The 230,686-nt window shown below is 64.6% G+C and carries 206 protein-coding genes, 3 pseudogenes and 3 riboswitches (2 of these 212 running past the window's edge); of the genes and pseudogenes, 135 read left to right on the top strand and 74 right to left on the bottom strand.

Translation table 11 applies throughout. The features are described 5' to 3' along the window. The 18 genes from IVB23_RS07890 to IVB23_RS07805 all read left to right on the top strand — a co-directional run. Positions 1-508 carry the 3' portion of a glutamine amidotransferase family protein gene (locus tag IVB23_RS07890; RefSeq protein WP_247803155.1) on the top strand. Its footprint begins 386 nt before the window's first position, so the window shows 508 of its 894 coding nt (coding positions 387-894); its start codon lies beyond the left edge, outside the window; its stop codon occupies positions 506-508. Further along, the gene (locus IVB23_RS07885) at positions 508-1,203 is read left to right on the top strand and encodes a protein glxC (protein WP_197965235.1); all 696 of its coding nucleotides are present in this window, start codon (positions 508-510) and stop codon (positions 1,201-1,203) included. The genes IVB23_RS07890 and IVB23_RS07885 overlap by 1 nt, the downstream gene beginning before the upstream one ends. A gap of 17 nt (positions 1,204-1,220) precedes the next feature. After that, entirely contained in the window at positions 1,221-2,570 is a 1,350-nt protein-coding gene (locus IVB23_RS07880) for an FMN-binding glutamate synthase family protein (protein WP_197965234.1), read from the top strand. A gap of 33 nt (positions 2,571-2,603) precedes the next feature. Beyond that, positions 2,604-3,902 (top strand): type III glutamate--ammonia ligase, encoded by a 1,299-nt coding sequence (gene glnT, locus IVB23_RS07875; protein ID WP_247803154.1) that lies wholly within the window; start codon positions 2,604-2,606, stop codon positions 3,900-3,902. Between the two features lie 163 nt (positions 3,903-4,065). Then, positions 4,066-5,232, top strand: coding sequence for a transporter substrate-binding domain-containing protein (locus IVB23_RS07870; RefSeq protein WP_131870215.1), 1,167 nt, complete (start codon positions 4,066-4,068; stop codon positions 5,230-5,232). Between the two features lie 35 nt (positions 5,233-5,267). Beyond that, on the top strand, positions 5,268-5,876 hold the full coding sequence (locus tag IVB23_RS07865) for an ANTAR domain-containing protein (RefSeq protein WP_131870214.1): 609 nt from the start codon (positions 5,268-5,270) through the stop codon (positions 5,874-5,876). A gap of 250 nt (positions 5,877-6,126) precedes the next feature. After that, entirely contained in the window at positions 6,127-7,383 is a 1,257-nt protein-coding gene (locus tag IVB23_RS07860) for an ABC transporter substrate-binding protein (protein ID WP_247803153.1), read from the top strand. A gap of 59 nt (positions 7,384-7,442) precedes the next feature. Next, a complete protein-coding gene (gene urtB, locus IVB23_RS07855) occupies positions 7,443-8,336 on the top strand; it encodes an urea ABC transporter permease subunit UrtB (RefSeq protein ID WP_247803152.1) in 894 nt (297 codons plus the stop codon). A gap of 1 nt (position 8,337) precedes the next feature. Beyond that, positions 8,338-9,486 (top strand): urea ABC transporter permease subunit UrtC, encoded by a 1,149-nt coding sequence (gene urtC, locus IVB23_RS07850; RefSeq protein WP_197965229.1) that lies wholly within the window; start codon positions 8,338-8,340, stop codon positions 9,484-9,486. A 3-nt stretch (positions 9,487-9,489) separates the two neighbouring features. Next, on the top strand, positions 9,490-10,233 hold the full coding sequence (gene urtD, locus IVB23_RS07845) for an urea ABC transporter ATP-binding protein UrtD (RefSeq protein ID WP_126258933.1): 744 nt from the start codon (positions 9,490-9,492) through the stop codon (positions 10,231-10,233). Further along, positions 10,233-10,928 (top strand): urea ABC transporter ATP-binding subunit UrtE, encoded by a 696-nt coding sequence (gene urtE / locus IVB23_RS07840; RefSeq protein WP_247803151.1) that lies wholly within the window; start codon positions 10,233-10,235, stop codon positions 10,926-10,928. The genes urtD and urtE overlap by 1 nt, the downstream gene beginning before the upstream one ends. 31 nt (positions 10,929-10,959) lie before the next feature. Beyond that, a complete protein-coding gene (locus IVB23_RS07835; RefSeq protein WP_247803150.1) occupies positions 10,960-11,997 on the top strand; it encodes an aliphatic amidase in 1,038 nt (345 codons plus the stop codon). A gap of 77 nt (positions 11,998-12,074) precedes the next feature. Further along, complete coding sequence (gene ureE, locus IVB23_RS07830; RefSeq protein ID WP_247803149.1) at positions 12,075-12,608, top strand: urease accessory protein UreE; 534 nt, start codon at positions 12,075-12,077, stop codon at positions 12,606-12,608. 3 nt (positions 12,609-12,611) lie between these two features. After that, positions 12,612-13,283 (top strand): urease accessory UreF family protein, encoded by a 672-nt coding sequence (locus IVB23_RS07825; RefSeq protein WP_197965224.1) that lies wholly within the window; start codon positions 12,612-12,614, stop codon positions 13,281-13,283. Positions 13,284-13,295: 12 nt separating this feature from the next. Then, positions 13,296-13,991, top strand: coding sequence for an urease subunit gamma (locus IVB23_RS07820; RefSeq protein ID WP_247803148.1), 696 nt, complete (start codon positions 13,296-13,298; stop codon positions 13,989-13,991). A gap of 21 nt (positions 13,992-14,012) precedes the next feature. After that, the gene (gene ureC / locus IVB23_RS07815) at positions 14,013-15,722 is read left to right on the top strand and encodes an urease subunit alpha (RefSeq protein ID WP_197965222.1); all 1,710 of its coding nucleotides are present in this window, start codon (positions 14,013-14,015) and stop codon (positions 15,720-15,722) included. 3 nt (positions 15,723-15,725) lie between these two features. Further along, entirely contained in the window at positions 15,726-16,379 is a 654-nt protein-coding gene (ureG, locus tag IVB23_RS07810; protein WP_247803147.1) for an urease accessory protein UreG, read from the top strand. Continuing rightward, the gene (locus IVB23_RS07805) at positions 16,345-17,193 is read left to right on the top strand and encodes an urease accessory protein UreD (RefSeq protein WP_247803146.1); all 849 of its coding nucleotides are present in this window, start codon (positions 16,345-16,347) and stop codon (positions 17,191-17,193) included. The genes ureG and IVB23_RS07805 overlap by 35 nt, the downstream gene beginning before the upstream one ends. A gap of 32 nt (positions 17,194-17,225) precedes the next feature. On the opposite strand, the gene IVB23_RS07800 is transcribed toward IVB23_RS07805, so the two are convergent. After that, positions 17,226-19,544, bottom strand: coding sequence for a VWA domain-containing protein (locus IVB23_RS07800; RefSeq protein ID WP_247803145.1), 2,319 nt, complete (start codon positions 19,542-19,544; stop codon positions 17,226-17,228). Continuing rightward, entirely contained in the window at positions 19,541-20,341 is an 801-nt protein-coding gene (locus IVB23_RS07795; protein ID WP_247803144.1) for a CbbQ/NirQ/NorQ/GpvN family protein, read from the bottom strand. Before IVB23_RS07795 ends, IVB23_RS07800 begins: the two co-directional genes overlap by 4 nt. A gap of 566 nt (positions 20,342-20,907) precedes the next feature. Between IVB23_RS07795 and IVB23_RS07790 the strand changes: the two genes are divergently transcribed. The 7 genes from IVB23_RS07790 (at position 20,908) to IVB23_RS07760 (ending at position 29,410) form a co-directional block, all read left to right on the top strand. Beyond that, a complete protein-coding gene (locus IVB23_RS07790) occupies positions 20,908-21,417 on the top strand; it encodes a sigma-70 family RNA polymerase sigma factor (protein ID WP_247803143.1) in 510 nt (169 codons plus the stop codon). Positions 21,418-21,531: 114 nt separating this feature from the next. Further along, positions 21,532-22,509: a FecR family protein gene (locus tag IVB23_RS07785; RefSeq protein ID WP_247803142.1), complete on the top strand. Its 978-nt coding sequence runs from the start codon at positions 21,532-21,534 to the stop codon at positions 22,507-22,509. Positions 22,510-22,702: 193 nt separating this feature from the next. After that, on the top strand, positions 22,703-26,062 hold the full coding sequence (locus tag IVB23_RS07780; RefSeq protein ID WP_247803141.1) for a TonB-dependent receptor: 3,360 nt from the start codon (positions 22,703-22,705) through the stop codon (positions 26,060-26,062). Between the two features lie 104 nt (positions 26,063-26,166). Continuing rightward, positions 26,167-26,790, top strand: coding sequence for a biliverdin-producing heme oxygenase (locus IVB23_RS07775; RefSeq protein ID WP_197965214.1), 624 nt, complete (start codon positions 26,167-26,169; stop codon positions 26,788-26,790). 345 nt (positions 26,791-27,135) lie between these two features. Next, positions 27,136-28,098: a tonB-system energizer ExbB gene (gene exbB, locus IVB23_RS07770; protein WP_247803140.1), complete on the top strand. Its 963-nt coding sequence runs from the start codon at positions 27,136-27,138 to the stop codon at positions 28,096-28,098. A gap of 5 nt (positions 28,099-28,103) precedes the next feature. Next, on the top strand, positions 28,104-28,595 hold the full coding sequence (gene exbD / locus IVB23_RS07765; RefSeq protein ID WP_247803139.1) for a TonB system transport protein ExbD: 492 nt from the start codon (positions 28,104-28,106) through the stop codon (positions 28,593-28,595). Beyond that, positions 28,592-29,410: an energy transducer TonB gene (locus IVB23_RS07760; protein ID WP_247803138.1), complete on the top strand. Its 819-nt coding sequence runs from the start codon at positions 28,592-28,594 to the stop codon at positions 29,408-29,410. The genes exbD and IVB23_RS07760 overlap by 4 nt, the downstream gene beginning before the upstream one ends. Positions 29,411-29,701: 291 nt before the next feature. On the opposite strand, the gene IVB23_RS07755 is transcribed toward IVB23_RS07760, so the two are convergent. Then, positions 29,702-30,562, bottom strand: coding sequence for a helix-turn-helix transcriptional regulator (locus tag IVB23_RS07755; RefSeq protein ID WP_247803137.1), 861 nt, complete (start codon positions 30,560-30,562; stop codon positions 29,702-29,704). A gap of 212 nt (positions 30,563-30,774) precedes the next feature. On the opposite strand from IVB23_RS07755, the gene IVB23_RS07750 reads away from it, so the two are divergent. The 8 genes from IVB23_RS07750 to IVB23_RS07715 all read left to right on the top strand — a co-directional run bounded on the left by IVB23_RS07750 (position 30,775) and on the right by IVB23_RS07715 (position 42,767). Next, positions 30,775-32,352: an ABC transporter substrate-binding protein gene (locus tag IVB23_RS07750; RefSeq protein ID WP_197965210.1), complete on the top strand. Its 1,578-nt coding sequence runs from the start codon at positions 30,775-30,777 to the stop codon at positions 32,350-32,352. After that, positions 32,349-33,350, top strand: coding sequence for an ABC transporter permease (locus tag IVB23_RS07745; protein WP_247803136.1), 1,002 nt, complete (start codon positions 32,349-32,351; stop codon positions 33,348-33,350). The genes IVB23_RS07750 and IVB23_RS07745 overlap by 4 nt, the downstream gene beginning before the upstream one ends. Continuing rightward, positions 33,350-34,183 (top strand): ABC transporter permease, encoded by an 834-nt coding sequence (locus IVB23_RS07740; RefSeq protein ID WP_247803135.1) that lies wholly within the window; start codon positions 33,350-33,352, stop codon positions 34,181-34,183. Before IVB23_RS07745 ends, IVB23_RS07740 begins: the two co-directional genes overlap by 1 nt. Further along, complete coding sequence (locus IVB23_RS07735; RefSeq protein ID WP_247803134.1) at positions 34,180-35,868, top strand: ABC transporter ATP-binding protein; 1,689 nt, start codon at positions 34,180-34,182, stop codon at positions 35,866-35,868. Before IVB23_RS07740 ends, IVB23_RS07735 begins: the two co-directional genes overlap by 4 nt. Then, positions 35,865-37,160, top strand: coding sequence for an ArgE/DapE family deacylase (locus tag IVB23_RS07730; RefSeq protein ID WP_197965206.1), 1,296 nt, complete (start codon positions 35,865-35,867; stop codon positions 37,158-37,160). The genes IVB23_RS07735 and IVB23_RS07730 overlap by 4 nt, the downstream gene beginning before the upstream one ends. A 40-nt stretch (positions 37,161-37,200) precedes the next feature. Further along, positions 37,201-37,836 carry a pyridoxamine 5'-phosphate oxidase family protein gene (locus IVB23_RS07725; RefSeq protein ID WP_197965205.1) on the top strand — a complete coding sequence of 212 codons (636 nt, stop codon included), beginning with the start codon at positions 37,201-37,203 and terminating at the stop codon, positions 37,834-37,836. A gap of 492 nt (positions 37,837-38,328) precedes the next feature. Continuing rightward, the gene (locus tag IVB23_RS07720) at positions 38,329-39,783 is read left to right on the top strand and encodes an ATP-binding protein (protein ID WP_061883331.1); all 1,455 of its coding nucleotides are present in this window, start codon (positions 38,329-38,331) and stop codon (positions 39,781-39,783) included. Beyond that, a complete protein-coding gene (locus IVB23_RS07715) occupies positions 39,780-42,767 on the top strand; it encodes a bifunctional [glutamine synthetase] adenylyltransferase/[glutamine synthetase]-adenylyl-L-tyrosine phosphorylase (RefSeq protein ID WP_247803133.1) in 2,988 nt (995 codons plus the stop codon). Before IVB23_RS07720 ends, IVB23_RS07715 begins: the two co-directional genes overlap by 4 nt. Here the strand turns inward: IVB23_RS07715 and IVB23_RS07710 are convergent. Genes IVB23_RS07710 through IVB23_RS07690 form a run of 5 tightly spaced genes read right to left on the bottom strand, consistent with a single transcriptional unit; the run spans position 42,724 to position 48,689 of the window. Next, a complete protein-coding gene (locus IVB23_RS07710; protein WP_247803132.1) occupies positions 42,724-42,957 on the bottom strand; it encodes a formate dehydrogenase subunit delta in 234 nt (77 codons plus the stop codon). The genes IVB23_RS07715 and IVB23_RS07710 overlap by 44 nt on opposite strands. Beyond that, complete coding sequence (fdhD, locus tag IVB23_RS07705; RefSeq protein WP_247803131.1) at positions 42,947-43,774, bottom strand: formate dehydrogenase accessory sulfurtransferase FdhD; 828 nt, start codon at positions 43,772-43,774, stop codon at positions 42,947-42,949. Before fdhD ends, IVB23_RS07710 begins: the two co-directional genes overlap by 11 nt. 4 nt (positions 43,775-43,778) lie before the next feature. Then, complete coding sequence (gene fdhF / locus IVB23_RS07700) at positions 43,779-46,652, bottom strand: formate dehydrogenase subunit alpha (RefSeq protein WP_247803130.1); 2,874 nt, start codon at positions 46,650-46,652, stop codon at positions 43,779-43,781. Between the two features lie 10 nt (positions 46,653-46,662). Next, positions 46,663-48,219, bottom strand: coding sequence for an NADH-quinone oxidoreductase subunit NuoF (locus IVB23_RS07695; RefSeq protein WP_197965199.1), 1,557 nt, complete (start codon positions 48,217-48,219; stop codon positions 46,663-46,665). After that, positions 48,216-48,689 carry a formate dehydrogenase subunit gamma gene (locus tag IVB23_RS07690; protein WP_247803129.1) on the bottom strand — a complete coding sequence of 158 codons (474 nt, stop codon included), beginning with the start codon at positions 48,687-48,689 and terminating at the stop codon, positions 48,216-48,218. Before IVB23_RS07690 ends, IVB23_RS07695 begins: the two co-directional genes overlap by 4 nt. Before the next feature lie 224 nt (positions 48,690-48,913). Here IVB23_RS07690 and IVB23_RS07685 point away from each other — a divergent pair, with 224 nt between their 5' ends. Beyond that, positions 48,914-49,807 carry a LysR family transcriptional regulator gene (locus IVB23_RS07685; protein WP_028181570.1) on the top strand — a complete coding sequence of 298 codons (894 nt, stop codon included), beginning with the start codon at positions 48,914-48,916 and terminating at the stop codon, positions 49,805-49,807. 170 nt (positions 49,808-49,977) lie between these two features. Here IVB23_RS07685 and IVB23_RS07680 read toward each other — a convergent pair whose 3' ends face one another. The 15 genes from IVB23_RS07680 to IVB23_RS07610 form a co-directional block, all read right to left on the bottom strand. Next, the gene (locus IVB23_RS07680) at positions 49,978-52,308 is read right to left on the bottom strand and encodes a PAS domain-containing sensor histidine kinase (RefSeq protein ID WP_247803128.1); all 2,331 of its coding nucleotides are present in this window, start codon (positions 52,306-52,308) and stop codon (positions 49,978-49,980) included. Between the two features lie 226 nt (positions 52,309-52,534). Beyond that, positions 52,535-53,908 (bottom strand): cation-efflux pump, encoded by a 1,374-nt coding sequence (locus IVB23_RS07675; RefSeq protein WP_061883322.1) that lies wholly within the window; start codon positions 53,906-53,908, stop codon positions 52,535-52,537. A 221-nt stretch (positions 53,909-54,129) separates the two neighbouring features. Beyond that, entirely contained in the window at positions 54,130-55,098 is a 969-nt protein-coding gene (locus IVB23_RS07670; RefSeq protein ID WP_247803127.1) for a zinc-binding dehydrogenase, read from the bottom strand. Between the two features lie 25 nt (positions 55,099-55,123). Continuing rightward, on the bottom strand, positions 55,124-56,119 hold the full coding sequence (locus tag IVB23_RS07665) for a nitronate monooxygenase family protein (RefSeq protein ID WP_197965194.1): 996 nt from the start codon (positions 56,117-56,119) through the stop codon (positions 55,124-55,126). 342 nt (positions 56,120-56,461) lie between these two features. Beyond that, complete coding sequence (locus IVB23_RS07660; RefSeq protein WP_247803126.1) at positions 56,462-57,112, bottom strand: hypothetical protein; 651 nt, start codon at positions 57,110-57,112, stop codon at positions 56,462-56,464. 55 nt (positions 57,113-57,167) lie between these two features. Further along, positions 57,168-57,371, bottom strand: coding sequence for a hypothetical protein (locus IVB23_RS07655; protein WP_035718272.1), 204 nt, complete (start codon positions 57,369-57,371; stop codon positions 57,168-57,170). Positions 57,372-57,743: 372 nt separating this feature from the next. Continuing rightward, positions 57,744-58,532: a fumarylacetoacetate hydrolase family protein gene (locus IVB23_RS07650; RefSeq protein WP_156505528.1), complete on the bottom strand. Its 789-nt coding sequence runs from the start codon at positions 58,530-58,532 to the stop codon at positions 57,744-57,746. Next, positions 58,529-59,548 (bottom strand): 2-dehydropantoate 2-reductase, encoded by a 1,020-nt coding sequence (locus IVB23_RS07645; RefSeq protein ID WP_247803125.1) that lies wholly within the window; start codon positions 59,546-59,548, stop codon positions 58,529-58,531. Before IVB23_RS07645 ends, IVB23_RS07650 begins: the two co-directional genes overlap by 4 nt. Positions 59,549-59,848: 300 nt before the next feature. After that, positions 59,849-60,277 carry a CBS domain-containing protein gene (locus IVB23_RS07640; RefSeq protein ID WP_247803124.1) on the bottom strand — a complete coding sequence of 143 codons (429 nt, stop codon included), beginning with the start codon at positions 60,275-60,277 and terminating at the stop codon, positions 59,849-59,851. A gap of 177 nt (positions 60,278-60,454) precedes the next feature. Further along, positions 60,455-61,777, bottom strand: coding sequence for an oxalate/formate MFS antiporter (gene oxlT, locus IVB23_RS07635; RefSeq protein WP_061883384.1), 1,323 nt, complete (start codon positions 61,775-61,777; stop codon positions 60,455-60,457). A gap of 254 nt (positions 61,778-62,031) precedes the next feature. After that, positions 62,032-63,321 (bottom strand): oxalate/formate MFS antiporter, encoded by a 1,290-nt coding sequence (gene oxlT / locus IVB23_RS07630; RefSeq protein ID WP_061883315.1) that lies wholly within the window; start codon positions 63,319-63,321, stop codon positions 62,032-62,034. Positions 63,322-63,712: 391 nt separating this feature from the next. Next, a complete protein-coding gene (locus IVB23_RS07625) occupies positions 63,713-65,212 on the bottom strand; it encodes a tripartite tricarboxylate transporter permease (RefSeq protein ID WP_247803123.1) in 1,500 nt (499 codons plus the stop codon). 42 nt (positions 65,213-65,254) lie between these two features. Then, a complete protein-coding gene (locus tag IVB23_RS07620; protein WP_247803122.1) occupies positions 65,255-65,746 on the bottom strand; it encodes a tripartite tricarboxylate transporter TctB family protein in 492 nt (163 codons plus the stop codon). Between the two features lie 81 nt (positions 65,747-65,827). Then, positions 65,828-66,835, bottom strand: a complete 1,008-nt coding sequence (locus IVB23_RS07615; RefSeq protein WP_247803121.1) for a tripartite tricarboxylate transporter substrate-binding protein — start codon at positions 66,833-66,835, stop codon at positions 65,828-65,830. 463 nt (positions 66,836-67,298) lie between these two features. After that, on the bottom strand, positions 67,299-67,436 hold the full coding sequence (locus IVB23_RS07610; RefSeq protein ID WP_194388353.1) for a hypothetical protein: 138 nt from the start codon (positions 67,434-67,436) through the stop codon (positions 67,299-67,301). A 260-nt stretch (positions 67,437-67,696) separates the two neighbouring features. Here IVB23_RS07610 and zigA point away from each other — a divergent pair, with 260 nt between their 5' ends. Both zigA and IVB23_RS07600 read left to right on the top strand, forming a co-directional pair. Then, a complete protein-coding gene (gene zigA / locus IVB23_RS07605) occupies positions 67,697-68,902 on the top strand; it encodes a zinc metallochaperone GTPase ZigA (protein ID WP_247803120.1) in 1,206 nt (401 codons plus the stop codon). A gap of 122 nt (positions 68,903-69,024) precedes the next feature. Next, positions 69,025-70,338 (top strand): Hsp70 family protein, encoded by a 1,314-nt coding sequence (locus tag IVB23_RS07600; RefSeq protein ID WP_247803119.1) that lies wholly within the window; start codon positions 69,025-69,027, stop codon positions 70,336-70,338. Between the two features lie 41 nt (positions 70,339-70,379). Here IVB23_RS07600 and IVB23_RS07595 read toward each other — a convergent pair whose 3' ends face one another. The 4 genes from IVB23_RS07595 to IVB23_RS07580 form a co-directional block, all read right to left on the bottom strand. Further along, positions 70,380-70,829, bottom strand: coding sequence for a cytochrome c (locus tag IVB23_RS07595; RefSeq protein WP_247803118.1), 450 nt, complete (start codon positions 70,827-70,829; stop codon positions 70,380-70,382). 138 nt (positions 70,830-70,967) lie between these two features. Next, positions 70,968-72,230 carry a serine hydrolase domain-containing protein gene (locus IVB23_RS07590; protein WP_247804791.1) on the bottom strand — a complete coding sequence of 421 codons (1,263 nt, stop codon included), beginning with the start codon at positions 72,228-72,230 and terminating at the stop codon, positions 70,968-70,970. Positions 72,231-72,657: 427 nt separating this feature from the next. Further along, complete coding sequence (locus IVB23_RS07585) at positions 72,658-73,101, bottom strand: SRPBCC family protein (RefSeq protein ID WP_247803117.1); 444 nt, start codon at positions 73,099-73,101, stop codon at positions 72,658-72,660. A 119-nt stretch (positions 73,102-73,220) separates the two neighbouring features. Next, positions 73,221-73,922, bottom strand: coding sequence for a hypothetical protein (locus tag IVB23_RS07580; RefSeq protein WP_247803116.1), 702 nt, complete (start codon positions 73,920-73,922; stop codon positions 73,221-73,223). A 133-nt stretch (positions 73,923-74,055) separates the two neighbouring features. Between IVB23_RS07580 and IVB23_RS07575 the strand changes: the two genes are divergently transcribed. After that, entirely contained in the window at positions 74,056-75,030 is a 975-nt protein-coding gene (locus IVB23_RS07575; protein WP_247803115.1) for an alpha/beta fold hydrolase, read from the top strand. A 387-nt stretch (positions 75,031-75,417) separates the two neighbouring features. On the opposite strand, the gene IVB23_RS07570 is transcribed toward IVB23_RS07575, so the two are convergent. From IVB23_RS07570 to IVB23_RS07545, 6 genes are read right to left on the bottom strand one after another with little or no spacing between them, the layout of a single operon-like run. Continuing rightward, positions 75,418-76,479 carry an ABC transporter substrate-binding protein gene (locus tag IVB23_RS07570; RefSeq protein ID WP_247803114.1) on the bottom strand — a complete coding sequence of 354 codons (1,062 nt, stop codon included), beginning with the start codon at positions 76,477-76,479 and terminating at the stop codon, positions 75,418-75,420. 5 nt (positions 76,480-76,484) lie between these two features. Then, the gene (locus IVB23_RS07565) at positions 76,485-76,808 is read right to left on the bottom strand and encodes a hypothetical protein (protein ID WP_245312246.1); all 324 of its coding nucleotides are present in this window, start codon (positions 76,806-76,808) and stop codon (positions 76,485-76,487) included. Between the two features lie 3 nt (positions 76,809-76,811). Next, entirely contained in the window at positions 76,812-77,570 is a 759-nt protein-coding gene (locus tag IVB23_RS07560) for an ABC transporter ATP-binding protein (protein WP_061883380.1), read from the bottom strand. After that, positions 77,567-78,376 carry an ABC transporter permease gene (locus IVB23_RS07555; RefSeq protein ID WP_247803113.1) on the bottom strand — a complete coding sequence of 270 codons (810 nt, stop codon included), beginning with the start codon at positions 78,374-78,376 and terminating at the stop codon, positions 77,567-77,569. The genes IVB23_RS07560 and IVB23_RS07555 overlap by 4 nt, the downstream gene beginning before the upstream one ends. Beyond that, complete coding sequence (locus tag IVB23_RS07550; RefSeq protein WP_061883381.1) at positions 78,373-79,146, bottom strand: ABC transporter permease; 774 nt, start codon at positions 79,144-79,146, stop codon at positions 78,373-78,375. The genes IVB23_RS07555 and IVB23_RS07550 overlap by 4 nt, the downstream gene beginning before the upstream one ends. Beyond that, positions 79,146-79,928 (bottom strand): FCD domain-containing protein, encoded by a 783-nt coding sequence (locus IVB23_RS07545; RefSeq protein ID WP_197965182.1) that lies wholly within the window; start codon positions 79,926-79,928, stop codon positions 79,146-79,148. Before IVB23_RS07545 ends, IVB23_RS07550 begins: the two co-directional genes overlap by 1 nt. A 156-nt stretch (positions 79,929-80,084) precedes the next feature. Between IVB23_RS07545 and IVB23_RS07540 the strand changes: the two genes are divergently transcribed. After that, a complete protein-coding gene (locus IVB23_RS07540) occupies positions 80,085-81,212 on the top strand; it encodes an iron-containing alcohol dehydrogenase (RefSeq protein ID WP_247803112.1) in 1,128 nt (375 codons plus the stop codon). A 412-nt stretch (positions 81,213-81,624) separates the two neighbouring features. Here IVB23_RS07540 and IVB23_RS07535 read toward each other — a convergent pair whose 3' ends face one another. The 4 genes from IVB23_RS07535 to IVB23_RS07520 form a co-directional block, all read right to left on the bottom strand. Then, positions 81,625-82,848: a hypothetical protein gene (locus tag IVB23_RS07535; protein ID WP_247803111.1), complete on the bottom strand. Its 1,224-nt coding sequence runs from the start codon at positions 82,846-82,848 to the stop codon at positions 81,625-81,627. A gap of 547 nt (positions 82,849-83,395) precedes the next feature. Continuing rightward, entirely contained in the window at positions 83,396-84,673 is a 1,278-nt protein-coding gene (gene frc, locus IVB23_RS07530; RefSeq protein WP_061883376.1) for a formyl-CoA transferase, read from the bottom strand. 154 nt (positions 84,674-84,827) lie between these two features. Next, positions 84,828-86,561, bottom strand: coding sequence for an oxalyl-CoA decarboxylase (gene oxc, locus IVB23_RS07525; protein ID WP_247803110.1), 1,734 nt, complete (start codon positions 86,559-86,561; stop codon positions 84,828-84,830). A 73-nt stretch (positions 86,562-86,634) separates the two neighbouring features. Beyond that, positions 86,635-87,330, bottom strand: coding sequence for a GntR family transcriptional regulator (locus tag IVB23_RS07520; protein WP_162131044.1), 696 nt, complete (start codon positions 87,328-87,330; stop codon positions 86,635-86,637). A 351-nt stretch (positions 87,331-87,681) separates the two neighbouring features. Here IVB23_RS07520 and IVB23_RS07515 point away from each other — a divergent pair, with 351 nt between their 5' ends. The 11 genes from IVB23_RS07515 (at position 87,682) to IVB23_RS07465 (ending at position 100,924) form a co-directional block, all read left to right on the top strand. Further along, positions 87,682-89,811, top strand: a complete 2,130-nt coding sequence (locus IVB23_RS07515; protein WP_247803109.1) for an acetate--CoA ligase family protein — start codon at positions 87,682-87,684, stop codon at positions 89,809-89,811. Positions 89,812-89,983: 172 nt separating this feature from the next. Next, positions 89,984-90,826, top strand: a complete 843-nt coding sequence (locus IVB23_RS07510; RefSeq protein ID WP_061883375.1) for an IclR family transcriptional regulator C-terminal domain-containing protein — start codon at positions 89,984-89,986, stop codon at positions 90,824-90,826. Between the two features lie 105 nt (positions 90,827-90,931). Beyond that, a complete protein-coding gene (locus IVB23_RS07505) occupies positions 90,932-91,900 on the top strand; it encodes a tripartite tricarboxylate transporter substrate binding protein (protein ID WP_061883302.1) in 969 nt (322 codons plus the stop codon). Then, positions 91,897-92,382 carry a tripartite tricarboxylate transporter TctB family protein gene (locus IVB23_RS07500; protein WP_197965176.1) on the top strand — a complete coding sequence of 162 codons (486 nt, stop codon included), beginning with the start codon at positions 91,897-91,899 and terminating at the stop codon, positions 92,380-92,382. Before IVB23_RS07505 ends, IVB23_RS07500 begins: the two co-directional genes overlap by 4 nt. Continuing rightward, positions 92,382-93,881, top strand: coding sequence for a tripartite tricarboxylate transporter permease (locus IVB23_RS07495; protein WP_247803108.1), 1,500 nt, complete (start codon positions 92,382-92,384; stop codon positions 93,879-93,881). Before IVB23_RS07500 ends, IVB23_RS07495 begins: the two co-directional genes overlap by 1 nt. A gap of 53 nt (positions 93,882-93,934) precedes the next feature. After that, complete coding sequence (locus tag IVB23_RS07490) at positions 93,935-94,735, top strand: NYN domain-containing protein (RefSeq protein ID WP_061883300.1); 801 nt, start codon at positions 93,935-93,937, stop codon at positions 94,733-94,735. A gap of 85 nt (positions 94,736-94,820) precedes the next feature. Beyond that, positions 94,821-96,623 (top strand): adenine deaminase C-terminal domain-containing protein, encoded by a 1,803-nt coding sequence (locus IVB23_RS07485; protein ID WP_247803107.1) that lies wholly within the window; start codon positions 94,821-94,823, stop codon positions 96,621-96,623. 152 nt (positions 96,624-96,775) lie between these two features. Further along, the gene (gene gcl / locus IVB23_RS07480) at positions 96,776-98,566 is read left to right on the top strand and encodes a glyoxylate carboligase (protein ID WP_247803106.1); all 1,791 of its coding nucleotides are present in this window, start codon (positions 96,776-96,778) and stop codon (positions 98,564-98,566) included. Positions 98,567-98,577: 11 nt separating this feature from the next. Continuing rightward, the gene (hyi, locus tag IVB23_RS07475) at positions 98,578-99,363 is read left to right on the top strand and encodes a hydroxypyruvate isomerase (protein WP_247803105.1); all 786 of its coding nucleotides are present in this window, start codon (positions 98,578-98,580) and stop codon (positions 99,361-99,363) included. A gap of 176 nt (positions 99,364-99,539) precedes the next feature. Further along, positions 99,540-100,427 (top strand): 2-hydroxy-3-oxopropionate reductase, encoded by an 888-nt coding sequence (locus tag IVB23_RS07470; RefSeq protein ID WP_197965173.1) that lies wholly within the window; start codon positions 99,540-99,542, stop codon positions 100,425-100,427. 113 nt (positions 100,428-100,540) lie between these two features. Beyond that, a complete protein-coding gene (locus IVB23_RS07465) occupies positions 100,541-100,924 on the top strand; it encodes a DUF1236 domain-containing protein (protein ID WP_061883295.1) in 384 nt (127 codons plus the stop codon). A 44-nt stretch (positions 100,925-100,968) separates the two neighbouring features. On the opposite strand, the gene IVB23_RS07460 is transcribed toward IVB23_RS07465, so the two are convergent. The 3 genes from IVB23_RS07460 to IVB23_RS07450 form a co-directional block, all read right to left on the bottom strand. Next, positions 100,969-101,346: a VanZ family protein gene (locus tag IVB23_RS07460; RefSeq protein WP_197965172.1), complete on the bottom strand. Its 378-nt coding sequence runs from the start codon at positions 101,344-101,346 to the stop codon at positions 100,969-100,971. Between the two features lie 76 nt (positions 101,347-101,422). Continuing rightward, complete coding sequence (locus IVB23_RS07455; RefSeq protein ID WP_247803104.1) at positions 101,423-102,019, bottom strand: thiamine pyrophosphate-dependent enzyme; 597 nt, start codon at positions 102,017-102,019, stop codon at positions 101,423-101,425. A gap of 8 nt (positions 102,020-102,027) precedes the next feature. Continuing rightward, the gene (locus IVB23_RS07450) at positions 102,028-102,594 is read right to left on the bottom strand and encodes a thiamine pyrophosphate-binding protein (RefSeq protein WP_247803103.1); all 567 of its coding nucleotides are present in this window, start codon (positions 102,592-102,594) and stop codon (positions 102,028-102,030) included. Positions 102,595-102,835: 241 nt separating this feature from the next. On the opposite strand from IVB23_RS07450, the gene IVB23_RS07445 reads away from it, so the two are divergent. The 3 genes from IVB23_RS07445 (at position 102,836) to IVB23_RS07435 (ending at position 105,050) form a co-directional block, all read left to right on the top strand. Next, entirely contained in the window at positions 102,836-103,885 is a 1,050-nt protein-coding gene (locus IVB23_RS07445) for a hydroxyacid dehydrogenase (RefSeq protein WP_247803102.1), read from the top strand. A gap of 123 nt (positions 103,886-104,008) precedes the next feature. After that, on the top strand, positions 104,009-104,452 hold the full coding sequence (locus tag IVB23_RS07440) for a flagellar basal body protein (protein WP_247803101.1): 444 nt from the start codon (positions 104,009-104,011) through the stop codon (positions 104,450-104,452). A 385-nt stretch (positions 104,453-104,837) separates the two neighbouring features. After that, positions 104,838-105,050: a hypothetical protein gene (locus IVB23_RS07435; RefSeq protein ID WP_028177182.1), complete on the top strand. Its 213-nt coding sequence runs from the start codon at positions 104,838-104,840 to the stop codon at positions 105,048-105,050. Between the two features lie 3 nt (positions 105,051-105,053). Here IVB23_RS07435 and IVB23_RS07430 read toward each other — a convergent pair whose 3' ends face one another. The 6 genes and pseudogenes from IVB23_RS07430 to IVB23_RS07405 all read right to left on the bottom strand — a co-directional run bounded on the left by IVB23_RS07430 (position 105,054) and on the right by IVB23_RS07405 (position 112,426). Then, a complete protein-coding gene (locus tag IVB23_RS07430; protein WP_247803100.1) occupies positions 105,054-105,629 on the bottom strand; it encodes a GNAT family N-acetyltransferase in 576 nt (191 codons plus the stop codon). A 5-nt stretch (positions 105,630-105,634) separates the two neighbouring features. Next, on the bottom strand, positions 105,635-107,992 hold the full coding sequence (locus IVB23_RS07425; protein ID WP_247803099.1) for an Orn/Lys/Arg decarboxylase N-terminal domain-containing protein: 2,358 nt from the start codon (positions 107,990-107,992) through the stop codon (positions 105,635-105,637). Between the two features lie 100 nt (positions 107,993-108,092). Then, a pseudogene (locus IVB23_RS07420) lies at positions 108,093-110,295 on the bottom strand (xanthine dehydrogenase family protein molybdopterin-binding subunit). A gap of 7 nt (positions 110,296-110,302) precedes the next feature. Then, positions 110,303-111,319, bottom strand: coding sequence for a xanthine dehydrogenase family protein subunit M (locus IVB23_RS07415; RefSeq protein WP_061883286.1), 1,017 nt, complete (start codon positions 111,317-111,319; stop codon positions 110,303-110,305). Then, complete coding sequence (locus IVB23_RS07410; RefSeq protein ID WP_061883285.1) at positions 111,316-111,807, bottom strand: (2Fe-2S)-binding protein; 492 nt, start codon at positions 111,805-111,807, stop codon at positions 111,316-111,318. The genes IVB23_RS07415 and IVB23_RS07410 overlap by 4 nt, the downstream gene beginning before the upstream one ends. Before the next feature lie 139 nt (positions 111,808-111,946). Continuing rightward, positions 111,947-112,426, bottom strand: coding sequence for an Lrp/AsnC family transcriptional regulator (locus tag IVB23_RS07405; protein ID WP_197965164.1), 480 nt, complete (start codon positions 112,424-112,426; stop codon positions 111,947-111,949). A 144-nt stretch (positions 112,427-112,570) separates the two neighbouring features. Between IVB23_RS07405 and ald the strand changes: the two genes are divergently transcribed. Next, on the top strand, positions 112,571-113,686 hold the full coding sequence (gene ald / locus IVB23_RS07400) for an alanine dehydrogenase (RefSeq protein WP_247803098.1): 1,116 nt from the start codon (positions 112,571-112,573) through the stop codon (positions 113,684-113,686). Between the two features lie 166 nt (positions 113,687-113,852). Here ald and IVB23_RS07395 read toward each other — a convergent pair whose 3' ends face one another. The 3 genes from IVB23_RS07395 to IVB23_RS07385 are packed head-to-tail and all read right to left on the bottom strand — an operon-like array spanning position 113,853 to position 117,894. Then, complete coding sequence (locus IVB23_RS07395; RefSeq protein ID WP_247803097.1) at positions 113,853-115,766, bottom strand: NAD(P)-binding domain-containing protein; 1,914 nt, start codon at positions 115,764-115,766, stop codon at positions 113,853-113,855. Further along, positions 115,763-116,404, bottom strand: coding sequence for a TetR/AcrR family transcriptional regulator (locus tag IVB23_RS07390; protein ID WP_247803096.1), 642 nt, complete (start codon positions 116,402-116,404; stop codon positions 115,763-115,765). Before IVB23_RS07390 ends, IVB23_RS07395 begins: the two co-directional genes overlap by 4 nt. Next, positions 116,401-117,894, bottom strand: coding sequence for an AMP-binding protein (locus IVB23_RS07385; RefSeq protein ID WP_247803095.1), 1,494 nt, complete (start codon positions 117,892-117,894; stop codon positions 116,401-116,403). Before IVB23_RS07385 ends, IVB23_RS07390 begins: the two co-directional genes overlap by 4 nt. A 173-nt stretch (positions 117,895-118,067) precedes the next feature. Here IVB23_RS07385 and IVB23_RS07380 point away from each other — a divergent pair, with 173 nt between their 5' ends. The 7 genes from IVB23_RS07380 (at position 118,068) to IVB23_RS07350 (ending at position 124,484) form a co-directional block, all read left to right on the top strand. Beyond that, a complete protein-coding gene (locus IVB23_RS07380) occupies positions 118,068-119,327 on the top strand; it encodes an ABC transporter substrate-binding protein (RefSeq protein WP_131870132.1) in 1,260 nt (419 codons plus the stop codon). Between the two features lie 85 nt (positions 119,328-119,412). Then, positions 119,413-120,315: a branched-chain amino acid ABC transporter permease gene (locus IVB23_RS07375; protein WP_247803094.1), complete on the top strand. Its 903-nt coding sequence runs from the start codon at positions 119,413-119,415 to the stop codon at positions 120,313-120,315. Further along, positions 120,312-121,331 (top strand): branched-chain amino acid ABC transporter permease, encoded by a 1,020-nt coding sequence (locus IVB23_RS07370; protein ID WP_247803093.1) that lies wholly within the window; start codon positions 120,312-120,314, stop codon positions 121,329-121,331. The genes IVB23_RS07375 and IVB23_RS07370 overlap by 4 nt, the downstream gene beginning before the upstream one ends. 132 nt (positions 121,332-121,463) lie before the next feature. After that, the gene (locus tag IVB23_RS07365; protein WP_061883374.1) at positions 121,464-122,219 is read left to right on the top strand and encodes an ABC transporter ATP-binding protein; all 756 of its coding nucleotides are present in this window, start codon (positions 121,464-121,466) and stop codon (positions 122,217-122,219) included. After that, a complete protein-coding gene (locus tag IVB23_RS07360; protein ID WP_247803092.1) occupies positions 122,216-122,929 on the top strand; it encodes an ABC transporter ATP-binding protein in 714 nt (237 codons plus the stop codon). Before IVB23_RS07365 ends, IVB23_RS07360 begins: the two co-directional genes overlap by 4 nt. A gap of 166 nt (positions 122,930-123,095) precedes the next feature. Then, the gene (locus IVB23_RS07355) at positions 123,096-123,314 is read left to right on the top strand and encodes a hypothetical protein (RefSeq protein ID WP_061883276.1); all 219 of its coding nucleotides are present in this window, start codon (positions 123,096-123,098) and stop codon (positions 123,312-123,314) included. Between the two features lie 111 nt (positions 123,315-123,425). Then, entirely contained in the window at positions 123,426-124,484 is a 1,059-nt protein-coding gene (locus IVB23_RS07350) for a putative sulfate exporter family transporter (RefSeq protein WP_061883275.1), read from the top strand. 132 nt (positions 124,485-124,616) lie between these two features. Here the strand turns inward: IVB23_RS07350 and IVB23_RS07345 are convergent, their stop codons facing one another. The 5 genes from IVB23_RS07345 to IVB23_RS07325 form a co-directional block, all read right to left on the bottom strand. Then, positions 124,617-125,489 (bottom strand): ABC transporter ATP-binding protein, encoded by an 873-nt coding sequence (locus IVB23_RS07345; protein WP_197965159.1) that lies wholly within the window; start codon positions 125,487-125,489, stop codon positions 124,617-124,619. Beyond that, a complete protein-coding gene (locus IVB23_RS07340) occupies positions 125,486-126,355 on the bottom strand; it encodes an ABC transporter permease (protein WP_247803091.1) in 870 nt (289 codons plus the stop codon). The genes IVB23_RS07345 and IVB23_RS07340 overlap by 4 nt, the downstream gene beginning before the upstream one ends. 35 nt (positions 126,356-126,390) lie before the next feature. Further along, positions 126,391-127,812, bottom strand: coding sequence for an ABC transporter substrate-binding protein (locus tag IVB23_RS07335; protein WP_247803090.1), 1,422 nt, complete (start codon positions 127,810-127,812; stop codon positions 126,391-126,393). Positions 127,813-127,993: 181 nt separating this feature from the next. Then, a complete protein-coding gene (locus tag IVB23_RS07330; protein ID WP_197965156.1) occupies positions 127,994-128,767 on the bottom strand; it encodes a Crp/Fnr family transcriptional regulator in 774 nt (257 codons plus the stop codon). A gap of 190 nt (positions 128,768-128,957) precedes the next feature. Beyond that, entirely contained in the window at positions 128,958-129,254 is a 297-nt protein-coding gene (locus IVB23_RS07325) for a gamma-butyrobetaine hydroxylase-like domain-containing protein (RefSeq protein ID WP_247804789.1), read from the bottom strand. Positions 129,255-129,459: 205 nt separating this feature from the next. Here IVB23_RS07325 and IVB23_RS07320 point away from each other — a divergent pair, with 205 nt between their 5' ends. From IVB23_RS07320 to IVB23_RS07240, 17 genes are all read left to right on the top strand, one after another. Then, complete coding sequence (locus IVB23_RS07320) at positions 129,460-130,233, top strand: ferredoxin--NADP reductase (protein WP_247803089.1); 774 nt, start codon at positions 129,460-129,462, stop codon at positions 130,231-130,233. 102 nt (positions 130,234-130,335) lie between these two features. Then, the gene (locus IVB23_RS07315; protein ID WP_247803088.1) at positions 130,336-132,078 is read left to right on the top strand and encodes a fumarate reductase/succinate dehydrogenase flavoprotein subunit; all 1,743 of its coding nucleotides are present in this window, start codon (positions 130,336-130,338) and stop codon (positions 132,076-132,078) included. 28 nt (positions 132,079-132,106) lie between these two features. Beyond that, on the top strand, positions 132,107-132,340 hold the full coding sequence (locus IVB23_RS07310; protein ID WP_007593252.1) for a ferredoxin family protein: 234 nt from the start codon (positions 132,107-132,109) through the stop codon (positions 132,338-132,340). Positions 132,341-132,342: 2 nt separating this feature from the next. Beyond that, a complete protein-coding gene (locus IVB23_RS07305; protein WP_247803087.1) occupies positions 132,343-133,320 on the top strand; it encodes a HEAT repeat domain-containing protein in 978 nt (325 codons plus the stop codon). Positions 133,321-133,431: 111 nt separating this feature from the next. Then, complete coding sequence (locus IVB23_RS07300) at positions 133,432-134,604, top strand: fumarylacetoacetate hydrolase family protein (protein WP_061883269.1); 1,173 nt, start codon at positions 133,432-133,434, stop codon at positions 134,602-134,604. Between the two features lie 408 nt (positions 134,605-135,012). Further along, a complete protein-coding gene (ytfQ, locus tag IVB23_RS07295; protein ID WP_247803086.1) occupies positions 135,013-135,978 on the top strand; it encodes a galactofuranose ABC transporter, galactofuranose-binding protein YtfQ in 966 nt (321 codons plus the stop codon). Positions 135,979-136,097: 119 nt separating this feature from the next. Continuing rightward, a complete protein-coding gene (locus IVB23_RS07290; RefSeq protein ID WP_197965153.1) occupies positions 136,098-137,642 on the top strand; it encodes a sugar ABC transporter ATP-binding protein in 1,545 nt (514 codons plus the stop codon). Then, positions 137,639-138,631 (top strand): ABC transporter permease, encoded by a 993-nt coding sequence (locus IVB23_RS07285; protein ID WP_247803085.1) that lies wholly within the window; start codon positions 137,639-137,641, stop codon positions 138,629-138,631. Before IVB23_RS07290 ends, IVB23_RS07285 begins: the two co-directional genes overlap by 4 nt. Continuing rightward, positions 138,628-139,608: a galactofuranose ABC transporter, permease protein YjfF gene (gene yjfF, locus IVB23_RS07280; protein WP_197965151.1), complete on the top strand. Its 981-nt coding sequence runs from the start codon at positions 138,628-138,630 to the stop codon at positions 139,606-139,608. Before IVB23_RS07285 ends, yjfF begins: the two co-directional genes overlap by 4 nt. Next, on the top strand, positions 139,605-140,381 hold the full coding sequence (locus tag IVB23_RS07275; protein WP_197965150.1) for a FadR/GntR family transcriptional regulator: 777 nt from the start codon (positions 139,605-139,607) through the stop codon (positions 140,379-140,381). The genes yjfF and IVB23_RS07275 overlap by 4 nt, the downstream gene beginning before the upstream one ends. After that, positions 140,378-141,304 carry a Gfo/Idh/MocA family oxidoreductase gene (locus IVB23_RS07270; RefSeq protein WP_197965149.1) on the top strand — a complete coding sequence of 309 codons (927 nt, stop codon included), beginning with the start codon at positions 140,378-140,380 and terminating at the stop codon, positions 141,302-141,304. The genes IVB23_RS07275 and IVB23_RS07270 overlap by 4 nt, the downstream gene beginning before the upstream one ends. Before the next feature lie 2 nt (positions 141,305-141,306). Next, positions 141,307-142,383, top strand: coding sequence for an aldose epimerase family protein (locus IVB23_RS07265; RefSeq protein WP_247803084.1), 1,077 nt, complete (start codon positions 141,307-141,309; stop codon positions 142,381-142,383). Beyond that, a complete protein-coding gene (locus tag IVB23_RS07260; protein WP_247804787.1) occupies positions 142,383-143,261 on the top strand; it encodes an SMP-30/gluconolactonase/LRE family protein in 879 nt (292 codons plus the stop codon). Before IVB23_RS07265 ends, IVB23_RS07260 begins: the two co-directional genes overlap by 1 nt. Before the next feature lie 72 nt (positions 143,262-143,333). After that, complete coding sequence (gene chvE / locus IVB23_RS07255; RefSeq protein WP_276578563.1) at positions 143,334-144,404, top strand: multiple monosaccharide ABC transporter substrate-binding protein; 1,071 nt, start codon at positions 143,334-143,336, stop codon at positions 144,402-144,404. A 170-nt stretch (positions 144,405-144,574) separates the two neighbouring features. Beyond that, positions 144,575-146,152: a multiple monosaccharide ABC transporter ATP-binding protein gene (mmsA, locus tag IVB23_RS07250; RefSeq protein ID WP_247803083.1), complete on the top strand. Its 1,578-nt coding sequence runs from the start codon at positions 144,575-144,577 to the stop codon at positions 146,150-146,152. Further along, complete coding sequence (mmsB, locus tag IVB23_RS07245; RefSeq protein WP_061883259.1) at positions 146,149-147,339, top strand: multiple monosaccharide ABC transporter permease; 1,191 nt, start codon at positions 146,149-146,151, stop codon at positions 147,337-147,339. Before mmsA ends, mmsB begins: the two co-directional genes overlap by 4 nt. Before the next feature lie 142 nt (positions 147,340-147,481). Next, entirely contained in the window at positions 147,482-148,312 is an 831-nt protein-coding gene (locus tag IVB23_RS07240) for a helix-turn-helix transcriptional regulator (RefSeq protein ID WP_247803082.1), read from the top strand. A 16-nt stretch (positions 148,313-148,328) separates the two neighbouring features. Here the strand turns inward: IVB23_RS07240 and IVB23_RS07235 are convergent, their stop codons facing one another. Together IVB23_RS07235 and IVB23_RS07230 are read right to left on the bottom strand one after the other, a co-directional pair. Continuing rightward, positions 148,329-148,949, bottom strand: a complete 621-nt coding sequence (locus IVB23_RS07235; RefSeq protein WP_061883257.1) for a response regulator — start codon at positions 148,947-148,949, stop codon at positions 148,329-148,331. 193 nt (positions 148,950-149,142) lie between these two features. Then, entirely contained in the window at positions 149,143-149,298 is a 156-nt protein-coding gene (locus IVB23_RS07230) for a hypothetical protein (RefSeq protein ID WP_085965373.1), read from the bottom strand. 172 nt (positions 149,299-149,470) lie between these two features. On the opposite strand from IVB23_RS07230, the gene IVB23_RS07225 reads away from it, so the two are divergent. The 15 genes from IVB23_RS07225 to IVB23_RS07155 all read left to right on the top strand — a co-directional run bounded on the left by IVB23_RS07225 (position 149,471) and on the right by IVB23_RS07155 (position 164,615). Further along, positions 149,471-150,046: a cytochrome c oxidase subunit 3 family protein gene (locus IVB23_RS07225; RefSeq protein ID WP_247803081.1), complete on the top strand. Its 576-nt coding sequence runs from the start codon at positions 149,471-149,473 to the stop codon at positions 150,044-150,046. 2 nt (positions 150,047-150,048) lie between these two features. Further along, positions 150,049-150,309 (top strand): cytochrome C oxidase subunit IV family protein, encoded by a 261-nt coding sequence (locus IVB23_RS07220; protein ID WP_247803080.1) that lies wholly within the window; start codon positions 150,049-150,051, stop codon positions 150,307-150,309. Positions 150,310-150,405: 96 nt separating this feature from the next. Continuing rightward, positions 150,406-150,858, top strand: a complete 453-nt coding sequence (locus tag IVB23_RS07215) for a cytochrome c (RefSeq protein WP_061883255.1) — start codon at positions 150,406-150,408, stop codon at positions 150,856-150,858. 39 nt (positions 150,859-150,897) lie between these two features. Beyond that, complete coding sequence (locus tag IVB23_RS07210) at positions 150,898-152,244, top strand: cbb3-type cytochrome c oxidase subunit I (RefSeq protein ID WP_247803079.1); 1,347 nt, start codon at positions 150,898-150,900, stop codon at positions 152,242-152,244. 62 nt (positions 152,245-152,306) lie between these two features. Then, positions 152,307-153,116 carry a CbbQ/NirQ/NorQ/GpvN family protein gene (locus IVB23_RS07205; protein WP_197965139.1) on the top strand — a complete coding sequence of 270 codons (810 nt, stop codon included), beginning with the start codon at positions 152,307-152,309 and terminating at the stop codon, positions 153,114-153,116. A 5-nt stretch (positions 153,117-153,121) separates the two neighbouring features. Next, complete coding sequence (locus tag IVB23_RS07200; protein WP_247803078.1) at positions 153,122-155,038, top strand: VWA domain-containing protein; 1,917 nt, start codon at positions 153,122-153,124, stop codon at positions 155,036-155,038. A gap of 76 nt (positions 155,039-155,114) precedes the next feature. Further along, complete coding sequence (locus IVB23_RS07195) at positions 155,115-155,777, top strand: HAD family hydrolase (protein WP_197965137.1); 663 nt, start codon at positions 155,115-155,117, stop codon at positions 155,775-155,777. Between the two features lie 7 nt (positions 155,778-155,784). Further along, positions 155,785-156,735: a sugar-binding domain-containing protein gene (locus tag IVB23_RS07190; protein WP_061883250.1), complete on the top strand. Its 951-nt coding sequence runs from the start codon at positions 155,785-155,787 to the stop codon at positions 156,733-156,735. A 316-nt stretch (positions 156,736-157,051) separates the two neighbouring features. Beyond that, on the top strand, positions 157,052-158,362 hold the full coding sequence (locus IVB23_RS07185; RefSeq protein WP_247803077.1) for a sugar ABC transporter substrate-binding protein: 1,311 nt from the start codon (positions 157,052-157,054) through the stop codon (positions 158,360-158,362). A gap of 93 nt (positions 158,363-158,455) precedes the next feature. Beyond that, positions 158,456-159,328, top strand: coding sequence for a sugar ABC transporter permease (locus IVB23_RS07180; RefSeq protein ID WP_247803076.1), 873 nt, complete (start codon positions 158,456-158,458; stop codon positions 159,326-159,328). A 3-nt stretch (positions 159,329-159,331) separates the two neighbouring features. Beyond that, complete coding sequence (locus IVB23_RS07175; RefSeq protein ID WP_035669755.1) at positions 159,332-160,162, top strand: carbohydrate ABC transporter permease; 831 nt, start codon at positions 159,332-159,334, stop codon at positions 160,160-160,162. 15 nt (positions 160,163-160,177) lie between these two features. After that, entirely contained in the window at positions 160,178-161,185 is a 1,008-nt protein-coding gene (locus IVB23_RS07170; protein WP_035669757.1) for an ABC transporter ATP-binding protein, read from the top strand. 31 nt (positions 161,186-161,216) lie between these two features. Further along, complete coding sequence (locus IVB23_RS07165) at positions 161,217-161,990, top strand: SDR family oxidoreductase (protein WP_247803075.1); 774 nt, start codon at positions 161,217-161,219, stop codon at positions 161,988-161,990. A 40-nt stretch (positions 161,991-162,030) separates the two neighbouring features. Beyond that, positions 162,031-163,674 (top strand): FGGY-family carbohydrate kinase, encoded by a 1,644-nt coding sequence (locus IVB23_RS07160; protein WP_247803074.1) that lies wholly within the window; start codon positions 162,031-162,033, stop codon positions 163,672-163,674. 5 nt (positions 163,675-163,679) lie between these two features. Beyond that, complete coding sequence (locus tag IVB23_RS07155; RefSeq protein WP_247803073.1) at positions 163,680-164,615, top strand: carbohydrate kinase; 936 nt, start codon at positions 163,680-163,682, stop codon at positions 164,613-164,615. Between the two features lie 6 nt (positions 164,616-164,621). Here the strand turns inward: IVB23_RS07155 and IVB23_RS07150 are convergent, their stop codons facing one another. Next, on the bottom strand, positions 164,622-165,509 hold the full coding sequence (locus IVB23_RS07150) for a LysR substrate-binding domain-containing protein (RefSeq protein WP_247803072.1): 888 nt from the start codon (positions 165,507-165,509) through the stop codon (positions 164,622-164,624). 124 nt (positions 165,510-165,633) lie between these two features. Here IVB23_RS07150 and IVB23_RS07145 point away from each other — a divergent pair, with 124 nt between their 5' ends. The 7 genes from IVB23_RS07145 (at position 165,634) to IVB23_RS07115 (ending at position 174,450) form a co-directional block, all read left to right on the top strand. Continuing rightward, entirely contained in the window at positions 165,634-167,055 is a 1,422-nt protein-coding gene (locus IVB23_RS07145; RefSeq protein WP_247804784.1) for an amidase, read from the top strand. A 99-nt stretch (positions 167,056-167,154) separates the two neighbouring features. Beyond that, complete coding sequence (locus IVB23_RS07140) at positions 167,155-168,105, top strand: ABC transporter permease (RefSeq protein WP_035669781.1); 951 nt, start codon at positions 167,155-167,157, stop codon at positions 168,103-168,105. Next, the gene (locus tag IVB23_RS07135) at positions 168,102-168,989 is read left to right on the top strand and encodes an ABC transporter permease (protein WP_247803071.1); all 888 of its coding nucleotides are present in this window, start codon (positions 168,102-168,104) and stop codon (positions 168,987-168,989) included. The genes IVB23_RS07140 and IVB23_RS07135 overlap by 4 nt, the downstream gene beginning before the upstream one ends. 2 nt (positions 168,990-168,991) lie before the next feature. Then, positions 168,992-170,005 (top strand): ABC transporter ATP-binding protein, encoded by a 1,014-nt coding sequence (locus IVB23_RS07130; RefSeq protein ID WP_247804783.1) that lies wholly within the window; start codon positions 168,992-168,994, stop codon positions 170,003-170,005. Next, positions 170,002-171,012 carry an oligopeptide/dipeptide ABC transporter ATP-binding protein gene (locus IVB23_RS07125; protein WP_247803070.1) on the top strand — a complete coding sequence of 337 codons (1,011 nt, stop codon included), beginning with the start codon at positions 170,002-170,004 and terminating at the stop codon, positions 171,010-171,012. The genes IVB23_RS07130 and IVB23_RS07125 overlap by 4 nt, the downstream gene beginning before the upstream one ends. A gap of 50 nt (positions 171,013-171,062) precedes the next feature. Beyond that, the gene (locus IVB23_RS07120; RefSeq protein WP_247803069.1) at positions 171,063-172,559 is read left to right on the top strand and encodes an ABC transporter substrate-binding protein; all 1,497 of its coding nucleotides are present in this window, start codon (positions 171,063-171,065) and stop codon (positions 172,557-172,559) included. Between the two features lie 229 nt (positions 172,560-172,788). Further along, complete coding sequence (locus IVB23_RS07115) at positions 172,789-174,450, top strand: amidase family protein (protein ID WP_247803068.1); 1,662 nt, start codon at positions 172,789-172,791, stop codon at positions 174,448-174,450. A gap of 940 nt (positions 174,451-175,390) precedes the next feature. Here the strand turns inward: IVB23_RS07115 and IVB23_RS07110 are convergent. Continuing rightward, the gene (locus tag IVB23_RS07110; RefSeq protein WP_247803067.1) at positions 175,391-176,029 is read right to left on the bottom strand and encodes a cation transporter; all 639 of its coding nucleotides are present in this window, start codon (positions 176,027-176,029) and stop codon (positions 175,391-175,393) included. A 443-nt stretch (positions 176,030-176,472) separates the two neighbouring features. On the opposite strand from IVB23_RS07110, the gene IVB23_RS07105 reads away from it, so the two are divergent. After that, on the top strand, positions 176,473-177,447 hold the full coding sequence (locus IVB23_RS07105) for a magnesium transporter CorA family protein (protein WP_247803066.1): 975 nt from the start codon (positions 176,473-176,475) through the stop codon (positions 177,445-177,447). 174 nt (positions 177,448-177,621) lie between these two features. Here the strand turns inward: IVB23_RS07105 and IVB23_RS07100 are convergent. Both IVB23_RS07100 and IVB23_RS07095 read right to left on the bottom strand, forming a co-directional pair. Continuing rightward, positions 177,622-177,762 (bottom strand): annotated as a pseudogene (locus IVB23_RS07100) (alpha/beta hydrolase); the annotation flags it as partial. A 20-nt stretch (positions 177,763-177,782) separates the two neighbouring features. Beyond that, positions 177,783-178,652 carry a LysR substrate-binding domain-containing protein gene (locus IVB23_RS07095; RefSeq protein WP_197965122.1) on the bottom strand — a complete coding sequence of 290 codons (870 nt, stop codon included), beginning with the start codon at positions 178,650-178,652 and terminating at the stop codon, positions 177,783-177,785. Between the two features lie 148 nt (positions 178,653-178,800). Here IVB23_RS07095 and IVB23_RS07090 point away from each other — a divergent pair, with 148 nt between their 5' ends. The 6 genes from IVB23_RS07090 (at position 178,801) to IVB23_RS07065 (ending at position 184,352) form a co-directional block, all read left to right on the top strand. Further along, positions 178,801-179,814: a zinc-binding alcohol dehydrogenase family protein gene (locus IVB23_RS07090; protein WP_247803065.1), complete on the top strand. Its 1,014-nt coding sequence runs from the start codon at positions 178,801-178,803 to the stop codon at positions 179,812-179,814. A 54-nt stretch (positions 179,815-179,868) separates the two neighbouring features. Then, complete coding sequence (locus tag IVB23_RS07085; RefSeq protein ID WP_247803064.1) at positions 179,869-180,390, top strand: cupin domain-containing protein; 522 nt, start codon at positions 179,869-179,871, stop codon at positions 180,388-180,390. Positions 180,391-180,453: 63 nt separating this feature from the next. Next, a complete protein-coding gene (locus IVB23_RS07080) occupies positions 180,454-180,891 on the top strand; it encodes a heme-binding protein (RefSeq protein WP_061883236.1) in 438 nt (145 codons plus the stop codon). Between the two features lie 35 nt (positions 180,892-180,926). Then, entirely contained in the window at positions 180,927-182,132 is a 1,206-nt protein-coding gene (locus tag IVB23_RS07075; RefSeq protein WP_247803063.1) for a major royal jelly family protein, read from the top strand. A gap of 53 nt (positions 182,133-182,185) precedes the next feature. Next, a complete protein-coding gene (locus IVB23_RS07070) occupies positions 182,186-183,259 on the top strand; it encodes a major royal jelly family protein (protein WP_247803062.1) in 1,074 nt (357 codons plus the stop codon). Positions 183,260-183,413: 154 nt separating this feature from the next. Continuing rightward, positions 183,414-184,352 (top strand): DMT family transporter, encoded by a 939-nt coding sequence (locus IVB23_RS07065; RefSeq protein WP_247803061.1) that lies wholly within the window; start codon positions 183,414-183,416, stop codon positions 184,350-184,352. Between the two features lie 19 nt (positions 184,353-184,371). On the opposite strand, the gene IVB23_RS07060 is transcribed toward IVB23_RS07065, so the two are convergent. Further along, the gene (locus IVB23_RS07060) at positions 184,372-184,998 is read right to left on the bottom strand and encodes an alpha/beta hydrolase (RefSeq protein ID WP_061883233.1); all 627 of its coding nucleotides are present in this window, start codon (positions 184,996-184,998) and stop codon (positions 184,372-184,374) included. Next, positions 184,995-185,933, bottom strand: a complete 939-nt coding sequence (locus IVB23_RS07055; RefSeq protein ID WP_061883232.1) for a ring-cleaving dioxygenase — start codon at positions 185,931-185,933, stop codon at positions 184,995-184,997. The genes IVB23_RS07060 and IVB23_RS07055 overlap by 4 nt, the downstream gene beginning before the upstream one ends. Before the next feature lie 129 nt (positions 185,934-186,062). Between IVB23_RS07055 and IVB23_RS07050 the strand changes: the two genes are divergently transcribed. Further along, on the top strand, positions 186,063-186,974 hold the full coding sequence (locus tag IVB23_RS07050) for a LysR family transcriptional regulator (protein ID WP_247803060.1): 912 nt from the start codon (positions 186,063-186,065) through the stop codon (positions 186,972-186,974). Positions 186,975-187,213: 239 nt separating this feature from the next. On the opposite strand, the pseudogene IVB23_RS07045 reads toward IVB23_RS07050, so the two are convergent. From IVB23_RS07045 to cobU, 4 genes and pseudogenes are all read right to left on the bottom strand, one after another. Next, a pseudogene (locus tag IVB23_RS07045) lies at positions 187,214-187,362 on the bottom strand (Flp family type IVb pilin). Between the two features lie 224 nt (positions 187,363-187,586). Beyond that, positions 187,587-188,219 carry a 5,6-dimethylbenzimidazole synthase gene (gene bluB, locus IVB23_RS07040; protein ID WP_247803059.1) on the bottom strand — a complete coding sequence of 211 codons (633 nt, stop codon included), beginning with the start codon at positions 188,217-188,219 and terminating at the stop codon, positions 187,587-187,589. 12 nt (positions 188,220-188,231) lie between these two features. After that, positions 188,232-189,005, bottom strand: a complete 774-nt coding sequence (gene cobS / locus IVB23_RS07035; RefSeq protein ID WP_247803058.1) for an adenosylcobinamide-GDP ribazoletransferase — start codon at positions 189,003-189,005, stop codon at positions 188,232-188,234. Beyond that, positions 189,002-189,505, bottom strand: coding sequence for a bifunctional adenosylcobinamide kinase/adenosylcobinamide-phosphate guanylyltransferase (gene cobU / locus IVB23_RS07030; protein WP_197968288.1), 504 nt, complete (start codon positions 189,503-189,505; stop codon positions 189,002-189,004). Before cobU ends, cobS begins: the two co-directional genes overlap by 4 nt. 126 nt (positions 189,506-189,631) lie before the next feature. On the opposite strand from cobU, the gene cbiB reads away from it, so the two are divergent. Further along, on the top strand, positions 189,632-190,573 hold the full coding sequence (gene cbiB / locus IVB23_RS07025; RefSeq protein ID WP_247803057.1) for an adenosylcobinamide-phosphate synthase CbiB: 942 nt from the start codon (positions 189,632-189,634) through the stop codon (positions 190,571-190,573). Positions 190,574-190,584: 11 nt separating this feature from the next. Next, positions 190,585-191,550 (top strand): threonine-phosphate decarboxylase CobD, encoded by a 966-nt coding sequence (cobD, locus tag IVB23_RS07020; protein ID WP_247803056.1) that lies wholly within the window; start codon positions 190,585-190,587, stop codon positions 191,548-191,550. Here cobD and IVB23_RS07015 read toward each other — a convergent pair. Next, a complete protein-coding gene (locus tag IVB23_RS07015; protein ID WP_247803055.1) occupies positions 191,539-192,987 on the bottom strand; it encodes a cobyric acid synthase in 1,449 nt (482 codons plus the stop codon). The genes cobD and IVB23_RS07015 overlap by 12 nt on opposite strands. 12 nt (positions 192,988-192,999) lie before the next feature. After that, positions 193,000-193,635, bottom strand: coding sequence for a cob(I)yrinic acid a,c-diamide adenosyltransferase (gene cobO, locus IVB23_RS07010; protein WP_197968285.1), 636 nt, complete (start codon positions 193,633-193,635; stop codon positions 193,000-193,002). 39 nt (positions 193,636-193,674) lie between these two features. Next, positions 193,675-193,895: riboswitch (cobalamin riboswitch) on the top strand. 93 nt (positions 193,896-193,988) lie between these two features. On the opposite strand from cobO, the gene IVB23_RS07005 reads away from it, so the two are divergent. Genes IVB23_RS07005 through cobJ form a run of 7 tightly spaced genes read left to right on the top strand, consistent with a single transcriptional unit; the run spans position 193,989 to position 201,896 of the window. Next, positions 193,989-194,363, top strand: a complete 375-nt coding sequence (locus IVB23_RS07005; protein WP_247803054.1) for a DUF1636 domain-containing protein — start codon at positions 193,989-193,991, stop codon at positions 194,361-194,363. Then, on the top strand, positions 194,360-195,394 hold the full coding sequence (cobW, locus tag IVB23_RS07000) for a cobalamin biosynthesis protein CobW (protein WP_061883222.1): 1,035 nt from the start codon (positions 194,360-194,362) through the stop codon (positions 195,392-195,394). Before IVB23_RS07005 ends, cobW begins: the two co-directional genes overlap by 4 nt. After that, positions 195,394-198,642, top strand: coding sequence for a cobaltochelatase subunit CobN (cobN, locus tag IVB23_RS06995; RefSeq protein WP_247803053.1), 3,249 nt, complete (start codon positions 195,394-195,396; stop codon positions 198,640-198,642). Before cobW ends, cobN begins: the two co-directional genes overlap by 1 nt. Continuing rightward, entirely contained in the window at positions 198,639-199,802 is a 1,164-nt protein-coding gene (gene cobG, locus IVB23_RS06990) for a precorrin-3B synthase (protein WP_247803052.1), read from the top strand. Before cobN ends, cobG begins: the two co-directional genes overlap by 4 nt. Next, positions 199,802-200,431 carry a precorrin-8X methylmutase gene (locus IVB23_RS06985; RefSeq protein WP_247803051.1) on the top strand — a complete coding sequence of 210 codons (630 nt, stop codon included), beginning with the start codon at positions 199,802-199,804 and terminating at the stop codon, positions 200,429-200,431. Before cobG ends, IVB23_RS06985 begins: the two co-directional genes overlap by 1 nt. 2 nt (positions 200,432-200,433) lie before the next feature. Beyond that, positions 200,434-201,165: a precorrin-2 C(20)-methyltransferase gene (locus IVB23_RS06980; protein WP_247803050.1), complete on the top strand. Its 732-nt coding sequence runs from the start codon at positions 200,434-200,436 to the stop codon at positions 201,163-201,165. After that, on the top strand, positions 201,162-201,896 hold the full coding sequence (gene cobJ / locus IVB23_RS06975; RefSeq protein WP_247803049.1) for a precorrin-3B C(17)-methyltransferase: 735 nt from the start codon (positions 201,162-201,164) through the stop codon (positions 201,894-201,896). The genes IVB23_RS06980 and cobJ overlap by 4 nt, the downstream gene beginning before the upstream one ends. Here cobJ and IVB23_RS06970 read toward each other — a convergent pair. Beyond that, a complete protein-coding gene (locus tag IVB23_RS06970) occupies positions 201,872-202,618 on the bottom strand; it encodes a cobalt-precorrin-6A reductase (RefSeq protein ID WP_247803048.1) in 747 nt (248 codons plus the stop codon). The genes cobJ and IVB23_RS06970 overlap by 25 nt on opposite strands. Here IVB23_RS06970 and cbiE point away from each other — a divergent pair. The 8 genes from cbiE (at position 202,617) to cobT (ending at position 209,818) form a co-directional block, all read left to right on the top strand. Beyond that, on the top strand, positions 202,617-203,798 hold the full coding sequence (gene cbiE, locus IVB23_RS06965; RefSeq protein ID WP_247803047.1) for a precorrin-6y C5,15-methyltransferase (decarboxylating) subunit CbiE: 1,182 nt from the start codon (positions 202,617-202,619) through the stop codon (positions 203,796-203,798). The two genes, IVB23_RS06970 and cbiE, sit on opposite strands and share 2 nt — an antisense overlap. Further along, positions 203,795-204,163 (top strand): cobalamin biosynthesis protein, encoded by a 369-nt coding sequence (locus tag IVB23_RS06960; protein WP_247803046.1) that lies wholly within the window; start codon positions 203,795-203,797, stop codon positions 204,161-204,163. The genes cbiE and IVB23_RS06960 overlap by 4 nt, the downstream gene beginning before the upstream one ends. Beyond that, a complete protein-coding gene (gene cobM, locus IVB23_RS06955) occupies positions 204,160-204,942 on the top strand; it encodes a precorrin-4 C(11)-methyltransferase (RefSeq protein WP_247803045.1) in 783 nt (260 codons plus the stop codon). The genes IVB23_RS06960 and cobM overlap by 4 nt, the downstream gene beginning before the upstream one ends. Next, complete coding sequence (locus IVB23_RS06950) at positions 204,942-206,252, top strand: cobyrinate a,c-diamide synthase (RefSeq protein WP_247803044.1); 1,311 nt, start codon at positions 204,942-204,944, stop codon at positions 206,250-206,252. The genes cobM and IVB23_RS06950 overlap by 1 nt, the downstream gene beginning before the upstream one ends. Beyond that, the gene (gene cobA, locus IVB23_RS06945) at positions 206,249-206,980 is read left to right on the top strand and encodes a uroporphyrinogen-III C-methyltransferase (protein WP_247803043.1); all 732 of its coding nucleotides are present in this window, start codon (positions 206,249-206,251) and stop codon (positions 206,978-206,980) included. Before IVB23_RS06950 ends, cobA begins: the two co-directional genes overlap by 4 nt. Positions 206,981-207,025: 45 nt before the next feature. Continuing rightward, a riboswitch (cobalamin riboswitch) is annotated at positions 207,026-207,245 on the top strand. Between the two features lie 36 nt (positions 207,246-207,281). Then, positions 207,282-207,959: an energy-coupling factor ABC transporter permease gene (locus IVB23_RS06940; protein WP_061883210.1), complete on the top strand. Its 678-nt coding sequence runs from the start codon at positions 207,282-207,284 to the stop codon at positions 207,957-207,959. Between the two features lie 46 nt (positions 207,960-208,005). Then, the gene (gene cobF / locus IVB23_RS06935) at positions 208,006-208,755 is read left to right on the top strand and encodes a precorrin-6A synthase (deacetylating) (RefSeq protein WP_247803042.1); all 750 of its coding nucleotides are present in this window, start codon (positions 208,006-208,008) and stop codon (positions 208,753-208,755) included. A gap of 10 nt (positions 208,756-208,765) precedes the next feature. After that, positions 208,766-209,818, top strand: a complete 1,053-nt coding sequence (cobT, locus tag IVB23_RS06930) for a nicotinate-nucleotide--dimethylbenzimidazole phosphoribosyltransferase (RefSeq protein ID WP_247803041.1) — start codon at positions 208,766-208,768, stop codon at positions 209,816-209,818. Positions 209,819-209,824: 6 nt separating this feature from the next. Here the strand turns inward: cobT and IVB23_RS06925 are convergent, their stop codons facing one another. After that, entirely contained in the window at positions 209,825-210,397 is a 573-nt protein-coding gene (locus IVB23_RS06925; RefSeq protein WP_197968271.1) for a histidine phosphatase family protein, read from the bottom strand. Positions 210,398-210,469: 72 nt separating this feature from the next. Then, positions 210,470-210,673: riboswitch (cobalamin riboswitch) on the top strand. Between the two features lie 116 nt (positions 210,674-210,789). Between IVB23_RS06925 and IVB23_RS06920 the strand changes: the two genes are divergently transcribed. Together IVB23_RS06920 and IVB23_RS06915 are read left to right on the top strand one after the other, a co-directional pair. Next, positions 210,790-213,147: a TonB-dependent receptor gene (locus IVB23_RS06920; RefSeq protein WP_247803040.1), complete on the top strand. Its 2,358-nt coding sequence runs from the start codon at positions 210,790-210,792 to the stop codon at positions 213,145-213,147. Between the two features lie 12 nt (positions 213,148-213,159). Then, a complete protein-coding gene (locus IVB23_RS06915; protein WP_247803039.1) occupies positions 213,160-214,608 on the top strand; it encodes a PepSY domain-containing protein in 1,449 nt (482 codons plus the stop codon). Here the strand turns inward: IVB23_RS06915 and IVB23_RS06910 are convergent. From IVB23_RS06910 to IVB23_RS06900, 3 genes are all read right to left on the bottom strand, one after another. Further along, complete coding sequence (locus tag IVB23_RS06910; protein WP_247803038.1) at positions 214,575-215,255, bottom strand: siderophore-interacting protein; 681 nt, start codon at positions 215,253-215,255, stop codon at positions 214,575-214,577. The two genes, IVB23_RS06915 and IVB23_RS06910, sit on opposite strands and share 34 nt — an antisense overlap. Positions 215,256-215,360: 105 nt before the next feature. Beyond that, complete coding sequence (locus IVB23_RS06905) at positions 215,361-216,050, bottom strand: class I SAM-dependent methyltransferase (RefSeq protein ID WP_247803037.1); 690 nt, start codon at positions 216,048-216,050, stop codon at positions 215,361-215,363. Positions 216,051-216,157: 107 nt separating this feature from the next. After that, complete coding sequence (locus tag IVB23_RS06900; protein ID WP_061883363.1) at positions 216,158-216,934, bottom strand: helix-turn-helix transcriptional regulator; 777 nt, start codon at positions 216,932-216,934, stop codon at positions 216,158-216,160. Positions 216,935-217,249: 315 nt separating this feature from the next. Between IVB23_RS06900 and IVB23_RS06895 the strand changes: the two genes are divergently transcribed. The 8 genes from IVB23_RS06895 to IVB23_RS06860 all read left to right on the top strand — a co-directional run bounded on the left by IVB23_RS06895 (position 217,250) and on the right by IVB23_RS06860 (position 229,008). After that, positions 217,250-218,683, top strand: coding sequence for an NAD-dependent succinate-semialdehyde dehydrogenase (locus tag IVB23_RS06895; protein WP_061883203.1), 1,434 nt, complete (start codon positions 217,250-217,252; stop codon positions 218,681-218,683). A gap of 78 nt (positions 218,684-218,761) precedes the next feature. Then, the gene (locus IVB23_RS06890; RefSeq protein WP_247803036.1) at positions 218,762-220,300 is read left to right on the top strand and encodes a PLP-dependent aminotransferase family protein; all 1,539 of its coding nucleotides are present in this window, start codon (positions 218,762-218,764) and stop codon (positions 220,298-220,300) included. Between the two features lie 426 nt (positions 220,301-220,726). Further along, positions 220,727-222,736, top strand: coding sequence for a hydantoinase/oxoprolinase family protein (locus tag IVB23_RS06885; RefSeq protein WP_247803035.1), 2,010 nt, complete (start codon positions 220,727-220,729; stop codon positions 222,734-222,736). Further along, on the top strand, positions 222,733-224,313 hold the full coding sequence (locus IVB23_RS06880) for a hydantoinase B/oxoprolinase family protein (RefSeq protein WP_247803034.1): 1,581 nt from the start codon (positions 222,733-222,735) through the stop codon (positions 224,311-224,313). Before IVB23_RS06885 ends, IVB23_RS06880 begins: the two co-directional genes overlap by 4 nt. A 10-nt stretch (positions 224,314-224,323) precedes the next feature. Further along, complete coding sequence (locus tag IVB23_RS06875) at positions 224,324-225,619, top strand: aspartate aminotransferase family protein (RefSeq protein ID WP_247803033.1); 1,296 nt, start codon at positions 224,324-224,326, stop codon at positions 225,617-225,619. Further along, positions 225,616-227,298 (top strand): long-chain-fatty-acid--CoA ligase, encoded by a 1,683-nt coding sequence (locus IVB23_RS06870; protein WP_247803032.1) that lies wholly within the window; start codon positions 225,616-225,618, stop codon positions 227,296-227,298. Before IVB23_RS06875 ends, IVB23_RS06870 begins: the two co-directional genes overlap by 4 nt. Before the next feature lie 112 nt (positions 227,299-227,410). Next, complete coding sequence (locus IVB23_RS06865; RefSeq protein WP_247803031.1) at positions 227,411-228,343, top strand: N-carbamoyl-D-amino-acid hydrolase; 933 nt, start codon at positions 227,411-227,413, stop codon at positions 228,341-228,343. A gap of 5 nt (positions 228,344-228,348) precedes the next feature. Then, on the top strand, positions 228,349-229,008 hold the full coding sequence (locus IVB23_RS06860; protein ID WP_247803030.1) for a flavin reductase family protein: 660 nt from the start codon (positions 228,349-228,351) through the stop codon (positions 229,006-229,008). Here IVB23_RS06860 and IVB23_RS06855 read toward each other — a convergent pair. Next, positions 229,005-229,667 (bottom strand): aspartate/glutamate racemase family protein, encoded by a 663-nt coding sequence (locus IVB23_RS06855; RefSeq protein WP_247803029.1) that lies wholly within the window; start codon positions 229,665-229,667, stop codon positions 229,005-229,007. The genes IVB23_RS06860 and IVB23_RS06855 overlap by 4 nt on opposite strands. A gap of 56 nt (positions 229,668-229,723) precedes the next feature. Here IVB23_RS06855 and hydA point away from each other — a divergent pair, with 56 nt between their 5' ends. Next, a protein-coding gene (gene hydA / locus IVB23_RS06850; protein WP_247803028.1) for a dihydropyrimidinase crosses the window boundary here: on the top strand, positions 229,724-230,686 show its 5' portion. The gene runs 507 nt beyond the window's last position; 963 of the gene's 1,470 nt are visible here — the first part of the coding sequence; it begins with the start codon at positions 229,724-229,726; the stop codon falls past the right edge of the window.

The raw sequence follows: 230,686 nt of genomic DNA, 5'->3' as shown, positions 1-230,686 counted from the left end.
CGCCAAGCGGTTCGAACTGTCGGGAATGAGCGGCACGCACGGCATCGGCCACACCCGGATGGCCACCGAATCCGCCGTCACGACGCGTGGTGCGCACCCGTTTTCGACCGGAAAGGACCAGTGTCTTGTTCATAACGGCTCGCTCTCCAATCATTGCGGCGTACGGCGCTTTCTCAGCCGGGAAGGACTGACGTTCGAAACGGACAACGACAGCGAGGTTGCCGCGGGTTTCCTGACCTGGCGCATGCAGCAGGGTGCGTCGCTGGAGCAGGCGTTGACGGACAGTCTCGCCGATCTCGACGGGTTCTTCACATTCGTGGTCGGAACCGAGAGTGGTTTCGCGGTGCTCCGCGACCCCATCAGTTGCAAGCCGGCCGTCATGGCCGAGACCGACGATTATGTCGCGTTCGGATCGGAATATCGCGCGCTCGCCGTACTTCCCAATGCCGGAAAAGCGCGGGTCTTCGAGCCGGAGCCGGCCAGGGTCTATGCGTGGGAGCTGCGCTGATGCGCTCGGTCGATCTTGAGGAAAGCAGCGTCCGTGAACTCAATGGCGAGCTGCATCGGCTCACGCCGGAGACCAACGAGACGCGATGGGTGATCGAGCATCCGCACGGCAAGCATGCCATCGCCTGCGGTCTCGATGCCCCCGTGACCGTCGAGGTGAAGGGGCATGTCGGCTATTACTGCGCCGGCATGAACAAGCATGCCACGATCGTCATCGATGGAAATGCCGGCGTCGGAGTTGCCGAGAACATGATTTCCGGCGAGGTCCGGGTGAAGGGCGACGCCAGCCAGGCGGCGGGGGCGACCGGCGTTGGCGGGCTGTTGGTTATCGAGGGCAATGCGTCGGCGCGTTGCGGCATTTCGATGAAGGGCATCGATATCGTCGTGAAAGGCTCGATCGGTCCGATGAGTGCGTTCATGGCGCAGGCCGGCACTCTCGTCGTGTTCGGCGATGCCGGCGAGGCGCTCGGCGATTCCATCTACGAGGCGCGGCTTTTCGTGCGCGGATCGGTGGCAAGCCTCGGTGCAGACTGCATCGAGAAGCCGTTGTCGGACGAGGACAAGGTCATTCTTCTCGGGGTGCTGGAGAGAGCAGGGCTGTCGGCCGGTTCGGACGGCGGCCCAGACGGTTTCCGGCTCTATGGATCGGCCCGCAAGCTCTATCATTTCCACATCGACAACGTCGATGCTTACTGAGGCAGGACGGCTTCCCGATGAATGCACAGAGTCCGAAGGCCGCCACCCCGCCGCGATTCTCCGCGACCTTCGATCCGCAGGCCATCGCCGAGATCCAGCGCGCGGCGGCGACCGGCATCTACGACATTCGCGGCGGCGGTGCCAAGCGCAAGCTGCCGCATTTCGATGACCTGCTGTTTCTCGGCGCGTCGATCTCCAGATATCCGCTGGAGGGTTATCGCGAGCGCTGCGGCACCAATGTCGTGCTGGGCGGCCGCTTTGCCAGCAAGCCGATCGAGTTGAAGATTCCGATCACGATCGCCGGCATGAGCTTTGGTGCGCTGTCGGCGCCAGCGAAAGAGGCTTTGGGGCGCGGGGCATCCGCAGTCGGTACCTCGACCACGACCGGTGACGGCGGTATGACTGACGAGGAACGCGGGCACTCGTCGATCCTGGTCTATCAATATCTGCCTTCGCGTTATGGCATGAACCCGGACGATCTCCGGCGCGCGGATGCGATTGAGATCGTGATCGGGCAGGGCGCCAAGCCCGGTGGTGGCGGCATGCTGCTGGGCCAGAAGATCTCGCCGCGCATCGCCAGGATGCGGACGCTGCCGGAAGGCATCGATCAGCGCTCGGCCTGCCGGCATCCGGATTGGACCGGGCCGGATGATCTCGAAATCAAGATCGAGGAATTGCGCGAGATCACCGACTGGGAAAAGCCGATCTACGTCAAGGTCGGTGCCAGCAGGCCCTACTACGATACGGCGCTCGCGGTGAAGTCCGGTGCCGACGTCGTTGTTCTCGACGGCATGCAAGGCGGCACCGCTGCGACGCAGGATGTGTTCATCGAGCATGTCGGGCTGCCGATCCTCGCTGCGATCCGGCCCGCGGCACAGGCTTTGCAAGATCTCGGCATGCATCGCAAGGTCCAACTGATCGTATCGGGCGGCATCCGCAACGGCGCGGATGTGGCCAAGGCGCTCGCGCTGGGAGCGGATGCTGTTTCGATCGGCACCGCCGCGCTCATCGCGATCGGCGACAACGATCCCGGTCTCGAAGAGGAGTATCGGAAATTGGGCAGCACCGCAGGGGCCTATGACGACTGGCAGGACGGACGCGATCCCGCCGGGATCACGACGCAGGACCCGGAGCTTGCCGCACGGCTCGACCCGGTCAAAGCCGGCCGGCGCCTTGCAAACTATCTCTCGGTGCTGACACTCGAGACCCAAACCATCGCTCGTGCGTGTGGCAAGAGCCACGTCCATAATCTTGAGCCCGAGGACCTCGTAGCGCTGACGCTCGAAGCCGCGGCGATGGCGCGCGTCCCCTTGGCCGGAACTTCGTGGATACCGGGTCATGACGATCCGAAGGCGGATTTGGCGTGAACCTGCTCAACGGCGAGTAGCTTGGAGACAACGATGTCAACGAAGCTTTCGGATACAGCGCGCGAGAAGGGGATCAAATACTTCTTGATCTCCTATGCCGATCTGTTCGGCGTACAGCGGGCCAAGTTGGTGCCGGCTGCGGCGATCGACGGCATGGCCAAGAACGGCGCGGGATTTGCCGGCTTTGCCACCTGGCTCGATATGACGCCTGCTGATCCGGATCTGTTTGCCGTGCCGGATCCCGATACGCTCATCCAGTTGCCTTGGCGGCGCGAGGTCGGCTGGTTGGCCGCCGATCCCTGGATGAACGGCAAACCGGTTGCGCACGCGCCGCGCAACGTGCTCAAGCGCAAGATCGCGGAGGCTGCGGGCGCCGGCCTGACGATGAAGACCGGCGTGGAGTGCGAGTTCTTCCTGCTGACCGAGGATGGCCGCGAAGTCTGCGACACTGCCGACCGGCAGACAAAGCCTTGCTATGATCAGCAGGCGCTGATGCGGCGCTACGATGTCATCAGTGAGCTCTGCGACGCCATGCTGGAGCTCGGCTGGCAGCCCTATCAGAACGATCACGAGGATGCCAACGGCCAGTTTGAGATGAACTGGCAATTCGACGAGGCGCTGGTCACGGCCGACCGGCATGCCTTCTTCAAATACATGGCGCGCTCCATCGCCGAGAAGCATGGCCTCCGCGCGACCTTCATGCCGAAACCGTTCATCTCGCTGACCGGCAGCGGTTGTCATGTGCACGTGTCGCTGTGGAAAGGTGAACGAAACCTGTTCGAGGACGAAGGCGGCGAACTCGGCGTCTCCGAGCTCGGCTATCATTTCCTTGGCGGCGTGATCAATTCGGCCGACGCTCTGGCCGCTATCCTCAATCCTTCGGTCAACTCTTACAAGCGTATCAACGCGCCGCGAACGGTCTCGGGCGCGACCTGGGCGCCGAATTCGGTTACCTACACCGGAAATAACCGAACCCACTTGATCCGAATTCCCGAGGCCGGCCGTTTCGAGCTGCGGCTCGCCGACGGAGCTGCCAATCCCTACCTGCTGCAGGCAGCGGTTCTATCTGCCGGACTCGATGGCCTCAGCAACAAACGAGATCCCGGAAAGCGGCTCGACATCAACATGTATACCGAAGGACATACCGTAACCTCGGCCAAGCGGCTCCCGATGAATCTGCTCGATGCCTTGCGAGCGCTCGAACATTCAAGCGTGCTGCGGGATCATCTCGGGGAGTTCGTACCCGCCTATCTCAAGCTGAAGCATGAGGAGTGGAACGACTACGCACGCCATCTGACTCAATGGGAACGAGACAACACCCTGGACTGTTGATATCCGAAAGAAGTGCGTCGTGCCCAAGGCCGTTCCGGACGTTTGATGCGGCCGTTGACGTCATCCCCATTATTCTTCATAGACTGGAGATGCCGCAAAGGCGCGATACGGCACCGCGAGAAGAGGGGCGGCGTTGACGGATGCAGCCAACGATCGTGATTTGATGGTGTCAGCCAAAGACCATTCGGACAGTTGGCGGGTTGGCGTGCTGTTCTCGCAGACGGGCGTGACGTCGGCCATCGAGCGCACGCAGCTGAATGCGACCTTGCTCGCGATCGAGGAGATCAATGCCAATGGCGGAGTCCTCGGCCGACCGGTCGAACCCGTGATCTACGATCCCGCTTCCGATCCGAAGAAATTCCGCGCCTTTGCCGAGCGGCTGTTCCAGTTCGATCGCATCAGGATCCTGTTCGGCTGCTACATGTCCAGCACGCGCAAGGCTGTGCTTCCCGTCGTCGAAGGCCACCGCGGCCTGCTGTTCTATCCGACGCAATACGAGGGGTTCGAGTATTCGCGCAATTGTATCTACACCGGCGCGGCGCCCAACCAGAACTCGATCCAGCTTGCGCGTTTCCTGCTTTCCACTTACGGCAACCGCTTTCTGCTCGTCGGTTCCAATTACGTCTATCCCTATGAATCGAACCGGTTGATGGCGGACTTCGTCGTGCAGAGCAAAGGCAAGGTGCTCGACGAGATCTATGTGCCGCTGCAGGCCAGCCAGGGGGATTTCGACAAGGTCATCGCGCGGATCAAGAAGACCTCGCCGGAGGTGATCTTCTCCACTGTGGTTGGAGCCGGCACTGCGGCGTTCTACCGTGCCTATCGGGCGGCAGGGTTCGACCCCGCACGCATGCCGATAGCAAGTCTCGCCACCAACGAGGCGGAGGTTGCCGAAATGGGCGCGGAGGCTGCCGAGGGACACATCACCGCGGCACCATTCTTCGAGACCCTGTCCTCGGCGGCTGCGCGGCGTTTCGTCTCGAGCTTCAAGCAAAAATACGGAGACGACGCGCCCGTGACGGCCGGCGCCGAAGCGTCCTATTTCCAGGTGCATCTGGCGATGCGTGCCGTCGGAAAGTGCGGCTCCGACGATCCGGAACAGGTGCTTGGCAATCTCAGGGATTTCGAGTTCGATGCGCCGCAGGGAAGGGTGCGTGTCGATCCCGAAAACAACCACACCTATCTTTGGCCGCGGATCGCGCGGCTTGATCGAAACGGCCGATTCCAGATCGTATGGAATCCAGGTGTGCGCGTGAAACCGGATCCCTATTGTGTCGTGCAGAGCCTCGACGATTGGTCCGTCGATGACCAGCAACTCATTCGTCCATGATCCCCGTGGTTGCCTAGTGGGACGGAGAACCGGGCGTGGCCATTCAAATTCTTCGCGATCTGCGTGGTCTGCGGGTTCATGTCGTGCATCCCCCGGATTCGGAGCGGACCAAGCTGGTCGAGCATCTGCGTCGCATCGGCTGCATGGTGGAGATGCAATGGCCGGTGCCGGAATGCTGGCAGGAAGGGGCCGACATCGTGCTGCTCGCGATCGAGCACGACATGCGGACCGAGATGCAGCGCCTGTTGAAATCCGATGTCAATCGCCGGCCGACCCTGATCGCCGTCGTGTCCTACGAGGATCCGTCGACGCTGCAACTTGTGCTCGAGTTCGGCGCCGTCGCAGTCATCGAGCGTCCGATCCGGCCGTTCGGCTTGTTGACCAACATCACCATTGCGCGCAGCCTGTGGTTGGAGCGTCGCGAAGCTGACAAGCGTGTACGCAAGCTCGAACGCAAGCTCGCAGGCATTCAACGTATCCAGAAAGCCAAAGCAATCCTGATGGATGGCCAGGGATTGAGCGAGGCTGATGCCTATGAAAGCATCCGGCGACAAGCCATGTCGAAGCGCTTGTCGATGGACGACATGGCCTCCGCGATCATTCACGCAAACGAGCTGTTGCAATATCGCGCCAAAGGTGATTAGCTTTCGACCGTCGTGAAGAGAAAATCTTTCGCGACTTTGCCGAACCATCGATGATGCTGGTTCGGCTCTGGCTGAGCAGCCCGAAGGACCCGCGAGGGTCCGTCGGGCTTTTTTTTGTTTCTTGGGGCGCGTGGTGTTGTCGCCACCTTCGTGTTGACGACGCCCGCTTGAGTCTTGGCGATTGTCTGACGGAAGCAGCGTACTTCGGTGCGATCGGAGATCTGTGTTTGGAGCTAACGGGGAGTGTGCAATGGCAGTTGATAGACGTAAATTTCTGAAGGGCGGCGCTTTGGCAGGCGGCGCGTTGATCGCATCCCCCTGGGTGTTTTCGACGGGCGCTCATGCTGCGGGCGAGATCAAGGTCGGCGTGCTGTTCTCGCTGACCGGCGGGTTGTCGATCGTGGAGAAATCGCTGCACGACGCCACCATGATGGCGATCAGCGAGATCAACGCTGCCGGCGGCGTCAAGGGCATGAAGATCGCGGCGATCGCCGAAGATGGCGCGTCGGATCCGAAGACCTACAACGAGAAGGCGTCGAAACTCGTTATCCAGGATCGCGTGCCGACCGTTTTCGGCTCCTATACTTCGGCCAGCCGCAAGGCCGTGCTGCCGGTGTTCGAGAAGCGCAACAACCTCTATTTCTATCCGACCTACTACGAAGGCTTCGAGTGTTCTAAGAACGTCGTCTATACCGGCGCTGTTCCGAACCAGCAGCTCTCGAACTTCATTCCCTGGATCATCAAAACGCTCGGCAAAAAGAAGTTCTTCATCGTCGGATCGAATTACATCTATCCGCGCGAGATGGCCAAGGTCTCCAAGATTCTGATCGAGAAGAACGGCGGCGAATGGATCGCCGACGAATATCTCGAGCTTGGCCATTCCGAATGGGGTTCGATGGTCAATAAGATCAAGAACTCGGGCTGCGACGTCGTGCTGTCCAACGTGGTTGGCGACTCCGTGATCGCTTTCTACCGCGAGTACAAGAACCAGGGTCTCACCCACGACAAGCTTCCGATCTGCGCGACCGTGACCTCCGAGATCGAGATCGCGGCGATGGGGGCCGATTATGCCGTCGGCTCGTACACCTCGTTTCCCTACTTCCAGGCAATCGATACCGACCGCAACAAGGCCTTCGTCGAGCGTTATCGGGCCTTCGTGAAGGATCCGAAGGCGGTGACGCACCACGCGCTGGAATCGTCCTATTTCCAGGTCTTCCTGTGGAAGCAGGCGGTCGAGAAGGCCGCCGAGGTCACACCGATTGCGATCCGCGAGGCGGTCAAGGGTCAGGAGTTCGACGCGCCCAACGGCCACGTCAAGATCGAAGCCGAGAACCTGCACACCTACCTGACCCCGCGCATCGCGCAGTGGCAACCGGACGGTCAGGGCAAGATCATCGATGCCTACAAGGAGCCGGTGATGCCGCTGCCCTATGTCGCCTATGGCGAGACGCCGACGAACCTCTTCTGCACGTCGAAGGGGCTCGACGCAACCAAGCTGAAAACCTGACGTCAAGGAAACCTGGTCCATCGCGCGGTCTGCCGTGCGATGGACGATGAGGTGTTGCCATGCTCGAAGTTCTGTTCATCGGTCTCAGCCTGGGTTCGATCCTTCTCCTGGTTGCCCTCGGCCTTGCGATCACCTATGGCGCCATGGGCGTCATCAACATGGCGCATGGCGAGATGGTCATGGTCGGCGCCTATGTGACGGTGCTGTCGGGCCTTTGGCTCGGGACGAACATCTTCGTCGCAATCCCGCTCGCTTTCATCGTGACCGCGCTGCTCGGGCTTTTGATCGAGCGCATCGTGGTACGCAAACTGTACGGACGGCTGCTCGATACCCTGCTGGCGACCTGGGGCGTGGCGATCCTGATTCAGCAGGCCGTGCGGCTGGAGTTCGGGCTCTCGTTCTTCGGTATTCACATCCAGGGACTTGGCCCCGGCCTGCAGAATGTCGATGTACCCGGGATATTGCAGGGAACCCTTCATATTGCCGGTGCCGATATCAATCGCTACCGGACCTTCATCATCCTCGTCACAGCGGTCCTTGCGCTCGCGACGTGGTTCCTGATCTACCGCACCGTCGCAGGCACCCAGGTCCGCGCCATCATCCGCAATCCGAAAATGGCCGCGGCGTGCGGCATCGATGTCGACCGCGTCAACGCGCTGACTTTTGCGTTCGGCTCGGGCCTTGCCGGCGTCGCCGGCGTGATGATGTCCGGCTTCAAGACGGTGTTTCCGGACATGGGCACGCCGATGGTGGTCGACGGCTTCCTGGTCGTCGTGATGGGCGGCGTCGGCAGTCTGCTCGGCTCGGTGCTGTCGGCCGGGATTCTCGGCGAGATCAACGGTGTGGTTGCCGCCGGGACCAACGATATCCTGGCGCGCGCGGTCGTGTTCGGTGTGGTGATCGCGATCATCATTCTGAAGCCGAAGGGCCTGTTCGCCCTCAAGGGGCGCTGAGATGTCGTCGCAGCGCCGCATCGACTGGGCGATCTACGCCGGCTTCGTGATCCTGATCATGCTGGTGCCGCTGGTAATGGACCCGTTCTGGCTGAATCGCATCGCCAAATATCTGGTGTTCGGCATGCTCGGTATCGCAGTCGCGTTGTCCTGGGGCTATGCGGGCATCCTAAATCTCGGCCAGGGACTATTCTTCGGCGCTGGAGCCTACATGCTGGCGATGTCGTTGAAGCTGGCCAGCGCCACCAGCCTGCAGCAGGGCTCCGACAGGCCAGTGCCGGATTTCATGCTGTGGAACGCCGAGCCGGGGGCCAAGACCGAGCTCTGCTGCATCACCAAGGCCTCGTTCCTGTGGCTGCCATTTCAGAGCCAATGGTTCGGCTTTGCCATGGGCCTGATCCTGCCGGTCCTGATGGCGGTGGTGGTCGGCCTCATCGTCTTCCGCAAGCGAATCTCCGGCGTGTTCGTTTCCATCATCATGCTGGCGCTGGTGCTGCTGGTCCGGCTGGTGATGATCGATGCCCAGCCGGTCACGAACGGCTTCAACGGCCTGACCGATCTGGGCTGGTTCAAGATCGGCGATTTCGAATTTGATCCCTATATCGTGCCGACCTATTACCTGATCGCGGGTTCGCTGAGCGTCGTGCTGCTTGCAGCGCGGCTGCTGATCGACACCCGCGCCGGCGTGATCCTGCAGGCGGTTCGCAACGACGAGAACCGCGCCCGCTATCTCGGCTTTGACGTGCCGGCCTACCAGACCTTTTTCTTCGCGGTCTCGGCGGCCATCGCGGGCTTCGCCGGCATGCTCTATGTCATCGTTTCGGAATTCGCATCACCGACCTTCATGGATCTGAGCTTTTCGATCACCATGGTGGTGTGGGCAGCGGTCGGCGGCCGCGCCTCGATCCTCGGCGCCTGCATCGGCGCAATTGCGATCAACATGATTTCGGCAACCGTCAGCGAGACCGAGGGGTTTGCAGAGGCCTGGAAAGCCATCATCGGACTGATCTTCGTGCTGGTCGTGCTCTATCTGCCGCGCGGCATTGCAGGGCTTGCTCACGACCTGATCGATCGCGTGGTCGCGCGCAAGACGCCGCGTGCGTCGCCCGTGCTGCGTGTCCACGATGCCACCTCACAGCTCGCGGAGTAGCCCATGGCGCAGGCAGCATTGACCATCGACGGGCTTGGCGTCGACTTCGAGGGCTTCAAGGCCGTCAACGGCGTGTCGTTGATCATCGAGGAGGGCGAGTTGCGGGTTCTGCTCGGTGCAAACGGCGCCGGCAAGACCACGCTGATGGATCTGATCTCGGGCAAGACCAAGTCGACCGAAGGCCGCGTCTTTCTGCATGATACCAACATCACCAATTGGGAAGAGCATCGGATCGCTCGCGCCGGCATCGGCCGCAAGTTCCAGATTCCGAGCGTGTTCAAGGAGCTCACGGTCCGCCGCAATCTCGAAGTGGCGAGCTGCAAGAATCCCGGCGTATTCGCCAATCTCGGCTTCGGCTTTCCGGCCAAGGCGAAGGTCGACGAGGTGCTGGAACTGATCGGGCTGGCCGAGGAAGCCAACCGCGTTGCCGCCTATCTGAGCCACGGCCAGACCCAATGGCTGGAGCTCGGCCTTTTGATCACGCAGGATCCGAAGATCATTCTGCTGGACGAGCCGACCGCCGGCATGACCCAGGCGGAGACGCACAAGACCTCCTTGATCGTCAACAACCTCCGGGGCCGCCACACCATCATCGTGGTCGAGCACGACATGGCCTTTGTGCGCGAAATCGCGGAGCGCATCACCGTGCTGCATCTGGGCCAGGTTCTCGCCGAGGGCAGCGTTACGGATATCGAGACGAATCCGAAAGTGAAGGAAGCCTATCTCGGCTCGAAGGGAATTTCCTGATGCTGGCGTTCTCGCATGTCGATAGTTTCTACGATCGCAGCCACATCCTGCACGACGTCTGCCTCGAGGTGCCTGGCGGCGAGGTTACGGCGGTGCTCGGACGTAACGGCACCGGCAAGACCACGCTGCTGAAGACGCTGATGGGCTTGACCGACCGGATAGACGGGCAGATCAGGCTGAACGAGCGCGAGATCGGCAAGGAGCCGACGTTCCAACGGGCGCGGGCCGGCATCGCCTATGTGCCGCAGGGTCGCGAGATCATTCCGGATTTCACGATCCGCGAGAACATCCTGATGGGCTCGTTCGCCCGGCATGACGGCACGCGCGAGATCCCGGAACTGGTCGCCGAGCTGTTTCCCTATTTGATGAACAATCTGACCCGCAATGGCGGCGTGCTTTCGGGCGGGCAGCAGCAGCAACTCGCGATCGCTCGTGCGCTTGCCGCCGATCCCAAGGTGATCCTGCTCGATGAACCGAACGAAGGCATCCAGCCGTCGATCGTCGAGGAGATCGAGAAGATCATCATCCGCCTCAATCGGGAGGTGGGCCTCACCGTGATCCTGGTCGAGCAGAACGTCTCGTTCGCGCGTCGCGCTGCGCATCGCTTCGCCATGATGGAGAAGGGACGTGTGGTCGTGGCCGGCGCGATTTCCGAGCTGACCGACGAGATGGTTCATCGTCATATGGCGGTGTGAGCTGAAGAAGAACTTCTTAAAGGAGAGCGAGATGCTGCACGGTGATATCACGTCAAGCAATGACACGATCGGCGTCGCCGTCGTGAACTACAAGATGCCGCGCCTTCATACCAAGGCGGAGGTGCTCGACAACGCCCGCAAGATCGCCGACATGGTCGTCGGCATGAAGACCGGTCTGCCCGGCATGGATCTGGTGATCTTCCCGGAGTACTCCACCCACGGCATCATGTACGATTCCAAGGAGATGTACGAGACGGCCTCGGTGATCCCAGGCGACGAAACCGAGATTTTCGCCGAGGCCTGCCGCAAGGCGAAGGTGTGGGGCGTGTTTTCGCTCACCGGCGAACGCCACGAGGAGCATCCGAACAAAGCGCCCTACAACACCCTGATCCTGATGAACGACAAGGGTGAGATCGTGCAGAAATATCGCAAGATCATGCCCTGGGTGCCGATCGAAGGCTGGTATCCCGGCAACTGCACCTATGTCTCCGAGGGCCCCAAGGGGCTGAAGATCTCGTTGATCATTTGCGACGACGGCAACTATCCCGAGATCTGGCGCGATTGCGCGATGAAGGGCGCCGAGCTGATCGTGCGGTGCCAGGGCTATATGTATCCGGCCAAGGACCAGCAGGTCATCATGGCCAAGGCGATGGCCTGGGCGAACAATGTCTATGTCGCGGTTGCCAACGCTTCGGGCTTCGATGGCGTCTATTCGTATTTCGGCCATTCCGCGATCATCGGCTTCGACGGCCGGACCCTTGGCGAATGCGGCGAGGAAGAGTACGGCATCAACTACGCCCAGCTGTCGAAGTCGCTCATCCGCGACGCCCGCCAAAACGGCCAGTCGCAGAACCATCTCTTCAAGCTGGTGCATCGCGGTTACACGGGGATGATCAATTCCGGGGAGGGTGATCGCGGCGTTGCAGCCTGCCCATATGATTTCTACGCCAAGTGGATCGCCGATCCGGAAGGTACGCGGGAGATGGTCGAGTCCTTCACGCGCACCACAGTGGGGACCGAGGAATGTCCGATCGAGGGAATCCCGAACAAGAAGGTGGCGCACCGCTAGAACGCATATCGTCGGTGGCGGCGGATTGATATCCGCCGCCCATCTTGCTTGATCATCAAATTCGCGAGGTAGCTGCGATGCTGCGCATCGAACGCGTGCTGGGGAGCCGGGTCGAGCCCGCTTTGTCCGAGGCGCTTCACCGTCTTGAGCATGAGGGGGCGGTCGATATCGCCAATGTGCCGGCGACCGATCTGGCGCGGCGGCGTCTCTTGATCACCACGCGCGGCGGTGAAGAGTTGGCGATCGCCTTGCCTCGTCATGAGAAGCTTTTCGACGGCGCCGTGCTGCTGCTGGAGCCCGACCGTGCGATCGTGGTCCGCGCCGCAACCGAACGCTGGTTGCGATTGGAGCCGCGCTCGATCGCCGACGCGGTGGAGCTCGGCTACCACGTCGGCAATCTACACTGGCGGGTGCGGTTTGGCGGCGAGGTGCTGCTGGTTGCGTTGGAAGGCCGGCCGGAAGACTACACTGCACGCCTGGAAAACCTGATCAGCGCCCGCAGGGTCGGTGTCACGATACTCGATGAAGATACTGCGGACGCGGTCCAAGCCGTCGAGCCGCCCCGGCCTGGTGGTGCCCGCGGCGGCCATCACCATCATCACGATCATTGAGTCATGCTCCGGGTTTTGCAGGCGATCTGGCAGGCGGACGGCGCGTTTCCGAGCGGGGCCTTCGCGTTTTCCTATGGGATCGAGGGTGCTCTCGCGCTTCGCCGTGACATGACTTTGGGCGACTTCGAGGCATTGGTCGCTGCGATGTTGAAGCGGCGCTGGGCCAGCTACGACAGGGTCGCATTGCTGTGGTCGTATCGTGCGGGGGGCGATCTGGAAGCCATCGCAGCGGTCGATCGCGAGGTCGAGGCCTCCACGCTGATTGAGACGTTGCGCACGGGCTCGCGCCGCAATGGGGGGGCCTATCTTGCTTCGCACGCACGGCTGGGCCAGCCATTGGCAATCGCGCTACGCGATGACGTGCAGGCGGGGAATTGTCTGGGACATATCGCCGTCATGCAGGGCGCCGTGTGGTCCGAACTCGGGCTGGACGAGGCGCTGGCGCAACTCTGTTCCGGCTATACGGCTGCGTCCGGCGTGATCACTGCCGCGATCAGGCTGGGTGCCATGGGCGCGCTGCAAGGGCAGGGCGTGCTGCAGCGATGCCTGCCGCTGATCGAGCAACTCGCTGCTCAGGAGGTACCGGATGACGTCGAACTGTCCAGTTTCGTGCCTTTCCTCGATATTGCCGCGGCACGGCACGCCCAGGCCGATCTGCGGCTGTTCGCCAATTGAGGGTGATTTCGAATGCTGCTGACGCCAACCGAACTGGAGCGCCTGACCATCTTCAATGCTGCCGAGCTGGCGCGCCGCCGCCGCGCCCGCGGACTGAAGCTGAACTATCCGGAAGCCGTCGCGTTCATCACCGACGAGATACTGGAGGGCGCGCGTGACGGCCGCTCCGTCGCCGACTTGATCGGCTATGGCTCGACCGTCCTGTCGTCTGCGGACGTGCTGCCCGGCATCGCCGCGATGATGGACATCATCCAGGTGGAATGTGTCTTCCCCGACGGTACCAAGCTCGTCACGGTGCACGAGCCGATCCGGCCCGCTCCGGGCACGGAAGCCGACAACGAACGTCCGGGTCTGTTGTTGGCGCAGGAGGGCCAGATCGCACTCAATGCCGGGCGACGCACGCTGACCTTGACGGCAGTCAACACCGGCGATCGCCCGATCCAGATCGGCTCGCATTTTCATTTCTTCGAGGTCAACAAAGCGCTCGAGTTCGATCGCGCCAGCGCCATCAACATGCGGCTCGACATTCCGGCCGGGACGGCGGTGCGGTTCGAGCCGGGGGCCTCGAAGGAGATCAATCTGGTCGAGTTCGGCGGCGACCAGCATTTGACCGGACTTAACAATCTCACCGACGGCGCGGCGTCCGATCCCGCTGTTCAAGCGGCAGCGCTGGCGCGAGCCCGCGCGCGCGGCTTCAAGGGCGCCTGAAACCTGGAAGGAGACTGCTGCGTGGCGATGATCGACCGGCGTGACTACGCCGCCCTTTACGGCCCGACCACGGGCGATGCCGTCAGGCTCGGTGATACCTCGCTGTATGCCGTGGTCGAACACGACCATGCGGTCTACGGCGACGAATGCCTGCATGGCGGCGGCAAGACCCTGCGCGACGGCATAGGCATGGCCGGGATCACCAGCGCCGAGGGCGCGCTCGATTTCCTGCTCTGCAACGTGCTGATGATCGATCCGGTGCTGGGGATCGTCAAGGGCGACCTCGGCATCCGCCATGGCCGCATCGTGGGCTTCGGCAAAGCCGGAAATCCCGCCATCATGGATGGCGTCGATCCGAACCTGATCGTCTCCACCGGCACCACGGTGCGGGATTGCGAGGGGCTGATCGCGACCCCCGGCGCCATCGACGTGCACGTGCATTTCGACAGCGCGGGCCTCGTCGAGCATGCGATCGCGAGCGGCATCACTACCATGATCGGCGGCTCGCTTGGACCGATCACGGTCGGCATCGATTCCGGCGGACCGTTCAACACCGGCAAGATGCTGCAGGCCGCCGAGGCCTGGCCGATGAATTTCGGTTTTCTCGGCCGTGGCAATGCCCATCGCGCGGCGCCGATGATCGAGCAGCTCGAGACCGGGGTGATGGGGCTGAAGCTGCACGAGGATTGGGGTTCGATGCCGGCGGCGATCGACACCTGCCTCGAGGTTGCCGATGACTACGATTTCCAGGTTCAGATCCATACCGATACGCTGAATGAATCCGGCTTCGTCGAAAATACTCTGGAAGCGATCGGTGGCCGCACCATTCACATGTACCACACCGAGGGCGCCGGCGGCGGTCATGCGCCCGACATCATCCGCGTCGCCGGCGAAATGCACTGCCTGCCGTCCTCGACCAATCCGACCAATCCCTACACCGTCAACACCTTCGACGAACATCTCGACATGACGATGGTGTGCCACCACCTCAATCCGGCGATTCCCGAGGATGTCGCCTTTGCGGAAAGCCGCATTCGCGCCCAGACCATCGCGGCCGAGGACGTGCTACACGACATTGGCGCGATCTCGATGCTGGGCTCCGATAGCCAGGGCATGGGCCGTATCCACGAAGTGATCTGCCGGACCTGGCAGCTTGCCTCCAAGATGAAGGACCAGCGCGGTGCGTTGCCGGAGGACCAGCCGGGCTTTGGCGACAATGCGCGTATCAAGCGCTACATCGCCAAATACACCATCAATGCCGCCAGGACGTTCGGCATCGCCGACCAAGTCGGATCGCTGGAGCCGGGCAAGATCGCCGACATCGTGGTGTGGCGGCCGGCCTTCTTCGGCATCAAGCCGGAGCTCGTCATCAAGGGCGGCTTTATCGCCTGGGGCGCGATGGGCGACAGCGCGGCATCGCTGATGACGTGCGAGCCGATACTGATGCGGCCGCAATGGGGCGCGTTCGGCAGGGCCGCGTCGGCGCTGTCGGCCTGCTTCGTCCATCCGCTGGCGCTGGCGCGCGACCTGGGCGCCGAGCTGGGGTTGGCGAAGAAGCTGCTGCCGGTGCAAGGCACCCGCAAGCTGAGCAAGCGAGACATGCTGTGGAACGACACATGTCCGCACATCACCGTCGATCCGGAGACCTTCGATGTGTTTGTCGATGGTGTGCTGGCAACTTGCGAGCCGGCCCGTGAACTGCCGCTGGCCCGCCGCTACATGTTGAGGTGAGCCGTGTTTCATGCCTTGCGCGTATCTGACAACGAGGCCCGCGGCGGCGCCAGTGCGGCACGAGTCGGAATTGGCGGCCCGGTCGGCTCGGGCAAGACGGCGCTGATCGAGGCGCTGATCCCGGTGCTTCAGAGGCGCAACATCGACTTTGCCGTCGTCACCAACGATCTCGTCACCAAAGAAGATGCCGAGCGGTTGCGGCGCTCCGGACTGATCGATCCTGCCCGCGTTTCGGCGGTCGAGGCTGGCGCCTGCCCGCACACCGTGATCCGGGAAGATCCCACACTGAACATTGCAGCGGGGGACGAGCTCGAGGCCCGCTTCCCGGGATTGGAGTTGATCCTGTTCGAATCCGGCGGCGACAATCTCGCCTCGACCTTCTCGCTCGATCTGGTCGACTGGTGGATCTTCGTGATCGACGTCGCCGGCGGCGACGACATTCCGCGCAAGAGAGGACCCGGCCTGCTGCGTTGTGACCTGCTTGTCGTCAACAAGGTCGATCTCGCGCCCCATGTCGGCGTCGATCTCGATCGCATGCTGGCGGATGCGCGGCAGGTGCGGGGCACGAAGCCGGTGATACCGACCAATTTGAAGAGCGGCGTCGGCGTGGAGGCGGTCGTCGATGCGATCTCTGCTGCAGTCCTGTTCCGGGTCTGAGACCGGACGCTCGCTCGATGGCGCGTTGGTCGTCGATCGCGCCGGCGGTCGCAGCGTTTTGCGCCGTCAGCAGATCGGCTATCCCCTGCATATCACTCGCGGGTTCTATCTCGATACAGTCAGGCCCGATCTGCTCACGCTCTATCTGCAATCCGCCTCGGGCGGTTTGTATGCCGGCGACCGCATCAAGCTTGACGTGCGCGTTGGTGACCAAGCCGCGTTTCACATGACGACCCAGGCCGCGACCGTCGTGCATGACGGCCGCGCGAGCGGCGCGATCCAGCGACAAGCCGTGAGGGTGGAAGAGGGCGCGTTCTGCGCCTTGACCAGCGATCCCTACGTGCTGTTTCCAGGTGCCGATCTCACCTTGGAAACGGAAGCCGTGGTTGCCGACGATGCCGTGCTGTGTCTCGCCGATGGTTTTGCGGTCCACGATCCCAAAGCGAAGGCGAGGCCGTTCGCGCGCTTCGAGAGCCGGTTGAGCGTATCACGCCCGGGCGCCAGGTTGCTGATGAAGGACATCGGCGTGATCGACGGCGACGAGACGCGCAACGGGGCGCTGGGCCCGATGGCCGCCGTGGCAAACTTCGTGCTGATTGCGCCGCCGGACCGATTGCCGGCGTTGGCCGACATGGAGCAGGCCGCCGGCCGCTGTGGCGCGCTGGCCGGATGTTCGTTGGTGCCGAACGGTGCAGGCCTCGTATCGCGTATTCTTGCCCCGGATGGCGGTGTCTTGGCACGCGCACTCGACGCGACGTTCCATGTCGCAGCCCATGCGGCACTCGATGCCCCCCTGGCGCGTCGAAGGAAGTGATGCCTGTCCCCACTAACGGACGGGAGCCATTCTCAGCGCCGCGCCAGACGGAAATAGAGCTCCGACAGCCGCGCCGGCAGATTCTCAACCCGGGGCACCAGCATGGTGTTGCCGCGTCCGAAGATGCGCGGGGCGGAGGCGGTGCCGGCTGTGCCGAGCACGACGCCATAGGCGTCGATGCCGCGACTACGGAGATCGACCGCTGCGCGTCTGGCATCCTCGACGAGATCGAGCGGGTCGGAGACATCGATGTCGGACGGCTCCCCGTCGGTGAGCACGATCAGAAGCTTTCGGCTGGTCGAGGCGGTCGTCGCCATCACGTTGCCGGCATGACGCAGTGCCGTGCCGAGCCGGGTCGACAGGCCGGAGCTGAGCCCTGCCAGCCGGGCCCGGCAATGCCGGTCGTAAGCCTCATCGAAGCCCTTGATTGCGGTCATTCTGATATCCTCGCGGCCGTCGGAGGCGAAGGCGAGCAGGCCGAAGGGGTCGCCGAGCTGATCCATGGCCTCGGAGAGAACTGCAACGGCAAGGCGTTCGATATCGAGAACGGTTGCGCCCGATGGCAGCCGGTCGCATGTCGACTGCGAAATATCGATCAGGAGCAGCGCGGAGAGATCGCGATGCACCGATTTCGATGAGCGGAACACGCGGGGGTCGGGCTCCTGGCCGCTGCGCAACGCGATGCCGGCGTCCAGCATCGCATCGACATCGAGGTCGTGCCCGTCATGCTGCCGCTTCAAGCGTACGATGCGGCCGATACGGAGGCCACGCACCAGGCGCGCGACGCGGTTGCGTACGGCTCCCGCGCCGTCGAGCGCGTCTTCGATCGCATGCGGATCGCCAGTCTTGGCTGCGACCTCGCGTACGACGGTCCAGTCGGGCCGTTCGATGCCATGGACTCGGTCCCATTCCGGATAGCGCGCGATGACCGTGCCGCGGTCATCGGGCGCGACGGGGCGACCGCGGCCGATCCCGGCCTCGGCGTTGCCAGGCTCGGCCTGCTGGTTACTGCCGTCAGCACTCTCCTGTGCGTCCACGCGCATGACATCGATGAACAGGTCCAGCACGTCGTCCGGGGGCTGTGCGCCTTCGTCGAAATCCCACAGTCCCAGTCCATCGTCGCGATACACCGGTTCGACCACATAGGTCCTGGCATTGAACTGCACCCGCATCTGGCCGAGGTCGTTGCCGAGCAACGTGCCGATCTCGCGGCTGATCGCGGAATCCTCGATGCGCGGCAGCGCGGCTGCGAACAGGGCGCGGCCCTTGGCGACGAAGCCGTCATCGTCGACATGGGCCGGATCGAACAGCGCACGCGCCAGCCGCGCCAGCAGCACCGGGGCGGTCGCGATGCCGCGGGGCTCGGCGACATGGTAGGGCGCCCACAGCCGGCGCAATCCAGGCAGGGCGCGCATTGCCAGTGTCTCGACACGCGCATCCTCGATCAGGTTGACCAGGGCGACCTGTAGCGGCTTCAGCGTGCTGATCGGAAACCGGGCCCGTCCGAGGACCAGATGCGCCTGCGCATGTGCGGTGGCGGCGCGAAACAGCCCGCGGGCGGCATCGCCCCGCACACCGCGATAGGTTTCCGGCAGCCGGATGATCGGACCGGAAATCGTGCTGCGGCGTTGCGGCTTGTCCATGCTGTCGCCAGCCATGCCGCGCAGCAACGGTAGCTCGCCCCACAATGCGGTGGTGAAGGCCTTCACCTCGGCTTCGACATTGGGGAAGCCGACGCCGCCAGCATCGCGCGCGATCATGCGGCGCGCCAAGTCATCCTGCAGGGAGAAGAAGGCAAGACGCCGGTTGCGATCGCCGGCAGCTGAGCGCAGGCCGGCGGTGATGAAATCCTCGAAAGCCTCGATCGTGCCGGGCAGGAGGATTTGTCCCATGCGGCCGGCGGCCGGTAGCACGGACTCCGGCGCCTGCCGCGCCAGCATCTCCATCGCGCGCCACCATCGCGACAGCGCCGCAGCTCCAAAGCTACGGCGCGCGATCGCCAGCGCGTTCAACGATGCGGTTGCGGCGGGCGCACCGGCATGGCGGCAGATTTCGGCGCAGATTTGCGCCGCGCCCAGTAGCGGTGCAATCTCGCGCGTCGACGCGGCGTCGCGGCTCGCCTCCCAATAGGCGATCAAGCAGGCAGGGCCGGCATTGACGTTGACGAGTTCGAGCACTGCGCCGGCCCAGGTCTCGAGTTCGGCAGCATCGAATTGCCTGGAGAGTGCCTCCCACGTCGCCAGAAAGAGCGGCCGCAAGGCGTCGCGCTGGCGCATGATCAGGTGTAGCCGCCTCGCGTCGCCCTCCGGCTCGAACAACACTTGCAGCGTGGCGGAAGGCCTGGCGCTCATGGAACGCATGCCGCGATGGCGTCGGTCAGCGCCGCGCGGATGTCGGGATTATCCGTGATCGGCAGCACGATTCCGGCCTGAACAGCGGCCGTTAGCGTCAGGCCGGCGCGGACCATGCGTCCCGTATGGATCAGCATCCGGGTCGACGCGCCTTCGTCGAGGCCATGTCCCTGCAAATTGCGGGAGCGCTCGGCGATCCTGACCAGAAGCGCCGCCAGATCACTGTCCGCACCGCTTTCACGGGCAATGATCGTGCTCTCGGTGGACGGTGGGGGATAGCCGAAATCGATCGCGATGAAGCGCTGCTTGGTGGACTCCTTCAGGTCCTTCACAGCGCTCTGGTAGCCGGGATTGTAGGAGATCGTGAGCTGGAAGTCTGCATGCGCCGGTACGATCTCGTTGTGCTTCTCCAGCGGCAGGATGCGCCGCGCGTCGGTCAGCGGGTGGATCACCACGGTGGTGTCCTGCCGCGCTTCGACGATTTCGTCGAGATAGCAGATGCCACCGTGACGGACGGCCTGCGTCAGGGGGCCATCATGCCAGACAGTGCCCGATGGTTCGAGGAGATACCGGCCGGCGAGGTCAGCAGCGGTCATGTCCTCGTGGGCCGCGACCGTGATCAGCGGCTTACCGAGCCGCCACGCCATGTGTTCGACGAACCTGGTCTTGCCGCAGCCGGTCGGTCCCTTCAGCATCACCGGCAGGCGTTCGCTGTAGGCGGCCGTGAAGATGTCGATCTCGGTATCCTGAGGCTCGTAGTAGGGCTCGGTGTTGATCCGATAAGCATCGAGCGGCATGAGGTGCTCCGTTGGGTGAAGGAGCGACGCCTTGAAACGCAAGGCGTTGTCGCCCTTCAAGCATAGGGGATGGCAACCTTTGCCTGGGAGCACGCTGCGGCCCTGGAGCGTGCAGGATGGCGCGCAATAGGCGCTTCAATCGCGATTAGAGCCGAAATGCGCGATCAAGACAAGCAGGTCCTGCGATTGTTCTGCCACCAAGTTCAGCATGCGCGGGCATGCGGCTCCGTCGAAAGCTTCTCTCCATATGGGCATCCGAGATCTCGTTCTTGGGATGACTGGCAGTCCCGCACTCGCAGATCGTGTGCACTAATTCATCCACCGTCGCGCGCTGCGCGTCGGCGCAGCAGCTTGTCGAGCGCCTCCGCCGGCGAGAGCACGGGCCGCTGATAGATACAGTAATGGCGGCGGATTTCCGGAGCGCGCAGCCTGATGAAACGCACAGATGGTGCAGCGGCTCACGAAATTGGAGGTGCTCTAAGATATCGATGTTGCGCCACTAATCTCCTGAACGTATGACATGGCTGTCCGCGCCGGTGTGTGGATGCTGTGTGTTTCGAATTCAGATGTCCGATCTAGTGGTTGCCCCTATCGCGGCGCTGATCGAAGCGTATTACGGAGAATTGCGGTCCTACGCCTCCCGCAAGCTCCGCAATCCCGTTGCTGCCGAAGATGTCGTGCAGGAAGCCTGGTTGCGATTTGCCAGCTCGGGCAATGACAAGATCGCTAATCCGCGTGCGTATCTCTACCGGCTCGTCGGCAACCTCGTCATCGATCAGCAGCGCCGCGAGCAGACCCGCCTTGGCGCGGCCGCTCAGCCTTCCGATCATCTCGATGTGGTTGACGAGACGGCCGACACCGAGCGGCAGCTCTTGGCGAGGCAGCGGCTGGCGCTTCTGACCAAGGCAGTTTTCGAGTTGCCGCCCCGGTGTCGCGATTGCTTCATCCTTCGACGCTTCGACGACCTCGAGCCGGACGAGATCGCCAAGCGTATGGGAATCAGCCGGAATATGGTTGAAAAGCACCTCCGGCACGCGCTCGTTCACTGTGCCAGGCGTCTGAGCGAAGGCGATTGATTTTTTCTCCCAGCTGGCCTCCTCTGTTTTAGAATTGCTCCGTCTTAGAGAGTGAGATGGCGGGCGATCGCCACTCTTGCGGCGCTGTTTTCATGCTGGAACGACGAATCATCCATGAATGACGGGGAGAAGCCGACGGCCCTGGACGAGGCGGCGGAATGGTATGTGCGCCAAGACACCGGGGTGCTGGATGCCGGCGAGCAGGCGCGCTTCCGGGCATGGCTGATGCAGCCGGCCAATCGTGCGGCTTACGAGGAAGTCGCCGGCGCCTGGGACGATCTCGGCCGCATCCCGCGTCCCGGACTAAGCACGGGATTGCCGCGACAGCGTGAAGTCCGCGCGGTCCCGCTTCGGCGGCACCCGTCTCGCACATCCCGGCCCGGCCGTTGGGCGCTCGCGGCGGCGGCGGTCGTGGTGGCCGTCACCGCCGGCTATGCGCTCGACTTTCCCATGCGGCTCGAGGCAGATGCCATGACGGCGACTGGCGAGGTCCGGACCGTGACGCTGGATGATGGCAGCAGCGTCGCCTTGAACACTGCCAGCGCGATCGCCGTCGACTATTCGCGCGAGCGGCGGCGCATTCGCCTCTTGCGCGGCGAGGCCGTGTTTACCGTCGCCAGGGACGCCGCGCGGCCGTTCGTCGTCGCTGCCGCGTCCGGCGAGGCCGTCGCGCGCGGCACGGTGTTCGCCGTCCGCAAGGACGACGAGGCCGCGACGGTCACCGTGCTGGAAAGCCATGTGGGCGTGTCCTATCCGGCGGCTGGCCGGACGGCGGTCGAGCTGTCTCCGGGCGAGGCGCTCGATTATTCGCGCCGCGGGCTCGGCCCCGTGCGGGCCGTCGATGCCGATGCGGCGACCGCCTGGCGACGCGGCAAACTGATCTTCGTCGATCGTCCTCTCGGTGAGGTGATCGCGGAGCTCAATCGCTACCATTCTGGACGGATTCAAATCATCGACGGCTCCATCAGCAGCCATCCGGTCAGTGGTGTCTTCGATACCGGGAATCCTCTGCAAGCACTGGAGGTTATCGAGCAGACTCTCGGTCTGCACTCGACGCGGCTGAGCAGCCTTCTGATCCTGCTGCATCACTGATCAAGAAAAACTTCGCTTCGTCGACCTCCTCTTTTCCAAAGCTCCTGCGTCTCACTCTCGGAAGGCGACTGCACCCGCCCGCGGCCGGTGCGAGTTGCGACGGTGAAGTGACGGGGGCGTGGTGTTGGGGACGAGTACGAGGAAACGGATCGAGGTAGCTTTCCTGGCGACGACGGCGATGTTTGCGATAAGCATGATGTCGTCGGCAGCCATGGCGCAGACTGCGCAGAATCCGAGCAGTGCCGCCGTTCGAACCTATGCGATTCCGGCCGGACCTCTCGCCACCGTGCTCAATCGCTTCGCCGACGCCTCGCAGCTTCAACTGGTCTATAGCGGCGTCATCGCGCGCGGCCGCCAAACCGGCGGTCTCAATGGCGCGTTCACGCCGCAGCAGGCGATAGCGCAGCTTCTGACGGGATCAGGCCTGTCCTATCGCTTCACCAGCGGCAACGCCGTCACGATCTTCGATCCGGCAAACAAGGAGGCCGGCGCGCCGCCTCCCTCCGACGGTTCGCTTCTCCTCGATACGATCGACGTCACGGCCAATCGGCCCGACGGCTTCACGCCCGATACGCCCTATGAGACGCCCGGCTCCGTCTCGCATGTCTCGCGCGAGCAGATCGACCGCGTGCCGCCCACGTCCGCCGGCGACGTGTTCGTCAACGCGCCCGGCGTGATCTCGGCGGGCAGCCATGTCGGCACCTCGATCAATCCCAACATCCGCGGTCTTCAGGGCATGGGACGCGTCGCGACCATGATCGACGGCGCGCGACAGACCACGAGTTCCTACCGCGGCTATATCGGAAATCGCGACGAGACCTATGTCGATCCCGACCTGATCGGCGGCATCGACATCTCCAAGGGGCCGAGCACCGGCGTCGGGGTCGGCGGTATCGCCGGCACGATCAATCTGCGCACCCTCGATGCGGGCGACATCGTCAAGGACGGCCAGTCCTACGGTGTTCGTCTCAAGGGCACGGTCGGCACCAATGCGGTGACGGAACGCGCGCCGAGCTTCCTGTCCAGCACCACGATCAACCCAGTCAGCGAGGGCCGTCCATCGTTCTTCAACGGCGGCTCCCAGTCGGGCAGTGCGGCCGTTGCAGCGATCAAGGAGAATTACGAATTCGTGGTTGCCTATTCGAAGCACGTCCAGGGCAACTATTTCGCCGGGACGGACGTGCCTGCCGGCATCACGTTCAAGCCAGCGGCGAACGCCAATGCGCTCATCGGCCCCGGCCAGGAAGTGTTCAACACGTCGGAGAATACCGACTCGTTCCTGGCCAAGGGAAAGCTGAAATGGGACGACGGCCAATCTCTCGAGCTCGGCTACCTCTCGTATAATTCGCGCTATGGCGAGATCGACGAGCTCAGCTATCAGTTCGCGCTGAACTCGGGGATCCTGCAATATGGCCAGTTTCCGCTCTCGGAAACGCATGTCGATACCTACACGGCCAAGTACAAGTTTCAACCGTCGGACAATCCCCACGTCAACTTCCGGGCCAATCTCTGGCTGAGCGACTCGGCATCGGAGCGTCATGGCCTGCTGCCGGGGCCCTCGGGGGTGACGACCCTTGGCGGCGATACCGGCAACACGTCGGTGTTCGCCACGCCGCTCGGCCAGCTCACCTGGGACAATGGCGTGGAGTTCACGCGCGAGCACGCGACGGCGGAGCAGTTCGCGAGTTCGATTACCGGATCGGAAGGCTGGGAGACCAACGGCCCCTCGGGCGTGCGGCTGATGACCGGAACGTTCAGCAACGCAAGCCTGAAGCCGATCAGCTGGCTGACGCTTTCCGCTGGACTGCGCTACGACCACTACAACTCCGAGGGGGAGGGGTATCTCACCAAGTTTCCGGATCGCTCCGGCGGACGCGCAAGCCCCAATGCCGGCATCACCATTTCGCCGGTTGAAGGCATTCAGTTCTACGGTCAGTACAAGGAAGGCTTCCGTCCGCCGAGCCTTCGCGAATCCCATTGGCACTATCAGGGGCTGCTCTGGAACAACCCGAACCTGCAGCCCGAGATCTCCAAGAACTACGAAGGCGGCGTGAACATCCTGCGCAATGACGTCGTCCGCGCCGGTGACAAGCTTCGCGTCAAGCTGTCCTATTTCGACAATCACTACGACGATTACATCGTCCGCTTCCAGACGGGGGACGAAGGCGTCACTGGTGATCACAAATACCAATGGTACAACATCCACGGCGCAAACTTCCGCGGCTTCGAGATCTCCGGCGGATACGACGCAGGCTCGCTCTTCCTCGAAGGCAATTTCACGAAATACACGAAGATCGAATATTGCGAGACCGCCTCCACCTGCGCGCCGCCGCTCTCTACGGCGGTTGCCAGCGCGACGGGTGCACTCAAGAATGACTACGCCGCGAACTATGTCCCGCCGGAATATTCCGGAAGCGTCACGGCGGGCATCCGGCTATTCGACCAGAGGCTGACATTGGGTGCGCGGACGCAATTCTCCTCGGCGCGCTCGGGCAGCGTCTGGCCGCCATCCGGCTCGGCGACATTCAGCTGGCCGTCCTACCGCGTGTACGACCTCTTCGGCAGTTACAAGATCGACGCCAATTCGATCGTGAACTTCAGCATCGAGAACATCACCGATCAATACTATTTCGGCGCGCTCACCTCGATCGGCGTCCCGTCTCCAGGCCGTACGGCCCGTGTCAGCTACACGACGACGCTGGACGACACCAGTCCGCTGGTCCGCAAGCTCCCACAAGTCAAATTGGGCAATGCCTCGCTCGGCGCGCCGGGAAGCGACTGGACCGGCTTGTATGTTGGCGGGCATCTCGGCTACGGCCTGGGCAAGAGCCGGGGAGTGACCAAGACCGGCAACGGAACGCCTGACGCCGTCGCCGCGACGGAGTCGGCCAACGTCGACGTCTCCGATCTCACGAGGGGATTCCAGGGCGGATTCAACTATCAGTTCGCCAACCGCCTGGTGATCGGCGCCGAGGGCGAGTTCTCCTGGACCAAGCTGAGGGCCACGCAGGAGGCCATCGCAACCGAGTCGCCGCAGCTGGCGGCGGGTAGCTTCCTCCAGGCCAAGACCGACTACAGATTTGATTGGACGGCTTCGCTGCGTGCGCGGCTCGGTTACGCCTTCGATCGCACCTTGCTCTATGCGGCAGGCGGCATCGCGTTCCTGAACGAGACCGAAACGCGCACGCAATATCTGGCACAGACCGGCGCGGTGGCCGGCACACAGGTGAGGTTCATGGAACAAGCCTCGGCGGTACGCCGCGGTTGGACCTTGGGCGCCGGCTTCGAGTACGCGCTCACCAATCATTGGACGCTGAAGGGCGAGTATTCCTATGACCATTTCGGCAATCAGGAATTCCTCTTCCCGGGTGCCACCGCCGGAGCCATGGGTCCATCGACCGTGAGGGTCTGCGTTGTGTTTCTGCCGAACGGCACATGCCGTGTCTACACCAACCGGACAGTGCCGGGCTCCTCCCAAACCACCAACGGACGCAAGGCGGAGAACGACCTCGACCTGCATGCAATCAAATTCGGCGTGAACTACCGCTTCTGATCGTTCCGATGATGAGGACAGCAATCCGGATCGGCTTCGACATGACGAGCGAGCAGGCACCACCTTCGGATCAGATCAATCGCGCCTTCAGGGAGAACTAACGTATGAGCACCGCCGACATCGAAACGCCTCTCGAAACCAGCCGGTCCAGACGCCTCAAAGCCGAGACGGAGGGGCAGCACAACAGTCTCGATGAATCGATCATGGCGCAAAACCCCTTCGCCAGCCGGGAGAGGTATGGCCGCTTCGTCAACGTGCAGCATGAATTCCATCGGACGATCGATCCGCTCTATTCCAGTCCGAGGCTCGGTCAATTGCTGCCCGACCTCGCAAGCCGGCGGCGGTTTGGATTGATCGGACAGGATCTGAGTGATCTGGGCGTCGCGCCGATTGTCGTCCGCGACGAAGCCGAATTCAGCCATGCGGACGCCGGGATCGACCTGCCGACGGCGCTCGGCTGGCTCTACGTCGCGGAGGGCTCGAATCTCGGCGCGGCGTTTTTGCTCAAGGCCGCTGGAAAACTCGGCTTGTCGGAGTCCTTCGGCGCCCGCCATCTGGCGGCAGCACCGGAGGGGCGCGCCGCGCATTGGAAGGCGTTCACGGCGGCGCTCGATGCCGTGAACCTCTCCGGCCCCGAGGAGGAACGTGCCGTCGCCGGAGCGCGAGCTGCTTTTTCCCGCGTGCAGGAGCTGGTGTCCCGTCTGCTGCATCCAGCGGCGGGGAAATGACGGCGAGCGAATAGCCACCGGCAAGAGGCCATGATGAGCGCTGAATTGGTGTTTGCTGCATCGTTTTTTATCTTCTTGAACACTTGCACGGTCTTCACATGCCTGCCCGAAGGAAAGCGCCTTTGGGTCATGCAAGCGATCGTAGCGTTCGTCGTCGGCGTCTTCGTCAAGGGCTTTCCTTCGCGTGAGGATGGGCAAACCGCAAGCCAGCGAAAACTGATCGTTTCAGAAGCTAGCCAGCCAGCGGTGCGCATCATTTGCCGAACGGTCGGTGACGCGGAGGATGCGCGGACGCCGAACGCCTCCGTGAATGTGAACTGGAAAAGACGATGGGAAGGACGTGACATGACACGCTCGGAGAAGCGGCGTTGGACGATGACGACGATCGTGCTGATCGTCACCTTGGCGTCGGGATTATCCTGCGCGATGGCAGAGCAGCCGGACACGCCGCCTGCCGCGAGCCTCACTGCTCCGGCCAGCCAGCCGGTTTCGGCAGAGGTTGCAGAGGCGGTGAAGCCGGCCTTGGCCGGGACCGTCCCGGCCGTTCGTTCCGAGGGTTCGTCGCGGAGCCCGGACCCGCGCGCCGGCATGCCGCATGACCTGTCACCGCTGGGAATGTTTGCTGCGGCCGACTGGGTGGTCAAGGCCGTGATGCTCGGCCTTGCCTTTGCGTCGCTCGTGACCTGGATGGTGCTGTTCGTGAAGGCTGTCGAGATTGCCTGCGCGCGGGCGCGGGCCCAACGCGCGTTCGACGTCATCACGGCTTCGGACAGCCTCGCCGCAGCCGAAGACGCACTGATCGAGCGCGGCGGGCCTGCCGCCTTCATGGTGCGATCGGCCAGCGAGGAAATGGCGCGTTCGGCGGCGGCGCTGGACTTTGCCGGCAATGTCGGTCTCAAGGAGCGTGTCGTTTCGAGGCTTGTCCGTATCGAGGCCCAGGCCGGCCGGCGCCTGACCCGGGGTACCGGGCTCTTGGCGACGATCGGTTCGACCGCTCCCTTTGTCGGCCTGTTCGGGACGGTGTGGGGCATCATGAACGCCTTCATCGGTATCTCGCAGGCACAGACGACCAATCTCGCCGTGGTCGCGCCCGGCATCGCCGAGGCCCTGCTCGCCACTGCGATGGGTCTCGTCGCGGCGATTCCGGCGGTGGTCCTCTACAATGTGTTCGCCCGCACCATCACCGGCTATCGCCAATTGCTCGCCGACGTGGCGGCCGGGGTCGAGCGCCTCGTCAGCCGCGATCTCGATTTCCGCAAGGTTCCGGACGCCGTGGAGCGGGCGGCGCTTCCGCTGGCAGCCGAGTAGACGTCATGGCCGGTGGAATACGCGATCGCGTCGATGACGGACTCGAAGAGAGCCACGACATCAATGTCACGCCGTTCATCGACGTGATGCTGGTGCTGCTCATCATCTTCATGGTGGCGGCTCCGCTCGCGACAGTGGATATCCATGTCGACTTGCCGGCGTCGACCGCCCAGCCTGTACCCCGTCCCGACAGGCCGCTCTATCTGTCCCTGAAGGAAGATCTGACAGTCGCTCTCGGCAACGACCCGGTGGCGCGCGAGAGCCTTCAGGCCGCACTGGACGGCGCTACGCAAGGCAACAAGGACACGCGCATCTTCGTGCGAGCCGACAGGACGGTCGACTACCAGCATCTCATGGAGGTGATGAACTTGCTGCGGGGGGCCGGCTATCTGAAGGTCGCGCTGGTCGGCCTTGAGCTCGCACCCGCACCGGCGACGGTCGATACCGGCGTTCCCGGAAAAGATCCGACGTCGCCGCCGGCAACAGGTGCACCGTGAATCGTTCCGGCGGATTCGTCACGCGCGAGGTCAGGCTTGCGGAGGCGGCGCTCTGGGCCTCCGGGGCGGTCTTCACGGTTGCGTTCCATGCGGGGATCGCAGCCTGGCTGCTGCGATCCGACCTCGTGGTTGCCGCTGCCGACGCACCGCCTACCGCCGTCATGATCGAATTGGCCGAGGTGCCGCAGGCGGCGATGACGGAAATGAACGAGCTCACGCCGGCGTTGAGATCCGTCGAGGAAAACGTCGCCCAGCTCGAGCAGAAGCAGGAGGAGGCGCTCAAGGACCCGCCGCCCGAACCGACGGTCGAACCCGAGCCTGTCGAGCAGGTGGTCAGGGAGAAACCGCCACACCTGGAGAAGGTCGAGGTTTCGCTACCAGCGGCTGCGCCCAAAATGGAAAAGCCAACGCAGAAGCCAAAACCGCGCAAGGAGCACGCCGCAACGGAAGCCCAAGCCGCGATCCGCGCCCAGGCACAAGCCCAACAATCGAGCCGCACCGCCGCCACGCAGACGGCGTCTGGGGCCTCCTCGCTGTCACCTGCCGGCTGGCAATCGCTCCTGATGGGGCATCTGGAACGGCACAAGCGCTATCCGTCAGGTGCCCAGTCGAGGGGCGAGGGCGGCGTTGCCTATGTGCACTTCTCCATCGATGAGAGAGGCAATGTGCTCTCCGCAAGCCTCGCCCGTTCGGCAGGCTCAGCTGAACTCGACCGAGAGGTGATCGCGCTGGTGCACCGTGCCTCGCCGGTACCGGCACCTCCGGCGGGCGTCAGGCGATCCATCACGGCGCCTGTACGCTTCAGCACGCGATGACACATCATGGTTCTGCTGCAAGATGGTCTGTGTGACTGCGGTATCCGGGGCGTCAGGTGCCATCTGTTCTTTCGATGCGTGCGTGATTGCCGTGCCGAGTTTACGCGGTGGCACTATTCTTCACGTAGCGCGCCACGCCGGTCATGTACTCGAGCTACGCGCGTGCCGCATGTATCGACATTGAAAGGCACTTGCTTCGCATCAACGCACGGGCTGGCGCGACCCCCTATACTACAAGATGGCTGTCTTAGCGTTGCTTTCATCTCGACGAACCGGCGTCGTCGCTAGCGACTAGCGCAGCACGACTTCTTGATCTGTCCAACGAAGATAATGCCGCGGTGCAGCGCCCAACTCGCGCTTGAACATGGCGGCGAATGCGCTCGGGCTGTCATAGCCCACGTCCAGCGCTACGCATGTGACGGGTTCGCCTGCGCCCAGGCGTGCCAAAGCTTCCAAGAGCCGCACGCGTTGTCGCCACACTGAAAAGCTCTGGCCGGTCTCGCGGCGGAACAGCCTCGTCAGCGTTCGCCGGCTGAGGCTGCATTTGTCTGCCCAGTCGTCGAGCGTGAGGTCCGAGGAGGGGTCGCCAAGCACTGCCTTGCAGATCGCCGCAAGGCGCGGGTCCGGTGGCACCTGCACGTGAAGCGTCACCTCCGGCATGTGTAAGATCTCGGCGAGCAGGAGTTCGAGAAGCTTGCCGTCGCGTCCGTCCTGGTCGTAGGTCTGCGGCATCCGCACCGCCTCGTCCATCAGGGCTTCGACGAGCGAGGATGCACGAATCAGGCGGCACGTCTCCGACGTTTCTCGCCGGCGATCAGGCGTGACATAGATCGTCTGGGCCTCGACTTCACCCCAGGCGCGCGACTGATGTACAACGCCAGCCGGAATCCATAAACCATGCCCGGGTGGAACCACAAAATGACCGCGCTCGGTCATCATCGCCGTGACGCCGGTGATCTGCAGGATGAACTGGTCGCGCCGATGTGCGTGCCGCGTGCTGGTGCTCTCGTTCGGATAAGTTGCGGTCATCGCGGCGACTGGCCGCGCGATCGTCTGAAGTTGTCCCGCATAGTTGGCGGCCGCTGCGGGGCCCTCCTGTTTGCTGCAAATGCGCAATTCGCTGGTCACATCTCGCCGCGTTACGACTTTCACGTGTCGTGAACTCCCGATCCAAGTCCTTTTCTGCAAGGCTCTTATGCATCTTCCGGGCCAGATATGGCCCGATCGCGATGGTTCTTGTCCCCGGTCAGGTAGCGCGGGACAGGGCGTTTGGCAACAATGCTCGCGCCGGCCATGTTCGTCGAACCCGAATACGGCGTCTGGCAAAGTCCTTCTCACGCCGATATGCGGACACGGAGAGCTCGATGAACAGACGCGAATTCACCCAGGCCATGCTGGCCGCCGGCGCCGCTATTCCCTTCAGCATCACGCGCGCGGTCGGCCAGACCCGCGGTGGAACGCTCAACACCATCATCCAGCCCGAGCCGCCGCTGCTGGTCACCGCCTTCAACCAGCAGCAGCCGACGCTGACGCTCGGCGGCAAGATCTACGAGAGCCTTCTCAAATATGGCGCTGACCTCAAGCCGATGCCGGGGATGGCGCAGTCCTGGGAGATTTCGCCGGACGGGCTGACCTATACGTTCAAGCTGTTTCCCAACATCACCTTCCACGACGGCAAGCCGATGACGTCCGAGGACGTCGTGTTCAGCTGCATGAAGGTGTTGACCGAGACGCATCCGCGCGCGCGGCAGAATTTTGCGCGCGTCGCTTCGGCCGAGGCGCCCGATCCGCTCACCGTCGTGTTCAAGCTGAAGCAGCCCTTTGCGCCGTTCCTCGGCTGTTTTGACTGCACTTCGGCACCGATCGTGCCAAAGCACATCTATGAAGGCACCGACTACCGCAAGAACCCGCTGAACGACAAGGCGATCGGCACCGGCCCATTCAAGCTGAAGGAATGGGTGCGCGGCTCGCATGTCCATCTGGTGCGCCATGACGGATACTATCTGAAGGACCAGCCGTACCTGGATGAGATCATCTACCGCATCATCCCGGATTCGGCATCGCGCGCGCTGGCGCTGGAGAACGGCACGGTGCAACTCGCGCAATGGACCGACGTCGAGTTCTTCGACGTGCAGCGCTTCAAGGCGCAGAAGAACCTCGAAGTCACCACCAAGGGCTATGAGTATTTCGCGCCGCACCAGTGGCTCGAGATGAACAACCGCATCGCGCCGATGAACGACAAGCGCTTCCGGCAGGCGGTGATGCACCTGATCGACCGCGATGCGCTCGCCAAGCGGGTCTATTTCGGCAGCGCCAAGGTCGCGACCGGCCCGATCTCGTCCAAGACGAAATTCTACGACGGCAAGGTCAAGCGCTACGACTATTCGATCGACAAGGCCAAGGCGCTGCTCGACGAGATGGGGCTGAAGCCCGACGCCAACGGCAAGCGCGCAGAGATCAAATACATCGTGCCGCCTTACGGCGAATCCTATCAGCGCGCCGGCGAGTTCTTCCGCCAGAGCTTTGCCCGCGTCGGCATCGATCTCGTCCTCGTCGGCACCGACATGGCCGGCTGGGCCGAGAAGGTCGGCAACTGGGACTATGAGATGACCCAGAACCTGCTCTACCAGCTCGGCGATCCAGCGCTCGGCGTCTCCCGCACTTACGTGTCGTCGAACATCAAGAAAGGCATCCTGTTCTCGAACACCGAAGGCTATTCCAACCCTGAGGTCGACAGGCTGTTCGACGAGGCCGCCGTCACGCTCGACGAGGCAAAGCGACTGGAGCTTTATTCCAAGGTGCAGCAGATCCTGGTCGAGGACGTGCCGGTCGCCTGGACGCTGGAGCTCGAATACCCCATCATCTACGACAAGGCGTTCAAGAACATCGTGTCGACCGGCATCGGCTCGCACGAAACCTTCGGGTCGGTCTACAAATCGTGATCCGTCTCGGCAGCGCGGCGACGATCGGGCTGATGGCACTGAGCCGGATTGCCCAGCTCGTCGCCGTCATCCTCGTCATCGCCACTTTCAACTTCGTGCTGGTGCAGGCCGCCCCTGGCGATCCCGCCCAGGTGATGGCCGGCCAATCCGGCGCGTCCGATCCGAAGCTGCTGGAAGATCTGCGCAGGGAATATGGGCTCGACAAGCCCTACGCCGTGCAGCTCGCAAGCTATCTCGGCCGCGTCGTCAGGTTCGACCTCGGCTATTCCTACCGCCAGCGCCGCCCGGTGGTCGATCTCATCCTGGAACGGCTGCCGGCGACGCTGCTGTTGACGGTGACGGCCTTCTGCCTCGCGCTGCTGATCGGCACGACCCTCGGCGCGCTCGCTGGGCTGGCGGGGGGCAGCGTGCTCGATACGGTCTTCACGGTGCTGTCGCTGGTGCTTTATGCGACGCCGGTGTTCTGGCTGGGGCTGATGCTGGTGCTGGTCTTCTCCGTGACACTCGGCTGGCTGCCGCCATTCGGTTACGAGACCATCAACGTCAAGCTCTCGCGGCTGGAGCATGCGCTCGACATCGCCAGGCACATGATCATGCCGGTGACCTCGCTGGCGGCGATCTATCTCGCGATCTATGCCCGGCTGATGCGGTCCTCGATCATCGAGGTCGCGCAGCAGGACTTCATCAAGACCGCGCGCGCCAAGGGCCTGTCGGGTCCGAGCATCGTGGTCGGCCACATGCTGCGCAACGCGCTGGTGCCCGTCGTCACCGTGGCCGGCATGCAGGCCGGCGCGCTGGTCGGCGGCGCCGTGGTCATCGAGACGGTGTTCGCCTGGCCGGGCCTCGGCCGGCTGACCTTCGATGCGCTGCTCCAGCGTGATTATCCCGTGCTGCTCGGCATCTTTCTCATCCTGTCGATCGTGGTCATCGTGCTCAATCTGCTGACCGATCTGATCTACAGGCTGATCGATCCCCGCATGACGACGGGAGCGGCGTGATGGATGCGATCCGCGCCTTCCTGCGTCATCCCTCAGGGATGGTCGGCCTCGTCGTGCTGCTCGTCGTGGTCGTCATCGCGCTCATCGCGCCCATCGTCTTTCCGGTCTCGCCCTGGGAAATGGTCAGCGCGCCGTTCACGCCGCCCGGCGAGGACGGCCTGCTGCTCGGCGGCGACACGCTCGGCCGCGACGTTGCGGCCGGCGTTGCCTATGGTGCCCGCGTCTCGCTCGTCATCGGCATCGCCTCGGCCATGGCGGCGATGGTGATCGGCGTCACGATCGGCGCGATATCAGGCTATTTCGGCGGCAAGGTCGATCTCGTGCTGATGCGGATGACGGAGCTGTTCCAGACCATCCCGGCCTTCGTGCTCGCGATCCTGCTGGTTGCGACCTTCAACCCGTCGCTGCTCACGATCATCCTGACCATCGGCGCGGTGAGCTGGCCGCCGCTGGCGCGCCTCACCCGCGCCGAGTTCCTGCGCCTGCGCAACCGGGAGTTCGTCGAAGCCGCGCTGTGCCAGGGCGAGGGCACCTTGCGGATCGTGCTCGGCCACATCCTGCCCAACGCGATCTCGCCGATCCTGGTCGTGACCTCGCTGACCGTCGCGACCGCGATCCTGCTCGAGAGCGCGCTGTCCTTCATGGGCCTCGGCGATCCCAATCTAATGTCCTGGGGTTTCATGATCGGCGCCGGCCGCACCGTGATCCGCAATGCCTGGTGGATGAGCGTGTTCCCGGGTCTCGCTATCCTCATCACCGTGCTCGCGATCAATCTGTTCGGCGAGGGGCTGTCCGACGTCCTCAATCCGCGTGTGTCGAGGCGCCGGTCATGAGCGATACCGTGCAAGCCAAGGCACCCGTTCTGTCGGCCGAGGGGCTCTCGATCGCGCTGCCCGAAGGGGGCGATCGCCCGTTCGCGGTCGAGAACGTCTCCTTCGAGGTCAAGCCCAACGAAGTCGTCTGCCTCGTCGGCGAGTCCGGCTCGGGCAAGTCGATGATCGCCCATGCGGTGCTGTCGCTGCTGCCGAAGAGCGTCAATATTGCCGCGGGCGCCGTGACTGTCGCGGGGCAGAATCCGGCAAAGCTCGACCGGCAGGCGCTGCGCCGCCTGCGCGGCGGCGAAGCCGCGATGATCTTTCAGGAGCCGTTGTCCTCGCTGAACCCGCTCAAGCGGGTCGGCAGGCAGATCGAGGAGATGATCCTCACCCATCAGAAGCCGATGCCGTCGGCAATTGAGGTGCACGAACGCGTGCAGCAGCTCCTGACGCAGGTCGGCCTGCCAAATCCAAAGCTGCTTGAGAAGAGCTATCCGTTCGAGCTGTCCGGCGGCCAGCGCCAGCGCGTCATGATCGCGATGGCGATGGCCAATCGCCCGGCGCTCCTGATCGCTGACGAGCCGACCACAGCGCTCGACGTCACCACCCAACGTCAGATCCTGCGCCTGATCGACGATCTCCGACGCGACCGCGGCATGGGCGTGCTGTTGATCACCCATGATTTTGGCGTCGTTGCCGATGTCGCCGACCGCGTCGTGGTGCTTCGTCACGGCAAGGTGGTGGAGCAGGGGACGGTCGAGGAGGTCCTGCGCAATCCTAAGGCGGAGTACACCCGCGAGTTGATCGATGCGGTGCCGAAGGCGCGGCTCGATGAGATCCGCCGCACCGCGGTCCATCCTACACCGCTGCTCGAAGTCATCGGTCTTGAGAAGACATTCCGGGTCAAGCGCGGCCTGTTGCAGGCGCCGCGCGAGGTCGTCGCGGCCGACGGCATCTCGCTGACGCTGCATGAGGGCGAGACGCTCGCCGTCGTCGGCGAATCCGGGTCCGGCAAGTCGACGCTCGGGCGCATGATCATGCGTCTGACCGAGCCGGATGGCGGTGCCATCCGCTTCAACGGCCAGGATCTCCGCCGGCTCCGCGGCGAGGCGCTCCGCCAGGCGCGAAAACAGCTCCAGATCGTGTTCCAGGATCCGTTTGCGAGCCTCGATCCGCGCCAGAAGGTCGGCGATGCCATTGCGCGCGGACCAATGGCCTTTGGCACGTCGCGCACGGAAGCGATGGAGCTGGCGAGGAAGCTGCTGGTGCGAGTTGGTCTCAATGCCGTCGCCGCCGATCGTTACCCCCACGAATTCTCCGGCGGCCAGCGCCAGCGCATCTGTATTGCGCGCGCACTGGCACTCAAGCCGCGCGTGCTGATCGCCGACGAAGCCGTGTCGGCGCTCGACGTTTCCGTCCAGGCTCAGGTGCTGGCGCTGCTTGCCGAACTCCGTCAGGAGATGAAGCTCGCCATGATCTTCATCACCCACGACCTGCGGATCGCCGCCGAGATCGCCGACCGCGTCATCGTGCTCCAGAAGGGGCGCATCGTGGAGGAAGGCGCGACCGCGGACGTTTTCACGGCCCCTCAAGCCGCCTACACGCGCGATCTGCTCGATGCGATCCCGGGCCGCGATTTCTTCGACCAGCCGGGCTTTGCCAGCGTGACCGGCGCACTACCGACAGCAAGGATGAGTTCATGACCGACAACCTTCCCCTTCCAGCCGGCGCGCGCGAGCGCATCGAGGCCGCTGTGGATGCCGCCTTCGACAAGCAGATCGACACCACGATCGCGTTCACGGCGATCCCGAGCACGCGCGCGGCGGAGGCGCCCTGTCAGGACATGTTCGCAAAGCTGTTGCGCGATCGCGGCTACGAGGTCGATGACTGGGTCATCAACCAGGACGATCTCAAGACCCTGCCGGGCTATGGTCCGGTCGAGACCGATTTCTCGCGCGCCCGCTCCGTCGTCGGCACCTACCGTCCGGCGAAGGAAGAGGGCCGCTCGCTGATCCTCCAGGGTCATTGCGACGTCGTGCCGGCAGGCCCGCTCGACATGTGGGAGCGGCCGCCGTTTCAGCCAGTGGTCGAGAACGGCTGGCTCTATGGTCGCGGCGCCGGCGACATGAAGTCCGGTACCATCTCGGCGCTCTACGCGCTCGATGCGATCAAGGCCGCGGGCTACAGGCCCAAGGGCCGCATCCACCTGCAATCGGTGATCGAGGAGGAGAGCACCGGTCTCGGCGCGCTCTCCACACTTCAGCGCGGCTATCGTGCCGATGCCTGCATCCTGCCCGAGCCGACCGACGAGAAGTTGATGCGTGCCCAGGTCGGCGTGATCTGGTTCCGCCTCAAGGTGCGCGGGATTCCGGTTCACGTCGCGCGCGCCGGAACCGGCTCGAATGCGATCAAGGCTGCAATCCACCTGATTCAGAAGCTCGAAGGTCTCGAAGCCGAATGGAACGAGCGCGCCAAGACGCACCCCTCGTTCAAATCGGTCGAGCATCCGCTCAACTTCAATCCTGGAATCATCAAGGGCGGTGACTGGGCCTCCAGCGTGCCCGCCTGGTGCGATGTCGATTGCCGCATCGGTGTGCTGCCCGGCTGGAAGATCGCCGATGCCCAGGCCGAGATCGTGGATTTCGTCGCCAAGGCGGCGCGCTCGCATCCGTTCCTCGCCAACAATCCGCCGGAGATCGTCTGGTCCGGCTTCCTGTCGCCGGGCTATGAGGCGACCGAGATTCAGGAAAGTGAAGCGGTTCTGGCTCCGGTCTACGAGCATGTGTTCGGCCGCAAGCTGACCAGCTTCTCGTCTACCGCGCTGACCGATGCGCGCTTCTATGGTCTCGACTTCGGCGTGCCCGCCTTCTGCTTCGGTGCCACGATGGAAGGTGCCCACGGCTTCAACGAGCGCGTTGACCTTGCCTCGGTGAAGCGGGTCACCAAGGCGCTCGCGCTGTTCACCGCGAGCTGGTGCGGCATCGAGGCCAACTAGCCGCGAGAAGGAAACTCACCGCAAAAAGGGAGGTTCGCGAATGGACAGCCAGGGTGCAGGCGGCAAGCCGCCGGTCAAGACGCAACAGGATCTCCGTGCGCATTTCGGGCAGCTCAGCCCGCTTGCCGAAAAGAAGGTTCTCAACCATCTCGACCAGTTCTGCCGCGACTTCATCGCGCTCTCCCCGTTCCTCGTCCTCGCCACCAGCGACGGCAACGGCCATGCCGATGCAAGCCCGCGCGGCGACGCGCCGGGCTTCGTCGCCGTGCTCGACGACAAGACGCTGTTGATCCCCGATCGGCGCGGCAACAACCGCGTCGACACCTTTGGCAACATCATCGCTTCGCCCGGCATCGGCTTGATCTTCCTGGTGCCCGGAATCAACGAGACCCTGCGCGTCAACGGCCGCGCCGAGATCTCGCAGGACGCCGAGCTGCTGACGCCGCTCGCGGTGCAGAACGTCGTCCCGATCATCGGACTCAAGATCCACGTCGAGGAGACCTATTTCCACTGCGGCAAGGCGCTGATGCGCTCGAAGCTCTGGAATCCGGCTGCTCAGGTCGAGCGCAACAGTTTCCCGACGCTCGGCCGGATCATCGCCGAGCAGACTGCGACCATCGCAGTCGAAGAGGCCGAGAAGACGATGGAAGAAGGATACCGTACGAGGCTCTACTGAGAATGACCGGTCTGATCTCGTGGCGACAACGGGTGCGCCGTCGCGGTCGCCAGCCCTGGCGAACTCCATCTGCGCCCGTTTGCCCGTGGGGTCGGTGAAACGGAAGGCCCACACCCGATCACCGCTCCCGCGCACGACCAGATAGAGGCCCCCTGTCTGCATGAACGCCAGCTTGCGGGGATTTAACTTGGTTCGAATTGAGCGCCACTTTAACGTGCCCCTTTCGCTGACCACTTACCGGCACGGATGCTTTGCCCGTCACGGTCAGCGAATCCACGGGAACCGGTGCGGATGTGTGACCGTCGCGGATACTTTCAAACGGACCCATGCGCCGCCTTACCATTTTTTTACCTTGGCCGGCTGGCGTTTTAGCGATTTCAGGCGAAGACAGACGGTAGCTTATAGGCCTAAGGTACTGTAGATAAAACAGAATATGAAGAGTGACGATGCTCGGTGATAGCAGACGCGGCGCTGAAATTGGATACATGATCCGTGACGGCATTCGGTAAACTCGTCCGCACCACGGCGTTCCGGTTGACGCTGGTCTATCTGCTGCTGTTCGCGATGTTCGCGGCCTCGCTGCTGGCCTATTTCGCTTGGAACACGCGGCGTCTGATCACCGAGGAGATCACCCAGACCGTCAACTCCGAGACCTCGGAGATGAACGAGATCTATGATCGCGGCGGCATGTTTCGCCTGGTGCGCACGATCGAGTATCGGGCGCTGCGGCCGGGCGCCAACCTCTATCTCGTGACCACGCCGACGGGCCAGGCGATCGCCGGCAATGTCGGCTCGCTGGCGCCGGGCGTGATGGCGACGCGCGGCTGGTCGGAGACGGCCTACCGGCGGATCGAGGATACGGATGATCGCGACCATCGCGCGCTGGTGCGGGTCACCGAATTGGAAAACGGCTTCCGCCTGCTGATCGGCCGCGACCTCGCCGAGCGGCGGCGCCTGTTCGGTATCGTCGCCAAGGCGGCGCAATGGTCGGTCCTCATCGTGGTCGTGCTTGGCCTCGCCGGCGGCATTTTCGTCGCGCGGAGGGTGCTGAGGCGCATCGACGCCATGACCGGCACGGCGCAGCGGATCATGACCGGAGATCTCAGCGAGCGCCTGCCCGTGGGGCGCAGCGGCGACGAGATCGATCGCCTCGCCGAGAACCTCAACGCCATGCTCGAGCGGATCGAGGCGCTGATGGCGGGCCTGAAGGAGGTTTCCGACAACATCGCTCACGACCTCAAGACGCCGTTGACGCGGCTGCGCAATCGCGCCGAGGAGGCGCTGGCGAGATCAGGCTGCGAGGCCGATTACCGCGCCGCGCTGGAGCGGACCATCGAGGAATCCGACGGGCTGATTCGTACTTTCAACGCGCTTCTGATGATCGCGCGTGCCGAGTCCGGACAGGCGCGCGGCAACATGGATGATTTCGACGCCGCCGATGTCGCCAATGGCATCCACGAGCTCTACGAGCCCCTGGCGGAGGACGACGGCATGACCTTGAAGGTGAAGGCCGATCCGACGCCGGTTCATGCCAACCGCGAGTTGATCAGCCAGGCGCTCGCCAATCTGGTCGAGAATGCGATCAAATACGGCAAGCCCGCTTCGCAGCCCGCGGGAACCGTGGTGAGCATGGATAGCCGGCAGATCACGATCGAGGCCCGGCGTGAGGGTGATCAGGTGCTGCTCAGCGTCACCGATCGCGGCCCCGGTATCCCCGAAAGCGACCGCAAGCATGTCGTCGAGCGATTCGTTCGCCTGGAGGCGAGCCGCACGCTGCCGGGCTCCGGCCTCGGCCTCAGCCTCGCATCGGCTGTTGCCACGCTGCATGGCGGAGAATTGCGGCTGGGCGATGCCCATCCCGGTCTTGTTGCCACGCTGGTGCTGCCGGCGCGCGCGGGCGACAGGGTTGCTCCGCCAATGCCGGATGTGCCACAGAAGGTGGCATGAACCACTCCGCGCCGGGAAACGCGGACAAGCATGGTGAGAGGCTGGCCGCGCGCTTCGCGGAGGCTCCCCATATTGCCGCTTCCACAACCGACGAACGACGTTTGGAAAGCTGGCTGGCCGAGCTTGAGCCGGCCCAATCGGCGCGTCTGAAAGTGCTCCTGGGCCACCCCTTCGCCCGCGACATCCTGGCCGGGATCGCGGAATTCTCGCCCTATCTGTTCGATCTGGTGCGCGCCGATGCCCCGCGCCTGATCCGGCTGCTCGAATGCGATCCGGACCCGCATCTCGCTGCACTGATCGCTGAGGCAAGGGGCGCGGTGCTCGCGGCACCTGACGAGGCCGAGGTGATGCGGCTGCTTCGCCGGATGAAGGCGGAGGCCGCGCTGCTGATCGCGCTGTGCGACATTGGCGGTGTCTGGCCGGTGATGCGGGTGACGGCGGCGCTCACCGATGTTGCCGTGTCCTCCGTGCAGGCGGCGCTGCAATATCTGCTGCGGCAGGAAGCCGCACGCGGCAAGCTCTCGCCGCCCAATCCGGAGGCACCCGAAGAGGGCTGCGGGCTGATCGTGCTCGCGATGGGCAAGATGGGCGCGGGCGAGCTGAACTATTCCAGCGACATCGATCTGATCGTGTTCTTCGATCCCGATGCGACAACGCTGGCGGCGGACATTGAGCCGCAGCCGTTCTTCGTCCGTGTCACACAGGGGATGGCGCGCATCCTCCAGCAGCGCACCTATGACGGTTACGTCTTCCGCGTCGATCTGCGCCTGCGGCCCGATCCGTCCTCGACACAGGTGGCGATCTCGCGGGACGCCGCGCTGCATTACTACGAGCGGGAAGGCCGCACCTGGGAGCGCGCTGCGATGATCAAGGCGCGGGCCTGCGCCGGCGATCCCAGGGCGGGTGAAGCGCTTCTGGCAGAGATCGCGCCCTTCGTCTGGCGCAAGCATCTCGACTTCGCCGCGCTCGCCGACGTCCACGACATGAAGCGGCAGATGCAAACCTATCGTGGCCAGAGCGAGATCGCGGTCGAGGGACATAACGTCAAGGTCGGGCGCGGCGGCATCCGCGAGATCGAGTTTTTCGCCCAGACTCAGCAGCTGATTGCGGGCGGCCGCCATCCGGAATTGCGGGTGCGGCCGACGCTGAGGGCGCTCGATGTACTCGCCTCCAGCAAGTGGATCACCTCTGCGGCGCGCGACGAGCTGACGACGGCCTATGAATTCCTGCGGCGGGTCGAGCATCGCCTCCAGATGATCGCCGACGAGCAGACCCATACGCTGCCTGAGGACAGGCAAGCGGTCGAGCGCTTCGCGTGGTTCTTCGGCTATCAGGATCGCGAAGCCTTTGCGCGCGACCTGTTGCACCAGCTCCAGATCGTCCAGGGTCACTACGAAAAACTGTTCGAGGGCGACGACCCGATCGGGACGGCCAGGCTGCCGGCGCTCGACTATAGTGCAGGTCCCGACGATCCGCGCCTGCTCCAGCACCTGGCGACGCTGGGCTTCAAGAAGCCGGCCGCCGTCGCACAGACCGTGCGCGACTGGATCACCGGCGACTACCGCGTATTCCGCAATGAGGCGACGCGAAGCGCCTTCGTCGAATTCGTGCCGGCCCTGATCGACGGTCTCGCCCATGCCGAGGAGCCGGATCGCGCCGTCGTGGCGTTCGATCATTTCCTCGGCGCGCTGCAGCGCGGCGGCCGGCTGATCACGCTGCTCGGCCAGAACCGCGATCTCGTCGCGCTGGTGGCGCTGGTGCTCGGGGCGGCGCCGCGGCTCGGCGAGATGCTGGCGCGGCAGCCGCAGCTCATGGATGGTCTGATCGATCCGCGCTTCTTCGGCGCCATGCCCGACAGGCAGGAATTGTCGGGCCGGCTCGCGACCACCGTGCGAGACGCGGACTCCTACGAGGAATTTCTCGATCGCCTGCGCCTGTTCGGCCAGGAGAGCCTGTTCCTGATCGGTACGCGCATCCTTTCCGGCACGGTTTCGGCGCAGCAGGCGAGCACCGCCTTTGCCGACGTCGCCGAAGGAATCGTGCACACCGTGCATGGTCTCGTCGCCGATCGCTTTGCCGCCCAGCACGGCCGGATCAAGGGGCAGCAGACCGCGATCATCGCGATGGGCCGGCTCGGCAGCCGCGAGATGACGGCCTCGTCCGATCTCGACCTGATCCTGCTCTACGATTTCGACAGCGACAATCCGGACTCCGATGGACCGAAATCGCTTCACGGCGCGCATTATTTCGCGCGCTTCACCCAGCGCCTGATCAGCGCCTTCACGACGCGCACCAATTACGGCGTGCTCTATGAGATCGACATGCGGCTGCGGCCGTCGGGGCGCGCCGGCCCGGTGGCCTCGAGTCTCGTTTCATTCGCGGACTACCAGGCCACCGAGGCCTGGACCTGGGAGCACATGGCGTTGACGCGCGCCCGCGTGGTGTCGGCGTCGCCCGAGTTCCGGGAACGGATCGAGCGTGTCATCCGCGATGTCCTGACCCGCCGCCGCGATCCCGCAATCACGGCCAACGACGTCGCCGACATGCGGCGCGCGATCGCGCAGGAAAAGGGCGAGGCCGATTGCTGGGATATCAAGCATGCGGCCGGCGGCATGGTCGACATCGACTTCATCGCGCAATATCTCCAGCTCGTGCATGCCCACGAGAAGCCGGACATTCTCGACGTCAGCACCATGCAGGTGCTGGAAAATGCATGCAGGCTCGGTATGCTCTCACAGTCGGAGACCGAGATTCTGCGTGCCGCAGCGCGGCTTTATCACGACCTGACGCAGATCCTGCGGCTTTGCGTAAGCGAGCGCTTCAAGCCAGAGACCGCCGGCACCGACCTCCTGCGCGTGATGGCGCGCGCGGGCGATGCGCCGGACTTCTCGTCGCTGGAGGCGCGGGTGAAGGAGACCCAGATCGAGGTGCGGCGCGTGTTCAGGGCGCTGCTGGAAGGGACGTCGCCTGCTTCAGCGAGGTGATTGCCTCGCGCACATCAGGCTCGAGGCCGGCGCCGCCGGCATCGAGATGGGCGAAGATCGCGCGCTTCATGCGGGGATCCCAGAACTTCTTGATGTGCTCGGCAATCCCCGGCACGGCCTTTTCATGGCCCTGGCTCCGGAAGAATCTGCCGATCTGGTTGGCCATGTAGATCAGGCGGTCAGGCGACATCGGCAACCTCCGTGGCATGGCGCGCGACGATCCGGCTGCCATGCGAGAATATTTCGAACCCGTCCTGCCGCGCGATCGCGATCAGCGTGATGCCGGCGGCTTCCGCCGTGCGTACCGCGAGGGCGGTCGGCGCCGACACGGCGACCATCACCGGCGCACCGATCGCGGCCGTCTTCTGCACCATCTCCACCGAGACCCGGCTCGTCAGCAGCACCATGCCGCCGCGTGCATCCGCGCGGCTGCGCGCCAGGGCGCCGGCGAGCTTGTCGAGCGCGTTGTGACGGCCGACATCCTCGCGCAGCGCGACGATGCCGCCTGCAGGGGACCAGAACGCGGCGGCGTGAACGGCGCGGGTTTGCATGTTGATCGATTGCAGGGGCGCGATCGCCTGCATCGCCGCCATAATCTTCTCCGGCGTGAAGGTCTGCCCCTGCGCCACCACGGCCGCCGGCCGCACCGCCTCGGCAATGGATTCGATGCCGCAGATGCCGCAGCCCGTGGGTCCCGCGACGTGGCGACGGCGCTCGTTGATGCGGGCTGCACCCTCCGATGCCAGCCACATCCGCAGCTCGATGCCGTCGTCGAGACGGACCACGTCGAGAGAGCGAATGTCGTCGACCGACCCGACGATGCCTTCGTTCACGCTGAAGCCGACCGCAAAATCCTCGAGGTTCTGCGGTGTCCCCATCATGACGGCATAGGTGCCGCCATTATAGGTCAGCGCCAGCGGCGTCTCCTCCGGGATCAGCCGTGTCCCCTCTGACGCGATGCCATCGCGCCAGATCTCGCGGTCGGTGGCCTGGACCGGAACGTGCATGCGGCTACTCCGCGGCCTCGGCCGGCGCGATGCGGCGGGAATGCCGCGCCTGCGCGTCATAGGCCTTCTGCCAGTCGGACGGGCCGTTCGAGGGCGAGACCTGCACCGCGGTGACCTTGTATTCGGGGCAATTGGTCGCCCAGTCCGAATAGTCGGTCGTGATGACGTTGGCCTGCGTGTCCGGGTGGTGGAAGGTGGTGTAGACGACGCCGGGCGCGACGCGGTCGGTGATCTCCGCGCGCAACGTGGTCTCGCCGGCGCGGCTCTTCAGCCGTACCCAGTCGCCGTCGCGCACGCCGCGCTGCTCGGCATCGTGCGGATGGATCTCGAGGCGGTCCTCGGAATGCCAGACCACGTTCTCGGTGCGCCTTGTCTGCGCGCCGACATTGTACTGGCTGAGGATGCGGCCCGTGGTGAGCAGCAGGGGATAGCGCGGGCCGGTGCGCTCGTCGGTCGCGACATATTCGGTGACGACGAACTTGCCCTTGCCGCGGACGAAGCCGTCGATGTGCATCACCGGCGTGCCCTCGGGCGCCTTGTCGTTGCAGGGCCACTGCACCGAGCCGAGCTCATCTAACTTGGCGTAGGAGACGCCGGCGAAGGTCGGGGTCAGCGCCGCGATCTCGTCCATGATCTCGGACGGATGGCTGTACTTCATCTCGAAGCCCATGGCCTTGGCGAGGCCGATGGTGACCTCCCAGTCCGCCATGCCGTTCTTCGGCGTCATCACCTTGCGCACGCGCTGGATGCGGCGCTCGGCGTTGGTGAAGGTGCCGTCCTTCTCGAGGAAGCTCGAGCCGGGCAGGAAGACGTGGGCGTAGTTCGCGGTCTCGTTCAGGAAGAGGTCGTGGACGATGACGCACTCCATCGCCGACAGCGCCGCGACCACGTGGCTGGTGTTGGGATCGGACTGGAGGATGTCCTCGCCCTGCACGTAGATGCCCATGAAGGTGCCTTCGACCGCGGCATCGAACATGTTGGGAATGCGCAGGCCCGGCTCGGGGTTGAGCTTGACGTTCCAGAGCGCCTCGAACTGGTCGCGGACCGCGTCGCCCGAGATGTGGCGGTAGCCGGGCAGCTCGTGCGGGAACGAGCCCATGTCGCAGGAGCCTTGAACGTTGTTTTGGCCGCGCAGCGGGTTCACGCCGACGCCGGGACGGCCGATATTACCCGTTGCCATCGCGAGATTGGCGATCGCGATCACGGTGGTCGAGCCCTGGCTGTGCTCGGTGACGCCGAGGCCGTAATAGATCGCGCCGTTGCCGCCGGTCGCGTAGGTGCGGGCTGCCTCGCGCAGGTCGTTCGGATCGACGCCGGTGAGGATGGCGGTGGCTTCCGGGCTGTTCTGCGGTTGGGCGACGAAGGCGGCCCATTCCTCGAACTCGCTCCAGTCGCAGCGCTCGCGCACGAAGGCTTCGTTGACGAGCCCTTCGGTGACGATGACGTGTGCCAGCGCCGTCATGACCGCGACGTTGGTGCCGGGCATCAGGGGCAAATGCAGCGCCTTCACATGCGGCGAGTCCACCATTTCGGTGCGGCGCGGATCGATCACGATCAGCTTGGCGCCCTGGCGCAGCCGCTTCTTCAGGCGCGAGGCGAACACCGGGTGGGCGGACGCCGGGTTGGCGCCGATGATGACGACGACGTCGGTGTGCTCGACGGAATCGAAGTCCTGGGTGCCGGCGGAAGTGCCGAAGGTGGTGGCCAGACCATATCCGGTCGGCGAGTGGCAGACGCGGGCGCAGGTGTCGACATTGTTGTTGCCGAAGCCGGCGCGGATCAGCTTCTGCACCAGATAGGTCTCTTCATTGGTGCAGCGGGACGAGGTGATGCCGCCGATGGCGTCGCGGCCGTATTTCTTCTGGATGCCGCGCATCCTGGCGGCGGCGAACGAGAACGCCTCGTCCCAGGACACTTCCCGCCAGGGATCCTCGATCCGCTCGCGGATCATGGGTTTAAGAATGCGCTCCTTGTGGTTGGTGTAGCCCCAGGCGAAGCGGCCCTTGACGCAGGAATGGCCACGATTGGCCTTGCCGTCCTTGTACGGCACCATGCGCACCACTTCCTCGCCGCGCATCTCGGCCTTGAAGGCGCAGCCGACGCCGCAATAGGCGCAGGTGGTGACGACGGAGTGCTCGGGCTGGCCGATCTCGATCACGGACTTTTCCGTCAGCGTCGCGGTCGGGCAGGCCTGCACGCAGGCGCCGCAGGAGACGCATTCGGAGCCGAGGAAGCTTTCGCTCATGCCGGGCGAGACGCGGCTGTCGAAGCCGCGGCCGGAGATGGTCAGCGCGAAAGTGCCCTGCACCTCCTCGCAGGCGCGGACGCAGCGCGAGCAGACGATGCACTTGGAGGGATCGTAGGTGAAGTACGGGTTGGATTCGTCCTTCGGCATCCAGTGGTCGTTGCTGCAGCCGTCAGTCTTGGCGAAAACGTGGTTCTCGCCCTCGTAGCCGTAGCGCACGTCGCGCAGGCCGACGGCGCCGGCCATGTCCTGCAGCTCGCAATCGCCATTGGCGCCGCAGGTGAGGCAGTCGAGCGGATGGTCGGAGATAAAGAGCTCCATCACACCCTTGCGCAGCCGCTTCAGCCGCTCGGTCTGGGTGTGTACGACGAGCCCGGGCATCACAGGCGTGGTGCAGGAGGCCGGCGTGCCGGCGCGGCCCTCGACCTCGACGAGACAGAGGCGGCAGGAACCGAACGCGTCGACCATGTCGGTTGCGCAGAGCTTTGGGATCTGGTGGCCTGCATCCATCGCGGCGCGCATGATGGAGGTGCCCTCGGGCACCGTAACCTCCTTGCCGTCGATGGTCAGCGTCACCATCGTTTCCGATTTGGAAGCCGGCGTGCCGAAGTCGATGTCTTCGATCAGAGACATTGTCGTTCTCCTATTCCGCGGCCTGAAGCGTCGTCGGGACGGGTGCGAAATCCTCCCGGAAGTGCTCCAATGCGCTGAGCACGGGGTAGGGCGTGAAGCCGCCGAGCGCGCAGAGCGAGCCGAATTTCATGGTGTTGCAGAGGTCCTCGACGAGCGCGAGATTCTCGCTCACACGCTCGCCCTTGATGATCTTCTCGATGGTCTCGACCCCGCGGGTCGAGCCGATCCGGCACGGCGTGCACTTGCCGCAGGATTCGATGGCGCAGAACTCCATGGCGAAGCGCGCCTGCCTACGCATATCGACGCTGTCGTCGAACACGACGATGCCGCCATGGCCGATCAGGCCGTCGCGCGCGGCGAAGGCCTCGTAATCGAACGGCGTGTCGAACAGCGCGCGGGGGAAGTAGGCCCCCAAGGGACCGCCGACCTGAACGGCGCGGACCGGACGTCCCGTGAACGTGCCGCCGCCGATGTCGTCGACGAGCTCTCCGAGCGTTACGCCGAAGGCCGTCTCGAACAGTCCGCCGTAGCGGATGTTGCCGGCGAGCTGGATCGGCATCGTGCCGCGGGAGCGGCCCATGCCGAAATCGGCATACGCCTTGGCGCCTTCGGCGAGAATGAAGGGGATGGCCGCGAACGACAGCACGTTGTTGATGACGGTCGGCTTGCCGAACAGGCCGTGATGGGCCGGCAGCGGCGGCTTGGCGCGCACGATGCCGCGGCGGCCCTCGAGGCTTTCCAGCAGCGAGGTCTCCTCGCCGCAGACGTAAGCGCCGGCGCCGACGCGCACTTCGAGATCGAAGCTGTAAGCCGAGCCGCCGATCTTGTCGCCGAGATAACCGCCGCGCTTTGCAGCCTGGATCGCGGCATTCATTGCCTCGACCGCGTGCGGATATTCACTGCGGATGTAGATGTAGCCCTTGGTCGCGCCGACGGTGAGGCCGGCGATGGTCATGCCCTCGATCACCAGGAAGGGATCGCCTTCCATGATCATGCGGTCGGCGAAAGTGCCGCTGTCGCCCTCGTCGGCGTTGCAGACGATGAACTTGCGCTCGGCCTTCGCCTGCGCAACCGTCTTCCACTTGATCCCGGTCGGGAAGCCTGCGCCGCCGCGGCCGCGCAAGCCCGACGCGGTGACCTCGCTGAGGATTGCATCCGAGCCAAGCGAGAGAGCGCGCTCCAGGCCCTTGTAGCCGCCATGGGCGCGGTAATCGTCGAGCGAGCGCGGGTCGATCACGCCGCAGCGGGCGAAGGTGAGGCGGGTCTGGCGCTTCAGCCAGGGGATCTCGTCGGTCGCGCCCAGCCGCAGCAGATGCGGCGTATTGTTGGCGAGCGCATCGAGCAGGGAGGGCACGTCGGTCTCGGTAACGGGACCGAAGGCGATCCGGCCCTGGGGCGTCGCCACCTCGACCAGCGGCTCCAGCCAGTAGAGGCCGCGCGAGCCGGTCCTGACGATCTCCACTGCAACGCCGAGCTTGGCGGCGGCCTGCTCCAGCGCAAGGGCAACCTCGTCGGCGCCGACGGAAACCGCACCGGCATCGCGCGAGACGTAGAGGCGGATGCTCATCGCTGCGCCTCCGCAATCAGCGCATCGAGGCGCTTCTGATCGAGCCGGCCGATGAGGCGGCCATCGAGCATCGCGGACGGCGCAGTCGCGCACAGGCCAAGGCAGTAGATCGGCTCCAGCGTGACGCGATCGTCAGCCGTGGTGTTGCCGAGCGAGACGCCGAGCCTTGCCTCGGCGCGCGCAGCCAGCGCATCGCCGCCCGCAGCCTGACAGGCTTCCGCACGACACAGCTTCAGCACATGGCGGCCGGCCGGCTTGTGGCGGAAATCATGGTAGAACGTGAAGACGCCATGGACTTCGGCGCGCGACAGATTGAGTGCCTTCGCCACCATGGGAATTGCCGCCTGCGGCACATGGCCGAACGCCTCCTGAAGTGCGTGCAGGATGACGAGCGTCGCGCCTTCCTGCCCGGCATGTTCGGCGATGATCTCGGCGCCGCGCGTCTCGTCCCAATCATAAACCGCTGTCATTCTTCATTCTCAACCAGAGCGTTTCCTGCTGCCAAACTATTTGGAATCATTCGAAGATCAATAAAGCTGTCCCGTGCTGCGATTGCGAATTCCGATCGATTGGCAAGTGCGATCACTCGATTTCAAATCGCAATGAAGACCGTTCCCGCAGGCGGTTTTTGCGTGTTGCGGAGGGGTGGGCGTGCTAGCTTGCATGCCACCACAGAATTCGAAGGGATAACCGGTTGATCGACAAGCTTGAACTGCTGCTGGCGCTGGCGAAGGAGCGGCATTTCGGACGCGCGGCGGAAGCCTGTGGCGTGACGCAACCGACGATGTCGACCGGGCTGAAGCAGCTCGAGGAGATTCTCGGCGTGATGCTGGTCCAGCGCGGGTCTCGCTTCCAGGGATTTACCCCGGAAGGCGAGCGAGCGCTCGACTGGGCGCGGCGGATCGTGGGTGATGCCCGCGCGATGCGCGACGAGATCAACGGGCTGAAGCATCAGCTCTCCGGCGAGATCCGCATCGCCGCGATCCCGACCGTGCTCGGCATGGTCGCCTCGCTGACGACGCCGTTTCGCGCCAAGCATCCCGAGGTGCGCTTCCGCATCCAGTCCACCACCTCGTCCGAGGTGCTGGGGCTGCTCGAAAATCTCGAGGTCGATGCGGGGCTCACCTACATCGAGAACGAGCCGATCGGCAAGGTGCGCACCATTCCGCTCTACAACGAGAGCTATCGCCTGCTGACCGCGCCGGATGCGATGTTCGGCGACCGCGAGACGGTGACCTGGAAGGAGGTCGGCCAGGTGCCGCTGTGCCTGCTGACGCCCGACATGCAGAACCGCCGCATCATCGACCGCGCATTGCGCTCGGTCGGCGCGGAGGCGACGCCGACGCTGACCTCGAACTCGCTGCTGGTGCTGTTCACGCATGTGAAGACGGGGCGTTGGGCGAGCGTGATGCCGGCCAAGCTCGCCGAGACGCTCGGCCTGTCCGATACGGTGCGCTCGATCCCGATCGTCGACCCCGAGGTCAATTACAGCATCGGCATGGTGATCCCGCAGCGCGACCCGATGACGCCGCTGATCGCTGCGCTGGTCAATGTGGCGCGGGAAGTGGCGCCGACGCTGCAGTTGTAGATCGAGCAAGCGCCTCGTCCTTCGAGACGCCCGCTTCGCGGGCTCCTCAGGATGGGGCTCCGTTGTATCGGTGTTCGCTGAAGCTGCTGCCGCACACGCAGACCTCGTCCTGAGGGCCCGCCGCAGGCGGGCGTCTCGAAGGATGGCCTCAGGCGAACGTCCGCCGTGCGCTAAGCCGCGGCCGATATCCCGGACGCCGCCTTGATCGCGTCGCGCGGCAGGGTCACGCGGACGACGGTACCGACATCGATCTTCGAACGCAGCCGCATCGAGCCGCCGTGGAGCTGCGCCAGCGAGCGGGCGATCGCGAGGCCAAGGCCCGAGCCGTGATAGGTCTTGGTGAGCTGGCTCTCGACCTGCTCGAACGGGCGGCCGAGCCGCGCCAGCGAATGTGGCGCGATCCCGATGCCGGTATCGGCGATCATCAGCACGATCCTGTCCTCGAGCTGCCGGCTGCGCACCACGATGCGCCCGCCCTCGGGCGTGAACTTCACGGCGTTGGAGAGCAGGTTGACGATGATCTGCTTGGTCGCGCGGCGGTCGGCGACGACGGAGATGGGTTTTGCGATGTCGGCGTCGAGCATCAGGCGCTTGTCCTGCGCGCGGCCGGTGACGACCCGCAGGGATTCTGCCAGCGTCCGCGACAGGTCGAGCTCTTCCATGTCGAGCTTCATGCGACCGGCTTCGATCTTGGACATGTCGAGGATGTCGTTGATGACCTCGAGCAGATAGTGGCCGCTGGTCAGGATGTCCTGGCAGTATTCCTGGTATCTCTCGCTTCCGAGCTCGCCGAACATGCCCGAGCCCATGATCTCGGAGAAGCCGATGATGGCATTGAGCGGCGTGCGCAGCTCGTGGCTCATATTGGCCAGGAATTTCGACTTGGTCTGGTTGGCTTCCTCGGCGCGGGTCTTCTCGCGCTGGTACTTCTCGGCGAGGTCGGCGAGCTCGATCGCCTGGCGCTCCAGCGCGGCCTGCGAGCGCTTCAGGTCGATGACGGTGGCACGCAGGCGCAGGTCGTTGTCGACCAGCTTCTGCTCGTGCTCCTTGATGCGGGTGATGTCGGTGCCGACCGAGACGTAGCCGCCGTCCTTGGTGCGGCGTTCGCTGATGTGCAGCCAGCTGCCGTCGTCGAGCTGCGCCTCAAAGGTGCGCGCCCCCGGGCCTTGGGCGGCGGTCTCGTTGTGGCGGGTGCGCACCTCCGGCATGCGGCCGACCTCGAGCACGGTCTCGTAGGAGGTGCCGGGAATGACGGCCGTATCGGGCAGCCTGTGCAGGCGCTGGAAGTGCGAGTTGCAGAGCACGAGGCGATCGCTCGCATCCCACAGCACGAAGGCCTCCGGAATGGTCTCGATCGCGTCGCGCAGGCGGAGGTCGGCTTCCACGGTCCTTTCCGCGAGGCTCTTCTGTTCGGTGATGTCGACGGCGATCCCGATCAGGTGCACGCTGTCATCGGTCGCCCCGCGCGTCTTCTCGCAGCGCACGCGGAGCCAGATCCAGTGGCCGTCGACATGCTGCATGCGGAAGGTCTGGTCGATGTGGTCGATCTCGCCGGAGATGAGCTGGTCGGCGATCGCGAACAGGTCGATGTCGTCGGACTTCACCAGCGCGTTGACCTCGCCGAAGGTGAGGAGCTCGTGGCGGCCGTCGAGGCCGAGCATCGAGAACATCGACTGCGACCAGAAGATCCGGCCGCGCGACAGATCCCAGTCCCACAGCCCGCAGCGGCCGCGGTTGAGCGCGGTGTCGATGCGGCCGCGCACGGCGTCGTTGATGATGTCGCCCTCGCGGGCGCGGGTCGACTGCCAGTGGAAGGCGAAGCCGAGGATCAGGACGACGAAGCCGGTGGTCGCCGACAGCGTGACCGAGAGCGCGGCGTCCGAGCCCCAGATCGGCTCGTTGCGCTCCTGGATCACGGTGACGAAGCCCGGCAGCGACTTGATCTGCCGCGAGGTCGCCATCGCTGCGTTGCCGCTCGGCAGCGTCAAGTCGGAGACGTTGCCGTCGCGTGGCGGCGCCACCATCAATTGCGCGGCCGTGATCGCGTCGAGCAGGCGGTCGTTGCCGACGGAGTCGTTGTCTGCAGGGATGCGGGCGAGGATACGGCGGTCGACGCCGGCCGAGGTGACGATGACATGGCGGCCCGAGGCCGTGCCCCAGGACGGGATCAGATCCGGCAACAGCGCCTGCAGGCTCTCGATGTTCTTCAGCCGTTCCTGCCGCACCGTGGTGAGGCGGTCGATGCGCTCGGCGAGCAGGTCGGCGAGGGCCGAAATGTCGTGGCTGATCACCAGCCGCTTCTGGCGCGTCTGGTCGACCACCTGCACGAACGCGCCGAGGCAGATCGTGATCAGGAATGCGATGATGAGTGTCGGCACGGCGCGGCGCAGCGCCGGCTCCGCGATCAGGAGCCGATGATAGGCAGGTTTCGCGATCGATTGCGCCAATCCCTTGATCGAATCGGATTGGACGCATGCGTTCGCGGCGTCTGCACGCGACATGCCTTCGGCCCCCTGAAAACCTGCTTGCAACTGAAGCTCGGAAGCAGCCCCACGTCGCTTCCGAATCACACTGATTTGAATCCAGTTTTCGCGGGCTGTCGAGAGTCAACGAATCGTTAACGCGAAATTATTCTTATCCAACATGCAGTTTGTGCATCGGGTGGCGGCAAACTCGCGTGCGCGAGGAGTCCGAAACGAGAACGTGTGACTCCCGCTGCGTTCTGCGTCACGCACGCGGCGGTTCGGCGTGACTGATCACGCGCTTCACGCTCGGGAACGCACGCCGCAACGCGCGCTCGATCGCGTCGACATGCTCGTGCACCTTGATCACGCTCATCGACGGTGCCGCGCGGCAGTGGAAATTGACGATCTCGCCGGCGTCGGTGTTGCGGACACGCACATTATGGATGTCGTGGATCTCGCCTTCGCCGGCGAATTCGGCCAGCGCGGCGGCGATGGTCTGCACCCGTTCCGGTGCGGCATCGACGCCGAACGGCAGTTCCGGTTCCAATGGCTCGATGTGAACGTCGACCTCGACGTCCTCGCCGAACTCCTCCTGGATGTTGCGCTCCAGCGTGTTGGCGACGTCATGGGCGGCCTCGAGCTGCATGTCGGCATCGACCTCGAGGTCGATGCCGACGATCAGCTTGGCGCCGAGATCGTGCACCGTGACGTGGTGGACGGCGAGGGCGGAATTGCGCGCGATCACCATGATGCGGTCGCGCACGGTCTCGTTGTCGCGCGCGACGGGCACGGCGGCGAAGGTAAGGTCGGCATCGCCGAAAGCCTTGGCGACGGCGGCCTGCGCGTTGCGCTTGATGTCCTCGACCCGGTCGATCGGATAGGTCCGCGGCACCTTCGCGATGGTATCGATGAACGTGGTCGCTCCGACCATGCGCACGCGCAGCCGGTCGACGTCGATCACGCCCGGTACGCCGCGGATCGCGGCGGTGGCCTTCTCCTGCGCGCCTTCCGGGGCGCGGTCGACCAGCGTCTGCACGGTGGAGCCGGCCATGCGCAACCCGAGCAGGGCGATCATCACGGCAACCGCTGCGGCCGCCGCCGCGTCGCCCCACCAGAAGCCGAGGCCGGCGAGGATCAGGCCCACGATCACGGCGAACGAGCCCATCACGTCGGAGGCGAAATGCAGCGCATCCGCCGCCAGCGCCTGGCTCCTGGTCTCGCGCGCCGCGCGCTGCAGGGCGCGGGCGCGCCAGAGATTGACGGCAATGTCGAGCACCAGCACGACGAACGGCACGGCCGAAATGGTCGGCGGCGGGGTTCCCTCGCTCAGCCGGCTATAGGCCTCGACCAGGATGCCGCCGGCAAGCACGTAGAGCAGGGCGGTGACGCCGAGCGCGGAGACGCTTTCCAGCTTGCCGTGGCCGTAGTGGTGTTCGTCGTCCGCGGGCTTGTCGGACACCCGCACCACCGCCCAGGTGATGATGGTCGCGACCAGGTCGATCGAGGAATGCAGGGCCTCGGAGATCAGCGCCAGCGAGCCGATCGCGATCCCGACCGCGAACTTGGCCACCGCCATGCCGCCACTGGCGAAGATCGAGATCGCGGCGACCGAGGTCTTGTTGTGCTGGGAGGTCATGGCGGGGGATTTAGCAGGGCGTGGGTGAACATCAAGCGACGATCCACAGCCGTAGTCGCGAGTGACTTGCAGGAGCGTATCCCCCGACGCCGTCATGCCCGGGCTTGTCCCGGGCATCCACGTTCTTCTGCGTAAGGGGTAAAGACGTGGATGGCCGGGTCAAGCCCGGCCATGACGAGAGGAGAGAGCGTCGCTCCGCTCTTGTCTCACTGCCACAACCCTCACAGCGTCACCACGATCTTCCCCAGATGCCTGTTCGCCTCCATGTGCTCGAACGCCTGATCGATATCGTCGAACGCGAACACCTTGTCGATTGGCAGCTGCAGCTTGCGTGATTCCACCGCGCCCCAGACGTCCTTGCGGACCTCCTCGAAGATCTCGCGGACCTCCTCGATGGTGCGGGTGCGGAAGGTTACCCCGACATAGTCGATGCGGCGGGCCGCATGCAGGTCGAAGTTGAAGTCGGCGTGGGTGCCGCCGAGCCGGCCGACATTGACGATGCGGCCCTTGATCTTCGTCGCGGCGAGGTTCTGGCTCGCGACCTTGCCCGAGACCTGGTCGACGATGAGATCGACGCCTTCCCCGTTCGTCGCCTTCAGCACCTCGTCGACCCATTGGGGATCGGAGCTATCGACGGCGAGATCGGCGCCGTATTCGTTCAGCCGGCCGCGGCGAGTGGCGTCGGTCGACGAGCCGATCACGAGCTTTGCGCCCTTGAGCCTGGCGATCTGCATCGCCATCAGGCCGACTCCGGAGCTCGCGCCCTGGATCAGCACGCTCTGGCCTGGCTGCACACCGCCGACGGTGACGACGGCGTTGTGCATGGTCGTGAGCGCGACGGGGAGAGTGGCGGCCTCCTCGAAATTCATGTTCGAGGGGGCGTGGAATAGCCGGCCGTGATCGGCCAAAGTATATTCGGCAAAGGCCGCGCCGCCCGAGCCCATGATGCGGTCGCCGACCTTGACGCCTTTGGCATTCGGCCCAAGCTCGGCGACTTCGCCGGCCCATTCCATGCCGAGCACGGTGCCGACGCCGCCGGCCGCCCCATGGGCGTGCCCCTTGCGCATGATGGTGTCGGCCCGGTTCAGCGCACAAGCGCGGACGCGGACCAGCACCTGCGTGCCCTTGGGCTTTGGTTGAGCGACATCGGAAATCGTAGCGCCACCAGGGCCGTAGACGTAAGCCTTCATGAATTGCTCTCGCTTCTTGCGGTGATTATTCCGCGGCTTCACGTTGCGGATGAACGATCATTTCCTCCAGCCTGCCGCGGATGATCGCTTCCGCCTCGCGCACGATGCGGGAGACCAGTTCGGCGCAGCTCGGGATGTCCTGGATCAGGCCCTGCACCTGGCCGGCCGACCAGATGCCTTCGTCGGAATCGCCGGTGGCATAGACCATCTTGCCGCGGGCGCCGGCGACGAGCTCGCGGATGTCCTCGAACTTCGCGCCCTCCTTCTCCATGGCGACGACCTTGCTCGAGATCGCGTTCTTCGCCACACGCGAGGTGTTGCGCATGGTGCGGAAGATCAGCTCGGTCTCGCGCTCGTCATTGGCGACGATCTTCTCCTTGATGAGCTGGTGGATCGGGCTTTCCTTGGTGGCCATGAAGCGCGTGCCCATGTTGATGCCGTCGGCACCCAGGGCCAGCGCCGCGACGAGGCCGCGGGCATCGGCAAAGCCGCCCGAGGCGATCATCGGGATCCTGATCTTGTTGGCGGCGGCCGGGATCAGGATCAGGCCGGGGGTGTCGTCCTCGCCGGGGTGGCCGGCGCATTCGAAGCCGTCGATCGAGATGGCATCGACGCCCATGCGCTCGGCCGAGAGCGCGTGGCGCACGCTGGTGCATTTGTGCACGACCTTGACGCCGTGCTTTTTGAACTCGTCGACATGCTCCTGGGGCTTGTTGCCGGCGGTCTCGACCACCTTGATGCCGCTCTCGATGATGGCGGCGCGGTACTCGGCATAGGGCGGCGGCTTGATCGCGGGCAGGATGGTGAGGTTGACGCCGAACGGCTTGTCGGTGAGGTCGCGGCAGCGCGCGATCTCCCTGGTCAGGTCCTCCGGCGTTGGCTGGGTCAGCGCGGTGATGAAGCCGAGCGCGCCGGCATTGGCGACCGCGGCGACCAGCTCGGCGCGGCCGACCCACTGCATGCCGCCCTGGACGATCGGGTGCTCGACGCCGACGAGTTTGGTGAACCGTGTCTGCAACATGATGTGTTTCCCCCTGCCGGCATGGCGCGCTGTTATCGGTTGATGGCCGGAGGATGCCGCCCGGGGTGGCAAAAGTCTATGAGCGGGGGTGTGCGGTAGGGGCGGGACGTCATGCGGGCGGCGGGGCGATTCCGTGAGGCGGATAATTCGGATGGCCTCGTGTCCCGAACGCGCTGCAACGCCCATAGCGCGTCGAAGACGCGCGTGAACTCGCTTGTGGCGTTGCGGAGCAGAGCCGGGACCCACATTCCGCGAATGCTTTGAGAGATGGGCCCCGGCTCTGCAGCGCATCGTCGAAGGGACGCTGCGCTGCGTCCGGGGCACGGATAACTGAGGCTTCGGCTACTCCGCCGACAGCCGCACCATCTGACGGCCGCCGTTCATTTCCTTGAGGTGGTTGACGAAGTTTTCCGGGCGTTGCCAGCGGTTGGGGACCTCGAGGCCCATGAACTCGGCGATGTCGCCGATGAAGCCGGTGCAGTTCATGGTCTCGGCATTCCACACCGGTGAGTTCGCCTGCAATTTCTTGATGTAGGCGAACACGCGCTTGGCGTCCGCTTCGTTCAGGTAGACGCGATAGCTTGCGGTCAGATATTCCGGATCGAGATCGCCGTAGCTCGCGCCGGTCTCGGACGGCACAAAGGTGATGTGACCGAGCACGTAAGCGAGCGTGTCGCCGGCCGGCGTGAGCCCTGCGACCTCCACGGCGCGCTCGCTGGTCTTGCCGTACCAGACGAAGGCATGGCCCCAGCTCGCGGCGGTACGCGCGCGGAAGTCGACGTAGTAGGGGCCTTTCTCCGTGCGCGCGACGGAGCGCCGCGTCGATTGCGGCTGAGGTCGCGAGGCGGTGTCGGCCGTGGCAAGCGCGTTCGCGTCGGCAACGCCCTTGTTTGCCTGGTGGGCCGAGGCCGAGGGCGTCGTGCACGAGAGCATGGCCGCAAGAGCGAAGCCCGCGAGGATGCAGGATCCGGATCGATCAGCTTTGTTCGTCACGCGATATCCCTCGACTGTCGGCTGCTACGCAGATCTGCGCGTATTCCGCTGCGCGTCAGTAGCGCGCTGCGACCGGGCCGGGCGCCTTGCCGATCGGGGCTTTTCCAACCGGGCTCTTTCCAATCGGCATCTTGCCAATCGGCGCCTGTTCGGCCGGATAGGCCGGCACGGGCTGCCGGCGCGGCAAATCCGCAGCGTTCGCAGCCGTCGCCAGAGCAAGCGTAGCACCGAGAGCAAATACAATCTTCTTCACAGTCATATACCCCTGAAGGTTTGGTCCAAACACGGCACTGCCGTGCCCCCAGACACGCCTCACAAAAGGGCGGCCGAATGCGTCCAAGTTGCGGCAGGCACGCGACATGTTGGCGGCATATGTCGAGCGCGCGCAGATGTGATGTGTCCGAATGCTTCGGCGCGCCTCGGGCTATCGTTTCCCTCGGAGGTTCGAGCGTATCCTGTCGGCGAACCACACCACGAAAATCACGGCGAACGAGAGAGCGAAGTAAAGGGCTGTCCACAAAAGCGCATTGGCGGCATTCGTCATGGCGTCCTCCCTTGCATCGGAGGAAAGGATACCGGTGGCCGCGACGGCCGATTTGCGCGGGATCAATTTTGTTGCGCTGCGGGGCGGTTACAGCCGAAACTCGTTGGTCAGCTCGCCGATGCCGTCGATCGAGACGGTGACCGTGTTCACCGGCTCCTTCATCACGCCGACGCCGACGGAAGTGCCGACGGCGATGAGGTCGCCGGGCAGCAGGGTCATGTCATGCGAGATCCCGCTGACCAGCTCCTGAGCGCTGAAGATCATGTCCGAGATCGGATAGTTCTGCCGCTCCGCGCCATTGAGGATGGTACGGACCACGAGCGCGGCCGGATCGATGCCGGTCGCGATGACGGGTCCGAACGGGCCGTAATCGTCGATACCCTTTGCGCGGGCCCATTGCGGGAAGGTGGGGTCGCGCGTCAGGATGTCGTTGGCGGTGATGTCGTTGACGCAGGTGTAGCCGAAGATGAAGCTATCCGCTTCTGCCGGCGACACGCGCGCGCAGGCTTTGCCGATGACGATGCCGAGCTCGCCCTCATAGGTCGTCTTGCCGTCGTAGGAGGACGGGCGGCGGATCACCGCACCGGGGGCGGCGATGCTGGTGGTGGCCTTCAGCAGATAGAGCGGCTCCGGCGGCTCGGGTTGGTTGAGCTTTGCCGCGAGCGCGTGGAAATTGTTCCAGAGCGCGACGATCTTGCTCGGCGCGCAGGGCGCGAGCAGCTCGACCTCCGACAGCGACAGCGTCTTGCCGGTAGCGGTGCTGCGGCCGAACATCTCGCCTTCATGCACGCTGATGCCTGATGGGCTCAGCGTGCCGAAGCCGGTCGCGCCATTGCTCCGGAAGCGGAGCCACTTGTTGATCTCGCTCGCCATCATGCCACCGCCAGTGCTCGCGGATCTGATGGCGTCGAGACCCCGTCATAAAGGCCGGCGATGCGGGCGCGCTGGGTCACCATGGCCAGCACTGAATCGAGCGCAGGCGTGGCGATCCCGGTAAGGCGGCCCATCTCCTGCACCACCGTGACGAGCGGATCGATCTCCATCGGGCGGCCGCGCTCGAGATCCTGGAGCATCGAGGTCTTGTGCGCGCCGACCTTGCGGGCGCCCTCGATGCGGCGCTCGACGTCAACGCGGAACTTGACCCCGAACGTCTCGGCGATGGCTTGCGTCTCCACCATGATCGCGCGGGACAGTGCGCGCGTCGCCGGATCGGTGCAGATCACGTCGAGCGTGGCGTGGGTCAGCGCGCTGATCGGATTGAAGCACACGTTACCCCACAGCTTGAGCCAGATCTCGTCCCGGATGCGGTCGAGCACCGGCGCCTTCAGCCCGGCGGCGACGAACAGGTCGGCGAGACGCTGCACGTCATCAGTGATCTCGCCGGAGGGCTCGCCGAGCGGAAAGTTGTTGCCGTAGACGTGGCGGATCACGCCGGGCGCCTCGATCTCGGTGGCGGGATAGACGATGCAGCCGATGGCGCGCTCGGCGCCGATTTCGCGCCACTGCCGCCCGCCGGGGTCGATGCTCTCCAGCGTCGAGTTCTCGTATTGCCCGCCGTGCTTGTAGAAGTACCAATAGGGAATGCCGTTGACGGCCGTGACGATGCGGGTGTGAGGCCCGAGCAGCGGCCGCATCTTCTCGATCACGCCGGTGATCGAATGCGCCTTCAGCGTAATGATGATGAAATCCTGCACGCCAAGCTCGGCGGGATCGTCGGTGCAGCGCGGATGTACGGTGTGCTGCTCCTCGCCCGCGAGCAGCGTCAGGCCGCGCTCGCGCATCGCGGCAAGGTGCGGGCCGCGTGCGACCAGGCTGACATCGGCGCCCGCACGCGCGAGCTGTACCCCGAGATATCCGCCGATTGCGCCGGCGCCGTAGATGCTGATCTTCATGAAATCCTCGCGGAACCAAGATTGGGGAAATGGCTCGATCGGTCGTGACACAGGTTCGCTGCACCTCTCCCGCTTGCGGGAGAGCAAAGGCCGCCTTCGGCGGCCGTTCTTGAGAACGCCGAAGCCGAGCTTCGGCCTTGGCGCCCCGGGGCGATGCGAAGCATCGTCCCGAGCGCGGCGGGTGAGGGTTCTCTCCTCTTGAGGAGTCTCGCTTGGCGGAGACAGCCCTCTCCCCAACCTTCTCCCGCAAGCGGGAGAGGGCGCGCAGCTGTTCCGTGACTGAACGTAAGGCGAGCTCTTTTAGGCTGCCGCTTGCGGCGCGCCGTTGAGGGCCTCGTCGACGGCCGCGGCGATGTCGCGCATGCTGATGACGGAGATGAGGCTGTAATCGTCGATCACGGGCAGATGGCGGATGTGATGACGGTTCATCAGATGGCGGACGTGCTCGATCGGATCCGAGGAGGTGCAGGATACGAGCTGCTGCACCGAGACGAGTTGCGAGACTTTGACATTGACGGCGTTGGTGCCGTGCTCGGCGACGGCGCGCACCACGTCGCGCTCGGTGAACATGCCGACCGCGGTGTTGCCCTCGGAGCGGACCACGTCCTTCACCACCAGAGCACTGATGTTGTTGGCGCGCATCAGCTTGGCCGCGATACCCACCGTTTCGTTCATACGCACCGTGACAACGCGCGGCGTCTTCTTGCGCAGAATGTCTCCGACCAGCATTGCAACCTCCCTGGGTGAGTGACGGGAGAAGTGTGGTATACATAATGCCAATCGTCAAGCGCTGGATTTGGCTGATCCGAAAAATCTTGCGACAGTCATACTGACGTTTGTCGTGGGCCAAAAAGAAAAGGGACGCATCGCTGCGCCCCTTCTCAAGCATGCAAATCCGTGTGGTGCTTACACCGTCTCGGTTTTGGCAGTGCCGGCGGCGGCGCCGGTGCTCTCGGCTTCCTTGCCGAGGATGAAGGAGCGGCGCAGCGGCTTGATCACGAGCAGCGCCGTCAGCGCCGCCATTGCGTTCAGCGCCACCGCGACCACGAACACGGCCTTCCAGCCATAGGCGGTGGAGATCACGCTTGCGAGCGGGACGAGCAGCGAGGCCGTGCCCTTGGCGGTGTAGAGCATGCCGTTGTTGGTGGTCGCGAACTTCGCACCGAAGGTGTCGCCGCAGGTCGCGGGGAACAGCGAGTAGATTTCGCCGAACACTCCGAAATAGACCGCGGTTGCGAGCACGAAGATGGTCGGCAGGTGGCCATAGGCCGACAGCGTCAGCAACATCAAGGCAGCGGTGCCGAAGGCGATGAACATGGTGGGCTCGCGGCCGATCGTGTCGGAGACCCAGCCGAAGAACGGACGCCCGAAACCGTCGAAGATGCGGTCGAGCGAGATCGCGAACGTCAAGGCCGCCATCTGGAAGCCGGCGAGCGTTACCGGACTATTCGCGATCTTGTAGTCGTGCGCGATCGGGGCGATCTGCGCCGCGGTCATCAGGCCGCCCGAGGCAACCATCACGAAAACGAGATACATGACCCAGAAAACAGGGGTACGCAGCACCTGCGGCGGCGTGAAGTCGATCTTGGTCTGCGGCAGATTGAGCTGCTTCTTCTTCGGCGGAATCGAGATCTGCGGCGGCTGGATGAAGAAGGCGAGCACGAACACGACGACGCCCTGGGCGATGCCGAAGGTGAGGAACGCGTGCTGGTAGCCGCTCGAGGCGATCATGCTCGCGATCGGCACGATCGTGAGTGCGGCACCCGCGCCGAAGCCGGCGGCGGTTGCACCTGCCGCGAGACCGCGACGGTCGGGAAACCATTTCAGCGCGTTGCCGACGCAGGTGCCGTACACCGCGCCCGCGCCGAGGCCGCCGATGATCGCGGCTGCGTAGAGCAGGGTGAGGCTATCGGCGTAGGAGTTGAGGATCCAGGACAGCGCGATCATCGCGCCGCCGAACATGACGACGATGCGCGGGCCGTATTTGTCGACGAACCAGGCCTCGACTGGCACCAGCCAGGTCTCGGTGACCACGAAGATGGTGAAAGCGAGCTGGATCGCGGCGCGTCCCCAATGATGGGCGGCGTCGATCGGATCGACGAACAGCGTCCAGCCATATTGCAGATTGGCGATCATCGCCATGCAGACGATGCCCATGCCGAGCTGGAGCCAGCGGAAGCCGGTGCGAAGCGGCGCGGCGGTGACGGCGCCATCCGGGCTGGAAATCATCAGAACCTCCCAACGCGCCCGTCTGTCGTACATCAGATTGCCAAGATGACCTGATGTCGCAAATGTTGTGTCTTATCGTCGCAGGCGTCGTTCGGAGATTGGTATACGATATTCCAGATTGCAAGTCCTATCTTGGCTCGGCGTTCACAAAATGCGGCGGGGTGGCCGCATCCAATCGCGGCGGTCTCCTGCCAAACGAAAACGCCCGGCCGTGAGGGCCGGGCGTCGGTCTCGCGTGAACTGCGGTGGAGCGGTCAGATGGTCGATTTCGCGACCACGACCTTGCGCCAGGGCTTGAGCACCGCGATCGCCAGCAGCGAAGCCAGGATGTTGGCGCCGGCCGCGATGATGAACACGGCGTCCCAGGTCCCCGACGATTGCTGCATGTAGTTGGCGATCGGCACCAGCAGCGCGGCGGTGCCCTTCGCGGTGTAGAGCAGGCCGGCATTGGTGGTCGCGAACTTGGCGCCGAACGTGTCGGTGCAGGTCGAGGGGAACAGCGAGTAGATCTCACCCCAGGCGAAGAACACGAAGCCCGAGAGCAGCACGAACCAGATCGGATCGTGGCCCCAGAGGTAGAGCATCCAGATGCCGAATCCTTCCATGCCGAAGGCGATGAACATCGTGTTCTCTCGGCCGATCATGTCGGAGATCCAGCCGAAGAACGGACGCGTCAGGCCGTTGAGCACGCGATCGATCGTGGCCGCGAAGGTCACCGCCGTCATCGTCACGGCCATCAGCGTCACCGGCACGCTGTCGACCTTCCAGTCAACCGCAATCGGCTTCAGGTTCGCCGTAACCATCAGTCCACCGGCGCCGACGATCACGAACATGAAGTACATCAACCAGAAGATCGGCTGGCGCAGCACTTCGGTCGGCTGATAGTTGCGCCGGGTCTGGATGATATTGGCATTCGCCACCACGTTCGGCACCTGGCCCGCTTTCGGCGCGAGCAGGAAGAAGGCGAGGATGCAGATGATGATGCCTTGTCCGAGGCCGAAATAGAGGAAGGTGGTCTGGAAGCCGCTGTCCTTGATCATGGCCTGGATCGGCGCGACGGTCAGCGCAGAGCCTGCACCGAAGCCCGCGGCGGTGATGCCGGCGGCAAGACCGCGTTTGTCCGGAAACCACTTCAGCGCATTGCCGACGCAGGTGCCATAGACGCCGCCGGCGCCGATGCCTGCGATGATCATGCCGAGATAGTAGCCGTTGAGCGAGGTCGCCTGCGCGTTGATCGCCCAGCCGATGGCGCAGAGCACGCCGCCGACCAGCACGACGATGCGCGGGCCGTATTTGTCGACGAACCATCCTTCGACCGGTACCAGCCAGGTCTCGAACAACACGAAAAGGGTGAAGGCCCACTGGATCGACGCGCGATCCCAGCCGAACGTCTTCTGGATGTCGGGGACGAAGAACGTCCAGCCATATTGGTAATTGGCGATCATCACCATCGCCATCACGCCGATCGCCAACTGCGCCCAGCGATACGCATCGCTTACGCGTGCGGCACTGGGGGCCGCTGCCGACTGCACCATGTCCGTCATTAAAAACCCTCCCGAATGCGCCGATCATTTTTATGCATGCGCTGCTCGCATCCTGGTATTCATTATGCCAAGATTCAAGCGAAGGACGGGAGGTGCGGCGAAATAACGCGGGCCTGTTCAGATGCGCCATGAGGGCTGGATTGTAAAGCCCCAATCGCTGCCGGTCTGCCCGCGGAAGCGGCGGTCGATCCTGTTCAAGTGATTGATTTAGCCTTTACTTTCGCATCGTCCCGACGCCGCAAGACCGCTGTTGAAAGCCCGCGCGTTGGGCGATTCTCCACGCGCGCTGCCGACGTGCGGTCCGTCGCTGACCACGCGATTTCTGGAATTCTATATTCCAGAAGTCCGACCTGCGGCAATTTGGCGATGGTGCTGATGGCGCGGTCGCGCCTCACGCCATCGACGTGCGCAACCGGCTATAGCCTTCCTGGATCGCGGACCAGAACAAGGCGACCAGACCGAGCGCCATGATCGTGCTGACGAGGCCGTTGGAGAAGAACACCCCGAGCGATCCCTGCGAGCCCAGCAGCGATTGGCGGAAGGCTTCCTCGGCCTTGTCGCCGAGCACGATGGCGAGCACCAGCGGGGCGAGCGGGTAGTTGCACTTTTTCAGGAGATAGCCGAGCACGCCGAACACCAGCATCAGCATCACGTCGAAGGTGCTGTTGTGCACCGAATAGGCGCCGATCGCACAGAGCACCAAGATGAGCGGCGCGATGATGCCGAAGGGCACGCGGAGGATCGCGGCGAAGATCGGCACGCAGGTGAGCACGACGATGAGGCCGGCCAGGTTGCCGAGATACATCGACGCGATCAGGCCCCAGACGAATTCCTTCTGCTCGACGAACAGCATCGGGCCGGGCTGCAGGCCCCAGATCAACAATCCGCCGAGCAGGACGGCGGCTGTGGGCGAGCCCGGCACGCCGAGCGAGAGCATCGGCAGCAGCGCTGCGGTGCCCGCGGCATGCGCGGCCGTCTCCGGCGCGATCACGCCTTCGATCTCGCCCTTGCCGAAATTGTTGCCGCGTCGCGCCAGGCGCTTGGCAATGCCGTAGCTCATGAAGGAGGCCGGCGTTGCGCCCGCGGGCGTGACGCCCATCCAGCAGCCGATCAGGCAGGAGCGCAGCGAGGTCATCCAATAGGTGGGCAGCTCGCGCCAGGTCTGCAGCACGACCCGCAGGTTGATCTTCGCGTTGCCGCCGCGGAACGCCAGCCCTTCCTCCATTGTCAGCAGGATCTCGCCGATGCCGAACAGCCCGATCACGGCGATCAGGAAGTCGAATCCGTTGAGCAGCTCCGTGATGCCGAAGGTCAGCCGCAACTGTCCGGTGATCGAATCGAGGCCGACCGCCGCGAGCGCAAAGCCCATCATCATCGCCGCGATGGTCTTGAACGGCGGCTCCTTGCTGAGGCCGACGAAGCTGCAGAACGCGAGGAAGTACACCGCGAACTTCTCCGCCGGACCAAATCGCAGTGCGAAGCCCGCAACGAGGGGCGCGACGAGCGTGATCATGATGACGGCAAACAGCGCGCCGACGAAGGAGGAGGTGAAGGCGGCGGTCAGGGCTTCGCCGGGCCTGCCCTGTTGCGCCATCGGATAGCCGTCGAAGGTGGTCGCCACCGACCATGGCTCGCCGGGAATGTTGAACAGGATCGAAGTGATGGCGCCGCCGAACAATGCGCCCCAATAGATGCAGGACAACATGATGATCGCCGATGTCGGCGGCATGCTGAAGGTCAGCGGAAGCAGGATCGCGACGCCGTTGGCGCCCCCCAGCCCCGGCAGCACGCCGATGATGACGCCGAGCGTGATGCCGATGATCATCAGCATGATGTTGTAGGGCTGCAGGGCGACCGCGAAGCCGTGAAACAGATTGGCCAACTCTTCCATGTCAAAACGTCCTGCAGCAGCAATTGAATGAATGCGTGGCTCTCACAGGCCGAGCCATTCCTCGAGCGGCCCCTTGGGCAGCGGGACGAGGAACCAGCGCTCGAAAACGAGATAGGTCAGGACCGGCATGCCGATCGCCACGGCGACGACGGTCAGCCAGCGATAGCCGCCGAGCCAGCGCATGAACCAGGCGATGAAAACCATCGAGGCGACGTAGAGGCCGATGAACGGCATCGAGCCGACATAGATCGCGGTCGGCACGACGACGCTCATGACCTGGCGCAGCTGCCCCCATTCTGCGAACAGCCGGCCATCGTCGTCGCGTTGCGCATGCCAGAGGTTGATGGCGCTCGCCACGACGATGGCGGCGCCGATATAGAAGGGGAAGAAGCCGGCACGCGGACCCTCCGCGCCCCAGTTGATGCCGGCCTTCAGGCTGCCGAAGATGACGACGAGGCCGAAGACGCCGATCAGCAGCGCCATCCCGATTTCCAGCGTCTTGTGTGCCGGGCCGCGTTCAGATCGTTCAGTCATGGGACCTCCAGGGCGGAAACGCAGTCCTTCGCGGTGGGCGCGAGGACGAGCAGCGTCCTCAGCCATCGTCGAAGTCGCGGCTCAATTCGCCGATGCGAGGAAGCCGGCTTCCTTCATCAAGCCTTCGTGGCGCTTCTCCTCGGCCTCAATCCATTTGGCGTAGTCGGCGCCGGCCAGGAAGGTCGTGTTGAAGGCGCCGCTCTTCATGAAGTCCTGCCATTCCGGCGTGGCGCGCACCTTCTTGAACAGCTCGACATAGTATTCGATCTGGTCCTTCGTCGCCTTGGGCGACATGAAGATGCCGCGCAGCATGAGATATTCCATCGCAAGCCCCTGCGACTTGCAGGTCGGAATATCCTTCCAGGCCTTGCCGTCGGCGATCGGTTCGTCATAGGCCATCGGCTGGGCGTCGAAGACGCAGAGCGGACGAAGCTTGCCGCCGCGCCATTGCGCGACCGCTTCGATCGGATTGTTGACGGTTGAATCGACGTGATTGCCGACGAGCTGGACGGCGACTTCGCCGCCGCCCTTGTAGGGAATGTAGGTGAACTTGGCGTCGATCGCCTTCTCGATGCCGACCGTGATGATCTGGTCTTCCTGCTTGGAGCCGGTGCCGCCCATCTTGAACGAGCCGCTTGGTGCCTTCTTCGCGGCGTCGACGTAATCCTTGACGCTGTTGTACGGCTTCTCGGCATTCACCCAGAGCACGAATTCGTCGAGCGCCAGCATCGCCACCGGCGTCAAATCCTTCCAGTTGAACGGAATGCCGGTGGCCAGCGGCGTCGTGAACAGGTTCGACAGCGTGATGATGATCTTGTGCGGATTGCCCGACGACGTCTTCACATCGAGGAAGCCTTCACCGCCCGCGCCGCCCGCCTTGTTGATGACGACCATCGGCTGCTTCATCAGGTTGTGCTTGGTGACGATGCCCTGAATGGTGCGGGCCATCTGATCGGCGCCGCCGCCGGTGCCCGCGGGCACGATGAACTCGACCGGACGGACCGGCTCCCAGGCTGCCCGGCTTGCGGTGCTGCTCGCGCACGACATCGCGATTGCCGCCAAAGCGACACTCAGAACGGATGGCTTCATTTGCTTCTCTCCCTGTCGAACCCTCAACGCAGCCGCTCTTTGTCGACTTGCGTCAGCCCATCTCGATTCAGATGCCTGGTGTCACCCTTGCGGTCGATCTCCCATGGCAGTCCCGATAGAAACTGTATGAGGAGGGACGACGCGCGGCATCCGCTCCTTTCGGCTAAGGTTCCGCCAAGGCTCGCGGTGCGTGTGCCCTCGGCTGTTCCCGTCCTGCGTTATCTTTCCTCGCCTTACACCTTGGATTGTGCAATCGTTCTTGCTTGTCCAATGGTATGCGCGATGCCAGCGAACAAACAATCGGATCGGCAGTCAGTCCGGCGGACGAATTGTCGCAGCTGAGGTCGCAAGCCCGGGCAAGGAGGCAAAAGAAAATGGCCCCGAACGTGCGGGGCCATTTGACCGAACCTGGCGTCTGCGGGGTCTGTCAGCTCCGCCGTTTGGCGGGCGGACAAGGCCTTTCTTACAGGCCGAAACGCGGCAGGTCGCCGTTGTGATTGGAAATCTCGGCGCTCGCCATCAGGAAGCTGTCGATCGCGGCCATCAGGCGGGCGAACAGCGAGGCGGAGGGGGCAAGCGCGACGGAAGCGGTCTTGGACATCGGAAATCCCTTTCTGGAGACAGTCAGCCTTGCTGCCTCATTTCGAAGGGTAGTTTATGTATACCAGATGCCAGCGTCCATGCCCTTGTTTGCATAGCAACATTCGTTCTTCCGCATTGCGGCATAGCCGGTGAGGCGCTCAGGACAGAGCGCCTTGACAAGACGCGCCAAACAGAGAATGTAATGTTATAACATTACATAATGAGATGCCGTGTTTCGCCGCCCTCGACCCATCCCGCTCAAAAGGCTGTTCGATCTCCATGCCCAAACTCCCCGTCACCGTCTTGTCCGGCTTCCTCGGGGCTGGAAAGACCACTTTGCTGAACCACGTCCTGAACAACCGGCACGGCCTGAAAGTGGCGGTGATCGTGAACGACATGAGCGAGGTGAACATCGATGCGGACCTGGTCCGCGATGGTGGTGCCAACCTCTCGCGGACTGATGAGAAGCTGGTGGAGATGACCAATGGCTGCATCTGCTGCACCCTGCGCGACGATCTCCTGAGGGAGGTACGTGCGCTCGCCCAAAGCGGGCGCTTCGATTATCTGCTGATCGAATCGACGGGCATTTCGGAGCCGCTCCCGGTCGCAGCGACGTTCGATTTCCGCTCGGAGGACGGCGAAAGCCTCTCCGACATCGCCCATCTGGACACGATGGTGACGGTGGTCGACGCCGCCAACCTGCTCAAGGATTATTCCTCGACCGAGTTCCTCGGCGAGCGCGGCGAGGCGCTGGACGGCGACAAGCGGACGCTGGTCGATCTCCTCGTCGAGCAGATCGAGTTCGCCGACGTGATCATCCTCAACAAGGTGGACGATGCCTCGCCCCAACAGCGCGAGGCGGCACGCCAGATCATCCGCTCGTTGAATCCCGAAGCCGACATCATCGAGGCCAATCACAGCCGCGTGCCCTTCGACCGCGTGCTCAACACCGGCCGGTTCGACTTCGAGAAGGCCCAGCAGCATCCGCTCTGGTGCAAGGAACTCTATGGTTTCGCCGACCACGTGCCTGAGACGCAGGAATATGGCGTGAAGAACTTCGTCTACCGCGCCCGCCGGCCGTTCGATCCGTCGAAATTCGACAAGTTCGTCAAGGCATCCTGGCCGGGCGTGATCCGGGCGAAGGGTCATTTCTGGCTGGCGACGCGGCCGCAATGGCTCGGCGAGATCAGCCAGGCGGGAGCGATCGTGAGGACCGAAGCGCTGGGTTTCTGGTGGGCAAGCGTCCCGAAGGAGCGGTGGCCGGACGATGAGGCCTGGCGCAAGCGGCTCGGCCAGTATTGGGACAAGGTCTACGGCGATCGCCGCCAGGAGATCGTGTTCATCGGCACCGGCATGGACGAAGCCGAGATCCGCCGCAGGCTCGACGCATGTCTCGTCCCGGAAACGTCGACGATGGACATCGCCGCATGGTCCGCTCTCGCCGATCCGTTTCCGGCCTGGCGTCGAGGCGATCAATCCAGCTGATCGGCGTGAATGTCAGAGTCTCGGCGTGAGGTCCGGGGGCGACCATTTCCGACCAGGTCTTGCAAGGGGACGACAAAGCCGTTAGTGCTCTGCCCCCTTCCAATCCTCCGTCAGAGTGGTTCATGTCGAGCGCCTCGCCCGCCGTCTCGATCGGCATCGATTTTGGCACCAGTAATACAGTCGTCGCGATTGCGGCGGACGACCGCCGGGTCGAGGCCATCCGCTTCAATCATGGCGGACAGCGCCACAGCGTCTACGTGTCGGCCCTGTGCTTCTGGGAGGACCGGCCCGGCGCCGGCGCCCAGGCCGAGGGTGGTCCGTGGGCGATCGAGCAGTTCCTCGAAGGCCGCCACGTTTACCGCTTCCTGCAGTCGTTCAAGACGTTTGCGGCGAGCAGCAGCTTCAACACCACGCAGGTGTTCCGGCAGCGCTACAAGTTCGAGGATATTCTGGCGGCCTTCCTGCGGACGCTGGCGCGCCATGGCGGCGGGAAGTTCGGCTTCGAGGCGGCCAACATCACGGTCGGTCGCCCGGTGCGCTTCGCCGGCGGCAATCCCGACGAGGCGCTGGCGATGCAGCGCTACCGGGCCGCGTTCGAGCGGCTCGGCGCCGGTCACGCGCGCTATGTCTACGAGCCCGTCGGCGCGGCGTTCTCCTTCGCGCGCCGGCTGGAGCGGGATGCCACCGTGCTGGTTGCCGATTTCGGCGGCGGCACCAGCGATTTCTCCGTGATGCGTTTCTCGCGCGCGGGCGGCAGCCTTCGCGCCGAGCCGCTCGGCCATGCCGGCATTGGCATCGCCGGCGACACCTTCGACTATCGCATCGTCGACCACGTCGTCTCGCCGCGGCTCGGCAAAGGCTCCAGCTTTCGCTCGTTCGACAAGGTGCTGCCGGTCCCGAGCGGCCACTACACCAACCTCGCGCGCTGGCATCAGCTGGCGATGATGAAGAGCAACGGCGATCTGCGCGAACTCCGCGAACTCCAGCGCACTGCGCTGAAGCCTGACCTGCTCGAGGATTTCATCACCATCGTCGATCTCGACCTCGGCTTTTCGCTCTACCGCGCCGTGTCCGATGCCAAGGTCGCGCTGTCGGCACAGGACGAGGTTGACTTCCGCTTCAAGGGCGGCGGCGTCGATATCGGCGCGGCCATCACGCGGAAGAATTTCGAAGCCTGGATCGCCGACGATATCGCCCGGTTGGGGGCGACCGTCGACAAGGTGCTGGGCGAGGCCGGCATCACCGCGCGCGAGATCGAGAAGGTGTTCTTGACCGGCGGCACGTCCTTTGTGCCGGCCGTCCGGAAGCTGTTCGCCGAGCGGTTCGGCAACGAACGGCTGATGTCAGGCGACCAGTTCGAGTCGATCGCCTACGGGCTGGCGCTGATCGGGCATAGTCCCGATCCGGATCGCTGGGCGGCAAGTCAGGTCGCGTAGCTGGCGGCGAGCAGCCTCCCTGCGGCGACGCTGTTCGGTCGCTATTTCTGCTGAATTCGGTTCAGGTAATCGATCACGGCGAGAATGCGAGTCCGCACGACGACCTCCGGGCTTTGCTGCGGCCCGGCCTTTTGCCAATAAGTGGGATCGACAGCATGAGGCAGGCTGACGATGGGGTTGAACCGTTCGCCCCAGACCGGCATTTCGCGCGTGCCATGAGCCGGGACCGATTTCGACCCATACAAGGTCTCGTAAACGGCGTTGGTGGGAAACACCCCGTTGTTGTTCTTGGCCAGCACGGTCAGGTCGGAAGGCGGCGTCTTGAGTTGGCCGCTGACCGGTCCTTTGCCCTTTGCATCTGCGCCATGACAACTCGCGCATGACGACAGAAACTCCGCCTTGCCGATATCGACTTCTTCGGCCTTGGCGGCAGCGGCGAAACCAGCGGCAAGACCGGCAATGATCAACCATTCGATAGCAGATCTCATCATCTCGCCTCCGAGGCCGGGAAGACTCCTGCTCCTAGCCGTTTTGCCCTGTAGACAGTTTGACGCACATCAAGACCGTACAGCCAGAACTGAAGCGCGCACATGGCCTTGCGCAGTCGCTCGCTCGCCGACGTGACGTCGTCAGTTCTCCATGGCCTCATAAATCAGCTGCTTGACGGTCCTTTGGATGCGTTGGCGCTCCGAGGGAGTCTGCTCGAGCAAGACGAAGAACATGTCCTGCTTGGGGTCGATCACGAAATAGCAGCCGCTGGCGCCGTCCCATTTCAGTTCGCCCAGATTGCCCGGCGGCGGTGGTTTGGCGTTGCCCGGATCGGTGCGTACGGCGAGGCCGAGCCCGAAGCCGAAGCCGTCGCCCGGAAAGTAGAAGAAGTCCCGCTCGACGCCCGACCCGGGCCCGACCTGGTCCGTCGTCAGCAGCTTGAACGCCTTGGGGCTGAGAATGGTCTTGCCCTCGTAGGTGCCGCCATTGAGCAGCATCTGAGCGAAGCGGGCGTAGTCCGCCATCGTCGAGACCATGCCGCCGCTGGCGTACATCATCTTCTTCGGCTTGGTCGGATCGTTTTCGCGTCCCACCCGGAAATCGCTGTCGTTCGGCATCGGCTTGGCGAGCAGCTTCTGCTTTTCGGGGTCGCCGACGAAGAATCCGGTGTCCTTCATGCCGAGCGGATCGAGCAGCTTTTCCTTCTCGACCTCGATCAGGGACTTCCCGGACGCGATTTCCATGATCCGCGCCAGGATGTCGGTGGAATGGCCATACTGCCAGAGCGCGCCAGGTTGATTGTGCAGCGGCAGTTTTGCGATCCGCTCGGCGAACTCGGCGAGGTCGAAATCGCCGGCATAGATATCGGCAGCCTTGTAGGCCTTGCGGACCAGGCTGTCGCCGTAGAAGCCGTAGGTGACGCCGGAGGTCTGGCGCATCAGGTCGAGCACTGTCGGCGGTCGGTTCGGCGGCACCAGTTCCAGCGTCTTGGTGCCGTCGCTGGCTGCCTTCTCGACGCCGACCTTCACATTTGCAAACGACGGAATGTATTTCGCGATCGGGTCGTCGAGGGAGAACTTGCCCTCATCGATCATCTGCACGGCAACCACGCTGGTGATGGCCTTGGTCATCGAGAACAGGCGGAAGATGGTATGGTCGGTGATCGGAGCCTTCGACTCCACGTCCTGCACGCCGAAGGATTGGTGATAGACCGGCTTGCCGTGCTGCTGGATGAGCAGGATCGCTCCGGGAATTTTCCCCGTCGCGACTTCGTTGCGGAAGAACGCGTCGAGTTTTGCCAGCTTGTCCTTGTTGAAATGTGCTCCCGCGGGAATTTCAAAAGTCCCTTCGGCCCGGGCCGAAGCTGCTGCGGCCGCAACGAGCAGCGCGCCACAGGCAATCATCCGCAACGCCTGGAATGGTTTCATCAACCCCCTCCCGATTCCTCCCGAGTGTAGCCTTCCGCTCGACCGGCACAAGGGGCATCGGACTGCAGGGAGCGCCTGCAACGCAGGCGGGAGGGCGCCTGACGCGCCGCCGTCGGATACCGCTTGGCGCCCAGGGCGATCGCATATGGCTTTGTTGAAAGACCTGAGCGCGCCTCGTCCTTCGAGACAACCGCTTCGCGGTCCCTCAGGATGAGGCTAAGCGGCACCGGTGCCCGTTGAAACTGGCGCAACGCACTCGCTCCTCATCCTGAGGGCCCGCCAACGGCGGGCGTCTCGAAGGATGGCCACGGGCGAAATCACTCCATATGCGATTGCCCTGGCGCGAAGCCGGTGGCGGTCTGCTCCGCATCAGGCCGAGCAGCACCGCTGCATCGGAGCCAGCCTATTGATTGATCTCGGGCTCGACGAGCCTGGCCAGATTCCGCAGCGATTCCTGCCAGCCGAGATAGCAGGCCTCCGGCGGGATGACATCCGGGATGCCCGACTGCGTGATGTCGATTTCGGTTCCGACCGAGACCTTCTTCAGGATCACGGTCACCTCGATCAGGCCGGGCAGATTGGGATCGTCGAACTTGTCGGTATAGCGGATGCGCTCGCCGGGCACGAGCTCGACATATTCGCCGCCAAAGGAATGGCTGTTGCCCGTGGTGAAATTCCGGAACGACATCTTGAACGTGCCCCCGACCTTGGGCTCGAAATGATGCACGATGCAGGTGAACCCGTTCGGCGGAAGCCATTTCGCCATCGCATCGGCCTCCAGGAAGGCGCGATAGACTTTCTCCGGGCTGGTGGCGAGAACGCGGTGCAGGCGGACAGTATTGGGCATGTTTCGTTCATCCTCTTGCGTTGATGGGCCGACGTTGGCGTCTATGGCCCATTCATGTCACGAGGACGACGGGCAAGCCGCCGATCCGACAGGCGCCTTGGATTTTTTTCGAGCGCCGTTCAGCCGGGTTGCTGGACGGCAGCGACATCCTGCGACGTCATCGTGAATGCCAGCCTGTAGCAGCCAATTGTGGGGTTTTCGTAAGCGCCGGCCGCGTGAAGCGATGACGGCGAGAGCCGTCCGGCGATCACGTCCTCAACGGCATCGGAATCGTAACCGGACAGCAGCACGATCCAGTCGGCGGCGCCGTCCTTGCCGCGGATCTGCTGCTCGGTGGTGGGCGCGCTCGTGCGAGGCGTGTCGGTGAGCAGGAGGTGGGCGCCTGTCAGTCCCGGCTGCCGTGCCAATGCGGCGAGCGTGTCCGAAAGGTGCGCCTGCAACTCCGCCTCCCGGCCGATGTCCGGCGACAGCCTGATGGTCGCAAGCGAGGCCGCCACGCCACCGCCAAAGCTCGCGATGATCCGGCATTGGCTGCGGACCATGCCGAGATGATGCGGCATCATCTTCCTCGACCACGGCGTCGGCGCGTTGAGCCGGTCGAGATATCCCTTCGACGTGAGCACCTCGTATTGCGCGAGCTCGTAGAGCACGAAGAAGCCCTCGGCATCCGTCGTGCTGCACCAGCGCGATCCCCGCCGGAAGCCGGGAATGCTCATCCGCTCCGGAAAGTGCTCATGCGAATGCCAGTCGCCGAACTCGGCGCGCTGCTCCGGGCGAACGCTCCACCACATCGCGACCGCGGCCTTGCCGAGCAGTGACATGCTGACCTCCCTTTTTGCGGACAGTTTGCCTCAACGCCGACAGCGGCGGCAAGGTGTGCCCGCCCGACAAGCCGAAGCCACAATTCCGCTCCCGTTCCGCGTTCAACTCCTGCGGGAGATCGGGGGACTTCCGTTGCGCAGCACGCTCTGGGCTTTGGCCATCACGCTCTGCTGTCTTGGTTCGCCGGCCGAGGCTGCGGGCATTCAGCTGCTCGACGCCGATCCGGCGCTGTCAGGCGCGATCTGGTATCCTTGCGCGGCGGAGCCGACGCATGTCGCGCTGGGCCGTTTATCGGTCGGCGCGGATTTCGGCCTGAAAGGCGTGAAGGACTGCCCTGTCACGGGCGCAAAGCTGCCGCTCGTCATCTACTCGCACGGCCGAGGCGGATTTTTCGGACAGCAGCACGACACGGCGGAGGCGCTGGCCGATGCCGGCTTCATCGTCGCCGCCATCAATCATCCTGGCGATACGGCCAGCGACCCCTCGAGGCGCGACACTTTGTCGGTCTGGGGATCGCGACCGGCGGATATCGTGCGCCTGCTCGATTTTCTGTTGAACGACTGGAAGGACAGGGCGGTGATCGATCCCGCCAGGGTCGGCTTCGTCGGTTTCTCGCTCGGAGGAGCGACCGGCCTCGTGCTGATGGGGACCAGGCCGGACTTCGCCAGGGTCGCCAGCCTCTGCAAGGAGACGACTGGCATGTGCGCACAGCTTCACAATGGCGAGACGCCGCCCGAGCCGATACACGATGCGCGCATTCGCGCCGCCGTCATCGTTGATCCCGCACCGGCCACCCTGACGCGGGAGAACCTTGCCGCCGTCAAAGTGCCTTTCCAGTTCTGGCGCTCGCAGTTCGGTGGGCCCGGAGTCGGCGACGGCTCCGGCAACGCACGCGTCGCTGAAGGCCTGCCGGGCAAGCCTGACATCCACGTCGTGCCGGCCGGCCACTATGCGTTCCTCGCTCCATGCTCGGCCGATCTCGCGGCAGCCGTCCCGCGCATCTGCACCGATGTGCCCGCAGGGTTCGACCGGGCAGGATTTCATCGCGAGTTCAATGCGGCGGTGGTGAAGTATTTTCGTGAGCAATTGACGGCGGGAGATCGCTGAGGCTCGAATTGCGGTGCCTGTGCTGGACTGCACCCCTGAAGTGAGACACGATATTACAGTGACAGGCATTTCGAGGATGACCTGTGGCAGGACGAGGAAGGAAGCGTCAGTTTCCGTCGGCTCACAAATTGAAGGTGATCAAGCTGTGGGCGAGGCGAAGAATTTATCCAATATTTGGAAGGAGTGTGCGCAGCCGCCCCGCAAGAAGTACAAATGTTGTGCCGCACCTTTACGGCGCTTGAGATTGGGGTCCGATAGTCGAGACATACGGACGCGTCGTGATTTGCGCACAGAGCGGTTATTAAATTGTGCACTCTAAAAAACGCATATTTTGTGTGTGAGTCTGTTGCCGCGCACCGGCTTGAGGGCGCACGGCAACACTCAGCTTCAGGGCTTGAACACGAAGCCTGGCTTAATTGCCACGTCTGCCGGAATGGGCTGCAGATCGGAAAACAAGTCCGGATAGGTGTTCATCACGTTGAGGATGAATTTAGGCTCGATGTGCTTGTTCACATCGAACACCGACTTGATCACGCCAAGCCGTTGCAGCGTATCCTGCGCCTTCCACAACGCGCGATAGTTGTGGGCAGAAATGCGGCGGTCCACCTGCTGGATGTTGTACTGCATCGCGGTCTCCGCCACGTCAAGCTTCAACCCTGGAATCCAGCGCGTACCGATCCCGGCGGCCTGCTTGGGATTCTTGCGCATCCACTGGTCGGCCTCCGACACGGCTGCGAGGAATTTTTCGACCGTCGCCCCGTTCTTCTCCACCCAGGGCCGCAGCGCGACATTGAAGCCGAGATAGGAGATGACATCGCCGCCGCGGATGACCTCGACGGCGCCCGGCACGTCCTTCATGGCAATTACCGGTGCCGGGTCCCAGCACACGAATGCGTCCACGCCCTTGGCAAGCAACGCCACGCTCATCTCCGGAGGCGGCGTATTGATCAGAGTTACGTCGGTTGGCGTGAGGCCTGCCTTCTCGAGCAAGCCGAGAATGTAGAGATGGTTGATCGTGCCGAATGAAGTCGCTATTTTTTTGCCCTTGAGACTTTTCAAATCGCCTTTACCGATCCCAGAGTCCCCGTTGGCAATGAGGGCGAGCGTGGCATCGGATCCAAGCTTTGTGGCGTTGCCGCTGAAGTTACCGAAGAAAACCAGGTCCATGTTGCGTAGAATGGCACCGATGGATGGCACGCCAGCTTGCACCATGTCGGTTTCACCTGCCTGCAAGGCATTGAGCGCATCGACGCCGGTTGCGTACGGGCGGGCGATTGTCACGTCGAGCCCGTACTTTTCGAAGAAGCCGCGCTCCAGCGCAATAGGCAGCGCCAGCATGTCCACCGCGGCCACCATGCCGACCTTGAGTTTTATGGGATCCTTGGCCTGCGCCATTGCCAGTGACGGCAGCAGCAACAAGGCGCAGAGCAGCATCGCAAGTCGTCGCATCTGGGTCATCCCCCTGGTTGAAGCGGCTCGACGCGCGTAACCCAGTAAGGCCGGGCGACGGTCGTCAAGTCCGCTCGTTTCACTCCTCGGACTTCAACGGATTTTTCTTGTGTTCCGGATACCCGGCCGTACGTCTGCATCAGCTGAACGTGGAAACGTTCAGGTTCGAACGGCAGCACGACGAGGATATTCACCTTGTCCGAGCTGCCGGCGAAGTTCGCGATCTTTTGCGGTGCGGCGATGGTCAGCCAAAGCTGCCAGGCCAGATAGCCAGCCGCCACCGCCATCAGGATGTACGCCTTTCGCGATCGAAGGGCATCTTTCAACATGGCTCAAGCCGACCGCACGAGTTGAAGTACGCGTCCCGACAATTCCTTGAACCGCGCATCATCGTTGAGCGCGTCCCATGATCGCGGCCGTGGCAAGTCCACGGCAATGTCATCGAGCACACGCCCCTTCGACAGCGCGACCACCCGGTTGGCGAGAAACACGGCTTCCGCGACGTCATGCGTGATGAAGATGACCGTCGGCCGCTTCTCCTGCCAGATGCGCGTCAGTTCTTCCTGGAGCGTCATTCGGGTCTGGGCGTCGACGCTCGCGAACGGCTCATCCATCAGCAGCACGTCCGGCTCGTTCGCCAGCGCACGCACCACGCCGACACGCTGCTGCATGCCGCCCGACAATTCGGCGGGATAGCGCCCGGCTGCCTCGGTCAGTTTGGCGAGCGCCAGATATTCGTGCGCGATCTTCTCGCGTTCGACCTTGCGGACGCCGCGCATCTTCGGACCGAAGGCGACATTCTCGAGCACGGTTCGCCACGGAAACAGGGCAAAAGACTGGAACACCACGCCGCGGTCGGGGCCCGGCCCCTTGACCGGACGCCCGCCGACCAAGATGTCACCGCCCGTGTGCGGGATGAAGCCCGCGATCATGTTGAGGATCGTCGTCTTGCCGCAGCCCGAAGGACCGACGATGCAGACGAACTCTCCCTGCTCGACCTTCAATGACACGTCATGCACTGCGGTGACGTTGGTTCCGGCATAGGGGTCGAAATACGTCTTCGACAGATTGCGGATGGTCAAATCCTTCATCGCGTCACCAGCCCCCACCGCTGTCCCGTAGCCCGCTCAATCGGTGCCAGTATCCAGCTATCGACGATGTACCAGAGAATTCCCAGGATGATCATGCCGAGCAGGATCTCGACGACGGACCCGGAGCGGCGCGCGTCGAACATGAGAAATCCGATACCGCTGGTGCCGACGATGATCTCGGTTGCGATCAGAGCGCGCCAACCATAGCCGAGCCCGTTGCGCAGGCCGGTCACGATGTTGGGCAGCGCTCCCGGCAACACCACTTCCCACAACATGCGGATGCGTGAGGCACCCAGACTCTGGGCCGCGCGGTGCAGAGTGATGGGAATCGAGCGTACGCCCAGCACCGTGTTCAGGACAACCGGGAAGATGACTGTGTAGACGATGACGACCGTGATGGTCGTGAGCCCATAGCCGAACCAGATCACCAGGATCGGCAGCCAGGCGATATCGCCGATGGCCTGAAAGAACAGAAGCAGCGGCCACAGCGCCGTCCGCGCGCGCTGATTGAGGCCAACCAGGATTCCGAGAGGAATACCGAGGGCGACGCCCCAAAAAGCTCCGACGGCCAAGCGCACGATGCTGTCCTGCAGGTACGCCGGAAGGATGCCCATATAAACCAGCGACCCGAATGAGCGCACGACCTCCGCCGGTCCAGGCAGGAACACACGCGGGAATATTTGCAGCTCTGTGACGATCCACCACGCCGCGACCACCGGAATGAAAGGAGCGATGGACCCGATCGACGGCCAGCGCGCCGTCAGGCGAACGCAGTGACTCCACATCTTGAGTAGAAACTGCTTCATGCGCGCTGCACCATGCCCCAGCGTTCGATGGTGGCGCGCTCGATTGGTGCCAGGACCAGCCGGTCGAGCAGTAGCCAAAGCACGCCGATCACGATCATGCCGAGCACGATCACTTCAGTCCGATAGAAGTCGCGGGCTACGAACAACATGTAACCAAGGCCAACATTGGTGGCGATCATCTCGGCTGCGATCAGCCCACGCCAGGCAAAGCCCAACCCGGTGCGTATGCCAGTGACGATGTTGGGAAGCGCCCCCGGCAGCAGCACTTCGGTCAACATCGCCCATCGTCCCGCACCGAGCGATGCGGCCGCATTACGCACCTGCAAGGGAATGGTCGATACACCGAGAAGCGTGTTGTACGTCACGATGAAAAACACGGCATTGAAGATCACAAAGGTGATGGCGCCGAAGCCATAGCCGAACCATAGCGTCGCGATCGGGATCCATGCGATGCCGGCCAGCACCGAGAAAAACCTGAACAGGGGCGTCAGGAAGCTCGAGATGATCGGGCTCACGCCCATCGCGATGCCCAAGGGGATCGCGATCAACAGGGCGAGCACTGTGCCAACGGCGACGCGCAACAGGCTTGCACCGATGTGTTGAATAAGGGTGCCATCTTTTATTCCCTCAATTCCAGCCTGGATCACAGAGGAGAGGTGAGGAAATAGCCGGGGATTGACGTCAAAATACGGGATGAAAACGGCCCATAGAATGAGGAGCACTACAAAGGGAGCGCAGAACCAGAGTGCCGAAGAGAGCCTCCACAGCATCACGCTTGCCTCAGGATACGGCTGCCGTTTGGCCTGGCATTCCGCCGAACGGCGCCTACACTTTTCTTGGACAATTGGGAGTGGGTCAAACCAAGAACTCGCTCCATGGCTTTGCGGGCTTTGTTTGCATCGCCATCGTCGATGGCACGAGCAACGGCGGCGTGGTTGGGAATGTTGTCCTCGAACCAGCCAGCGACGCTATCAACGGCGACGACGAACACAGCGCTCAGGATCGTATCGATCGCGCCGCGAAAGCCCTGCAGCACCGGGTTGTGCGTCGCGTCCAGAATGGCGAGATGAAAAGCCTTGTCCGCGGCCGTTGCGGCTGCCTGATTGTCCGATGCTTCCATCGCCATCAGCGCGGCATTGATCCGCTGCCGGTCCTGCCTGGTGGCGCGGGTCGCGGCGAGCGCAGCAGCGGCCGGCTCAATGATCGAGCGCACTTCCTGAATAGCAAGCAGCAGCTCACGGTCGAGTTGATCCTCACCGACGAGCCAGTTCAAGACATCACGATCGAGAAGACTCCAGTCGCGCCGCGGCAACACGTGAGTGCCGTGGCGCGGCCGTACGCTGACGAGCCCTTTCCCTGAAAGCATTTTGATTGCTTCACGGACGACGCCGCGGCCGACACCGAAACGGGCTTCGAGTTCGTTCTCGGGCGGCAATACCGCACCAGCCGGGATGATCTCTTGGGCGATCTCGCGGCCGAGCGTCGTTAGAACCGCGTGGATGCGGCCTGGCTTCAAACGCTTCTCGGCAGATTTGATGCCCTTGGCACTCAACGACTGTTCACTCCCGGACCGCGGCTCTATGGCCTGCTGGCACATTGAAGCCATACACCGATTTTGTTGCCGTCGCAATCATCCGATGTTAAATGTCCGATGAATAAGACGTTTCGGCAGCGCAGCAAATGCGTCTTCGATTGGGAGGAGGCAACCGTGTCGACCATTGGCTATCTGACGACGACGATATTCGATTTCGGTGCTATCAAGAGCTTACCGACCGAGTTGGAAGTTCTCGGAATTCGTCGGCCGTTGGTTGTCACGGACGCCGGCGTACAGGCCGCCGGCATAGCAGCGCAGGTGCTGACCCACCTCGATCCGAGAACCGTTTCGGTGTTCGCCGGCACTCCGCCGAATCCGACGGAGGAAGCAGTACTTGAAGGCGTTGTCGCCTACCGCGACGGCGGCTGCGACGGCATCATTGCACTCGGTGGCGGTTCGCCCATCGACCTTGCCAAAGGCGTGGCTTTGGCCGCAACCCACGAAGGGCCATTGGAGCATTACGCGGCAATCCGTGGGGGTCTCGGCAAGATCACCGCGAAGGTCGCGCCTGTGATCGCTATCCCGACTACTGCGGGGACTGGCAGCGAGGTCGGCCGCGGTGCTTTGATCAATCTGACCAATGGCTCAAAGCTGGCGCTGATCAGTCCACACTTGATACCAAAAAGGGCGATCTGCGATCCTGAACTCACGTTCGGACTGCCGCCTTTGTTGACGGCGGCAACTGGCATCGACGCGCTGACGCATTGCATCGAAACGTTTCTGTCGCCGTCGGTCAACCCGCCGGCGGAAGCGATCGCGCTCGACGGTGCGCAGCGTGCATGGCACTTCATCCAGCGCGCCGTCACAAATGGCGCCGACCGCGAGCCGCGTTGGGAGATGATGATGGCGGCGCTCGAAGGTGGGCTCACGTTTCAGAAGGGGCTCGGCACGGTGCACTCGCTTTCGCATGCCGCCGGCGCGTTACGCTCGCCGACACTGCATCATGGTATGCTGAACGGCGTGTTCTTGCCGCACATTCTGCGTTTCAACGCGCAAAGCGTCGGAAACAAATACGAGAAGCTGAGCGATATATTCCGCATTTCGCGCGAAGCCGATCTCGCCACTGCGGTGTCCGATCTCGTCCAATCGTTAAAGCTACCGGTAACGCTCAGCCAGATGGGTTTTGAGGCTCGGCATATTCCGCAAACAGTTATCCGAGCGTTGGCCGACCACTCGAATGCCACGGCTCCGCGAAAAGCGTCTGCGGAAGATTTCGAGAGTTTACTGCGTGCAGCTCTCTGAGAGTCCTTCTAGCTAAGTTCCGAATGTCGTTTTTGTGAAGGGTTTCGGATGCCGGCCGCTGGTGTGACGGCGCGGCATATTCGGGCGGCCGGCGTCCGAAAGCCTCCAGGGGAGGAAACCGCGCATGACGGGCGGGATGGTGCGGCAAGCTCTATGGGGATTTGAGCACTGCGGGCGAACGATTACAGTGACAGTGCACCTAATCTGCCGCTGGCGAAGTAAAATTGAGTGCACTGTCACTGTAATGAGAGCGCACTCACCGTAATCAGGGACGCCCCGTTGCGCTATCCTGTCAGCCGTGCTGCCGGCCGTCGTGCCCTACGGCGCGCGCGGTTTAGTCCTGTGGCCCTTTGCGGACATATCGAAATCAAGACAGACCGAAACCGTCGAGACGAGAAGCACTGCGGCCCAACTACGGAAGCCCTTTTGTCATCGTAAAGGGATTGAACCCACGTTCCGCGAGGGCGGCCCACGAAGCTGCGCCAAGATGTGACAATCGGAAATAGTTTCGCGGCTTGGTCGGGTCGGTGTCCAACACGAACCCCGTCGGTAACGCGCGGACAGTCGTGGCATAGAACCCACCATCGGGCGACCTCTGGGATTCGATGACAGCGATCAACGATTCTGCCCTCTCAGCCTTGCCGAGCAATTTCATCAAGAGAGCCATTTGGCCCGTACCTTCGGTCCACACACCGTCCCGGTCTTCACCGTAAGAAAAGCCTCCGCCGACGCTCATTCGCTGTTCGGCGGTCGTCATTGCCGGTGCAAATTTCCCGGCCGCTCCATGAAGCGCTGTTAAAGGCCAGATCTGGGCATCCAGAGCCAAAATCGGATTATGCGTGACACCGTCTTCAGCGGTCCCTGCGGCGAAACAGGCGCACCCCGGATCCCACATCGTATTTACAAAGTACTCGGCAACCGTTGCCTTATCGCGCCAGCGCAACTCGCCTGTACGGATCGCAAGAAGGCCAAACGCGGCGGCGAGGTCTGTATTATGTTCAGTCGATTTCCACGTCCGCACTTCCGGCGTCGGTTCGTGCCCAAACGTACCACCCGTGAAACCGCCAGTACCGCGCGTATCGGCCCATTGCGCGACCCAGGCGCCGAGCCGTGCTGCACCATCGCGGAACCGAGCGTCGGTGTTCACGTCATCGATGGACAGCAACGCCAACATGGCCCATGCCACGTTACCAACATCGCTACCCACCTGATATCGATCCTCTAACCATTTGTTTTGAGTATTGTCCCACCACCCTGGAAGTTTGACGGGGCCGTTCACCACCGCCCCCGCCGCGTAAGCGTTCCTGAGGCGGCCGTCATGCCAGGTGCGGTCGTTATCGATGGCCCACAGAATTGCCGAGCCAATTCGATACCCTTTGTCTCGCTCGCCGCAACCGACCAATGCGATGACGGCTACCGCATTGTCATAGAGGTAGGCGGCGGCATGGAGAGGCCCCGATTCGACGGTCGGATAGCTGGGCAGGAACAGTGGTCCAGATGGTGATGCCTTATCGATTAGGCCAGCGAGGTATCCGCACGCTGACCCTTCCGGTGTTGCTTGAGCCCGGAGTGGAGTGGCGACCACGATGATTGTGAAGGTCGCTACGATCCGGACGAAGGTTGCTATTCGGCTCACTTGCTGTTCTCCGGGTGGACGATGGGTCTATGCCCAGCGGGTGATTTCTTGAAGTGGCCGATCTGTGAAGTTGCGCCTCGTGTGCCGGAGGCCCACTGATGGCTTTGTCGAAGAGATCTGAAAGTGATTGCCGGTCCATTGTAACGCCCACACCCAATCGTCACTCGGCTACTTTAGCGGATTTCGTCCGGCTCATCGCTGACGTCCTTGCGCCTCGCGCTGACGTCCGATAACCGCCCTTGGACTCCAGACCTCTGCAGCCCCGTTCCGAGAATGGAGTGTGGTCGGGGAGCCGCTCCGATGTGCAACAGCCAGCGCCCGGATGTGCACTCCCGGCACGACATCCACGATGCCATACTACCCCTGTTTTGCCCGACGGGTCAGAATTTTTTCGTCGAATCAGAAATATCGTTGCGGCCCAATGGGATGGCTACTGTGCATGGGGTTGTTTTTCCAGTTTTGGTTTGAGGCCCGCGACGTCGCGCCTTCCCAAGCAAAAAGGGCCGCCCCTTCGGGCGGCCCTTTCGTCTGGTTCGCGGCGGTCCGCTCACTCAGCGGCCTGCTTCTGCGGCGGGTCGAGCGCGCCGGACTTGTGGATCTCGGCGACCTGATGGTCGCTGAAGCCCAGCACCTGGCGCAGGATCTCGTCGGTGTGCTCGCCCAGCAGCGGCGAGCGCTGCACGTCGCTCGGGCTATCCGACAGCTTGATCGGGTTGCCGACCGAGACGTACTTGCCGCGGGTGGGGTGGTCGACCTCGACCACGGTGCCGGTCGCGCGCAGCGACTGGTCTTCCGCGATCTCCTTCATCGACAGGATCGGGCCGCAGGGGATGTCGTCCTTGTTGAGGATCTCCATCGCCTCGAACTTGGTCTTGGACATCGTCCACTGCTCGATGCGGCCGAAGATCTCGTTGAGGCGCGGCAGGCGGGCCGCCGGCTTGGCGTAGTTCGGATCGGTCTTCCAGGTGGGCTCGCCGATCACGTCGCAGATCTTCTCCCAGACCGGGGCCTGGGTGATGAAGTAGATGTAGGCGTTGGGATCGGTCTCCCAGCCCTTGCACTTCAGGATGCGGCCGGGCTGACCGCCGCCGGAATCGTTGCCGGCGCGCGGCACGGCGTCGCCGAACGGCACGCCTTCGCCGAACTGGCTGTACTCTTTGAGCGGCCCGTGGGCGAGGCGCTGCTGGTCGCGCAGCTTGACGCGGCAGAGGTTGAGCACGCCGTCCTGCATCGCCGCGGTGACGCGCTGGCCCTTGCCGGTGTGGGTGCGCTGGAAGAGCGCGGTGACGATGCCGAGTGCCAGGTGCAGGCCGGTGCCGCTGTCGCCGATCTGCGCGCCGGTGACGAGCGGCACGCCGTCGCGGAAGCCGGTGGTGGAGGCGGCGCCGCCGGTGCACTGGGCGACGTTCTCATAGACCTTGCAGTCTTCGTACGGTCCGGGGCCAAAACCCTTGATCGAGGCGACGATCATCTTCGGGTTGATCGCCTGGATCTTCTCCCAGGGGAAGCCCATGCGGTCGAGCACGCCGGGGCCGAAATTCTCGACCAGCACGTCGCACTTCTTGATCAGCTCGGTGAGGACCTCCTTGCCCTTGGGGTTCTTGGTGTCGAGCGTGATCGAGCGCTTGTTGTGGTTGAGCATGGTGAAATACAGGCTGTCCACGTTGGGGATGTCCTGCAGCTGGCCGCGGGTGATGTCACCCACGCCCGGGCGTTCCACCTTGATCACATCGGCGCCGAACCAGGCCAGCAGCTGCGTGCAGGTCGGTCCGGACTGAACGTGGGTGAAGTCGAGAATGCGAACGCCCTCGAGCGCTTTGGTCATCATGTTGCTCCTGTTACCACTCTGTTTCCGTCATGCCCGCGAAGGCGGGCATCCAGTATTCGCTGTCGTTTCGTTTTGCCGCAGTGCTCGCCATCCAGGACGGTCCGGCGATTACTGGATTCCCCGCCTGCGCGGGGAATGACCCGGCGGGGACTTACTTCTTCTTCTGCAGAACGCTCTGCGGATTGAGGTTGCCGATGCGGCCGCTCTCCGAGCCCGCGGCCGGATCGATCACCGCGTTGATGAGCGTCGGCTTGCCGGATTTCATCGCCTCGTTCACGGCGCGCTTGAGCTCGTCGGGCGAGGTCGCGTTGACGCCGACGCCGCCGAAGGCTTCCATCATCTTGTCGTAGCGCGCGCCCTTGACGAACACTGTCGTCGCCGGGTCGGCGTTGGCGTTGTTGACGTCGGTGCCGCGATAGATGCCGTCATTGTTGAAGATGACGACGCAGATCGGCAGGTTGTAGCGGCAGATGGTCTCGATCTCCATGCCGGAGAAGCCGAAGGCCGAGTCGCCTTCCACTGCGAGCACGGGGTGGCCGGTCTCGAGCGCGGCTGCGATCGCCTGGCCCATGCCGATGCCCATCACGCCCCAGGTGCCGACGTCCAGGCGCTTGCGCGGGCGGTACATGTCGATCACGCCGCGGGCGAGGTCGAGCGTGTTGGCGCCTTCGTTGACGAGGATCGCCTCGGGGTATTCCTTGATCACGTTCTTCAGCACGCCGAGCGCGCCGTGATAGTCCATCGGCGATTTGTTGTTCATCAGCTTCGGCGCCATCTTGGCGACGTTCTCTTCACGCTTGGCCGAGACGGCTTTGGTCCATTCGGCGGGCGGTGCGGTCCAGCCCGACGCAAGCGCCTGGTTGAACGCGGAGACGACCGAGCCGATGTCGCCGACGACGGGCGCGACGATCTCGACATTGGAGTCCATCTCCTTCGGCTCGATGTCGACCTGGATGAATTTCTTGGGCGCTTCGCCCCAGCTCTTGCCCTTGCCGTGCGAGAGCAGCCAGTTCAGCCGCGCGCCGATCAGCATGACGACGTCGGAGTCCTTCAGCACGGTCGAGCGGGCCGCGCCGGCGCATTGCGGATGAGTGTCGGGGAGGAGGCCCTTGGCCATGCTCATCGGCAGGAACGGCACGCCGCTGTTCTCGACGAAATTCTTGATCTCTTCATCCGCCTGCGCGTAGGCCGCACCCTTGCCGAGGATGATGAGCGGACGCTTGGCGCTCTTGAGCACGTCGAGCGCGCGCTTCACCGAAGCCGGCGAGGGGATCTGCGCGGGCGCAGCGTCAATCACCTTGACCAGCGACTTCCGGCCGGCCTCGGCGTTCATCACCTGGCCGAACAGCTTGGCCGGCAGGTCGAGATAGACGCCGCCCGGACGGCCCGAGACCGCGGCGCGGATGGCGCGCGCGAAACCGATGCCGATGTCCTGGGCGTGCAGCACGCGATAGGCCGCCTTGCACAGCGGCTTCGCGATCGCGAGCTGGTCCATCTCCTCGTAGTCGCCCTGCTGGAGGTCGACGATTTCGCGCTCGGAGGAGCCCGAGACCAGAATCATCGGGTAGCAGTTGGTGGTGGCATGGGCCAGCGCGGTGAGACCGTTGAGGAAGCCGGGCGCGGAGACCGTGAGGCAGACGCCGGGCTTCCTGGTGAGATAGCCGGCAATGCCTGCGGCGTAGCCGGCGTTCTGCTCGTGGCGGAAGGAGATCACGCGAATACCGGCGGCCTGCGCCATGCGGCCCAAATCCGTGATCGGGATGCCCGGCACATTATAGATGGTGTTGATGCCGTTCAGCTTGAGCGCGTCGATGACGAGATGAAAACCATCCGTCAGTTCCTGCTCGGTGCCCGGTGCTTCGGACTTGGTCGCGGTATTCAGCATGGGCCTTGTCTCCCTGGTCTCAGTACTGGGGCGAGTGCTTCGCCCTTCTGGTGAAGGTTCGCTAGATAAAGTGCTACGTGAACAGTTCCTGGCCGTGCGCTTCCACGTAAGCGGCGAGGCCGAGGGTGTGATCGCGGGCGCGCTTCTCGGCGAGTTCGGTGTCGCGCGCTTCCAGCGCCTCGATGATGCCGAGATGTTCGGGCAGCGAGGTTGCGGTGCGGTCCTTGCGTCCGATGGTCAGCTGGCGATAGCCGCGCACGTGCAGCAGGAGGTCGTTGGTGAGATCGACCAGCACGGGCGATTCCGACAGCGAGATCAGCGCCTGATGGAAGGCGATGTTGGCGCGGGAATATTCCTCGACGTGATCCTCGGGCAGGCGGTCCTTGCTGAAGTCCTTGAAGAAGTCGCGCAGCGCCGTGATGTCCTTCTTGCGTGCGGTGGTGGTGATGAGGCGCGCGGCCATGCTCTCCAGCGCCGCCCAGGCGCGGATCATGTCGACGATCTCGCTCTTGGTCCTTCGCACCACCATGATGCCGCGGCGCGGCACCGTCTTCACAAAACCGTCCTGCTCGAGCATGGCGATCGCTTCGCGGATCGGCGTGCGGCTGACGCCAAGTCTCTCCGACAATGCGCGCTCGTCCAGCATCACCGGCTCGGGCGTCGAGTAGATGTCCATCTTGAGGATGGCTTCCTTCAAGGCGTCATACGCCTTGTTCTTGAAGCTGCTCTCCGGGGCAATACGAACGATTGCGATGTCTGCCTCGGCCATGTTCGGCAACGCCTTGGTTGGTTTCCGTAGTGACACGACGAATCTCCTCCAGTGGGAGTCGTCTTTTACAGGAATATTGACGGGAAAGTTTTTGGCATACCACATGCCAGAATGTCAAGGCGGCGATTTTTTGCGGCGTTCTAAGACAAGCTCCAGCTTGACAAGTTGGCTTCTGGCATACCAAATGCCATCGCCAGCCATTTTTGATCCAAGCCGGCGGAGTAGTCTTTAGGTGTATGCCACTCCGTTCCGCCGCATGGAACAGAGCGCGGCGAATGGCAAGCATCACGGGCAGCCGCAAACCACGCGCGCGCTTTGCAAAGAACGAACTCAGGTCAAGGGAGAAGCCAGATGTCCAATTCCAAAGATGCCGTCCGCAAGGTGCTCGACCAGGTCAAGGCGGACAACCGCACCAGCCTGACGGCGCCGGAGGGTAAGCTGGTCTGCGACGCCTACGGCATTCCGGTACCGAAGGAGGGCGTGGCAAAATCGGCCGGCGAGGCCGGCAAGATGGCTTCGTCCATGGGCTTCCCGGTCGTGATGAAGATCGTCTCGCCGGACATTCTCCACAAGACCGAAGCCGGCGGCGTCATCGTCGGTCTCAAGACCACCGAAGAGGCTGAGAAGGCCTACGAGACCATTCTTTCCAACGCCAAGAAATATAAGTCCGATGCCAAGATCGAGGGTGTCCAGGTGCAGCAGATGCTGGCCGGCGGCACCGAGGTCATCGTCGGCTCGATCACCGACGGCTCGTTCGGCAAGCTCGTTGCCTTCGGCCTCGGCGGCGTGCTGGTCGAGGTGTTGAAGGACATCACCTTCCGCCTCGCGCCAGCCACCAAGGAAGACGCGCTCTCGATGCTCGACGGCATCCAGGCGCATGAGATCTTGAAGGGCGTGCGCGGCGGCGAGCCGGTGAACCGCAACGCCCTCGCCGAAATCATCGTCAAGGTGTCGCAGCTCGTCACCGATTTCCCCGAAATCGTCGAACTCGACCTCAACCCGGTGTTCGCGACGCCGAAGGGCGCGACCGCCGCGGATGTGCGCATCGTCGTCGACTTCGCCTTCAAGCCGAAACCCAAGCCGCGTCCGACCGAAGAGATCGTCGCGGCGATGAACCGCATCATGCAGCCGAAGGCGGTCGCCGTGGTTGGCGCCTCCGCCGAGGACGGCAAGATCGGCAATTCCGTGATGAAGAACCTCATCAACGGCGGCTACAAGGGGGAAATCTATCCGATCCATCCCAAGGCCGCCGAGATCCTCGGCTACAAGGCCTACAAGAGCGTCAAGGACGTGCCGGGCGTGATCGACGTCGCGGTGTTCGCGATCCCCGCCAAGTTCGTGGCTGCGGCGCTCACCGAGTGCGGCGAGAAGAAAATCCCGGGCGCGGTGCTGATCCCGTCGGGCTTCGCTGAAGCCGGCGCGCCGGAGCTGCAGGCCGAGATCGTCGAGGTCGGCAAGAAGTACGACATCCGCCTGATGGGGCCGAACATCTACGGCTTCTATTATACGCCCGCCAATCTCTGCGCGACCTTCTGTACAGCTTACGACGTCAAGGGCCACGCAGCGCTGTCGTCGCAGTCGGGCGGCATCGGCATGGCCATCATCGGCTTCTCGCGCTCAGCGAAGATGGGCGTCTCGGCGATCGTCGGTCTCGGCAACAAGTCCGACATCGACGAGGACGATCTGCTCGCCTTCTTCGAGCAGGATCCGAACACGAACCTGATCGCGCAACACTGCGAAGACCTCAAGGACGGCCGCGCCTTTGCCGAAGCGGCGAAACGCGTCTCCAAGAAGAAGCCGGTGGTCGTTCTCAAGGCCGGCCGCACCTCGGCCGGTGCCAAGGCTGCGTCCTCGCACACCGGCGCGCTCGCCGGCAACGACCGCATCTATGAGGACGTGTTCAAGCAGTCTGGCGTGATCCGCGCCCGCTCACTTCGTCAACTGCTCGAATTCGCCCGAGGCGTGCCGGTCCTGCCGACGCCGAAGGGTGAGAACGTGCTGATCATCACCGGGGCCGGCGGCTCGGGCGTGCTGCTCTCGGACTCCTGCGTCGACAACGGCCTGTCGCTGATGTCGATGCCTCCGGATCTCGATGCGGCCTTCCGCAAGTTCATCCCGCCGTTCGGTGCTGCCGGAAATCCTGTGGATATCACCGGCGGCGAGCCGCCGATCACCTACGTCAACACCGTGAAGCTCGGCTTGTCGGATGAGCGTATCCATGCGCTCATCCTCGGCTACTGGCATACCATCGTCACCCCGCCGATGGTGTTCGCCCGCAACATGGTCGAGGTGAAGAAGGAGATGGAGGCCAAGGGTTTTGTGAAGCCGATGGTCGCGTCTCTGGCCGGCGACGTCGAGGTCGAGGAAGCCGCCGAATATCTCTACCAGAACGGCATCCCGGCCTACGCCTACTCGACGGAGCTGCCGGTCGAGGTGCTCGGCGCGAAGTACAAGTGGGCGCGCGGGGCAGGGCTGCTCTGAGCTTGCGTTCGCCTCTCCCCGCTTGCGGGGAGAGGCCGGAATTTGCGCAGCAAATTCCGGGTGAGGGGGAGCTTCCGCGAGTCCAACTGCCACCGTGCTTGCGGAAGCTCCCCCTCACCCTTCCCCTCTCCCCGCGAGCGGGGAGAGGGGAAGAGAACGAATGCAGGTCGCGATGAGCAAGAACGTGATCCGGCGCAAATCGCTCGAGCCCAAATCGGCGGCGGAGGCCGAGACCGAGGGCCGCGACGGCGGCGTGCAATCCGTTGACCGCGCGCTGTCGATCATCGAGACGCTGGCCGAGGACGACGAAGGCTATCGCCTCAGCGATCTCGCGATCCGCACCGGCCTGTCGGCGTCCACCGTGCACCGGCTGCTCGCAACCCTCGAAAGCCGCCGCTTCGTGCAGTTCGACCGCGGCGAATCCAAATGGCATGTCGGCGTGCGCAGCTTCACGGTCGGCGCCAGCTTCGCGCGGCGGCGGAATTTCTCCGCGCAGGCGATCCCATACCTCCGCAAGCTGCGCGATCTCACCCGCGAGACGGCCAATCTCGCCGTGGTCGACGATGAGTTCATCATCGTGCTGACCCGCATGGAGAGCCGCGAGATCATGCGTTCGCTGACCAAGGTGGGCGGCCGCGTTCCCATGGTGACCTCCGGCGTCGGCAAGGCCGTGCTGGCGACCTATTCGGACGAGGACGTCGGCGCCGTCATCCGCCATCACGGCATGCCCCGCCTGACCGAGAAGTCGATCGTTCGGCCGAGCGACCTGTTCAAGGAGCTCGAAAAGATCCGCAAGCAGGGCTACGCCCTCGACGATGAAGAGGCCTGCATGGGCCTGCGCTGCGTTGCGGCCGTCGTCTACAACGACTGCGCCGAGCCGCTCGCGGCGATTTCAGTCTCCGGCATGACCGGCCGGCTGACCGATCAGCGGTTGCCGGAGATCGGGCAAATCGTCCGGGATGTCGCTGCCGAACTGACGGCCGCGCTCGGCGGGGTGATCCCGACGCCCCGCTGACCAAAACCCCTGGGGGATGTCACTGGACAGTATCGGCCGTTTTGGCTGATATGCGACCAAACGACACAATGCGGCAAACGTCCGCATGAGCCTGGAGATGCCCCCATGTTTCGATTTCCCTCGCGCCTTGTCGGCGCGGCCGTCGCGCTGACCCTGGCGGCAGCCAATCCGGCCTTTGCCCAGCAACTCGAGCTCAAGCTGATGGCGCCGGCAGCTCCGGGCGGGGGCTGGGACCAGACCGCGCGCTCGATGCAGCAGGCGCTGGTGGCTTCGGGCGTCGCGCGCAGCGTGCAGGTCACCAATGTTCCCGGTGCCGGCGGCAGCGTCGGCATCGCGCAGTTCGTCAATGGCGCCAAGGGCGACGGCAACCAGATGATGGTCAGCGGCTTCGTCATGGTGGGCGCGCTCGCCATGAACAAGTCGCCGGTGACGCTGGAGCAGGTGACGCCGATTGCCCGCCTCACCGAGGAGATCCAGGTGATCGTGGTTCCCGCGAATTCGCCGATCAAGAATGCGCAGGATCTGGCCGCCGCGGTGAAGGCCGAGATCGCCAAGGTCACCTTCGCCGGAGGCTCGGCCGGCGGTGTGGACCATGTAATGGCAGCGCTGTTCGCCGGCGCCGTCGGCGCCGACGCGAAGAAGATCAACTACATCCCGTTCTCCGGCGGCGGCGAGTCGCTGGCGGCGATCCTCGGCGGCAAGGTCACCGCGGGTATTTCGGGCCTGAGCGAATACGAAGGACAAATCAAGTCCGGCAAGCTGCGCGCGATCGGCGTGACCTCGGAGAAGCGCATTGCCGGCAGCGATATCCCGACCTTCAAGGAGCAGGGCATCGACCTCGTGATCGCAAACTGGCGCTCGGTGGTCGCGCCTCCCGGCCTCACGCCGGAGCAGCGCAAGACCTTGAGCGATGCGGTCGAGAAGATGGTGAAGTCCGACGCCTGGAAGGAGATCCTCAAGCAGAAGGGCTGGGAGGACGCCTATCTCGGCGGCGACGCTTTCGCCGACTTCCTGAAGAAGGAAACGGCGCGCGTCACCGACGTGCTGAAATCGGTCGGCCTCGTCAAGTCATGACCTCCGGCGATCCTGCGCAGCCGCCGCGGCGCGTCGACCGCGCCGGCCTTGTTGTCGCTGCGTTGCTCGCAGGTCTCGCCGCGGTGCTGGTCTGGGATGCACGCGGCCTGCAATCTGCCGCGATGTACGGGATGGGGCCTGAGGCGATGCCGGTTGTGGTCGCCTCCGGCCTCGCGTTGCTCGCGCTCGGCAATTTCATCGACGCGCTACGCGGCAATCTGCCGGCGCGCGAGAGCGCCGATCCCGTGCCGGTGGTCTTGATCCTCATTGGTCTTGCGCTGCTGATCGCGATCATCGGCTTCGGCGGCGGCTTCATCCTGGCGACGTCCGCGCTGTTCGTGACGACGTCGGCCGCGTTTGGGCGGCGTGCCATCCTGGTCGACAGCATCATCGCCCTCGTGATGTCGACCGTCATCTATCTCGCGTTCGACCGCCTGTTGACGCTGAGCCTTCCGGCCGGGCCTCTGGAGCGACTGCTGTGATGGACACTTTTGCCGCGCTGGCCCACGGCATGGCGGTCGCCGTCCAGCCGATGAACCTGCTTTATGCGCTGATCGGCGTGTTCCTCGGCACGGCCGTCGGCGTGCTGCCCGGCATCGGTCCGGCGCTGACGGTCGCGCTGCTGCTGCCGGTAACGTACAAGCTCGATCCCGGCGGCTCGCTGATCATGTTCGCCGGCATCTATTATGGCGGCATGTATGGCGGCTCGACCACCGCGATCCTGATCAACACGCCCGGCGAGAGCGCCTCGATGGCGACCGCGCTCGAAGGCAACAAGATGGCCAAGGCCGGCCGTGGCGGGCCGGCGCTTGCGACCTCCGCGATCGGCTCTTTCGTCGCCGGCACCATCGCCACCATCGGACTCGCCTTCCTTGCGCCGTGGCTGGTCGATTTCGCCGTGCGCTTTGGCCCGGAGGATTACTTCGCGCTGATGTGCGTCGCCTTCGTCACGGTGTCGGCGACCTTCGGAGATTCGCCGATCCGCGGCCTGACCAGCTTGTTCATCGGCCTGACGCTGGGCCTCGTCGGCATCGACAAGCTGACCGGCCAGGCGCGGCTCGCGTTTGGCATCCCCGAGCTGCTCGACGGTGTCGAGGTGACGACGCTCGCGGTCGGCTTGTTCGCGGTGGGCGAGGCGCTCTATGTCGCATCGCGCCGCCACCACACCGAGGAGAAGCTCGAGCCGGTGCGCGGCTCGCTGTGGATGACAAAGGAGGATTGGAAGCGATCGTGGAAACCGTGGCTGCGCGGCACCATGTTCGGCTTTCCGATCGGCGCCCTGCCTGCGGGCGGCGCCGAGATCCCGACCTTCCTGTCCTATTCGACCGAGAAGCGCCTGACCAAACACCCCGAAGAATTCGGCAAGGGCGCGATCGAAGGGGTGGCGGGACCGGAAGCGGCCAACAACGCCTCAGCCGCCGGCACGCTGGTGCCGCTGCTCACGCTCGGACTGCCGACCTCGGCAACCGCCGCGATGATGCTGGCGGGCTTCCAGCAATACGGCCTCAACCCGGGCCCGCTGCTGTTCGCCGAGCGGCCCGACCTGGTGTGGGGCCTGATCGCAAGCCTCTTCATCGCCAACATGATGCTGCTGGTGCTCAACCTGCCGCTGGTCGGCCTGTGGGTGCGACTGCTCGCGATCCCGCAGCCCTGGCTCTATGCCGGCATCCTCATGTTCGCGACCATGGGCACCATCGCGGCAAAGCCGTCGGTGGTCGAATTGTCGATGCTGGCCGGCTTCGGCGTGCTCGGCTTTTTGATGCGCCGGTTCGATTTCCCGATCGCGCCCGTGGTCGTCGGCCTGATCCTCGGCCCGATCGCCGAAAGCCAATTGCGTCGCGCACTCGCGATCAGCCTCGGCGATCCCATGACGCTGGTCCAAAGCCCGATCTCGGCGACGCTACTGGCCGTGGCGTTGATCGCACTGCTGGCGCCCTTCGTGCTGAAGGGGCTCGGGCGATTCAAGGCGAACGAGGATTAGCCGCTAAGACGCACGCATGTTCTAATGCTGCGTCCATCCTGTGGAGAAATGCCATGCCGTCCGAACTTCGCTCGCCTCGTCTGGCCGTCCTGATCGACGCCGACAATGCCTCTGCGAAGATCGCGGATGGACTTTTCGAGGAGATTGCCAAGATCGGCGAGGCCAGCGTCCGACGCATCTACGGCGACTTCTCCAATGCGCGTTCCAGGGCCTGGGCCGACATTCTGTCGAAGCACGCCATCATCCCGCAGCAGCAATTCGCTTATACGACGGGAAAGAATGCGTCCGACATCACCCTGGTCATCGACGCGATGGACCTGCTGCACAGCGGCCGCTTCGATGGCTTCTGCCTGGTGTCTTCCGACAGCGACTTTACTCGTCTCGCCGCCCGCATCCGGGAGCAGGGAGTCGACGTCTTCGGGTTCGGCGAGCAGAAGACGCCGGAAAGCTTCAGGCAGGCCTGCCGGAGATTCGTCTATACCGAGAACCTGCTTGCCGCCCCGGCGAACACCCAGGATGCCGCCACGAGGTCGCCGCTGCTCCAACCCCCTGACGCAGCGATCCCCATGATCAAGAAAGTCATCGCCCAGATGGAAAGCGAAGACGGATGGGTTTCTCTCGGGGAAGTCGGAAAAGGGCTTACCAACCTCGCCCCCGATTTCGATTCGAGAACCTACGGTTCCCGCAAGCTGAGCGATCTTGTGCGAAAGACAAATTCCTTCGAAATCGATGAATCCAAGGGCCGGTCAATGCGCATACGGGTCAAGCCCACTGCCGCACCATCGCCAAGACGGCGGAGCCCGCGCAGACCTGTAAGGTCGGGGTCGGCAGGAGGTTCGGCGCCTGGGGCTTGAGCAGGGCGTGCTGCTATATTTGCGCTTGCCCCGCTCGGCGCGGGGCGTAACCATCGCTTGGCCGTAACGCCACGCGAGGGTCACTATGACAAGACTTACCCGCTTCGCCGTCGCACCGCTGCATGCGATGACCCGGCGCCTCGCCGACGTCGCCTCGGCGCGCGTTGCGCCCGATCTCGTCGTCACGGGGGCTCGGGTGCTCTCGACCTATTCGGAGCGCATCCATCCAGGCCGCGAGGTCTGGATCACCGGCGGCCGCATCGCTGCGGTGAAGCCGGCCGGCACGGCGAAGAAGGTCTGGAGCGGCGTGCCGCTCTATGATGCGGCCGGCGGCATCATCGCGCCGGGGCTGGTCGATCCGCACATCCACATCGAATCCTCGATGGTGACGGCCTGTGCCTACGCGGAAGCTGCGCTGCTCAACGGAACCACCACGATCTTCTGCGACAGCCACGAGATCGGCAACGTCATGGACGTCGCCGGCGTCGAGGCGATGCTGGAGGACGCGCGCGAGGCGCCGCTCTCGATCTTCCTGACGGTGCCGAGCACGGTGCCGGCAACATCCGCGGAACTGGAAACCGCTGGCGGCGACCTCACGCCGGACAAGATCGCGGGCCTGTTCGATCGCTGGCCGGAGGCGGTCGCACTCGGCGAGAAGATGGATTTCGTGCCAGTCACGATGGGCGACGAGCGCAGCCATGCCATTCTCGCCGCGGCCCTGAAGCGGGGGCGTCCGGTGTCGGGTCATGTCTATGGCCGCGAGTTCGTCGCCGCCTATGCGGCGAGCGGCATTACCGATACGCACGAGGCGATCGACCGCGACATCGCCGACGATCTGCTCGATGCCGGCGTCTGGGTGTTCTTGCGTGGCGGCCCGCCGACGACGCCCTGGCATTCGCTGCCGCAGGCAATCCGGACGATTACCGAACTCGGGGCCTCGCACAAGCGCACGGCCGTCTGCACAGATGATCGCGATGCCGACGATCTGCTGCTGTTTGGCCTCGACTGGGTGGTGCGCGAGGCGGTGAAGGCGGGGATGTCGCCGGAGCAGGCCTGGTCGATGGGCTCGCTGCATGGCGCGACCCGCTTCGGCATGGATGGCGAGATCGGCGGACTCGGCGGCGGCCGCCGCGCCGATCTCGTGCTGATGGACGACCAGCTCAAGCCGCAATGCACCTGGTATGGCGGCGAGCTCGTGGTCGAGCGCGGCAAGATCACTGACAGTCTCGATCAGGCGCTGTCGAAGCGCTATCAATATCCGAAGGCGGCCTATGCGACGGTGAGGCTGCCGGAGAAGATGAAGTTGACGCCGGAGCTACCCGCGAAGGCCTGCACCGTCAATGCGATCAAGACCGCGCTGCCCGGCATCACGCTGATTCACGAGAAGGTGGCGATCGAAGCCGCAAAGGATTGGCCGTCGCTGTTCGAGCGCTACGGACTTTGCTTCGTCACGGTCGTCGAGCGCCATGGCAAGTCGGCCGGCAATGTCGCCCATGGCCTTCTCAAGGATTTCGGCCTGAAGCGCGGCGCGGTCGCCTCCAGCGTCGGCCACGACAGCCACAACATCATCGTCGCCGGCACCAACGAGCCGGACATGCAGGTGGCGATCGCTGCGATCAAGGAGCACCAGGGCGGCGTTTGCGTCGTCGCCGACGGCAAGGTGAGGGCGCTGGTTCCGCTGCCCATTGCCGGGCTGCTCTCCGACAGGCGCGTCACCGAAGTGGCGGAAGAAGTGAAGGTGCTGAAGAAGGAATGGGTGGAGGCCGGCTGTACCATCCCCTACATGGGCTTCAATTTGATTCCCCTATCAGTCATTCCGGAAATTCGCATCACCGACAAGGGCCTCGTGCTGGTGCCGCAGATGGAGCTGGCGCCGCTGTTCGAGTGATCCGCTTTCACGCATTCCTCGATATAACCGATTGAGACCGCCGCGATTTTTCGGCGGCTGCCGCATCGTGGAAAACAAAATCGATCTTGTTGAGATAGCTCCTTGCGCATCTGATGATCTCGCTCGCTGACTTGAACCAAGCGAGGTCCGATATGGCGAAGATGCGAGCTGTCGATGCGGCCGTGCGAATCCTGGAGAAGGAGGGCATCTCGACCGCCTTCGGGGTTCCCGGGGCTGCGATCAATCCGCTTTACTCGGCGCTGAAGAAGCGCGGTTCGATCCGCCACATCCTGGCGCGGCATGTCGAGGGCGCCTCGCACATGGCGGAGGGCTATACGCGGGCCAAGGCCGGCAATATCGGCGTCTGCATCGGCACCTCGGGGCCGGCCGGCACCGATATGATCACCGGGCTCTATTCGGCGATCGCCGATTCCATCCCGATCCTCTGCATCACCGGACAGGCGCCGCGGGCGCGGCTGTACAAGGAAGATTTCCAGGCGGTCGATATTGAGTCGATCGCAAAGCCGGTGACCAAATGGGCGGTCACCGTGCGTGAGCCGGCGCTGGTGCCGCGCGTGTTCAGCCAAGCCTTTCATGTGATGCGCTCGGGTCGGCCGGGGCCGGTGTTGATCGACATGCCGCTCGACGTGCAACTCGCCGAGATCGAGTTCGACGACGAGACTTATGAGCCGCTGCCGGCCTACAAGCCCGCCGCAACACGCAAGCAGGTCGAGAAGGCGCTGGAGATGCTGAACGCGGCCGAGCGGCCGCTGATCGTCGCCGGCGGCGGCATCATCAATGCCGATGCCTCGGATCTGCTGGTCGAGTTTGCCGAGATCGCCAACGTGCCCGTTGTCCCGACGCTGATGGGATGGGGCGCGATCCCCGACGACCATGTGCTGATGGCCGGCATGGTCGGGCTTCAGACCAGCCACCGCTACGGCAATGCCACGCTGCTGGAATCCGATTTCGTGCTCGGTATCGGCAACCGCTGGGCCAACCGCCACACCGGCTCGGTCGAGACCTACACCAAGGGCCGCACCTTCGTGCATGTCGATATCGAACCGACGCAGATCGGGCGCGTGTTCAATCCCGATCTCGGCATCGTCTCGGATGCGAAGGCTGCGCTCGAGCTGTTCGTCACGGTTGCCAGGGAGTGGCGCCGGTCAGGCAGGCTTCGCGAGCGCCAGGCGTGGCCCGCTGCCTGCCGCGATCGCAAGAAGACGATGCTGCGCAAGAGCCATTTCGACAACGTCCCGATCAAGCCGCAGCGCGTCTATGAGGAGATGAACAAGGCGTTCGGCCGCGACACCACTTATGTCACCGTGATCGGCCTGTCGCAGATCGCTGGCGCGCAATTCCTCGGCGTCTACAAGCCGCGCAACTGGATCAACGCCGGACAGGCGGGACCGCTCGGCTGGACGCTCCCCGCCGCGCTCGGCGTGCGTGCGGCGTGCCCGGATCGCGACATCGTTGCGCTCTCCGGCGACTACGACTTCCAGTTCCTGATCGAGGAGCTCGCGGTCGGCGCGCAGTTCAATCTGCCCTACATCCACGTCGTCGTGAACAATTCCTATCTCGGCCTGATCCGCCAGGCCCAGCGCGGCTTCGAGATGGACTATCAAGTCCAGCTCTCCTTCGAGAACATCAACGCACCCGAGATCGGCGTCTACGGCGTCGACCATGTTGCGGTCGCCGAAGGCCTCGGCTGCAAGGCGATCCGCGTCACCCGCCCCGAGGACACGCAAGCGGCGTTCGCCACCGCGCGCGAACTCATGGCCAGGCATCGCGTGCCCGTGGTGGTCGAATTCATCCTCGAACGCGTCACCAACATCGCGATGGGCAGCGAGATCGACAACATCGTCGAGTTCGAGGAGGTGCTGGACCTCCCGCTCGACGAGGTCGAGCGGGCGCGCCCGGGCGTGCTGCAGCCGGCGGAATAGGGGAGAACATCATGCCGAAGTTTGCCGCCAACCTCACCATGCTCTTCAACGAGATGCCGTTCCTCGACCGCTTTGCCGCGGCGAAGGCGGCGGGCTTTGCCGGGGTCGAGTATCTCTTTCCCTATGATTTCGACAAGGCGCAGCTGCGCGAACAATTGGAGGCCCACGGGCTGACGCAGGTGCTGCACAATCTGCCGGCCGGCAACTGGGCGGCGGGCGAGCGGGGCATTGCCATCCTGCCCGATCGCGTCAGTGAATTCCGCGACGGCGTATTCCGCGCCATCGACTATGCCAAGGCACTCGATTGCGAGCAGCTCAACTGCCTCGTCGGCATCGCGCCTGCCGATGCGGAACGGCGCGAGCTGAATGAGACCCTGCTCGGAAATTTGCGCTTCGCCGCCTCGACTCTGGCACGGGAGAACATCAAGCTGCTGGTCGAGCCGATCAACACGCTCGACATTCCCGGCTTCTATCTCAACGGCACCGAGCAGGCGGTGCAGCTGATCTCGGACGTGCGGTCGAACAACCTCTTCATCCAGTACGACATCTATCACATGCAGATCATGGAAGGCGACCTCGCTCGCACCATGCAGGAATATCTACCTGAGATCGCCCACATCCAGCTCGCCGACAATCCCGGCCGCCACGAGCCCGGCACCGGCGAGATCAACTATCCCTTCCTGTTCCGTCATCTCGACGCGATCGGCTATCGCGGCTGGATCGGCTGCGAATACAAGCCCCGCACCACGACGCTCGAAGGACTTTCGTGGCACGCCGCACAGACGTTTGAGACGTAGTGGATATCGAAGCCACAGTGACGGTGCACTCCCTCTCCCGCAAGCTTGCGGGAGAGCGTTGGGGAGAGGGTGCTTCCGCAATGGGATTCGCGGTGCGGTGAAAATCCCCAAGCGGATAAAGCCCTCACCCGGCGCCAACGGATGAATCTTGCATATGCAACTGAGGAAAGCTTGACATGATCGACATCGGCTTCATTGGACTTGGCACCATGGGACGGCCGATGGCCGGCCATCTCCTGGCCGCGGGCCATCGCGTTTTCCTGCATGACGTTGGGCCCGTGGCGCCGGAGCTGATTGCGGCCGGCGGCATTCCCTGCAACTCCGGCAAGCAGGTGGCGGAGGAGGCGGATGCGGTCATCATCATGGTGCCGGATACGCCGCATGTCGAAGCTGTGCTGTTCGGCAAGGACGGGGTGGCGAGCGGCATTTCCAAGGGCAAGATCGTGGTCGACATGAGCTCGATCTCGCCGCTGGCGACGAAGGAGTTTGCGAAGAGGATCGAGGCGCTTGGCGCTGACTATCTCGATGCGCCGGTGTCGGGCGGGGAGGTCGGAGCGAAAGCTGCGAGCCTCACCATCATGGTCGGCGGGCCGGAGCGGGCTTTTGGCACCATGAAGCCGATCTTCGACAGGATGGGCAAGAATGTCACGCATGTCGGCGCCAATGGCGACGGGCAGACGACGAAGGTCGCCAACCAGATCATCGTCGCACTGACAATCGAGGCCGTGAGCGAAGCGCTTCTGTTCGCATCCAAGGCCGGCGCGAACCCGGCGCTGGTGCGCAAGGCGCTGATGGGCGGCTTCGCCTCGTCGCGGATTCTCGAAGTGCATGGCGAGCGCATGGTGAAGCGCAATTTCGATCCGGGCTTCCGCATCGAGCTGCACCAGAAGGATCTCAACCTCGCGCTCGAAGGCGCTCGCTCGCTCGGCTTGTCGCTGCCGAGCACGGCAGTGGCGCAGCAACTGTTCTCGTCCTGCACGGCGCATGGCGGCAAGGCGTGGGATCATTCGGCGATGGTGCGGGCGCTGGAACTGATGGCGGGGCACGAGATCGCCGCAGCCTGATGTGTTACGGCGTAACAGTCTCCGGATTCTGGCGCTTCTTCGCCGTAGGGAACCGGAACAATGCCTCCGCCCCGCGGTTGAAGGCGCAGGACAATCACTGGAGTGATAAGCACATGAAAACCCGTCTTGCGATTACGTTCGCCGCCGCCTCGCTGCTGGCGTCGAGCGCAGCCTTCGCCCAGTCAACGACCGAACAAGGCGCCAGGGACGGCGCGCGTGCAGGTGGCGACATCGGCGGACCGATCGGCGCAATGGTTGGCGGCACCGTTGGCGCGGCCGTCGGCGCCGGCCTCGAAATTCCGAATGCCGTGCTGGGCGGAATCCCGCGCAGCGATTCGGTCGTCGTGGAGGAGCGCGTTGTCGTCGGCGAGCCGCTGCCGCCCAGCGTTGTGCTCCGTCCGGTGCCGAACTACACCGAGTATCGCTATGCGGTCGTGAACGATCGCCGCGTGATCGTCGAGCCGCGCACCCGCCGCGTCGTCAAGATCATCGACTGATCGGCGGCAATCCCAGGCGCTGAGAAGACAGGCCCTGCGGAGTCTCACTCCGCGGGGCCTTCGCTTGTCAGGGCAGCGCTGGTGCGAAAGCGCGCGAGCAGCCAATCGGCCGCGGCGGCGAGCGCAAAGCCGAGGCAGGCGGTGGCGGCATCGACCAGAAAATCCTCCAGCCGCGCATGGCGGCCGGGTGCCCAAAATTGCATCAGTTCGAGCACGCCAATCAGCACGACCGCGGCGGCTGCGACCAGCAGACGTCTTCGCCGATAGGCGAGGCCGAACGCCAGTCCCACCAGGATGAAGGCGAGCGCATGTTCGCCGTCCTGGCCGAGGTCGGAATGGGGCCGCAGGCCGGGGGGACCGAGGGTGGCGAAAGTGACGGCGGCCGCGAGCAGCCAGGCAATGCTACGAATGAAAAAGGACATCCGGATCGCTTAGCACGGATCTGGCGGGGTTGTCGCGAGGTCGGCATCAGATCGCCGTGTAGTTAATGACAAAATGTTAAAGTGGCTCGCGCACGCCGAGGCCGTGCATGAAGCGTTCCCGGATCTGCACGGGGTCGCGGCGGGTGGTGCCCACGCCCGGCTTGTCGTCGATCCGGACTGCGATCAGGCCCGGCTCGGTTGTTGCCATCGCCTCGTCGACCAGTCGCTCGAAGTCCTCCTCGTCGGCGGCCCAGGCGCTGTTGGCGAGGCCGGAGCCGATGGCGATGGCGACGATGTCGGCGATACCAGCTGCCGGTGTCGGTTGCGCGCCGGTGATTTGATAGACGCCGTTGTCCATCACGATCATCGTCAGGTTTTTCGGCTTCAGGGCTGCAATCGTCGACAGCGCGCCGAGCTGCATCAGCAGCGAGCCGTCGCCTTCGAGTGCGAAGACGCGACGGCCGGGCTGCGCCAGCGCCACCCCGAGCGCGATCGGAAAGGCGAGCCCCATGCTGCCCAGCATGTAGAAATTCTGCGGGCGGTGGCCGGCGGCCCAGAGATCGAAATTGGTGTTGCCGATGCCGCCGATCACGGCTTCCTCGTGCTTGAGCTTCGCGACGAGGCGCGAGGTGACGTCAAAGCGGTTCATGACCTTGGTGTTGCGCGTGTTCATGACCGGCCTCACTTGTCGAAGACCTTGCCGCCCGTAAGCAGCGGGTTGAGGATCAACGCCACCGGCGCCTGCGTGGTGACGGCCTGCTTGATCGAGCGGTCCGTGATGAATTCGAGCTCGTCGAGCCGGGTGATGGTGTGGTGCTCCAGCGCCAGCGAATCGAGCACCGGGCGCATGGTCCGGCAGACCAGCGACTGGCCGTAGTTGAACTCGCCGAGCGTGCCGCGCTCGGACACGAACATGATCAGCGGGACCTGGTAGGGCACCGCGAGCGAGGCCAGCACGTTGGCCAGCGTGGCAAAGCCGGAGGTCTGCATCAGCACCGCGCCGCGCCGTCCGCCCATCCAGGCGCCGGAGACGATGCCAACCGCCTCCTCCTCGCGGGCGGTGGCAAAGGTGGTGAAGAAGGGATCGGCGTGCAGGTTCTTGATCAGCGGCGTCAGCACGCGGTCGGGCACGTAGGGGATGAGGCTGATCTCGTTCCGCCTCAACGTTTGCAGGACGATGCCGTGCCAGCTTCCTTCACCGGAGCCTTGCGCCGCCTGGGGCGAGGTCCGTTGTTCCGCAATCGCCATTGCGTTCTCCCTTCAGCCGCGCCTGCTTCTTTCTGGCCGTCGCGGCGGCCCGCCGAACTTGACGCAGGCAGTGGGATTGTCAACATGTCCGCGCCGGCACCGTGATCTGCGCCAGAAGGCCTGCCGTGGCCGGCTCCGCCATGTCATAAGTGCGGCAATGGAGAAACGGGAGGAAGCACCGGAGGCAGCGCGTCGCGCCGACCTTGTCGAGCTCCCTCGCGAGCGAGCCTGAAGGGTCCTGATGTCCGTCAACAACAAGCGCGTCTTCTACGTCAAATACCTCGCCAATCCGATCTACATCGACATTCTGAAGGCGCGGCCCGACGTCCGGCTCGATCGCATCGAGAATGAGAGCCCTGAAGATTTCTATGCTCCGATCCTGAGCGCGGCCCATGTCTACCAGATCGGCGCGGCCCGCGACGAACTGGCGCCGCATTTCCACGTCGATGCCGCCTTTCTGAAGCGGACGCCAAAATTGCTGCTGGTCTCCAGCAATGGCGCGGGCTTCGACCCTGTTGACGTCGAGGCCTGCACGGACGCGGGGGTTCTGGTCGTCAACCAGTCCGGCGGCAATGCCCATTCGGTTGCCGAGCATGCGCTGGCGATGATGTTGACGTTGTCCAAGCGCATCATCCAGTCGGATCGCCGCCTGCGCCGCGAGCGCGACGTCAACCGCAACGAACTTGTCGGCAATGAGGTCGAGGGCAAGACCATCGGCATCATCGGCCTCGGGAATGTCGGCCGGCGCATCGCCGCCCTGTGCAAGGACCTGCTCGGCATGACGGTGCTGGCCTACGACCCGTATTTGTCGGCCGAAGTGATGGCGGAGCGGGGCGGGGAGAAGGTCGAGCTCGACGAGCTCCTGCGCCGCGCCGATTTCGTCTCGATCTCTTGCCCCCTCAACAAAGGCAGCCGCAACATGATCAGCGTGCGTGAATTCGCGCTGATGCAGCCGCATGCCTATTTCATCACCACCGCGCGCGGCTTCATCCACGACGAGGACGCGTTGCTTCAGGCGCTGCGCGACAAGCGCATTGCGGGTGCCGGCCTCGACGTCTGGTCCAAGGAGCCACCGCCGCCGGAGCATCCGCTGCTCCAGTTCGACAACGTGCTGGCGAGCCCGCACACGGCAGGCGTCACCATCGAGGCGCGCCAGAACATGGGCCGAATCGCCGCCGAGCAGGTGCTGGATGTGCTCGACGGCAAGCGCCCGCCGCGCATCATCAATCCCGAAGTCTGGCCGCGCTATGCGGAGCGCTTCAAGCAGGCTTTTGGTGTGACGCCCGGGTAAGGGCCGGCCGCGCCAGGTTGGGTTGCGCTCCGATCATTGGTTACCACGATTGAAAGCCAAAGCGCCGCATCTTATCGATCGGGTAAGTGAACGCGTATCACTTGTTCCTGTAGTTTAAAGTCCATGAGCATCTTTTCGATCGCGACATCCGGACTTTCTGCGGCAAGTTTGCGCGTGAACGTGGCCGCGAGCAATATCGCCAACGTCCGCACGACCGGCCCGCTGCCAGCATCCGGCGGCACGTCGGCCAGTGCAGCCAGCTCGAGCACGAGTTCGACTTATCCCGCGGCTTATGTGCCGTTGCGCGTCGATCAGGTCGACCAATCGAGTGGCTCGATGCCAGGCGGCACGAAAGCGGCCGTGTCGACGGTTTCGCCGAGCTATATCGCACAATCCGACCCGGGCGCCCCCTTCGCAAACCAGGACGGCCTGGTCGCGGCGCCGAATGTCGATATCACCCGCGAATTCGTTGAGCTGGCGGCCGCAAAGTACAGCTTCATCGCCAATACGAAGGTCATTCAGGCCTACTCGGAGACGACGGAGTCGCTGCTCGACATCACGACGTGATGGCTGGTGTCGGCTCTGTCCCACCTGCCTTCGCTCGTCCGCCTCTACCGGCGAGATGCCAGGGCACAGGAACGCGGGCGGTGGCCATCTCGACCACATGACGTGCGAGGCCGTGTTCAAGCAGCTCGGCACCAAGTTCGGGTAGACCGGCTATGGGCCTCGTGCAGCGCGGCATGAGGATCGGAAACGTCGGAACTTTCGTGACTTCGGTGTCGGAGACGAGGTGCAAGGCAAGATCCTCGCGGGGGGCGGCCGGAATTCCGGCGTATCCCCGGCCGGCAGGTTCCGCAATGGATTGTCCGTTCCGCCTTGATCCGCGTCAAAATCTCCTTCCCCGCTCCGCCCTAAATGGGACTAGAGTGCTGCGAGGGCAGCAGGAGGTCCCATGGCTACTTATGTCGTCAGGTTCATGAAGAACGTGCTCGGCGAATACGGCCGACAGAGCGAGGTTTGTCAGGGTACGCTCGAGATCGATGCCGCCGACGAGAATGAGGCCAAGGAGCGGGCGAAAGCAAGATTCTGCAAGGAACAGGCATTGCACGACTGGTCGTTGCATGCCGACCGCATCCATGTGCGACCGGCCGACTTTCCGTCGTAAGGCCTACCGGCCCGGCGTCATGATGGACGGAGGTGTTGTCGTCCCGGCGCCGAGCGATCGTTGCACCATCACGGTGTCGGACCAGCGGCCGTGGCGATAGGCGACGCCGCAAAGCAGGCCGGCGCGCGCGAAGCCGAACTTTTCGTGCAGTGTCAGCGAGGTCGCGTTGTCGGCATCGATATAGCCGATCATCTGGCGGAAGCCGGCCGCCGCACAGGCATCGATCAATTCCTGGAGCAATAGCCGTCCGACTCCGCGGCCGAGATGCGCGTGGTGGACGTAGATCGAGTGCTTGGCCGTGTACCGATAGGCGGGACGCTTGCGGAACAACACGGCATAGGCATAGCCGACGACCTCGCCGCGATAGGTCGCGACCAGATGCGGCAGGCGGGTCTGCTTCAGGTTCTTGCGCCGCTCGCGCAAATCATCCGGCTCCGGGGCGCCGGTCCCCTCGACATCGCGCGGCACACCATTGCGGACGTGATGGCGGTAGATGGCCAGCATCGCCTCGACGTCGCTTTCGCGTGACGGCCTGACCAGAACGGGCTCGTCACTCGCGCGCGCAGCTGTTTCGTTCATCGGCGCTATTCGGCGACCACGTAAGTGTAGAGCCCGATGCGCCCGTTCGCATCGACCTCCTTGTAGACCCCCTGGATCTCGACGTCGAAGCCCGGGAACGTGTTGAAGCAGGTCTCGAACATCTTGAGATAATCGATCATGGGTTTGGCCCGCTCCGTCAGCCGCTCGCCGGGCACGATGGTGGCGATGCCGGGCGGATAGACCACGAACGGTGTGGTGGCGATGCGGCCGGCGATCGCCTCGATCGGCAGATAGTCGACATCGTTGCGGAACAGATAGCGCGCGGCATCGCGGGGCGACATTGCGATCTCGGGCATGTGCTCGGGCATGAACTGCCTCGCCTGGAGTGCGCTGACGTCGGCGGCGCGGAAGAAGCGGTGCATCTCGCCGCAGAGATCGCGCAGACGCACACCTGCGTAGCGCGCCCGTCGCCGCTGATGGAATTCCGGGATCGCGTCGGCCAGCAACGCATTGTCGTCATGCAGCCTCTTGAATGCGACGAGGCCGGAGATCAGCGTGCCGGCCTTGCTCGCCTCAACGCCGGGCGTGAGCAGGAAGAGCAGGGAGTTGAGGTCGTTCTTCTCGGGGACGATGCGGTTTTCGCGCAGATATTGCGCGACTACCGGTGCGGGGATGCCGTGCTCGGCATAGGCGCCGGTCGCACGATCGAATCCGGGGGTGAGCAAGGTCAGCTTGTTCGGATCGGTCATGGCAAAGCCTTCCGCGAGATCGGGAAAGCCGTGCCAGTTGGTGTCCGGAGAGAGCTGCCACAGCGCGGGATTGGTCGCGAGCTCGTCGGTGGAGAGCGTCTCCCAGGCGACATTGTGCGCGGCGCCGGGGCGGCTGACATCGGGAATGGCGACCCGATCGGGAACGAAGGGCTCGAAGAACCAGCGCCGCTCCGGATTTTGCTCCTTCTCCTCGAACTCCCGGCGCATTGCCCTGATCTTCTTGCGCAGCTCGATGCCGAGCCGGATCGTGTCGTCCCACAGCACTTCGCCGGAACGACCCTTCATCATCTGCGCACCGACGTCGAGCGAGGCGAACAGCGGATAGAAGGGGGACGTCGATGCGTGCTGCATGAAGCTTTCGTTGAAGCGGCGGTGCTCGACGCGCCGCTTCTGGCCGCGGATGTGACGATCCTTGACGTGGATCTGCGAGGCTTGCGAGAAGCTCGCCAGCTGCTTGTGGGTCGACTGCGTCGCGATGATGCCGGGCGCCTCAGGAGGGAGATTGGCCAGGCCCATGGCGAAGCGCCCGGCATAGAGCGGATGGAATTTCATGAAGCCGGCCCAGGCCTCGTCGAACAGGATGTATTCGCAGAGATGGCCGATGCGCTTCAGGATCATCTCTGCGCTGTGGATCGAGCCGTCATAGGTGCACTGCTCGACGACGGCGACGCGGAACGGACGCTCCTTGCGCCAGGCGTCGCGGTCCCCGACCAGCGGATGGTTGCGGATGGCCTCGCGCAGGGCCTTCTCGTCGAGCATGTCCCAGCGCATCGGGCCGATCAGGCCCCAGGCATTGCGGACGGTCGGGACGTAGATGGGGACGCCGCCACTGATCATCAGAGCGCCGTGATGGGCGGCCTTGTGGTTGTTGCGGTCGAACAGCACGAGGTCACCGTCGGTGACGAGGGCGCCGAGCACGACCTTGTTCGACGTCGAGGTGCCGTTGAGCACGAAATAGGTCTTTTCGGCGCCGAAGATCTGGGCCGCTTCCTTCTGCGCCTTCAGCGCCGGGCCTTCATGGGTGAGGAGGTCGCCGAGATCGAGCACGGAATTGTCGAGGTCGTCACGGAACACGGATTCGCCGAGATGCTCGACGAACACGCGCCCGATCGGGCTGCGGTTGTAGAACACGCCGCCGTTATGGCCAGGACAGGTCCAGAGCTGGTTGCCTTCCTCGGCATAGTCGACCAGCGCGCCGAAGAACGGGGTCTTCAGCGTCTCGGCATATTGCTTGAGACGGCTGATCAGGTTCTTGGCGATGAAGGGCGGCGTCTCCTCGGACAGAAAGACATAACCGTCGATGAAATCGAGCACCTCGACCGGCAGATCCTCGAACCGCTTGCGACGGATCAGGAGGATTATGGGGAAGTCGAGGCCCCGGCGGCGCATCAGATTGATCAGCGCCGAGGTCTTGCCTTCGAGGCCCTTCTTGCCCCAGTCGACCACCATGCAGCCGATCGCCGCATCGGTCTGCACGGCCATCTCGGCATCCTCCAGCTTGCGGGCCCGGACCACCTCGAATCCGGAGCGCTGGATCTCCTCGATGATCTGGTTGAAGCGAACGCCTTCGAGGTCGTCGGCGTCGAACATTGGTGCTGCGAACAGGAAGTTGAAGCGCTTGAAATAGTCCATGTCGGGTCCCGAATGTGGCAGAGATACAGCTCTCGGCACATTCGATGACAGTTGGATGACACACCCGAGTGCCGCGGGAATGTTCGCGTGTTTGCGGCCCTCAGTCCAGCAGCTTGTCCAGCGTGATCGGGAAGCGGCGGATGCGCTTGCCGGTGGCGGTGATAGACGGCGTTTGCGATCGCCGCAGGCACGCCGACGATGCCGATCTCGCCGAGACCCTTGATGCCCATCCTGTTGATCCGGCTGTCGGGCTCATCGACGAAAATGACGTCGATGTCGTGAATGTCGGCGTTCACGGGAATGTGGTATTCGGCGATGTTCGCATTCATGATGCGGCCGAAGCGGTGATCCATCATCGTCTCCTCGTGCAGCGCCATCCCGATCCCCCAGACCACGCTGCCCATGATCTGACTGCGGCCCGTCTTGGTGTTCAGGATGCGGCCGGCAGCCACCGCGCTCACGACCCGCGTGACGCGGATGACACCCAGCTCTTCGTCGACCTTCACCTCCGCGAAAACCGCCGAATGCGTGTTGCGGGCATGCGATTTGTCCTCCGTGAACTGGTTGAGCTTCTCCTTTTCGATCCGCTCGAGCTTGCTGTGGCGCATGACGTCCGCGATCGAGACGGCAGCCCCGTTCTTGCCGTCGCTGGCGATCATCCCGTCAACCAGGGTCACGTCGGCGGCGTTGAGGTTGGCGAGCGGCGAGCCTGGCATCGCCTTTGCAAGACGTGCGAGCTCCTGGCGAATGTCTTCGGCCGCTCCCAGCACGGCATGCGCGCTGGACGCCGCCATCCAGGAGCCGCCCTCGACGGGGGCCTGCGGCAAGGTCGAATCGGCGAGCCTGACGCTGATGTTCTCGATCGGCAGCCCGAGAGCATCGGCCGCGACTTGCGCCACGATGGTGTACGTGCCGGTGCCGATATCGGAGGCGGCGCAGGAGACCTCGGCATGGCCGTTGGCCGTCAGGACGATCCGGACGGCGACCGGCATCTGCAGCGCCTCCCACACTCCCGTCGCCATGCCCCAGCCGATCAGTTCCTTGCCGTCGCGCATGGAGCGCGGAGCGGGGGCGCGCCGGGCCCAGCCGAAGGCTTCCGCGCCGCGGGCGTAGCATTCGCGCAACTGCTTGCTGGTGTAGGGGAGGTCTTCGCTTTGGTCGCGATCCGAGTAGCACTTCAGGCGCAGCTCGATCGGATCCAGCTTAAGCGCGACGGCCAGTTCGTCCATGGCGCATTCGAGCGCCAAGACGCCCGTTGCCGCGCCGGGCGCGCGCATGTCGCAGGGCGTCGAGACGTCGAGGTCGACCAGCTTGTGGGAAAAGTGGCTGTTGGGGCTCTTGTAAAGCTGCTCGGCCCAGCCGGTGTCATTGCGCGAAAAATCCTCGTAGCGTGAGGTAACGGCAATGGCTTCGTGGCTGACGGCATCAAGGGTGCCGTCGGGCCTTGCCCCGAGCGCGACATGCTCGATGGTCATCGGGCGATAGCCCAGCCCATACATCTGCTGCCGTGTCAGCACGACGCGGACGGAGCGCTTAAGTGCGAGGGCGGCCAGTGTCGCCAGCACCACCTGGTATTGCGGTCGCAGGCCGGAGCCGAATGCGCCGCCGACATAGGGCGAAAGCACGCGGATCTCCTCCGGTTTCTTGTCGAACACACCGCAGAGGAACTTTTGAACGTTCTGGACGCCTTGGGTCTTGTCGTAGACCGTGAGCTTGCCGTCGCTTTCCCAGACCGTCGTCGTCGCATAGAGCTCCATCGGATTGTGATGCTCGGTCGGAATGAGGTAGTCCGCTTCGTGCCGCAGGGGTGCGGCCGCAAGCGCTGCTTTGGCGTCGCCGCGGGGCTCGTGCGGCTTGTCCATCTCCCGGGCACTGCCGCGCTCGGCCTCGAGATCGGTTGCAAACCCATCCTGCTCGTAGTCGATCCGCACCAGTGTTGCGGCGAACTTCGCGGTCTCCCATTCTTCGGCAACAACGAGAGCTATCGGCTGTCCGTTGAACCTGATCAAGTCGTCATATAGCGGCCGGAACGGCGAACCTTCCGGGGCCACCTCGTCCTTCCAGGCCTCGTCCTTGTCGGCGAGGGAAGGACGATTGGTGTGCGTGAGCACGTCGAGCACTCCGGCCACCTTCAGCGCCTCGCCGGTGTCGAGCCGCACGATACGACCGCGGGGTATGGTGGCCTCCACCACGAAACCATGGACCAGGCCCTCGGCGGTGAACTCGCCGGCATATTTCGCAGCTCCAGTGACCTTGGCCCGGCCGTCGACGCGCGACGTTGGTGTTCCGACATAGGCGTTCATCGGGCCCTCATGCGATCTTCTTGTGAGCTTGGGATTGCGGTGTGGCGTTTGTGGCCTGGATCAGCGCCCGCACGACGGCTCGGCGCGCGAGCTCGATCTTGAATCCGTTGTGCGAGCGAGCGGTTGCTCCCTGCAGCAGCAGGTCGGCGGCGCGCCCGAAATGATCCGGTGTTGCCGCCTGGCCGCGCAGTGCCGCTTCGGCTTCGGGACTTCGCCAGGGCTTGTGAGCAACGCCGCCGAGCGCCAGGCGCGCTTCGCTGATCGCGTTGCCTTCCAGCTCGATCGCGGCTGCGACCGAGACCAGGGCGAAGGCGTAGGACAGCCGGTCGCGGATCTTCAGGTAGCTGTAGTTCCGGGCAAAACCCTGCGGCGGCAGCTCGATTGCGGTGATGATCTCGCCGCTGCCGAGATTCGTATCGAGGTGAGGCTTGTCGTCAGGAAGCCGATGGAAATCAGTCAGCGCGACGGTGCGCTCGCCCGTGCGGCCTGCAATGTGGACGAGCGCACCGAGTGCCGCCAGCGCCACGCTCATGTCGGAGGGATTGGTCGCGATGCAGGACGTGCTGGTGCCGAGGATCGCATGGTTCCGATTGAGGCCATCGCGTGCCGAGCAGCCCGTACCGGGACTTCGCTTGTTGCAAGGCGTCGTCGTGTCATAGAAATAGGCGCAGCGCGTTCGTTGCATCAGGTTGCCGCCGACCGAGGCCATGTTGCGCAGTTGCGCGGAGGCACCTGCCAGGATGGCGCTGGCGAGCAGGGGATAGCGCTGCTCGATCAGCGGATGATAGGCGAGATCCGAATTCGGCACCAAGGCGCCGATGCGCAGGCCGCCATCGGCAGTCTCCTCGATGTCGCGGAGCGGCAGGCGGGAGATGTCGATCAGCCGGGAGGGCCGTTCGACGTTCTCTTTCATCAGGTCGATCAGGTTGGTGCCGCCGGCGATCAGCTTCGCGCCTGGATCGGCGGCGAGCAGGCGAATGGCGTCGGCAACGTCGCTTGCGCGGGAATATTGGAAGTTGTTCATGACCGGCTCATTGCCTGTTCGATCGCAGCCACGATGTTGGGGTAGGCGCCGCACCGGCAGAGATTTCCGCTCATCAGCTCCCGGATCTCGTCGGCATCCCGCGTACGGCCTTCGGCCAGCAGGCCGGCCGCCGAGCAAATCTGTCCCGGCGTACAATAGCCGCACTGAAAGGCGTCATGGTCGATGAAGGCCTGTTGCAGGGGATGCAGGGTGCCGTCTTTGGCCAAGCCTTCAACCGTCGTGATCTCAGCACCATCCTTCATGACAGCGAGGGTCAGGCAGGAATTGACCCGTCTTCCGTCGACCAGCACGGTGCAGGCGCCGCATTGGCCGTGATCGCAGCCCTTCTTGGTGCCGGTCAACTCCAGGCGGTCACGCAGGGCATCCAGAAGCGTGGTCCACGGCGCGACCTCGAGTGTGCGCCCTGCGCCATTGACGACGAGGTTGATCGGAATGCGTTCGGGGGTCTGATCCGCGATGTCGGCCATGGTCTGTTCCCTGCGGAAGGGCCGAGCCGGGCAATCGTGGCTGTGACGCGAGGATGCATTGCCGGCGCTGGCCAATAGCGCCCAACGGATGACGGGCCGCTTGGTTCCCGACCGGTTCTCTGGTTGGGACAGACGAGGTTCAGCGCTTCGTCTCCCCGAACACCACGGTCGGTACCGCGCGGTTGACGATCTCGCGCAGCGCGAAGCTCGATTGCACCCGCGCGACGCGGGGCAGGCGGGACAGCTCGGTGCGGTGGATCCGCTCGAAATCCTGGATATCGCGGGCAAGCACGATCAGGATGTAGTCGTCGGTGCCCGACATCAGGAAGCAGCGCACGACTGAGGGGCATTTCACCACCTCCGCCTCGAACGCCTTCAGCGCATCGTCGCTCTGGCTCTCCAATGCGATGCGAACCAGCACGGTGGTGGTGAGGCCGAACTGGGCGAGGTCGAGCGCGGCCTGGTAGGCCTGGATGTAGCCGTCGTCCTCCAGCGCCTTCTGCCGCCGCGCCAGCGCCGTGCTCGACAGGCCGATCTTGTTGGCAAGCTCGGTGTGGCTGGCCCGCGCATTGGTCGTGAGTTCCGCGAGGATCGCGAGGTCTTTCCGGTCCAGGGCCAAGGTTTCGTTTCCAGCGTGAAAGGGCACTTCTGCGCCGGAAACCGGCGCGAGCGTGCCGAACCTAGCGGATATTTGCACGAAACCAAACGGGCGCCGTCGCTACGATGAGCGAGCGGAATCAGTGCGTTGGCAAGGGAGCTCGGGATGCGCGTCGGTGTGCCCAAGGAGATCAAGGTGCAGGAATATCGCGTCGGGCTCACCCCGGGCGCCGTCCGCGAGTATGTCGCCGCCGGGCACCAGGTGACGGTCGAGACCGGCGCCGGCAGTGGCATCGGCGCGTCCGACGAGGTGTATCGGCGGGCAAGGGCGTCCATTGCGGAGACCGCCCGCGAGATCTTTGCCAGGTCCGAGATGATCGTGAAGGTCAAGGAGCCGCAGAAGAGCGAATGGGCCCAGCTCCGCGAGAGCCAGATCCTGTTTACTTATCTTCATCTTGCGCCGGATCCGGAGCGGGCCAAGGGCCTGATCGACTCCGGCTGCACCGCGATCGCCTATGAAACCGTCACGGACGCGAGCGGTCACCTCCCGCTGCTCGCCCCGATGAGCGAAGTCGCCGGCCGCCTCGCCATCGAGGCCGCCGGCGCCGCGCTCAAGCGCTCGGCCGGGGGCCGCGGCTTGCTCCTGGGCGGTGTACCGGGCGTGCAGCCGGCGCGCGTCGTCGTGCTCGGCGGCGGCGTGGTGGGAACCCAGGCTGCGCGCATGGCCGCCGGCCTCGGTGCCGAAGTCACCGTGATCGACCGCTCGATCCCGCGCTTGCGCGAACTGGACGATCTCTTTGCCGGACGCGTGCGCACGCGTTTCTCGACCATTGAATCGGTCGAGGACGAGGTGTTCGCCGCCGACGTCGTGATCGGTGCAGTGCTGGTGCCGGGCGCCAGTGCGCCGAAGCTGGTCACGCGAGCCATGCTGAAATCGATGCGGCCGGGGGCCGTGCTGGTCGACGTCGCGATCGACCAGGGCGGTTGCTTCGAGACCTCTCATCCGACCACGCACGCCGAGCCGACCTACGAGGTCGACGGCGTCGTGCATTATTGCGTCGCGAACATGCCGGGCGCGGTGCCGGTGACCTCGAGCCAGGCGCTGAACAACGCGACGCTGCCGTTCGGACTGATGCTCGCGAACAAGGGGTTTGCGGCGGTGCTGGAGAACCCGCATTTGCGTAACGGTCTGAACGTGCATCGCGGCCGGATTACGAACAAGGCGGTGGCAGAGAGTCTCGGGCTGGAGTTCGCTCCGGTGGAGAGCGGGCTGGCGGCGTAGTTTGCTTCCCTTCTCCCCTTGTGGGAGAAGGTGGCGCGCGCCGGATGAGGGGTTCTCGCGACTGGCCAGACTGCTCGCGGGGATAGATACCCCTCACCCGGCTTCGCCTTCGCGAAGCCACCCTCGTCCACAAGGGGAGAGGGTGCACTGGTGTTGCCGCTCCAGTTCAGTCAGCCTTCGTCAGCTTGTACTGCCCCAAATCGGGGTCATGCGTCATGCGCCAGTAATCCACGAACCGCCACGGCATCGCCGAGAACACGCGGCCACTGCTGTTGCGGTAGTAGGTGCTCATGCCCGGATGGGTCCAGATCATCGACTCGTGCTCGGCATCGACCTTGCGGACGTACTCGTCGAGCACGTCCTGGTGGACATCGATCGCGGCGATGTCCCGTTCGATCATATCGACGAGACATGCCGTGATGTAGCGGCTCTGGCATTCCGACTGGAAGATGACGCTGCCGCCATGGGCCGGTCCTGAGTTCGGGCCGAGCATGCAGAAGAAGTTCGGAAAGCCCGGCACGGTGAGGCCGAGGAACGCGGTCGGATTGTCGTTGGTCCAGGCTTCACGCAGATTCGTGCCCCCGCGCCCGCTGATATTGAGGCGCGCAGCCATCTCCGTCACCTTGAATCCGGTGGCGACAACGATGATTTCGGCCGGGCGCTGCCTGCCGTCGGCGGTGACAATGCCGCTCTCGTCAAAATGGCTGATCGTCTCGGTGACGAGCTCGACGTTGTCTCGCCTCAAAGTCTTGAACCAATTGTTGTCGAGCAGGATGCGCTTGCCATAGGGCGGATAGGTCGGCACGCATTTCTCGATCAGGTCGGGGCGTCCCTGCAGCTCCGACAGGATGAAGTCCGTCAGCTCCTGGCGGTGCCGGTCGTTGCCCTTGTTGACGGCGCGCTCGGGATGCGGCCAGGCCGGGTCCTTGCGCAGGAAGGGCAAGAGGCCATCGCCGTAGCGCCAGAACATGTTGAAGCGGTACCACTGCACATAGAACGGCAGATGCGCCAGCAGCCAGCGTGCGCCTTCGCTGATCGGGTCGGCATAGCCTTTCACCGGGCGAGCCCATTGCGCGCTGCGCTGGTAGACCGTGACCGAGGCTGCGCGGCCGGCAATCGACGGCACGAGCTGCATCGAAGTGGCACCGGTGCCGATCACGGCGACGTGCTTGCCCTCGACGCTGATGTCATCGGACCACACGGCCGAATGCAGGATCGTTCCCTTGAAGCTGTCCTCGCCTTCGAAGCGGGCGCGTGAGGGATCGTTGAGCTGGCCGATGGCCGAGACAAGCGCGGTGGATTCGAAAGTCTCTTCGCCATTCTCCGTTTTCAGCGTGGAGATCCAGCGCCGCCTGCCTTCGTCCCAGCGCGACGAGGTCAGCTCGGTGTTGACGCGCAGATGCTTGCGGATGCCGTATTCGTCGGCGACCTTCAGCAAATAGCCGAGCAGCTCCTCGCGCTGGCAGAAATAGCGCGTCCAGGCATTGCGCGATCCGAACGAATACGAATAGGAGTGATTCGGCGTATCGACGCCGCAGCCGGGATAGCGGTTGATCCACCAGGTGCCGCCGAGTTCTTCGTTCTTCTCGACGATGGTGTAGGGGATGCCGAGATGGCCGAGCGCCACGCCGAGCGCGATGGCGCAGACGCCGGCGCCGACGATCAGCACGTGCTGGTCCGCAAGCTTTTCGTCGGAAGGACGCATCGTCCAGCGTGCCTCGCGCGCCACGAAGCCCATCTCTTCGCGCATCAGGGGCGCATATTCCGGCGCGACGTTCTCGCCGAGGCAGGCGCGCATCATCCTCAGCAGCAATTCCTCGCCGGGGTCGGTGATCACGGGCTTCGGCGTGCCGTCGGCGAAGAGCTTGACCACGGCGGCGCCGATCTCGTCCTGGATCTCCCGGGTAACCCCGGCCTCGGGATCGGGGATGAGGCGGATATCGCGCTTGGGCAAGTATGGCGGTTCCAGCCATTTCTCGTCGCCGGTCATGTGCACCAGCACCATCAGCAGGCAACGGATATCGCCCTCGGCGATGGCCGAGGCGAGGTCGAGCGGCTTGTGCGGAGATTCGATGTTCATGGCGTGCCCTGATCTCCGGGGGCAGTGAAGAGGCCGCGCGTCATCAGCTTGCGATAGGCGGAGATGACGTGATCGGGTACGGTGGTGACGCCGCCTTCCGAATAGGAATAGCGGCGGCTGAGATAGCCGCGTGCCCCCATCAGCATGTGGACGATCGCCTCGAATTCCTCGTCGTTGTAGTCCTCGATGACTCCGGCGAGACGGGCGCGGCGCAGGATGCGGACATAGGCGACCGAAATGTTGTCGAGATGCTTCTGATACCCGGTTGGTGCGAAGAACTCGGCCTCGTTGAGGATGCGCAGAAATTCGGGCACCTCGCGGATGAAGTCGAAGAAGGCGGAGAAGCGCGCGATCTCCTGCCGTGCCGCATCCGCCGTGCCGGTGCGAGCGCGGATGAATTCGACCATGTCGAGACCGATCTTGGGCAGGAGCTGGTCGAGCAATTCCTGGCGGTTCTCGAAATGATTGTAGAAGGTGCCCTGCGCGACGCCGGCCTGTTCGGTGATGCGGGCGACCGAGGCTTCGGCATAACCGTATCTGCCCACGACCTTGGTGGCGGCCTCGAAGATCTTCTGCTTGGTCCAGGCGTTGCGCTCGACGCGGTTGAGCTTCGTCACCTTGGCGTTCACTTGCGTCATTCAGACGTCTCCAGCTCGGCGCGCAGCACGCGCTTGAGGATCTTTCCGCTTGGATTGCGCGGCAGGCTGTCGCGGACGACGAGCTGTTTCGGCACCTTGAAGCTCGCCAGCCGTGCACGGCAATGTTCGGTGAGGGCAGAGAGGTCGAGGCTGGCGCCGTCAGCCAGCACGACGATGGCGACCGGCCGCTCGCCCCAGCGCGCATCGCGCAGGCCAATCACGGCGACCTCGCGCACTTCGGGCAGATCGTAGATGACGCGCTCGACCTCGGAGGAGGCGATGTTCTCGCCACCGGAGATGATCATGTCCTTCTTGCGGTCGGTCAGGTACAGAAAGCCCTCGTCGTCGAGATAGCCGACGTCGCCGCTGCGGAACCAGTCGCCGAAGAAGGCCGAGGCCGTCTCGTCCGGATCCTTCCAGTAGCCGCGTGTGATTTTCGGCCCGCGCAGGCAGATCTCGCCGTTGACGTTCCGCGGCAGGACCTTGCCGTCCTCGTCGCGGATCTCGATCTCGACATGGGCAATGGCGCGGCCGGTGGAGCCGATCTTCTCGATCTCGCGGCCGGCTTCCATAAAGGTGTCGCCGCCGACGGTCTCGGTGAGGCCATAGGCGTCGATATAGCGCGCGTTGCGGAAGTATTCGGAGAAGGCGCGGATGCGCAACTCCGGCGTCTTCTCGCCGCCGCCGATAGCCCATGTCAGGCTGGAGACGTCGTAGCGATCGCGGGTGGGACAGGTGAGCATCGCCGTGGTCATGACCGGCGCGAACCAGGCGGCGTTGAGCCTGTCCTCGGCAATCGCCGCAAGCGCCGTCTCCGGCTCGAAATTGCGTTCGATGCGGATGAAGCCGCCATGCCAGAGCACGGCGATGCCCGGCAGATCGAGTGCACCGACGTGATAGAGCGGACCGACGACGAGAAGCCGCGTCTCGGCACCGAGGCCGAGCGCAATCGTCTGGTCGGCGGACTTCCAGTACAAATTATCGTAAGAGAGCATCACGCCCTTGGGGCGGTCGGTCGTGCCCGACGTGTACATCAGCCGCATCAGGTCCGATGGCTGGCGCGGATGCATCGGCGCGGGTGCAGCGCTGCTCGCGAGACGCATGACGCTGTGCTGCGCGGCTTCATCGAGCACGACACTCTTGGCGCCCGCGGCATTCGCTGCCAGCTCTTCATCGACGATCAGCAGGCGCGCGCCGGCATTGCCGACGATGTAGCCGACCTCGTCGCGCGAGAGACGGAAGTTGATCGGCAAGAAGATTGCGCCGAGATGACTGGCGGCAAACACCAGTTCCAGGAACGCCGCGCTGTTCTTCATCAGTACGGCCACGACATCGCCGGGGCCGATGCCCTGCGCGGCGAGCCACCCGGCGACCTTGCGGACGCGTGCATCAAGGACCGCGTAGGAAATCTCTTCGCCGCGATATTTCAGCGCGGGCCGCGCCGGCGTGCGTCGGGCATGAAAGACGATGAAGCTCGATAGATTGATCATTTTCGCTGGCTTCGGGCCGATTCCTAGCCTCGTCTCCTTCCCTGATGAATTCTGACTCGTAATTCATCTTTGGCTTGACGTCACCCCCCTACCTCTGAAATCCTTCGAGAGACGGAGACAAGACGATCTCCGACAGGGATCAGGAAACGCCGACCCGAAAGAGGGAGGGGAGAATGACGAGGACCCGCACGCCGGGCATCAGCCGCCGTTCAACACTGGCGCTGATGGGCGCCGGTGCGATGAGTGTTGCCGCGCCCTGGGTGGCGCGTGCGCAAGCCAAGACCATCAAGATCGGAATGCCGACGATCCTGTCGGGCCGCGTCGCGCAGCTCGGCACGTCCTCGCGCAATGCCGTGATGCTCGAGGTCGAGAAGGTCAACGCCGCCGGCGGGCTCGCCGGCCGGCAGATCGAGATGGTGATCCGCGACTCCAAGGGCCAGCCGCAGGAAGCCGCCCGCGTCGCGCGTGAGCTCGTCAACACCGACGGCTGCGAGCTCGTGATCGACGCCGAAGCCTCCTCCGGCGCCTTCGCGGTGCACGAGGTCGCGCGCGATCTCGGCGTCTTCTGCATTCACACCAATTCGGAGACCTCGGCGCTGACCGCCGATCCCAAGCAGCGCATTCCCAACGCGTTCCGTACCGCGCGGCAGGGCGTGCACGACTCCATCGTCGGCGGCAGCTATGCCGCGGCGATCGCCAAGGCGAAGGGCTTGAAGAAATGGGCGACCTGCTCGCCGGATTATGCCTATGGCCGCGACACCACGGCGGAGTTCACGCTGTACCTGAAGCGCTTCGCGCCCGAGGTCGAGATCATCAGCGAGTCCTGGCCGAAGCTGTTCCAGCCTGACTACACCGAGGTGGTGACGAAGATCCTGCAAGCCAAACCCCAGGCGCTCTATTCCTGCCTGTGGGGCGGCGATCTCACCTCCTATATCGACCAGGCCAACATCTACGCGATGTTCGGCCAGATGGAAGTGTTCGCGGTCAATATGGCTGACTACACTGCGCTCACCGTGGTGAAGAACCTGCCCAAGGGCATCCACTCCGGCAACCGTTACATCAAGACCTTCCCGACCACGCCGGAGAATGCTGCCTGGGGCGATGCCTACAAGGCAAAGTTCAATGAATATCCGACCAACTGGTCGTGGGAGAATGCCACCGCAATCATGCTGATGGCGGAAGCTGCGAAGAAGGCGAACTCGGCCGACGGCAAGAAGATCGCCGAAGTCCTGAAGGGCCTCACGATCAAGTGCCCGTTCGGTGCCGACGGCACCGTGACCATGCGCGGCGACGATCACACCCTCGTCGGCTACGCCATCGGCTGGGGCACGACGATCCCACAGGAGCCGTACGTGCCCGAAGTCAAGGCCGGGGACTGGAAGACCATCTTCGAGCTGGAAGCCGAGTGGAAGAAGAGCAAGGGCTATACCTGATCGCGCAAGCGGCGGGGACGGACGACCGTCTCCGCCGTCGTTTCCTCTTCCGCGCCGTGTGGCGCGTCGCAATGAAAGTGCTCCCGTGGATCTCGATGCGCTTGCCGGCTGTCTCTCCAGTTCCGCATGCCTGGTGACGCAAACCACCAGCGGCCTTATCATAGGCATGCTGCTGTTCCTCGTCGCCGTCGGGCTGACGCTGATCTTCGGCGTGCTCAAGGTGGTCAATTTCAGCCACGGCGCCTTCTACATGTTCGGCGCCTATTTCGCGATGACGGCCTATCAGCTCACCGGCAGTTTTGCGCTGGCGATGCTCGCGGGTGCGGTCGGCACCGCGGTTCTCGGCCTGATCTTCGAGCGTGTCTTCATGAGCCGCGTCTATGGCGCCGACGTTCTGATGCAGCTCCTCGTCTGCTACGCCTTCGTGCTGATCTTCGACGACGTCGTGCGCATCATCTGGGGGCCCGAGTTCAAGGCGATGGGCATGCCGGCGGCCTTCCAGGTGATGCCGCTGTTCATCGCCGGCGGCGTGGTGCCGCCTTACTATCTGCTGCTGATCGGTGTCGCGCTTCTCGCCGCCATCGTGCTGGGCATCGGCCTGTCGCGCAGCCGCATCGGCAAGGTGATCCGCGCGGCCGCGCACAATCCCGGCATGGTCTCGGCGCTCGGCATCAACACCGGCCTGATCTATGGCGGTGTGTTCGCGCTCGGCGGCATGCTGGCGGGCCTTGCCGGTGCGCTGGCAGCGCCGGTGCGCTCGCTCACTCCCGGCATGGGCTTTTCGGTGTTGATCGAGTCCTTCATCGTCACGGTGATCGGCGGCATGGGCTCGATCCTGGGCGCGCTGATCGGCGCGCTGCTGCTCGGCCTGATCCGTTCCTTCGGGTCGCTCGGATTTCCCCTGTTCACGGAAGGCCTGATGTATCTGTTCATGGTGATCGTGCTGGTCTCAAAGCCCACAGGCCTGTTCGGCAAGGAGGCGGCATGACCGAGCTGGAGGCCGGACGCGCGCAAACGCTGGTGCCGGTGCGCAGCGGTGCCGTGCTGCAACGCTATCGCGACGTGCTGATCGCGCTGATCGCCTTTGCCGTGCTGGCGAGCCTGCCATTGTTCACCGGCAGCAAGGCGCTGCTCGATTTCGTCATCCGCTGCTCGGCCTATGGTCTGTTCGCGACCTCGCTTAACCTCCTGGTCGGCTACACCGGCCTGACCTCGTTCGGGCACGGCATGTTCTTCGGCCTTGGTGCCTACAGCTTCGGCCTGATCATGCAGAAGCTCGGCGTGCCGATTCCGGTGGCTTTCGTCGCGACGTTGGCCATCACGGCGGTTTTTGCGGCAATCATCGGCGCAATCTGCGTGCGGCTGAAGGAGATCTATTTCGCCTTCGTCACGCTCGCCTTCCAGATGCTGATCCACTCGACCATCCTGTCCTGGGCCTCGTTCACCGGCGGCGATCAGGGCCTGCGCGGCGGCATCCCGCGGCCCGTCTTTCTCGGCATCGATCTGTCCAATCATGTCCATCTCTATGTCACGAGCTGCGCGCTGCTCATCCTCGGCCTGCTCGCGATGCGCCAGATCGCGCAGTCGCCGTTCGGATACACGCTGCGCATGATCCGCGACAACGCCGCGCGCGCGAGCTTCCTCGGCATCGACGTCTGGCGCGCCAAGCTCACCGTGTTCGTGCTGGCCGCGCTGTTCGCGTCGATGGGCGGCATGGTGATGGCGCTGTTCGTGTCGGGCGCCTATCCGGAATTCGCCTATTGGACAATCTCGGGCGAGGGCATTTTCATCAACATGCTCGGCGGCGTCTCTACTTTTCTTGGTCCGATGGTCGGCACGGTGCTGTTGCTGCTGCTCAACGATACTGTCACGCGGTTGACCGAATACCACGGCATCGTGCTTGGGGTCGTCATCCTGTTTTTCGCGCTCGGTTTGCGCAAGGGCCTCCTGGATTTCGTCGCCGAATGGTACGCGCATCGGCGCGAGACGGGCGAGGAGCGCTAGCGATGTGCGATGGACCTATCGAGCAGTCATTCCGGGGCGCACGAAGTGCGAACCCGGAATCTCGAGATTCCGGGTCTGGTCCTGACGGACCATCCTGGAATGACGGTGCCGGACAACGGCGCGAGGCGCACCATGCTTGAGATCCGCAACCTCGCAAAATCCTTCGGCGGCGTGAAGGCGACCAACGACGTCTCGCTCGATTTTCCCGACGGCTCGCTCACTGCCGTGATCGGGCCGAACGGCGCAGGCAAGAGCACCTTCTTCAACCTGATCACCGGCGCCTTGAAACCGGATTCCGGCCAGGTTCTGCTCGACGGCGTCGATCTTGCCGGCCGCTCACCGCCCGAGATCGTGCGACACGGTATCGGCCGCGCCTTCCAGGTCGCGAGCATCTTTAAGTCGCTGACGGTAGAGGAAACCATGCTCGCCGCCGTCAGCGCCGATCAGCGCACTTCCGCGGTGCTGCACAAGCGCTTTCCCTTGCCCGAAGCGCGCGACCGCGCTGAGCACGTGATGGAGCTGCTGGGTTTGGCGAGCAAGCGTCATCGCACCGCGGCGACGCTATCGCATGGCGACCAGAAGCTGCTCGACATTGCGCTGGCGCTCGTGCTCGAACCGAAGGTCCTGCTGCTGGACGAGCCGACCGCAGGCATGGGGCCGGAAGAGCGCTGGCGCATGATCGACAAGGTTCGCGAGCTCTGGGAGATCCAGAAGATCACCGTCGTCTTCATCGAGCACGACATGGACATCGTGTTCAAGATCGCACCCAAGATCGTCGTGCTGTGCTACGGCCGCATCCTCGCCACCGGCACGCCGGACGAGATCCGCAACAACAGCGCCGTGATCGACGCCTATCTCGGCACCGAGCATGCGGGAGCCGCCGCATGAGCGCCCCCGTCATCGAAGTCGCCGATCTCGACGTCTATTACGGCACGAGTCAGATCCTGTTCGGCGTCGGCCTTTCGGTGCGGCAGGGCGAGACGATGGCGCTGCTCGGCCGCAACGGCGCCGGCAAGTCGACGACAATGAAGGCGATCATGGGGCTGGCGCCGCCGCGACGGGGCAGGGTGAGCCTGCGCGGAACGGTGATATCCGGTCTTAAGCCGCACACCATCGCGCGCGCCGGCCTCGGCTTCGTGCCGGAGGACCGCCAGATCTTTCCGGAGCACACGGTCGAAGACAATCTCGTCATCGGGAAAAAGAAGGGACCGGGCGGCCAGGACGAATGGCCGATCAAGCGCATCTACGACGTCTTTCCGCTCCTGGAGCCGCTGCGCCATCGCATCGCCGGGCGCCTCTCCGGCGGCGAGCAGCAGATGCTGGCGATCGCGCGCACGCTGATGGGCAATCCGGCGCTGCTGCTGCTGGACGAGCCGAGCGAGGGCCTCGCTCCGATCATCGTGCAGCGGATCGGCGAGCTCCTGCGGCAGCTCCGCTCGCTCGGATCGACCGTACTGATCGCCGAGCAGAACATGCATTTCTGCCTGGGGCTCGCGAGCCACGCCACCGTCATCGACAAGGGCCAGATCGTCTATGCCGCCGGGATCGACGAACTCAGGGCCAACGAGGCAATCCGGCGCCGCTATCTGGCTCTGTAAGTCGGGTGCCAGTGTCCAAATAGGCCGGAAGAAGAAAACTATCGTTCCGCGCCCGTCCGACGGAAGGAGATTTCCTCCGCAAGGACAAAAACGCCAATCGCTTCCATTGCTGTTTGCGGCCGAAACGACGACATTCCCATCAGAATTTGATGGATTGGCCAGAGCCATGGAACGTACCGGATTTGAACCCTTCGGCGAGCAAATGGTGTCCGCGACGGACACCCAGCCGCGGTCGCGTACGTCGAAGCTCTTGCTGCGTGCCGGCACCGGACTGTTCTGGTCGCTGGTTGCTGGTATCGTGCTTGCCCGCGCCGCCTTCTTCGAGCCCGGCGTCTATGACGGCTTCAGCCGCGTCGCTTCCCTCGCCAAGAGCCTGATCTTCTGAGGTTGGTTGTCCGGGCTGAGGATAGAACCTCCCCCGGGACCTGATATGTCGAAAACTTATTTCCCTCCCGGGCCGCGCTGCGTATAAATCCTTCTCCTCAGGGAGAAGTTTGTGTCGCAGAATCAAGCATCCAGCCCGGCCGACGCCAAGCCGGCCACAGCCGCAAGCCGCATTGCGGCACTGATTCCCGGCATTCTCCTTTGCGTTCTGATCGCCGGCGTCTCCGCCCTGCTGGAGCGCGCCGAGTTGGGTATGTTCGAGCATCCCTATGTCGAAGCGCTCGTCATGGCGATCCTGCTCGGCATGGCGCTCCGCAGTTTCTGGAAGCCGGCGCCCCGGTGGCAGACCGGGATCGCCTTCAGCGCAAAACAGCTGCTCGAGGTCGCGGTCATGCTGCTGGGAGCCTCGATCAGCTTCGCCGCGATCGCCGCCTCGGGCATCGCGCTCCTCGTCTCGATCGCGGCCGTCGTCGTGATCGCGCTATGTGTCTCCTTCGGCCTCAGCCGTCTGTTGGGTCTGTCGACACGCCTGTCGATCCTGATCGCCTGCGGCAACTCGATTTGCGGGAATTCGGCGATTGCTGCCGTGGCGCCGATCATCGGTGCCAACAACGACGAGATCGCATCCTCGATCTCCTTCACCGCCATCCTTGGCGTGATGATGGTGCTTGGCCTGCCGCTCCTGATCCCGCTGCTGCAATTGTCGGCCACGCAATACGGCATCCTCGCGGGCCTCACCGTCTATGCTGTGCCGCAGGTTCTGGCCGCCACAGTGCCGGCCGGACTCGTCGCGACCCAGATCGGCACGCTGGTGAAATTGATGCGCGTCCTGATGCTCGGGCCCGTCGTCGTCGGCTTGTCGCTGGTCGCCTCGCGCTGGCAGGCCGACGCCAAGAAGACCAATGTCGGCTTTTTCCGCCTGGTCCCGTGGTTCATCCTCGGCTTTCTCGCGTTGGCGACCCTGCGCTCGCTCGAGATCGTGCCGGCGACGGTGGTCGGTCCCGTGACGAAGATCACCGGTTTTCTCACCGTGGTGTCGATGGCCGCACTCGGGCTAGGTGTCGACGTCCGTGTGCTTGCCAATGTCGGAGGCAGGGTGACGGCAGCCGTCACGCTCTCGCTGCTGCTGTTGCTCGGCATCAGCCTCGCGCTGGTGCATTGGTTTAAGTGATTAGAACAAAACAGCCCTACGGTGGGCAAAGGCGCGAATGCATCGTGCCCGCCCGTGGATCCACATTCGTGGTGAGGATGGTGGGCACGCTTCGCTTCGCCTGCCCTGCGAAATCAAGTGTATCGGCGGCGCCTAGATCACATCCGCGAGCGAATGCCCATGCAGCTCGATGTTCAGCCCCTGCATGCCCATGTCGTTGATCTCGCCGCCCATCGCTTTCAGGCTTTCCTCGCGGATCAGCGACATTAGCCCGCGGCGAAGCGCCAGGAACTCCGACGACATCATCATCGATTGCTGCCGCGGCCGCTCCAGCGGGATCGGGATCTCCGCCTTGATCGAGCCGGGCCGCGCGGTCATGCAGTAGACGCGGTCGGAGAGGAAGATCGCCTCATCGATATCGTGCGTGACGAACAGCACCGAGATCTTCAGCCGCTGCCACATGTTGGTGAGGATCTGCTGCATGATGACGCGGGTCTGCGCGTCGAGCGCGCCGAAGGGCTCATCCAGCAGCAGGACCTTCGGTCCCGTAGCGAGCGCGCGGACGATGCCGACGCGCTGCTTCATGCCGCCGGACAGCTTTTCCGGATAGTGCTTCTCGAACGCCTCGAGCCCCGCGAGCCCCAGCAGCGTGCGCGCGGCGCGTTCGCGCTGCGAGCGTGGCATGCCGCGCATCTTCAGGCCGAACTCGACGTTCTCCCGCACCGTCTTCCAGGGGAACAGCGAATATTGCTGGAACACCATGCCGCGTTCGGCACTGGGGCCGTTGACGCGGTCGCCATCGACGGTGACGATGCCCGTTGTCGGCTTGAGGAAGCCTGCGACCGCGTTCAGCAGCGTCGATTTTCCGCAGCCGGAGGGGCCGACGATCGAGACGAACTCGCCGGGCCTCACATGGATCTGCGTATCGGTGACGGCCTGAACGGGTCCCTCGATCGTCTCGTAGGCGAGGGAGAAGTTCCTGACCTCGATGTGGCCCTTCGACGTGTTCGCAAGCACCTCGCTCATGTCGACCTCCACGGCATCACCAACTGTCCCGTGCCCCTGATAAGCAGGCTCGATCCGAGACCGAGCACCCCGATTGCGATCATGCCGAGCGCGATGTCGGCATACTGGACCAGCGAATACGCCTCCCAGGTGAAGTAGCCGATGCCGTACTGACCGGAGATCATCTCGGCGGCGATCAGCGACACCCATGCGACGCCCATGCCGACGGTAAGGCCGGTGAAAATGTGCGGCAGCGAGGCCGGAAAATACACCTCGCGGAAGATCGATCGCTCGCGCGCACCGAGACATTGCGCGGCGCGAACCAGAACGGGATCGACCAGCGACATGCCGTGCAGCGTGTTGACCAGGATCGGGAAGAACGAGCCGAGGAAGGTGATGAATACGATGCTCTGCTCGTTGGTCGGCCACAGCATGATGGCCATCGGCACCCAGGCGATCGCCGGGATTGGCCGTAGCACTTCGGCGACCGGGAAGATCACCTCGTGCACCAGCTTGAATCGCCCCATGATCAGGCCGAGCGGCACGCCGACGATGGCTGCGAGTGAGAAGCCGATGAAGATGCGCCGACAGCTCAGCAGGATATGCATCAGGAATTTGGGGTCGTGGATCGCCGTGGTGAAGCTCGCATAGACTGCGAGCGGCGAGGGCACGTTGGTGAAGCGCACGAAGAACACGACGCGATAGGTCGTGAGCAGATGCCAGACCAGGAGGAAGGCGATCAGCGAGGCGATGCCGATCGCGGTGGCGCGCAGCCGGCCCTGGTTGAGCCGGTACCAGCGCAGCGCGATCGCACCGAAGGAGGCGGGGGTTGCGAGCGGCGTGGCGGCGGGCGCGCGGCCCGCCTCTGCAATGGCTGTTGCCGGCATGCTATCCTCGGGATGTCTGACGAGGGCGGGACTGCTCACGTCTTGCCTCCGCCGACTACCGCTTTTACCGCGTCATCGAAGCCGAGCACCTTGCCGCTGATCTTGGCCGCGTATGCCTCGGCGTCCTTCTTCAGCAGGAACGGTGCGACATCGCCATTGCCGACGGCGAAGAAGGCCTGGTCGGCGAACAGCTTGATACCCCGGGTCGTATCGAAGACGTAAGCGACGTTGATCTTCTTGCCCTTGGCCTTGTAATCGGCATAGGCGCCGAGCGTGCAACTGGCTGACGAGAAGGGCATGATTCCGGCATCGTCGACCCAGACCTCGCCGGCCTTACGCGGGTCGGCGATCGGCTTCTTGCAGAAGGCGTCATCGCCGGAGACCTCGTAGTTCCTGGTGCTCGCAAGCTGCGCGTCATAGTCGAGCTTCATCTCGGCATAGGCCTTGCGGACGTAGCTGTCGTCGACCCACTTCCTGGGATCGAATTCCTTCATGCGACCGAGGTTCTGCAGCACCTTGACGTCGGCGGTTGCGGCGTCGATCAGCACCGGCTTGATCGAGGGATCGGTGGTCATGTTGCCGCCGGGGCCGAGGAAGATGTAGACGACTTCCTTGTTGATGCCGGTCCACTGTTGGATCTTTTCCGCGGCGAGCTTCGGATCCTCGCGCAGCCACTGATTGGCGGCAATCAGCGCCTTGAAGTAGGCGACGACGACCTCGGGATATTTGTCGGCGAAGTCGGTGCGGACGACGATACCGTGGAAAGTCGGCAAGTTCGTCTCGACGCCGTCAAAGATCTTTCGCGCGAAGCCGCGGAAGGGCAGCAGCTCGGCGAAGGGGACGAAGTCGGCGTGCGCGTCGATCTTCTTCTCCTGGAGATTGGTCGAGCCGACCTCCGGGCTCTGGCTGACGAGCTGGAAGAAGTCGGATGCATAGCCGCGGTCCTGCATCGCCTTCAGAACCATGCCGTGCGCGGCGGAACCGAAGGGGACGCTGACGAGCTTGCCCTTGAGATCGGCGAGATCGTAGTAGGACGAGTCCTTGTGGACGACGAGGCCATTGCCGGAGCCGGACAGGCTATAGGCGGCGATGCCGACCAGCCGGCTCTTGCTCTCCGGATTGCTCTCGAAGGTGAAGCCGTTCACGATCAGCGGATAGTCGCCCATCATGCCGATCTGCAGCTTGTTTGCCATCATCGCGTTGGTGACGGGTGGACCGGAGGTGAAATTCTGCCACTCCAGCTCAAACTTGATGTTGGCGTATTTTCCGTCCTTCGGCAGGTATTTTTCAAGGAGACGCAACTGGCGGATGACGACGCCGGCGGTCACCGTGTTGGTCGTTGTGTCCTGCGTTCCGATGCCGAGCGTGACGGTTTCCGCCGAGGCCGGCTGCGTGACGAGTAACGCCAGCGACGTCACCGACATCGCGATCGAGAGCGTGGGAAGATGGCGGACCATTCTCATCCTCATTCGGTTGGATGTGCTGTGGTTGCCATGATTGGGTGAGGGCGTGGACAGGGCAAATCCGGAGTGGCTGTCGCAGTCGATTAGTTGCCGGGAAAAGCTGATTGCATACTCCTTGGGCAGTCCTGCACTATAAAGCCGCTTGCCTGTGCATTCGCCTTGGCCGCAAATTCGTCTAGTCAGTTGCGTGACCGCGCATCTCCTCCAGCACGTCGGTCCGGCAGATCACGATCTGCGACCGCTTGGTCACCACGATTCCCTTCTCCTGCATGCGCTTCAGACTGATCGTGACCCATTGCCTTGTGGCGCCAACCATGTGGGCGATGTCGGCGTGGGTGAAGGCTGCGGCGATCACAGTGCCGTCGGCGTCGTCGACGCCATAGAGCTCGACGAGGTGTAGCAACAGGTGCGCAAGCCGCTGTGTGATCGAGCGCGTCCCCAGCATCTGGGCCAGGGCCGAATAGCATTTGCCCTTGAACGTGAGGCCTTCGATGAGGCCGATCGCGAGGTTCGGGATCTCAGCGGCAAGGGACCGCAGTTCCTTTCCGGGCAGGTGCACCACGCTGCAATTGCTGGACGCAACGCCGGACCATTGGTGCACGGTGCCCTCGAACACTTCGGGCCCGCCGACGAAATTGCCGACATGCCAGTAGGCGAGGGTGATCTCGCGCCCCAGCGGCGAAGTGTAGAACACGCGGATGCGGCCGCTCTCGATCAGCCAGATGCCGTCATGCTTGCCGCCCTGGCTGAACAACGTCTGGCCGCGGTTGAGCACCTTGCGGCGGCCCTGCTTGAGCACCAGCTCCCGCTCGCGTGGAGAGAGCTTGTCCATCAGCGGCGGCGGCCCGCCGATCCATCGTTGGTTTTCAGTGAGCAGCAGCGAGGAGCTGCCGGCAGGCCGGACTGTCGGGGGAATGGGCCCACGAACCACATTGGCGGCCTGCAACATCGTCTGCCTCCGGAACGTTCAAATCGTTCTAAAGAGGAGCAATGTCCGTGCCAGATGGGGAGCGATTTACTTGCTGCGTCATTCCGGATGCGCGCAAAGCGCGCAGGCCCGGAACCCATAACCACGAGCCGGGGCTATGGATTCCGGGCTCGCCCTTCGGGCGCCCCGGAATGACGACTAAGTTATGGGGTCAACACCCCGCCAGGCTCAGCAGATACGGCTTCGGGTAGATCCCCCGAGCATGCCCATCCGAGAACGAGATGTTCAGCCCGTAACCGAGATCGCCGATCTCGGTGATGGCGATGCCGGGAAACCTGTCGGGGAAGCGGCCGTCGAAGCGGGCACGGGTGCAGTGGGCGCATTTGCAGGAGAGGCGGAGTGTTTCGGCAGAAACGCTGAGCGCGTCGTCCTGTGTCGTGCGGACCAGCAGCGCGGCGAGATCGGCGCTGGCTTCATAGTCGGCGATAGCAGGTGCCACCAAGGTCATGGTCATGACGAACCTCCGACTTCAATCTATGTCGGTGCGGGCGCGCACGAATAGCAACTAATTGCCGGCGTAGGCGTGATCGGGCGCCTTGCCTTCAGTCATAGCTCGCGAAATGTGAAACTAATCGACCAGGAATTTCACTTCCACATTGCCGGACTCGTCCCTCTCCGAAATCTTCTGCGCCATCGATCGCGAAGGAGAGAGCATGAGTGCATTTCAGAAGGAAACGGTTCTGTCGGTCAGGCACTGGACCGAGTCCCTGTTCAGCTTCACCGCAACGCGCGATCCCGGCTTCCGCTTCCAGAACGGCCAGTTCGCGATGATCGGCCTGGAGGTCGAGGGCAAGCCGTTGATGCGGGCCTACAGCATGGCCAGCGCCAACCACGAGGAGGCGCTCGAATTCTTCTCGATCAAGGTGCAGGACGGTCCGCTGACCTCGCGCCTCCAGAGGATCAAGGAAGGTGACATCATCCTGGTCGGCCGCAAGGCGACGGGGACGCTGATCACCGGCAATCTCATTCCGGGAAAGCGTCTGCTGCTGCTGTCGACCGGAACGGGCCTGGCGCCGTTCGCCAGCCTGATCAAGGACCCCGACGTCTACGAGAACTACGAGACCATCGTGCTTGCCCATGGCTGCCGCCAGGTCTCCGAGCTCGCCTATGGCGAGCACGTCGTCGCTGGTCTGCGCAACCACGAATTCTTCGGCCCGCAGATCCGCGACAAGCTGGTCTACTACCCGACCGTCACCCGCGAGCCGTTCCGGAACCGCGGCCGCATCACCGACCTGATCGCCTCGAACCAGCTTTTTGACGATCTAAAGCAATCCGGCCTCGATATCGAGACCGATCGCATCATGCTGTGTGGCAGCCCCGCGATGCTGGAGGAGCTGCACGACATGTTCTCCGCGCGCGGCTTCGTGGAGGGCAATCACAGCGAGCCCGGCCATTTCGTCATCGAGAAGGCCTTCGTCGAGCGCTGAGGCGCAAATCGCATCCTGGCGACAACTAATTGCTATCGCCCGGACGCCGCCTGAACAAATCTGACGCAAAGGCGCCGACCATCGGCGAACCAGGAGCAAGTGATGGCACTAGATCAGATCGTCGACGGACTTTCGGAGGTTTCCTGCGATGTGCTGGTGATCGGCGGCGGCACAGCCGGCCCGATGGCGGCGCTGAAGGCGAAGCTGAAGAACCCGAAGGCCAATGTCGTTCTGCTCGAAAAAGCCAATGTCAAGCGCTCCGGGGCGATCTCGATGGGCATGGACGGGCTGAACAACGCCGTCATCCCCGGTTATGCGACGCCGGAGCAATACACCAAGGAAATCACCATTGCCAACGACGGCATCGTTGACCAGAAGGCGGTCTATAAATACGCGCAGAACTGCTACAAGATCATCGAGGAACTGGACAGCTTTGGCATCCGCTTCCTGAAGAACGAGAACGGCGACTACGCCGTCAAGAAGGTGCACCACATCGGCACCTATGTGCTGCCGATGCCGAACGGCGAGACGGTAAAGAAGGCGCTGTACCGCCAACTTCGTCGGGCCCGCATCCTGATCTCCAACCGCTACATAGCGACGCGGCTGCTGAAGTCCGCCGATGGTCGCATCGCGGGGGCCGTCAGTGTCAATACCCGCACCGCCGAGATGCTGGTGATCAAGGCCAAGGCCGTGATCCTCTGCATGGGCGCCGCCGGCCGCCTGGGCCTGCCAACCTCCGGCTACATGTTCGGCACCTATGAGAATGCCGCCAATTCCGGCGACGGCTACGCCATGGCCTATCACGCCGGCGCCGCGCTCGCGAACCTCGAATGCTTCCAGATCAACCCGCTGATCAAAGACTATAACGGCCCGGCCTGCGCCTATGTCGCCGGACCGTTCGGCGCATATACGGCGAACAACGAAGGCTCGCGCTTCATTGAATGCGACTATTGGTCCGGCCAGATGATGCTGGAGTTTTACAACGAGCTCCTGTCCGGCAAGGGCCCGGTGTTTCTCCAGCTCAAGCATCTTCACCCCGACACCATCTCCGAGATCGAGTCCACGCTGCACAAGGTGGAGCGTCCGACGCGCGGGCTGTTTCAGCAGGGACGCGGGGTCGATTACCGCAGCGAGTCGATCGAGATGCACATCTCCGAGATCGGCTTCTGCTCCGGTCACAGCGCCTCTGGCGTGTTCGTCGACGATAATGCGCGCACAACCGTGCCCGGCCTCTACGCCGCCGGCGACATGGCGAGCGTGCCGCACAACTACATGCTTGGCGCCTTCACCAACGGCTCGGTCGCTGGAATTGACGCGATGGAGTTCGCCGACAGCCATGACTTCGCGGAGTTCGACGCCGCCGACGTCGCACTGGAGCGTGAGCGCGTGATGGCGCCGACCAGGCGAGAGGACGGCATTCCGCCGAACCAGATCGAGTACAAGACCCGGCGCCTGGTCAACGACTATCTCCAGCCGCCGAAGGTCACGCGCAAATACGAGCTCGGGATGCGCCGCCTCGCCGAAGCGCGGGAGGACATGCAGGAGCGCATGATCGCGCGCAACGCGCATGAGCTGCTCCGCGCCCTCGAAGTGCAGTCGATCATGGACTGCGCCGACATGGCCGCGCACGCCTCGCTCTATCGTGAGGAAAGCCGCTGGGGCCTCTATCACTGGCGCACGGATTTTCCGGAGAAGGACAACGAGAACTGGTTCTGCCACACGCTGCTGTCTAAGTGCGACGGCAAGATGACCAGCGAGAAGCGCGCCGTCGAGCCCTATGTCGTGCCGATCGCCGACGACGAGAAGGATCTGTACGACAAGCAGCGCATCCGCGCCTCGGCCTGACGCACCAGAACACAACAGGAGACATCAAATGCCTCTCGCATCCTATCAGACATCGGTCCCGGTGGTCGTCGACGACGCCAAATGCATCGCTGACAAGGGTTGCACCGTCTGCGTCGACGTGTGCCCGCTCGACGTCCTGCGCATCAGCGACATGACCAACAAGGCCTACATGGCCTATGACGAGTGTTGGTATTGCATGCCCTGCGAAGCCGATTGCCCGACCGGTGCCGTCACCGTCAACATTCCCTATCTGTTGAGGTGATCATGTCGGGCCCGTTCGAGTCCTATGACGACCTCGACGACGCTGACGAGCGGCTGCAGGCGGCCGATCCCGCCGAGCGTCGCGTCGCCATCATCGCGCTCGGCCATTCCGGCGATCCCGCCGCGGTCGCGCATCTCGCCAAGCTGGTTGCCGATCCCGACAGCGGCGTTCGCCAGCAGGTCGCGATGGCGCTCGGCGAGTTCGACGGGCCGGAGGCGGCGAGCGCGCTGGTGAAGCTGCTGGTCGATCCCGAGAGAATCGTCGCAGCCGCGGCGGCCGACAGCATGGCCGAGTTCAAGGATCCGGCCTGCGCCGGGATCATCCTGCCGCTGGTCAAGCACGCACACGCCTTCGTCCGCATGGGCGCGCTGCGTGCGCTGAAGGAATTGCGCTGCAAGGACACGCTCAAGCCGGCGCTGGAAGCACTCCAGGATGCCGATGCCGCCGTGCGCGTGCAGGCGATCGGCGTGATCGGCTTCCTCAAGCTGGAAGAATCGATCCCGGCGCTGACCGCGCTGATCAACGATCCCGACGCCCATGTCCGCCGCGCCGCGGTCAGCGCGTTGGCTTTCTCGCAGATGAAGCCCGCGGCAGAGACGATCACGCGCGCGCTGAAGGACTCGGATTGGATGGTCCGCGAGATGGCTGCGGAAACGCTGGGTCTCAACGCCAACGGTTCGCTCGCGGCCGATCAGCTCGTCGGCTCGCTCGCCGACGAATTCTGGCAGGTGCGGCTCAAGGCCATTCGCAGCCTCGGCAAGATGAAGGTCGAGCGCGCGGTACGCCCGATTGGCAATTGCATCAACCATGACCAGGCGAACTTGCGCAAGGAGGCGGCCGCCGCGCTCGGCGAGATCGCCCATCCTGACGGCGAGGCGTTCCTGGCGGTGATCGCCGACGATCCCGATCCCGATGTCCGCAAGAACGCACGCTGGGCGCTGCAGCAGATCGCAGCCCGCAAGGCGCGGGCAGGGGCATAGCCGCCTCGTTGCCACTCTGGACTTCCCCCGCCAGACGTTTATTGGTCTTCGCCAATGCGATCGGCCGTCTTCGAGTGCGGCCGGTCCTTAGAAACAGCGAGGACGCCGGCCATGACGACATTGACTGTGAAGGATCTTCTCCCCGAGGATGGCACGCGGGGAACATTGGCCGGCCGCGTCTGGCTGCCGCAGGTCAATGGTCCGGCCGTGGTCGCCGTGCGCGGCGACGGCGTGTTCGATGTCACCGCGAGATTCCCGACCATCAGCGCGCTCTGCGAAGATGACAATCCCGCCCAGGCGCTTGCTGCGGCTAAGGGTGAACGTATCGGCGATCTCGAAGCAATTGTTGCTAACACGGCACCCGACGGGCGTGACCCGAAAAAGCCGTGGTTGCTTGCACCGGTCGACCTCCAGACGCTGAAAGCGGCGGGTGTCACTTTCGCCATCTCGATGCTGGAGCGCGTCATCGAGGAGCGCGCGAAGGGCAACCCGGCCTCGGCCGAGGCGATCCGCAAAGAAGTCACCCGGCTGATCGGCGACGATCTGTCCAAGCTCAAGCCGGGCTCGGACCAGGCGATGCACCTGAAGCAGGTGCTGATCGATCAGAACGCCTGGAGCCAGTATCTCGAGGTCGGCATCGGCCCCGACGCTGAAGTCTTCACCAAGGCGCCGACGCTGTCGTCGGTCGGCACTGGCATGGACGCCGGCCTGCATCCGAAATCGACCTGGAACAATCCCGAGCCGGAACTCGTGCTGTTCGTCTCCAGCCGCGGCAAGATCGTCGGCGGGGCGCTCGGTAACGACGTCAACCTCCGCGATTTCGAGGGCCGTTCTGCGCTGCTGCTGTCGAAGGCCAAGGACAACAATGCGTCCTGCGCAATCGGCCCGCTGCTGCGCCTGTTCGACGATACGTTCTCACTCGACGACGCGCGCAAGCTGGACATCGGCTTGAATGTCACGGGCACGGACGGCTTCGTCCTCGACGGCCATTCCTCGATCAGCAAGATCAGCCGCGATCCGACCGATCTGGTTGCGCAGACCATCGGCAAGATCCATCAATACCCTGATGGCTTCGTGCTGTTCCTGGGAACGATGTTCGCACCGGTCAAGGATCGCGATGCGCCGGGGCAGGGGTTCACCCATAAGCGCGGCGACATCGTCACGATCTCCGCGCCCGAGCTCGGCAAGCTCGTCAACCGCATGCGCACCAGCGACGAGTGCGAACCGTGGACGTTTGGCATCGGCGCGCTGATGAAGAACCTGGCGCAACGGAAGCTGATCTAGTTTCCGCGCCTCTCCCGCTTGCATGCGAGGAGAGGCTGACACGCGAAGCGTGGCGGATGAAGGGACTCTCCACGAGTCGATCTGGTCGATAGACGCAGAGCTCTCGCTGTGCTCGCAATGACGCGGAGGAGATTGCGAGGCTGTCGGTCACCGTCCTCGCGGAGACTCCCTCATCTTGGCCGCCTCATACTTTTTCATCTCCCCGTTGCAGGGCTGGAACAAAATCGCTCTGAGCGTGTCGTAAGACCGTCCATCCCGCCGACGTCGTCCTCCGTCGAATAGTAAAATAATATGACTAGTCGGAACCCATCTTCCGTGAAATAGTGCCTCCCGCCGGCTCAAAGCTCGGCTTACGGGTGCCATGTTACCTATCTGGCGCCTCAGAAAACATCTTGGGAGACACGCCTGATGACCCCTAAAGTCCTCTTTGCGGCCAGCGCCGCGGCCGCCTTGTTGCTCGCGCTGCCAGCCAGCGCTGCCCAGCTCACCATCGGCTTCTCGCAGATCGGATCGGAATCCGGCTGGCGCGCGGCCGAGACTTCGGTCTCCAAGCAGGAAGCCGCTAAGCGCAAAGTCAATCTCAAGATCGCCGACGCGCAGCAGAAGCAGGAGAACCAGATCAAGGCGATCCGCTCCTTCATCGCGCAGAACGTCGATGCCATCTTCCTTGCGCCTGTCGTCTCGACCGGCTGGGATTCGGTGCTGAAGGAAGCCAAGGAAGCCAAGATCCCGGTGGTGCTGCTCGACCGCGACATCGATCCTTCCGGCAAGGACCTCTATCTCACCGCCGTCACCTCCGACAGCGTGCATGAGGGCGCCGTCGCGGGCGACTGGCTCGCCAAGACGGTGGGGACGAAGGCCTGCAACATCGTTGAATTGCAGGGCACGGTCGGCGCCAGCGTCGCAGCCAACCGCAAGAAGGGCTTTGATACCGCGATCGCCAAGCATGCGAACCTGAAGGTGCTGCGCAGCCAGACCGGTGACTTCACCCGCGCCAAGGGCAAGGAGGTGATGGAGAGCTTCATCAAGGCCGAAGGCGGCGGCAAGTCGATCTGCGCGGTCTACGCCCACAACGACGACATGATGGTCGGCGCGATCCAGGCCATGAAGGAAGCCGGCCTCAAGCCCGGCAAGGACATTCTCACGGTCTCGATCGACGCCGTGCCCGACATCTTCAAGGCGATGGCCGCGGGCGAGGCGAATGCCACGGTCGAGCTGACGCCGAACATGGCCGGCCCCGCGCTCGATGCCATCGCGGCGTTCAAGGAGAAGGGCACGGTTCCGCCGAAATGGATCCAGACCGAGTCCAAGCTCTATACCGCGGCGGACGATCCGCAGAAGATCTACGACAGCAAGAAGGGCCTCGGTTACTGAGGCGGGCACGCCTCGCCGGGCCGCTTCTTGCGGCCTGGCGGTCCCCCTCGAAACCGCTGCGCGAACGAATAGGCTGGGCATCCGCATCATGAGCGGACGCCGGTGGGAGTGACGTTGCGATGGAAAACAGCCCCGATCCTGCTCCGCCGCTCCTTGAGGTGCGCGGGATCAGCAAGAGTTTCGGCGCCGTGCGTGCACTGCAGGAGGTCGACTTCACGCTGCGCGCCGGCGAGATCCATGCCCTGCTCGGCGAGAACGGCGCCGGCAAGTCCACACTGATCAAGGTGATCACCGGCGTATTCCCGCGCGATGCCGGCATCGTCAGGATCAGTGGTGAAGAGGTCGCGCCGCGCTCGGCCAAGGCGGCGCTTGGCGCCGGCATCGCCACCGTCTACCAGGAGGTCAACCTGCTGCCGAACCTGTCGGTGGCGCAGAACCTGTTCCTCGACCGCCAGCCGATGCGCTTCGGCATCGTGCGCGAAGGCGAGATGCGCCGCCGCGCCAAGGCACTGCTCGCGGATTTCGGTCTCGATATCGATGTCGCCGCGCCGCTCGGCAACTATTCGGTGGCAATCCAGCACGTCACCGCGATCGCGCGCGCCGTCGATCTCTCCGCACGCGTGCTGATCCTGGACGAGCCGACTGCCAGCCTGGACCGCCATGAGGTCGAGATTCTCTTCGGCATCATGCGCCAGCTCGCGCAGCGCGGCATCGGCATCGTCTTCGTCAGCCACTTCCTCGATCAGGTCTACGAGATCTCCGACCGCATCACGGTGCTGCGCAACGGCCGTCTGGTCGGCGAGCGTGAGACAGTCTCGCTGCCGCGCCTCGACCTGATCCGCATGATGCTCGGTCGCGAGCTTGCAGAGACCACCAGCGCGCGGGCTTCTGTCACCGAGCACAAGGCGCGCGAGATCTGCGCGAGCTTCGAAGGTTACGGCAAGGCCGGTTACGTCGCGCCGTTCAATCTCGAGCTGCGCCATGGCGAGGTCGTGGGACTTGCTGGACTGCTCGGTTCGGGCCGCACCGAGACGGCGCGGCTGGTGTTCGGCGCCGAACGCGCCGATCTCGGGCAGGCCAAGGTAGAGGGCGTCCCGGTGCGGCTGCAGTCGCCGCGCGACGGTGTGCGCCACGGTTTTGGCTATTGCCCGGAGGAACGCAAGACCGACGGCATTATTGCCGAGCTCAGCGTGCGCGAGAACATCGTGCTCGCGCTCCAGGCCAAGCGCGGCCTCTATCGCCCGCTGTCGCGCCGCGAGCAGGACGAGATCGCGCGCCGCTACGTCAAGATGCTCGACATCCGCCCGCCTGATCCGGAACGTCCCGTTGGACTGCTTTCCGGCGGCAATCAGCAGAAGGTGTTGCTGGCGCGCTGGCTCGCGACCTCGCCGCGGCTCCTCGTGCTGGACGAGCCGACCCGCGGCATCGACGTCGGCGCGCATGCCGAAATCATCCGCCTGATCCGCGAACTGTGCGACGAGGGCCTGGCGCTGTTGGTGATCTCCTCCGAGCTCGACGAGATCGTGACCTATTCGGATCGAGTCGTGGTGCTGCGCGACCGCGCCCATGTCGAGGAGCTCGCTGGAGAGGCGATCGACGTCGGCCACATTCTCGCGGCGATCGCCGCCGATGGCGCCGCGACTGCGCATGAGGGCCGGGCATGACCGCACTGTTGCCGCGCCGCGGCCTTGCCCAGGTCCTGGCGTTGATCGTCATCCTGGCGGTCGATCGCATCGTATCGCCTCAGTTCTTCGACCTGCGCCTGCAGGACGGGCGGCTGTTCGGCAGCCTGATCGACGTGCTCAATCGCGGCACGCCCGTGGCACTGCTCACGCTCGGCATGGTGCTGGTGATCGCGACGCGCGGTATCGATCTCTCAGTCGGCGCCGTCATGGCGATTTCGGGCGCCATCGCGGCCGGCCTCGCCGACAGCCACGGGCTGCCGATCGTGCTGGCGGCCGCGCTTGGCGCCGGACTCGTCTGCGGCTTGTGGAACGGCTTCCTCGTCGCCGTGCTCGGCATGCAGCCGATCGTGGCCACGCTGATCCTGATGGTGGCGGGACGCGGCATCGCCCAGCTGATCACCGAGGGGCGCATCGTCACCTTTTCCTCACCGGACCTGGTCTGGCTCGGCAATGGCTCGGTACTCGGCCTGCCGGTTCCGGTCGTGATCGCCCTGGGCATGCTGATCCTCACCGCCGCAGTGGTGCGCGGCTCGGCGCTCGGGCTGCTGATCGAGGCAATCGGTGGCAATGCGCGGGCGAGCGAGCTCGCCGGCGTCGGCACCCGCGCCATGATCCTTTCGGTCTACGTCTGGTGCAGCGTCTGCGCCGCGCTCGCCGGCGTGATCGCGGCGGCCGACATCATGGGTGCCGATGCCAACAATGCCGGCCTCTGGCTCGAGCTCGACGCCATCCTCGCGGTCGTGATCGGTGGCACCTCGCTGTTCGGCGGCCGTTTCAGCCTCGTGCTCGCCGTGTTGGGGGCGCTCATCATCCAGACCATGAACACCGGCATCTTGCTGTCGGGCTATCCGCCGGAGTTCAACCTGCTGGTCAAGGCCGTGGTGGTGCTCGCGGTGCTGCTGCTGCAATCGCCGAAGCTGTCGGGGCTCGCCGGAATTGCCATGCGGCTGCGGAGGACCAAGGCATGAAAGGCCTGCCGCCCGTCCTCATCACGGCCATCGTGCTCGTTGCGGGCTTCGCGCTCTGCGCGATGCAGTTTCCCAATATTGCTTCGACGCGCGTGGTAGGAAACCTCCTCACCGACAACGCCTTCCTCGGCATCGTCGCGACCGGCATGACATTTGTGATCATCTCCGGCGGCATAGATCTTTCGGTCGGATCGGTGATCGGCTTCACCACCGTGTTCGTCGCGCTCGCGATCGAGCGCTGGGGCATGCCGCCGCTGGTCGCCTTCGTCGCCATTCTCGTGCTCTCGGCGGCCTTCGGTGCGGCGATGGGCGCGGTGATCCATGTCTTCGATTTGCCACCGTTCATCGTGACGCTTGCCGGCATGTTCCTGGCGCGCGGTGCGAGCTTCCTGCTCTCGACCGAATCGGTGCCGATCACCGCCCCGGTCTATTCCACCGTGTCGGACTTCGCGCTGCGGATGCCCGGCGGGGGGCGACTGACCGCGATCGCGATCGTCATGCTCGCGATCGTGATCGGCGGCGCCTTGCTTCTGCGTCTCACCCGGTTCGGCGCCAACGTCTATGCGCTCGGCGGCAACCGAACCACCGCAAGCCTGATGGGCGTTGCCGTCGGCAAGATGACGATCAAGATCTACATGCTGTCGAGCCTGCTCGCGGGGATCGCCGGCATCGTCTTCTCCTTCTACACCAGCGCCGGCTATTCGCTCTCCGCCGTCGGTGTCGAGCTCGACACCATCGCCGCCGTCGTGATCGGCGGCACGCTGCTGACTGGCGGCCAGGGCTCGGTGATCGGCACCTTCCTCGGCGTGCTGATCCAGGGCCTGATCCAGACCTACATCAATTTCGACGGCACATTGTCGAGCTGGTGGACCAAGATCGCGACCGGCGTGCTACTGTTCGCCTTCATCGCCTTGCAGCAGGGGCTGGTCGCGCTGGCGCGCAGGCCGGTGGTCAAGAGCGCAGGAGCGGCGTCATGACCTCTCGCATCCTCGTCATCCCGACGCGGCGGGCCCACTCCAACCATGCGGAGGTGGCACGTTCGATCGGCGTCGACATCATCGCCGGCCGTTATGCGGAAGGCACACGTCTGCCGGGCGATGCCGAGATGATCGCGATGTTCGGCGTGTCGCGGCCGGTGCTGCGGGAGAGCGTGAAGACGCTGGTCGCCAAGGGCCTGCTCACCACCAAGGCGCGGGTCGGGACCGTCGTGCGCGAGCGCGGCGCCTGGAACATGTTCGACGCCGATGTGCTGGCCTGGCACCTCGACGCCGGCATCGACAAGCGCTTCCTCAACGATCTCGCCGAGATCCGACTTGCGGTCGAGCCGCGTGCGGCCATGCTCGCGGCGACGCAGCGGTCGGAGGAAGACCTTGCCGAGCTCCGGCGCAGCATGGAGCGCATGCGGCGTGAGGCGTCCGACTCGGCGGGCTTTGCCGATGCCGATCTCGCGCTTCACGTGGCCGTGGCGCGTGCCTCGGGCAATTTGTTCATGCGCTCGATCGGGCACGTCATCGAGGCCGCGCTGCGCGCATCGTTCCTGCTCAGCGCCCCGGTCGAGCCGGAGGATCGCGACACTGTGCTGTTGTGGCACCAGAAGATCGTCGATGCCATCGCGGTCGGCGATGCCGATGCTGCCGCCGAAGCGATGGTCTTCGTCATTCACAATGGAATGCATCGCCATGAGGGTGCCGCGATCGAGACCGCGCCGGCCGAGGCGCTGCCGTCAGCGGATACTGGAGAACGAGCGTGACAGACCTTCGCATCGCCATCGTCGGGTTCGGCAAGATCGCGCGCGACCAGCATGTCGGCGCGATCGCCGCGGTGCCGGGCGCGACACTGGCGGCCGTCGCCAGCCGCAACGCTTCGCTGCCGGAATTGCCGCATTTTGCCACCATCGAGGAACTGCTGGAGCAGGGGCCGCCGATCGATGCGGTGTCGCTCTGTACGCCGCCACAGGTGCGCCGGGCCCAGGCAGCGGCAGCCCTTGCCGCCGGCAAGCATGTCATGCTGGAGAAGCCGCCCGGCACCGGCGTTGCCGAGCTCGATCCGTTGATCGCAATGGCGGCGGAGGCGAAGCGCACGCTGTTTGCGACCTGGCATTCGCGCCATGCGCCGGCGGTCGAGCCGGCGCGGCAATGGCTCGCCGAGCGCCGCATCGCCTCCGTGCACATCAGCTGGAAGGAAGACGTCCGCGTCTGGCATCCCGGCCAGGCCTGGATCTGGGAGCCCGGCGGCCTCGGCGTGTTCGATCCCGGCATCAATGCGCTGTCGATCCTCACCAGGATTCTGCCGAAGCCCGTGTTCGTCACCGCGGCCGAGCTGGCCTTCCCGGCCAATTGCCAGGCACCGATCGCAGCGAACCTGACACTGACTGATATCAGCGGCCTGCCTGTGACCGCCGAGTTCGATTTCCGCCAGACCGGGCCGCAGAGCTGGGATATTATCGTCGAAACGGATCGGGGCCGGATGACTCTGTCCAGCGGCGGCGCGCGCATGTCTGTCGACGGCAAGGTGCTTGCCGAGGCGCCCGATGAGGAATATCGCGGCCTCTACCGGCGCTTCGTCGAACTCGCGGCGACCGGCGCAAGCGACATGGATCTGACGCCACTGCGTCTCGTCGCCGACGCCTTCCTGCTGGGCAAGCGCACGATCGTGGAGCCGTTTGTGGATTGAACATGGCCGCATCAAAAATCACTAGAGACGATTTTGGGACGCTGCCGGACGGCCGCAATGTCGAACGCATTGTGCTGCGCGGGCAGGGCGGCTTCGAGGCGCGGATCATCACTCATGGCGCCGTGCTTCAAGCGTTGATCGCCCCGGATGCGCGGGGCGGCCACGACGACGTGGTGCTCGGCCATGACACATTCGCCGGCTATCTGGCCGAACGAAAGTTCTTCGGCGCAACCGTCGGCCGCTACGCCAATCGCATTGCCAAGGGCCAGTTTTCGCTCGACGGCAACACGGTGCAGCTTGCCGTCAACAACGGCCCCAATGCGCTGCACGGCGGCCTCGACGGATTCGACCGCAAGCTCTGGGAGCTTGCGGACCTGGACGAGGGCGCTGAACCCGCGGTGACGCTTTCCTGTGTCAGCCCGCATGGCGAAGAGAACTATCCCGGCCGACTCGACGTGCGCTTGACCTATCGCATCACGGGGCCGGCCGAACTCTCGCTCATCATGGAGGCGCGGACGGACCGGCCGACCATCGTCAACCTGACCAACCACAGCTTCTTCAACCTCGAGGGCGCGACGTCGGCTACTTCCATTCTCGACCACAAGCTGACGGTCGCCGCAGACCATTTCCTGGCGATCGATCCCACCGCCATTCCGCTGTCGGAGCCGCCGCGCCGCGTTGCCGACACGCCGTTCGACTTCCGTGAGCCGCGGCCGGTCGGCGAGCGGATCCGCGAGAGCGATCAGCAATTGCAGAACGGCAGGGGCTACGACCACACCTACTGCCTCGCCCGCGACGGCAAGCTCGCGTTAGCTGCCCGGCTGGAGGCGCAGCGCTCAGGCCGCATCATGGAGCTGTTCACCGACCAGCCCGGGCTCCAGGTCTATTCCGGCAATTATCTCGATGGCACGATCTTGGGAAAGGGCGGTAAGCTCATTCGTCAATCGGACGCCATGTGCCTGGAGCCTCACATCTGGCCGGACGCGCCGAACCGGCCGGATTTTCCGAGCCCGCGCCTCGACCCCGGCGAAGTCTATCGCCATCATACGGTCTATCGCTTTTCAGTGAGGTCACCATGATGGAACAGGTGCCCACGACTGTGCTCTCGGGCCATCCCTGCCATCTGGGCGAAGGGCCGACCTATGACGCGACCACCGACACTGCCTGGTGGTTCGATATCCGCGAAGGACTGCTGTTCGAGGCGCAGCTCGACAGCGGCAGCATCCGCGTCCACGCGCTCGGCCGGATGGCGAGCGCGCTCGGACGCATCGATGCGGAGCGCCAATTGATCGTCGCCGAGGACGGTCTCTACATCCGCAAGCTCGCCGATGGCGCGATGACGCTGCTCTGTCCGCTCGAAGCCGACAATCCCGCGACCCGCTCCAACGACGCGCGGGTGCATCAATCCGGCACGTTCTGGATCGGCACCATGGGACGCCAGGCGGAAGCAGGCGCGGGCGCGATCTATGCGTTCCATCGCGGCAAGATCTCGACGCTGTTTTCCGGCATCAACATTCCCAATTCGATCTGCTTCTCGCCGGATGGCGCCACCGGCTATTTCACCGACACCCCGCGCGCCGTGCTCTACGCGGTGCCGCTCAATCCCGCGACCGGCTTGCCGCGCGGCGAGCCGGAGGTGCTGTTGCGCCACAGCGGCATCGGCGGCCTTGATGGCTCGGTGTGCGGTGCCGACGGAAAGATCTGGAATGCCTGCTGGGGCGCGGGCCGGATCGATGTTTATTCGCCGCAGGGCGAGCGCCTGCGCTCACTGATCGTGCCGGCAAAGCAGGCGAGCTGTCCCGCCTTTGTCGGCCCGGATCTGTCGCGCCTGCTCGTCACCTCGGCCTGGCAGGACATGGACTCGACTGCGCGCGCCGCCGATCGGCAAGCCGGTTGCACTTTCTTGTTGGAGGTATCCGCGCGCGGACGCGCGGAGCCCGACGTCAAGCTCGCATAGGAGACCAGAGGCATTCCACGACCACGTTCTCGACGGCACGAAGAAACAGTCTGATACCCAAGGGAGTGAAACATGCTGAAGCTGAAGACGACATTCCTCGCGCTGGCGCTGGCCGGCGCTGCCACGATGGCCACGGGCGTGACCGCCTCCGCCCAGAAGGCGACAGTCGGCATCGCCATGCCGACCAAATCGTCGGCGCGCTGGATCGACGACGGCAACAACATGGTCAAGGTGCTGAAGGAGCGCGGCTACAACACCGACCTGCAATATGCCGAGGACGACATTCCGAACCAGCTCTCGCAGGTCGAGAACATGGTGACCAAGGGCGCGAAAGCGCTGGTGATTGCGGCGATCGACGGCACCACGCTGTCCGACGTGCTCAAGCAGGCGAAGGCAAAAGGCATCACGGTGATCGCCTATGACCGCCTGATCCGCGGCACGCCCAACGTCGACTACTATGCGACCTTCGACAATTTCCAGGTCGGCGTCTTGCAGGCGCAGTCGATCGAGCAGGGGCTCGGGCTGAAGGAAGGCAAGGGTCCCTTCAACATCGAGCTGTTCGGCGGCTCGCCCGACGACAACAACGCCTACTTCTTCTACAACGGCGCGATGAGCGTGCTGAAGCCCTACATCGACAGCGGCAAGCTCGTCGTTGCCTCGGGCCAGATGGGCATGGACAAGGTTGCAACCCTGCGCTGGGACGGTGCCACCGCGCAGGCGCGCATGGACAATCTGCTCAGCGCCTACTACGGCAACAAGAAGCTAAATGCCGTGCTGTCGCCCTATGACGGCATCTCGATCGGCATCATCTCTTCGCTAAAGGGCGTCGGCTATGGCAGCGCCGACCAGCCGATGCCGATCATTTCGGGTCAGGATGCCGAAGTGCCATCGATCAAGGCCATGCTGCGCGGCGACCAGTATTCGACCATCTTCAAGGACACTCGCGACCTCGCCAAGGTGACAGCCGACATGGTCGACGCCGCGCTCGCCGGCAAGGAGGTCACTGTCAACGACACCAAGACCTACGAGAACGGCGTCAAGACCGTCCCGTCCTATCTGCTGAAGCCGGTGGTGGTCTACAAGGACAATTGGGAGAAGGTGCTGGTCGACAGCGGCTATTACAAGAAGTCGCAGTTCCAGTAACTTTCTCTTCCCTCTCCCCGCGTGCGGGGAGAGGGTTAGGGTGAGGGGGGCTCTCCACGAGGACGGTGATAGCTGCCCACGCGGAGACTCGCCCTCACCCGATCGCTACGCGATCGACCTCTCCCCGCAAGCGAGGCGAGGTGAAGTTAGCGACCAAGGGACATGATGCCATGACCGCAATGCTGGAGATGCGCAACGTCAGCAAGAGCTTTGCCGGTGTGCAGGCGCTGCGCGACGTCAACTTTCAGGTCGAGGCCGGGCAGATCCATGCCCTCGTCGGCGAGAACGGCGCCGGCAAATCGACGCTGATGAAGGTGCTGAGCGGGGTCTATCCGTATGGCAGCTACGAGGGCACCATCATCTTCGAAGGCGAGGAGCGGCGCTTCCGTGATATCAACGATTCCGAGGCGCTCGGCATCATCATCATTCACCAGGAACTGGCGCTGATCCCGCTGATGTCGATCGCGGAGAACATCTTCCTGTCGCATCCGCCGTCGAAGCTCGGGGTGATCGATCGCGACGAGGTCTACCGGCGCACGCGCGAACTGTTGGCGCAGGTCGGCCTGAAGGAGTCCCCCGATACGCTAATCACCGATCTCGGCGTCGGCAAGCAGCAGTTGGTCGAGATCGCCAAGGCCCTGTCCAAGCGGGTGCGCATGCTGATCCTGGACGAGCCGACGGCGAGCCTCAACGAAGCCGACAGCGCCGCTCTGCTCGAACGCCTGATGACATTTCGCGAGCAGGGCATCGGCTCGATCCTGATCTCGCACAAGCTCAACGAGGTTGCCAAGGTCGCCGACCACATCACGGTGCTGCGCGACGGCCGTACCGTCGACAGCATCGACTGTCACGCCGAGCCGATCCAGGAGGATCGCATCATCCGCAGCATGGTGAACCGCGATCTCGCGCACCGCTTCCCGGAGCGCAGCGCGAAGATCGGCGAACCGGTGCTCGACGTCGAGAACTGGTCGGTCTATCACCCCATCCATCCCGAACGACAGGTGATCAAGAACGTCAATTTCAGCGTCAGGCGAGGCGAGGTCGTGGGCATCGCGGGCCTGATGGGGGCCGGCCGCACCGAATTCGCCATGAGCCTGTTCGGCCGCTCCTGGGGCACAACGATCAGCGGCTCTCTCCGGCTCGAAGGCAGGGAGATGGTGCTGCCGAGCGTCGCAGCCGCGATCGACGCCGGCCTCGCCTATGTCACCGAGGACCGCAAGCAGCTCGGCCTGATCCTCGCTGACGACGTCCGCAAGAACATCACGCTCGCCAGCCTCGACCAGATCGCACCCAGGAGGGTGATCGACGACATCGCCGAGCTGAAGGTCGCCAGCGACTACCGCAGCCGCATGCGCATCCGCTGCTCCGACGTCTACCAGGAGACCGGCCAGCTCTCCGGCGGCAACCAGCAGAAGGTGGTGCTGTCGAAATGGCTGATGACCGACCCTAAGGTGCTGATCCTGGACGAGCCGACAAGGGGCATCGACGTCGGTGCCAAATACGAGATTTACTGTATCATCAACGAGCTGGCGGAGGCCGGCCGCGGCGTCGTGGTAATCTCCTCGGAGATGCCCGAGCTGCTCGGCATCTGCGACCGCATCTGCGTCATGAACGATGGCGCCTTCGTCGGGGAATTCAAGGGCCCCGAGGCGACGCAGGAAAAGATCATGCGCGCCATCATGCGCAACCAACGAAGCAATGGAAACAGCGTGCCTGAGGCCGCGGAGATGGGAGGATCGCAGCCATGACCGACAAGACGGTGTCGCTGCCCGAGGAGCGCCGGCACGGCAGCTTCATCAAGAACAATCTGCGCAATTACGGCATGCTGATGTCGCTGATCGCGATCATGCTGTTCTTCCAGGTCGTGACTGGCGGCACGCTGCTGCAGCCGCTCAACCTCACCAACCTGGTGCTGCAGAACAGCTATATCGTCATCATGGCGCTCGGCATGCTGCTGGTCATCGTCACCGGCCATATCGACCTCTCGGTCGGTTCGGTCGCGGGCTTCATCGGCGCCGTGGCCGCGGTGCTGATGGTGACCTACAAGGTCGACTACACGCTTGCGTTCATCGCCTGCCTTCTGGTCGGTGCCGCCATCGGCGCTGCGCAGGGCTATTGGGTGGCCTATTTCAAGATCCCGTCCTTCATCGTCACCTTGGCGGGGATGCTGGTGTTCAAGGGTCTTGCGCTCGCGGTGCTGCAGGGCCAGTCGCTCGGGCCGTTCCCGGCGACCTTCCAGAAATTGTCCTCCGGCTTCATTCCGGAACTGCTGCCCGAGGCCGGCACGCTGCATCCGACATCCATGCTGATCGGCGCCGTGCTGGCGCTCGGGCTCGTCTATGCCAGTGCCAAGGGAAGGTCGCGCGAGCAGTCGCACGGCATCGAGGTCGAGCCCTATGCGTTCTTCCTCGGCAAGAGCATTTTGCTCGCCTGCGCCGTGCTCTATTTCACCTATCTGATCGCCTCGCATCGCGGCCTGCCCAATGTGCTTGTAATCATGACTGCGCTGATCGCGCTTTACGGCTTCGTGACCCGCCGCACCGTGATTGGGCGGCAGATCTACGCGGTCGGCGGCAACGCCAAGGCGGCGAGCCTGTCGGGCATCAAGACCGAGCGACTGACGTTCCTGACATTCGTCAACATGGGCGTGCTTGCCGCGCTCGCTGGCCTCGTCTTCGCCGCGCGCCTCAACACCGCGACGCCCAAAGCGGGTCTCGGCTTCGAACTCGACGTCATCGCCGCCTGCTTCATCGGCGGCGCCTCGGCCTATGGCGGCGTCGGGCGCGTCGGCGGCGCCGTGGTCGGCGCCATGATCATGGGCGTGATGAACAACGGCATGTCCATTCTCGGCATCGGCATCGACTATCAGCAGGTGATCAAGGGCCTGGTGCTGCTGGGGGCAGTGTGCATCGACGTGTACAACCAGCGGCGGTAGCTCGTCGAAGCTATCCGGAAGGTTGCGATAGGCGCGCGCATTCGCGTCGCCCGAAGCAAGCGATATCTCTTGGAGGAAGATCTTGGAGCCACCCGGTAAGCTCGAATGGCATCAGCGACACGCTGGGACGCGCTCTCGCGCCTTGACCAAACGGACGTCGTGGACCTGGTTCTCTGCCGAACTCCACCGCTTTTGGCGCACGGAGCTGGAGTTTCGCGTCGGGGGAGATTCGGCTTTCCTGGCGTTGCATGATTCTGTTCGCTCCGACGGAGAGACGACGATTGATGGAGGGAGCCGGTCAACACGAACTGACCTTCGCGACAGGCTGACCTTCGCACCGATCGGATCTTCGGTGCAGGGCTGGAATCGTTTCGAGGGCGGCACCTCGTCTGTCTTTGCTGTGCATCTCACCCCGCCCAATTCAGTTGTGGATGTCGATGGAATCTCGAAAATGCCTCCGTCGCTCTATTTCGAGAACGACAATATCAAAGCGACGCTCCGAAAGCTTCAAGGAGTCGTCGATGGCTCCGGCATAAACGACCATGCCTATGCGGAGACACTCGGGCTTTTGCTTTTGTGGGAACTGCGACACGCCGCCGACACGGGGCGATCGCGTCCGAACCGGGTTCGGGGAGGTCTGACTGCACGTCAGCTCAGGCTAGTTCAGGAGTTTGTCGATGCCCAGATCGCGAGCGAAATTTCGATATCCGACCTGGCGGGCGTGGCTGGGCTGAGCCCCTATCACTTCATCAGGGCATTCAAGGAAGCGGTTGGGCTTCCACCCTACCAATATGTCCTGTCCGAGAGGATTCGCCGTGCGAAAAGGCTGCTGTCGACGCGCGGGCTTTCGCTCGGAGACGTGGCACTTGCGGTAGGGTTTAGCGATACGCCTCAATTGAACCGGGTCTTCCGGAAGTTCGTTGGTGTTACACCGACGGTTTTCCGGCGGGAAACCGGTTCGGGCTTGCCATAGCGTTGCATCAGATCCATCAGTCGTCATGCGTGCTGACGCCCAGCCGTTCGCCGAACGATACAAGTTCAGCCAGACTTCCAGCTCTCATTTTCTCCATCACCTTCTTGCGGTGCGCCTTGATCGTCCGTACCGACGTTCCAAGCTCGTAAGCCACCTGCTTGCTGAGCTTGCCGCCAACAACAAGGACAAACACCTGTCGTTCGCGCGGGGTCAGGGTTGCAAGCCGACTTCGCAGAGTGTCGAATTCACGATTGGCCAAGAGCGATGACCAGTGACGCGCGAGGGCACGCTCGACTGCGGGAAGGAGCTGGTCCGACTGGACACTCTTGACCAGGAAGTCTTCGGCGCCAGCCTTGATGGCCTTGACGATCGTGCTGACGTCGAAATGGTCGGCTAGAAACACGATCGGGAGAGCTGAGCCGTCTTCCAGCAAGCGGCTTTGGAGCGCCGGTCCGCTCAAGCCGGACATCCGAACATCGAGGAGAATGCAGCCGGGTTCGTTTTCGTCGGGCCGCTGCTCCAATACGCGCTCCGCCGATTCATAGGCGACCACGCGGTATCCGCTCTTCTCCAGTTGGCGTTGGATCTCTGTCCGAAACGAGGCGTCCTCATCGACGATGTAGACAATTCCCGACAACTGCTCTCCTGACAAGCTGGCCTTTGCTTGCTCTTGGCTGCGTCAGGCGCTCCTGGATTTGGAGTTTTGAGTTCCCGCCGTGGAAGTCAATGGTTTGAATTCGTTTCGCAGCAAGAAAAGCTATTTGGCGCAATTTCAATGATCTGTGGACGACGCCGCGCTCCATCCGGGCTGCGGTCCGACATCGATGTCGTTACTGTGTCGTGAACAGGACCGTCGCGATCGCGACGGAGAGGCTCACCGCCGATACGGTTGCCACCGTCGACAGCACCCCCATTCGCCGGAGCGCGATGGCGAAGGCGATGATGATGGGAGTCGCCGTCATCAGTCCGATTTGTGCGTCGCTCATATCGTCACTCGCCACTCCCTGGGGAACCCTGAGCCGGTTCGTACCGCGATCCGGCCGGCCGGACGTTGCGTCGGCGCAAACAGACGCCCGGCAATTCGCGAGTTTGTCCTCCGACAAACTCCGAACTGGACGGGTCAGCTAAGCCTTTCCGGTGCCCTGATCCGGAGAGACGATGTCGACGGCCGCGTGCGAACAGCAGGAAACAGGCTGGGGAATTCTGCAGGATCTCCCCGGCGATCCCATGATCTGGGTGCTGATCTTCAGCGAGCTCGTCGCCTTCGGCTTGTTCCTCGGCGCCTTCTCTGTCACCCGCGCGATTCACCCCGCGGAGTTCGCGGCCGGGCAAGCCATGCTGGATTCGCATCTCGCCGGCCTCAACACCATCGTGCTGGTGACGAGCGGTTGGGCGGCGGCGCGGGCGACCCGGGCGGCGCGGAACAGACAGCGGTCAACGACACGATATTGGCTTCTCGGCGCGATGGCGCTCGGCGGCCTCTTCATCTCGATCAAGCTCGCCGAGTACGCCGAGGAAATCGGGCGCGGGGTTGGGCTCGAGACCAGCCTCTTTTTCACGCTTTACTTCCTGCTGACCGGTTTTCATCTCCTGCACGTTGGCCTCGGCATCATCATTCTCGCCGTGGTCTGCCGCCGCGCCGAGATATCGGGTGTCGAGACGGCAACGGCCTTCTGGCACATGGTCGATCTGGTCTGGATCGTGATGTTCCCGATTCTCTATCTGGTGAAATGACGATGCCCGATCGTGTTGACACCACCTGGATCCTCTTGATCGGCCTTGCGCTTGCGACCATCCTGCTGCCGCCGCTGATACCGCGGGCGCTGCTCGGCAACGCCGTGGTGCTCGTCTTCGCCGCACTCAAGGGCCACCGGATCGCGCTCGACTTCATGGATCTGCGCGCCGTCCCATCGCTCTGGCGCGGTCTCGTCGCGAGCTGGATCCTCATCGTGCTGCTGCTTGCCTGGCTCGCCTCGGCCATCGTCGCCCTGATCTGATGCGCTCATTGCGCCCTGACAAAGAACGGGCCGGGCAGAGCGGCAATAAATCCCACCATCGCGATTTCGCAGGAATCAAACCGGAAAGGATTGGCAATGGCTGAACGCCTGACCAAGTCGGCCGCTCGAAATGTCTTCTACGGCGGCTCGGCCTTCTTCTTCGCCATTTTCATAGGGCTGACGGCACACAGCCACTACTACATGGCCACGACGTCGACCGACGCCACGACGCTGACGTCGTCGGTCGCCCGCGGCAAGCATGTCTGGGAAAAGAACTCCTGCATCAATTGCCACACTCTGCTGGGTGAGGGCGCCTATTTCGCCCCCGAAGTCGGCAACGTCTGGGATCGTTGGGGCGGCAACGAGGACCCGGCCGCTGCGCGCGAGACATTGAAGGCCTGGATGCAGTCGCAGCCCTCGGGCGCGCCCGGCCGGCGGCAGATGCCGCAGTTCGACCTCACCGACCAGGAACTCGACGATCTCGCCGACTTCCTGCAATGGACCAGCAAGATCAAGCGCCAGGAATGGCCGCCGAACAAGGCCGGCTGAGCACGCTGCTTTCCTCTTCCAAGACAGAGAGAATCCGAGATGAAATACCAAACCCAGAAAGTCGCGATGCTGTATTTCTACGGCGCGCTGACCCTGTTCCTCGCGCAGGTCCTGTTCGGCCTCGTCGCCGGAACCATCTACGTCCTGCCCAACACGCTGTCGACGCTCCTGCCGTTCAACATCGTCAGGATGATCCACACCAACGCGCTGATCGTGTGGTCGCTGATCGGCTTCATGGGCGCGACCTATTTCCTGCTGCCTGAGGAGACCGAGACCGAGCTGTACAGCCCGCTGCTGGCAAAGATCCAGTTCTGGATGTTCTTTGGCGCCGCAGGCGTGGCCGTGGTCGGCTATCTCTTCCACTACCATGAGGGCCGCGAGTTCCTCGAGCAGCCCTTCATCATCAAGGTCGGCATCGTCGTCGTCTGCCTGATGTTCCTGTTCAACGTCACGATGACGGCACTGAAGGGCCGCAAGACCACGATCACGAACATCCTGCTGTTCGGCCTGTGGGGCGTTGCGATCTTCTTCCTGTTCGCCTTCTACAATCCCGCGAATTTGGCAGTCGACAAGATGTACTGGTGGTACGTCGTCCATCTCTGGGTCGAGGGTGTCTGGGAGCTGATCATGGCCTCGGTGCTGGCCTATCTCATGATCAAGCTCAACGGCATCGACCGCGAGGTCGTGGAGAAGTGGCTCTACGTCATCATCGGCCTTGCGCTGTTCTCCGGCATTCTCGGCACGGGCCATCACTTCTACTGGATCGGCGCGCCCGGCTACTGGCAGTGGATCGGCTCGCTGTTCTCCACGCTGGAGGTGGCACCGTTCTTCACGATGGTGATCTTCACGGTGCAGATGACATGGAGGGCCGGCCGCAAGCATCCGAACCGCGCTGCGCTGCTGTGGTCGGTCGGCTGCTCGGTGATGGCCTTTCTCGGTGCCGGCGTCTGGGGCTTCCTGCATACGCTGTCCTCGGTAAACTACTACACCCACGGCACCCAGGTCACCGCGGCGCACGGCCATCTCGCCTTCTTCGGCGCCTATGTGATGCTCAATCTTTCCGTCATGGCCTATGCGATCCCGCAGATCAGGGGACGCGCGCCCTACAACCAGTGGCTCTCCATGGCGAGCTTCTGGATCATGTGCACGGCCATGATGGTGATGACCTTCGCACTGACCTTCGCCGGCGTGGTCCAGGTCCATCTCCAGCGCGTGCTCGGCCAGGGCTACATGGACGTGCAGGACCAGCTCGCGATGTTCTACTGGGTCAGGCTCGGCTCAGGCGTATTCGTCGCGATCTCCGCGCTGATGTTCGTCTGGGCCGTGCTGGTGCCCGGTCGCGCCAAGCAGGCGGTCATCCCCGGCGCGCTGCAGCCGGCTGAATGAATGCAATCGGCGGCCGCGGTTCGCCGCGGCCGCCAGCTTCCTGGAAGGTCCGGAGAAACATCATGAAAGCTGCCCTTCACACGGTGACGTCGGCGCCCGAGCTGCCGGCCTATGTCGCAAGCGGCAACGAGTGCGCGCTGTTTGAGCACGCCTGGCGGCATCAGCTGCCGGTTCTGCTGAAGGGGCCGACCGGCTGCGGCAAGACGCGCTTCGTCGCGCACATGGCGGCGCGTCTCGGATTGCCGCTCCACACCGTCGCCTGCCACGACGATCTCACCGCCGCCGATCTCACCGGTCGCTATCTGTTGCGGGGCGGCGACACGGTATGGACCGACGGTCCGCTGACGCGCGCGGTGCGCGAGGGCGGCATCTGCTACCTCGACGAGGTCGTGGAAGCGCGCAAGGACGTCACCGTGGTGCTGCATCCCCTGACTGACGATCGCCGCATCCTGCCGCTGGAGCGCACCGGCGAGGAGCTCGCGGCGCCGAAGAGCTTCATGCTCGTGGTCTCCTACAATCCCGGCTATCAGACGCTGCTGAAGGCGCTGAAGCCGTCGACGCGGCAGCGCTTCGTCGCCGTCGAATTCGGCTTCCTGCCGTCCGAGCAGGAAATCGCCGTCGTGTCCACCGAAAGCGGGCTGTCGCCGGAGCGCGTGCGGCCGCTGGTCGGGCTGGCCGGCCGGCTGCGCGCGCTGAAGGGCCACGATCTGGAGGAGGGCGTCTCCACCCGGCTGGTCGTCTATTGCGCGACGCTGATTGCCGCTGGTACACCGATCGCCGACGCCGTGCTGGCCGGCATGATCGAGCCGCTGACCGACGACGTCGATGTGAAGGCGGCGCTTCTCGACGTCGCGCGCGCCATGATCGGGTGAGGCCCATGCTCGACTTCCTCGAACTGGAGGAAACGGTCGGTCGCGCCTGGCACCGGATGGTCGGCGGCACCGCGAGCTATCCGGTTCATGCCGATCACGCCGTCTCGCTTGCAGAGGTGAGAAGCCGGCTCGCGGTGATGTTCCGCGCGCTTGGCGGCGAGACCGGCGTTCAGATCGCCAGCGCAGGCGCGCGCAGGGCGGGCCATCGTCTCGGCTGGCGGCAGCGCATCGGCCTCGGAGACGAGCGACTTGAGCACCCGGGCCGCGACGCGGCAACCATCTTCCTGCCCGATCGCATCGCGATCTTTCCCGACCGGGCCCTGAACGCAACGCTTTATCGCTGGCTTGCGGCGTGGTTCGCAGCCGCGCCGATCGAGGCGGTCGCGGAAGCCGATCCGCTGCGGTGGGATCTCTTGATGTTGCGCCGGGCGAGCAAGACCGCGGTCTGGGTGCTCACGCAATTCCCAGGGCTCGGCGCCGATTACGCGCAGCTTGCCGCGGCCACCGCCGAGGCCCGGCCTCGTCGCCCCTTGCCGCGGATCGAGCAAGAGATCGAGCAGATCGTCCTGGCCCTGCTCGGAACGGCAAAGGCGCCTGCAGGTCGACTGTGGCCGGCGATGATGGGGACGGGCCCGCTGCCGGACAAGGCGCCGCCGGGCTATCGCGCGATCCTGCCGTGCCCGCTCTGGGGCGATTGCTGGACGCGCGAGCTCTCGCCCGCACATGCGGACGAAGACGAATGCGCGCCGGGCGCAACGGCCGCGGCGAAGGACGATCGCAAGCGCTTTGCCGTCCGCGAGCGCGAGGACGACGCCAATCGGCGCGATCCGTTCGTGCTGAACCGCTTCGAGAAGATCCTCGCGATGGCCGAGATGGTCAATGTCGACCGCCCGGCTGACGACAGCGAGGACGAGGATGCGCAGAAAGCAGCCGACGATCTCGAGGAGATCACGCTCAGCCGCCGCGTTGGCAAGCCGGCGAGCCGGTTCAAGTTCGATCTCGACCTGCCGCCGGAGGCCCTCGACGCCTCGCAGCTGAATGCGGACCTGACCTATCCCGAATGGGACTATCGCAGCGGCTCCTATCTGCCGGATCATTGCCGCGTGCTCGAGGCTGCGGCGTCCGAGGAAGGCGAGAACTGGACGGCGGATGACGCGATGCGCCGACGCATTCGCCAGGTGCGTCGCCGCTTCGAGGTCATGCGTCCGCGTCACGAGATGATGCGTGCCCAGAGCGACGGACATGATCTCGACCTCGACGCGCTGGTGCGCGCGCGGTGCGATCTCAGTGCCGGCAGCGGCGGCGGTCTCGATCGCATCCATGTCGCGATGCGCCCCCAAGGGCACGATCTCGCCGTCACGCTGCTGGTCGACGTCTCGCTGTCGACCGATGCCTGGGTCGACGGCTATCGCGTGCTCGACGTCGAGAAGGAAGCGCTGCTCGTGCTCGCGCACGGGCTGTCGACTTGCGGCGACCACCACAGCATCCTGACCTTCACCTCACGTCGGCGTTCCTGGGTGCGACTCGAAACGATCAAGGCGTTCGGCGAACCAATGAGCGGGGTGGTGGAGCGCCGCATCGGGGCGCTCAGGCCCGGCTATTACACGCGGATCGGCGCGGCGGTGCGCCACGCCGCGGCCGGGCTCGCGCGCCAGCCGCAGCGCAAGAAGCTGCTGCTCGTCCTCACCGACGGCAAGCCGAACGACGTCGATCACTATGAAGGGCGCTTTGCGGTCGAAGACACCAGGAAATCCGTGCAGGAAGCACGCCGGCTCGGCATTGCGGTGTTCGGCGTGACGATCGACGCGACCGCGCAATCCTATTTTCCGACGCTGTTCGGCCGCGGTGGCTACGCCATCGTCGGCAACATCAAGCGGTTGCCGGGGGCACTGCCGGCGATCTACCGGCAGGTGGCGCATTGACCCGGCCGAACTGAACCGCGGGTCGTCTTGTGTGTGAGCTATTGCTCAGCGATTGGGTATATGATCGAATGGCTGGATGAACGAAGGCCAGCCACAACCCGATCTGATCATCTTCGACTGCGACGGCGTGCTCGTCGACAGCGAGCTTTTGAGTTGCCGTTGTCTGTCCGAAGCGCTGGCCGAGGTCGGTCTCGCGCTCAGCGAGGCGCAGGCGCTGGAACTGTTTCTCGGGCGCAGCACCAAGGCGATCGAGCAGCATTATCGTGATCTCGGGCAGTCGCTACCGGACAGCTTCCTGCCGGGATTGAAGTCGCGCGTGCTCGAGTCGTTTGCCGCCTCGCTGGAGCCGATCCCGGGGGTAGGGGCGGTGATCTCGGGGTTGACCGTGCCGGTCTGCGTGGCCTCATCGAGCGACATCGATCGCGTCTCGCTCTCGCTCGACGTCACCGGTCTGCGGGCCCATTTCGGCGATCGGATCTACACCGCGCAGATGGTCGCGCGCGGCAAGCCGGCGCCAGATCTCTTCCTCTACGCGGCAGACAAGATGGGCGCGCAGCCCGCGCGCACGCTGGTGGTCGAGGACAGCGTCAGCGGTGTGCAGGCCGCCAAGGCCGCCGGCATGACCGTCTGGGGATTTGTCGGTGGCAGCCATTATCGCGCGCGCGACGGCCGCGCTATATTGTCCGCCGCCGGAGCCGATCGGCTCTTTGCGCATATGAGCGATTTCTGGGAGGCGTGAGGCCCGCATGGCCGCCGAGAACGACAAGTCGAGGCTCGACGATGCCGCCCGCGCCGGCTGGCTCTATTTCATTGCCGGCCATACCCAGGACGAGATCGCAAGGATGCTCCAGGTCTCGCGCGCCTCGGCGCAGCGGCTGGTGTCGCTGTGCCTGGCCGAGCGGCTCATCACCTTTCGGCTCGAGCATCCCATCGCCGCCTGCATGGAACTGGCGGCGCGCCTGAAGGAGCGGTTCGACCTCATCCATTGCGAGGTGGTGCCGGCCGATGCCGCCGCGCCGCAGGCAACCGCAGGCATCGCCGAACGCTGCGCCAACCTGCTGGATGCGACGCTGCGATCGGAGACGCCCGTCATCGTCGCGCTCGGCACCGGCCGCGCGGTGCGCGCCGCGGTCGAGCGCGTCACGCCGATCGACCGGCCCAATCACCAGATCGTCTCGCTGGTCGGCAACATCTCCGCCGACGGTTCGGCGAGCTTCTACGACACCGTCGGCCGGCTCGCCGACCGCACCGGCGCGCGGCACTATCCGATGCCGCTGCCGTTCCTGATGTCGTCGGAAGACGAGCGCAACAGGATGGTGCGCATCGAGCCGATCGCGAAGGTGAAGGCGGTCGCGGCCAAGGCCGATTTGCGCCTCGTCGGCATCGGCCAGATGGACCAGAAGGCGCAGGTCCACATCGACGGCTTCGTTACCCGCGACGAATTGTTCGAGATGATGCGGCTGGGCGCCATCGGCGAGATCACCGGCTGGGCCTATGATTCGAGGGGCCGTCTGCTCAAGGCCGGCACCAACAAGCGCCTCACCAGCATCCCGCCGGAAGTGCCGGCGAAGACCACGACGATCGGCGCGGCAGTGGGCGCGGCCAAGGTTACGGCGATCGCCGCGGCGTTGAACGGGGGCCTGATCAACGGGCTGATCACCGACGAGACGACCGCGAGAGCGATTCTGGAGCGGTAGGGCGCTTACGCTTCCAGCGTCAGCGAGGCGGGCGGTCCTTTCCATCCGCACCCATTGTCATCGTCCGCGAAGGCGGACGATCCAGTACGCCGCGGCCCTGCTTGAGGCAAACCAATTAGACGACACGGAATACTGGATGCCCCGCTTCCGCGGAGCATGACAGTCTGGTGGGCAACACCTGTCACCACTCCCGCACCGCAGCACTCATAAGTTGCTGAAACACCCGCGCGGCTGCTTGACAAGCGCCACGCCGCCATTGAACATACGCCCAACGCGTGGGCATATGCTCAAAAGCGCGAGTCCAAGGGAGGTCACCGTGAAACATGTCCTCGGCGCCGTCTGCGGCGCGTCTGTCCTGCTGGCCGTCCCTGCGATGGCCGAAACCATCCTCACGATCGCGACGGTCAACAATGGCGACATGATCCGTATGCAGGGGCTGACGGGCGAGTTCACCAAGAAGAACCCCGACATCACCGTGAAGTGGGTGACGCTGGAGGAGAACGTGCTGCGCCAGCGCGTCACCACCGACATCGCCACCAAGGGCGGCCAGTTCGACGTCCTCACCATCGGCACCTATGAAGTGCCGATCTGGGCCAAGAAGGGCTGGCTGGTGCCGCTCGCCAATCTCGGCGCCGATTACGACGTCGCAGACCTCCTGCCCAAGATCAAGGACGCGGTGTCCGCCGACGGCAAGCTCTATGCCGCTCCGTTCTACGGCGAGAGCTCCATGGTGATGTATCGCACCGATCTGTTCGAGAAGGCCGGCCTGAAGATGCCGGAGAAGCCGACTTGGGATTTCGTCGTCGATGCCGCCAAGAAGCTCACCGACAAGAGCGCCGGCACCTATGGCATCTGCCTGCGCGGCAAGGCCGGTTGGGGCGAGAACATGGCGTTCCTTTCGGCGATGGCCAATTCCTTCGGCGCGCGCTGGTTCGACGAGAAGTGGGAGCCGCAGTTCAACACGCCGGAATGGAAGGCGACGCTGACGACCTACGTCAATCTGATGAAGGAGGCCGGCCCTCCGGGCGCAAGCTCCAACGGCTTCAACGAGAATCTGGCGCTGTTCAACGCGGGCAAATGCGCGATGTGGATCGATGCCACGGTCGCGGCGTCCTTCGTCACCAATCCCAAGGACTCCAAGGTCGCTGACAAGGTCGGCTTCGCGCTTGCGCCGAACACCGGACTTGGCAAGAACGCCAACTGGCTGTGGGCCTGGAATCTCGCAATCCCCGCCGGCTCCAAGAAGACGGAAGCAGCCGAGAAATTCATCGCTTGGGCAACGAGCAAGGACTACACCAAGCTGGTGGCCGCGAAAGAGGGCTGGGCCAACGTGCCGCCGGGCACGCGCACCTCGCTCTACCAGAACGATGAGTACCTGAAGGTTGCGCCGTTCGCGAAACTGACGCTGGCCTCGATCGACGCCGCCGATCCCAACAAGCCGACGGTGAAGCCTGTTCCTTACGTCGGCGTGCAATACGCCGCGATCCCTGAATTCCAGGGTATCGGCACGCAGGTGGGCCAGCAGTTCTCAGCCGCGCTTGCAGGATCGATGACGGTCGATGCGGCCCTGACCGCCGCGCAATCCGCAACCGAGCGCGGGATGAAGCGCGCCGGCTACATCAAGTGAACCCGGGCTCTTCCTCCTGAGCTCAGACTGGCGGCCATCCACCCATCCCCGGATGGATGGCCGCCTTCTTCCCCCGAAGAGGAGAAGCCAGGGATGGCGACCCGGCAGACGCAGCTTCTTGCGCGCTCGCTCCTGACGCCGGCGGTCGGGCTGCTGTTCATCTGGATGATCGTCCCGCTCGCGCTGACGCTCTACTTCTCGACTCTGCATTACAGCCTGCTCGATCCCGGCTCGGAATCCTTCGTCGGGCTGGAGAATTTCCGCTACTTCCTCACCGATCCCGCATTCCTTGCCTCGCTCCGGAACACGCTGGTGCTGGTCGGCTCGGTCCTGGCGTTGACCATCCTGCTCGGCATACCCTTGGCGTTGCTGATGGACCAGCCCGTGATCGGACGCAATTTCGTCCGGCTGATGGTGATCGCGCCGTTCTTCGTGATGCCGACGGTGAGCGCGCTGGTCTGGAAGAACCTGTTGATGCATCCGGTGTCCGGCCTGTTCGCCTGGCTCGCCCAGTTGTTTCACCTGACGCCGATCGACTGGTTCACCGACGCGCCACTGCTCGCGGTGATCTTGATCGTTGCCTGGCAATGGCTGCCCTTCGCGACGCTGATCCTGCTCACCGCGCTGCAATCGCTCGACGAGGAGCAGAAGGAGGCCGCAGAGATGGACGGTGCCAGCGCTGTCTCGACCTTCATCTACATCACGCTGCCGCATCTGGCGCGGCCCATTACCGTGGTGATCCTGATCGAGACCATCTTCCTGCTGACGGTGTTCGCCGAGATCTTCGTCACGACCGGCGGCGGGCCTGGCCTGCAGACCACCAACATCGCCTTCCTGATCTATTCGCAGGCGTTGATCCAGTTCGACGTCGGCACAGCCTCCGCGGGCGGCCTCGTCGCCGTTGTGATTGCCAACATCGTCGCCTTCTTCCTGGTCCGCATCGTCGGCCGCAATCTGGAGGCCTGAAGCATGGCGCGGATGGCGACGACGCGGCGGGTGGTGATCTCGACGGCGGCAGCCTGGTTGTTCGGCTTCCTGATTTTCTTCCCGATCCTCTGGATGGTGCTGGCGAGCTTCAAGACCGAGCTCGAGGCGTTTGCGATACCGCCGTCCTTCCTGTTCTTCCACTGGACCACGGAGAACTACGCGACCGTGCAGGAGCGCAGCGACTATTTCCACCACGCGATGAACTCGATCATCATTGCCGGCGGCTCGACGCTGATAGCGCTCTTGATCGCCATTCCCGCGGCTTGGTCGATGGCGTTCTCGCCGACCAGGCGCACCAAGGACATCCTGCTCTGGATGCTCTCGACCAAGATGATGCCGCCGGTCGGCGTGCTGGTGCCGATCTATCTGATCTACAAGTCCTTCGGCCTGCTCGATTCCCGCATCGGCCTCGTCTTCATCCTCTGCCTCGGCAATTTGCCGATCGTGATCTGGATGCTGTTCACCTATTTCAAGGAGATCCCGCGCGACATCCTGGAGGCCGCGCGCATGGACGGCGCCACCATCGGCCGCGAACTGGTCTATGTCCTGACGCCGATGGCGATCCCGGGGCTCGCATCGACCCTGTTGCTCAACCTGATCCTGGCCTGGAACGAGGCGTTCTGGACGCTCAATTTGTCGACCTCGAACGCGGCGCCGCTGACCACGTTCATCGCGTCCTATTCGAGCCCGGAAGGACTGTTCTGGGCGAAGCTGTCGGCGGCGTCCACGCTGGCGATCGCGCCGATTCTCGTCCTCGGTTGGTTCAGCCAGAAGCAGCTCGTGCGCGGGCTCACCTTTGGCGCGGTGAAGTAGAGGGGCTGGCGGATCATGGGTCAGATCACACTCCAGGGCGTGCAAAAATCCTTCGGCCCCGTGCACATCATCAAGGGCGCCGACCTGGACATCTCCGACGGCTCCTTCGTGGTGTTCGTCGGTCCCTCCGGTTGCGGCAAGACCACGCTGCTGCGCCTGATCGCGGGCCTCGAGGACGTCTCCGGCGGCAAGATCCTGATCGACGGCAAGAATGTGGTCGATACGCCCCCGGCCAAGCGCGGACTGTCGATGGTGTTCCAGTCCTACGCGCTCTATCCGCATATGAGCGTGCGCGGCAATATCGGTTTCGGCCTGAAGATGGCAGGGCTGCCGAAGGACGAGATCAATCGCAAGGTCGAGGCGGCCGCCGCGACGCTGAACCTCACGCCCTATCTCGACCGCAAGCCGCGCGAGCTCTCCGGCGGCCAGCGCCAGCGTGTCGCCATCGGCCGCGCCATCGTGCGCGAGCCCAAGGCCTTTCTGTTCGACGAACCGCTCTCAAATCTCGACGCCGCGTTGCGCGTGCAGATGCGGATCGAGGTGACGCGGCTGCAGAAGCAGCTCGGCACCACCGCGATCTATGTCACCCACGATCAGGTCGAGGCCATGACCATGGCCGACAAGATCGTCGTGCTCAACAGCGGCAAGATCGAGCAGTATGGCTCGCCGCTGGAGCTTTACGAGAAGCCCGCCAACCTCTTCGTCGCCGGCTTCATCGGCTCGCCCAAGATGAACTTCGTCACCGGCGAGCTCGCCTTGCAGCGTGGCGCCGCCACCATCGGCGTGCGGCCTGAGCACCTCAGGATCGAGCGTGACGGCGGTGGCGGCTGGCAGGGGACGATCGCGGTCGCCGAGCATCTCGGCAGCGACACGTTTCTCTACGTCGATGCCGGTCCGCTCGGCATGCTGACCGCGCGCTACATCGGCGAATTGAGCCTGCATGCCGGCGACCGCGTGTCGCTGTTGCCGGATCCCGCGCGCATCCACCGCTTCGACGCGAGCGGCAACGCTCTTCGGGGCTGACAAGAAACGACGAGACAACGGAAAGACGATCATGTACCTCGAAAAATTCAAGCTGAACGGCAGGACCGCGTTCATCACCGGCGGCGGCCAGGGCATTGGCCTCGCCTGCGCCGAAGCGCTGGCCGAGGCCGGCGCCAGGGTCGTGATCGGAGACCGCGACGGCAAGGTCGCCGACAGCGCCAAAGCCGGCCTGAAGGCGAAGGGCTTCGACATCGAGACCGCGATCATGGACGTCACCGACACCAGGCGGGTGGCGGAGGTCGCGAACGACTTCGTCGCCCGCCATGGCAAGGTCGATATCCTCGTCAACAATGCCGGCATCGCGCGGAGCGAGACCCCGGCCGAGACCGTGACCGACGAGCACTGGCTCAACGTCATCGACGTCAACCTCAATGGCACGTTCTGGTGTTGCCGCGAATTCGGCAAGCACATGCTCAAGGCCGGGAGCGGCGCCATCGTCAACGTCGGCTCGATGTCCGGCTTCATCGTCAACAAGCCGCAGGAACAGTGCTTCTACAACGCCTCCAAGGCCGGCGTGCACCATCTGACCAAGTCGCTCGCCGCCGAATGGGGCGCGCGCGGCATCCGCGTCAACGCGGTGGCGCCCACCTATATCGAGACGCCGCTGAATGCCTTCGTGAAGAGCAATCCGAAGATGTACGACGCCTGGATCGGCGGAACTCCGATGGCGCGGATGGGGCAGGTCGAGGAGATCGCCTCCGTCGTGCTGTTCCTCTCCTCGGAAGCCGCGAGCCTGATGACCGGCAGCATCGTGCTGGTGGATGGCGGCTACACTTGCTGGTAGGCTCACCGTCAAAACTGGCGAGAAGCGACCGGGAGCGACAATGCCGCGAGCGTATATCGGCGTCGACGTGGGGACCACGAGCACGCGGGCAGGGGTGTTTGACGAGGCCGGTATCCTGCTCGCCACCGCCAGGCATCCGATCCGGATCTGGCAGGAGCCCGGCGACATCGTCGAGCAGTCCTCGCAGGACATCTGGGAGGCGTGCTGCAAGTCGGTGCGGGCGGCGATGGCGGAGGCCGCGATCGCACCCGGCAGCATCGGCGGCATCGGTTTTGACGCCACCTGTTCCCTTGTGGTGCTTGATCCGCAAGGCGAGCCGCTCACCGTCAGCGCGTCCGGCGAGGCGCAGCGCAACGTCATCGTCTGGATGGACCATCGCGCCACAGCAGAGGCGCGGCTGATCAACGAGACCGAGGATGCCGTGTTGCGCTATGTGGGTGGCTCGATCTCGCCGGAGATGGAGATGCCGAAGCTGCTATGGCTGAAGCGGCATCTGCGCGCGAGTTTTGACGGCGCCGGTCACTTCTTCGATCTGGCCGACTATCTGACCTGGCGTGCGACCGGCGCACTGCAGCGTTCGACCTGCACCGTCACCTGCAAGTGGAACTACCTTGCCCATGATGGCGGCTGGAGTGCGCCGTTTTTCAGGCGCATCGGCCTATCCGACTTCGTCGCCGAGAACTACGCGCGCATCGGCACCGAGATCGTCGCACCCGGCACGCGGCTCGGCGCAGGTCTCACGCCGGCAGCCGCAGCCGAACTCGGCCTGACCCCGGGCACGCCGGTCGGCGCGTCGCTGATTGATGCGCATGCCGGCGGTGTCGGCGCGATCGGCGGCCGCGATGGGGCGGGCGGGGCGAGCGATGTCAGCGACCGTCTTGCCTACATCATGGGAACGTCGGCCTGCATCATGGCGACGACGAAAGAGCCGTGCTTCGTCCCCGGCGTGTGGGGGCCTTATTATTCCGGCATGGTCCCGGAGTTCTGGCTCAACGAGGGCGGCCAGTCGGCCGCGGGCGCGGCGATCGACCATCTCCTCAAGTCGCATCCCGGGTTCGGCGAGGCGAGCGCGGCGGCACGCCGCGAAGGCCTCGACCTCATCGACTTCCTGGAGCGCCGCATCATGGCGCGCGCCGGCGATGCCAGCCGCGCGGCGCTGCTCGCGCGTGACGTTCATGTGCTGCCTGAGTTCATCGGCAACCGCTCTCCTTATGCCGACCCTGACACGCGCGCGGTGATCGCCGGTCTCGATCTCGACACCGACATCGCCTCGATGGAACGGCTGTTCGTCGCCGGCCTCTGCGGGCTCGCTTATGGTCTTGCCGAGGTGATCGAGGCCTTTGCCGCGCATGGCGTACGCTCGAACATCATGATCATGGGCGGCGGCGCCAGCCGCAGTCCTCTGGTGCGGCAGATCATGGCGGATACGACCGGTCTCAGCGTCGCGCTGCCGCAGACGAAGGAGCCGGTGCTGCTGGGCGCCGCGATGCTGGGGGCGGTGGCCGGCGGCGCCTATGCCACCATCGCCGAGACCATGGCCAAAATGTCGGCGCTGGGGCGGAAGAGCGAGCCGACTGCGCCTGATATGACCGCGTTTCACGCCCGCAAGCGCGAGGTCTACAAGCTGCTGCGCGAGGTCGATCGCGGCAGCCGCGCGGCGATGCGCAGCGTCGAACGAGGTTGAAGGACATGCTGATTGCCTGCGGCGATGCGCTGATCGATTTCGTACCGACGCGAAACATCGACGGGCGCGAGGCCGTGATGCCGGCGGCCGGCGGTTCCTGCCTCAACGTCGCGATCGGCATGGCGCGGCTGGGCGCGCCGACCGGTTTCGTCGGCGGCGTCTCGACCGACCTGTTCGGGCGAATGATCGCCGATCACGCCGCGGCCTCCAATGTCGATATCAGTCTCGCCACCCGCAGCGATCACCAGACCACGCTCGCCTTCGTCCGCATCGTCGCGGGCGAATCGCACTACGCGTTCTACGATGCCGAGACCGCGACGCGGAACTGGACCTACCGGCGCGGATCCATTCCATTCGCAAGCGTCGAAGCTCTTCATGTCGGCTCGACCACGCTCGTCAACGACCACGGCGCGGCCGAGACCAAGGCGCTGATCGCGGACGCGCGCGCGTCGTCCACGATCTGCTTCGATCCGAACTGCCGCCCGAACCTCGTCAGCGACAAGCCGGCCTATCTCGCGCGCATGGCCGAGTTCGCGGGAAGCGCCGATCTCATCAAGATGTCGGACGTCGATTTCTCCTATCTCTTCGGCGACGAGCCGTATCAACAGCGCGCCAGCACGCTGCTCGCGCAGGGCACAAGCCTGATCGTCATCACCCGCGGCAACGACAGCGCGATTGCGTGGCACGCGGGGGCAGGGCAGATCGAAGTCCCCGCGCCGAAGGTCGAGGTTGCCGACACCATTGGTGCCGGCGACAGTTTTCAGGCGGCGCTGCTCTTCGCCCTGCACAAGCAGGGCTGGCTGGTGCGCGAGAAACTGAGCAAGATCGGAGTGGACGAACTCCGCCGCGCACTGTCCTTTGCCGCCAATTGCGCGGGCCTGACCTGCACCCGCCCGGGCGCCGATCCACCCTGGAGCCATGAGATCAATTGGAGTTGGTAGTCCGCGTCACATTGGTGCGACCACCTTCTCGGCGCACTTGAGGAAGGTACGGATCAGCGGGCTGTGCGAGTCGCGCCGCCAGCATACCGCGACGTCGATGGAGTCGGTTGCGTCCCGCAACGGCCGGAACACGATGCCCTGCGGCGCGCCGAGCTTGGCGCAGGCGGGCAGGATCGCGAACCCCTCGCCAGCCAGCACGAGGCTCATCGCCGAGTGCACGGTCTCCACCCGGCTCGCGATCGGCATCACCACCTGATGTCGCCGCAGCAACGCCGTCACCGCAGAGGAGGCGGGGTCCTGCTCCGGCCGCGGCAGTGCGATCAGCGGCCGGCCGTGCAATTTCGCCATCGGCACCGAGCCTAGGCGGGAGAGCGGAGATCGGATCGGCATCGCCAGCATGAGAGGTTGCGCGCCGACCCGCGCCACCTGGATTTCGGGATGGTTGATCGCCGGCATGCACAGCGCGACCGTGACGCTGCGGTCGAGCAGCCGCGCCTCGCGCGTCGAGGCGCTGAGCTCGGCAAAATGAAGCTCGACGCCGGGAATGGAGCGTCGCAACTCGGGAATCAGGCGCGGCAGTACCGCGTTTGCCAGCGCGAACATGTAGCCGATCGATATCCGCCCGCGCCGTCCGGCCGCGACCGCGCGCGCGGCTTCGACGCCGTCGGCCGCCAGGGCCAGCGCCTCGCCGGCGCGCGCCAGCAGGGCCTGGCCGGGCTCCGTCAGGTCCATGCCGCGCGTGCCGCGGCGGAACAGGGGCGCGCCGACTTCGGCCTCGAGCTTGCGGATCTGCACCGAGAGCGGTGGCTGCGCCATCCGCAGCCGCTCGGCGGCCTTGCCGACGCTGCGCGCCTCGGCGACGGCGACGAAATAGCGGAGCCGGCGAAGATCCATTGGCATACCGAAAGTATATGGGCTGACGGCAAAAATCGTATTGGACGGCGAGTTAACAAGGCTGTCATTCTTGCTGTCAATGTCTTCGGGCCAATGGCGGCCCGCTACGGAGCGCGATGTGACCATGAACGGCGATCCCTGTCGCTTGTCCGCAACCGAGCTGCGCGGCCTCATCGCCGGAAAGCGGATTTCGCCAGTCGAGATCGTCCGCGCCGTTCTCGCGCGCGCCGAGGCGCTCCAGCCCGCGCTCAACTGTTTCATCACCCTCTGCGGTGATCAGGCGATTGCAGCGGCGCGCGAAGCCGAGCGCAAGGTGATGGCCGGCGAGCCGCTCGGCCTGCTCCACGGCATCCCCGTCACCGTCAAGGACATCGTCAACACCAAGGGCCTCAGGACCACCTTCGGCGCCGTTCCCTACAAGGACAATGTGCCGAACGAGGACGCCGTGGCGGTGGCGCGGCTGCGCAGCGAGGGCGCGATCCTGATCGGCAAAACCACGACGCCGGAGTTCGGCAGCAAGTGCCTGACCGACTCGCCCTTGTTCGGTCGCACCCACAACGCGTGGGATGCGGGCCGCTCCTCCGGCGGCTCCAGCGGCGGCGCGGCGGTCGCCGTTGCCAGCGGCATCGCACCGCTCGCGATCGCGACCGACGGTGGCGGCTCGACGCGAATTCCGGCAGCCTGCAACGGCGTGGTCGGGCTGAAGCAGAGCAACGGCATCATCCCGCACAGCCAGGCGCTGGATGCGTTCGGCAACCAGACCTATGTCACGCCGACCACCCGCACCGTCGCCGACACCGCACTGATGATGCAGGCGATGGCCGGCGAGGATGCCTGCGATCCCTGGTCGATTGGCGTGCCCGTGCCTGATTTCGTCGGCACGGCCGCCCCACGCGGCGATCTGCGCGGGCAGAGGATCCTGTATTGCCTGACGCCGCCGGGCCGGCCGGTGTCCACTGAGGTCACCGCCAATTTCAAGGCGAGCCTCGACCGGCTGGCAGGGCTCGGTGCCGAGCTCGAGGAGTTCTCCGGCGATGGTTTCGACATCGAGCCGATCTGGCGCGCCATCAACCACACCGTCTGGCGCACGCGCTTCGCGAGACTGGCGGCCGAGCACAGGGACCAGCTGAGCGAGGCCTTTCTCAAGCAGCTCGCGCTCGCCACCGAAGTCAGCGGCGTCGACTACCAGGAGGCGATGTTCGCGCGCACCGCGCTGTTCCGCCGCGTACAATCGCTGCTTGCGCGCGGGCACTTCCTGGCGATGCCGACCCTCACGCGCACCGCGCTGCCGATCGAGCAGGATCTGTTCGGCAGCATCGAGATCGATGGCCGGCATTTCGACAGCGTCCGGCCGCACTGGTTCCCCTGGACCATGCCCTTCAACATGACCGGCCATCCCGCGATCAGCCTGCCCTCGGGCTTTGCCCGCGACGGCCTGCCGACCGGGATCCAGCTCGTCGGCCGCTTTCGCGCCGATGCGGAATTGCTGCGCGTGAGCGCAATGTTCGAGGCTTCGAGCGATCTTCTGTCCCGCTGGCCGGCTTGAGGACATGGGCATGCAGCAGGAGGCGTGTGTGCAAGGGACTTGCCTCCGGGGTCAAGACATGTTGATCGTGCCGCAGGTGAGCCCTGAAGCCGAGCGCGCATGAGCGTCTTTGTCCTCCGACGTCTGTTGACCTTGCTCGCGACGCTGGTCGGCGCATCGCTGATCATCTTCCTGGTGCTCGACGCGCTTCCCGGCAATGCCGCGCAGATGCTGATGGGCGCCGATGCCTCGGCGGATGCGGTTCGCGCGCTCACCGTCAAGCTCGGGCTCGACCAGCCGCTCGCGGTCCGCTATCTGCACTGGATCAAGGGGCTGCTCGTCGGCGATCTCGGCAACTCCTATGCCTACGGGACGCCGGTCGCCAGCCTGATCGCGGAGCGGCTGATGCTGACCATTCCGCTCGCGATCATGGCCATGACCATCACCGTGACGCTGGCGCTCTCCGCCGGCATCTACACCGCCGCCAATCACAACAAGCTCGGCGACGTCGGCGTGATGTCGCTGACCCAGGTCGGCATCGCGCTGCCGAACTTCTGGTTCGCCATCCTGCTGGTGCTGTTGTTCTCGGTGCGCCTGCAATGGCTCTCGGCGGGCGGCTTTGCCGGCTGGGACGACGGCATCTGGCTCGGCGTGAAGTCGCTGCTGCTGCCGGCAATCTCGCTCGCGGTGGTGCAGGCCGCCATCCTCGCGCGCGTCACGCGTTCGGCCGTGCTCGAAGTGCTGCGCGAGGATTTCGTCCGCACCGCACGCGCAAAGGGCCTCGGCAAGCGCGAGGTGCTGTGGAGCCACGTGCTGCGCAATGCCATGATTCCCGTGATGACCGTGATGGGCCTGCAATTCGCCAATCTGCTCGCCGGCACCATCGTGATCGAGAACGTGTTCTACCTCCCGGGCCTCGGCCGCCTGATCTTCCAGTCGATCGCCAACCGCGACCTGATCGTGGTGCGCAACTGCGTGATGCTGCTCGCCGCCATGGTCGTCATCGTCAATTTCGTGGTCGACGTGCTCTACGCCTTCATCGATCCCCGCATCAAGGTCCACGACCTGTGAGCGCGCCCCTGACCATCGATGCGCCGATCGCAGCGCGGCCTCTGTCGGCCCGCACGTTCTTCCGTCGAGCACTGCGCCATCGCAGCTTCGTGCTCGGCGCTGCGCTGAGCATGCTGGTGCTCGCCTCCGCGCTGCTGTCGCTGGTGTGGACGCCCTGGTCTCCTTACGAGATCGATATCGCATCGAAGCTCCGGCCGCCCTCGGCGGCGCATTGGCTCGGCACCGATTCCTTCGGCCGCGACATCGTCTCGCTGCTGCTGGCCGGTGCCCGATCCACCATCATGGTCGGCGTCATCGCCGTCAGTATCGGTCTCACCTTCGGCGTCACGCTCGGCCTGATCGCCTCGGCCCGACGCGGCTGGACGGAAGAGATCATCATGCGATTTTCCGACTTTACCTTCGCCTTTCCGGCCGTGCTCTCCGCGATCATGCTCGCCGCGGTGGTGGGGCCAGGCATGGTGACCTCGATCATCGCGATCGGCATTTTCCAGATCCCGACCCTGACGCGGCTGACGCGCGGCTCGGCCAATGCGATCTGGGCGCGCGAATTCGTGCTGGCCGCGCGCGCGGCGGGGAAGGGACGCTTTCGCATCACCATCGAGCACGTGCTGCCCAACATCCTGTCGGTCCTGATCGTGCAGGTCACCATCCAGTTCGCGCTCGCCATCCTCGCCGAAGCCGCGCTGTCCTATCTCGGCCTTGGCACGCAGCCGCCACAGCCGTCCTGGGGGCGGATGCTGAACGATGCGCAGACGCTGCTGTTCCAGTCGCCGATGCTCGCGGTCTATCCGGGTGCGGCGATCGCGATCGCGGTGCTCGGCCTCAATCTGCTCGGGGATGGGCTGCGCGACCTGCTCGATCCCAGACTGGCGCGGGAGCGATAATGATGGGCGCGCGCTCCAACATTCCGCTGATCGAAGTCGGCGATCTCGGCGTCCGCCTCAACACCGGCCGCGGGCCGGCGCTGGCGGTGCGCGGTGTCAGCTTCTCCCTCGAGCGCGGCGAGACGCTCGGGCTCGTCGGCGAGTCCGGCTGCGGCAAGTCGGTCACCGCGCTGTCGTTGATGGGCCTGCTGCCGGACAGTGCGGCCGTCACCGGCAGCATCAAGCTGGATGGCGAGGAGCTCGTCGGGCTTTCGGATGCCGATTATTGCCGCCTGCGCGGCAACCGCATCAGCATGATCTTCCAGGAGCCCATGACCGCGCTCAACCCGATGCACACGATCGGCCATCAGGTCGCCGAGCCGCTGCGCCGTCACAAGAAGTATTCGGCGGCGCAGGCACGGAAAGAGGCGATCGCCTTGCTCGACCGCGTCGGGCTGCCCGATCCCGCACGGCGTGTCGACGCCTATCCCCACCAGTTCTCCGGCGGGCAGCGCCAGCGCATCACCATCGCGATGGCGCTCGCCTGCGAGCCCGACCTGTTGATCGCGGACGAGCCGACCACCGCGCTCGACGTCACCATTCAGGGCCAGATCCTCGACCTCATTGCCGATCTCGTCGAGGAGCGCGGCATGTCGATGATCCTGATCTCGCATGATCTCGGCGTCATCGCCGAGAACGTGCAGCGCATGATGGTGATGTACGGCGGCACCGTCGTCGAGAGCGGGCCGACCGACGAGGTATTCCGTCGCATGGGCCATCCCTACACGCAAGGTCTGTTCCGCGCCCGGCCGAAGCTCGGCGCGCGCAAGGGGACGCGGTTGAAGACGATCTCGGGCACGGTGCCGGAACTCGCCGATTTGCCGTCCGGCTGCACCTTCTCCGATCGGTGTCCGCTCGTGATCGATCGGTGCCTCGCTGCGCTGCCGCCGATGGTGGACGTCGGCCCCGGCCACCTCGTGCGCTGCATCAGGACGGATATGTCGATGGCGGAGCGCGTCGGAGCGCTGACCGCATGACCGCCGCAGCGGAGCCGCTTCTCCACGTGAAGGATCTGGTGCAGCGTTACGCGCTGCCGCGCGAAAGCCTGTTCCGGCCGCCGGGACAGGTGCGTGCGCTCAACGGCGTGAGCGTGCAGGTCGCCGCCGGCACGAGCCTCGGCGTCGTCGGCGAGTCCGGATCGGGCAAGTCGACTTTCGCGCGGCTGGTGATGGCGCTGGAGCGGCCGACGTCAGGGGAGGTCGCGCTGCTCGGCCGCGATCTCAACCGCATCCCGGCCGACGAGCTCCGCCGCGCAAGGCGCGATTTCCAGATGGTGTTCCAGGACCCCTATGGCTCGCTCGATCCGCGCCAGACCATCGCTCGCATTGTCGCCGAGCCGCTGACCGTGCTCGAAGGTGCGGACCGCACCACGTTCCGCGAACGCGTCGCCGTGGTGCTGCGGCAGGTCGGCCTGCGCGATGCGGACATGGACAAGTATCCGCACGAATTCTCCGGTGGCCAGCGCCAGCGCATTGCGATCGCGCGTGCGCTGATCACCCAGCCGAAGCTGATCGTCGCCGACGAGCCGGTCTCCGCGCTCGACGTCTCCGTGCAGGCGCAGGTGCTGAACCTGATGCAGGACCTCCAGGAGCAGTTCGGCCTCAGCTACATCCTGATCAGCCACGACCTCGCCGTCGTCGACTATCTCTGCGACGAGGTCGCGGTGATGTATCTCGGCCGGATCGTCGAGCAGGGGCGGCCGGAGGATCTGTTCGAGCGCTGCGCCCATCCCTATACGCGAGCACTCCTGGATGCCGTGCCGCGGGCGCGCCCCGTCGGGGGCCGGCGGCGGCGCGGAGCGCAGGCGATCGCCTCGCAATCGGCGGCGGCGACCGGCTGCCCCTATGTCGCGCGCTGTCCGCTCGCCGACCAGCATTGCCGCGAGGTTCTGCCTGAGCTACGCAAGGTCGGCGAGGGGCACCTTGCCGCCTGCCACAAGGCCGAGGCCGTGATGGCGTTGCCGCCGGCGGCCATGGAAGGTTAGTGTTCGCAACAGGATTGGCATAGGCTTAAGCACAGGCCGGGGAGTCACGCATGTTCAGGAAACTGTCGATCGTCGCATTCGCCCTCACACTTGCCGCAGCGCCTTTGCCGGTGCTGGCGCAGGGCAAGAAGGATGGCGTCGTCATGGCGATGGCGCTGGAGCCGCCGGGGCTCGATCCCACCAATGCCGCTGCCGCTGCGATCGCCGAGGTCACGCTCTACAACATCTATGAGACGCTGACCAAGATCAACGAGGACGGCTCGGTCGCGCCGCTGCTGGCCGAGAGCTGGACCGCTTCGCCCGATCTGAAGACCTATACATTCAAGCTGCGCAAGAGCGTCAAATTCCAAAATGGCGAGCCGTTCAATTCCGCCGCGGTGAAGTTCTCGTTCGAGCGCAACGCCGCGCCGACCAGCACCAACAAGGACAAGAGTCTGTTCCAGGCCTTCGAGAAAGTCGATGCGCCCGACGCCGACACTGTCGTGATTACCATGAAATATGGCGAGCCGAACCTGCCGTTCCTGCTCGGGCAGGCGAGCGGCTCGATCGTGGAGCCGAAGAGCGCGGCCACCAATGTCACGCAGCCGGTCGGCACCGGGCCCTACCAGCTCGGCGCCTGGGCCAAGGGCTCCTCGATCACGCTGACCAAATGGGCCGACTACCGCAATGCCGCTGCGGTCAAGCTGTCCAAGGTGACGATCCGCTTCATCTCCGAACCGGCGGCGCAGACCGCCGCGCTGCTCTCGGGTGACGTCGATGCGTTCCCGCGCGTTGCCGCCCAGCGGACGATCGCGCAGTTCAAGGCCGATCCGCGCTTCAACGTCATGGTCGGCGGCTCCAGGGCCAAGACCATCGTCGGCATCAACCACCGGAAGAAGCCGCTGGACGACGTCCGCGTTCGCCGCGCCATCCTCGCCGCGATCGACCGCAAGGCGATCATCGAGGGCGCCGTCGATGGTTTCGGCACGCCGATCGGCAGCTTCTACGTCCCGGGCGCGCTCGGCTATGTCGACACCACCGGCATCAATCCCTACGACCCCGAGAAGGCCAGGAAGCTGCTCACTGAAGCCGGCGTCACCACCCCGCTCGAGCTCTCGCTCAAGCTGCCGCCGCCGTCCTATGCGCGGCAGGGCGGCGAGATCGTCGCAGCCCAGCTCGCCAAGGTCGGTATCGTCGCCAAGATCGAGAACGTCGAATGGGCGCAGTGGCTGTCGCAGGTGTTCGCGCCCAACGGTCCACACAATTTCGATCTCACCATCGTCAGCCATGTCGAGCCGTTCGACCTCGTCAAGATCACCGAGCCGGACTACTACCTCGGCTACAACAACGAGAAGTTCAACGCGCTCTACAAGCAGATCGTGTCGACGCCGGAGGAGGCGGCACGCGCCAAGCTGCTCGGCGACGCCCAGCGCATGCTCGCGACCGACGCCGTCTCCGCCTACCTCTACCAGCCGCAGCTGATCACCATCACCAACAAGAAGCTGAAGGGCGTCTGGAAGGACGTGCCGCAATACGAGAACGATTTCTCGACCTGGTATTGGGAGTAGGCGGCGTCCGCCGCTGCGCCCTCTCCGCTCGCGGAGAGGGCAGCTCTGGACAAAAACGAAAAACAACCCCATGCACAGTAGACCGGGCGTAGTCGTTTCAATGGCTTGCGCGGTGCGCGGGCTGATGGTCGACGGAATGCGCGGGAACGTTGACCCGTCGGGCAAAACACTGGCATGATGGCATCGTCGCGGTCTCGTGGTCAGGGACGCGCCGTCAGGCGAGGCAGCCGTGAACAAGCCATCCCGCCGCGATGCCGGCATCGCCGCGGCTTCTGTCAGCGCCGAGGCGCCGATCCCCTTGAAGCTCGATCATGCGTCGATGAGCGATATCGCTCATGCCTTGGGCGATGGGCAAATCACTGCCACAGCGCTGGTCAAAGCCTATCTGGCGCGCATCGAAGCGTATGACCGCGATGGGCCCAAGCTCAACGCGGTCCGCGCGCTCAATCCCGACGCGCTCGCTATCGCGGGCGGGTTTGATGGCGTCAAGCCGTCGGCCAGCCGGCCGCTGGCTGGCATCCCGATCCTGGTGAAGGACAACGTCGCGACCGGCGGCGAGCAGCCGACCACGGCAGGCTCGCTGGCGCTGGAAGGCGCACATGCGCGGTCCGACGCGACCCTCGTCAAGCTGCTGCGCGAGGCCGGCGCGGTGATCCTCGGCAAGGCGAACCTGACCGAGTTTTCCAACATGCTCGCGGTCGATATGCCCGCCGGCTACTCTTCGCTGGGCGGTCAGGTGAAGAACCCCTATGCGCCGGCGCTGGTCGACGATCACGGCATCCCGGTCGTGCAACCGGGCGGATCGAGCGCGGGTTCGGCGGTCGCAGTGGCGGCCGGTCTGTGTACGGCCTCGATTGGCACGGAGACTTCGGGGTCGCTATTGTGGCCCGCCAGCCAGAATGGTCTCGTCACGGTAAAACCGACGGTCGGGCTGATCAGCCGTGCCGGCATCGTGCCGATCGCGCACAGCCAGGACACCGCAGGACCGATGACGCGAACGGTACGCGACGCGGCGCTGCTGCTCAACGTGCTCGCTGCGAAGGACCCGCTCGATCCAGCGACGCAAAAGCAGCGGCGGCCGGCCGACTACACCGCCGGCCTGACGCGCGACGCGATGAAGGGCGCGCGGATCGGCGTCCCAAGCGACCCCGCAGATCCGCTGAACGACTGCTATTACGGCAAGCTGCCACCGACGTCGGCCAAGCTGATGGCCGAAGCGATCCAGGTGCTGGAAGACCTCGGCGCCGTCATCGTGCGTGCCAGCATGCCGACAGCAGGCTGGATCGGCGGGCCGGGCACGACCATGGCCGTGCTCAACCGCAATCCGCTGAGCGCCCACAAAGGCACGGTCGCACGACCGCCGGTTGTTTTCCTGTACGAGCTGAAGCACGACCTCAATCTGTATCTGAAGGAGTGGGCGACCAACACGGACGTCAAGACCATCGCCGACATCGTGGCCTTCAACGAGGCGAATGCGGACACGGCGCTGCGTTTCGGCCAGGACCACTTCCTCGCCGCGGAGATGACCAGGGGCGATTTGAGCGAGCGCGAGTACAAATCCGCGCGCGCCATGGACCTGCTCTCGGCCAAGACGCGCGGCATGGATGCCTACATGAACCAGCACAAGCTCGATGCCGTGCTGTTCCCCGGCGCGATGGGCGCGTCGATCGCGGCCAAGGCAGGTTATCCCAGCGTCATGGTGCCCGGCGGGTTCGTTTCCGGGACAAGCGACGGCAAGGACACGCCCAATTATCCGCTCGGCGTCACCTTCGCAGGCCGCGCCTGGAGCGAGCACAAGCTGCTGCGTCTCGCCTACACCTTTGAGCAGGCCTCCGACATGCACAGGCCGCCGCCGGGTTTGCGCCCGCGCAAGACCAACGCCACGCATTAGCCTAGATGTACTTCATCAAGCTCGGCTCCATTAGGCTATCGTGCCACAGATTGGGCACAGATATACACACGGCCGGGCTTGGCTCTCCCGGTTGCCGGACTCGAGACCCGAATCTGGTTGTCCTTGTATGTACACCACTGCGGAGGCTTCGTTTCCTTAGGAATGTCGGTCAGATCGACGCCGGGCGGGTAGCCTTCGGATCGAGAATCCCAACATGTTGCGACATAGCCAAGCCGTGTGGCATCGCATAGCATCGTGTCCTTCACCTTGTACTTAGGAGTCGAAGTCAAGGTGTACGCGTAATCGAAACCTCCCCAGTCCGCGTTCGATTGTGTATCTGCCCAGCTGATCTGCGCTGGGTTAACCGCTGGCGGCGGGGCACCAACCCCCTTCTCGCTTTTGTTCGCGTCCGTAATCGAAGGCGGGGCTCCACTCCTAGTGCTCGAAGCATAGGCGGTTACAGAAACGCCAATTATTTCTAGAACGAGGGCCGCGAATAGTGTCCGGAGATAGAAGTCGTGTTTGCTGCCGTCTCCGCCGCCAAGGCCAAGGCGGCCAATAAGAGCGAGCAAGGTAACGATCCCCGTAGCAACAAATATTGCAATGCATACCCATGTAAGAACGTTGATAGCAAGGTGATCCATGGTGCACCTCCGCTTAAAGCACAAAGCCTACCGAATTCTATCTCAAATGGAGTGCCTTTCTTGGAAGAGTCGCTTGATGGCGTGCCGATGGCCAGCGCCGCCACCGGCATCCTCTCAGGCCCTACCTGTTTGGTAGCTCGTAGGATGGGTAGCGCTCGTAGCTCGTAGGATGGGTAGAGCGAAAGCGAAACCCATCAATCCGTCCGTCGACGACGAGGCATGATGGGTGTCGCAAGCGCTCAACCAATCCTACGTGTGCTCCTCCTGGTGCGCCATAGGACATGCACGAGCTGGAATTACTCGGCGGCAACGCCGACCGGAGCGCGCAACTCCGCGAGCGATTGGCGAAGAATCTGGAATGCGGAGGACAGGAAAAGTCCGGCCATCAATGCCGCAACGATGAGGTCGGGCCACTTTGACACTGTGAGCCACACGGCTCCCGCCGCGACCATTACGGCAACGTTGCCGATGGCATCGTTCCGTGAGCACAGCCAGACGGAGCGCACATTGGCGTCGCCATCCCTGTATTTCATCAACAGCAAGACACTCGATACGTTGGCACACAGCGCGAGAAAGCCGATTGCGCTCATCAACTCGGCCCGTGGGACGTCCAGAACAATGACGTGATATGCCGTCGATCCAAAGACCCACAGGCCCATTACGAACAGCGTGAAGCCCTTGAAGAGGGCTGCCTTGGCCCGGATTGCCGCCGTCGCCCCGATTGCTGCGAGGGTGATCCCATAGGTCAAAGCGTCGCCCAGGAAATCCAGGGCGTCAGCCTGCAGCGCCTTCGATCCCGCCAGATGACCGCCTGCCGTTTCGACGATGAACATGCCGGCATTGAGCGCGATGACCGTCCACAGCCGCCGCTTGTAGTCTAAGGAAAGGCCCTCAAATTTTACATTGCTGCCGCAACAGCCGCCGCAACTTGCCATGCCCGCCTCCGTCGAGGCTTCGTCATCGTGGTTTGTCTGCCCGAAGCTCTCGTCGCCTCAATCGTCTTTGCCGCAAATTCGTTTCACCAGAAGCCATGGGTTGCCATATCCGCATGAGTATCACTGAAAAGCCGGGCAGAGGCAATGCACAGGGAACAAGCGCTAGGAACGCCGTTGCGGTCCTTGCGGAGATGAACACCCAGAAAAGTCGTCATGTCGGGATGCACTACGCGTATCCATGGATCACCTGTGCGTCGGTTCAACGTGGATCGGTTGTCGGTGTTCCGATCTGGTATCGACGATGTCCCCGGAAGCGTCGGTGAGAGGGGCTTGGATTGTGCTGTCACCTCAGAGGTCTTGAACGTTCGGAACTCTCATGCGTTAGCCGGCGGATGATGGCCATGCGCCATCAGGCACGGCGATGCGGCCAGGGAGTTCGGTTCTTGCTCAGGCTTTACAGGTGGCCGTCCGACGACTGGCGCGGCATTGGCGCGGAGATGCCCTCGGAGATCATCTGGGCCGATCTCTTGAATGGGACCGACGAGGAAAAGCGGTTCGTCGAGCGGCTGCTCGGCATCCGCATTCCCTCGGAAGACTCGCTCAGCGAGATCGAGGCGTCGAGCCGCCTGATCTTCGACCACGGCACGCTCTATCTCAGCTCGCCGGCGGTGCGGGTCACCGAGGACAACGAGGCCGAGATCACGCCGGTAGGGTTCGTCATCGGTCCACACGTGCTGGTGACGGTGCGCTTTGCAGAGCTGCCGATCTTCGACGACATCGGCAAGCGCGTCGGTTTCGACGACAGTCTTGAGAACGGCATGTGCGTGTTCGTCAGCCTGCTCGAGGCCATGATCGATCGCGGCGCCGATGTCCTGGAGCATCTTGGCGCCAAGGTCGATCAACTCTCGCGAAGTGTCTTCAAGGGCGCGCTGGTGCGTACCCAGCGCCCTGTGCGCTCCAGCCGCAGGATGCACGAGGCCCTGGAGACCGTCGGCGAACTGGCCGACCGGCTCGCCAAAGCGCGCGATGTCCTGCTCGGGGTGGGCCGCATCGCCGCGTTTGCCGGCGACGTCGGCAGCGAGTGGATCACGGCATCGTCGAAGAAGCGCCTCGAGGCCGTGTCCAAGGACGTGGTCTCGCTCAGCGATTACGAGACGCGATTGTCGGACAAGATCCAGCTGCTGCTCGATGCCGTGCTCGGCTTCATCAACATCCAGCAAAACGAGCTGTTCAAGATCCTGACGATCGTGTCGGTCGTCGGCGTGCCGCCGACGATCATGGTCGGCATCTGGGGCATGAACTTCAAGCACATTCCCGAACTGGATTGGACCTTCGGCTATCCGCTGGCCTGGCTTGCGATCATCGCCAGCGGCATGCTGCCGCTAATCTGGTTCAAGCGGCGCGGCTGGTTCGAGTGATGGCCGGTGTCGTAGGGTGGGTTAGGCTCGCGGCTGCGCGAGGCTCATCCGCGAGACCTAACCCACCGTCGCTCTCGGCGCAGTGACCGCAGCGGTGGGTTACGCCTTGCCGACCGCGCGTTTCGCGGCCGCCAACGCTAACCCACCCTACACATTGCCGTGGCACCTCAAAGATCATGCCGCTTTCGCCTCGACGCTGGCGACCCAGTCGCGGGCCAGCGTCACGTCGGCCTGCGACAATTGGTGGCCTGCGGGCAGCACCTTGTAGGTCACGTTCGCGCCGGCTTGCGACAGCAGCGCCGCGAGCCGTGCCGTACCGCGGCACTCTTAGCGGTCTAGTCAATTCGCGCAAGTGGGGGCATTTGCATTCCCTCTATGAGAAATTCCAACAGAGGTTGAGCAAGCGATTTTTCGGCTGTGTCGTCGCCGAGTACGATGATCTCCGTCATCGGCGGGGGAGGCCAGTGCTTCGGCACATCGATGATCTGCATTCCCTGCTGAATGAAGGAGCGACCCAGGAGCGTGATGCCAAGTCCTCCGGCAACTGCGGCCTGAACGCCCATCAGGCTGCTTACGGTGCATGCCGTCACCCAGGCCTGCCGCGCCGCGTCGAGCGTCGTGAACATGAGCTCGCGATAAGTGCAAGGCGGTTGGAGAAGAACAAGCGGCACCGGCCGTTCCGGATCGAGCCGGAAGTCGGAAGCAGCGAACCAGACCATCGGTTCGCGCCATATGACGCGACCTCGCTCCTTGAACTCGCGGGTTGCGATAACGAGGTCCAAATTGCCCGCTTCAAACTCTTGAAACAAGCCGTGGGTCAAGCTCGTGTTTACGTCGAGTTGAATGCCGGGATGAAGTCGAAGAAAGCGTGCCAAAAGCCTGGAGAGCTGGAGCGGCACGAAATCCTCGCAGATCCCCACGCGCAGGCGGCCTGTCGTCTGTGGGGCCTGAATCGAGCGTAGGACGTCGTCGTTCAGGTCCAGCAGCCGCCGCGCTCCGATCAGCAATTGGCCGCCTGCACCCGTCAGTGCCAGCGATCGGCTGTTCCGGTCAAAAACCGGATATCCGATCAGATCCTCAAGCCTCCGTATTTTCTGACTCACGGCGGATTGTGAGCGGCTGACCATGTCGGCGGCGGCGGTGAAGCTTCCGGCGTCGGCGACCGCGACAAACGCACGTAGCAAGTCGAGATCGAGGTCGCGCATACCGCACCTATTAGGTTCGCTACTGGACCCATTCAAACTATGCGTTTTTCTTCTCAGCGCCAAGCGGCGATAAGCCCGGTGAAGCCATACGCCGCGGAGGATGAATTCTGCAGCGCTGCGTCGGTCAGGTTGGCGAAAGGAATCCTTGATGAAGGCAGTCGGCTATCGGGTGGCAGGACCCCTCTCGGCGGATGACTCTCTTGTCGATCTCGAACTGCCGGCTACGCAGCCCGGTCCGCATGACCTGCGTGTCGCCATCAAGGCGGTTTCGGTCAATCCGGCGGACGTGCAAATGCGGGCGAGAATGTCGCCGCCCGAGGGGAAGGTCCGGATTCTCGGATTTGACGCCGCTGGTGTCGTCGATGCCGTCGGCCCGGATGTAACGCTGTTCAAGCCGGGAGACGAGGTCTTCTACGCCGGCGCGATGGATCGACCGGGCACGAACAGCGAGCTCCATCTCGTTGACGAGCGCGTTGTCGGCCGCAAGCCAAGGATGCTGAGCTTCGGTGAGGCGGCGGCGCTTCCTCTGACCTCGATAGCCGCATGGGAATTGCTGTTTGAGCGCCTTGCCATCCCATATGGGGTGAAGACCCAGTCCGGCGTGCTGCTGATCATCAACGGCGCGGGCGGTGTGGGATCGATACTGACGCAGTTGGCGCGGCGATTGACGGGACTGACCATTGTCGCGACCGCGTCGCGGCCGGAAACGGAGGCGTGGTGCCGCAGCATGGGTGCCCATCATGTCATCAATCACCATCACCCTCTGGGCCGGGGATTGAACGAAATCGGCATCGAGGAGGTCAGATATGTTGCGGGCCTCACGGCTACCGACAGGCATCTGCCGGCGATCGCGAAAGCGATCGCGCCGCACGGCCGGCTGGCGCTGATCGACGACCCCTGCGTTCTCGATATCGTCAGCCTCAAGCGCAAGAGCGTCTCGGTGCACTGGGAGCTGATGTTCACACCCACGCTGTACCAGACGCCTGACATGATCATGCAGCACCATTTGCTCAACGAGGTCGGGGCGCTCGCCGACGCCGGGTTATTGCGCACGACTCTGACGGAAGAGGCCGGCCCCATCAACGCGTTCAACCTCAAGCGCGTACATGCGAAAATCGAAAGCGGCGGGAGCATCGGCAAGACGGTTCTATCGGGATTCTGACGCCATGCTCCGGCCGGAGCCGGCCGCAATCATCCATCACTTCAGGAAAGACCAATGAAGCTCAACCCCGCTGCCATTGCGCTGCTTCTCTCGGGATCAGCCTTGATCGCGCCTGCAAGCGCCCAGAACCGCCCCGCGCCTTCACTATCAGGAGCGCCCGTCGTCACGGACGCGCCTGGAAGCGGGATTCAGCCGGGCGTCAGCGGCCATTCGGCGATGCTTCCGGTTCTCTATCAGCTCGACCAGCAGCCAATCGAACAGATATCTCCCCTGGTGCAACGGCAATATCTGGTTGGCACGCAATCCACGTTCGTCAAATGGACCGTGAAGAAGGGAGGCGTCTTTCCGCTGCACCATCACGCGAACGAGCAGATCACGTGGATTACCGAAGGGCGATGCGAGGTCAGCTCGCAAGGCAGGAAGTTCGTCATGACGGCGGGGACCGTCATGATCATTCCACCGAATACACCGCATGAGTTTGTCTGCACCGAAGACACGATCGATATCGATTTCTTCTCTCCGCAACGCCAGGACTGGATCGACGGGGTTCCTTCGATCGCGGCGTCGTCGAAATGAGAGGCGACCCGATCGCAACGTGCATCCGGTCTCATCATTGAAAGCCAATCGGGAATTCTCGCAATGTCAAGCTACCCCCTCACGCACAGCAAACAGCAACTCACCTATGCGGCGGCCGCGATAGCGATCGAGGCCGCCGTCGCGAAATCCAGGGAGATCGCGGCGCCGGAATGCATCGCCGTCGTCGACGCGGGAGGCAATCTCCTGGCGTTCGCGAGGGTCGACGGCGCAGCCGTTCTTGCCCGCGATCCTGCGATCGCCAAGGCCGCAACCAGTGCGTCGATCGGCGCGCCGACAGGGGCAATTCCGTTCGAGTTCGGAGCTAACCTGGCATTCGCAAGTCACGGCGGCATTACCAATCTCGGCGGAGGTCTTCCGATCGTCTTTCGCGGCGAGTTGGTGGGGGCGATTGGCGTCGGCTCTGGAACCACCGAACAGGATGTTGCCGTCGCAGAGGCCGGGCGCGATGCGATATTGGCGGCGCTCTCCGCTTCCGCATGACGCACCCCGCTTGCGTTGATTGGCACGGAAATTTGATGATGACCCTGCGCAAGGCGGCCGAAATCGCCTGTCTCGCTGCTTACTTCGCTTCAGGAACGGCGGCGATGGCTCGAAATCAGGAGGACACCACGATGGTTTTATCGGCATCCGGCAGGCAACTCGCCAGCGATCGTTCGATCGGGACGATCGAGCCGGTCTTCGAGTTCCACGATGCCATGCCGACCGGGGTGTCCGTAGCCCCCGACGGTCGCATCTTCATCAACTTCCCTCGATGGGGTGACGACGTGCCGTTCACGGTCGGCGAGATCCGGGACGGCAAGGTCGTTCCCTATCCGGATGCGAGAACCAACATTTTCGATCCGGCGCGCCCTGGAGAGACCCTCGGCAGTGTGCAAAGCGTCGTCGTCGACGCGGCGGGCCGGCTCTGGATTCTCGACACCGCGGCGCCCGGCTTTTCGCCGCCGGTCGCGGGCGGCGCGAAGCTGGTCGCGGTGGACCTGGCGACCAACATGGTGGTGAAGACCTTTGTGCTGCCGTCGTCCACGGTCTTGCCCACGACCTATATCAACGATGTGCGCTTCGACCTGCGCCGGGGCAAAGCCGGCGTTGCGTTCATTACGGATTCGTCGATCAGCGGACCGGGCGGCATTATTGTTGTCGACCTCGATAGCGGCGAAAGCTGGAGGAGACTGACAGGGCACAAGTCGACCTCGCCAGACCCTGCATTTATTCCTGTCGTGGAAGGCGAGCGGCTGGCGGTTCGTGAAAAAGGAAAGCCTCCCGCATCCTTCAACGTCGCCGCCGACGGCATCGCAATTTCTGCCGACGGCGCGACGCTCTACTACTGCCCCTTATCGAGCCGGCACCTGTATTCAGTTCCGACGGCCCTTCTGGTCGATCGGTCCGCATCGGAGGCAGCCCTCGCCGAGGCGGTTATCGATCTGGGCGAAAAGGGAGCCTCGGATGGTCTCGAGGCCGACGACAAGGGGCGTATCTATGCGGGCGACTACGAGCGCAACAGCATTCGCCAGCGTCAGGGCGATGGTGAGTGGAGGACGATCGCACACGATCCACGAATATTGTGGCCTGACACGCTGTCGGTCGCCTCGGACGGCTACCTGTACTTCACGGCCAACCAACTTCATCGGCAAGCCCAATTTCATGAAGGACAAGACCAACGTGTGAAGCCGTACACGCTCTTCCGCGTCCGGATCGACGCGGGACCCGTCTTGCTGAAGTGACACGATGGTCTGTGGCATTCAGAATCTGATCGAGCGGACGACTGGAACGCGCCATGCTTCGCACAATCGTTGTTCTCTTTCTAGCGAGTTCGGCCGCAATGGCGAAGCCTGTGAATAAGCTCGTGCCGGAATTCGCATCGGATGAGCTCGCCATGAATGGCGTTACGACCTCGCTCGATGGACGGCGCTTCGTCGTTGTTCAGCCGCAAAAGCCGGGTCAGCCGGAGATCGCCGAGATCACAGCCGGGAAGGTCAGACCCTATCCCGACGCAGCCTGGAATGATTGGCGCGAGGGGCAGGACGGGCGGCGCGCATTCGTTGGCGCAAACTCTCTGCGCGTCGGTCCCGATGGAGCCCTATGGATTGTCGATCGCGGCGCGCCAGGGATCGGCAAACCGCTGGCGGAAGGTGGTCCGAAGCTCGTCCGCATCGATTTGGCCGCCAATCGGGTGACCCGCGTCTACGATCTGACCTCTGTTGCTCAGGGTGCGAGCTTCGTCGACGATGTCCGATTCAATGGCGGTGTCGCCTACCTGACCGACGCGGGCCGACCCGCGCTGATCGTCCTCGATCTGTCCTCTGGACAGGCACGCCGTGTCCTGGAGAACCACTCTTCCACGGTAGCCGTTCGGCCGCTGATAGCCGAGGGCCGGCAGTTGCTCGATTCTGACGGCAGGCCGGTCGTCGTGCACGCAGATCAGCTCGAGGTCTCCGGCGACGGGCGCTGGCTCTATTATCAGCCTTGCTCGGGTCCGATGTTTCGGATCGGCACGCGCTTCCTGAATGATGCGTCTCTCGACGAAGCGACCCTCTCCGGTCACGTCGAGCGATTTGCCGACACACCCTCGACCGGTGGCACTGCGATCGACGCAGCAGGTACGATCTATGTCAGCGACACCGATCGTTCGCGGATTCTGACGGTGTCGGCTACTGGCAAGGTATCGACGTTGATTGCCGATCCGCGCCTGGCATGGGTGGATGCGATGTGGATAGACGACGAAGGCAGGTTGTGGATGCCGGCCGCCCAGCTCAATCGGACTCCGGGTCTCAATCAGGGCAAGGACGCCGTCGATTGGCCAATCCGGCTTTACTCGATCGCCCTCGGAGTGAAGCCCGTCCGGCGATGACGGATTCCGTTGTGCGGCAGCAGCAGCTCTCAAAGATCGGGGAGCTGCCAATGAACCATCGTCAGAATCCAGACTGAGTTCTCTCAATACCATGGAGCAGGCTCCAGATCCTTCAGCAAGCCCGGACGCCAATCGGGGAAGCCGGCCTCTCGCCGTGGGCGCGGCCCTGGTCTCGGCGGTGTTCTTTGGCGTCAACGCCGTAGCATCGAAGATACTTTATGCGCCCAAGGCTGCCGCCGATTTTGACGCCGTCGGGCTTTTCGTTGCGCGCGGCGTGTGGTCGCTGCCACTGTTCCTGCTGCTCGCCGTCGCCACCAGGCCACGGCGATGTCCCCCGCTGACGATCAGGAGTGCGGCGCTTTTCCTGTTTTGTGGCATCGCTTACGGACCGGGCACCAACGCGCTATCCGCGCTCGGCGCACACGCCACCAGTGCATCGCATGCCGTATTGCTGCTTAGTCTCTTTCCACCGCTGGCCGCCGGGCTGGCGGCGATATTCCTGCGGGAGCGGCTCTCTGTGTTGAAGATAGTCGCGATTGCCATCGGCATCACGGGTGCTGCGACGCTGACGCTGTCCAGGTCCTCTGGCGCCGCGACGATGACCGGCGATCTTCTCATTGCCGCCTTCATCCTCGCTTGGGCGATCCTGACGCTCGGCATTCGTCAGCTCGACAAGGTCTATCCAGCACTGTTTGTCGTCGGCGTGTTCGGCGCCCTCGGCTGCATTGCGCTCGGTGCGCTTGGTGCCATTGCCGGACGGCTGGATTCCGTTCTCATTCCGGCTCAGCACTTCGATGTTCAAACCGTGGTGTGGTTCGATGTCGAACTTGTGTTGCTGCTGTCGCTCGCCGGTCAGCTCCTGCAAAGCATGGCCCTTCGCGTACTCAATGTGGCGATCGTGGTCGCATTGACATCCTACGGCTCGATTTTCTTCGGACTGGCTGCCTCGCGGGCGGTTCTCGGCGAGCGCCTGACCGCGCAGGACATTGTCGCCGCTGCGTTTCTGGTGACGGCGCTTGGCCTGTCGCTATGGCCCGAGCACGGACCTCGGAGGGGGACCGTGAAGCCGATGAAAGCGGCGCACCGTTCGTGAACGTTGCGCCGCTTCTACATCATGCCGCTTCCGCCGCGACGTTGCCGATCCAGTCGCGGGCCAGCGACAGGTCGGCCTGCGACAATTGATGGCCTGCCGGCAGGACCTTGTGGGTTACGCGCGCGCCCGCTTCCGACAGCAGCGCTGCGAGCCTTGCGGAATTGCTCGCCGGCACGATCGGATCCGCCTGCCCGGAGAGCAGCAGAACCGGCTTGCCTGCAAGGTCGGCGTTCGGCGGATCCGACAGCGGCACCATGGCGCGCAGCAGGATCGCGCCCGCAAGCGCCTTCGGCTTCAGCAGCAACAGCGCCGCCGCGATATTGGCGCCGTTGGAGAAGCCGACCGCGATCGGCGCGGCGAGGCCGTATTGCTTCTGCGCCTCCGCGACGAAGTCGCCGAGCTCGTGCGCGCGACGGCGGACGTCGTCCTCGTCGAACACGCCCTCGGCGAGGCGGCGGAAGAAGCGCGGCATGCCATGCTCGAGCACGCGGCCGCGCGGCGAGAGCAGGGCGGCGCCGGGCGAGATCATCTTGCCGAGCCCGAGCAGATCGTTCTCGTCGCCGCCGGTGCCGTGCAGCAGCAGCAGCGGTGGGGAGCCCGCATCGCGTGCGGGCTCGAAACGATGAATGAAGCTACTCTCGGTCATGACACGCTCTCTTCCAGGCTCGGCAACACGTCCTCGATCTGCTTGCGATGCTGTTCGAGGAAAACAGGCAGCTTCAGCTCACGCCCCAGCGTCGCGACGGGCTCGTCGACGGCGAAGCCGGGGATGTCGGTCGCGATCTCGAACAGCACGCCGCCGGGCTCGCGGAAGTAGATCGACCGGAAGTAGTTGCGGTCCCGCTGCTCGGTCGGGTGCAGGCCGTGATTGCTGACGAGCTTCTGCGCCATCTTGCCTTGTTCGGCATCGTCAGCCGCGCGAAAGGCGATGTGATGCACCGAGCCGCCGCCCTGGTGCCCGCGCAAGAAGCCCTTGGCCTCGTAGATATCGACGACGCTGCCTTCGGCATCGCCTGAAGCCTTGAAGCGGATCACCGAGCCTTCGCGTCCGGTCTCCTTGAAGCCGAACACGTCGGTGAGGACGGCGGCCGTCTTCGCCGCGCTGTCCAGCAGCAAGGTCACGCCGTGGAAGCCTCGGATCGCGTGCTCGGCCGGCACGTCGCCGTTGCTCCAGCCGGGCTCGTTCTCTGCGCCGGGGATGCCGACCAGCGCCAGGGCCATGCCATCCGGATCAGTGAACGGCAACACGGATTCACCGAAGCGCTTCTCCAACGCTTCGTACGCGATGCCCTTCTCGGTGAAACGCTGCGTCCAGTAGCCGAGCGAGCGCTGCGGCACGCGGAAGGCGGTCTGATGGGTTTCGCCGACGCCGCGGCGACCGGCCGGGACGCCAGCCCAGGGGAAGAAGGTCAGGATGGTGCCGGGGCGGCCGGTCTCGTCGCCATAGTAGAAGTGATAGGTGCCGGGATCGTCGAAATTGACCGTCTTCTTGACGAAACGCAGGCCGAGATCCCGGGTGTAGAAGCCGAAATTCCTGATGGGATCGCCGGCGATCGCAGTGACATGGTGCAGTCCAGACATTGTCGTCCTCCAAGATTCGTGGAGCGGTCTTGCTCTGGCCCGAAATATTGTTCCGCTTGGGATTGGAGACAATCCATGCAATTATGACGGCTATGTCTATGATTTGGAAACAATCGTCAGGGCGCCCCTTTGGATAAGCTCGGCAGCCTCCGGGCATTCGTGAAGGTGGTCGAAAGCGGGAGCTTTGCCGAGGCTGGCCGCCAGCTGCGGCTGTCGCGCTCGGCGATCAGCAAATACATCGCCGACCTCGAGGAGAGCCTCGGGGTCCAGCTGTTGAACCGGACCACGCGGCACGCGAGCCCGACCGAGAACGGCCAGCGCTATTTCGAACGCGCGGTCGTGATCCTCTCGGAGATCGAGGCCGCCGACCAGGCGGTGACGCAGGCGCAGTCGGCGCCGCGTGGCCTGTTGCGGGTCAACGCGCCGATGTCGTTCGGCACGATGCGGCTCGGGCCGGCGCTCGCCGATTTCATGGCGCGCCATAGCGAGCTTCAGCTCCAGATCGTGCTCAGCGACGATCTGCTCGATCCCGTGCAGGACGGCTTCGACGTCACGCTGCGCATCGCGGAGCTGGAATCCTCCAGCCTGATCGCGCGCAAGATCATGCCGGTGGCGCGCATGGTGTGCGCTTCGCCGGACTACCTTGCGCGCCACGGCACGCCTAGACATCCGCAGGATCTGCGCGGGCACACTTCGCTGACCTACGGCTTCCTGCTGACCGGCAACCAGTGGAAGCTCTCAGGCAGCGATGGCGATCACTGGATCCAGCCGGCCTGGTCGCTCTGCGTCAACAATGCCGAGGTGCTGCGCGACGTCGCCATCAAGGGCAGGGGGCTCGCGCTGCTCCCCGAATTCATCGCCGCAGATGCCGTGCGGAACGGCGAATTGCGCGTCGTGCTCCAGGACTATTCTGCGCCGCCACTCGCGCTGTACGCCGTCTATCCGCCGACGCGGCATCTGTCGGTGAAGGTGCGGCTGTTCATCGATTTTCTGGTCGAGCGGTTTGGCCGGGAGGACGAGGCAGGCATGCGGACGCGCTGAGACTTGGGGCCAGGAAGATAGCTCAAGGGCGATAGGATCGCGGTCCGGCACGGACCAAATACCGCGGGGTCTCAATGGGTGGCCTGAGTGAGCGACATCTGCTGCCGATGAGGGCGCTCGGGCACGCTGGCTGTGCAGAGGCAAGCAGGGCGGCCCTGGATTGACCAAAGTATCCTTGGAGCTCGGATCTCCGGCAGTCCGGCGCTGGGAGGCTGGGCCGCCCCGCTTTTCGTGAAGGCTTAGGATGTGGTCAGCCTGGTGTTGACGCTTGCGAAGACGCCGCTCAATGCCGTGCCGGTTTTCTTGACGGCAGGCCAATGATAGCGAACGCAATGCCTGCAGTGATAAGGCCATATTCGATAGCCGTAGCGCCGCTTTCGTCTGTCAGGAGCCTCTTGAAGGCATGCCGGCATCCTTATGGTTGTCAGAATTGCGTGCAACAATCGGTTGTAACAACTTATATCTACTCGTAGAGGGATTAAGGAGGCTTGAATCCGGACCGTTGATTTGAGTCCAACTCGAATCTTTCACACGGTTACTGCGATGAGATCAGGGTGAATCATCATCGTGCCTTGGATCATTGCCTGAGCATGATCTGCGCGCAAAGGTGCTCTACCGCCGCAGCGTGAACTCGTCCGCACCGCGCCGGTGCTCCCATTTCGCCTGCTCCAACTCGGGCCGGTCGCATTCGCTCGCCGGATAGCCGATGCAGAGATAGGCGATGAATTTCCAGGAGACGGGCACGTCGAGAATGGCGTGGATCCGATCCGGGCTCAGGATCGACACCCAGCCGAGCCCGATGCCCTCGGCGCGTGCGGCGAGCCACATCGCAGTGATCGCGGCGACCACGGAATATTCGGTTGTCTCCGGCATGGTCGCGCGACCGAGGCCGTGGCCGATGTCGCTGGCCTTGTCCGCGAACACGGCGAGGTGACCAGGCGCCTGTTCGAGACCTGATAGTTTCAACGTGGCATAGCGCGCGGCGCGCTCGCCGACATAGGCGTTCAGCGCATCGGCGTTGCACGATCTGAAATCGTCGATCACAGCGCGGCGCCGCGCGTCGTCGTCGACGGTGACGAAGCGCCAGGGCTGGCTGAGGCCGACCGAAGGCGAGAGGCAGGCCGTCTCGATCAGGCGATCGATGGCGCCGGCCGGCAATGGGTCGCTGCGAAAGCGGCGCACGTCGCGGCGCCACACGAACAGCTCGCGCAGGTGTTGGCGGAAGGCGTCATCGAACTCGACCATGACGTCAATGTCTCATAAGGACGCGGCGGCAACCAGCAGGATCAGGATCTCGCCCGTCTGCTCGAACGCCCCGAGAATGTCGCCGGTCTGCCCGCCGATCTGGCGGATGGCAAGCCGCGCCAGCATCAATCCGGCGAGCGACAGCAGGACCAGGCCGACCAGCGCTTTGCCTGGCCCCAACGCCAGGGCAAGCGCGAGCGTTCCAACAGCGAAGGCGACGGCGACGCTGCGGCCCGGCGGCGATCCAGCGCTGGCCGACAGCCCATCGGGCCGCGCGGGCGGCACCAGCGACATGAAGGCCGGCACGCCGGCACGGCTTGCTGCGTGCGCAGCGCACAGCGCAAGCATCACCGCCCATGGATTGGCGATCGCCGCGAGCGCGCTCCAGCGCAGGCCGAACGACAGGATCAGTGCGCAGACGCCATAGGTCCCGATCCGGCTGTCGCGCATGATCTCGAGCTTGCGCTCGCGTGTCCGGCCGCCGCCGAGTCCGTCCGCGGTGTCGGCAAGTCCGTCCTCGTGCAGCGCGCCGGTGATGAGAGCGGTGGTGGCCAGCACGAGCAGCGCGGCAGGGCCCGGTGTCAGTCCGAAGCGAATGGAGATCTTGTAGACCAACGCGCCGGCGAGGCCGACCAGCAGTCCCGCGACGGGCAGCGCCCAGGTTGCGCGCGCGATCGCGCCGTCGCCGGCGGGCTTCGACGATGCCACCGGCAGGATCGTCACGAACGACGCTGCGATCCTGAGATCGGCGACGACGTCTCGCAAGAGTTCGGCGCGCGGGATCATTTCAGCTTCATCGGCAGGCCGGCGACGACGAACTCGACCTCATCGGCGACACCGGCAAGGATCTGATTCATGATCCCGGCGGCGTCGCGGAAGCTGCGCGCCAGGGCATTGTCGGGCACGATGCCGAGGCCGACTTCGTTGGTCACAAGGACGACGGGGCTGCTGAGGCGGGGCAGGGCGCCGGCGAGTTCTCGCACGTCTCGCTCCCAGTCGCGCGTCGCATGCATCAGGTTGGAGAGCCACAGCGTCAGGCAGTCCACGAGCCTCGCGCCCCCGCCATCGGTTGCGAGCAGCGCGGGCACGAGATCGAGCGGGACCTCGCGCTCGATCCAATCGGTTCCGCGCCGCGCGCGATGTCGTGCGATGCGTTGCTCCATTTCACCATCGAGCGCCTCGGCGGTTGCGATGTAGACGGGCTGGCCGGGAAAGCTGCGCGCGCGCGCTTCCGCCCGGGTGCTCTTGCCCGATCGCGCTCCGCCGGTGATCAAGATGACGGCCATGAAGGTCTCCTGTCGCCAGCACTAATCATCAAACGTGCCCAAAGACAAAGCCGAAATCAGGCGGCGAGGGGCTTGCGCTCGGCCGCCGTCTTGCGCAACAGGGGCGGAGCGAGACGGGAGATTTGCGTGGAATTTGCGGGGGCCATGGCAGTGGCGATGGCGGTGGATGCCCTTCTGGGCTGGCCGTCGTCGCTGTTCGTGCGGATCGGCCATCCCGTCACCTGGCTGGGCTGGTTGATTGCCGCGATCGACTCCGCCTGGAATCGCGCGTCCGATCCGCCGGCGTTGCGCCGTGCTTCCGGCGTTGCCGGCGCGCTCGTGGTGATCGCGCTCTCGGTCGCGCTCGGCTGGGGGCTTCAATCCTTGCTTCCCCCAGGCTGGAGTCAGATCATGGCGGTGGGCATCCTGGCCTGGCCCCTGGTCGCCTTGCGCTCGTTGCATGATCATGTGGCTGCCGTCGCAGAGCCGTTGCGGGCCGGCGACATCACCGCTGCGCGCGACGCTGTGTCCCGCATCGTCGGCCGCGATCCAGCTGCGCTCGATGAAGCCGGCATCGCACGCGCAACGATCGAGAGCCTTGCAGAGAACGCCTCCGACGGCATCGTGGCGCCGGTGTTCTGGGGCGCGCTGTTCGGCCTGCCTGGAATCCTCGGCTACAAGGCCATAAACACCCTGGATTCCATGATCGGCCATCGCAGCGAACGGCATGAAGCGTTCGGCTGGGCGGCGGCGCGCATCGACGATGTCGTCAATTTCATTCCGGCGCGGGTGACTGGATTTCTCTTCGTGCTGCTGGCGCCGCACCGGTCGGAGGCGCTGTCGTGCATGACGCGGGATGCGCGCCGTCATCGCTCGCCCAATGCCGGCTGGCCGGAAGCGGCCATGGCTGGCGGGCTCGGTGTGCGGCTCAGCGGTCCCCGCATCTATCACGGCAGCGCGACCGACGAGCCCTGGCTGAACGAAGGCGCGCGCGATCCGCGCGCCACGGACATCGACGAGGCACTGACGCTGTACCGTCGCGCCATGCTGCTGCTCGCCGGCGTCCTTGCGATCCTGGCTTTCGCGTGAAAGAACGGGGCATGCGCGAGCACGGTGGAAATCTGGATCAGGCCCAGCAGCGTTTCGGTGGACGCGCGGAGGACTGGATCGATCTGTCGACCGGGATCAACCGGCTGCCTTATCCGGTGGGCGAGGTGAGCCTGCATGCCTGGAGCGCGCTGCCGGCGCGTGCCGAGATCGAGGCGCTGCATCGGGCCGCGCAGCAGGCCTACCGCACCAGCGCACCGGTCCTTGCGATGGGCGGCGCGCAGGCCGCCATTCAATTGCTGCCGCAACTGGCGCCGCCCGGTCGCGCCCGTATTCTCGCGCCGACCTACAATGAATATGCGGGAGTATTGTCGGCTGCGGGTTGGGATGTTGCGGAGGTTGCGGATCTTGACGCGCTGGCGGGCGCGGACCTTGCCGTCGTCGTCAATCCCAACAATCCCGACGGCCGGCATCATATGCCCAGGGATCTGCTGGCGCTGCTGCCGCGTGTCGGCCGTCTCGTGATCGACGAGAGCTTTGCCGATGCCGTGCCGCAATTGTCGCTCGCGCCGGAGGCGGATCGGCCGCGACTTCTGATATTGCGCTCCTTCGGAAAGTTCTATGGCCTTGCCGGCCTGCGCCTCGGCTTTGTGATCGGCAATGCCGCCGATATCGCCAGACTCGCGGCGATGTCGGGTCCATGGCCGGTCTCGGGAGCGGCGATTGCGATCGGCTGTCGCGCCCTGCACGACCAGGCCTGGGCCGAGGCCACGTCCGCGCGGCTTGCGCGCGACTGCGGCCACCTCGACGACATGGCGCGAGCGCAAGGCTGGCGGCTTGTCGGCGGCACGCCGCTGTTTCGCTTGTACGAAACGCCTGACGCGCGTGCCGCACAGGAGAAGCTCGCACGTCGCCAAGTCTGGTCGCGCGTCTTTGCGCAGAGGCCGACGTGGCTACGCCTCGGACTTCCCGGCGGCGAAGCCGAATGGGCGCGGCTCGCCGAGGTCCTAACGCGCTAGCGCGAGCAAACCTTCGACGTCGAGATGGGTTTCGATGTGGTCGGCGAGGGCGTCGAGCGCGCTCTCGACCCTGGCGCGATAGGGTTCGTCGCCTGCGGGAATGTCCAGCCCGGCCAGGAACGCCTTGCGGAAATCGTCCGAGGTAAACAGGCCGTGCAAATAGCTGCCTTGCACGCGCCCATCCTGCGAGATGGCGCCTTCCGGCTCGCCATTCAGTTTTGCGAACGGGCGGGCGCGATCGGGGCCGTCGGTGCGGCCGATGTGGATCTCGTAGGCCTCGATCGGCTGATCCGTTGCGGCATGCACGGCCGCAACGCGCGTCAGCGTCTTCTGCGGGCTCATCACCGTGTTCACGTCCAGAAGTCCGAGGCCCGGCGTGTCGCCCGCGGGGCCCTCGATGCCATCGGGGTCGGCGACGCTGTGCCCGAGCATCTGATAGCCGCCGCAGAGGCCGAGCACATGGCCGCCCCTGCGGTGGTGCGCGAGCAGGTCGATGTCCCAGCCCTGTGCGCGCAGGAAGGCGAGATCGCCGCGGGTGGATTTGGAGCCGGGAATGATGACGAGCCTGACATCGCCGGGAATGGCTTCGCCCGGACGCACCATGAGGAGATCGACGCCCGGCTCGAGCTTGAGCGGATCGAGATCGTCGAAATTGGCAATGCGCGACAGAGCGAGGCAGGCGATCTTGCATCGGCCCGGCTTTCGCGCGTCACTCAGGCCGAGCGCATCCTCGGCCGGCAGCTCGCCGGCACGCGCGAACCAGGGCAGCACGCCGAAGCCGCGCCAAGACGTTTTGTCTTCGATCAGCCTGTAGCCGTCGTCGAACAGCGTGGGATCGCCGCGGAATTTGTTGATGACAAAGCCCTGGATCATCGCGGCATCGTCGGGGTCGATCACCGTCTTGATGCCGACGAGCTGCGCGATCACGCCGCCGCGGTCGATGTCGCCGACCAGCACCACCGGCACGTCCGCCTTGCGTGCAAAGCCCATATTGGCGATGTCGGCCTTGCGCAGGTTCACCTCGGCCGGACTGCCGGCGCCTTCCACCAGCACGAGATCGGCGCGCGCCTTCAGCCGATCGAAGCTCTCCAGCACGGCGCCCATCAATGATGGTTTCATCGCCGCGTAGTCGCGCGCACGCGCTGTCGCGATGCGCTTGCCGTGAACGATGACCTGTGCGCCGACATCGGTCTCGGGCTTCAGTAGCACCGGGTTCATGTCGGTATGCGGCTCGACCCCGGCGGCAAGCGCCTGAAGCGCCTGGGCGCGGCCGATCTCGCCGCCATCGACGGTGACGGCGGCGTTGTTCGACATGTTTTGCGGCTTGAACGGCAGCACGCGCAAGTCCCGCCGCGTGAAGGCACGCGCAAGGCCGGCGACGATGAGCGACTTGCCCACGTCCGAACCGGCTCCCTGGATCATCAATGCGCGCGCCATCGCCGAAGAGTCTCAGAACTCGACGCCGGCTTGCGCCTTGATGCCCGAGCGGAACGGGTGCTTCACCAGCGTCATCTCGGTGACGAGATCGGCGATCTCGATCAGCTCGTCCTTGGCGTTGCGGCCGGTGAGCACGACATGCGTCATCGGCGGCTTTTGCGTCGAAAGGAATTCGACCACTTCGGCGATGTCGAGATAATCGTAGCGCAGCGCGATGTTGATCTCGTCGAGCACGACCATGCGCAAGTGCTCATCGAGGATCAGCTCCTTGGCCTTCTCCCAGCCGGCGCGTGCGGCGGCGATGTCGCGGGCGCGGTCCTGCGTCTCCCAGGTGAAGCCTTCGCCCATGGCGTGGAACTGGCAGAGATCGCCGAAATGGCCGGTGAGCAGGCGCCGCTCGCCGGTGTCCCAGGCACCCTTGATGAATTGCACGACCGCGCAAGGGAAGCCATGGGCGACGCAGCGGACGATCATGCCGAAGGCCGAGGAGGATTTTCCCTTGCCGCTGCCGGTGTGGACGATGATCAGGCCCTTTTCGCCGCTCTTGGTCGCCATGATCTTGTCGCGGGCGGCTTTCTTCTTCGCCATCTTCTGGGCGTGCCGGGCGTCGGTTTCCTCGCCCGTTCGGGTGTCCGGTTCAGGCGTCATCGGTCCAGTCCTTCGGCTTGACAAGTGGCAGCCACGGGCAAATGGTGGCCCGGCGTTGGTTCCTGTCCTATGACAGGCGAAGAGGGAATGCGATAGGGTCCGAATCGGCAAGATTTGGGTCCAAAATGCAGCCGCCCCCGCGACCGTGACCGGAGAGATGCCCGAAGCCACTGATTCCCGCGGGAATCGGGAAGGCGGGGATCGAAGGGCAAAGCCCTGCTCCGCAAGCCGGGAGACCTGCCAGCGCGAAGAGTTTTGGACCGGCGGACGGGGTGTTCCGCGACGGGGAAACGGCCTCTCGAGTCAGGGTCCGTGTGCCTCTCGCCTCCCGCTGTTTTATCCTGGAAGAGGCGATGACCGTCACACTTCACGTCTGCATCACCTGCCGCGCCGGCCAGACGCTTGGCGAGGGCGAGACGACGCCCGGCAAGCGCCTGCATGGCGCGATCCTCCACGCCGGCGTGCCCGACGGCGTCACCGTGGTTCCCGTCGAATGCCTGTCGGCCTGCAGCCAGGGCTGCTCGGTCGCGCTCAGCGCGCCCGGCCGCTGGTCCTATGTCTATGGCCGCCTGTCGGAGACGAATGCGCAGGACGTGGTCGCAGGCGCGGCGGCCTATGCGGCTGCGCCGGACGGGCTCGTGCCGTGGCGCAGCAGGCCGGAAATATTCCGCAAGCAGTCGCTTGCCCGCATTCCCCCCATTGCCGTCGTGCCGGAGGCCGCCGAATGAACTCGCTCGCCAAAATCCCCGTCACTGTTGTCACGGGGTTTCTCGGTTCCGGCAAGACCACGCTGATCCAGCATCTGCTCGCCAATGCGAACGGCAAGAAGCTCGCCGTGCTCGTCAACGAGTTCGGCAGCGAGGGCGTCGACGGCGAGATATTGAAGTCGTGCGCCGATGCGAACTGTCCGGAGGAGAATATCATCGAGCTCGCCAATGGCTGCATCTGCTGCACCGTCGCCGATGATTTCATTCCGACGATGGAGAAATTGCTGGCGCGCCCGGTGCGGCCCGATCACATCCTGATCGAAACCTCGGGCCTGGCACTGCCAAAGCCGCTGCTCAAAGCGTTCGACTGGCCACAGATCCGCTCGCGCATCACGGTGGACGGCGTGATCGCGCTGGCAGACGCCGAAGCTGTCGCGGCCGGCCGCTTCGCGCCCGATCCGGCTGCGGTTGACGCACAGCGCGCGGCGGACGACAATCTCGATCACGAGACGCCGCTGTCGGAAGTGTTCGAGGACCAGATCGCCTGCGCCGATATCGTGCTGCTGACCAAGGCGGATCTCGCCGGCGCGGCGGGAATTGAAGCCGCCAGGGCGGCGATCACGGCCGAGATGCCGCGCCGCGTGCCGATGCTTTCCGTCACCGACGGTGCGATCGATGCGCGCGTCATTCTCGGCCTTGGCGCTGCCGCCGAGAACGATCTCGCCGCGCGCCCGTCGCATCATGATGGCGAGGAGGAGCACGAGCACGACGATTTCGCTTCCGTCGTGATCGATCTGCCGGAGGTCGCGGATATCGATGCGCTGGTCGCCTCGGTCCAGCGTCTGGCGCGCGAGCAGAACGTGCTACGTGCCAAGGGCTATATCGCGGTCGCGGGCAAGCCGATGCGCCTATTGCTGCAGGCCGTCGGCGAGCGCGTGCGCCACCAGTTCGACAGGCCCTGGGGCGTGGGTCTCAGGCAGTCGAAGCTCGTCGTGATCGGCGAGCACGGCGATATCGACGAGGCGGCAATCAAGGCGGGACTAGGTCTCTGATGCACGTCGTTTTCCGCGAGAGCCGTGGTCTCGAGGAGACCGCGACGCCAAGGGACATCGGCCAGGACCCGGCCGATCTCGTGGTGCTCTCGTATTCGGATTCCGATCTTGCGGCGTTCGCGGCCGGCTGGCGGCGTGGCCGGAACAGCCTGCCGTCGCTGCGGCTCGCCAATCTCGCCGAGCTCCGGCATCCGCTGTCGGTCGACACCTATATCGAGCGCACGCTGTCGCAGGCGCGCGGCATCCTGGTGCGCCTGATCGGCGGCGAGTCCTATTGGGCGTACGGGCTTGCGGCGCTCCAGCAACTCGCGAAGGACCGCAACATCGTGCTCGCCGTGCTGCCGGCCGATGGCCGCGACGACACGCGGCTCGATTCGTACTCGACCTTGCCGGTCTCGACGCTGCGGCGGCTCAAGGTGCTCTGCGACACCGGCGGTCCGGTCGCGGCGCAGGCGGCGATCGCGCAGCTTGCGCTGGCCTCGGGGCTTTACGCGGGGCCGGTCGTCGGCGAGATGACCGTGCCCGAGATGGGATTCTACGATCCCGCGCGTGGCGTCATTGCGGCGCCGGCCGGTGCCGAGGCGAAGCCGCGCGCGCTGGTGACCTTTTATCGCTCCTATCTCACTGCTGCGGACACGGGACCGGTCGATGCCCTGATTGCGGCGCTGCGCGAGCACGGCTTTGATGCGTATGGCGTATTCGTCGGCTCGCTGAAGGCCCCCGGCGTCGCGGCTTGGCTCCGCGCGCATCTTGCGCAGGATCCTCCGGCGGCGATCGTCAATGCGACGGCGTTCTCGGCAATGAGCGACGACGGCGCGACGCCGTTCGATGCCGCGGCGTGCCCCGTGTTTCAGGTCGCGCTCTCGACGGCGCGGCGCGAGGACTGGGCGGAGTCGCTGCGCGGTCTGTCGCCTGGCGACCTCGCCATGCATGTGGTGCTGCCCGAGGTCGACGGCCGCCTGTTTGCGGGCGTGGTGAGTTTCAAATCGGCCGCGATGCGCGATCCCGATCTGCAATTCTCGCATCTGGCGCACACGCCCGACGCGTTGCGGGTGAAGGCCGTCGTCGCGCGCGTTGCGGCCTGGCGGCGCCTTGCCGAGACGCCGGCCGGCGAGAAGCGGCTGGCGATCGTGCTGTCGAACTATCCCGGCCGGCCGCACCAGATCGCGCATGCCGTTGGTCTCGACGCGCTGGCTTCGGTCGAAGCGTTGTTGTCCGATCTCGCGGAGGCCGGATTCGCTGTTGCTCCGGTTCATGCGCTCGGCGAGACGCTGCTGAAGCAGAATTTGACCTGGAATGTCGTCGACTATCGCGCTGCGCTCTCGCGCCTGCCGCAATCCTTGCAGGACGATCTCGCGCAGGCCTGGGGCGCGCCGGAAGACGATCCGAGCTACCGCGACGGCGCGTTCCATTTCGCCGCGATCGAATGTGGTCGGTCGATTGTCGCAATTCAGCCGGAACGCGGCGAACCCACCTCGCGCGATGCCGACTATCACGATCTCGCCCGCACGCCGCGCCATGCCTACGTCGCCTTCTATCTCTGGCTCAGGCAGCAGGGCTGTGACGCCGTCCTGCACATGGGTGCACACGGCACGCTGGAGTGGCTGCCCGGGAAATCCGTGGCGCTGTCATCGAGCTGCTGGCCGGAAGCGCTGACCGGCGATCTTCCCGTCATCTATCCCTTCATCGTCAACGATCCCGGCGAGGCAGCGCAGGCCAAGCGGCGCATCGGCGCGGTCACGATCGGCCACCTGCCGCCGCCGCTGGAAACATCCGCTGTGCCGGAGGGCCTGTGCCGGCTCGAACGGCTGCTCGATGAATATTCGACCGCCGACGGTCTCGATCCCGCCCGCCGCCAGCGCCTCATCGCGGCGATCCGCGACGAGGCCCGTGCCGCCGGCCTCGAAGAGGATCTCGGTCTCGACGCATCGGCAGCGCCCGCCGAGGCGATCCCGCGGATCGATCGCTTCGTCTGCGATCTCAAGGAGAGCCAGTTCGGCGACGGCCTGCACGTGTTCGGCCGCGGCGCTTGCGGTGATGCGGAGCGGAATGCGCTGCTTGCTGCGCTGGCAGGCCGGCGCGTTGCGCCGGGCCCGTCGGGCTCGCCCTATCGCGGACGCCAGGACGTGCTGCCGACCGGGCGCAATCTCTTCGCCGTCGATCCGCGCGCGGTGCCGACGCCGTCGGCTCATGCGCAAGGCATCAAGCTTGCGGAAGAGCTGCTCCGCCGCCATTTGCAGGATCACGGCGACTGGCCGAAGGGCCTCATCGTCGATCTCTGGGGCTCGGCGACGATGCGCACGGCGGGCGAGGAATTCGCGATGGCGCTGCACCTGGCCGGCCTCGCGCCGCGCTGGGATCACGCCTCCGGCCGCGTCACCGGCTATGACATCATCGCGCCGGCCGAGCTCGGCCGTCCGCGCATCGACGTCACGCTGCGCGTGTCGGGCCTGTTCCGCGATGTCTTCGCGGGTCTTGCGCAATTGTTCGAAGCCGCTTCCGAAGCGCTCGCGGCGCGTGAGGACGAGGGCGAGGAGAATCCGTATCGTCACCGTACCTCGCGCGTCTTCGCGCCGCGCCCAGGACACTACGGCGTCGGATTGTCCGCTATCCCGGATGCCTTCACGTCGGAGACACGCGATGCGGCGGGGGAGGCCTGGCTATCCGCATCGTCCTGGGCCTTCTCGGCAGATGGTGCAATGCAGCCAGATCGCGCCGGCATCGAACAGCGGCTCGCATCTGCCGACGCTTTCGTCCATGTGCAGGACTTGCCCGAAACCGATCTGCTGCTCGCGGCCGACTATGCTGCGCATGAGGCAGGCGTCGCCGCAGCTGCGGCACATCTCGGCGCGGAGGGGCCATCGCTCTATCACCTCGACGCGACACGCCCCGAGCAACCTCGCGCGCGCACGCTGACGGAGGAGATTTCGCGTGTCGTCCGGGCGCGCGCGGTCAATCCGGCGTGGATCGCCGGCATGATGCGGCATGGTTTTCGCGGCGCCGCCGAGATCACCGCGACGCTGGAGCACATGGCCGCCTTCGCGCATCTCGCGGACGCCGTGCCGCCGCATCTGTTCGACCTCTACTACGATGCCACGCTCGGCAACGACGACGTCCGGGCCTTCATGGCCAATGAAAATCCGTCCGCGCTCGCCGCGATGGAGACCTGCTTCACACGCCTGCACGACGCCTCACTCTGGCGAACCCGCCGCAATTCGATCGCGGCGGCGCTGCGGGAGGCCTCATGAGCGCGGGCGCAGTCAAAGGCTGGTGTCCCGGCGCGCTGCGCCCGATGCTGTCGGGCGACGGGTTCGTGGTGCGCGTGCGTCCGTTTGGCGGGCGACTTGAAGCACCACAGATCTCCGGGCTTGCCGAACTGGCCGAACGCTTCGGCAATGGTCTGATCGACGTCACACGCCGGGCAAATCTCCAGATCAGGGGCGTCAAAGAGGAGAGCCATCTTCCGTTGCTTGACGGCCTTGCGCGGCTCCAGCTGCTCGACCCCGACGCCGACATCGAGGCTCGGCGCAACATCCTGGTGACACCGTTCTGGAGCAACGGCGACGAAACGCAGTCGCTCGCCGCGGAGCTCGAGGAGGCGCTCGCCGATTCCGGCCTTGCGCTTCCCACCAAGTTCGGCTTCGCCGTCGACGACGGAAGGTCACGGGTGCTCGCCGGCGATTCCGCCGACATCCGCATCGAGCGCGATCGCTCGGGTCGTCTCCTGGTGCGGGCCGATGGTGCGAGGCTTGGCCGCTCCGTCGCGCGCGGCGAGGCCGTGAGCACGGCGCTGGCGCTCGCAAGCTGGTTCATCATCTCCGGTGGCGCGAGGGGCGGGCGAGGGCGCATGGCAGCCCACATCGCGTCCGGCACCGCGTTGCCTCAATCGCTGCGCGGCGAGACCGAACCCGCGCCCGTCATGGCCGCGGCGCGGCCGGGGCACTATCCGCAAGGCGCGATGGTCGGCGTCGCGTTCGGGCAAATGCTGCATGTGACGCTCCATCAGTTCTCTGCTTGCGGACATGCGCTGCGCATGACGCCCTGGCGAATGGTGCTCAGCGAGGGCAAGCGCGAGATGCCGGGCGGGGCGGGCCTCATCACCGAGCCGTACGACCCCGCGCTGCGCGTGATCGCCTGCAGCGGCGCGCCGCGCTGCCAAGAAGCTCATGCCGATACGCGCGCGCTCGCAGCAGCGCTGGCGCCGCGCATTGCCGCCGATGTGCGGCTCCACGTCTCCGGCTGCGGCAAGGGCTGCGCCCATTCCGGCACGGCTGCGGTCACGTTGATTGCGACGCATGCCGGTTTCGATCTCGTCCGCGACGGCTCGACCCGTGACGAGCCGGTCCTGCGCGGGCTCGACGGCGCCGACATCGTCAGCGATCCCTCGATCCTGGTCGGAGGGAACTGATGCCGCACACCTACGAGACCGATGGCGCGGCGATCTACCGGCAGTCCTTCGCGACCATTCGGGCCGAGGCCGATCTGGCCCGCTTTACGCCGGACGAGGAGCCGGTCGTGGTGCGCATGATCCACGCCGCCGGCATGGTCGGCCTGGAGGCGCATATCCGCTTCTCACCGGGCATGGCAGCAACTGCGCGCGCCGCTTTGCAGCGAGGCGCGCCGATCCTGTGCGACGCGCGCATGGTCTCGGAAGGCATCACGCGCGCAAGACTTCCCGCGGCCAATGCCGTCATCTGCACGCTCGGAGACTCCGCCGTTCCTGCGCTCGCGCAATCCATGCGCAACACGCGCTCGGCCGCGGCGCTCGAGCTGTGGCGGCCGCATCTCGATGGCGCGATCGTCGCAATCGGCAACGCGCCGACCGCGCTGTTTCATCTGCTCAACATGCTGGAGGATCGCGATTGCCCGCGGCCTGCGGCGATCATCGGCTGTCCCGTCGGCTTTGTCGGTGCCGCCGAATCGAAAGCCGCGCTGATGGCCGATCCGCCGGTCCCGGCATTGACGGTCGAAGGCCGCCTCGGTGGTTCCGCCATCACGGTTGCTGCCGTCAACGCGCTGGCGAGCCGGAGCGAATAGCCATGGGACGCATCATCTGCTGCGGTCTCGGCCCCGGCGATCCTGATCTGATGAGCGTGCGCGCCGACCGCACGGTTCGCGGCGCTAGCCACGTCGCCTATTTCCGCAAGAAGGGCAGGCCGGGCCAGGCGCGCCGCATCGTCGAGGGCATGCTGGCTGCCGACGTCACCGAATATCCGATGGAATATCCGGTCACCACGGAGATTGCCTTCGAAAGTCCTGAATACGTTCAGCTGCTCGCCGGCTTCTACGACGAATGGGCGGAACGCCTGGCGCGGCTGGCGCGTGCGGTCGACGTCGTCGTGCTGTGCGAAGGCGATCCCTATTTCTACGGCTCGTTCATGCACCTGCACATGCGCCTGCAAGGCCGTGTCGAGATCGAGGTGATCGCCGGCATTCCCGGGATGGTCGGCTGCTGGAACGGCGTCGGGCAGCCCATCGCGCTCGGCGACGACGTGACGACGGTGCTGATGGGCACGCTCCCCGAGGACGAGCTCGAACGGCGCATGCGCGATTCCGATGCGCTCGTCGTCATGAAGACCGGCCGCAACATCGCAAAGGTGCGCCGCGCGCTCGCAGCCGCCGGCCGGCTCGACGACGCCTGGCTGGTCGAGCGCGGCACCATGCCGGACGAACGCGTGGTGCGGCTCGCCGAGATCGACGCCGCCGATTGCCCCTATTTTGCGATCGTGCTGGTGCACGGCAAGGGCCGGCATCTGGATGCCGCCGAATGACGGGCACGCTGACCATCGCGGGCCTCGGGCCCGGGAGCGACGCGTTGGTGACGCCGGAAGTCTCCGCCGCGCTCGCAGCCGCGACCGACATTCTGGGCTATGCGCCCTATGTCGCGCGCGTGCCGCCGCGACCGGGTCTGACCCTGCATCCCTCCGAGAATCGCGAGGAGCTGCAACGCGCGAGCGAGGCCTTGCGGCTGGCGGCCGATGGCGGCCAGGTCGTCGTCGTGTCCTCCGGCGATCCCGGCGTGTTCGCGATGGCCTCGGCCGTGTTCGAGGCGCTCGAACGGGCGCCGCAATGGCAGGCGCTGCCGATCCGTGTGCTGCCCGGTATCACCGCGATGCTGGCGGCGGCCGCGCGTGCCGGCGCGCCGCTCGGTCATGATTTCTGCGCGATCAATCTCTCCGACAATCTCAAGCCGTGGGCGGTGATCGAGAAACGCCTCCGCCTCGCGGCGGAAGCCGATTTTGCCATTGCGATGTACAATCCGCGCTCGGCGAGCCGGCCGGAGGGATTTGGCCGCGCGCTTGCGGTGCTTCGTGAGGCCGGCTGCGGCGGGCGCTTGGTGATCTTCGCGCGCGCGATCAGCGCGGCCGACGAGAGGATCGCGACCGTCGCGCTGAACGAAGCGACGCCTGAAATGGCCGACATGCGCACGCTCGTGATCGTCGGCAATTCGCAGACGCGCCGCGTCGGCCGCTGGGTCTATGCTCCGAGGCGGGTAGAATGACCGAGCCACTGCATCACGTCGGCGACCCGCTCGACCCGCAATCGCTCGGGCAGTTGCGGCCGCGAGATCATGACCACGGGCAGGCCCAGCGTACGGGCCGCGTCGATCTTGGCGCGCGCGCCGTCGCCGCCGGAATTGCGGGCGACGATCCAGGCGATGCCGCGCGTGCGCAGCGTCTCCAGTTCGCTTGGAAGCGTGAACGGTCCACGCGACACGATCACATCGGCGGCGAAGGGCAGGGGCGCTTCGGGCGGATCGACAAAGCGCAGCGTATAGGTGTGCTGTGGCTTGCTCGCGAACGGCGCAATGTGCTGGCGGCCGATGGCGAGGAACACGTTTGTCGGCACGTCAGGCAGCGCGGCGACGGCCGCGTTGACGTCGCGCGTTTCGATCCAGTTATCGCCGGGCGCTCTCGTCCAGGGCGCGCGTTCCAGTGCGATCAATGGCGCGCCGGTTTCCGCACACGCCTCGGCCGCGTTCCGGCTCATCTCGGCCGCGAAGGGATGCGTTGCGTCGATCACATGGGTGATATTTTCGTGGCGAATGTAATCGGCAAGGCCGCTCACGCCGCCAAAACCGCCGATGCGGGTCGGCAGCGGCTGGTCGGCTGGCGCGCGGGTGCGGCCGCCATAGGAATAGACGGCGTCGATGCCGGCGCGCGCGATCTCCGCTGCGAGCAGGCTCGCATCGGCTGTTCCGCCCAGAATGAGGGCGCGCGTCATGTCTGATCCCTGGCTGACAATCATCGGTATCGGCGAAGATGGCCTTGTCGGGCTGTCCGAGGCAAGCCGAAAGGCGCTTGCCGAGGCGGAAACCGTCTTCGGCGGCGAGCGCCATCTCGCGCTTGCGGAGGTTGGCAGCCGTGCCCGCCCGTGGTCGGTGCCGTTCGACGCAAAGATCGTGCTGAGCTGTCGTGGCCGGCCGACGGCGGTGCTGGCCTCCGGCGATCCGTTCTGGCATGGCGCCGGCGCGAGCCTCGCCGAGATGCTTGATGGCGGCGAGTGGATCGCGCACCCCGCGCCGTCGACATTCTCGCTTGCGGCCGCGCGGCTGGGCTGGCGACTCGAATCCGTAACGTGCCTTGGCCTCCATGCTGCGCCATTCGAGCGTCTCGTGCCGCATTTGGCGGAAGGCGCACGCATTCTGTGCCTGGTGCGCGACGCAGCGGCGGTCGACGATCTCACGAAATGGCTGACCCAACGCGGATGGGGCGCCTCACTCGTGTGGACGCTCGCTGCGCTGGGCGGCCCACGCGAAAGTATCGACCAGCATCGCTCCGATCTCTTTGCCGGGGATGTTGCAGGCAATCTGGTGGCGGTGGCGGTGCAGGCGCATGGAGGCCACGGCATTCCCCGCAGTTCGGGATTGTCGGACGATCTCTTCGTCCATGACGGCCAGATCACCAAGCGGCCGGTGCGTGCGCTCGCCCTCTCGGCGCTGGCGCCGCGGCCCGGCGAACGGCTGTGGGACGTCGGCGCCGGTTCGGGTTCGATCTCGGTGGAGTGGGGGCTGTGCGGTGGGACGGCCACGGCCATCGAGCTGCGCGAAGATCGCGCCGCGAACATTCGCAGCAATGCCGCCGCGTTCGGATTGGCGCACCGGATCACCATCGTTTCGGGGAAGGCGCCCGAAGCCCTTGCTGCGCTGGAGCCGCCGGATGCCGTCTTCATCGGCGGCGGCCTCGATGGCGTGATGTTCGATGCGATCTGGGCGCGCCTCTCGCCTGGGGCGCGGTTCGTCGCACATTCGGTCACGCTGGAGACGGAAGCGCTGCTCGCCGAACTGCACCAGCGCCATGGTGGCGAGCTGATGCGGGTCGAAATCGCGCATGCGGCCCCACTCGGTCGCTACCGCTCCTGGGAGGCGACGCGGCCGGTGGTGCAATGGAGTGCGATCCGATGAAAGTCGCCGGTCTGGGATTCAGGAGCGACGTGACGCTCGCCGCGCTGCGCGAGGCGCTCGTGACGGCTGGCGGCCCCGAAGGTCTTGCGGCATTCGCGACCGTCAGCGACAAGGCCGACGCGGAGGCGCTGAAGCAGCTCGCGCAGGAATGCGGTGTGCCGATCAAGGCCGTTCCGGCCGACAGGCTGGCCGGCATCGACACGCCGACGCAGTCGAAACTCGTCGCGGAAAAGTTCGAGACGGGATCGCTTGCCGAGGCCGCGGCGCTCGCTGCGGCCGGTCCCGGCGCGCGGCTGATTGCGACGCGCGTCGTCTCGCAGGATCGCACCGCGACCGCCGCGATCGCGGAAGGAGACGGCGCATGACGGTGCATTTCATCGGCGCCGGCCCGGGCGCGCCCGATTTGCTGACACTGCGCGGCCGCGATCTGATCGCCGCCTCTCCGGTCTGTCTCTATGCCGGCTCGCTGGTGCCGGAGGGCGTGCTGGCGCATTGCCCACCCGGTGCACGCATCGTCAACACCGCGCCGCTGTCGCTCGACGAGATCATCGCGGAGATCGCCGACGCGCATGCGGAAGGCAAGGATGTCGCGCGGCTGCATTCCGGCGACCTCTCGATCTGGTCGGCAATGGGCGAGCAGCTTCGCCGCCTGCGCGCGCTCGGCATTCCCTACACGGTGACGCCGGGCGTGCCGTCCTTTTCCGCCGCTGCGGCCGCGCTGGAGGCCGAGCTGACGCTGCCGGGTCTTGCCCAGACGGTGGTGTTGACGCGCACGCCCGGTCGCGCCAGCGCAATGCCCGAAGGCGAGAAGCTCGCCGCGTTCGCCGCGACCGGCGCGGTGCTCGCGATTCATCTGTCGATCCATCTGCTCGACCAGGTCGTCGCCGAGCTGACGCCGCATTACAGCGCCGATTGCCCGGTCGCGATTGTCTGGCGCGCGAGCTGGCCGGAGCAGCGCATCGTGCGTGCGACGCTGGCAACGCTCGATGCGGCCGTGGGTACCGAGATGGAGCGCACCGCGCTGATCCTGGTCGGCAAGACGCTTGGCGCTGCCGATTTCGACGAGAGCCGCCTCTATGCCGCCGATTACGACCGCCGCTATCGGCCCGTCGGCGCCGAGCCGCGCTTTCCGGAGGCGTCGTGATGCCGGCGAGCCTCGTCATCTCCGCGCCCGCCTCCGGCGTCGGCAAGACCACGCTGACGCTGGCGCTCGCTCGCGCCTGGCGCCAGCGCGGCCTGAACGTGCAGTGCTTCAAGAGCGGGCCCGATTACATCGATCCCGCCTTCCACGCCGCCGCCACCGAACGCGCCTCGGTCAACGTTGATAGCTGGGCGATGGATCGCGGCACCATCGCGCATCTCGTCAGCCGTGCTGTCGATGCCGATGTCGTGCTCGCCGAGGGATCGATGGGCCTGTTCGACGGTGTCGCCGCACGCGGCGTCTCCGGCACCGGTGCCACCGCCGACATTGCGGAGATGCTGGGCTGGCCGGTCGTTCTGGTGATCGATCCGTCGGGCCAGGCGCAGACTGCGGCCGCAATCGCCGCAGGCCTTCGCGATTATCGTGCCGGCGTGCGCCTTGCGGGCGTCGTGCTCAACCGCGTCGCCAGCCCGCGTCATGAAGATCTGGTGCGGCGTGCGCTTGTTGATGCCGGCATCGCCGTGTTCGGCGCGCTGCCGCGTCATGCCGAGATCAGCATGCCGAAGCGGCATCTCGGCCTGGTGCAGGCCGAGGAGCGAGCCGAGATCGGCCAGCTGATCGACGAGGCCGCGCGCTTCGTCGCCGAGCATGTCGATCTCGATGCCGTGTTGCGATCGGCGGCTCGCTGGTTGCCGCAACCTGCCGCGAACGGTCTCATCGTGGCGCCACCCGGGCAACGCATTGCGCTCGCCCGCGATGCGGCTTTCTCCTTCGTCTATCCGCACATGCTGGAGGCCTGGCGCGCGGCAGGCGCCGAGATCTCGACATTCTCGCCGCTTGCCGATGAAGTGCCTGACGCGAGCGCCGACGTCTGCTGGCTTCCTGGCGGCTATCCCGAACTGCATGCCGGCAGGCTCGCGGCCAATGCGCGCTTTCGAAACGGCCTGCGCGCCTTCGCCGAGACACGGCCGGTGCACGGGGAGTGCGGAGGCTATATGGTGCTGGGAGCTGCTTTGACCGATGCGGACGGCGTCCGCCATGAGATGACGGGCCTGCTTGGCCTGGAGACGAGCTTTGCCAAACGCCGCATGCACCTGGGCTATCGTCTTGCCGAACTGGCTGCGCCGATGCCGGGGCATCAGCCCGGCGCACGCCTGCGCGGTCACGAGTTCCACTATTCGACGATCGTCGCGCAGCCGGATGCGCCGCTGGCGGTCGTGCACGATGCGGCGGGCGCCGTCATGGCCGAGACCGGCTCGCGGCGCGGCCACGCCACCGGTACGTTCTTTCATCTGATCGCGGAGGACCGGTGAAAGGATTCGTGTCGTTCATTTCCGCCGGACCCGGCGATCCCGAATTGCTCACGGTGAGGGGCGCCGCGCGGCTGCGCGAGGCCGACGTCGTGCTCTATGACGACCTCGCCTCCGGTGCGATTCTGGATCTCGCGCGGCCCGGCGCCAATCTCGTCGCGGTGGGAAAACGGGCAGGGCGGCCCTCGACCAAGCAGCACCACGTCAACCGTCTCCTGGTCGACTATGCCGCGACTGGCGCGCGCGTGGTGCGGCTGAAGTCCGGCGATGCCGGCATTTTCGGCCGGCTCGAGGAGGAGCTGGAGACGCTGCGCGACGCCGGCATCGGCTACGAGATCGTTCCCGGCGTCACTGCGGCCTGCGTCGCCGTCGCCCAGGCCGGCATTCCCCTGACCCGTCGGCATACCTCCCGCCGGGTGCAGTTCATCACGGGTGCCGATGTCAGCGGCGAGCTGCCGTCCAACCTGAACTGGGCGGCGCTGGCCGATCCCGAGGCCACGACCGTGGTCTATATGGGCCGGCGCACCTTTCCGACGCTTGCCGCAAAATTGATCGCGCACGGCCTCGCCCCGAACACGCCCGCACTGTTTGCCGAATCCCTCGGCCGTCCCGACGAGCGGCTGGTCCGTACCACCATTGCCGAGCTCGCCGAGCAGCTTGCGCGGGGCGGCGCCGCGTCCACGGCGGCCGTGATCCTGTTCGGCGCGCTGGCGGGGGATTATCCGTCATGACGGCGGCGGTCGCCCTTCGCCTCTTGACGCCCGGCTCGCGAAAGGCGCACACAGGAGAGGCATGGTGCTCAACGCGGCGCAAAGCGCCGGAGCATAATCGGGAATGGGGGTGGGCGGACCCAGTTGCGGCGCCCAAAACCCCAGCCGCCCCCGCGACTGTAAGCGGTGAGGGACTTCGAATCGCCACTGGGCCGCAAGGTTCGGGAAGGCCGGAGAACCCAGTGAACCGCGAGCCAGGAGACCGGCCCTGCACGTTTTGAGACCAAGGCCGTCGGGTGTGACGGCAGGAAGGAATTGAGCCATGCATATCGAACCGGGAATCGTCACGGGCGCCAAGCTCGTACTGAGTTACGCAACCGGCATCGCCGCAGGCGGCGTTGCGCTGAAGCTGGCGGCCGAAACCGTCCGCGCGCAGGGCGTCGGCTCGTTCGCCGCGCGCACGCTCGCCACCACGGGCCTCGTCTTCACCTTCTTCCAGGTCCTGCCGCACTTCCCGGTCGGCGTTTCCGAAGTGCACTTCATCCTTGGCTCGACCTTGTTCCTGCTGTTTGGTGCTGCGCCCGCCGCCTTCGGCCTCGCATTCGGCCTGCTGCTCCAGGGTCTGTTGTTCGAGCCCGCTGACCTGCCCCAATACGGCATGAACGTCACCACGCTGCTGGTGCCGCTGTTCGCGATCCAGGCCATCGCCACGCGCATCATTTCGCGTAACACCGCCTATGTCGATCTGAAGTACGGTCAGGCGCTGGCGCTGTCGACGACCTATCAAGCGGGTGTTGTCGCCTGGGTGGCGTTCTGGGCGCTCTACGGCTCCGGCTTTGCCATGAGCAACCTCGCCAACATCGCGACCTTCGCGGCCTCCTACGCGCTGGTCATCGTGATCGAGCCGCTGGCAGACCTGGCAGTGCTGGCGCTGGCGAAGTCGCTGCACGGCGTCACTGCGCCCGGCCTCGTCACTCCGCGCCTGCACAACGGCGCCTGAGAGACAAGCGAAAGGGCGGCCTTGATTGCCGCCCTTCGCGCTCGCGATGCTCACGCTCTCCCTGATAGGCATCGGTTGCGGCGATCCCGAGCAGCTCACGCGCGCCGCGATCGCTGCCATCAACGCGGCCGATCTCGTCCTGATCCCGCGCAAGGGGCCTGCGAAGTCCGATCTTGCCGATCTCAGGCGAACGATCTGCGCGGACGTGCTCACCAGCGACACGACAGCCATCGCCGAATTCGATCTTCCTGCGCGCGATGCTGGTGAGGCTGATTACCGCAAGGGCGTGGACGATTGGCACGAGGCGGTGGCTGCGGCCTGGTCGCAAACCATCGCAAATCATCTCGAAGGTGACGGGAAGGTTGCGCTGCTGATCTGGGGCGATCCGTCGCTCTACGATTCCTCGCTACGCATTGCACGGCGACTGAATCCGTTGCCGAAGATCGAAGTCGTGCCCGGCATCACCTCGATCCAGGCGCTGTGCGCGGCGCATGCGCTGCCGCTCAACGACATCGGCGAGCCGTTCCTGGTCACGACGGGGCGGCGCCTGCGCGAAGGCGGCTGGCCGCAAGGTGTCGATACCGTGGTGGTGATGCTCGACGGCGGCACGGCGTTCCAGTCGCTTGAGCCAGCGGGGCTTCATATCTGGTGGGGCGCCTATCTCGGCATGCCCGATCAGATCATCATGTCCGGCGCACTCGCCGAGATCGGCCCTCGCATCGTCGCGCTGCGGCAGGAAGCGCGCGAGCGGCACGGCTGGATCATGGACAGCTATATTCTCAAGCGCAGGGCGTAAGCGAGGCAGCATGCTTCCCGAATGGGTTTACCGGAACTGCCCCGAGGTCTCCGCGGTCCATCGCGAGGCGGCCATTGCGCGGCAGGCGCAACTGACCAAGCCGACCGGCGCGCTCGGCCGGCTCGAGCAGCTCGCGATCGAGCTTGCGGGCTTGCAGGCGACCGAAGAGCCGCGCGCCTCGCGGGTGCCGATCATCATCTTCGCCGGCGATCACGGCATCGTCGCGCAGGGCGTGTCGGCCTATCCGCAAGCCGTGACGATCGCGATGATGGCGAATTTTGCCTCCGGCGGCGCAGCGATCTCGGTGCTGGCGCGTGAACTGGGTTCGAGCCTGGAGGTGGTCGACGCCGGCACGCTGGCCCGGGAGCAGATGGCGGGAATCGTGACCGACAAGCCGCGCAGCGGCACGCGCGACTTCAGCCTCGAGGCTGCGCTCACGCCCACGGACCTCGCCTTTGCCTTCGAGGCCGGCCGGCGCGCGGTGGTGCGCGCCGACGCCGGTCGGCCAGATCTCCTGATCCTCGGCGAGATGGGCATCGGCAACACCACGACCTCAGCGGCGATCGCGGCGAGCCTGCTTGGTGTGAGCGCCGGGGAGATCGCGGGCAGCGGCACCGGCGTCGATGCGGCCGGCCGCGCGCACAAGGCACGGGTGATCGATGCGGCGATCGCCCGCCACGGCGTCGCCGGAGCGTCGGTCGAGAAGATCCTGTGCGCCGTCGGCGGCCTCGAGATCGCGGCGATCTCGGGCGCGATCATTGCGGCCGCGCAAGCCCGCATTCCGGTGTTGATCGACGGCTTCATCGTGTCCGTCGCGGCTCTGGCGGCGGCGCGTCTCAATCCGTCCTGCCAGCCGTTCCAGCTCGCCTCGCATCAATCGGCGGAGCAGGGGCATCGGCTGGTGCTGCGCGCGCTCAACGTTCAGCCGCTGATCAGCCTCGATCTCAGGCTCGGCGAGGGATCCGGGGCGGCCATCGCGCTGCCGCTGGTCCGCGCGGGCTGCGCGCTTCACAACGGCATGGCGACGTTCGCGCAGGCCAACGTGCCGGATCGCCCGGCCTGATGCGGCTCAGGCCACGCGCTGGTTGACGGAGACGACGCGCCAGCCCGCCGTGAGCCGGTCGATCCGGGTCAGCGACAGCGGATCGATCACGAAGCGCAAGGCGGCCCGCGGCGTCAGGTCCAGTGCGATGCAGAGCGCGGCGCGGATGGTGCCGGAATGCACGACGAGCGTTGCCGATCCCGCCCCGATCCGCGACAGACCCAGCCGGACGCGGGCGACCTGATCCGCAAAGCTTTCGCCGTTCGGCGGCCGTTCGTGCGCCGGATCGTGCCAGAACTGCGCGTAAGTCTCGCCACCGGCCGCGGCGAGCTCGTCATGCCGACGGCCGGTCCAGTCGCCGAAATCCTGCTCGCGGAATTCGCTGACCAATTCCGGTTCGAGCCGCAGTGCGCGCGCGGTCTCGACCGTACGCCGCGACGGGCTGGCATAGCTGGTGGCATCCGGCGGCAAATGCTGCCGCAGAGCCACCAACGCTGCGTGATCGCCGAGATCCGCCCGCGCATCAGCAGCATGGATCGTCCCCGCCACGCCTTCGACGGTCGCATGCCGTATCAGCCAGAGGAAGGTCTCGCCTTCCATGCTCGCCTCCAGGAAAGTTGGTCGCTGTGGCCACAACGCCGCAACTGGCGCATTGACTCTGTCATGATGGTAATCCTAGATGATCGCGACGGTTTCCCCGAGAGGGAATGAAAAGGGAATGCGGTGCGGGGAAACTTGTCCCCAATGCCGCGGCTGCCCCCGCAACTGTAAGCGGTGAATCCTTCGTCACAAGCCACTGGGTCCTCGGTCCCGGGAAGGCGACGAAGCGGTCACGACCCGCGAGCCAGGAGACCTGCCGTCAGCCGTGGTCACACGCGAAGATGTCGGTCGGGGAGTACAGACATTCGGCTTCATCGGACGGTCCGAAAGGCCAACGGATGAAACCTCGTTCGCTGTGACGTGCCACTGACGTCATACCGAGGTTTCGTATCGTGTCTTCCATCTGTATCTTACGGCGGAGCCGCTTCCTGCTCGCCTCCGCTGCGTTTACGTCGTTTGTCATCGCCGATAGGCCTGCCGCCCTGGCGCAGCAGGTCCGCGAACCCCTGCCGCCGGTCGAGGTCTCGCCTGCTGAAACCGGCAGGCAAGCCAAGCCGGCCAACCGTGAAGCGCAACGCGCGCGCCGTGCAACTGCGCGCCGGCCAGCGACCGCATCGGCTCCGCCCAAGCCCAGCGCACCGGCCGCGACACCAGAGACGCCGCTCAACAGCAATGTGGTCGCCGAAAGCGCCTCGCGGCTCGGCCTGACCGTACGTGAGACGCCGGCGACGGTCGAGGTGATCTCCGCCCAGACCATTCGCGAGCAGGGCTATCGAACGGTCTCAGAGGTGGCGCAGGGTGCTGTCGGCGTCACCTCCGGCGACAATCCGGCCGAGCCCGCGGCCTTCTCCATGCGCGGCTTCACCAACAGCCAGATCAATACGCTCTACAACGGCATCAAGATCGGCCCGCAGAACATGACCTCGCGGATCACCGACACCGCCAATCTCGAGGCCGTGGAGTTCGTCAAAGGCCCGGCCTCGGTGATGTCAGGCGAGGGCGCCGCCGGCGGCGCCATCAACTTCGTCACCAAGCAGCCGCACATCGGGCTGATCCGGAACGAAGCCGAGTTTTCCTGGGACTCGCTCAACTCATTCCGCGCCCATTACGGCTCGGGCGGCAGCACCAATGTGCAGGGCCTCGACTATCGCTTCGACATCAGCCGTTCCACGCTCAACGGCTTTGCCGACGACACCAACGTCAAGATGTTCGACACGTCCGGCCAGCTCGACTACCGCATCTCCGATAGTCTCAAGATCTGGGGCGCTATCGAGTACCGCGAGGATCGCTCCAAGGCCTATTGGGGCGCACCGCTGGTGCCGGTCGCCTTCAGCGGCTCGCATGCAACGACGGGGATCGTCTCCGGCAACTACGTCTCGAACTACAACGGGACGAATCTCGGTGCCGTCACCATCGACGACCGCACCTTCAACACCAATTACAATGTTCTCGATAACCGGAATGTCGCCCAGGAAGTGTGGCTGCGCGGCGGCTTCGAGCTGAAATTGGCGCCTGACCTGTCGCTGAAGAGCCAGGCCTATGGCTACGGTGCAGAACGGAGCTGGTTCAACAACGAGATCGAGGCGTTCAACTCCACCACGAACCTGGTCGATCGCGAGCGCTTCTATGTCGCGCATAGCCAGCGCCTGGTCGGCAACATCACCGACCTGACCTGGGACGCGAATATCGCAGGCTTCGACAACCGGCTGGTCACGACCTTGTCGACAAGCTATCTCGATTTCGTCAGGCCGGGCGCGGCAAATTTTCCAGGCGATTCCGTTTCGCTGGTCGATCCCAACCGCGGCTACTACGGCCTGCTCACGACCCAGCAGCAGACCGCGCGCATCGACAACGAAGCGCTCTCGTTCGAGGACCGGCTGAAGCTCACGCGCAGCTTCGCGCTGGTCGGCGGCCTCCGCATCGAGCATATCGGGCTCGACCGCAATTCGACCAATGTGAGCGGGCAGGAGAAGGCAGGCTTCCCGTTCACGCAAGACTGGGCGCCGGTGACGGGCCGCATCGGCTACACCTGGGAGGCCGTTCCCGGCCTGACCTTCTTCAGTCAATACGCCACCGGCGCCGATATCGCCGCCAACAACATCTTCCTGCTCGCACCCACCCAGCCGCTCGACCTGACGACCGCGCGCACCTACGAGACCGGTGTCAAGCATCTGTTCTGGGACAACAGGGCGGAATGGTCGTTCTCGGCCTACGACATCCTGCGCAAGAACGTCTACGCGGCGGCCGGCGGCATGCAGCTCAACATTGCGGGACGACAGGAGTCGAAGGGCGTCGAGCTTGCTGCGGCGGTGCGGCCGATCGAGCCGCTTCGGCTGTGGGGCAACATCGCCTATGTCGACGCGCGCTATGCCGACTACGATTTCGTCGGCGGCTCGTTCTCCGGCAACACACCGCCGAACGTGCCGCGTATCGTGGCCAACGCCGGCGTGTCGTATCGGTTCTTCACGCCCTGGCCGGTGGAACTCGGCATCACCGGCCGCCATGTCGGCGACCGCTACAACACCGATGCCAATGTCGTGACGATGAAGGCGTACACGGTGGCCGACGTCTATGCCTTCGTCGACATTCCCAAGACGGTGTTCAATGCGGTGGACCGGGCCCGCCTGACCTTCCGCATCCGCAACATCACCGACAAGCGCTATGCGATCTGGGGCGATCCGTTCTACCCCGACCAGATCCTGCTGGGCGCGCCGCGCACCTACGAGATCTCGGCCGCGTTCAAATGGTAGGACGCTGAACGCATGATGGGCGCGATCGTCCTCTCGCACCGCTGGCTCGGGATCGCGTTCTGCCTCCTGTTCGCGATGTGGTTCGCGACCGGGATCGTGATGCACTTCGTTCCGTTTCCGTCGCTGACGGAAGCGGAGCGGTTTGCCGGGCTCGTGCCGGTGGATCGCGGCGAGATCAGGATTTCGGTCGGAGACGCCGTGGCCGCGAGCGGGATCGCGGATGCCACGCGCGTGCGGCTGATCCAGCGGAGCGTCGGACCGGTCTACATCGCGTCGGGACCGACGCGTTCCGGAGCGGTGCGCGCCTCGGACGGGCAGGACGCATCGGTGATCTCCGCCGATGCCGCGCTCGCCATCGTGCGAGCTCACGCCCGTCAGCGTGGACTCGACGCAGCACGTGCCACGATCACCGGGCATTCTGACTACGATCAATGGAGCGTGCCGAATGGATTCGATCGCCACCGGCCGTTGTTCCGCGCTGCCCTCGGCGATGCCGCCGGGACGGAGGTCTATGTCTCGTCATCGACCGGCGAGGTGGTGCTTGACACGACGCGCAGCGAGCGCGCCTGGAATTGGGCCGGCAGTGTTCTGCACTGGATCTATCCCACGGTTCTGCGAAGCAACTGGGCGCTGTGGGATGGGGTGGTCTGGACCTTGTCGCTGCTCGCATTGATCGCAGCATTGCTTGGTGCGGTGCTCGGGATCGCGCGGGTGAAGATTCGAGGACACCTGATCTCCTCACCCTATCGTGGCTGGCATGCCCTGCACCACCTCATTGGGCTTGCGGCGATGGTCTTCGTGCTGAGCTGGATCTTCAGCGGCTGGCTCTCGATGGATCACGGGCGGCTGTTCTCGCGCGGGCAGTTGACCCCGGCCGAGGCCGGCGTGATCAACGGTGCGCCGGATTGGAGGGAGGCCGCATCGCTCGATCGCCAGTCAATATCCTCCTCGGCCCGCGAGGTCGAATGGTTCGGCTTCAACGGCACTGTCTATCGGCGCGACCGGGTCGGGCTTGGCGGTCAGAGATTGATCAGGGCAGGGGATCTGCCGCACGATGAGCCGACGGGGTTTCTCAGCGCGCGCGAGCTGTCGGCATTGACGGCGCGCCTCGCCCCGCGCTGCGACGCACCGTCCGTCGTCGCCGATGGCGATTCTTACAACGTGCGATCAGCCTTCCCGGGTTCACCTGTCTATCGATTGCGCTGTGGCGAACTCTGGTTCGACATCGATGGCGCGGAAGGCCGCGTGCTGCAACGGTTGGATGCCTCGCGGCGGGCCTATCGCTGGGTCTACGGCGCGTTGCATACGCTGGACTTCCCCGCTCTCATGGCAAGCCCGCGTCTGCGTGACGTCCTGGTCGTTGGGCTCTGCGCACTCGGGCTGGCATTCTCGATCACGGGCATCGTCATCGGCTGGCGGCGTTTGCGTCAATCCAACCCTGTCTTGCCCGGCGCCCAATAGGCCTTGGTCCTCATCCGCGATGTTGCGACGCCGGCCGCTTTCAGGGCCCGGCTGATACGCTGGATCGACGAAGCCTTGCCGGTCAGGACGAAATGCGCGCTTGCGGAAAAGCGCAGCAGTTCGGCCTCGACGGCTGCGAGATGGGCATCCTCGGCGCTGCGCGCGATCAGTGTCGCGCTGGCGAGACCGATCGCCGCCAGAACGGGACTTGCTTCGGCGGCATCCGAAACTTCGAACACGTGGATTGTACCGCCTGCCTGCCGGCTCTCCTTAAGTGCCGAAGCAAGGCCGAATGAGGTTTCATCGCCGAACAAGACTATGGGCGGTTCTCCCGCGGAAGGTTCGAGTGAGCGGCGCGGGCCGAAGAGCCAGCACATGTCGCCTTCCTGCAAGCTGCTTGCCCATCGGCTGCCAGGACCGCTGCCGTGCGCGAAAGCCAGCAATGTCGTGCGTCCTTTCTCCGCGTCCCACGACATCGGCGTGTAGGTTCGCGCGCTCAGGCCGGATCCCATCGCGACCTGGATCTTCTGACCCACGGTCCACGCGCGGTCCTTGAGTGCGTCGCCCTCGAGCGCGATCGACCGAAAGCGGGGCGAGAGCACCTCGATCCTGGCGATGCGCGCAGGGCGCATCAGCCATTGCAGCAATATGCGCGTGACCCGCCCCTGCGGCGGCTTCGATGGCTCGGACATCCGGGGTTGGTCGGGCTCGTTCAAAGCGTGGCTCCAATCATTTCTCAGCGGTCGCCGGGACTACCTGGTCCTGATGGTCAGTTCGTTGCCGCGCCCCGGATTGAACGGCAGCGGCAGCGAGAGATAGCCGTTCTGGGGATCGCGGACGTAGTCGAGATAGCCCGCGCCTTCCGCAAACGCGTTCTCGCCAATGATCACCGCGCCGCACTTCAGGTGGGGCTCGAGTAGCTTCAGGATGGGAAGATAGAGCGTGAACGCGCCGTCGAGCATCACCATGTCGATCTCGCCGCCGATGCCGGCTTTGAGGGTCTCGCGCGCATCGCCGACGCGAAATTCCACCAGGTCGTCGAGCCCTGCGGCAGCGAGGTTGGCGCGTGCACGCGCAATCTTGGCGGGCTCGAGATCGGTCCCGATCAGGCGGCCGCCGCTCATGTCGCGCAAGGCGGCGGCCATGTAGATGGCGGAAATCCCCATCGAAGAGCCGAACTCCACGATGCGGGTCGCCTTGCAGGCGCGGGCGCAGAGGTAGAGAAACCGTCCGAACTCGGGCGAGACATTCAGAAAATTGTCCGCGAGCCCGCGATAGACCCCCGTGAGATCCCTGGTCTCGGCTTCGATGAAGTGGCTGATGGCGCCCTGCTGATCGGTTGCTTCGCCGATGGCTTGCATCAGCGGCGCATCGGCCGCCTCCGCTTCCTGATGAAGACGAAGGAGAACGTCGGCGACAAGGCCTCGGCTGAGGGAATCCATGTTTCTCGGCTCCGGATAATGCGCCCGCGGACGGGCCTTGGAGCCTGAATACGGAATCGGTCTGCCGCCCGCATTCCGCGAACGTGACAATCGATTGCGATTTCCGGTCAGTGCGTCAGGACGCGGCGCTCGGCGAGGTATCGCGCGGGCGGCTTCCCCAGAGCTTTGCGGAACATGGTGACGAAGGCGCTCGCGCCCTCATAGCCGAGATCGAGCGCCACAGCGTGCACCGACGCTCCCTGGTCGAGGCGCTGAAGCGCAATCAGGATGTGGAGCTGCTGGCGCCATCGGCCGAAGCTCATGCCGGTCTCGCGTTGCAGGATACGGGTGAGGGTCCTTGGAGCGACGGCCATGCGCCGGCCCCAGTCCTCGATTGTTGCGCGGTCGGAAGGGTCGGCCATCATCGCGCTCGCGATCCTGCGCAGCCTGGAATCGGCTGGCATGGGAAAACGCAGCTCTTCGACAGGCGCCAGCGAGAGCTGATCCAGCAGCACTGCCGCGATCCGCCCGTCTGGTCCGTCGAGGTCGTAAAGGGCCGGCATGTGCGTGGCATGGACCAGCAGACGTTCCAGCAAGGGGGAGATCGTCAGCGTGCAGCATTGCCGAGGCAGCGCCGGTGCCGCATTCGGCTCGAGGAACAGGCAATAGACCTCGACATTTCCAGCGACGCTCACGCCATGCGCAACATGGCCGGGAATCCAGACCGCGCAGCGCGGCGGCACGATCCACATGTTTCGCCCGGCTTCCAGCCTGACGATGCCGCGCCGGGCCAGGACGAGCTCGTCCTTGCTATGGGCGTGCATGGCCACCTCCGTGCCCTTCGTGACCATCTCGCCGCCGAAGGCTGCGATGGCGCGCGGCACGTCCTCCGGGTTGAAATCCATGGATTCATCGGGACGAAGGTCGCCGTTGTCGAGCCGGAAGAAGGGCATGGTGTGCGGATGACCGATTTGGATGCGATTGACTGGCTCCCGGCAATATCTGGCCCGCGGGCGAGACTTGCAATGCGCGCCGCCCCAATCTCGATCGGTTCTAACCGCGGATTCGCCTCACGAGACGGTGCCCGGGAAGGTCAGTGATGCGCCGCGGCGGCATCACGGATCTCTTTTCGTCGGCTGTCTTTCGGTGTAGCTCTGCGCCGGCTCGAGATGGCGGCGCCAACCCGTCGAAGACTGAAAATCATGCAGGAGGCAGCACGGATGTACCCGAAAGTTCAGATGTTCATCGCCGGCGAGTGGACCGATGGTTCGTCCGGCAAGTCGGAGGACATCCTCAATCCCGCCACCGGCCAGCCGATCGGCAAGACCCCGCATGCCTCGCGCGCAGACCTCGACCGCGCGCTGGAGGCGGCCAAGGCCGGCTTCGAGACCTGGCGCAAGACCTCGCCGTTCGACCGGTACAAGCTGATGCGCAAGGCCGCCGACATCATCCGCTCGCGCGCCGCCGAGATCGCGCCCGTGATGACCATGGAACAAGGCAAGCCGGTGGTGGAAGCGCAGGGCGAGACCATGCTGGCCGGCGACCTCATCGACTGGTTCGCGGAAGAGGCGCGTCGCGCCTATGGCCGCATCGTGCCGCCGCGGATGGGCAACGTTACCCAGCTCGTGACCAAGGAGCCGGTCGGCCCGGTCGCCGCCTTCACGCCCTGGAATTTCCCGATCAACCAGGCGGTGCGCAAGATCTCGGCGGCGCTCGCCGCCGGCTGCTCGATCATCGTCAAGGGCCCGGAAGAGACGCCTGCAAGCTGCATGGAGCTGGTGCGCGCCTATGCCGATGCCGGCATTCCGGCCGGCGTCGTGCAGCTGGTGTTCGGCGTGCCGGCGGAAGTGTCGGAATATCTCATTCCGCATCCGATCATCCGCAAGATCAGCTTCACCGGCTCCACCGCCGTCGGCAAGCATCTGGCTGCGCTCGCGGGCTTGCACATGAAGCGCGTCACCATGGAGCTCGGCGGCCATGCGCCGGCGATCGTGTTCGCGGACGCGGACCTCGACAACGCCGCAAAAATCCTGTCGGCCAACAAGTTCCGCAACGCCGGCCAGGTCTGCGTCTCGCCGACGCGCTTCCTGGTGCATGAGAGCGTCTACGAGCCCTTCGTCGACAAGTTCGTGGCGGCGGCCAAGAGCCTCAAGGTCGGCAATGGCCTCGACAAGGACACGCGCATGGGACCGCTGGCGAATCCGCGACGCGTCGACGCCATGGAGGGCCTCGTCTCCGACGCGGTCCAGCGCGGCGCCAAGGTCAAGGCCGGCGGCAAGCGCATCGGCAATGAAGGCTTCTTCTTCGAGCCGACGGTGCTCACCGACGTGCCGCGCGATGCCCGCATCATGAACGAGGAGCCGTTCGGCCCGCTGGCGCCGATCACCTCGTTCCGCAGCTATGACGAGGTGGTGGCTGAGGCCAACCGCCTGCCTTACGGCCTGGCGGCCTATGCCTACACCACCTCGACCAAGACGATGCAGGCCATCGGTGCCGACATCGAGAGCGGGATGGTCTCGATCAACCATCACGGCCTCGCACTTCCCGAAGTGCCGTTCGGCGGCATCAAGGATTCCGGCTATGGCTCCGAAGGCGGCCTCGAGGCGATCGAGGGCTATCTCAACACGAAGTTCGTGACCCAGGCGAGCGCGTAACGAAGTGTCGCGCCGTCATTCCGGGGCGAGCTCCCGGAATGACGGCGGGCAGAACCTGCGTTGCCCGGCAGGCGAGACATGAACAACAGCCGTCATCCGAGCAAGCGTGTATCCCTTGCCGGGATCCATATCGACCGGACCTTCGCGGTGCCGCTGCACTTGCAGATCGCGAAGCATATCCGGGACGGCATTCTCTGCGGCGCCTTTCCCTCAGGAACGCAATTTCTCGGTTCGCGCGAGATCGCGCGCGAACTGGGGTGCTCGCGGACCGTGGTGCTGACGGCATGGGATCTGCTCTACGCCGAGGGCTATCTGGAATCGACGCCGCGCGGCAGCGTCATTGTGGCTGCCGTTACGGCCCCGCATGCCGAGCCCGCGTCGCCTGCTGGCAAGCCTGCCCACATGTCGGAGCGTTGGCGCGCGCTGCTCGGTCTCGACTACGAGACCAACTGGCCGTCCGTATTCGCTCCGGGCGCGCCTGACATCTCGACCTTTCCGTTCAAGGATTGGTCGCGCCTGCTGCGCCAGGCCTGGCAGAATCCGAGAGAGCAGGAGTGCCTCGATCTTCCGCCCGAAGGCCATCCGCGATTGCGGAGCGAGATCGCGAACTTCCTCAGCTCCGTGCGCGGTCTCGTTTGTTCGCCGGACGAGGTCGTCGTCACCTCCGGCACGTCGGGTGCATTGGATTTCTGCAGCCGGATGATCCTCGATCCCGGCGACGAGGTCTGGGTCGAGGAGCCAGGCTTCGTCGAGGCGCGATGGGCGCTCACGGCGGCCGGCGCAAACATCGTTCCGATTCCGGTCGACGACAAGGGACTGGTCGTCTCGGAAGGAATTCGGCGCGCACCACGCGCGCGGCTGATCGTGGTCACGCCATCGCATCAATATCCGCTCGGGATCAGCATGGGCCTGGAGCGGCGGCTCGAGCTTCTCGACTGGGCGAACAAGAACGACGTCTGGGTGATCGAGGACGACTACAATTCGGAGTTCAGGCATCAGGACAGCATGATCGCCTCGCTGCGCTCGCTCGATCGCGAGGGCCGGGTGATCTATTTCGGCACCTTCTCGAAGATCATGATGCCGAACCTGCGGCTCGGATACCTCGTTGCGAACAAGCATTTCATCGAAGGGTTCGCCAAGGGCCGCGCGCGAATCGACGTGCACACATCCGGCATCGGACAGCTCGCCTTGGCGGAATTCATGCGGGAAGGCCATCTGCTGCGGCATCTGCGCGCAATGCGGCGGGTCTATGCTGCCCGGCGAAAGGCGCTGATCGAGGCGATCGGAGCGCTGATGCCGGATGATCTGACCGTGTCCTCCGCCGTCACCGGCCTGCACCTGGTGGCACTGTTCACCGACGCAATGCAGGCGCGGATGAGCGATCGGGAGGCGGCCGCGGTCCTGAAGCAGGCCGGCATCCACGTGCAGCCATTGTCGCAGAATTTCCTGGAGCGGCCGACGCGACAAGGCCTGGTGTTCGGCTACGGGCGGTTGCGCGTCGAGGATGCCGCTCCACTGCTTGCAAGAATTGCAGCCTGCATCGGCGGCGCCTCTCGCGACGCACTATCCGACCCGCCAAGTCGCTCTCTTACTGATCGTACAATAAAGAGAGGCTGAGCCGACCGCCGTGCATAGCTCATAGGCATCCGGAACTGCCGCGCGGACAATCGATCGCCTGCAAATTAGACAACTGATCTCGGTCGCTCGGACTGCAGTGCAATAGACATCGCGATTTGCTCAGACAAATCTGTGGTGCGTTGCGCGTTTCCGGTGAGGAACAGCGCGCGTTCGCGTGCTGTCTCTGCAGGCACTGCTGCACCAAAACGTGCATCCGGCGCTGTGGCGCGCTGCGCCATGGGCCTGCTGGCCCAGCGAATTGCGACAACTCTGGCCCTGTCGGAAGGCCACCGCTCTGTCGCACGCTCGCTGACGGTGGCATGACAGGGGATGCAAGATGAGCGCTCTCGGTTCGGCATTCGAGTTTGCGATGGACGGGAAGGGCCCGGCGTCCGGTTCGGGCGCCACGCGTAGCTGACGCAACACATGAGCTCTTTTGAAAGTCACTGGGAAGTCGGCACCGATATCGGTGGCACCTTCACCGATATCATCGCCATCAGGCGCGATTCCGCCGAGGCCCGGATCGCGAAAGTGCCATCGCGACCGCAGGCGCCGGTTCAGGCGATGCTGGAGGCGATCGAGGCGGTGGGCCTAAGCAAGAGCGAGGTCAAGCGCTTCGTCCATGGCACCACGCGCGTCACCAACGCGATCGTCGAGAACCGGCTGCCGAAGGTCGCGCTGGTCGCGACCGAAGGCTTTGCTGACGTGCTCGAGATCGCGCGCTATCGCCGCCGCGATCTCTATCGGCTCGACATTCCGCCGAAATCGCCGCCGCTGGTGCCGCCTGAACGCTGCTTCGGGCTTGCCGAGCGCCTCGATCACGAGGGCCGGGTGCTGAAGGCGCTGGAGCAAGCGGAAATCGAGCGTCTGCTGGCCTGGCTGAAGGACACCGGCGTGCAGAGTGTCGCGGTGGCCTTGCTTCACGCCTATGCCAATCCCGTCCACGAGAAGATGCTCGGCGAGCGTCTCAAGGAGGTCGTCGCCCATGTCTCGCTATCGCATGAGGTCAACCCCGAGGCACGCGAGTATGAGCGGACTTCGGCGACCGTGTTCAACGCGGCCGCGATGCCGATCGCGGTCGAGTATCTGAGCGAACTGGAGCAGCGGCTGCCGATCGGGCCGGGATTGCAGGTGTTTCATTCCGCCGGCGCCATGATCCCGATTTCGGCAGTGAAGCGGCGGCCGCTGGTGATGGCGATGTCGGGACCGGCCGCTGGCGTCTCTGCTTCGGTCAGCATCGCGCGCCAGCTCGGCACCTCGCGGATGCTGACGTTCGACATGGGCGGCACCACGACCGACGTGTGCCTGATCGTCGACGGCCAGGCCGAGATGACCGACGGCCGCATGCTCGGCGACAAGCCGCTACGCCAGCCGATGCTCGCGGTGCATTCGATCGGCGCCGGCGGCGGATCGATCGTGCGCAACGGTCCCGGCGGCCTGACGGTCGGGCCGGAGAGCGCCGGCTCCGAGCCGGGTCCGGCCTGCTACGGCCGCGGCGGCACGGAGCCGACCATCACGGACGCCAACGCCGTGCTCGGCTATCTCAATCCCGAGACCAAGCTTGGTGACCGTATTGGCATCGACATCGAGGCAGCCAGGCGCGTCATCGCGCCGATCGCGGGCGCGCTCGGACTGAGCCTGACGGAGACGGCGCTCGGCATCATCAAGGTCGCGAACGCGACCATGGCCCGCGCGCTTCGCCGCGTCACGGTCGAACGCGGCATCGACGGACGCGATTGCACGCTGCTCGCCTTCGGCGGCGGCGGCCCGATGCATGCCGCGGGCCTCGCCGATCTCTACGGCATCGCGGAGGTCGTCGTGCCCAGTGCATCCAGCGCCTTCTCGGCGCTGGGCTGTCTCACCGCCGATTTCAGCTTCCTGCAGCAGCAGACCCTTCGTGCCGCCCTCGAGGGCATCGATCTCGCCCGCGTCTCGGAACGGATCGAGGCCCTGATTGCCGATGCCTCGGCGCCGCTTCTCGCAAACGGAGTTGCGAAGGCGGAAATCCAGGTCGAGCTGGTGGCCTTGATGCGCTATGCGGCGCAGAACGACGCCATTCCGGTGCCGTTCACACTGCCGCTCGATCCCGCCAGGCTGAAGCAGGATTTCCTGACGCGGCATCACGAGTTGTTCGGCTATGCGACCAGTGAGCCCTGCGTCATCGAATCCGTGCGGGTGCAGGCGCGCCGCCCGTCGACGACGGTCGTCAGCCGGCCCGCGACGGCAGTGAGGGCGGTGTCTACGGGCACGCGCAGCTGCTCGTTCGACGGCTTCCATGACATTCCGACCGCAATCATCGACCGCGCCTCGCTGACTGAGACCGTCAGCGGTCCGGCTATCATCGAAGACGCATGGTCCACCGTGGTGGTGCCGCCGGGCTGGCAGGCAAAGCCTGATGTATCTGGCAATCTGTTCCTGACGCGGAGGGAGGCATGAAGCTCGACCCGTTCGTCGTCGAGGTCATCAGGCACGGTCTCTCGGCCGCAGCCGAGGAGATGAGCCTGGTGATGACGCGCTCGGCGCGCTCGCCGCTCTTGCGCGAGGCCGGCGACCTGTCGTCGGCGATCACCGACGGCCACGGCGGTCTGGTCGGGCAGGGGCGCGACATCCCGATCCACCTCGGCGCGATGGCCTACACCATCCCCGAATTGTTGAAGGTGGTGCCGCGTGACAGCCTGAACGACGGCGACGTCGTGATCTACAACGTCGGCGCGCTCGGCGGCAATCATCTCAACGACGTCAAGGTCGTGCGGCCCGTCTTCGTCGACGGCGACATCGTGGCGTTCGCGGTCAGCCTTGCGCACTGGCCCGATATCGGCGGCACCTGGCCCGGCAGTTATTTTGCCAAGGCAATCGACACCTTCCAGGAGGCGATGCGGATTCCGCCGGTGCTGATCGCGACCGCGGCCGGCGTCAATGCGCCGATCGTGCAGCTGCTCAAGGCCAATGTTCGCGACTCCGAATCCTGCGAAGGCGACCTCCTCGCCCAGATCGCCGCGACCAAGGCCGGCGAGCGGCGCATCGTCGAGCTTTGCCGCGAGCACGGCAAGGCCGTCTTCATGGCGGCGCAATCGCGCCTGCACGATCTTTCCGAGATCGAGATGCGCGCGGCTCTGCGCGATCTTCCGGACGGCATCTATGAGGGCGAGGATTACCTCGACGACGGCAGCGACAACAACGCGCCGGCACGCATCCATGTGAAGATCACCATTCGCGGCGACGAGGCGACGTTCGACCTTTCCGGCAGCTGCGACCGCGTCTCGAACTTCTGCAACACGACACCATTCATGGCGCGCTCGGCCGTCGCCTATGCCGCGCGCATCATGAGCGGGCGCGACATGCAGCAGAACGCCGGCGCGCTCAGGCCACTGACCATCATCACGCGCCCGGGCTCGATCCTGGAGCCGGGTTGGTCGGCGTCCGTCGCCGCCGGCAACCATGAGACGTCCATGCGCATCGTCGATGCGATCTTTCGCGCCATGCAGGACACCATCCCCGAACGCCTGTCGGCCGGCGGGGCGACCACTGCGGGTGTGCTGTTCTTTGCCGAACCGCGACCGAACGGATCGTGGAAGATGCTTTACGAGGTTCATGGTGGCGGCGAAGGCGCGCGCCATGATCGGGCCGGCATGTCGGCAACCCGGGTGCATCTGTCCAACACCTCGAACACGCCGGTCGAGGTGATCGAAGCGAATTACGCCATCCGGCTGGAGCAGCAGGCCATCCGCCGACAATCCGGCGGCGGGGGGGCGCACCGCGGGGGCGACGGCTCGGTCCGCACCTACCGCATCCTCGCACCGTCGATGCACCTGACCACTTGCATCGAACGGATGGTGATTGCGCCCTGGGGCATGCAGGGCGGCGAATCCGGCAAGGCGTGCCGTATCTCGCTGGTCAGGCACGGCGCGAACGTCGCGATCGACGGCAAGTCCAACCTGGTGTTGCAGCAAGACGATCTCGTCACGATCGAGATGTGCGGCGGCGGCGGCTATGGCGCCGCGGCTGCAGAGTGAGGGGATGGCGATGAGCAGATTGTTGCGAACCGGGCTGAATGCGGGCGAGGCCGCCCCGATGGCCGTGGTCGGCGGCGAGGGCGTCTACTTTCACCTGTCCGATGGCCGCAAGCTCATCGACGGCAGCAACACCGGCGGTGGTCTCGGCCATCGGCACCCCGCGATGGTGGAGGCGATCCGCCGCGCGGCGGATACGCCCGTGGTCAACGAGGGCTGGACCTGGGTCGGCCGCGAGCAGGCCGCGGACGATCTGATGGCGACAGCTTTCAAAGGCGAAGAGGACTGGGTCGGCGCGGTGCGCTTCTGCATCAGCGGCAGCGAGGCCAACGACATGGCGCTGTCGCTCTGTCAGGCGCTGACGCAGCGGTCCGCATTGGCGACGCGCGAACGCGCCTATCATGGCATCACCGGCCTGTCGCGCAGCATGACGGTGCAGCCGCAATGGCATGGCGGGCTCGCCGTGCATGCCGGCGGTTCGAAGCTGCCGTCGCCGATGGCACCGGTGCGGATCCTGCCGGCGCCGGATGGCGCGATCTACGGCGCGCCGGCCAACAATACGCCGCCGAGCGAGTATCTCGCGGACGCCACGCGGCTGCTCTCGGACACGGCGGCAACCATCATCGACTACACCCAGGGCGGCATCTATTACGACGGCGAATATCAAGATGAAGTGGCGCGCTGCGCGCGGCAGGCGGGCTCCTACTGGATCGCCGACGAGGTCGTCACCGGCGCCGGGCGCGCGGGCCGCTGGTTCGCGTTCCAGGGCGCGCAAAGCCGCCCGGACATCGTCACGCTTGGCAAGTCGCTCGGCGGCGGCGCCGCAGCGGTGGCAGCGGTCGTGGTGTCCAAGGACATCGTCGAGCGGCTCAAGGGGACGAGCTGGCAGAACTATGGCACGCTGCGCGGCCATCCCATCAGCATGGCGGCCGTCAGCGCCTATCTGAAGGTTGTCACCGAGGACGGGATTCTGGAGCGTGTGCAGCAGCTCGAGAAGCTGTTCATCCGCCGCCTGCTCGCGATCGCGCAGAAGCATCCGAGCGTGCAGCGCGTCGCGGGGCAGGGGCTGCACTGGACGGTGGAGCTGCGCGGGCCGGACTGGCGGACCTGGCATGCCGACACCGCGGAGGTGCCGATCGCCTCGCGCGTCGCGGAGCGGGCGCTGGAAGCCGGTGCGGTGATCGGCACCAGCGGCGAGCAGACCTCGCTGTTCCTGGCGCCACCGCTGGTCATTTCCGAGCACGAGGCCACACTGCTTCTCGATGCGCTCGACCATGGCCTCGATATTGCGGACGAGGAGCACGGGTGAGCGCGGATCACGCAACGCCACGCCGGCCGCCGGCCTGGCCGGCGGATGAGCCCTGGCATCTCGCGATGCCGGAGGGAACGCTCTACGACGCGCTGGCGCAGGCGGCGCATGAACGGCCGTCGCATCCGGCGACGGTGTTTTACGGCGCAAGCCTGAGCTATGCCGAGCTGCGCGACCGTGTCGATGCCATGGCCGGCTTCCTGCAGGGCGCCTGCGGCGTCAAGCGCGGCGACCGCGTCATGATCGCGCTGCAGAACTCGCCGCAATATGTCATCGCCTATTACGCGGTGATGCGGGCGGATGCCGTGATCGTACCCGTCAATCCCATGAACAAGACCGCCGAGATCGCGTATCTCGCCGTGGACAGCGGGGCCAAGGTCGCGATCATCGGGAGCGAACTGAGCGATGTGTTTGCCCCGCTGCTGGGCGAGGCCATCAGGCATGCGATTGTCGCGCAGTATCGCGACGAGGTCCCAGCCGCGACGCCCTATACGCTGCCATCCTGCGTGACGGAAGCGCCGGCGGAGGTGCCGTCATCGCCGGGCCGGCATTCCTGGTCGTCCGCGATCGCGCAAGGCTTGAAGCCGGGCATGATGACCACGGGGCGGGACGATCTCATGATCCTGCCCTACACCTCGGGTACCACGGGCAAGCCCAAGGCGTGCATGCATACCCATCGCAGCGCGCTGTTCACCGCCGTGTTGCAGGCGCGCTGGTATCAGCTCGATGGCAGCGACGTGATGACCGGCTTCATGCCTTTGTTCCATGTTGCGGGCATGCAGGGCTCGATGAATGCGGCCATGGTCACCGGGGCCACGCTGCTCCTGATGGCGCGCTGGGACAAGGATCTGTTGCCGGATCTGTTCGAGATCCATGGCGTGACGTTCTGGAACGCCGCGCCGACCATGATCGTCGACGTGCTCGCCAGCGCGCGGTTTCGCGACAAATGCTTTGCGAAGCTCAAGGTTCTGACCGGAGGCGGCGCGGCGATGCCGACCGCGATCGCTGAGCGGCTCAAGGGGCGGTTCGGTCTCGATTTCGTCGAGGGCTACGGCATGACCGAGACGATGTCGCCGACCCATCTCAATCCGATGGCGGCGCCCAAGCGGCAGTGCCTCGGCATCGCTGTGCAGGAGACCGACGCAAGGGTCGTCGATCCCGAGAGCCTGATCGAGCTCGGCGACAACGTGGTCGGCGAGATCATCGTGCACGGACCGCAGGTGTTGCAGGGGTACTGGAACAGGCCGCAGGCGAATGCAGAGGCCTTCATCGAACTTGACGGAAAGCGGTTCCTGCGTACGGGCGATCTCGGCTATCGCGATGCCGAAGGCTATTTCTTCGCCGTCGATCGCCTGAAGCGGATGATCAATGTCAGCGGCTTCAAGGTCTGGCCGGCCGAAGTCGAGGCCGCGATGTACCAGAACCGCGCGATCCGGGAGTGCTGCGTCATCTCGGCGCCGGACGACTACCGCGGCGAGACCGTCAAGGCGCTAGTCGTGCTGGACGAGGCGGCGCGGGCAACGACATCGCCCGATGACATCGTTGGCTGGGCGCGTGGCGCGATGGCGAGCTACAAGGCGCCGCGCGCGGTCGTCTTCGTCGACCAGCTGCCGCGCACCGCAAGCAACAAGATCAACTGGCGGCTGTTGCAGGATGCCGAATGGGGGCGAACGGCATGAAATCTGCTTGGCTGGAAAACGGACGCAAGGCGGCGCTATGCTGCCGCTACGCCCTTGAAGCTGCGATCCCCAGCCTCGCCAGGAAATTCGTGAAGAGATCAGGAAGTCGCTGATGCGCATCGTCAATGTCGCCGCCGCCCAGATGGGCCCGATCCAGAAAGCCGATAGCCGCGAGGCCGTGGTCAAGCGCATGATCGCGCTGATGGACGAGGCCAAGAGCAAGGGCGCCGACCTGATCGTCTATCCCGAATTGGCACTGACGACGTTCTTCCCGCGCTGGTATGTCGAGGACCGGGCCGAGTTCGACGTCTGGTTCGAGCGGGAGATGCCGAACGCGGCGACGAAGCCGCTGTTCGAGCGTGCCGCGCAGCACGGAATGGCGATGAACTTCGGCTATGCGGAGCTGACGCCCGACGGTCATCACTTCAACACAGCTATTCTCACCGACAAGTCCGGCAGAGTCGTCGGCAAATATCGCAAGGTCCATCTTCCGGGCCATGTGGAGTACGACACCAGGCGCTCGCACCAGCATCTGGAGAAGCGTTATTTCGAGCCGGGCGATCTCGGCTTCAAGGTCTGGCGCGAGCTCGGCGGCATCATCGGCATGGCGATCTGCAACGACCGCCGCTGGCCCGAGACCTATCGCGTCATGGGCCTGCAGGGCGTCGAGATGGTGCTGATCGGCTACAACACGCCGTCGGTGAATGCGGAGAAGAGCGAAGAGGGCGTCGAGAAGCGCCTGTTCCACAACCGCCTCTCGGTGCAAGCCGGTGCCTACCAGAACGCGACCTGGGTCGTGGCGGTGGCCAAGGCCGGCGTCGAGGACGGCCACCCGCTGTTCGGCGGGAGCCTGATCGTCGATCCCAATGGCGAGATTGTTGCAGAAGCCAAGACGGACGAGGACGAGGTCCTGGTCCACGCTTGCGACCTCGATGCGACGACCTTCGGCAAGACCACGATCTTCGATTTCGCCCGGCATCGCCGCATCGAGCACTACGGCCTGATCACCAGCCAGACCGGCGCGGTGCCGCCGCCGGAGACGTGACGCCGATGGCTGACAAGGGTATCTCTCTGCGCGAGCTCGACGCGCGTGACCGCTACAAGCTGCTCTGCGGCGTTGTGGTGCCGCGGCCGATCGCGCTGGTGACGACGCTGGACGAGAACGGAGCTGTCAATGCCGCGCCGTTCAGCTTCTTCAACGTCTTCTCGGAAAGCCCCGCGCTGATCGTGCTCGGCCTGCAGCACAAGCCTGATCACAGCCCGAAGGACACGACCCGCAACATCCATCGCGACGGCGAGTTCGTCGTGCACATGGTGGATGAAGCGCTGTCGGTGGCGATGAACGACTGCGCGGTCGATTTCCCCTCCGGCGACAGCGAGGTCGCCGCAACGGGCCTGGCGACGCTTCCGTCGGTGGACGTGAAGGTGCCGCGCCTCGCCGCGGCGTCGTTCGCACTGGAATGCCGGCGCCATGTGGTGCTGACCTTCTCACCTGATCGTGAGCTGCTGGTTGGCGAGGTGCTCAGGGTCCATGCCCGCGAGGGCCTCGTCGACGAGGCCAACATGTATGTCGATCTCGACGCGTACCGGCCGATCGGCCGCATGTTCGGCAATCTCTACACCACGCAGCGGGACACGTTCGTACTTGCCCGCGAGAGCCATGCGCAATGGCTCGCGCGCCAGGACGCCAAAGAGCTGAAGGACGCCTAGTGAGCCGAGAACTGCACCGTACCCAGCGCCATGGTGACGGCCGCCTGTGTCGGGTCGATCACGGGAATGCGCAGCGCGTCTTCCAGGGCACGGCGGTGGCGCGCCATGCCGGCGCAGCCCATCACGACAGCGCGGGCACCGTCCTCGTCGCGCAGCGCGCGGCCGACCTCGATCATCTTGGCAAGCGTGCCTTCGCCCGAAGCGGTTTCGGCGACGCTCATGTTCAGCGGCCGCTCGCCGGAAAAGCGGTCGGTCAGACCCATCTGCCTGAGGTAGCGCATGTGACGCGGGATCGAACGCTGGGCGATCGCGATGACGCCAAAGGTCTCGGCGCGGGAAAGCGCCGTCAGCACGCCGCACTCGGCGATGCCGAACACGGGGCGATCGGTGCCTTCACGGCAGACCTGAAGCCCGGGATCGCTGTAGCAGGCGATGACGAAGGCGGCCGAGCTGTTGTCGCTTTCGACGAGCTTTCGCAGCGGCATCGCGACGCTGTCGGCGTCCGCCTGGCTTTCGATGCCGAAGGGCCCCTCGGCCAGCGTCTGGCAGACCACTTCCGGCCCGCCCTCGAAGTCGAGCGGCTTCAGCGCGTCCTCCAGCCCTTGCGTGACCTTGTGGTTGGAGTTCGGGTTGATGACGAGAATGCGCGGCCGGGACATGATGGTCTTCCTGCAAAATGGAGATCACTCGTTTCAGGCATATCATGGAGTGCCTCATGACTGAACCAGTTTACGACCTGATCATCCGCGGCGGCCGCGTCGCCACCACCACCGACGTGTTCGAGGCCGATGTCGCGATTTCCGGCGAGACCATCGCGGCCGTCGGGAAGGGCCTTCCGGCGGCCAAGCGCGAGATCGACGCGCGCGGCAAGCTGGTGCTGCCCGGCGGCGTCGACAGCCATGCTCATATCGAGCAGCTCTCCGCTGCCGGCATCATGAATGCAGATACGTTCGAAAGCGCGACGGTCTCTGCCGCTTTTGGCGGCACAACCACGGTGATCCCGTTTGCCGCCCAGCATGTCGGGATGAAGCTGCCGCAAGTGGTTGAGGACTATCACGCGCTCGCAAAGAAAGGTGCCGTAATCGACTACGCCTTTCACATGATCATTGCGGACGCGACGAAGGAAACGGTCGAGGAGCACATTCCCGCGCTGGTGAAGCAGGGCCATGCCTCGATCAAGATCTTCATGACCTATGATCGCCTGAAGGTGGACGACGAGCCATTGCTCGACATTCTTCTGGCCGCGCGCCAGTCCGGCGCGATGCTGTGCGCCCATGCCGAAAATCACGGCATCATCGCCTGGATGGTGAAGCGGCTGCTGGCGCGCGGCTACACCATGCCGAAATACCACGCCGTCAGCCACGCCCGCGTGTCGGAGGCGGAAGCCTTCACCCGGCTGATCGGCATGGCTGCGCTGATCGACCAGCCGATCATGATCTTCCACGTCTCGACCGCCGAAGGCGCCAAGGTGATCCGCGACGCGCGCGGGCAGGGGCTCAAGGTCTTCGCCGAGACCTGTCCGCAATATCTGTTCCTCACGGCAGGCGATCTCGACAAGCCCGGCGCGGAAGGCGCCAAATGGATGTGCAGCCCGCCGCCGCGCACGCATTCGGACCAGGAGGCGCTGTGGCAGGCGCTGTCGCTCGGCGATCTCCAGACCATTTCGTCGGATCACGCG

Source organism: Bradyrhizobium sp. 191 (assembly GCF_023100985.1).
In the GTDB taxonomy this organism is placed as follows: Bacteria; Pseudomonadota; Alphaproteobacteria; order Rhizobiales; family Xanthobacteraceae; genus Bradyrhizobium; species Bradyrhizobium diversitatis.
Note: the sequence above shows the minus strand (reverse complement) of the source record. Positions and strands in the feature narration are given on the sequence as shown.

Coding starts and splice junctions, on each gene's coding strand:
- IVB23_RS07885 (WP_197965235.1), top strand. CDS start 508: ATGCGCTCGGTCGATCTTGAGGAAAGCAGCGTCCGTGAACTCAATGGC.
- IVB23_RS07880 (WP_197965234.1), top strand. CDS start 1,221: ATGAATGCACAGAGTCCGAAGGCCGCCACCCCGCCGCGATTCTCCGCG.
- glnT (WP_247803154.1), top strand. CDS start 2,604: ATGTCAACGAAGCTTTCGGATACAGCGCGCGAGAAGGGGATCAAATAC.
- IVB23_RS07870 (WP_131870215.1), top strand. CDS start 4,066: ATGGTGTCAGCCAAAGACCATTCGGACAGTTGGCGGGTTGGCGTGCTG.
- IVB23_RS07860 (WP_247803153.1), top strand. CDS start 6,127: ATGGCAGTTGATAGACGTAAATTTCTGAAGGGCGGCGCTTTGGCAGGC.
- urtB (WP_247803152.1), top strand. CDS start 7,443: ATGCTCGAAGTTCTGTTCATCGGTCTCAGCCTGGGTTCGATCCTTCTC.
- urtC (WP_197965229.1), top strand. CDS start 8,338: ATGTCGTCGCAGCGCCGCATCGACTGGGCGATCTACGCCGGCTTCGTG.
- urtD (WP_126258933.1), top strand. CDS start 9,490: ATGGCGCAGGCAGCATTGACCATCGACGGGCTTGGCGTCGACTTCGAG.
- urtE (WP_247803151.1), top strand. CDS start 10,233: ATGCTGGCGTTCTCGCATGTCGATAGTTTCTACGATCGCAGCCACATC.
- IVB23_RS07835 (WP_247803150.1), top strand. CDS start 10,960: ATGCTGCACGGTGATATCACGTCAAGCAATGACACGATCGGCGTCGCC.
- ureE (WP_247803149.1), top strand. CDS start 12,075: ATGCTGCGCATCGAACGCGTGCTGGGGAGCCGGGTCGAGCCCGCTTTG.
- IVB23_RS07825 (WP_197965224.1), top strand. CDS start 12,612: ATGCTCCGGGTTTTGCAGGCGATCTGGCAGGCGGACGGCGCGTTTCCG.
- IVB23_RS07820 (WP_247803148.1), top strand. CDS start 13,296: ATGCTGCTGACGCCAACCGAACTGGAGCGCCTGACCATCTTCAATGCT.
- IVB23_RS07805 (WP_247803146.1), top strand. CDS start 16,345: ATGCGATCTCTGCTGCAGTCCTGTTCCGGGTCTGAGACCGGACGCTCG.
- IVB23_RS07800 (WP_247803145.1), bottom strand. CDS start 19,544: ATGAGCGCCAGGCCTTCCGCCACGCTGCAAGTGTTGTTCGAGCCGGAG.
- IVB23_RS07795 (WP_247803144.1), bottom strand. CDS start 20,341: ATGCCGCTCGATGCTTATCGGATCAACACCGAGCCCTACTACGAGCCT.
- IVB23_RS07790 (WP_247803143.1), top strand. CDS start 20,908: ATGTCCGATCTAGTGGTTGCCCCTATCGCGGCGCTGATCGAAGCGTAT.
- IVB23_RS07785 (WP_247803142.1), top strand. CDS start 21,532: ATGAATGACGGGGAGAAGCCGACGGCCCTGGACGAGGCGGCGGAATGG.
- IVB23_RS07780 (WP_247803141.1), top strand. CDS start 22,703: ATGATGTCGTCGGCAGCCATGGCGCAGACTGCGCAGAATCCGAGCAGT.
- IVB23_RS07775 (WP_197965214.1), top strand. CDS start 26,167: ATGAGCACCGCCGACATCGAAACGCCTCTCGAAACCAGCCGGTCCAGA.
- exbB (WP_247803140.1), top strand. CDS start 27,136: ATGACACGCTCGGAGAAGCGGCGTTGGACGATGACGACGATCGTGCTG.
- exbD (WP_247803139.1), top strand. CDS start 28,104: ATGGCCGGTGGAATACGCGATCGCGTCGATGACGGACTCGAAGAGAGC.
- IVB23_RS07750 (WP_197965210.1), top strand. CDS start 30,775: ATGAACAGACGCGAATTCACCCAGGCCATGCTGGCCGCCGGCGCCGCT.
- IVB23_RS07740 (WP_247803135.1), top strand. CDS start 33,350: ATGGATGCGATCCGCGCCTTCCTGCGTCATCCCTCAGGGATGGTCGGC.
- IVB23_RS07735 (WP_247803134.1), top strand. CDS start 34,180: ATGAGCGATACCGTGCAAGCCAAGGCACCCGTTCTGTCGGCCGAGGGG.
- IVB23_RS07730 (WP_197965206.1), top strand. CDS start 35,865: ATGACCGACAACCTTCCCCTTCCAGCCGGCGCGCGCGAGCGCATCGAG.
- IVB23_RS07725 (WP_197965205.1), top strand. CDS start 37,201: ATGGACAGCCAGGGTGCAGGCGGCAAGCCGCCGGTCAAGACGCAACAG.
- IVB23_RS07715 (WP_247803133.1), top strand. CDS start 39,780: ATGAACCACTCCGCGCCGGGAAACGCGGACAAGCATGGTGAGAGGCTG.
- IVB23_RS07710 (WP_247803132.1), bottom strand. CDS start 42,957: ATGTCGCCTGACCGCCTGATCTACATGGCCAACCAGATCGGCAGATTC.
- fdhD (WP_247803131.1), bottom strand. CDS start 43,774: ATGCACGTTCCGGTCCAGGCCACCGACCGCGAGATCTGGCGCGATGGC.
- fdhF (WP_247803130.1), bottom strand. CDS start 46,652: ATGTCTCTGATCGAAGACATCGACTTCGGCACGCCGGCTTCCAAATCG.
- IVB23_RS07695 (WP_197965199.1), bottom strand. CDS start 48,219: ATGAGCATCCGCCTCTACGTCTCGCGCGATGCCGGTGCGGTTTCCGTC.
- IVB23_RS07690 (WP_247803129.1), bottom strand. CDS start 48,689: ATGACAGCGGTTTATGATTGGGACGAGACGCGCGGCGCCGAGATCATC.
- IVB23_RS07680 (WP_247803128.1), bottom strand. CDS start 52,308: ATGTCGCGTGCAGACGCCGCGAACGCATGCGTCCAATCCGATTCGATC.
- IVB23_RS07675 (WP_061883322.1), bottom strand. CDS start 53,908: ATGACCTCCCAGCACAACAAGACCTCGGTCGCCGCGATCTCGATCTTC.
- IVB23_RS07670 (WP_247803127.1), bottom strand. CDS start 55,098: ATGAAGGCTTACGTCTACGGCCCTGGTGGCGCTACGATTTCCGATGTC.
- IVB23_RS07665 (WP_197965194.1), bottom strand. CDS start 56,119: ATGTTGCAGACACGGTTCACCAAACTCGTCGGCGTCGAGCACCCGATC.
- IVB23_RS07655 (WP_035718272.1), bottom strand. CDS start 57,371: ATGACTGTGAAGAAGATTGTATTTGCTCTCGGTGCTACGCTTGCTCTG.
- IVB23_RS07650 (WP_156505528.1), bottom strand. CDS start 58,532: ATGATGGCGAGCGAGATCAACAAGTGGCTCCGCTTCCGGAGCAATGGC.
- IVB23_RS07645 (WP_247803125.1), bottom strand. CDS start 59,548: ATGAAGATCAGCATCTACGGCGCCGGCGCAATCGGCGGATATCTCGGG.
- IVB23_RS07640 (WP_247803124.1), bottom strand. CDS start 60,277: ATGCTGGTCGGAGACATTCTGCGCAAGAAGACGCCGCGCGTTGTCACG.
- oxlT (WP_061883384.1), bottom strand. CDS start 61,777: ATGATTTCCAGCCCGGATGGCGCCGTCACCGCCGCGCCGCTTCGCACC.
- oxlT (WP_061883315.1), bottom strand. CDS start 63,321: ATGACGGACATGGTGCAGTCGGCAGCGGCCCCCAGTGCCGCACGCGTA.
- IVB23_RS07625 (WP_247803123.1), bottom strand. CDS start 65,212: ATGGAAGAGTTGGCCAATCTGTTTCACGGCTTCGCGGTCGCCCTGCAG.
- IVB23_RS07620 (WP_247803122.1), bottom strand. CDS start 65,746: ATGACTGAACGATCTGAACGCGGCCCGGCACACAAGACGCTGGAAATC.
- IVB23_RS07615 (WP_247803121.1), bottom strand. CDS start 66,835: ATGAAGCCATCCGTTCTGAGTGTCGCTTTGGCGGCAATCGCGATGTCG.
- IVB23_RS07610 (WP_194388353.1), bottom strand. CDS start 67,436: ATGTCCAAGACCGCTTCCGTCGCGCTTGCCCCCTCCGCCTCGCTGTTC.
- zigA (WP_247803120.1), top strand. CDS start 67,697: ATGCCCAAACTCCCCGTCACCGTCTTGTCCGGCTTCCTCGGGGCTGGA.
- IVB23_RS07600 (WP_247803119.1), top strand. CDS start 69,025: ATGTCGAGCGCCTCGCCCGCCGTCTCGATCGGCATCGATTTTGGCACC.
- IVB23_RS07595 (WP_247803118.1), bottom strand. CDS start 70,829: ATGATGAGATCTGCTATCGAATGGTTGATCATTGCCGGTCTTGCCGCT.
- IVB23_RS07590 (WP_247804791.1), bottom strand. CDS start 72,230: ATGATTGCCTGTGGCGCGCTGCTCGTTGCGGCCGCAGCAGCTTCGGCC.
- IVB23_RS07585 (WP_247803117.1), bottom strand. CDS start 73,101: ATGCCCAATACTGTCCGCCTGCACCGCGTTCTCGCCACCAGCCCGGAG.
- IVB23_RS07580 (WP_247803116.1), bottom strand. CDS start 73,922: ATGTCACTGCTCGGCAAGGCCGCGGTCGCGATGTGGTGGAGCGTTCGC.
- IVB23_RS07570 (WP_247803114.1), bottom strand. CDS start 76,479: ATGCGACGACTTGCGATGCTGCTCTGCGCCTTGTTGCTGCTGCCGTCA.
- IVB23_RS07565 (WP_245312246.1), bottom strand. CDS start 76,808: ATGTTGAAAGATGCCCTTCGATCGCGAAAGGCGTACATCCTGATGGCG.
- IVB23_RS07560 (WP_061883380.1), bottom strand. CDS start 77,570: ATGAAGGATTTGACCATCCGCAATCTGTCGAAGACGTATTTCGACCCC.
- IVB23_RS07555 (WP_247803113.1), bottom strand. CDS start 78,376: ATGAAGCAGTTTCTACTCAAGATGTGGAGTCACTGCGTTCGCCTGACG.
- IVB23_RS07550 (WP_061883381.1), bottom strand. CDS start 79,146: ATGCTGTGGAGGCTCTCTTCGGCACTCTGGTTCTGCGCTCCCTTTGTA.
- frc (WP_061883376.1), bottom strand. CDS start 84,673: ATGACCAAAGCGCTCGAGGGCGTTCGCATTCTCGACTTCACCCACGTT.
- oxc (WP_247803110.1), bottom strand. CDS start 86,561: ATGCTGAATACCGCGACCAAGTCCGAAGCACCGGGCACCGAGCAGGAA.
- IVB23_RS07520 (WP_162131044.1), bottom strand. CDS start 87,330: ATGGCCGAGGCAGACATCGCAATCGTTCGTATTGCCCCGGAGAGCAGC.
- IVB23_RS07515 (WP_247803109.1), top strand. CDS start 87,682: ATGTCCAATTCCAAAGATGCCGTCCGCAAGGTGCTCGACCAGGTCAAG.
- IVB23_RS07510 (WP_061883375.1), top strand. CDS start 89,984: ATGAGCAAGAACGTGATCCGGCGCAAATCGCTCGAGCCCAAATCGGCG.
- IVB23_RS07505 (WP_061883302.1), top strand. CDS start 90,932: ATGTTTCGATTTCCCTCGCGCCTTGTCGGCGCGGCCGTCGCGCTGACC.
- IVB23_RS07500 (WP_197965176.1), top strand. CDS start 91,897: ATGACCTCCGGCGATCCTGCGCAGCCGCCGCGGCGCGTCGACCGCGCC.
- IVB23_RS07495 (WP_247803108.1), top strand. CDS start 92,382: ATGGACACTTTTGCCGCGCTGGCCCACGGCATGGCGGTCGCCGTCCAG.
- IVB23_RS07490 (WP_061883300.1), top strand. CDS start 93,935: ATGCCGTCCGAACTTCGCTCGCCTCGTCTGGCCGTCCTGATCGACGCC.
- IVB23_RS07485 (WP_247803107.1), top strand. CDS start 94,821: ATGACAAGACTTACCCGCTTCGCCGTCGCACCGCTGCATGCGATGACC.
- gcl (WP_247803106.1), top strand. CDS start 96,776: ATGGCGAAGATGCGAGCTGTCGATGCGGCCGTGCGAATCCTGGAGAAG.
- hyi (WP_247803105.1), top strand. CDS start 98,578: ATGCCGAAGTTTGCCGCCAACCTCACCATGCTCTTCAACGAGATGCCG.
- IVB23_RS07470 (WP_197965173.1), top strand. CDS start 99,540: ATGATCGACATCGGCTTCATTGGACTTGGCACCATGGGACGGCCGATG.
- IVB23_RS07465 (WP_061883295.1), top strand. CDS start 100,541: ATGAAAACCCGTCTTGCGATTACGTTCGCCGCCGCCTCGCTGCTGGCG.
- IVB23_RS07460 (WP_197965172.1), bottom strand. CDS start 101,346: ATGTCCTTTTTCATTCGTAGCATTGCCTGGCTGCTCGCGGCCGCCGTC.
- IVB23_RS07455 (WP_247803104.1), bottom strand. CDS start 102,019: ATGAACACGCGCAACACCAAGGTCATGAACCGCTTTGACGTCACCTCG.
- IVB23_RS07450 (WP_247803103.1), bottom strand. CDS start 102,594: ATGGCGATTGCGGAACAACGGACCTCGCCCCAGGCGGCGCAAGGCTCC.
- IVB23_RS07445 (WP_247803102.1), top strand. CDS start 102,836: ATGTCCGTCAACAACAAGCGCGTCTTCTACGTCAAATACCTCGCCAAT.
- IVB23_RS07440 (WP_247803101.1), top strand. CDS start 104,009: ATGAGCATCTTTTCGATCGCGACATCCGGACTTTCTGCGGCAAGTTTG.
- IVB23_RS07435 (WP_028177182.1), top strand. CDS start 104,838: ATGGCTACTTATGTCGTCAGGTTCATGAAGAACGTGCTCGGCGAATAC.
- IVB23_RS07430 (WP_247803100.1), bottom strand. CDS start 105,629: ATGAACGAAACAGCTGCGCGCGCGAGTGACGAGCCCGTTCTGGTCAGG.
- IVB23_RS07425 (WP_247803099.1), bottom strand. CDS start 107,992: ATGGACTATTTCAAGCGCTTCAACTTCCTGTTCGCAGCACCAATGTTC.
- IVB23_RS07415 (WP_061883286.1), bottom strand. CDS start 111,319: ATGAACAACTTCCAATATTCCCGCGCAAGCGACGTTGCCGACGCCATT.
- IVB23_RS07410 (WP_061883285.1), bottom strand. CDS start 111,807: ATGGCCGACATCGCGGATCAGACCCCCGAACGCATTCCGATCAACCTC.
- ald (WP_247803098.1), top strand. CDS start 112,571: ATGCGCGTCGGTGTGCCCAAGGAGATCAAGGTGCAGGAATATCGCGTC.
- IVB23_RS07395 (WP_247803097.1), bottom strand. CDS start 115,766: ATGAACATCGAATCTCCGCACAAGCCGCTCGACCTCGCCTCGGCCATC.
- IVB23_RS07390 (WP_247803096.1), bottom strand. CDS start 116,404: ATGACGCAAGTGAACGCCAAGGTGACGAAGCTCAACCGCGTCGAGCGC.
- IVB23_RS07385 (WP_247803095.1), bottom strand. CDS start 117,894: ATGATCAATCTATCGAGCTTCATCGTCTTTCATGCCCGACGCACGCCG.
- IVB23_RS07380 (WP_131870132.1), top strand. CDS start 118,068: ATGACGAGGACCCGCACGCCGGGCATCAGCCGCCGTTCAACACTGGCG.
- IVB23_RS07370 (WP_247803093.1), top strand. CDS start 120,312: ATGACCGAGCTGGAGGCCGGACGCGCGCAAACGCTGGTGCCGGTGCGC.
- IVB23_RS07365 (WP_061883374.1), top strand. CDS start 121,464: ATGCTTGAGATCCGCAACCTCGCAAAATCCTTCGGCGGCGTGAAGGCG.
- IVB23_RS07360 (WP_247803092.1), top strand. CDS start 122,216: ATGAGCGCCCCCGTCATCGAAGTCGCCGATCTCGACGTCTATTACGGC.
- IVB23_RS07355 (WP_061883276.1), top strand. CDS start 123,096: ATGGAACGTACCGGATTTGAACCCTTCGGCGAGCAAATGGTGTCCGCG.
- IVB23_RS07345 (WP_197965159.1), bottom strand. CDS start 125,489: ATGAGCGAGGTGCTTGCGAACACGTCGAAGGGCCACATCGAGGTCAGG.
- IVB23_RS07340 (WP_247803091.1), bottom strand. CDS start 126,355: ATGCCGGCAACAGCCATTGCAGAGGCGGGCCGCGCGCCCGCCGCCACG.
- IVB23_RS07335 (WP_247803090.1), bottom strand. CDS start 127,812: ATGGTCCGCCATCTTCCCACGCTCTCGATCGCGATGTCGGTGACGTCG.
- IVB23_RS07330 (WP_197965156.1), bottom strand. CDS start 128,767: ATGTTGCAGGCCGCCAATGTGGTTCGTGGGCCCATTCCCCCGACAGTC.
- IVB23_RS07325 (WP_247804789.1), bottom strand. CDS start 129,254: ATGACCTTGGTGGCACCTGCTATCGCCGACTATGAAGCCAGCGCCGAT.
- IVB23_RS07320 (WP_247803089.1), top strand. CDS start 129,460: ATGAGTGCATTTCAGAAGGAAACGGTTCTGTCGGTCAGGCACTGGACC.
- IVB23_RS07315 (WP_247803088.1), top strand. CDS start 130,336: ATGGCACTAGATCAGATCGTCGACGGACTTTCGGAGGTTTCCTGCGAT.
- IVB23_RS07310 (WP_007593252.1), top strand. CDS start 132,107: ATGCCTCTCGCATCCTATCAGACATCGGTCCCGGTGGTCGTCGACGAC.
- IVB23_RS07305 (WP_247803087.1), top strand. CDS start 132,343: ATGTCGGGCCCGTTCGAGTCCTATGACGACCTCGACGACGCTGACGAG.
- IVB23_RS07300 (WP_061883269.1), top strand. CDS start 133,432: ATGACGACATTGACTGTGAAGGATCTTCTCCCCGAGGATGGCACGCGG.
- ytfQ (WP_247803086.1), top strand. CDS start 135,013: ATGACCCCTAAAGTCCTCTTTGCGGCCAGCGCCGCGGCCGCCTTGTTG.
- IVB23_RS07290 (WP_197965153.1), top strand. CDS start 136,098: ATGGAAAACAGCCCCGATCCTGCTCCGCCGCTCCTTGAGGTGCGCGGG.
- IVB23_RS07285 (WP_247803085.1), top strand. CDS start 137,639: ATGACCGCACTGTTGCCGCGCCGCGGCCTTGCCCAGGTCCTGGCGTTG.
- yjfF (WP_197965151.1), top strand. CDS start 138,628: ATGAAAGGCCTGCCGCCCGTCCTCATCACGGCCATCGTGCTCGTTGCG.
- IVB23_RS07275 (WP_197965150.1), top strand. CDS start 139,605: ATGACCTCTCGCATCCTCGTCATCCCGACGCGGCGGGCCCACTCCAAC.
- IVB23_RS07265 (WP_247803084.1), top strand. CDS start 141,307: ATGGCCGCATCAAAAATCACTAGAGACGATTTTGGGACGCTGCCGGAC.
- IVB23_RS07260 (WP_247804787.1), top strand. CDS start 142,383: ATGGAACAGGTGCCCACGACTGTGCTCTCGGGCCATCCCTGCCATCTG.
- chvE (WP_276578563.1), top strand. CDS start 143,334: ATGCTGAAGCTGAAGACGACATTCCTCGCGCTGGCGCTGGCCGGCGCT.
- mmsA (WP_247803083.1), top strand. CDS start 144,575: ATGACCGCAATGCTGGAGATGCGCAACGTCAGCAAGAGCTTTGCCGGT.
- mmsB (WP_061883259.1), top strand. CDS start 146,149: ATGACCGACAAGACGGTGTCGCTGCCCGAGGAGCGCCGGCACGGCAGC.
- IVB23_RS07230 (WP_085965373.1), bottom strand. CDS start 149,298: ATGAGCGACGCACAAATCGGACTGATGACGGCGACTCCCATCATCATC.
- IVB23_RS07225 (WP_247803081.1), top strand. CDS start 149,471: ATGTCGACGGCCGCGTGCGAACAGCAGGAAACAGGCTGGGGAATTCTG.
- IVB23_RS07220 (WP_247803080.1), top strand. CDS start 150,049: ATGCCCGATCGTGTTGACACCACCTGGATCCTCTTGATCGGCCTTGCG.
- IVB23_RS07215 (WP_061883255.1), top strand. CDS start 150,406: ATGGCTGAACGCCTGACCAAGTCGGCCGCTCGAAATGTCTTCTACGGC.
- IVB23_RS07210 (WP_247803079.1), top strand. CDS start 150,898: ATGAAATACCAAACCCAGAAAGTCGCGATGCTGTATTTCTACGGCGCG.
- IVB23_RS07205 (WP_197965139.1), top strand. CDS start 152,307: ATGAAAGCTGCCCTTCACACGGTGACGTCGGCGCCCGAGCTGCCGGCC.
- IVB23_RS07200 (WP_247803078.1), top strand. CDS start 153,122: ATGCTCGACTTCCTCGAACTGGAGGAAACGGTCGGTCGCGCCTGGCAC.
- IVB23_RS07195 (WP_197965137.1), top strand. CDS start 155,115: ATGAACGAAGGCCAGCCACAACCCGATCTGATCATCTTCGACTGCGAC.
- IVB23_RS07190 (WP_061883250.1), top strand. CDS start 155,785: ATGGCCGCCGAGAACGACAAGTCGAGGCTCGACGATGCCGCCCGCGCC.
- IVB23_RS07180 (WP_247803076.1), top strand. CDS start 158,456: ATGGCGACCCGGCAGACGCAGCTTCTTGCGCGCTCGCTCCTGACGCCG.
- IVB23_RS07175 (WP_035669755.1), top strand. CDS start 159,332: ATGGCGCGGATGGCGACGACGCGGCGGGTGGTGATCTCGACGGCGGCA.
- IVB23_RS07170 (WP_035669757.1), top strand. CDS start 160,178: ATGGGTCAGATCACACTCCAGGGCGTGCAAAAATCCTTCGGCCCCGTG.
- IVB23_RS07165 (WP_247803075.1), top strand. CDS start 161,217: ATGTACCTCGAAAAATTCAAGCTGAACGGCAGGACCGCGTTCATCACC.
- IVB23_RS07160 (WP_247803074.1), top strand. CDS start 162,031: ATGCCGCGAGCGTATATCGGCGTCGACGTGGGGACCACGAGCACGCGG.
- IVB23_RS07155 (WP_247803073.1), top strand. CDS start 163,680: ATGCTGATTGCCTGCGGCGATGCGCTGATCGATTTCGTACCGACGCGA.
- IVB23_RS07150 (WP_247803072.1), bottom strand. CDS start 165,509: ATGGATCTTCGCCGGCTCCGCTATTTCGTCGCCGTCGCCGAGGCGCGC.
- IVB23_RS07145 (WP_247804784.1), top strand. CDS start 165,634: ATGAACGGCGATCCCTGTCGCTTGTCCGCAACCGAGCTGCGCGGCCTC.
- IVB23_RS07140 (WP_035669781.1), top strand. CDS start 167,155: ATGAGCGTCTTTGTCCTCCGACGTCTGTTGACCTTGCTCGCGACGCTG.
- IVB23_RS07130 (WP_247804783.1), top strand. CDS start 168,992: ATGGGCGCGCGCTCCAACATTCCGCTGATCGAAGTCGGCGATCTCGGC.
- IVB23_RS07125 (WP_247803070.1), top strand. CDS start 170,002: ATGACCGCCGCAGCGGAGCCGCTTCTCCACGTGAAGGATCTGGTGCAG.
- IVB23_RS07120 (WP_247803069.1), top strand. CDS start 171,063: ATGTTCAGGAAACTGTCGATCGTCGCATTCGCCCTCACACTTGCCGCA.
- IVB23_RS07110 (WP_247803067.1), bottom strand. CDS start 176,029: ATGGCAAGTTGCGGCGGCTGTTGCGGCAGCAATGTAAAATTTGAGGGC.
- IVB23_RS07095 (WP_197965122.1), bottom strand. CDS start 178,652: ATGCGCGACCTCGATCTCGACTTGCTACGTGCGTTTGTCGCGGTCGCC.
- IVB23_RS07090 (WP_247803065.1), top strand. CDS start 178,801: ATGAAGGCAGTCGGCTATCGGGTGGCAGGACCCCTCTCGGCGGATGAC.
- IVB23_RS07085 (WP_247803064.1), top strand. CDS start 179,869: ATGAAGCTCAACCCCGCTGCCATTGCGCTGCTTCTCTCGGGATCAGCC.
- IVB23_RS07080 (WP_061883236.1), top strand. CDS start 180,454: ATGTCAAGCTACCCCCTCACGCACAGCAAACAGCAACTCACCTATGCG.
- IVB23_RS07075 (WP_247803063.1), top strand. CDS start 180,927: ATGATGACCCTGCGCAAGGCGGCCGAAATCGCCTGTCTCGCTGCTTAC.
- IVB23_RS07070 (WP_247803062.1), top strand. CDS start 182,186: ATGCTTCGCACAATCGTTGTTCTCTTTCTAGCGAGTTCGGCCGCAATG.
- IVB23_RS07060 (WP_061883233.1), bottom strand. CDS start 184,998: ATGACCGAGAGTAGCTTCATTCATCGTTTCGAGCCCGCACGCGATGCG.
- IVB23_RS07055 (WP_061883232.1), bottom strand. CDS start 185,933: ATGTCTGGACTGCACCATGTCACTGCGATCGCCGGCGATCCCATCAGG.
- bluB (WP_247803059.1), bottom strand. CDS start 188,219: ATGGTCGAGTTCGATGACGCCTTCCGCCAACACCTGCGCGAGCTGTTC.
- cobS (WP_247803058.1), bottom strand. CDS start 189,005: ATGATCCCGCGCGCCGAACTCTTGCGAGACGTCGTCGCCGATCTCAGG.
- cobU (WP_197968288.1), bottom strand. CDS start 189,505: ATGGCCGTCATCTTGATCACCGGCGGAGCGCGATCGGGCAAGAGCACC.
- cobD (WP_247803056.1), top strand. CDS start 190,585: ATGCGCGAGCACGGTGGAAATCTGGATCAGGCCCAGCAGCGTTTCGGT.
- IVB23_RS07015 (WP_247803055.1), bottom strand. CDS start 192,987: ATGGCGCGCGCATTGATGATCCAGGGAGCCGGTTCGGACGTGGGCAAG.
- cobO (WP_197968285.1), bottom strand. CDS start 193,635: ATGACGCCTGAACCGGACACCCGAACGGGCGAGGAAACCGACGCCCGG.
- IVB23_RS07005 (WP_247803054.1), top strand. CDS start 193,989: ATGACCGTCACACTTCACGTCTGCATCACCTGCCGCGCCGGCCAGACG.
- cobW (WP_061883222.1), top strand. CDS start 194,360: ATGAACTCGCTCGCCAAAATCCCCGTCACTGTTGTCACGGGGTTTCTC.
- cobN (WP_247803053.1), top strand. CDS start 195,394: ATGCACGTCGTTTTCCGCGAGAGCCGTGGTCTCGAGGAGACCGCGACG.
- cobG (WP_247803052.1), top strand. CDS start 198,639: ATGAGCGCGGGCGCAGTCAAAGGCTGGTGTCCCGGCGCGCTGCGCCCG.
- IVB23_RS06985 (WP_247803051.1), top strand. CDS start 199,802: ATGCCGCACACCTACGAGACCGATGGCGCGGCGATCTACCGGCAGTCC.
- IVB23_RS06980 (WP_247803050.1), top strand. CDS start 200,434: ATGGGACGCATCATCTGCTGCGGTCTCGGCCCCGGCGATCCTGATCTG.
- cobJ (WP_247803049.1), top strand. CDS start 201,162: ATGACGGGCACGCTGACCATCGCGGGCCTCGGGCCCGGGAGCGACGCG.
- cbiE (WP_247803047.1), top strand. CDS start 202,617: ATGTCTGATCCCTGGCTGACAATCATCGGTATCGGCGAAGATGGCCTT.
- IVB23_RS06970 (WP_247803048.1), bottom strand. CDS start 202,618: ATGACGCGCGCCCTCATTCTGGGCGGAACAGCCGATGCGAGCCTGCTC.
- IVB23_RS06960 (WP_247803046.1), top strand. CDS start 203,795: ATGAAAGTCGCCGGTCTGGGATTCAGGAGCGACGTGACGCTCGCCGCG.
- cobM (WP_247803045.1), top strand. CDS start 204,160: ATGACGGTGCATTTCATCGGCGCCGGCCCGGGCGCGCCCGATTTGCTG.
- IVB23_RS06950 (WP_247803044.1), top strand. CDS start 204,942: ATGCCGGCGAGCCTCGTCATCTCCGCGCCCGCCTCCGGCGTCGGCAAG.
- IVB23_RS06940 (WP_061883210.1), top strand. CDS start 207,282: ATGCATATCGAACCGGGAATCGTCACGGGCGCCAAGCTCGTACTGAGT.
- cobF (WP_247803042.1), top strand. CDS start 208,006: ATGCTCACGCTCTCCCTGATAGGCATCGGTTGCGGCGATCCCGAGCAG.
- cobT (WP_247803041.1), top strand. CDS start 208,766: ATGCTTCCCGAATGGGTTTACCGGAACTGCCCCGAGGTCTCCGCGGTC.
- IVB23_RS06925 (WP_197968271.1), bottom strand. CDS start 210,397: ATGGAAGGCGAGACCTTCCTCTGGCTGATACGGCATGCGACCGTCGAA.
- IVB23_RS06915 (WP_247803039.1), top strand. CDS start 213,160: ATGATGGGCGCGATCGTCCTCTCGCACCGCTGGCTCGGGATCGCGTTC.
- IVB23_RS06905 (WP_247803037.1), bottom strand. CDS start 216,050: ATGGATTCCCTCAGCCGAGGCCTTGTCGCCGACGTTCTCCTTCGTCTT.
- IVB23_RS06900 (WP_061883363.1), bottom strand. CDS start 216,934: ATGGATTTCAACCCGGAGGACGTGCCGCGCGCCATCGCAGCCTTCGGC.
- IVB23_RS06895 (WP_061883203.1), top strand. CDS start 217,250: ATGTACCCGAAAGTTCAGATGTTCATCGCCGGCGAGTGGACCGATGGT.
- IVB23_RS06890 (WP_247803036.1), top strand. CDS start 218,762: ATGAACAACAGCCGTCATCCGAGCAAGCGTGTATCCCTTGCCGGGATC.
- IVB23_RS06885 (WP_247803035.1), top strand. CDS start 220,727: ATGAGCTCTTTTGAAAGTCACTGGGAAGTCGGCACCGATATCGGTGGC.
- IVB23_RS06880 (WP_247803034.1), top strand. CDS start 222,733: ATGAAGCTCGACCCGTTCGTCGTCGAGGTCATCAGGCACGGTCTCTCG.
- IVB23_RS06875 (WP_247803033.1), top strand. CDS start 224,324: ATGAGCAGATTGTTGCGAACCGGGCTGAATGCGGGCGAGGCCGCCCCG.
- IVB23_RS06865 (WP_247803031.1), top strand. CDS start 227,411: ATGCGCATCGTCAATGTCGCCGCCGCCCAGATGGGCCCGATCCAGAAA.
- IVB23_RS06860 (WP_247803030.1), top strand. CDS start 228,349: ATGGCTGACAAGGGTATCTCTCTGCGCGAGCTCGACGCGCGTGACCGC.
- IVB23_RS06855 (WP_247803029.1), bottom strand. CDS start 229,667: ATGTCCCGGCCGCGCATTCTCGTCATCAACCCGAACTCCAACCACAAG.